The 184359-nt window shown below is 63.0% G+C and carries 168 protein-coding genes, 5 tRNA genes and 3 pseudogenes (1 of these 176 running past the window's edge); 78 read left to right on the forward strand and 98 right to left on the reverse strand.

What is annotated here, in order from left to right; all coding sequences use genetic code 11:
- From AACY13_RS13955 to phnC, 7 genes are all read right to left on the reverse strand, one after another.
- On the reverse strand, positions 1–24 hold the 5' end (the start) of the coding sequence (locus AACY13_RS13955; RefSeq protein ID WP_339462179.1) for a carbon-phosphorus lyase complex subunit PhnI. Its footprint begins 1068 nt before the window's first position; the window shows 24 of its 1092 coding nt (coding positions 1–24); it begins with the start codon at positions 22–24; the stop codon falls past the left edge of the window.
- Complete coding sequence (phnH, locus tag AACY13_RS13960) at positions 24–635, reverse strand: phosphonate C-P lyase system protein PhnH (RefSeq protein ID WP_339462180.1); 612 nt, start codon at positions 633–635, stop codon at positions 24–26. Before phnH ends, AACY13_RS13955 begins: the two co-directional genes overlap by 1 nt.
- Positions 635–1096, reverse strand: a complete 462-nt coding sequence (gene phnG / locus AACY13_RS13965) for a phosphonate C-P lyase system protein PhnG (protein ID WP_339462181.1) — start codon at positions 1094–1096, stop codon at positions 635–637. Before phnG ends, phnH begins: the two co-directional genes overlap by 1 nt.
- Before the next feature lie 12 nt (positions 1097–1108).
- Positions 1109–1813, reverse strand: coding sequence for a phosphonate metabolism transcriptional regulator PhnF (phnF, locus tag AACY13_RS13970; protein WP_339462182.1), 705 nt, complete (start codon positions 1811–1813; stop codon positions 1109–1111).
- A gap of 35 nt (positions 1814–1848) precedes the next feature.
- Positions 1849–2643 carry a phosphonate ABC transporter, permease protein PhnE gene (gene phnE / locus AACY13_RS13975; protein WP_339462183.1) on the reverse strand — a complete coding sequence of 265 codons (795 nt, stop codon included), beginning with the start codon at positions 2641–2643 and terminating at the stop codon, positions 1849–1851.
- Positions 2644–2709: 66 nt separating this feature from the next.
- Positions 2710–3714, reverse strand: coding sequence for a phosphonate ABC transporter substrate-binding protein (gene phnD, locus AACY13_RS13980; RefSeq protein WP_339462184.1), 1005 nt, complete (start codon positions 3712–3714; stop codon positions 2710–2712).
- Between the two features lie 55 nt (positions 3715–3769).
- Positions 3770–4606: a phosphonate ABC transporter ATP-binding protein gene (phnC, locus tag AACY13_RS13985; RefSeq protein ID WP_339462185.1), complete on the reverse strand. Its 837-nt coding sequence runs from the start codon at positions 4604–4606 to the stop codon at positions 3770–3772.
- Positions 4607–4994: 388 nt separating this feature from the next.
- On the opposite strand from phnC, the gene AACY13_RS13990 reads away from it, so the two are divergent.
- Entirely contained in the window at positions 4995–5312 is a 318-nt protein-coding gene (locus tag AACY13_RS13990; protein ID WP_339462186.1) for an Arc family DNA-binding protein, read from the forward strand.
- Positions 5313–5403: 91 nt separating this feature from the next.
- On the opposite strand, the gene AACY13_RS13995 is transcribed toward AACY13_RS13990, so the two are convergent.
- The 4 genes from AACY13_RS13995 to mgtE all read right to left on the reverse strand — a co-directional run bounded on the left by AACY13_RS13995 (position 5404) and on the right by mgtE (position 10227).
- On the reverse strand, positions 5404–6540 hold the full coding sequence (locus AACY13_RS13995) for a sodium ion-translocating decarboxylase subunit beta (protein WP_339462187.1): 1137 nt from the start codon (positions 6538–6540) through the stop codon (positions 5404–5406).
- Between the two features lie 11 nt (positions 6541–6551).
- Positions 6552–8330, reverse strand: coding sequence for a sodium-extruding oxaloacetate decarboxylase subunit alpha (oadA, locus tag AACY13_RS14000; RefSeq protein WP_339462188.1), 1779 nt, complete (start codon positions 8328–8330; stop codon positions 6552–6554).
- Between the two features lie 25 nt (positions 8331–8355).
- Positions 8356–8607, reverse strand: coding sequence for an OadG family protein (locus tag AACY13_RS14005; protein ID WP_339462353.1), 252 nt, complete (start codon positions 8605–8607; stop codon positions 8356–8358).
- Between the two features lie 177 nt (positions 8608–8784).
- The gene (gene mgtE, locus AACY13_RS14010) at positions 8785–10227 is read right to left on the reverse strand and encodes a magnesium transporter (protein WP_339462189.1); all 1443 of its coding nucleotides are present in this window, start codon (positions 10225–10227) and stop codon (positions 8785–8787) included.
- Positions 10228–10551: 324 nt separating this feature from the next.
- Here mgtE and AACY13_RS14015 point away from each other — a divergent pair, with 324 nt between their 5' ends.
- Entirely contained in the window at positions 10552–11043 is a 492-nt protein-coding gene (locus tag AACY13_RS14015) for a DUF4124 domain-containing protein (protein WP_339462190.1), read from the forward strand.
- A gap of 77 nt (positions 11044–11120) precedes the next feature.
- Here the strand turns inward: AACY13_RS14015 and AACY13_RS14020 are convergent.
- From AACY13_RS14020 to AACY13_RS14090, 15 genes are all read right to left on the reverse strand, one after another.
- Positions 11121–11197, reverse strand: a tRNA-Arg gene (locus AACY13_RS14020).
- 109 nt (positions 11198–11306) lie between these two features.
- A tRNA-Ser gene (locus tag AACY13_RS14025) sits at positions 11307–11397 on the reverse strand.
- A 62-nt stretch (positions 11398–11459) separates the two neighbouring features.
- A complete protein-coding gene (gene csrA, locus AACY13_RS14030; protein ID WP_025165378.1) occupies positions 11460–11645 on the reverse strand; it encodes a carbon storage regulator CsrA in 186 nt (61 codons plus the stop codon).
- 185 nt (positions 11646–11830) lie between these two features.
- Positions 11831–13069: an aspartate kinase gene (locus tag AACY13_RS14035; RefSeq protein WP_339462191.1), complete on the reverse strand. Its 1239-nt coding sequence runs from the start codon at positions 13067–13069 to the stop codon at positions 11831–11833.
- Between the two features lie 113 nt (positions 13070–13182).
- Positions 13183–15807, reverse strand: coding sequence for an alanine--tRNA ligase (gene alaS / locus AACY13_RS14040; protein ID WP_339462192.1), 2625 nt, complete (start codon positions 15805–15807; stop codon positions 13183–13185).
- 196 nt (positions 15808–16003) lie between these two features.
- Positions 16004–17005, reverse strand: a complete 1002-nt coding sequence (ltaE, locus tag AACY13_RS14045) for a low-specificity L-threonine aldolase (protein WP_339462193.1) — start codon at positions 17003–17005, stop codon at positions 16004–16006.
- 159 nt (positions 17006–17164) lie between these two features.
- On the reverse strand, positions 17165–18175 hold the full coding sequence (gene astE / locus AACY13_RS14050) for a succinylglutamate desuccinylase (protein WP_339462194.1): 1011 nt from the start codon (positions 18173–18175) through the stop codon (positions 17165–17167).
- A 10-nt stretch (positions 18176–18185) separates the two neighbouring features.
- Positions 18186–18470, reverse strand: a complete 285-nt coding sequence (locus AACY13_RS14055) for a topoisomerase II (protein WP_339462195.1) — start codon at positions 18468–18470, stop codon at positions 18186–18188.
- A 76-nt stretch (positions 18471–18546) separates the two neighbouring features.
- Entirely contained in the window at positions 18547–19914 is a 1368-nt protein-coding gene (gene astB, locus AACY13_RS14060; RefSeq protein WP_339462196.1) for an N-succinylarginine dihydrolase, read from the reverse strand.
- The gene (gene astD / locus AACY13_RS14065) at positions 19911–21374 is read right to left on the reverse strand and encodes a succinylglutamate-semialdehyde dehydrogenase (RefSeq protein ID WP_339462197.1); all 1464 of its coding nucleotides are present in this window, start codon (positions 21372–21374) and stop codon (positions 19911–19913) included. Before astD ends, astB begins: the two co-directional genes overlap by 4 nt.
- A gap of 96 nt (positions 21375–21470) precedes the next feature.
- Positions 21471–22487, reverse strand: coding sequence for an arginine N-succinyltransferase (astA, locus tag AACY13_RS14070; RefSeq protein ID WP_339462198.1), 1017 nt, complete (start codon positions 22485–22487; stop codon positions 21471–21473).
- Positions 22488–22498: 11 nt separating this feature from the next.
- Positions 22499–23515, reverse strand: coding sequence for an arginine/ornithine succinyltransferase subunit alpha (aruF, locus tag AACY13_RS14075; protein ID WP_339462199.1), 1017 nt, complete (start codon positions 23513–23515; stop codon positions 22499–22501).
- Positions 23516–23691: 176 nt separating this feature from the next.
- Positions 23692–24912: an aspartate aminotransferase family protein gene (locus AACY13_RS14080; RefSeq protein ID WP_339462200.1), complete on the reverse strand. Its 1221-nt coding sequence runs from the start codon at positions 24910–24912 to the stop codon at positions 23692–23694.
- 451 nt (positions 24913–25363) lie between these two features.
- Positions 25364–26563, reverse strand: coding sequence for a patatin-like phospholipase family protein (locus AACY13_RS14085; protein ID WP_339462201.1), 1200 nt, complete (start codon positions 26561–26563; stop codon positions 25364–25366).
- Positions 26564–26631: 68 nt separating this feature from the next.
- Positions 26632–27561, reverse strand: a complete 930-nt coding sequence (locus tag AACY13_RS14090) for a lipid A biosynthesis lauroyl acyltransferase (RefSeq protein ID WP_339462202.1) — start codon at positions 27559–27561, stop codon at positions 26632–26634.
- 163 nt (positions 27562–27724) lie between these two features.
- Between AACY13_RS14090 and minC the strand changes: the two genes are divergently transcribed.
- The 7 genes from minC to fhuB all read left to right on the forward strand — a co-directional run bounded on the left by minC (position 27725) and on the right by fhuB (position 34426).
- Entirely contained in the window at positions 27725–28450 is a 726-nt protein-coding gene (gene minC / locus AACY13_RS14095; RefSeq protein WP_339462203.1) for a septum site-determining protein MinC, read from the forward strand.
- 365 nt (positions 28451–28815) lie between these two features.
- On the forward strand, positions 28816–29628 hold the full coding sequence (minD, locus tag AACY13_RS14100; protein ID WP_090499474.1) for a septum site-determining protein MinD: 813 nt from the start codon (positions 28816–28818) through the stop codon (positions 29626–29628).
- A complete protein-coding gene (gene minE, locus AACY13_RS14105; RefSeq protein ID WP_025165363.1) occupies positions 29628–29882 on the forward strand; it encodes a cell division topological specificity factor MinE in 255 nt (84 codons plus the stop codon). Before minD ends, minE begins: the two co-directional genes overlap by 1 nt.
- 56 nt (positions 29883–29938) lie before the next feature.
- Entirely contained in the window at positions 29939–30574 is a 636-nt protein-coding gene (locus AACY13_RS14110; protein ID WP_339462204.1) for an RluA family pseudouridine synthase, read from the forward strand.
- A 228-nt stretch (positions 30575–30802) separates the two neighbouring features.
- Positions 30803–31564 (forward strand): ATP-binding cassette domain-containing protein, encoded by a 762-nt coding sequence (locus AACY13_RS14115; RefSeq protein ID WP_339462205.1) that lies wholly within the window; start codon positions 30803–30805, stop codon positions 31562–31564.
- On the forward strand, positions 31564–32424 hold the full coding sequence (locus tag AACY13_RS14120) for an ABC transporter substrate-binding protein (RefSeq protein ID WP_339462206.1): 861 nt from the start codon (positions 31564–31566) through the stop codon (positions 32422–32424). The genes AACY13_RS14115 and AACY13_RS14120 overlap by 1 nt, the downstream gene beginning before the upstream one ends.
- On the forward strand, positions 32417–34426 hold the full coding sequence (gene fhuB / locus AACY13_RS14125; RefSeq protein ID WP_339462207.1) for a Fe(3+)-hydroxamate ABC transporter permease FhuB: 2010 nt from the start codon (positions 32417–32419) through the stop codon (positions 34424–34426). Before AACY13_RS14120 ends, fhuB begins: the two co-directional genes overlap by 8 nt.
- Before the next feature lie 129 nt (positions 34427–34555).
- Here the strand turns inward: fhuB and fhuF are convergent, their stop codons facing one another.
- From fhuF to AACY13_RS14180, 11 genes are all read right to left on the reverse strand, one after another.
- Entirely contained in the window at positions 34556–35302 is a 747-nt protein-coding gene (gene fhuF, locus AACY13_RS14130) for a siderophore-iron reductase FhuF (protein WP_339462208.1), read from the reverse strand.
- Positions 35303–35315: 13 nt separating this feature from the next.
- On the reverse strand, positions 35316–36626 hold the full coding sequence (locus AACY13_RS14135) for a lysine N(6)-hydroxylase/L-ornithine N(5)-oxygenase family protein (RefSeq protein ID WP_339462209.1): 1311 nt from the start codon (positions 36624–36626) through the stop codon (positions 35316–35318).
- Between the two features lie 263 nt (positions 36627–36889).
- Positions 36890–37906 (reverse strand): GNAT family N-acetyltransferase, encoded by a 1017-nt coding sequence (locus AACY13_RS14140; protein ID WP_339462210.1) that lies wholly within the window; start codon positions 37904–37906, stop codon positions 36890–36892.
- Entirely contained in the window at positions 37896–40130 is a 2235-nt protein-coding gene (locus AACY13_RS14145) for a TonB-dependent siderophore receptor (protein WP_339462211.1), read from the reverse strand. The genes AACY13_RS14140 and AACY13_RS14145 overlap by 11 nt, the downstream gene beginning before the upstream one ends.
- A gap of 123 nt (positions 40131–40253) precedes the next feature.
- Positions 40254–45641 carry an amino acid adenylation domain-containing protein gene (locus AACY13_RS14150; protein ID WP_339462212.1) on the reverse strand — a complete coding sequence of 1796 codons (5388 nt, stop codon included), beginning with the start codon at positions 45639–45641 and terminating at the stop codon, positions 40254–40256.
- Positions 45638–56479, reverse strand: coding sequence for an amino acid adenylation domain-containing protein (locus AACY13_RS14155; RefSeq protein WP_339462213.1), 10842 nt, complete (start codon positions 56477–56479; stop codon positions 45638–45640). Before AACY13_RS14155 ends, AACY13_RS14150 begins: the two co-directional genes overlap by 4 nt.
- Positions 56480–56616: 137 nt before the next feature.
- The gene (locus AACY13_RS14160; RefSeq protein WP_339462214.1) at positions 56617–56820 is read right to left on the reverse strand and encodes an MbtH family protein; all 204 of its coding nucleotides are present in this window, start codon (positions 56818–56820) and stop codon (positions 56617–56619) included.
- A gap of 224 nt (positions 56821–57044) precedes the next feature.
- Positions 57045–58736 (reverse strand): multidrug ABC transporter permease/ATP-binding protein, encoded by a 1692-nt coding sequence (locus tag AACY13_RS14165; RefSeq protein WP_339462215.1) that lies wholly within the window; start codon positions 58734–58736, stop codon positions 57045–57047.
- 49 nt (positions 58737–58785) lie between these two features.
- Positions 58786–59364, reverse strand: coding sequence for a sigma-70 family RNA polymerase sigma factor (locus AACY13_RS14170; protein WP_339462216.1), 579 nt, complete (start codon positions 59362–59364; stop codon positions 58786–58788).
- Positions 59365–59663: 299 nt separating this feature from the next.
- A complete protein-coding gene (locus AACY13_RS14175; RefSeq protein WP_339462217.1) occupies positions 59664–61268 on the reverse strand; it encodes an ATP-binding protein in 1605 nt (534 codons plus the stop codon).
- A 10-nt stretch (positions 61269–61278) separates the two neighbouring features.
- Positions 61279–62001, reverse strand: a complete 723-nt coding sequence (locus AACY13_RS14180; RefSeq protein ID WP_339462218.1) for a winged helix-turn-helix domain-containing protein — start codon at positions 61999–62001, stop codon at positions 61279–61281.
- A 716-nt stretch (positions 62002–62717) separates the two neighbouring features.
- On the opposite strand from AACY13_RS14180, the gene AACY13_RS14185 reads away from it, so the two are divergent.
- From AACY13_RS14185 to AACY13_RS14205, 5 genes are all read left to right on the forward strand, one after another.
- Positions 62718–65630 (forward strand): ribonucleoside-diphosphate reductase subunit alpha, encoded by a 2913-nt coding sequence (locus AACY13_RS14185; RefSeq protein WP_339462219.1) that lies wholly within the window; start codon positions 62718–62720, stop codon positions 65628–65630.
- A 544-nt stretch (positions 65631–66174) separates the two neighbouring features.
- Positions 66175–67425 carry a ribonucleotide-diphosphate reductase subunit beta gene (locus AACY13_RS14190; RefSeq protein ID WP_339462220.1) on the forward strand — a complete coding sequence of 417 codons (1251 nt, stop codon included), beginning with the start codon at positions 66175–66177 and terminating at the stop codon, positions 67423–67425.
- A 112-nt stretch (positions 67426–67537) separates the two neighbouring features.
- Entirely contained in the window at positions 67538–68290 is a 753-nt protein-coding gene (locus AACY13_RS14195; RefSeq protein ID WP_339462221.1) for a hypothetical protein, read from the forward strand.
- A 741-nt stretch (positions 68291–69031) separates the two neighbouring features.
- Positions 69032–70174: a hypothetical protein gene (locus tag AACY13_RS14200; RefSeq protein ID WP_339462222.1), complete on the forward strand. Its 1143-nt coding sequence runs from the start codon at positions 69032–69034 to the stop codon at positions 70172–70174.
- A 189-nt stretch (positions 70175–70363) separates the two neighbouring features.
- Positions 70364–70894 (forward strand): REP-associated tyrosine transposase, encoded by a 531-nt coding sequence (locus AACY13_RS14205; protein WP_339462223.1) that lies wholly within the window; start codon positions 70364–70366, stop codon positions 70892–70894.
- A gap of 86 nt (positions 70895–70980) precedes the next feature.
- Here AACY13_RS14205 and AACY13_RS14210 read toward each other — a convergent pair whose 3' ends face one another.
- Together AACY13_RS14210 and AACY13_RS14215 are read right to left on the reverse strand one after the other, a co-directional pair.
- Positions 70981–71973, reverse strand: a complete 993-nt coding sequence (locus AACY13_RS14210; RefSeq protein WP_339462224.1) for a GGDEF domain-containing protein — start codon at positions 71971–71973, stop codon at positions 70981–70983.
- 220 nt (positions 71974–72193) lie between these two features.
- Positions 72194–72358, reverse strand: a complete 165-nt coding sequence (locus tag AACY13_RS14215; RefSeq protein WP_339462225.1) for a hypothetical protein — start codon at positions 72356–72358, stop codon at positions 72194–72196.
- A 605-nt stretch (positions 72359–72963) separates the two neighbouring features.
- On the opposite strand from AACY13_RS14215, the pseudogene AACY13_RS14220 reads away from it, so the two are divergent.
- Together AACY13_RS14220 and AACY13_RS14225 are read left to right on the forward strand one after the other, a co-directional pair.
- Positions 72964–73104: pseudogene (locus AACY13_RS14220) on the forward strand (succinyl-CoA--3-ketoacid-CoA transferase); the annotation flags it as partial.
- A 174-nt stretch (positions 73105–73278) separates the two neighbouring features.
- Positions 73279–74586, forward strand: coding sequence for a short-chain fatty acid transporter (locus AACY13_RS14225; protein ID WP_339462226.1), 1308 nt, complete (start codon positions 73279–73281; stop codon positions 74584–74586).
- Positions 74587–74756: 170 nt separating this feature from the next.
- Here the strand turns inward: AACY13_RS14225 and AACY13_RS14230 are convergent, their stop codons facing one another.
- Positions 74757–74981, reverse strand: a complete 225-nt coding sequence (locus tag AACY13_RS14230; RefSeq protein WP_339462227.1) for an osmotically-inducible lipoprotein B — start codon at positions 74979–74981, stop codon at positions 74757–74759.
- Between the two features lie 394 nt (positions 74982–75375).
- Here AACY13_RS14230 and AACY13_RS14235 point away from each other — a divergent pair, with 394 nt between their 5' ends.
- Together AACY13_RS14235 and AACY13_RS14240 are read left to right on the forward strand one after the other, a co-directional pair.
- Positions 75376–75687: a hypothetical protein gene (locus tag AACY13_RS14235; protein ID WP_339462228.1), complete on the forward strand. Its 312-nt coding sequence runs from the start codon at positions 75376–75378 to the stop codon at positions 75685–75687.
- A 133-nt stretch (positions 75688–75820) separates the two neighbouring features.
- Positions 75821–77206: an FAD-binding oxidoreductase gene (locus tag AACY13_RS14240; protein WP_339462229.1), complete on the forward strand. Its 1386-nt coding sequence runs from the start codon at positions 75821–75823 to the stop codon at positions 77204–77206.
- Positions 77207–77469: 263 nt separating this feature from the next.
- Here AACY13_RS14240 and AACY13_RS14245 read toward each other — a convergent pair whose 3' ends face one another.
- A complete protein-coding gene (locus AACY13_RS14245; RefSeq protein WP_339462230.1) occupies positions 77470–78285 on the reverse strand; it encodes an aminotransferase class IV family protein in 816 nt (271 codons plus the stop codon).
- Positions 78286–78368: 83 nt separating this feature from the next.
- Here AACY13_RS14245 and AACY13_RS14250 point away from each other — a divergent pair, with 83 nt between their 5' ends.
- Positions 78369–78722, forward strand: a complete 354-nt coding sequence (locus AACY13_RS14250) for a MerR family transcriptional regulator (RefSeq protein WP_339462231.1) — start codon at positions 78369–78371, stop codon at positions 78720–78722.
- A gap of 258 nt (positions 78723–78980) precedes the next feature.
- On the opposite strand, the gene AACY13_RS14255 is transcribed toward AACY13_RS14250, so the two are convergent.
- The 4 genes from AACY13_RS14255 to AACY13_RS14270 all read right to left on the reverse strand — a co-directional run bounded on the left by AACY13_RS14255 (position 78981) and on the right by AACY13_RS14270 (position 81080).
- Positions 78981–79361 carry a hypothetical protein gene (locus AACY13_RS14255; RefSeq protein ID WP_339462232.1) on the reverse strand — a complete coding sequence of 127 codons (381 nt, stop codon included), beginning with the start codon at positions 79359–79361 and terminating at the stop codon, positions 78981–78983.
- 33 nt (positions 79362–79394) lie between these two features.
- Positions 79395–79649 (reverse strand): hypothetical protein, encoded by a 255-nt coding sequence (locus tag AACY13_RS14260; protein ID WP_339462233.1) that lies wholly within the window; start codon positions 79647–79649, stop codon positions 79395–79397.
- Positions 79650–79776: 127 nt separating this feature from the next.
- A complete protein-coding gene (locus AACY13_RS14265; RefSeq protein WP_339462234.1) occupies positions 79777–79998 on the reverse strand; it encodes an osmotically-inducible lipoprotein B in 222 nt (73 codons plus the stop codon).
- Positions 79999–80180: 182 nt separating this feature from the next.
- Positions 80181–81080 (reverse strand): LysR substrate-binding domain-containing protein, encoded by a 900-nt coding sequence (locus tag AACY13_RS14270; protein ID WP_339462235.1) that lies wholly within the window; start codon positions 81078–81080, stop codon positions 80181–80183.
- 118 nt (positions 81081–81198) lie between these two features.
- Here AACY13_RS14270 and AACY13_RS14275 point away from each other — a divergent pair, with 118 nt between their 5' ends.
- Together AACY13_RS14275 and AACY13_RS14280 are read left to right on the forward strand one after the other, a co-directional pair.
- Entirely contained in the window at positions 81199–81900 is a 702-nt protein-coding gene (locus tag AACY13_RS14275; protein ID WP_339462236.1) for an FMN-dependent NADH-azoreductase, read from the forward strand.
- A 231-nt stretch (positions 81901–82131) separates the two neighbouring features.
- Positions 82132–82824, forward strand: a complete 693-nt coding sequence (locus tag AACY13_RS14280; RefSeq protein ID WP_339462237.1) for a histidine phosphatase family protein — start codon at positions 82132–82134, stop codon at positions 82822–82824.
- A 46-nt stretch (positions 82825–82870) separates the two neighbouring features.
- Here AACY13_RS14280 and AACY13_RS14285 read toward each other — a convergent pair whose 3' ends face one another.
- The gene (locus AACY13_RS14285; RefSeq protein ID WP_339462238.1) at positions 82871–83614 is read right to left on the reverse strand and encodes a class I SAM-dependent DNA methyltransferase; all 744 of its coding nucleotides are present in this window, start codon (positions 83612–83614) and stop codon (positions 82871–82873) included.
- A 153-nt stretch (positions 83615–83767) separates the two neighbouring features.
- Between AACY13_RS14285 and AACY13_RS14290 the strand changes: the two genes are divergently transcribed.
- Together AACY13_RS14290 and AACY13_RS14295 are read left to right on the forward strand one after the other, a co-directional pair.
- Entirely contained in the window at positions 83768–84463 is a 696-nt protein-coding gene (locus AACY13_RS14290) for a GNAT family N-acetyltransferase (protein ID WP_339462239.1), read from the forward strand.
- 29 nt (positions 84464–84492) lie between these two features.
- A complete protein-coding gene (locus AACY13_RS14295; protein ID WP_339462240.1) occupies positions 84493–84894 on the forward strand; it encodes an NUDIX hydrolase in 402 nt (133 codons plus the stop codon).
- A gap of 158 nt (positions 84895–85052) precedes the next feature.
- Here AACY13_RS14295 and AACY13_RS14300 read toward each other — a convergent pair whose 3' ends face one another.
- Entirely contained in the window at positions 85053–85385 is a 333-nt protein-coding gene (locus tag AACY13_RS14300) for a rhodanese-like domain-containing protein (RefSeq protein ID WP_339462241.1), read from the reverse strand.
- Positions 85386–85535: 150 nt separating this feature from the next.
- Between AACY13_RS14300 and AACY13_RS14305 the strand changes: the two genes are divergently transcribed.
- Positions 85536–86903, forward strand: a complete 1368-nt coding sequence (locus AACY13_RS14305; protein WP_339462242.1) for a sensor domain-containing protein — start codon at positions 85536–85538, stop codon at positions 86901–86903.
- A gap of 209 nt (positions 86904–87112) precedes the next feature.
- Here AACY13_RS14305 and AACY13_RS14310 read toward each other — a convergent pair whose 3' ends face one another.
- Together AACY13_RS14310 and AACY13_RS14315 are read right to left on the reverse strand one after the other, a co-directional pair.
- The gene (locus tag AACY13_RS14310) at positions 87113–87934 is read right to left on the reverse strand and encodes a carbonic anhydrase (protein ID WP_339462243.1); all 822 of its coding nucleotides are present in this window, start codon (positions 87932–87934) and stop codon (positions 87113–87115) included.
- Positions 87935–88113: 179 nt separating this feature from the next.
- Positions 88114–88722 (reverse strand): DJ-1/PfpI family protein, encoded by a 609-nt coding sequence (locus AACY13_RS14315; RefSeq protein WP_339462244.1) that lies wholly within the window; start codon positions 88720–88722, stop codon positions 88114–88116.
- A gap of 233 nt (positions 88723–88955) precedes the next feature.
- Here AACY13_RS14315 and eco point away from each other — a divergent pair, with 233 nt between their 5' ends.
- Positions 88956–89432, forward strand: a complete 477-nt coding sequence (eco, locus tag AACY13_RS14320; protein WP_339462245.1) for a serine protease inhibitor ecotin — start codon at positions 88956–88958, stop codon at positions 89430–89432.
- Between the two features lie 65 nt (positions 89433–89497).
- Here the strand turns inward: eco and AACY13_RS14325 are convergent, their stop codons facing one another.
- Positions 89498–89803 (reverse strand): putative quinol monooxygenase, encoded by a 306-nt coding sequence (locus AACY13_RS14325; protein WP_339462246.1) that lies wholly within the window; start codon positions 89801–89803, stop codon positions 89498–89500.
- 154 nt (positions 89804–89957) lie between these two features.
- On the opposite strand from AACY13_RS14325, the gene AACY13_RS14330 reads away from it, so the two are divergent.
- On the forward strand, positions 89958–90548 hold the full coding sequence (locus AACY13_RS14330; RefSeq protein WP_339462247.1) for an NAD(P)H-dependent oxidoreductase: 591 nt from the start codon (positions 89958–89960) through the stop codon (positions 90546–90548).
- Here AACY13_RS14330 and AACY13_RS14335 read toward each other — a convergent pair.
- Positions 90545–91054, reverse strand: coding sequence for a DUF2938 domain-containing protein (locus tag AACY13_RS14335; RefSeq protein ID WP_339462248.1), 510 nt, complete (start codon positions 91052–91054; stop codon positions 90545–90547). The genes AACY13_RS14330 and AACY13_RS14335 overlap by 4 nt on opposite strands.
- A 72-nt stretch (positions 91055–91126) precedes the next feature.
- Here AACY13_RS14335 and AACY13_RS14340 point away from each other — a divergent pair, with 72 nt between their 5' ends.
- Complete coding sequence (locus AACY13_RS14340; protein WP_339462249.1) at positions 91127–91552, forward strand: helix-turn-helix domain-containing protein; 426 nt, start codon at positions 91127–91129, stop codon at positions 91550–91552.
- 31 nt (positions 91553–91583) lie between these two features.
- Here the strand turns inward: AACY13_RS14340 and AACY13_RS14345 are convergent, their stop codons facing one another.
- Positions 91584–92423, reverse strand: a complete 840-nt coding sequence (locus tag AACY13_RS14345) for a CAP domain-containing protein (protein WP_339462250.1) — start codon at positions 92421–92423, stop codon at positions 91584–91586.
- 169 nt (positions 92424–92592) lie between these two features.
- Between AACY13_RS14345 and AACY13_RS14350 the strand changes: the two genes are divergently transcribed.
- On the forward strand, positions 92593–92958 hold the full coding sequence (locus AACY13_RS14350; RefSeq protein ID WP_339462251.1) for a SpoIIAA family protein: 366 nt from the start codon (positions 92593–92595) through the stop codon (positions 92956–92958).
- Positions 92959–92975: 17 nt separating this feature from the next.
- Here AACY13_RS14350 and AACY13_RS14355 read toward each other — a convergent pair whose 3' ends face one another.
- Complete coding sequence (locus AACY13_RS14355) at positions 92976–93317, reverse strand: hypothetical protein (protein ID WP_339462252.1); 342 nt, start codon at positions 93315–93317, stop codon at positions 92976–92978.
- Positions 93318–93403: 86 nt separating this feature from the next.
- On the opposite strand from AACY13_RS14355, the pseudogene AACY13_RS14360 reads away from it, so the two are divergent.
- Positions 93404–93635: pseudogene (locus AACY13_RS14360) on the forward strand (sulfite exporter TauE/SafE family protein); the annotation flags it as partial.
- Positions 93636–93793: 158 nt separating this feature from the next.
- Here the strand turns inward: AACY13_RS14360 and AACY13_RS14365 are convergent.
- Entirely contained in the window at positions 93794–94207 is a 414-nt protein-coding gene (locus AACY13_RS14365) for an HPF/RaiA family ribosome-associated protein (protein ID WP_339462253.1), read from the reverse strand.
- Positions 94208–94434: 227 nt separating this feature from the next.
- Between AACY13_RS14365 and AACY13_RS14370 the strand changes: the two genes are divergently transcribed.
- Positions 94435–94716, forward strand: coding sequence for a peptidylprolyl isomerase (locus AACY13_RS14370; RefSeq protein ID WP_339462254.1), 282 nt, complete (start codon positions 94435–94437; stop codon positions 94714–94716).
- Between the two features lie 278 nt (positions 94717–94994).
- On the forward strand, positions 94995–95231 hold the full coding sequence (locus AACY13_RS14375; protein ID WP_339462255.1) for a hypothetical protein: 237 nt from the start codon (positions 94995–94997) through the stop codon (positions 95229–95231).
- A gap of 218 nt (positions 95232–95449) precedes the next feature.
- Here the strand turns inward: AACY13_RS14375 and AACY13_RS14380 are convergent, their stop codons facing one another.
- Together AACY13_RS14380 and AACY13_RS14385 are read right to left on the reverse strand one after the other, a co-directional pair.
- The gene (locus tag AACY13_RS14380) at positions 95450–96340 is read right to left on the reverse strand and encodes an EamA family transporter (protein WP_339462256.1); all 891 of its coding nucleotides are present in this window, start codon (positions 96338–96340) and stop codon (positions 95450–95452) included.
- Between the two features lie 210 nt (positions 96341–96550).
- On the reverse strand, positions 96551–96982 hold the full coding sequence (locus AACY13_RS14385; RefSeq protein WP_339462257.1) for a universal stress protein: 432 nt from the start codon (positions 96980–96982) through the stop codon (positions 96551–96553).
- Between the two features lie 274 nt (positions 96983–97256).
- Between AACY13_RS14385 and AACY13_RS14390 the strand changes: the two genes are divergently transcribed.
- The 7 genes from AACY13_RS14390 (at position 97257) to msrA (ending at position 102313) form a co-directional block, all read left to right on the forward strand.
- A complete protein-coding gene (locus AACY13_RS14390; RefSeq protein WP_339462258.1) occupies positions 97257–97958 on the forward strand; it encodes a YebC/PmpR family DNA-binding transcriptional regulator in 702 nt (233 codons plus the stop codon).
- A gap of 178 nt (positions 97959–98136) precedes the next feature.
- Positions 98137–98757, forward strand: a complete 621-nt coding sequence (locus AACY13_RS14395) for a hypothetical protein (protein WP_339462259.1) — start codon at positions 98137–98139, stop codon at positions 98755–98757.
- 130 nt (positions 98758–98887) lie between these two features.
- Positions 98888–99214 (forward strand): DUF2025 family protein, encoded by a 327-nt coding sequence (locus AACY13_RS14400; RefSeq protein ID WP_339462260.1) that lies wholly within the window; start codon positions 98888–98890, stop codon positions 99212–99214.
- 192 nt (positions 99215–99406) lie between these two features.
- The gene (locus AACY13_RS14405) at positions 99407–99862 is read left to right on the forward strand and encodes a GNAT family N-acetyltransferase (RefSeq protein WP_339462261.1); all 456 of its coding nucleotides are present in this window, start codon (positions 99407–99409) and stop codon (positions 99860–99862) included.
- Positions 99863–99959: 97 nt separating this feature from the next.
- Positions 99960–101003: a GGDEF domain-containing protein gene (locus AACY13_RS14410; RefSeq protein WP_339462262.1), complete on the forward strand. Its 1044-nt coding sequence runs from the start codon at positions 99960–99962 to the stop codon at positions 101001–101003.
- A gap of 114 nt (positions 101004–101117) precedes the next feature.
- Positions 101118–101639, forward strand: coding sequence for a peptide-methionine (R)-S-oxide reductase MsrB (msrB, locus tag AACY13_RS14415; RefSeq protein WP_339462263.1), 522 nt, complete (start codon positions 101118–101120; stop codon positions 101637–101639).
- Between the two features lie 2 nt (positions 101640–101641).
- On the forward strand, positions 101642–102313 hold the full coding sequence (gene msrA / locus AACY13_RS14420; protein WP_339462264.1) for a peptide-methionine (S)-S-oxide reductase MsrA: 672 nt from the start codon (positions 101642–101644) through the stop codon (positions 102311–102313).
- Positions 102314–102683: 370 nt separating this feature from the next.
- On the opposite strand, the gene AACY13_RS14425 is transcribed toward msrA, so the two are convergent.
- Positions 102684–102759: transfer RNA gene (locus tag AACY13_RS14425), tRNA-Thr, on the reverse strand.
- A gap of 124 nt (positions 102760–102883) precedes the next feature.
- Positions 102884–103726 carry a CvfB family protein gene (locus tag AACY13_RS14430; protein ID WP_339462265.1) on the reverse strand — a complete coding sequence of 281 codons (843 nt, stop codon included), beginning with the start codon at positions 103724–103726 and terminating at the stop codon, positions 102884–102886.
- A gap of 313 nt (positions 103727–104039) precedes the next feature.
- Between AACY13_RS14430 and AACY13_RS14435 the strand changes: the two genes are divergently transcribed.
- Entirely contained in the window at positions 104040–104228 is a 189-nt protein-coding gene (locus AACY13_RS14435) for a hypothetical protein (RefSeq protein WP_325508144.1), read from the forward strand.
- Positions 104229–104350: 122 nt separating this feature from the next.
- On the opposite strand, the gene AACY13_RS14440 is transcribed toward AACY13_RS14435, so the two are convergent.
- On the reverse strand, positions 104351–105496 hold the full coding sequence (locus AACY13_RS14440; RefSeq protein WP_339462266.1) for a PQQ-dependent sugar dehydrogenase: 1146 nt from the start codon (positions 105494–105496) through the stop codon (positions 104351–104353).
- Between the two features lie 105 nt (positions 105497–105601).
- Entirely contained in the window at positions 105602–106306 is a 705-nt protein-coding gene (locus AACY13_RS14445) for a substrate-binding periplasmic protein (RefSeq protein WP_339462267.1), read from the reverse strand.
- 336 nt (positions 106307–106642) lie between these two features.
- On the opposite strand from AACY13_RS14445, the gene AACY13_RS14450 reads away from it, so the two are divergent.
- A complete protein-coding gene (locus AACY13_RS14450; protein WP_339462268.1) occupies positions 106643–107623 on the forward strand; it encodes a zinc-dependent alcohol dehydrogenase family protein in 981 nt (326 codons plus the stop codon).
- A gap of 36 nt (positions 107624–107659) precedes the next feature.
- On the opposite strand, the pseudogene AACY13_RS14455 reads toward AACY13_RS14450, so the two are convergent.
- Together AACY13_RS14455 and AACY13_RS14460 are read right to left on the reverse strand one after the other, a co-directional pair.
- Positions 107660–107929, reverse strand: a pseudogene (locus AACY13_RS14455) (DUF1294 domain-containing protein); the annotation flags it as partial.
- A gap of 277 nt (positions 107930–108206) precedes the next feature.
- Complete coding sequence (locus AACY13_RS14460; RefSeq protein ID WP_339462269.1) at positions 108207–109556, reverse strand: DEAD/DEAH box helicase; 1350 nt, start codon at positions 109554–109556, stop codon at positions 108207–108209.
- Positions 109557–109722: 166 nt separating this feature from the next.
- Here AACY13_RS14460 and AACY13_RS14465 point away from each other — a divergent pair, with 166 nt between their 5' ends.
- Positions 109723–110148, forward strand: a complete 426-nt coding sequence (locus AACY13_RS14465; RefSeq protein ID WP_339462270.1) for an anti-virulence regulator CigR family protein — start codon at positions 109723–109725, stop codon at positions 110146–110148.
- 136 nt (positions 110149–110284) lie between these two features.
- On the opposite strand, the gene rarD is transcribed toward AACY13_RS14465, so the two are convergent.
- From rarD to AACY13_RS14485, 4 genes are all read right to left on the reverse strand, one after another.
- Complete coding sequence (gene rarD, locus AACY13_RS14470) at positions 110285–111187, reverse strand: EamA family transporter RarD (RefSeq protein ID WP_339462271.1); 903 nt, start codon at positions 111185–111187, stop codon at positions 110285–110287.
- Between the two features lie 301 nt (positions 111188–111488).
- Positions 111489–112361 (reverse strand): carboxylate/amino acid/amine transporter, encoded by an 873-nt coding sequence (locus tag AACY13_RS14475; RefSeq protein ID WP_339462272.1) that lies wholly within the window; start codon positions 112359–112361, stop codon positions 111489–111491.
- Positions 112362–112592: 231 nt separating this feature from the next.
- Positions 112593–113192 carry an FMN-dependent NADH-azoreductase gene (locus AACY13_RS14480; protein ID WP_339462273.1) on the reverse strand — a complete coding sequence of 200 codons (600 nt, stop codon included), beginning with the start codon at positions 113190–113192 and terminating at the stop codon, positions 112593–112595.
- A gap of 154 nt (positions 113193–113346) precedes the next feature.
- Positions 113347–113661, reverse strand: a complete 315-nt coding sequence (locus tag AACY13_RS14485; RefSeq protein ID WP_339462274.1) for a 3-phosphoglycerate kinase — start codon at positions 113659–113661, stop codon at positions 113347–113349.
- An 88-nt stretch (positions 113662–113749) separates the two neighbouring features.
- On the opposite strand from AACY13_RS14485, the gene AACY13_RS14490 reads away from it, so the two are divergent.
- The 4 genes from AACY13_RS14490 (at position 113750) to AACY13_RS14505 (ending at position 118023) form a co-directional block, all read left to right on the forward strand.
- Entirely contained in the window at positions 113750–114676 is a 927-nt protein-coding gene (locus AACY13_RS14490; protein ID WP_339462275.1) for a LysR family transcriptional regulator, read from the forward strand.
- 15 nt (positions 114677–114691) lie between these two features.
- Entirely contained in the window at positions 114692–115498 is an 807-nt protein-coding gene (locus AACY13_RS14495) for an alpha/beta fold hydrolase (protein ID WP_339462276.1), read from the forward strand.
- A gap of 12 nt (positions 115499–115510) precedes the next feature.
- A complete protein-coding gene (locus AACY13_RS14500) occupies positions 115511–116065 on the forward strand; it encodes a peptidylprolyl isomerase (protein ID WP_339462277.1) in 555 nt (184 codons plus the stop codon).
- 125 nt (positions 116066–116190) lie between these two features.
- Positions 116191–118023 carry an ABC transporter ATP-binding protein gene (locus AACY13_RS14505; RefSeq protein WP_339462278.1) on the forward strand — a complete coding sequence of 611 codons (1833 nt, stop codon included), beginning with the start codon at positions 116191–116193 and terminating at the stop codon, positions 118021–118023.
- A 56-nt stretch (positions 118024–118079) separates the two neighbouring features.
- Here AACY13_RS14505 and AACY13_RS14510 read toward each other — a convergent pair whose 3' ends face one another.
- The 5 genes from AACY13_RS14510 to AACY13_RS14530 all read right to left on the reverse strand — a co-directional run bounded on the left by AACY13_RS14510 (position 118080) and on the right by AACY13_RS14530 (position 123414).
- Positions 118080–119204, reverse strand: coding sequence for a GNAT family N-acetyltransferase (locus AACY13_RS14510; protein ID WP_339462279.1), 1125 nt, complete (start codon positions 119202–119204; stop codon positions 118080–118082).
- 173 nt (positions 119205–119377) lie between these two features.
- Positions 119378–120697 (reverse strand): OprO/OprP family phosphate-selective porin, encoded by a 1320-nt coding sequence (locus AACY13_RS14515; RefSeq protein WP_339462280.1) that lies wholly within the window; start codon positions 120695–120697, stop codon positions 119378–119380.
- A 299-nt stretch (positions 120698–120996) separates the two neighbouring features.
- Positions 120997–122106 (reverse strand): NADH:flavin oxidoreductase, encoded by a 1110-nt coding sequence (locus tag AACY13_RS14520; RefSeq protein ID WP_339462281.1) that lies wholly within the window; start codon positions 122104–122106, stop codon positions 120997–120999.
- Between the two features lie 58 nt (positions 122107–122164).
- Positions 122165–122758, reverse strand: a complete 594-nt coding sequence (locus AACY13_RS14525; RefSeq protein WP_339462282.1) for a TetR/AcrR family transcriptional regulator — start codon at positions 122756–122758, stop codon at positions 122165–122167.
- Between the two features lie 368 nt (positions 122759–123126).
- Complete coding sequence (locus AACY13_RS14530) at positions 123127–123414, reverse strand: PA4642 family protein (RefSeq protein WP_339462283.1); 288 nt, start codon at positions 123412–123414, stop codon at positions 123127–123129.
- A 183-nt stretch (positions 123415–123597) separates the two neighbouring features.
- Between AACY13_RS14530 and dauA the strand changes: the two genes are divergently transcribed.
- Positions 123598–125346, forward strand: coding sequence for a C4-dicarboxylic acid transporter DauA (dauA, locus tag AACY13_RS14535; RefSeq protein WP_339462284.1), 1749 nt, complete (start codon positions 123598–123600; stop codon positions 125344–125346).
- Between the two features lie 72 nt (positions 125347–125418).
- Here dauA and AACY13_RS14540 read toward each other — a convergent pair whose 3' ends face one another.
- The gene (locus AACY13_RS14540) at positions 125419–125976 is read right to left on the reverse strand and encodes a hypoxanthine-guanine phosphoribosyltransferase (RefSeq protein WP_339462285.1); all 558 of its coding nucleotides are present in this window, start codon (positions 125974–125976) and stop codon (positions 125419–125421) included.
- A gap of 246 nt (positions 125977–126222) precedes the next feature.
- Here AACY13_RS14540 and upp point away from each other — a divergent pair, with 246 nt between their 5' ends.
- Both upp and AACY13_RS14550 read left to right on the forward strand, forming a co-directional pair.
- The gene (gene upp / locus AACY13_RS14545) at positions 126223–126861 is read left to right on the forward strand and encodes a uracil phosphoribosyltransferase (protein WP_339462286.1); all 639 of its coding nucleotides are present in this window, start codon (positions 126223–126225) and stop codon (positions 126859–126861) included.
- Between the two features lie 2 nt (positions 126862–126863).
- On the forward strand, positions 126864–128129 hold the full coding sequence (locus AACY13_RS14550; RefSeq protein WP_339462287.1) for a uracil-xanthine permease family protein: 1266 nt from the start codon (positions 126864–126866) through the stop codon (positions 128127–128129).
- Positions 128130–128181: 52 nt separating this feature from the next.
- Here AACY13_RS14550 and AACY13_RS14555 read toward each other — a convergent pair whose 3' ends face one another.
- The 3 genes from AACY13_RS14555 to AACY13_RS14565 all read right to left on the reverse strand — a co-directional run bounded on the left by AACY13_RS14555 (position 128182) and on the right by AACY13_RS14565 (position 131773).
- Positions 128182–129513, reverse strand: a complete 1332-nt coding sequence (locus AACY13_RS14555) for a spinster family MFS transporter (protein ID WP_339462288.1) — start codon at positions 129511–129513, stop codon at positions 128182–128184.
- Between the two features lie 323 nt (positions 129514–129836).
- A complete protein-coding gene (gene hemH, locus AACY13_RS14560) occupies positions 129837–130859 on the reverse strand; it encodes a ferrochelatase (RefSeq protein ID WP_339462289.1) in 1023 nt (340 codons plus the stop codon).
- 8 nt (positions 130860–130867) lie between these two features.
- The gene (locus tag AACY13_RS14565) at positions 130868–131773 is read right to left on the reverse strand and encodes a TIGR01777 family oxidoreductase (protein WP_339462290.1); all 906 of its coding nucleotides are present in this window, start codon (positions 131771–131773) and stop codon (positions 130868–130870) included.
- Positions 131774–131967: 194 nt separating this feature from the next.
- Here AACY13_RS14565 and AACY13_RS14570 point away from each other — a divergent pair, with 194 nt between their 5' ends.
- The 12 genes from AACY13_RS14570 (at position 131968) to AACY13_RS14625 (ending at position 142303) form a co-directional block, all read left to right on the forward strand.
- Entirely contained in the window at positions 131968–132960 is a 993-nt protein-coding gene (locus tag AACY13_RS14570; protein ID WP_339462291.1) for an NAD(P)/FAD-dependent oxidoreductase, read from the forward strand.
- A complete protein-coding gene (locus tag AACY13_RS14575) occupies positions 132957–133202 on the forward strand; it encodes a TIGR02450 family Trp-rich protein (protein WP_339462292.1) in 246 nt (81 codons plus the stop codon). Before AACY13_RS14570 ends, AACY13_RS14575 begins: the two co-directional genes overlap by 4 nt.
- Before the next feature lie 219 nt (positions 133203–133421).
- Positions 133422–134390 carry a YbgA family protein gene (locus AACY13_RS14580; protein ID WP_339462293.1) on the forward strand — a complete coding sequence of 323 codons (969 nt, stop codon included), beginning with the start codon at positions 133422–133424 and terminating at the stop codon, positions 134388–134390.
- Positions 134391–134392: 2 nt separating this feature from the next.
- Positions 134393–135334: a MerR family transcriptional regulator gene (locus AACY13_RS14585; RefSeq protein WP_339462294.1), complete on the forward strand. Its 942-nt coding sequence runs from the start codon at positions 134393–134395 to the stop codon at positions 135332–135334.
- Between the two features lie 14 nt (positions 135335–135348).
- Positions 135349–136800, forward strand: a complete 1452-nt coding sequence (phrB, locus tag AACY13_RS14590) for a deoxyribodipyrimidine photo-lyase (RefSeq protein WP_339462354.1) — start codon at positions 135349–135351, stop codon at positions 136798–136800.
- Complete coding sequence (locus AACY13_RS14595; protein ID WP_339462295.1) at positions 136797–137219, forward strand: nuclear transport factor 2 family protein; 423 nt, start codon at positions 136797–136799, stop codon at positions 137217–137219. The genes phrB and AACY13_RS14595 overlap by 4 nt, the downstream gene beginning before the upstream one ends.
- Positions 137216–137995, forward strand: a complete 780-nt coding sequence (locus AACY13_RS14600; protein ID WP_339462296.1) for an SDR family NAD(P)-dependent oxidoreductase — start codon at positions 137216–137218, stop codon at positions 137993–137995. Before AACY13_RS14595 ends, AACY13_RS14600 begins: the two co-directional genes overlap by 4 nt.
- Positions 137992–139239 (forward strand): NAD(P)/FAD-dependent oxidoreductase, encoded by a 1248-nt coding sequence (locus tag AACY13_RS14605; RefSeq protein WP_339462297.1) that lies wholly within the window; start codon positions 137992–137994, stop codon positions 139237–139239. The genes AACY13_RS14600 and AACY13_RS14605 overlap by 4 nt, the downstream gene beginning before the upstream one ends.
- Positions 139239–140039 carry a DUF1365 domain-containing protein gene (locus tag AACY13_RS14610; RefSeq protein ID WP_339462298.1) on the forward strand — a complete coding sequence of 267 codons (801 nt, stop codon included), beginning with the start codon at positions 139239–139241 and terminating at the stop codon, positions 140037–140039. Before AACY13_RS14605 ends, AACY13_RS14610 begins: the two co-directional genes overlap by 1 nt.
- Positions 140026–141297, forward strand: a complete 1272-nt coding sequence (locus AACY13_RS14615; protein ID WP_339462299.1) for a cyclopropane-fatty-acyl-phospholipid synthase family protein — start codon at positions 140026–140028, stop codon at positions 141295–141297. The genes AACY13_RS14610 and AACY13_RS14615 overlap by 14 nt, the downstream gene beginning before the upstream one ends.
- 25 nt (positions 141298–141322) lie before the next feature.
- On the forward strand, positions 141323–141850 hold the full coding sequence (locus tag AACY13_RS14620) for a DUF2878 domain-containing protein (RefSeq protein ID WP_339462300.1): 528 nt from the start codon (positions 141323–141325) through the stop codon (positions 141848–141850).
- Positions 141851–141991: 141 nt separating this feature from the next.
- Positions 141992–142303, forward strand: a complete 312-nt coding sequence (locus AACY13_RS14625) for a YkgJ family cysteine cluster protein (RefSeq protein ID WP_339462301.1) — start codon at positions 141992–141994, stop codon at positions 142301–142303.
- A gap of 190 nt (positions 142304–142493) precedes the next feature.
- Here AACY13_RS14625 and AACY13_RS14630 read toward each other — a convergent pair whose 3' ends face one another.
- From AACY13_RS14630 to hemA, 6 genes are all read right to left on the reverse strand, one after another.
- Positions 142494–143006 (reverse strand): acyloxyacyl hydrolase, encoded by a 513-nt coding sequence (locus AACY13_RS14630; RefSeq protein WP_339462302.1) that lies wholly within the window; start codon positions 143004–143006, stop codon positions 142494–142496.
- A gap of 94 nt (positions 143007–143100) precedes the next feature.
- Positions 143101–143901: a glutamate racemase gene (murI, locus tag AACY13_RS14635; RefSeq protein WP_339462303.1), complete on the reverse strand. Its 801-nt coding sequence runs from the start codon at positions 143899–143901 to the stop codon at positions 143101–143103.
- A complete protein-coding gene (locus AACY13_RS14640; RefSeq protein ID WP_339462355.1) occupies positions 143891–144646 on the reverse strand; it encodes a molybdopterin-synthase adenylyltransferase MoeB in 756 nt (251 codons plus the stop codon). Before AACY13_RS14640 ends, murI begins: the two co-directional genes overlap by 11 nt.
- Before the next feature lie 19 nt (positions 144647–144665).
- Positions 144666–145499, reverse strand: coding sequence for a peptide chain release factor N(5)-glutamine methyltransferase (gene prmC / locus AACY13_RS14645; RefSeq protein WP_339462304.1), 834 nt, complete (start codon positions 145497–145499; stop codon positions 144666–144668).
- A gap of 192 nt (positions 145500–145691) precedes the next feature.
- Positions 145692–146774, reverse strand: a complete 1083-nt coding sequence (gene prfA, locus AACY13_RS14650; protein ID WP_339462305.1) for a peptide chain release factor 1 — start codon at positions 146772–146774, stop codon at positions 145692–145694.
- A gap of 9 nt (positions 146775–146783) precedes the next feature.
- Positions 146784–148079 (reverse strand): glutamyl-tRNA reductase, encoded by a 1296-nt coding sequence (gene hemA / locus AACY13_RS14655; RefSeq protein ID WP_339462306.1) that lies wholly within the window; start codon positions 148077–148079, stop codon positions 146784–146786.
- Positions 148080–148300: 221 nt separating this feature from the next.
- Between hemA and AACY13_RS14660 the strand changes: the two genes are divergently transcribed.
- From AACY13_RS14660 to AACY13_RS14725, 14 genes are all read left to right on the forward strand, one after another.
- The gene (locus tag AACY13_RS14660; protein WP_339462307.1) at positions 148301–150031 is read left to right on the forward strand and encodes a tetratricopeptide repeat protein; all 1731 of its coding nucleotides are present in this window, start codon (positions 148301–148303) and stop codon (positions 150029–150031) included.
- Positions 150031–150648, forward strand: coding sequence for a lipoprotein insertase outer membrane protein LolB (gene lolB, locus AACY13_RS14665; protein WP_339462308.1), 618 nt, complete (start codon positions 150031–150033; stop codon positions 150646–150648). Before AACY13_RS14660 ends, lolB begins: the two co-directional genes overlap by 1 nt.
- Positions 150645–151520, forward strand: a complete 876-nt coding sequence (gene ispE / locus AACY13_RS14670) for a 4-(cytidine 5'-diphospho)-2-C-methyl-D-erythritol kinase (protein ID WP_339462309.1) — start codon at positions 150645–150647, stop codon at positions 151518–151520. The genes lolB and ispE overlap by 4 nt, the downstream gene beginning before the upstream one ends.
- Before the next feature lie 27 nt (positions 151521–151547).
- Positions 151548–151622 (forward strand) — tRNA-Gln (locus AACY13_RS14675).
- A gap of 46 nt (positions 151623–151668) precedes the next feature.
- Positions 151669–152610, forward strand: a complete 942-nt coding sequence (locus AACY13_RS14680; RefSeq protein ID WP_305593610.1) for a ribose-phosphate pyrophosphokinase — start codon at positions 151669–151671, stop codon at positions 152608–152610.
- A 114-nt stretch (positions 152611–152724) separates the two neighbouring features.
- Positions 152725–153351, forward strand: a complete 627-nt coding sequence (locus AACY13_RS14685) for a 50S ribosomal protein L25/general stress protein Ctc (RefSeq protein ID WP_339462310.1) — start codon at positions 152725–152727, stop codon at positions 153349–153351.
- Positions 153352–153420: 69 nt separating this feature from the next.
- The gene (gene pth, locus AACY13_RS14690) at positions 153421–154011 is read left to right on the forward strand and encodes an aminoacyl-tRNA hydrolase (protein WP_339462311.1); all 591 of its coding nucleotides are present in this window, start codon (positions 153421–153423) and stop codon (positions 154009–154011) included.
- 33 nt (positions 154012–154044) lie between these two features.
- A complete protein-coding gene (gene ychF, locus AACY13_RS14695) occupies positions 154045–155145 on the forward strand; it encodes a redox-regulated ATPase YchF (protein WP_339462312.1) in 1101 nt (366 codons plus the stop codon).
- Positions 155146–155223: 78 nt separating this feature from the next.
- Positions 155224–155300: transfer RNA gene (locus AACY13_RS14700), tRNA-Met, on the forward strand.
- 94 nt (positions 155301–155394) lie between these two features.
- Positions 155395–155982 carry a hypothetical protein gene (locus AACY13_RS14705; RefSeq protein ID WP_339462313.1) on the forward strand — a complete coding sequence of 196 codons (588 nt, stop codon included), beginning with the start codon at positions 155395–155397 and terminating at the stop codon, positions 155980–155982.
- Positions 155983–157176: 1194 nt separating this feature from the next.
- On the forward strand, positions 157177–157914 hold the full coding sequence (locus tag AACY13_RS14710; RefSeq protein WP_339462314.1) for a hypothetical protein: 738 nt from the start codon (positions 157177–157179) through the stop codon (positions 157912–157914).
- On the forward strand, positions 157911–158315 hold the full coding sequence (locus AACY13_RS14715) for a hypothetical protein (protein ID WP_339462315.1): 405 nt from the start codon (positions 157911–157913) through the stop codon (positions 158313–158315). The genes AACY13_RS14710 and AACY13_RS14715 overlap by 4 nt, the downstream gene beginning before the upstream one ends.
- Positions 158316–158691: 376 nt before the next feature.
- Positions 158692–159021 (forward strand): hypothetical protein, encoded by a 330-nt coding sequence (locus AACY13_RS14720; RefSeq protein WP_339462316.1) that lies wholly within the window; start codon positions 158692–158694, stop codon positions 159019–159021.
- Complete coding sequence (locus AACY13_RS14725; RefSeq protein WP_339462317.1) at positions 159018–159446, forward strand: GTP pyrophosphokinase; 429 nt, start codon at positions 159018–159020, stop codon at positions 159444–159446. The genes AACY13_RS14720 and AACY13_RS14725 overlap by 4 nt, the downstream gene beginning before the upstream one ends.
- A 96-nt stretch (positions 159447–159542) precedes the next feature.
- Here the strand turns inward: AACY13_RS14725 and AACY13_RS14730 are convergent, their stop codons facing one another.
- The 3 genes from AACY13_RS14730 to AACY13_RS14740 form a co-directional block, all read right to left on the reverse strand.
- Positions 159543–160388 (reverse strand): DUF2971 domain-containing protein, encoded by an 846-nt coding sequence (locus AACY13_RS14730; RefSeq protein WP_339462318.1) that lies wholly within the window; start codon positions 160386–160388, stop codon positions 159543–159545.
- A 67-nt stretch (positions 160389–160455) separates the two neighbouring features.
- Positions 160456–160779 (reverse strand): type II toxin-antitoxin system RelE family toxin, encoded by a 324-nt coding sequence (locus tag AACY13_RS14735; RefSeq protein WP_339462319.1) that lies wholly within the window; start codon positions 160777–160779, stop codon positions 160456–160458.
- On the reverse strand, positions 160739–161017 hold the full coding sequence (locus AACY13_RS14740; protein WP_339462356.1) for a type II toxin-antitoxin system Phd/YefM family antitoxin: 279 nt from the start codon (positions 161015–161017) through the stop codon (positions 160739–160741). Before AACY13_RS14740 ends, AACY13_RS14735 begins: the two co-directional genes overlap by 41 nt.
- A 558-nt stretch (positions 161018–161575) precedes the next feature.
- On the opposite strand from AACY13_RS14740, the gene AACY13_RS14745 reads away from it, so the two are divergent.
- Complete coding sequence (locus AACY13_RS14745; RefSeq protein ID WP_339462320.1) at positions 161576–162118, forward strand: DUF3087 domain-containing protein; 543 nt, start codon at positions 161576–161578, stop codon at positions 162116–162118.
- Positions 162119–162225: 107 nt separating this feature from the next.
- On the opposite strand, the gene AACY13_RS14750 is transcribed toward AACY13_RS14745, so the two are convergent.
- The 11 genes from AACY13_RS14750 to AACY13_RS14800 all read right to left on the reverse strand — a co-directional run bounded on the left by AACY13_RS14750 (position 162226) and on the right by AACY13_RS14800 (position 175323).
- A complete protein-coding gene (locus tag AACY13_RS14750) occupies positions 162226–163146 on the reverse strand; it encodes a DMT family transporter (protein ID WP_339462321.1) in 921 nt (306 codons plus the stop codon).
- Positions 163147–163149: 3 nt separating this feature from the next.
- Positions 163150–163794 carry a carbonate dehydratase gene (gene can, locus AACY13_RS14755; RefSeq protein ID WP_339462322.1) on the reverse strand — a complete coding sequence of 215 codons (645 nt, stop codon included), beginning with the start codon at positions 163792–163794 and terminating at the stop codon, positions 163150–163152.
- Positions 163795–163922: 128 nt separating this feature from the next.
- Positions 163923–165833: a bifunctional metallophosphatase/5'-nucleotidase gene (locus AACY13_RS14760; RefSeq protein ID WP_339462323.1), complete on the reverse strand. Its 1911-nt coding sequence runs from the start codon at positions 165831–165833 to the stop codon at positions 163923–163925.
- Positions 165834–166207: 374 nt separating this feature from the next.
- Entirely contained in the window at positions 166208–166660 is a 453-nt protein-coding gene (rimI, locus tag AACY13_RS14765; RefSeq protein ID WP_339462324.1) for a ribosomal protein S18-alanine N-acetyltransferase, read from the reverse strand.
- A 67-nt stretch (positions 166661–166727) separates the two neighbouring features.
- Positions 166728–167537, reverse strand: coding sequence for an energy transducer TonB (locus tag AACY13_RS14770; RefSeq protein ID WP_339462325.1), 810 nt, complete (start codon positions 167535–167537; stop codon positions 166728–166730).
- Positions 167534–169081 carry a 2-isopropylmalate synthase gene (locus tag AACY13_RS14775; RefSeq protein WP_339462326.1) on the reverse strand — a complete coding sequence of 516 codons (1548 nt, stop codon included), beginning with the start codon at positions 169079–169081 and terminating at the stop codon, positions 167534–167536. The genes AACY13_RS14770 and AACY13_RS14775 overlap by 4 nt, the downstream gene beginning before the upstream one ends.
- A 351-nt stretch (positions 169082–169432) precedes the next feature.
- A complete protein-coding gene (locus AACY13_RS14780) occupies positions 169433–170677 on the reverse strand; it encodes a saccharopine dehydrogenase family protein (protein WP_339462327.1) in 1245 nt (414 codons plus the stop codon).
- A gap of 30 nt (positions 170678–170707) precedes the next feature.
- Entirely contained in the window at positions 170708–171805 is a 1098-nt protein-coding gene (locus AACY13_RS14785) for a carboxynorspermidine decarboxylase (protein WP_339462328.1), read from the reverse strand.
- 340 nt (positions 171806–172145) lie between these two features.
- Positions 172146–172646 carry a hypothetical protein gene (locus AACY13_RS14790; protein ID WP_339462329.1) on the reverse strand — a complete coding sequence of 167 codons (501 nt, stop codon included), beginning with the start codon at positions 172644–172646 and terminating at the stop codon, positions 172146–172148.
- A gap of 11 nt (positions 172647–172657) precedes the next feature.
- A complete protein-coding gene (locus tag AACY13_RS14795) occupies positions 172658–174214 on the reverse strand; it encodes a hypothetical protein (RefSeq protein WP_339462330.1) in 1557 nt (518 codons plus the stop codon).
- A gap of 2 nt (positions 174215–174216) precedes the next feature.
- Positions 174217–175323, reverse strand: a complete 1107-nt coding sequence (locus tag AACY13_RS14800; protein WP_339462331.1) for a DUF6160 family protein — start codon at positions 175321–175323, stop codon at positions 174217–174219.
- 270 nt (positions 175324–175593) lie between these two features.
- On the opposite strand from AACY13_RS14800, the gene mksB reads away from it, so the two are divergent.
- The 3 genes from mksB (at position 175594) to mksF (ending at position 180453) form a co-directional block, all read left to right on the forward strand.
- Positions 175594–176838, forward strand: coding sequence for an Mks condensin complex protein MksB (mksB, locus tag AACY13_RS14805; RefSeq protein ID WP_339462332.1), 1245 nt, complete (start codon positions 175594–175596; stop codon positions 176836–176838).
- Positions 176839–176914: 76 nt separating this feature from the next.
- A complete protein-coding gene (mksE, locus tag AACY13_RS14810; protein ID WP_339462333.1) occupies positions 176915–177610 on the forward strand; it encodes an Mks condensin complex protein MksE in 696 nt (231 codons plus the stop codon).
- Positions 177607–180453 carry an Mks condensin complex protein MksF gene (gene mksF, locus AACY13_RS14815; RefSeq protein ID WP_339462334.1) on the forward strand — a complete coding sequence of 949 codons (2847 nt, stop codon included), beginning with the start codon at positions 177607–177609 and terminating at the stop codon, positions 180451–180453. Before mksE ends, mksF begins: the two co-directional genes overlap by 4 nt.
- Positions 180454–180580: 127 nt before the next feature.
- Here the strand turns inward: mksF and AACY13_RS14820 are convergent, their stop codons facing one another.
- The 3 genes from AACY13_RS14820 to AACY13_RS14830 are packed head-to-tail and all read right to left on the reverse strand — an operon-like array spanning position 180581 to position 184146.
- The gene (locus AACY13_RS14820) at positions 180581–182884 is read right to left on the reverse strand and encodes a PqiB family protein (protein WP_339462335.1); all 2304 of its coding nucleotides are present in this window, start codon (positions 182882–182884) and stop codon (positions 180581–180583) included.
- Complete coding sequence (locus AACY13_RS14825; protein WP_339462336.1) at positions 182877–183500, reverse strand: paraquat-inducible protein A; 624 nt, start codon at positions 183498–183500, stop codon at positions 182877–182879. The genes AACY13_RS14820 and AACY13_RS14825 overlap by 8 nt, the downstream gene beginning before the upstream one ends.
- Positions 183487–184146 carry a paraquat-inducible protein A gene (locus tag AACY13_RS14830; RefSeq protein WP_339462337.1) on the reverse strand — a complete coding sequence of 220 codons (660 nt, stop codon included), beginning with the start codon at positions 184144–184146 and terminating at the stop codon, positions 183487–183489. The genes AACY13_RS14825 and AACY13_RS14830 overlap by 14 nt, the downstream gene beginning before the upstream one ends.
- Positions 184147–184359 lie beyond the last annotated feature (213 nt).

Here is a 184359-nt window from a genome sequence, read left to right on the forward strand (position 1 = left end):
GCCACCTTTGACGGCAACGTACATCAGGCAGCCTCCTCGGCATTGAGCAGCACGTGGGTGCTGCGCGGCAGGCCGATAACCTGCTCACCAGCGGCGAAGAAGGCATCCAGGCCACGGGGAAAGGCGCTGCGCGCCTGACGCTGCTGCCAGAATGCCGTCGACAGCGGCAGCTCGACGCTGCGCACATCCTTGATGCCCGGCCCACGCCAGCGCAAAACTGAACCATGGCTGAGCTCATCCAGCTGGATCAGCAAGGTGCAGGACTGGTCCGGGTAACGCTCGCTGCCATTGTCGAAGGCCGACAGGTCCGTCAGTTCGCTTTCATCGAGCAGGGCAAACAACGCCAGCTCACGCTCGCTGACAATCGGGCAGCCACAGTGGAACGCCAGGTTGGCGCGGATCGCCGGCGTATCGAAGCGTGGGGCCAGCCACAGCGGTGTATCAGCATCGAGAAACGCCAGGCACAGGGCGTAGGTTGCCGGATGGAGGTTTTCCAGGGCCAGGGCGCGGTTCAGCGGTTGCGCCAGGCCGGGCTCGGCCAGGGCCTTGAGGGCGCTGCGGAAGCTGGTCTGCGCGTCCAGCACCGGATCGTTGAAAGCCGGTTGCAGCCATTGCGAGCTATTCGCCGCGGTCATCAGTCTTCTCCTCGGACCAGGGTGAAAAATTCCACCTGGGTGGTGGCGATTTCTGCGGCCTTGGCCGCCTGTTGGGCTTGTTGCGCTGCCGCCAGGGGTTCGATCAGTCGGCTTAGCCAATGCGGCTGCTCGGTGCCCTGCAAATGGGCGTCGGCCAGGGCCGCCAGTTCGGCGTGTTGTTTGTCGCGGCCAGCCACGTAGCTGTAACCGGTGCGGCCATCGGCCAGGCGCACCACGCAGCGAGTCACGCTCATCTCGCCAAGGTTGAAGGGGCTACCGGTGCCCCCCATGCGGCCGCGCACCAGGGTCATGCCGATTTCCGGCGCGCGGATCAGGCTGTATTCGACCTCTTTCAAGGCTGACTCATAGGCCGCCAAGCCCGTGCCGGCGCGGGCAAGTACGCCCATCCAGCGCTGACGTGTGGCGATTTGCGGGTCGCTGTGCAGCAGGTTGCGGTTCATCACAGGCCTCCATCAAAGAGCGAGCTGGTACTGGAAACGGTCGGCGCGGCTGGTCGATAACGACAGCTCCACCGGCCGTCCGGCCAGATCGCGGGAAAGGGTTTGCACGCTCAGCAGCGGCGCATGTTTGGGCATCAGCAAACGCGCAGCCTCGTCACGGCTGGGCAGGCGCGCGCCGATCAGGCTGAAGGTGCGGGTCAGCGGCAGGCCGCGCTGACTGAGGTACTGGCGCAGCGAGCCGCCCTGGTAGTCGGCGAGCAGCTCGCAATGTTCGGTGCCAAAGGCATGACGGATCAGGCTGACGGGCTGGCCTTCAATCAGGCGCAAGGTGCTGAGCTCCAGCAGTTGCGCACCACTGGGCAGCTGCAGGTAATCACGCTCCTCGCAACCGGCCGGACGCAAACGGCTTTCCAGCAAATGCGCCTCGACCTTGTGACCCAGCGCCGAGAGTGAGGCGCTGTAGGCACTGCCGGCCTGCATCGGATAGATCAGCGGCTTGGCCAACACCCGCGTGCCCTTACCCTGCTGACGCAGCAGGCGGCCTTCAAGCACCAGCTCATCCACCGCACGGCGCAAGGTGTGGCGGTTGACTGCAAAACGCGCAGCCAGCTGCACCTCGGCCGGCAGGTAATCGCCGGGGCTCATGCGCTGCAGCTCATCGCGCAGCACGGCGGCCAGTTCGCGGTACAGCGGCTCGGGTTGTCTAGACAAGTGCATGGTTTAAAACGGGTGCCCGCAGGCACCCGGCTCCGTCAGATAAATTGTTTGCGTAGACGCTGCGAGATGATGTCCAGCACGCTCACCACCAGGATGATCACCAGCAGCAAGGCGCAGGTCTGGGCGAACTGGAAGCCGCGAATGGCTTCCCAGAGAATCACTCCGATGCCGCCAGCTCCGACCATGCCGACCACGGTGGCCGAACGTACGTTGGACTCGAAGCGGTACAGCGAGTAGGAAATCCACAACGGCAAGACCTGTGGGATCACCCCGTAGATCACTTCCTGCAGCGCGCTGGCCCCGGTGGCGCGTACGCCTTCTACAGGACCCGGATCAATCGCCTCCACCGCCTCGGCGAAGAGTTTGGCCAGCACCCCGGTGGTGCCGATAAACAGCGCCAGCACCCCAGCGAACGGTCCAAGGCCGACGGCCACCACGAAGAGCATGGCGAAGACCATTTCGTTGATCGAGCGGCAGGCGTCCATCACCCGGCGGATCGGCTGATAAACCCACCAGGGCACGATGTTTTCTGAGCAGAGAATGCCCAGCGGGATAGCCAGAACAATCGCCAGTACCGTGCCCCACAGGGCGATCTGCACAGTGACGATCATCTCCTTGAGGTACAGCTCCCAGTTGCTGAAATCGGGCGGAAAGAAGTCCGCGGCAAAGGTCGCCATGTTGCTGGAGTCGCGGATCAGCGCCAGCGGATTCATCTCCGCGCCCTGCCAGGACCAGGCCAATACAACGAAGAACAGCCCCCAGCCGATCAGCTGCAGCCAGGAGCGCTTGGCGGCTAGCTCGGGCGTGGGAGTGGTGGTCAAAGTGGTCATAACGACATCTCGAATCAAGCGGCAGATGAAAACGACCCGCCATGTGCGGCGGGTCGAGAACTGCGATTAACCAGCGCTGGCAGGGCTCTGCTTGGCGATTTCAGCCAGACGCTTTTCCAGCTTGGCCAGCTCGGCATCCAGGTCCTTGAGCTGGGCCTGCTTGTCGGCGGCATTCAACTTGTCGTTGTTGGCCACTTCGGTGCGTTTCTTGAACAATTCCAGCTGGCGGATCGGCAACAGTTGGTCGTCATCCGACGCCTTGAACTTGGCCCACTGCAGCCCTTCAAGCACTTTCAGCTCAGCCGGCTGGTCGCCGTAAGTCATAAAGAACTCACGCAGCTTGTTCTTGGTGGCGTCATCCAGATTCTTGCGCCAGACCATCGGGTCGGATGGGATCAGTGGCGAGGTCCAGATCACTTTCAGCTGCGCAGCCTTGTCCGGCGCGGTCACTTGCAGACGCTCCATGCCCTCGCTGTTGAAGGTGCCGACATCGACCTGCTTGTTGGCCACCGACAGGGCGTTGACTTCGTGACTGCCGTTGAGCGCGCGCTTGAAGACCTTGTTGGCGTCGGCGTTGTTCTGCGCGAACACGTAGTAGCCCGGCACCAGATAACCCGATGTGGAGTTCGGATCGCCGTTGGCGAAGGTCAGGCTCGAAGCGTTTTTCAGCATGTCCTCGATCGAATTGATCGGGCTGTCCTTGTGCGCCACCATCAGGCTGTAATAGCCCTGAGTGCCATTGGCCGCCACGGTCTGGGCGAATATCTGGCCACCGGCACGGTCCACCGCTTCCATGGCTGCCTTGTTGCCGTACCAGGCCATGTCGACCTTGTCGAAACGCATGCCCTGGATGATCCCGGCGTAGTCAGGGGCGAAGAAGGCTTTGATCTTCAGTCCGGTCTGCTGGCTCATATCTGCCAGGAAGGGGTCCCACATGGTCTTGAGGTTCTGCGAGGACTCGGTGGAGATAATGCCGAAGTTGATTTCCTGCTCAGCGGCCTGGACGGTGCCCAGAACCGAGCCGGCCAGCAGCGTGGACGCGGCGAGAACGCGACTGATACGTTTGAACATGCAAAGCACTCCTAGTGCAGATGGACAGACAGGGGTTGGCGTAGCGGGCGGTGACTCAGGCCTTGGCCAGGGTCAGCGGGACTTTCGGCTTGCGCGCGCGGCGCGGTTTCTCGGCGGTTTGCGGCTCGGCTAGCAGCTCGGCCCCGTAAAGATCGTTAAGGAAGTTGGGATGCAGCTCGGCGGCCGCGCCGTCGTAATGAATACGCCCCGCCTTCAACGCCACGGCGCGCTGGCAATAGCGCATGGCATAGTCGACCTGATGCAGGGTGACCACCACGGTGGTGCCGTCTTCACGGTTGATGTCGGCGAGAATCTGCATGACCTTGCGCGCCGATTCGGGGTCCAGCGAGGCAATCGGTTCGTCGGCCAGAATCACCTTGGCGCGCTGACACAGGGCACGGGCAATCGCCACGCGCTGCTGCTGGCCGCCGGACAGGGTCGAAGCGCGCTGTTGCGCCAGATCGGCCAAACCGACGCGGGCCAGCGCCTGCAGTGCACGCTGCTTTTCTTCGACATTGAACAGGCCGAAGCTGCCACGCCAGCGCGGCATGCGCCCCAGGCAGCCGAGCAGCACGTTCTGCAACACGCTGAGGCGACCGACCAGATTGAACTGCTGGAAGATATAGCCGATGTCGGCGCGCAGACGGCGTACTTCGCCATTCAGGTTGCCATCGGCCTGCACCTGGCGGCCCAGCACCTGAATGCTGCCACCGGCGCTGCGATCGCAGCAGGCCAGGCCGGCGACATGGCGCAGCAAGGTCGACTTGCCGGAACCGGAAGCTCCGATCAGCGCCACCATTTCACCGGGCTCGACGGATAGCGCCAGCTCAAACAGCGCCTGCTTGCGGCCGAACGTCTTGTTCAGGTTCTCGACCCGGATCACTGCGCTCATGGAATGCCTCCTTGTTAAGGGTTACACCGCGGCGCGAAGCCGCCTTCTGGTGTAGACCAAAGTAGGCAAATCCTGTGTCAGGCCGGTTAATGGGCCATGACACTTGCGTGACCATTGCTTTAACTTTTTCTCGCGTTCAGCCAGAAACCCTTGCTTTTTGCCGAATAAGGCGCATTTCTGATAGCCGGTGCTGGCAAAAAGCCTGTACTGCAGCCACAATTGCGCCACGCAATTGGCGTCAATTTAATGCCCTACTGACTATAGGGTCATAATATCGAACAGCGTTCTGGCGGAACGGTTAGTGCTACGAGTGGTCAAACCGGTGTCTACTCCATAGCTTATTGCCAGTATCGCTTTCCTAAACTAACCGGTTTAATGTACGCGCCCTATGAAACCAGCACTCTATTCCAGCCGTACCGCTGACAAATTCGTTGTTCGCCTGCCCGACGGCATGCGCGAGCGTATCGCAGATGTCGCACGCAACCATCACCGCAGCATGAACTCGGAGATCATTGCTCGCCTCGAGCAAAGCATGCTCCAGGAAGGCTCACTGGGTGATGACCTCAATATGCGCCTCGACAGCCCCGAGCTGTCGCTGCATGAGCGCGAACTGCTGCAACGCTTTCGTCAGCTGTCGCGCCGTCAGCAGAATGCCCTGGTGGCATTGATTGCTCACGACGTCGAAATGGCCAGCGAAGAAGCCTGAGCATCCAGCCCTTGAAAACCGGCCTCTGGCCGGTTTTTTCGCTGGCATAAAAAAACCGCCTGAACAGGCGGTTTTTTAATTGAAGCGGCGACTAGCCGACGAAGTTGAGCAGCACCCCCGCCGCCACCGCCGAGCCGATCACACCGGCCACGTTGGGCCCCATGGCGTGCATCAGCAGGAAGTTCTGCGGGTTGGCTTCCAGCCCTACCTTGTTCGACACCCGCGCCGCCATCGGCACTGCCGAGACGCCGGCCGAGCCGATCAGCGGGTTGACCTTGTTATCACTGAACATATTCATCAGCTTGGCCATCAGCACACCCGCCGCGGTACCGGCGCAGAACGCCACCATGCCCAGGCTAAGGATGCCCAGGGTTTTCAGCTGCAGGAAGGAATCCGCCGACAGCTTCGAACCCACGGTCAGGCCGAGGAAGATGGTGACGATATTGATCAGCGCATTACGCGAGGTATCGGCCAGACGCTCGACCACGCCGCTTTCACGCAGCAGGTTACCGAGGGCGAACATGCCCACCAGCGGCGCAGCATCGGGCAGCAGCATGCCAACCAGTATGCAGAGCACGATCGGGAAGATGATCTTCTCGGTCTGGCCCACCGGACGCAGTTGCTGCATAACGATGGCGCGCTCTTCCTTGGTGGTCAGCGCACGCATGATCGGCGGCTGGATCAACGGCACCAGCGCCATATAGGCATAGGCCGCCACGGCAATCGGACCGAGCAGATGCGGGGCCAGCTTGGAGGTCACGAAGATCGAGGTGGGGCCGTCGGCACCACCGATGATGGCGATGGACGCGGCTTCCTTGAGGGTGAACTCCAGGCCCGGGATACCCAGGGAGGTCAACGCCAGTGCGCCGAGCAGGGTGCCGAAGATGCCGAACTGCGCCGCCGCCCCCAGGAGCAGGGTCTTGGGGTTGGCCAGCATCGGCCCGAAATCGGTCATGGCCCCCACGCCAAGGAAGATCAGCAGCGGGAAGATACTGGTGGGCAGGCCCACCTCGTAGATCATATGCAGAAAGCCTGCGCCTTCCGCCATGTTGGCCACGGGAATGTTGGCCAGCAGCCCGCCGAAGCCGATCGGGATCAGCAGCAGGGGTTCGAAGCCCTTCTTGATCGCCAGATAGATCAGCAGCATGCACACCGCGATCATAAACAGCTGGCCAACCTCGACGTGGTACAGGCCCGTGCTATGCCAAAGCTTGAGGAGCTTTTCCATTACCGCGCTCCTTAACCGATGGTCAGCAGGCTGTCGCCCACCGCCACCGCATCACCGACCTTGACGTTGACCGCACCGATGGTGCCAGCCTTGAACGCACGGATCTCGGTTTCCATCTTCATCGCTTCGAGGATGATCAGCAGGTGGCCTTCCTCGACGGCCTGGCCCGGCTGCACCAGCACCTTGAAGATATTGCCGGCCAGCGGTGCGGCCTGAGGCTCGCCGCCGCCCATTGCGGCAGGCGCAGCAGCCGACGCAGCACCCGCAGCACCGCCAACAGGCTTGATGCCATCGATGTCGCCACCCTCGTTGACCTGCACGACAAAGGACTTGCCGTTGACCTCAACGGTATAGACCTCAGGCTTGCCGGCTTCGCGGGCAGGCTGCTCCTTGCCGGTCGGTGCCGGTTCGAAAGCCGCCGGATTACCGCGGTTCTCCAGGAACTTCAGGCCGATCTGCGGGAACAGGGCATAGGTCAGCACGTCATCGATTTCATCGGCGGCCAGCTTGATGCCCTTCTCTTTGGCGATGCCCTTGAGTTCGGCGGTCAGCTTGTCCATCTCTGCTTCCAGCAGATCGGCTGGGCGGCAGGTGATGGCTTCGGCACCGTCCAGTACGCGTGCCTGCAACTCTTTATTGAAAGGTGCCGGCGCTGCGCCGTATTCGCCTTTCAATACGCCGGCGGTTTCCTTGGTAATCGACTTGTAGCGCTCACCGGTGAGGACGTTGATCACCGCCTGGGTGCCGACGATCTGCGAGGTCGGGGTCACCAGCGGGATAAAGCCGAGGTCTTCGCGTACTCGCGGAATCTCGGCCAGCACTTCGTCGAACTTGTCCTGGGCCCCCTGCTCTTTCAGCTGGCCTTCCATATTGGTCAGCATGCCGCCCGGCACCTGGGCGACCAGGATGCGCGAATCGACGCCCTTGAGGTTGCCCTCGAATTTGGCGTACTTCTTGCGCACTTCACGGAAGTAGGCGGCGATCTCCTCCAGCAGCAGTAAATCCAGGCCGGTATCGCGCTCGCTGCCCTGGAAAATCGCCACCACCGATTCGGTTGGCGAATGGCCGTAGGTCATCGACAGCGAGGAAATCGCGGTGTCGACATTATCGATGCCGGCTTCCACCGCCTTGACGATGGCCGCAGTCGACAGCCCCGCAGTGGCGTGGCATTGCATATGGATCGGGATCGACAGGGTCGCCTTGAGGCGGGTCACCAGCTCGAACGCGGTGTAGGGGTTGAGAATCCCGGCCATGTCCTTGATGGCCACCGAGTCGGCCCCCATGTCCTCGATCTGCTTGGCCAGATCGACCCACATCTCCAGGGTGTGCACCGGGCTGGTGGTATAAGAAATAGTGCCCTGGGCATGCTTGCCCAGCTGCTTGACGGCCTTGAGGGCGGTCTGCAGGTTGCGCGGATCGTTCATCGCGTCGAATACGCGGAACACATCGACGCCATTGAGCGCGGCGCGCTCGACGAACTTTTCCACCACGTCATCGGCGTAATGGCGGTAACCCAGCAGGTTCTGCCCGCGCAGCAGCATCTGCTGACGCGTATTGGGCATGGCCTTTTTCAATTCGCGGATGCGATGCCAGGGATCTTCGCCCAGATAGCGAATGCAGGCATCGAAGGTCGCGCCGCCCCAGGACTCGACCGACCAGAAGCCAACCTGATCGAGCTTGGGCGCGATCGGCAGCATGTCCTCCAGGCGCACCCGTGTGGCCAGAATCGACTGGTGGGCGTCGCGCAGCACCACATCGGTAATTCCGAGTGCTTGTTTAACGGCAGTCATACAGATGCTCCCTTTCGAACCTGACTCAACCGCGACGGGCGCGGTGCTGATTAATAGCGGATTGGATGGCGACTAACAGCTCGGCGCTCGGCGCGTCGGCAGCATGCCGGGCAACCGGTGGCAGCACAGCGGCTACGGGTGTTTTCGAGGCAAACAGCTCGACCATCCGTGACATTACACGGATCACCAGAACCAGCAGGAGCAGAAAGAGAAATACGAAGCCTATGCCGAACAGCATGAGCTCGACACCCTCGAGCAGGAGTTCACTGGGGGTCATCATGGCTCCCTTTGCCAGCAGCACTTCAGCTGCATTCATTATTGATAGGAGCGCCCGGGGATTGGCCCCAGGCAAAGCTGGCGAACCTTAGCTTGAAACGAGCGTTTGAAGCAAATCCAAGATAGCCCGATGGGACATTTTCTGACGAAAAAGCGTCATCCCGCCCGATGGGAACTCCTAGAGCAGAAACAGACTGGCCAGTCCCAGAAAGATAAAGAAGCCGCCGCTGTCGGTCACCGCGGTAATCATCACACTGGCCCCCAGCGCCGGATCCCGCCCCATGCGCACCAGGGTCATGGGAATCAGCACCCCCATCATGGCCGCCAGCAGCAGGTTGAGGGTCATGGCCGCGGTCATCACCACACCCAGGGACCAGCTGTCGTAGAGCAGATAGGCCACCACCCCGATCACCCCGCCCCAGACGATACCGTTGACCAGGCTGACCCCCAGCTCCTTGCGAATCAGCCGCGAGGTATTGCCGGTGCTTACCTGATCCAGGGCCATGGCGCGCACGATCATGGTGATGGTCTGGTTGCCCGAATTGCCGCCGATGCCGGCAACGATCGGCATCAGCGCCGCCAGCGCCACCAGTTTCTCGATCGAGCCCTCGAACAGACCGATCACCCGCGAGGCCATAAAAGCGGTAACCAGATTGATTGCCAGCCAGGCCCAGCGGTTGCGCAGGGATTTCCACACCGAGGCGAAGATATCCTCCTCCTCGCGCAGACCGGCCATATTGAGGACTTCGTTTTCGCTTTCCTCGCGGATCAGGTCGACCATCTCGTCGATGGTCAGACGCCCGATCAGCTTGCCGTTCTTGTCCACCACAGGCGTGGAGATCAGGTCATAGCGCTCGAAGGCCTGGGCGGCGTCGTAGGCGTCCTCGTCCGGGTGAAAACTCACCGGGTCGGTGGCCATGACTTCGCTGACCAGGCGCTCCGGATCATTGACCAGCAGGCGCTTGACCGGCAGCACGCCCTTGAGCACGCCGTCGTAATCCACCACGAACAGCTTGTCGGTATGCCCCGGCAGCTCCTTGAGGCGGCGCAGGTAGCGCAGCACCACCTCCAGGCTGACGTCTTCGCGGATGGTGACCATCTCGAAGTCCATCAGCGCGCCGACCTGATCCTCTTCATAGGACAGCGCCGAACGCACCCGCTCGCGCTGCTGGGCGTCGAGGGACTCCATCAGCTCATGGACCACATCGCGCGGCAACTCGGATGCCAGATCGGCCAGCTCGTCGGCATCCATGTCCTTGGCGGCGGCGAGAATCTCGTGATCGTCCATGTCGGCGAGCAGGGTTTCGCGCACCGCGTCGGACACTTCGAGGAGGATATCGCCGTCGCGCTCGACCTTGACCAGCTGCCAGACAGTCAGACGGTCTTCGAGCGGCAGGGCTTCGAGAATATGGGCAACGTCGGCGGAGTGCAGCTCATCGAGCTTGCGCTGCAGCTCGGCCAGGTTCTGCCGATGCACCAGGTTTTCCACCCGGTCGTGGTGCTGGCCTTCCTGACGATGGGTCAGGTCTTCGACCACCTTGTGCCGATGCAGCAGTTCGACCACCTGGGCCAGGCGGTCCTGCAGGCTTTCCTGCGGTTTTTTCGCTTCTACTTCAGTCATGGCGCGCTCCACCCCCAGCGGCGGCGCGCGCCAAAGAGGGTCAATCAGTCAACACGTGATTGCACAATCGAGATTCAGAGTAACTACTGGGTAAGTCCATGGTGGTGTCCCACAAGCCCCGGCGGGGCTGACAGGGCAAATGATAACACCGCGCCAGCGCCTTGCACGCGACAAAAGCAGGGCGAGAACAACCGCTTGCGAGGCAAACCTGAATGTTTTTTGCAGCTCTGCAACTGCGACGCACCGGCACGCAGGCAGGGCACCACTGGCGCATGCAAAAGCATCGACTAAGGTTGCACAGGTAGACGTCAAGGAGGACGCCCCATGCATGGACTGCACTGCGCAGCTGTCTGCGCCATTCTGCTCTGCCCCACTGCGTTGCTGGCTTCCAGCGTATTTCGCTGCGAAGACGCCAGCGGCCATATCACCTACACCCTGCAGGGCTGCCCCGCCGAGCAGACGCAACAGCGCCAGGAGGCCCACAACCCGACGCCTGGCAAGGGCAAGGCCGTACCCCTGGCCAAACCGGCCAAGGCCAAGCGTCGGACAGCGCGCCCGGACGCGCGCGAAGTGACGGTGGTGGGCAGCCGGGACGATGGCTGCGGCAACCGCATGACCAGCAGCGAGCGCCGTACGGCGATTATCCGCCAGCGGATAGTCAGCGGCATGAGCCGCGCCGATGTGGAGAGCAGCCTGGGCAAGCCCGACAGAATCACCCAGCATAACGGTCAGACCCGCTACCTCTACCGCGGCAACCAGGGCAACAACCGCCAGGTCAGCTTCGACGCCGCCGGCTGCGTCAAGGGCAAGCGCTAACCACGCACCTGGACGGATAAGCGCGGACAAACGCCAGACAAAGAAAAAGGGCCTGCATCGCTGCAGGCCCTTTTATATGGTGCACTCAGGAGGATTCGAACCTCCGACCGCTCGGTTCGTAGCCGAGTACTCTATCCAGCTGAGCTATGAGTGCATGTAACCCGCGCACTGCAAGGCCTGAAACCATCGCCTGTGATCGCTGCGACGCGCTTTTCAGTCGCTACCGCATCCACACACCGACAAAACCTTACAACACTAAATAATGGCGGAGAAGGGGGGATTCGAACCCCCGACACCCTTTTGAGATGTACTCCCTTAGCAGGGGAGCGCCTTCGGCCACTCGGCCACCTCTCCGCAACACGGGGCGCATGATACTCATCTTTGCCCCGTTTGCAAAGCCAAAATTTCGATAAAAATTAGTGGCTTGGTTCTTCGCCTTTCTCTTTCTGGATGCGCTGGTAAATTTCTTCACGGTGCACGGCAACCTCCTTCGGCGCGTTAACGCCAATGCGCACCTGATTACCTTTAACGCCCAACACGGTGACAGTGACCTCGTCACCCACCATCAGGGTCTCTCCGACCCGGCGAGTCAGAATCAGCATTCCTTTCTCCTTACGGATAACAGTTCAGGACAACAACAGTCTGCAAAAAACAAAAGGGTTGCAGCTGCGTCCAGTAGACCCAGCCTTCACCTAAGTATTGACCAGTGTAGGCAGAAAGAAAGCTTCCACCCATGCCAACCAAAAGCAAAAAGGCGCGGGATAAACCGCGCCTTTCGGATAATGCCTCAATCGCCCTGACGGGCCGGGGCATCCAGTTCGAAAGCAGTGTGCAGGGCGCGCACCGCCAACTCCAGATATTTCTCCTCGATAACCACCGAGACTTTGATTTCCGAGGTGGAGATCATCTGGATATTGATGTTTTCCTTGGCCAGGGCCTCGAACATACGGCTGGCAACTCCGGCATGGGAACGCATGCCGACACCGACGATGGAGACCTTGGCGATTTTCACATCGCCGATCACTTCGCGGGCACCCAGTTCGCGCGCGGTATTTTCCAGCACGGCCAGGGCAGCGTTGTAGTCGTTGCGGTGCACGGTGAAGGTGAAATCGGTGGTGTTATCGTGCGAAACGTTCTGCACGATCATGTCCACTTCGATATTGGCGGCACTGACGGGGCCGAGAATCTTGAACGCCACGCCCGGGATGTCCGGCACGCCACGGATAGTCAGCTTGGCTTCGTCGCGATTGAAGGCGATGCCGGAGATGATCGGCTGTTCCATGGATTCCTCTTCATCAAGGGTAATGAGGGTGCCCGGACCCTCTTTGAAGCTGTGCAATACGCGCAGCGGGACGTTGTACTTGCCGGCGAATTCCACCGAGCGGATTTGCAGCACCTTGGAACCCAGGCTGGCCATTTCCAGCATTTCTTCGAAGGTGATCTTCTCCAGACGCTGAGCCTGGGGCACCACACGCGGGTCGGTGGTATAGACGCCATCGACATCGGTGTAGATCTGGCACTCGTCCGCCTTGAGCGCCGCCGCCAGGGCCACGCCCGTGGTATCGGAGCCGCCACGCCCAAGCGTGGTGATATTGCCGTGCTCGTCCACGCCCTGGAAACCGGCGACCACCACCACCCGGCCGGCCTTGAGGTCGGCGCGCAGCTTCTGGTCATCGATCTGCAGGATGCGCGCCTTGTTGTGCGCACTGTCGGTGAGGATGCGCACCTGATTGCCGGTGTAAGACACCGCCGGCACGCCGCGGCGAATCAGGGCCATGGTCAACAGGGCAATGGTCACCTGTTCGCCGGTGGACAACATCACGTCGAGCTCACGCGGTACCGGCTGATCATCGCTGGCCTGCTTGGCCAGCTCGATCAGGCGGTTGGTTTCACCGCTCATGGCGGAAACCACGACCACGATGTCATCGCCGTTTTCGCGGAACTTCTTCACCTTGTCGGCCACCTGCTGAATCCGCTCAACAGTGCCGACGGAGGTGCCGCCAAATTTCTGTACGATCAAAGCCATTTCAAAGCCGCCTCAGCCCGTGAAGGGCGCCCATTAAACATACAACTCGATTGACTGCCAAGGGCCGCCGGGCGTAATGCCGCCCCGCCGTGTCCCCCGGCCGGCCCCGGTGCTTACAGACCCTGCTCGACGAAACGCGCGGCCAGCGCCAAGGCGCTGTCCAGTGCGTCGGCATCGGTGCCACCGCCCTGGGCCATATCCGGACGACCACCGCCCTTGCCGCCAACAGCCGCAGCCGCCTGTTTCATCAGCTCGCCGGCTTTCAGCTTGGCGGTCAGGTCCTGGGTCACGCCGGCCACCAGCACAACCTTGTCGTCCTGCACGCCGCCGAGCAGGATCACTGCACTGCCGAGTTTGTTCTTCAACTGGTCGACCATGGCCAGCAGCGCCTTGCCGTCGAGACCATCGAGGCGCGCAGTCAGCACTTTGATGCCCTTGACCTCGACGGCCGAGCCGGCCAGGTCATTGCCCGCCGCGCTGGCGGCCTTGGCCTTGAGCTGCTCCAGCTCCTTTTCCAGCTGACGGTTGCGCTCCAGCACCCCGGCGAGCTTGTCCAGCAGGTTGTCGCGGCTGCCCTTGACCAGCGCCGCGGCTTCTTTCAACTGTTCTTCGGCACCATTCAGGTAAGCGAACGCCGCGGCACCGGTAACTGCTTCGATACGCCGCACGCCGGCAGCCACACCGCCTTCGCTGGTGATCTTGAACAGGCCGATATCGCCGGTACGCTTGACGTGGGTACCGCCGCACAGCTCGACGGAGAAGTCGCCGCCCATGCTCAGCACGCGCACCTGATCGCCGTACTTCTCACCGAACAGCGCCATGGCACCTTTGGCCTTGGCGGTTTCGATATCGGTTTCCAGGGTTTCCACTTCAGTGTTGCCGCGCACTTCGCGGTTGACGATGGCTTCCAGCTCTTTCAGCTGCGCCGGGGTGATCGCCTCGAAGTGACTGAAGTCGAAGCGCAGACGCTGACTGTCGACCAGCGAGCCCTTCTGGGTCACGTGCTCGCCCAGCACCTGACGCAGCGCGGCATGCAGCAGATGGGTGGCGGAGTGGTTGAGCGCGGTGGCCTGACGCACGCCGGCGTCGACCTCGGCCTTGACCGAAGCCCCGACGCTCAGACCACCCTTGGCCACGACCCCGCGATGCAGGGAGGCACCGCCAGCCTTGGTGGTGTCACGCACATCGAAGCGCACGCCGGCACCTTCGAGGAAACCGCAGTCACCGACCTGGCCACCGGATTCGGCATAGAACGGCGTCTGATCGAGAACCACCACACCCTCCTCGCCTTCTTTCAGGCTATCCACCGCCTGGCCAGCGGCAAACAGCGCGACGATCTTGCCGCTGCCACTGGTGCCCTGGTAACCGAGGAACCGGGTGTCGCTGTCGACCTTGACCAGGGCGTTGTAGTCCATGCCGAAGGCGCTGGCGGAACGGGCGCGCTTGCGCTGCTCTTCCATTTCGCGCTCGAAGCCGGCTTCGTCGAGGGTCAGCTCGCGCTCACGGGCGATATCGCCGGTGAGGTCCATGGGGAAGCCATAGGTGTCATACAGCTTGAACACCACCTCACCCGGGATAACGTTGCCCTTGAGTTCGGCCAGGTCCTGCTCGAGGATCTTCAGGCCCTGTTCCAGGGTCTTGGCGAATTGCTCTTCCTCGGTTTTCAGCACACGCTCGATATGTGCTTGCTGTTGCTTGAGCTCCGGGAAGGCTTCGCCCATCTCGGCCACCAGGGCGGCGACGATCTGATAGAAGAAGCTGCCCTTGGCACCCAGTTTGTTACCGTGACGACAGGCGCGACGCACGATGCGGCGCAGCACGTAGCCGCGGCCCTCGTTGGACGGGGTCACGCCATCGGCGATCAGGAAGCCGCAGGAGCGAATATGGTCGGCCACCACCTTCAGCGAGGCCTGGCCTTCGTTGGTGCAGCCGATAGCCTTGGCCGCAGCGTTGAGCAGGCTCTGGAACAGGTCGATCTCGTAGTTCGAGTTGACGTGCTGCAGTACCGCGCTGATGCGCTCCAGGCCCATACCGGTGTCCACGCTCGGTGCCGGCAGTGGGTGCAGCACGCCATCGGCAGTCCGATTGAACTGCATAAACACGTTGTTCCAGATCTCGATATAGCGGTCGCCATCCTCCTCGGGCGAGCCGGGCGGGCCGCCCCAGATATGCTCGCCGTGGTCGAAGAAAATCTCGGTGCAAGGACCGCACGGGCCGGTGTCGCCCATGGTCCAGAAGTTGTCGGAGGCGTAAGGCGCGCCCTTGTTGTCACCGATGCGAATCATCCGTTCGGCCGGCACGCCGACTTGCTTGGTCCAGATGTCATAGGCCTCGTCATCCGTGGCATAGACGGTGACCCAGAGCTTGTCCTTGGGCAGCTTCAGCCAGTTGTCGCCGGTGAGGAACTCCCAGGCGAAGTGGATGGCGTCGCGCTTGAAATAGTCGCCGAAGCTGAAGTTACCCAGCATTTCGAAGAAGGTGTGGTGGCGTGCGGTGTAGCCGACGTTTTCCAGGTCGTTGTGCTTGCCGCCTGCACGCACGCATTTCTGGCTGGTCGCGGCGCGGGTGTAGGCGCGCTTTTCCAGGCCGAGGAAGCAGTCCTTGAACTGGTTCATCCCAGCATTGGTGAACAGCAGCGTCGGGTCGTTGCCCGGAATCAGGGAGCTGGAAGCGACACGGGTGTGCCCCTTCTCTTCGAAGAAGCTGAGGAAAGCTTCACGGATTTCAGCGCTTTTCATAGGATCATCCACGGAAACAGGCGGCCACGGCAAAGCCGGCAAAGGGCCGCATTATATCGGGCCTGGGCTCGGGGGCTAGTGCCTTTATTGATAGACGGGAGCTATGGCACTGCGCGGACGTTGTGGCGCGGTTTATTCAAGCAGCCAGGCTTGTCACCAGCCTATAGCAAGCTGGCTCCTACAGGGGCACCCTCACCTAGCGCCGGAAGGCGGCGAACGCCTGAATCACCTGTTCGATATCGTCGGCACTGACATCCAGATGGGTAACCATGCGCAGACGCGGCGCGGCAGAGAGACGGATCCCGCGTTCGGCGCAGAAGGCCTTCAACGCACCGGCCCGCTCGCCGATCTGCACATAGACCATATTGCTCAGCACCGGCTCGACCCCATAGCCCAACTCACTCAGGGCAGCCCCCAGCCGTTCGGCATTGGCATGATCCTCGGCCAATCGCGCCACCTGATGCTCCAGGGCATACAGCCCGGCGGCGGCCAGCACACCAGCCTGGCGCATGCCGCCGCCGACCATCTTGCGCAGCCGCCGCGCCTTGCCGATCATCTCGGCGCTGCCACAGAGCACCGAGCCCACCGGCGCACCGAGGCCCTTGGACAGGCATACCGAGACCGAATCGAAATGCCGGGTGATCTCCCGCGCTGCCACGCCCTGCCTGACTGCCGCGTTGTACAGTCGCGCACCGTCCAGGTGCAAGGCCAGGCCGTGCTTGAGGGTCAGCGCACGGGCGGCGGCCAGGTAGTCGAGCGGCAGCACCTTGCCCTGCATGGTGTTTTCCAGCGCCAGCAGGCGGGTGTGGGCGAAATGGAAGTCATCCTGTTTGATCGCGGCCTCGACCTTATCCAGACCCAGCGAACCATCGGCTTCGCCTTCGATCGGCTGCGGCTGGATCGAACCGAGCACCGCCGCACCGCCACCTTCGTATTTATAGGTATGGGCCTGCTGGCCGACGATATATTCGTCGCCGCGCGCGCAATGGGCCATCAGCCCGAGCAGATTGCTCATGGTGCCGGTGGGCACGAACAGGGCGCTGGCAAACCCCAGCTCAAAGGCCAGGTGCTGCTCCAATCGGTTGACCGTGGGATCTTCGCCATACACGTCATCGCCCAGTTCGGCGGCCAGCATGGCCTCGCGCATGCCCGCGGTGGGCTGGGTGACGGTGTCGCTACGCAGATCAATAACGGCCATGACGGGTTTTCCTTAACATTGCGAAAAGCCCGATGCTAAAGCGCCGCGGATCAGCACACAAGGTACAGCTAAGGGGTACGGAACCGGGACAGATAGGCCAGGCATGGATAACAACGATCCTGAATTGCATCCGGGCTACAGGTTCACGCACTGCTCTGCTTATGCCAGCGGCACATTCTCGGCCGGCACGATCAGAATGCCGGCGCGCAGGCCATTTTTCACCTTGGGGTTGGGGAAGATGATCCGTGTGCCGGCCTCATTCACCACCCAGCGGGTATCGGCCAGATCCTCGGCGAGCAGGTAGCCGACCGGCAACTCACTGAAGTTCTCGATATCGGCCGGCAGGTGCAGCTTGAAGGCATCGCTGTGCTTGATGACCTCGCGGGCCACGGCGAACAGCTTCAAGTCGCCCAGGCCATCGCCGGCGGCCTCGGCCTCGCGCCCTTCGATCAGGCCCTGCAGGTGCCGCTCCAGCAGATCCAGATTGACCAACTCGTTCTGCCCGAAGGGGCGCGCCTTGCCCAGCTCCAGGGTAAAGGCCTCGACCCCCAGCTGCGCATAGGTGTAGGCACTGAAGGTGATCGAGCTCTTGTTGTGCAGCAGCACCGCCTCGATCCCCGCCGCACTCAGGCGTGCCAGTTCGCGCTGGCTACGCGGCCGGCCTTCCTGGTAGGGATAGAGGGCGAACTGCTCAATCTTCGACGCGCGAATGGCCGTATGCAGGTCGTAATGCAGGCGGGAGCGCTGCGACTTGCCGAAGAAGGTCGCCGCCAGATGCTCCAGGTCGCAGGCGCGCAGGGCCTCGGGCCCGGTGTGCTGGTCGTGGCGACCATTGAACAGGCGGTTGATGTCATGTTCGACATAGCGCTCACCACGGCGCATGGCCTCGGGATTGCCGAACAGAAAGAGAATGCGCGCCCGCGGCTTCAACTCGTTGCGGGCAATGCCGCGCAGCAGGCGGTCGAGCAATTCGATGGGGGCGGTTTCATTGCCATGGATACCGGCCGAAAGCAGCAGGTCCTGGCCATTGTCGCTGGCCACCGGTGGCGTCACTTCCAGCGCGCCCTCGGCCAGCCAGCGCAGGCGCGTGCCCTCGGGCGTCAGCTGAATTTTCGCTGCCGGCTCATGGCCGGCCAGGGTCAGTTCAAGCAGTTTGCCGAGGGCAAGCATAGGAGTTACCTCATTCGTGATTGCAGTCGGGGCCGTGCACGTGCTCGTCGCCAGTGAGTTCGGCCGCTTCCATCTCCAGTTCCAGGCTGACCAGGTTGGTGGCCAGCGGGCGCAGCAGCAGGTTGGCGTATTCGCTAGCGCCCTCCTCCACATCCACACCGATCATCAGCTGGTTGTTGCCAACCTGCTGGAACCAGATTTCCTGGCCCTGCCAGATCACGGCAAAGCGCGTGCAGGAGGTTTCCAGCTGGGTGCCGTCGGTGTCTTCGAGGATCAGTTGCAGGGCGTCGCTCATAAAATCTCCACAGGTTTGGACGTAGGGTGGATGGCGTTTTTACATCCACCGGTGGATCGATATAGCGTGATCCACCCTACTCAGCTAATTGGAAGGGATAAACCGCGCCCAGTTTAAGGATCTGGGTCAGTTCGTCCAAGGCCGTGCGGCATTCGTTAAGCAATTGTGGATCAGCCAGGTCGTTTTCGCTCAGGCGATCGCGGTAATGCTTGTCGACCCAGAGGCTCAACCTGTCGTGCAGGGTCGGGGTCATGATCACGCCCTGGTTGACTGCCGCCAGCTCCTGCTCCTTGAGCGCCACGCGCAGACGCAGGCAGGCCGGGCCACCACCGTTCTGCATGCTCTGCTTGAGGTCGAAGACCTGCACTTCGCGGATCGGCCCATTGCCGCTGGTGAGCTGCTGCAGGTAGTTCCACACATTGCTGTTGTTGCGACACTCTTCCGGCACGATCAGCAGCATGCCGCCATCGGCGCGGCTCAGCAGCTGGCTGTTGAACAGGTAGGAGCGCACCGCATCCTCCACCGTCACCGCGTCACGCGGCACGCACACGGACTGGAAGTTGCCGCCACGGCGAGCGAGCTTGTCGCCCAGCTCGGCCAGCACCTTGTCGGTCTCGAGGAAGGCATCCTGGTGATGGAACAGCACCTCGCCATTGCCCACGGCGATCACGTCGTTATGGAACACACCCTGATCGATAACCGCCGGGGTTTGCTGGGCGTAGACCACGCCCTCCTCGCTCAGACCATGCAGGCGGGCAACCGCCTGCGAGGCTTCCAGGGTCTGCCGCGCCGGGTAGCGGGTCGGCTGCGGGAAGCGGCTGTCGAAGGCGCTGCGGCCGAACACGAAGAACTCCACCCCGGCATCGCCATAGCCCTTACAGAAACGCGTGTGGTTGGCCGCACCCTCGTCACCGAACTGGGCCACCGCTGGCAGCGCGGCGTGATGGGCGAAGTGCTGCTCGCTGGCGAACATTGCGCCGAGCACGCGGCTGGTGGTCGGGTGTTCGATGGAGCGGTGGAACTTGCAGTTGAGGTTGGCCGCGGTGAAGTGCACACGACCGTCGGCCGTATCGGCGCTGGGGCTGACGGTGCAGGCGTTGGCCGTCCACATGCTGGATGCCGAACAGCTGGCCACCAGCAGTGGCATGGCCTCTTTCGCCGCCTTCTGAATCACCTGGGCGTCGCTGCCGCTAAAGCCCAGGCTGCGCAGCACGGCGACATTGGGCCGTTCCTGCGGGGCCAGCACGCCCTGCTTGAAGCCCATGTCCATCAACGCCTTCATCTTGGCCAGGCCCTGCTTGGCCGCCTCTTTCGGGCTGGACGCTACCTGGCTGTTGCTCTGCGAGGCCACGTTGCCATAGGACAGGCCGCCGTAGTTGTGCGTCGGCCCGACCAGGCCATCGAAATTCACTTCAAATGCAGTCGCGTTGGATGCGTGGCTCACAGGCTTACTCCGGGAGTCAGGGTGGCAGGCAGGCTCAGGCTTTCGACTTCCAGCGAGGCCACCGGGTAGGCGCAGTAATCCGCCGCGTAATAGGCACTGGCGCGATGGTTGCCGGAGGCCCCCACGCCGCCGAAGGGTGCGCTGCTGGCGGCACCGGTCAGTTGCTTGTTCCAGTTGACGATGCCGGCGCGGCTTTGCAGCCAGAACTCGTCATAACGCGCCTTGGCATCAGACAGCAGCCCGGCGGCCAGACCGTACTGAGTATTGTTGGCCTCGGCGATGGCCGCAGCGAAATCGGCGTAGCGAATCACCTGCAGCAGCGGGCCGAAGAACTCCTCGTCGGGGCGATTGGCGATGGCGCTCACGTCGATAATGCCCGGGGTAAGCAGGGCCGCATCGGCTTCGGGCTGGGTCATCGTCAGCAATGCGCTGGCTCCCTGGGCCAGCAGCTGGGCCTGGGCCTGAATCAGCTGCTGGGCCGCGGCCAGGGAAATCACCGAGCCCATAAAGGGCGCGGGCTGCTCATCGAAGCGACCGACGCGGATCTGCCCGGCCACCTGCACCAGGCGCGCCAGCAGGGCATCGCCCCACGCGCCCTGAGGCACCAGCAGGCGCCGGGCACAGGTGCAACGCTGGCCGGCGCTGATAAAGGCCGACTGGACGATGGTGTAGACCGCGGCGTCGATATCGGCGACCTGATCGACGATCAACGGGTTGTTGCCGCCCATCTCCAGGGCCAGAATCTTCTCCGGGCGACCGGCGAACTGGTTGTGCAGCAGGTTGCCGGTGCGGCTCGAGCCGGTGAAGAACAGGCCGTCGATACCGGGGCTCGCGGCCAGGGCCACGCCGGTTTCCCGCGCGCCCTGCACCAGGTTGAGCACACCCGCCGGCAGGCCGGCGTCGATCCAGCACTTGAGCGTCAGCTCGGCGACCTTCGGGGTCAGCTCGCTGGGCTTGAACACCACGCAGTTGCCCGCCAGCAGCGCCGGCACTATATGGCCGTTGGGCAGGTGCCCGGGGAAGTTGTAGGGGCCGAACACCGCCACCACGCCATGGGGCTTGTGCCGCAGCACGGCGGTGGCGTCGGCCAAGGGGCCGCTCTTCTCGCCGGTGCGCTCACGGTAGCTCTGGATCGAGATGGCCACCTTGGCCGCCATGCTGGCGACTTCGGTGGCGGTTTCCCACAGCGGCTTGCCGGTTTCCTCGCCGATGCAATGGGCGAGCGCCTCGCCCTGGCGTTTCAGGCTGGCGGCAAACCGCTCGAGCACGGCGATGCGCTCATCCAGCGAACGCGAGGCCCAGGCCGGAAACGCGGCGCGGGCGGCCTGCACGGCGGCCTCGACCTGCGCGGCGCTGGCAGCCTGACCGTGCCAGATCACAGCCTGACTGACCGGGTTCAGCGATTGCAGCGGTTCGCCCAAGCCTGCATGCCAGGCACCGGCGATGTAATGAGTGCTCATCTTGTTTTATCACTCCCAGCAAGGTGTGGGCCCGGTCAGGCACCGGGCAGCTACTACAGGCGAGGCGCGCGTCGAGACCGCGCCAGGCTCGGCAAATCAGCCGCGGGCGGACAGCGGCACGGCGCGCACCTGGTCGCCCGCCGACAGCCGCAGGCGCTTGGCGGTCTGCGCATCGACCACCAGGCTGCCGGCCGCCAGGCGCGCCGGCGCGGCGGTGATACGGCAGTCTTCGCGCTTGCGGTTGTGGATCAGGTAGGCGGTGGCGTCATCGCCGGGGGTGCCGATGGCCAGGATCAGCGCCTGGCTGTCACGCACGGCGCGGATCTTCGCGGTTTCCGCCTCGATGGCCGGGCCCGCGTCGAAGATATCGACATAGCCCTGGTAGCTGAAACCCTCGCCCTTGAGCATGGCCAGGGCCGGCTCGGTGTCGGGATGGACGCGCCCGATGATGTTGCGTGCATCTTCGGAGAGGAAGCAGGTATAGAGCGGAAACTTGGGCATCAGCTCGGCGAGAAAGGCCTTGTTGCCGACCCCGGTGAGGTAATCGGCCTGGCTGAATTCCATCTTGAAGAAGTGCCGACCGAGGCTTTCCCAGAATGGCGAGCGGCCATTGTCGTCGGACATGCCGCGCATCTCGGCGATCACCTTGTCGCCGAACAACTCACGGAACTCGGCGATAAACAGCAGGCGTGCCTTGGACAGCAACCGGCCATTGAGCCCCGAACGGTGATCGCTGCGCAGAAACAGCGAGCACAGCTCGGAGTTGCCGGTGAGGTCGTTGGCCATAAACAGGGTGGGAATCTGCCGATGGATATTCAGCTCCTTGGAGGCGCTGACGGTCAGACCGAGCCGGTAGTTGTACCAGGGCTCGCGCAGGCCCACGGCCCCCGCCACCGCGGAGATGCCGACCACTTCGCCGGTATCGTTCTCGAGCACGAACAGGTAATCGGCATCGGCACGCTCGGCGCTGCCTTGGAAGGTTTTTTCCGCCCAGGCTACCCGGTGCGCCAGGCGCGCCTCGTTGGCCGGCAGGGTGGTCAGGCCGGCACCGGTGCTGCGGGCCAGGTCGAGCAAGGCCGGAAGATCGGCGCTACATACGGGACGAACGATCATGCACTCACTCCTTAAACCGCCACCAGGCGTACGCTGACGCCTTCGCCGACGCCCAGGGCTTCGGCGGCTGCAAAACTCAGGGTCACCGGCTTGCCCGGCACCCAGTCGAGGTCCGCGACTATGGCGCGAAAATCCTGCAACTGGCCGTTGCTGACCAGATAGGGCCGACCGCCCTTGACCGGCTCACCGATGCGTACCGGCACCACGCGGCTCTGGGCGATGGAGCGGATGCCCGAGGTGCGCGCATGCAGGGTCGGGCCGCCGTCGAAGATGTCGATATAGTGATCGGTCTCGAAACCCTCGCGCATCAGGATGTCGAAGCTGATCTGCGCCCGCGGATGCACCTGGCCCATGGCCTCCTGGGCATCGTCCGGCAGCAGCGGCACGTAGATGGGGTAATGCGGCATCAGCTCGGCGAGGAAGGTGCGGCTCTTCAAGCCACAGATGCGCTCGGCTTCGGTGTAGTTCATGTCGAAGAAGTTGCGCCCCACCGCATCCCAGAACGGCGAGTCGCCGGCCTCATCGCTGTGACCAACGATTTCCACCACCAGGGCGTCGGCGAAACGCTCCGGGTGGTTGGCCAGAAACAGCAGACGGGCGCGCGAGTTCAGCTCGGACCAGGCGGTGTCCACCAGCGAGCGATCGACATAGAAGCTGGTCAGCAGGCTGTTGCCGGTCAGGTCGTGACAGAGCGAGAGCACGTGGATCTTGTTGTGAATCTTCAGCTCGCGGGAGTTGTGCACGAAGGTTTCGTTGCGAAAACTGTAGAACGGCTCGGAATAGCCGGCCGAGGCGACGATGCCGGAACAACCGACCAGTCGCCCACTTTCGCTGTCTTCGAGAACGAAGAAGTAGCTCTCCTCGCCGTTGAAACTGACCTCGGCAGAAAACGAGGCCTCCGAGGCCGCGATCTTTTCACCCAGACGGTCGGCATCATCCGGCAGCGAAGTCACACCAACCGGGCTATCCGCGGCCAGACGCTGCACTTCAGCGAGGTCGGCCATTTGCGCGGGGCGCATCACCAGCATGGTGTCACTCCTTTCGAGAAAAGCTCCAGGCGACGCCTGCGCGCGACCTGGAAAACGCTGCGAACAAGGGCCGCAGCACACACAGAGAGGGTCTTCCGTGGATTCGACTCAAGCCCTCCGTGGCTCGAGCATGTCCGGCCTGGCGCACCCGCAGCGGGTCATGCCAGGCCGGCGACTCAGGCTTGAGTCAGCTTGGCCACGGCTCGTTCGAGTCGCGCCAGACCTTCATCGATATCGGCATCGTCCACCACCAGGCTCGGGGCAAAACGCACCACGTCCGGACCGGCCTGCAGCACCATCAGCCCTTCGAGGGCGGCGGCATCGAGAATCGCCTTGGCCTTGCCCTTCCAGGCATCGCTGAGCACCGCGCCGATCAGCAGGCCGAGGCCGCGCACCTGGCTGAACACGCCGTACTGCTGGCCGATCTGCTCCAGCTTGGCCTTGAAGCGCTGGTGCTTGGCGTTGACGCCCGCCAGCACTTCAGGGGTGTTGATGGTGTCGATCACCGCCTCGGCCACCGCGCAGGCCAGCGGATTACCGCCGTAGGTGGTGCCGTGGGTGCCGACGGCCAGGTGCTTGGCCAGCTCGCCGGTGGTCAGCATCGCGCCGATGGGGAAACCGCCGCCCAGGCTCTTGGCGCTGGAGAGGATGTCCGGCGTCACGCCGTAATGCATATAGGCGAACAGCGAGCCGCTACGGCCCATGCCGCTCTGCACCTCGTCGAACACCAGCAAGGCGTTGTGCTTGTCGCACAGCTCGCGGGCGGCCTGCAGATAGGCCAGGTCCGCGGGCAGCACACCGCCTTCACCCTGAATCGGCTCCAGCACCACGGCGCAGGTCTTGTCCGATACGGCGGCCCGCAGCGCCTCGATATCGTTATAGGGAATGTGGCTGATGCCCTGGATCTTCGGTCCGAAACCGTCGGAATACTTCGGCTGACCGCCGACGCTGACGGTAAACAGGGTGCGACCGTGGAAGCTGTTGGTGGCCGCGATGATCTCGTACTTGTCCTCGCCGAAGCGGTCGAAGGCCACGCGCCGGGCCAGCTTGAACGCCGCCTCGTTGGCTTCGGCCCCGGAGTTGCAGAAGAACGCGCGCTCGGCAAAGGTGGCGTCGACCAGCTTGTGCGCCAGGCGCAGGGCCGGCTCGTTGGTGAACACGTTGGACACGTGCCACAACTGGTTGGCCTGCTCGGTCAGGGCACCGACCAACGCCGGGTGGCAGTGGCCCAGCACGTTGACCGCGATGCCGCCGGCGAAATCGATCAGCTCGCGACCGCTCTGGTCCCAGACTCGCGAACCGGCACCGCGCACCGGAATAAAGCCGGCGGGGGCATAGTTGGGCACCATTACCTGGTCGAAATCGGCGCGTTGCACCGGGTCGTGCTGAACGGACATCTGGGCTCTCCTGACAAGGAACACCTGCATTGGCTAGCAGGCGATGTGAAGGATTGTAGGGATTGATCCGGGCTGGGCATTGCCGCCATGCGACAACTTCTTATAGCGCCAACCCGAGGAAAACCGGCGCTTTCAGATATGCGACAGAAAGCGTCGGGAAGGCGCAGTTTAAATGCAGCCAGCCCGCTTGGCGCGGATTTATCAAGGCCGCGATAAAGGATTTTTATGGCCTGCCATCCATGGACGGGCCACCCTGCGGGCCGTCGCTGCGCGACGTTAAAAATGGCTCCCGGCCATTTTTCATGACCTGCCATCTAGGGCGGCTACCCTTTTGGTCGCCACTACGCGACTTTTAAAATAGCTCACGGCCATTTTTTATGGCCTGCCATCCATGGCGGCCACCCTTCGGGCCGTCGCTGCGCGACGTTAAAAATGGCTCACGGCCATTTTTTCAGGCGGGGACCGGGACCACGGTCGGCACCGGCGGGCTGCTCAGGCAGAGGAACTCGATCAACTCACTCTGCTGCGCCATGGCATCCTGATAGCCCAGCTCAATCAGCTCGTTGCAGTAGCCCGGCTCGAACAGCAGGTAGCTGAGCACCCCCGCACCACTCGCCTGGGTCGCCCCCGGCCCGCGCAGGAACAGACGCAGAGCCCTGGGCAACTCGCGGCGATGGCGCGCGGCGATCACATCCAGCGGCCGGCTCGGCGCAATCACCAGCACTTCCACGGGCTTGAGGCCCAGGCCGCGGGGATGCAGCTCGGGCGGAATCAGGCGGCTCATCTGGTTGAGACGTTCGAGCAGCTCGATATCGCTTTCCAGGCTGTCAATAAAGGTGCTGTTGAGCATATGCCCGCCGATCTGCGCCAGGCTGGGCGGGCGCACATGCTGCGGGCGCGGCACGTCCTCGACGGCGTTCGCCGCCGGACTGCCGCTGACCCCCACCACCAGCACCCGGGTCGCCCCCAAGTGCAGCGCCGGACTGATCGGGGCCGGCTGGCGCACCGCACCATCGCCGAAGTATTCGCGGTTGATCTTCACTGGCGGGAAGATCAGCGGGATCGAGGCGCTGGCCAGCAGGTGCTCCAGGCCCAGCCGGGTCGGCACGCCGACCCGGCGATGGCGGAACCAGGGGTCGATGGTGGCGCGGCCCTGGTAGAAGGTCACCGCCTGGCCGGTTTCATAGCCGAAGGCGGTCACCGCCACGGCCCGCAGCTGGCGCTGGCGCACGGCGGCGGCGATGCCGGTGAAATCCAGCTCGCGGCGCAGCAGTTCGGCCAGTGGCGAGCTGTCGAGCAGTGCCACCGGGATATCGCCCCCCAACCCGAGCAGGCTATGGCCAATAAAGCGACTGGCCTGGCGCAGCACCCCCGGCCAGTCGCTGCGGTACACCTGATGGGTGTGAAACCCCTGCCAGACGGCGGTCAGGCGGCGCACCGCCTCGGTGAAATGCAGCGCCCCGCAGGCCAGACCGACAGCATTGATGGCCCCGGCCGAGGTGCCGACGATCACCGGAAAGGGATTGTGCGCCGCATCGGGCAGCAGATCGGCAATGGCCGCCAGCACCCCCACCTGATAAGCCGCACGCGCGCCGCCACCGGAAAGGATCAGCCCGGTCACCGGCTGGCTGGGGGGAGCGAACTGCGACATAGGCTTATCCGAAGGTTTATCGCCAGTATAGAAGCCGGCGCGGAGGAAACGCGGCCAGGCCTACGAACTCAGGCCGGCCGCTTCTTGTAGAGCTTCTTTTCACCCGGCGGGCGGGTCTTGAAGCGCCGGTGCGCCCACAGGTACTGCTCAGGGCAGGCCGTGATCGCCTGCTCGATCCACTGATTGACCCGCACGCAGTCGGCCTCCTCGCTTTCGCCGGGGAAGTCGACCAACGGCGGATGAATGGTCAGGCGATAGCCCTGGCCGCCGGGAAGGCGTTGCTGGGTAAAGGGAATCACCCTGGCCCGGCCCATGCGGGCGAACTTGCTGGTGGCGGTAACGGTGGCCGCCGGCACGCCGAACAGCGGCACGAACACGCTGCGCTGCGCGCCGTAATCCTGATCCGGCGCATACCAGACCACGCCACCGGCGCGCAGCAGCTTGAGCATGCCGCGCACATCGTCACGACCGATCACTCCGAGCAGGCGCTGCTCGCGGCCACGGCGCTGGATATAGTCGAACAGCGGGTTCTTGTGCGGCCGATACATGCCGTACATGTCCTGTTGCAGGCCGAGCAGACCGCCGCCCATCTCCAGGGTGGTGAAATGCAGCGCCATCAGAATCACGCCCTGGCCATCGGCCTCGGCCTGGCGCAGGTGCTCCAGGCCCTCGATGGTCCCCAGGCGCGCCAGACGCGCGGCCGGCCACCACCAGGCGATGGCCATCTCGAAAAAGGTGATGCCAGTGGAGGCGAAGTTCTCCTTGAGCAGGATCTTGCGTTCGGCCGCCGACATCTGCGGGAAACACAGCTGCAGGTTGCGCGCGGCGATCTTGCGCCGCGAGCTGGCCAGGCGATACATCAGCGCCCCCAGGCCGCGCCCCAGCCACAGCAGCACTTTATAAGGCAGCAGGGCGATCAGCCACAGCAGGCCCAGACCCAGCCATAGCAACCAGAAACGCGGATGCAAAAACGCAGCACGAAAAACCGGACGTTCCATAAACAGGTCCAATGCCCCAACAAAGCGCGGCATTCTATCAGGAGTTTGCCGAGCACTGGCCCGGGCGGCGGATTGCCCACGCCTCAACTTGCGAGCGAGCGGCGTTCTCGCTATAAGTCCGGGCTACTTTTATAAAGCCGCATAAGGCCGCATCAGGCAGACCATGAGCCAAGCCGATCTCCTCGCGCAAGACCCCGTATTCCAGCTCAAGGGCAGCATGCTGGCCATCACCGTGATGGAACTGGCGTACAACGACCTCGAGCGCCTCGACCAACAGCTGAGCGAAAAAGTCGCCCAGGCCCCGGCCTTTTTCGGCAATACCCCGCTGGTACTGGCCCTGGACAAGCTGCCGGAAGGCGAAGGCAGCCTCGATCTCGCCGCCCTGATGGCCGTATGTCGCAAACATGGCCTGCGCACCCTGGCGGTGCGCGCCAATCGCGCCGAGCATATCGCCGCCTCCGAAGCCCTGGACCTGCCGGTTCTGCCGCCCTCCGGCGCTCGCGAACGCAGCCTGGACAGCGCGCCGAAAGCGCCGCACAAGCCCGCCGAGCCGGAGGTGCGGCCGAGCAAGATCATCACCAGCCCGGTGCGCGGCGGCCAGCAGGTGTATGCCCAGGGCGGCGACCTGATCGTGCTGGCCCCGGTCAGCGCCGGCGCGGAACTTCTCGCCGATGGCAACATCCATGTTTACGCGCCCATGCGCGGCCGCGCCCTCGCAGGCATCAAAGGCAACGCCAAGGCACGGATTTTCTGCCAACAGATGGGCGCGGAACTGTTCTCCATCGCTGGCCAATACAAGGTTGCCGAAGATCTGCGCCGCGACCCGTTATGGGGCGAAGCGGTACATGTCAGCCTGTCGGGTGACGTGTTGAACATCACCCGCCTTTAACGGATACTGCGGCCACTTTGTAGGGGCTGCTCCCGCTTCATTCGCGGCCGCGCCGGAACCTGTTTTAGCGCGAGGCAAGGCACGAGACACGAAGTTTGGTTATTCCAAATGAGTGTCGAGAAACGCAGTATCGCGCTAAAACAGGCCCGACCCTTCGGGTTGCGCGGAAAATCTCGCCATGCGTTGTTGTGGGGCTTGGCAAGGGAACATCATTCCCTGCGCCCCACGCCTAACCTGGCGAGATTTTACGCAGCAACGCGGCTCGCGCATGAAACGGGGGCAGCCCCCAGGACACAGACAGGGCATCCGGAAGCCATATAAAGGCCACGGAAACCTGCATTTTTTACATTTTGGGGTGAATCACCTTGGCCAAGATCCTCGTAGTTACATCCGGCAAGGGTGGCGTCGGTAAAACCACCACCAGCGCCGCCATCGGTACCGGCCTCGCCCTGCGCGGGCACAAAACCGTTATCGTCGACTTCGACGTCGGCCTGCGCAACCTCGACCTGATCATGGGTTGCGAACGCCGCGTGGTGTACGACTTCGTCAACGTGGTCAACGGCGAAGCCACGCTGAAGCAGGCGCTGATCAAGGACAAGCGCCTGGAAAACCTCTATGTGCTGGCCGCCAGCCAGACCCGCGACAAGGACGCGCTGACCGAAGAAGGCGTGGAAAAAGTCATCGAGGAACTGCGCAAGGACTTCGAATACGTAGTCTGCGACTCGCCGGCCGGTATCGAGAAAGGTGCCCACCTGGCCATGTACTTCGCCGATGAGGCGATTGTCGTGACCAACCCCGAGGTCTCCTCGGTACGCGACTCCGACCGCATGCTCGGCCTGCTGGCGAGCAAATCGCGCCGCGCGGTGAACGGCGAAGAGCCGATCAAGGAGCACCTGCTGCTGACCCGTTACAACCCCGAGCGCGTGACCAAGGGCGAAATGCTCGGCGTGGAAGACGTCGAGGAAATCCTCGCCATCCGCCTGCTCGGCGTGATCCCGGAATCGCAAGCCGTACTCAAGGCCTCGAACCAGGGCGTGCCGGTCATCCTCGATGACCAGAGCGACGCTGGCCAGGCCTACAGTGACGCCGTCGACCGCCTGCTCGGCAAGGAAGTTGCCCATCGCTTTCTCGACGTGCAGAAGAAAGGACTCATGCAACGCCTGTTTGGAGCTCGCTAATGAATATTTTTGACTTCTTTCGTGAACGCAAAAAGGAAACCACTGCGTCCATCGCGAAAGAGCGTCTGCAGATCATCGTCGCCCACGAACGCGGCCAGCGCAGCCAGCCGGATTACCTGCCGGCCCTGCAGCAAGAGTTGGTCGAGGTGATTCGCAAGTACGTCAATATCGATTCGGATCAGGTACAGGTTGCACTGGAAAACCAGGGCAGCTGTTCCATTCTGGAACTTAACATCACGCTCCCTGACCGCTGATTGGTTGAGAGCATGCAACGGCGGCCCAGGCCGCCGTTTCTATTTGTGGAAAGCCCATGCCGCTGTCGAATGTCGCAATCCTCCACCAGGACGCCGCCCTGCTGGTGATCAACAAGCCCACCCTGCTGCTCTCGGTGCCTGGCCGCGCCGAGGACAACCGCGACTGTCTGGTCACCCGCCTGCAGGAAAACGGTTTCCCCGAGGCGCGCATCGTCCATCGCCTGGACTGGGAAACCTCGGGAATCATCGTCCTGGCCCGCGACGCCGACAGCCACCGCGAACTGTCGCGACAGTTCCACGACCGCGAAACCGAGAAGGCCTACACCGCCCTGTGCTGGGGCCAGCCGGCCACTGACAGCGGCAGCATCGACCTGCCGCTGCGCTACGATCCGCCGACCAAGCCACGCCACGTGGTCGACCATGAGCTGGGCAAGCACGCCCTGACCCACTGGCGCATCCTCGAGCGCTGCGGCGACTACTGCCGGGTCGAGCTGACCCCGATCACCGGGCGCTCGCACCAGCTGCGCGTGCATATGCTATCGATCGGCCACCCGCTGCTCGGCGACGGCCTGTACGCCCATGAACAAGCCCTGGCCGCCTACCCGCGCCTGTGCTTGCACGCCAGCATGCTCAGCCTGAGCCACCCGCAAAGCGGCGAGCGCATGCGCTTCGAGTGCCCCGCACCGTTTTAGCGCCACCTCCGCGACACGCCAAGCAGCAACCCCGTAGCCCGGATTGCACCGACGCATCTTCGGGCTACGAGCCCGATGCGGGTATTGCCCGCTCTTCTGCGGTCGCGCGCCCTCGTCGCATGCACGATCCACAGGACCAAACCCCATAACAATTGATAAGCATTAGCATTATGAATTAAGGTTCGCGTTTTCCTGCCCGCCACCGCAGGAGCGTTTTTGGAGCCTTGTATGTTCGACCTGCAGAGCGTCAGCTTCAGTCTGTCCGACCGCACCCTGTTGCATCCGCTCAGCCTGAGCATCGCCCACGGCCAGATGGTCGGCCTGATCGGGCACAACGGCTCCGGCAAATCCACCCTGCTGAAACTGCTGGCCCGCCAACAGGCACCGAGCCATGGCAGCCTGAGCCTGGACGGCAAACCGCTCGCCGACTGGCAGGAACGCGCCTTTGCCCGTGAAGTGGCCTACCTGCCGCAGCAGTTGCCGGCGGCGTCCAGCCTGACGGTGCGCGAGCTGGTGGGTTTCGGCCGCTACCCCTGGCACGGCCTGCTCGGCCGCTTCAGCCAAAAGGATCATGAAAAGGTCGCACAGGCCCTGGCGCTGACCGATACCGAGCGCTTCGCCGAGCGCCTGGTCGACAGCCTGTCCGGCGGCGAGCGCCAGCGCGTCTGGCTGGCCATGCTGCTGGCCCAGGACAGCCGTTACCTACTGCTCGACGAGCCAACCTCGGCCCTGGATATCGCCCATCAGGTCGAGGTACTGGCCCTGGTGCGCGAGCTCAGCCAGCGCCTCGACCTGGGCGTGGTGGTGGTGCTGCACGACATCAATATGGCCAGCCGTTACTGCGACCGCCTGATCGCTCTGCACAGTGGCCGCCTGCTGACCCAGGGCAGCCCGCAGGAACTGATGACCGACAGCACCCTGGAAGCCATCTACGGCATTCCGATGAATGTGCTGCAGCATGCCGGCCAACCCATCGCTGTGGTCAACTGATGCGTGCCTGGCTTGCGTTCTGCCTGTTCCTGTTCTGCTCCGTTGCCCAGGCCGCACCGCCGCAACGCATCGCGGTGATCGACTGGGGCATCGCCGAAACCCTGCTGGGGCTGGGCGTCACCCCCATCGCCGTGGCGCAGACCGAAGGCTACCGGCGCTGGGTCGGCCCCCCCGCGTTGCCGGCGGATGTGGTCGACCTCGGCCTGCGCGTCGAGCCCAATCTGGAGCTGCTCAGCCAGCTCGAACCCGACCTGATCCTGATCACCCCGCAATTCGAGGCCAGCCGCGCCCAGCTCGAACGCATCGCCCCGGTACATTCCCTGGCCATCTACACCCGCGAGGCGGAAGGCTATGTCGGCGCGCAGCAGGTCACCCGCGAGCTGGCTGCTCTGCTCGGCCGCGAGGCCGAGGGCGAAGCCTTGATCGAGCGGATCGACGCCAGGCTGCTGCAGGTGCGCCAGCGCCTGAGTCACTACCCATTTCCGGCGTTGTATATCGCCACCTTTCTCGATGCCCGGCATGTGCGCCTGTTCGGCAAGCAGAGCCTCTACCAGGGCGTGCTGGATCGCGTCGGCCTGCGCAACGCCTGGCAGGGCCCGACCAACTACTGGGGCTTTACCCAGGCGGGGATCGAGCGCCTGAGCGAACAACCGGCTGCCGCACTGATCTATCTCGAACCCCTGCCGCCCGGCACCGCCCAGGGCCTGGCCGACAGCGCTCTGTGGCAGCGCCTGCCGATGGTGCGTGAACAGCGGGTCTATGGCCTGCCACCGGTGTGGAGTTTCAACGGGCTGCTGGCCGCCGAGCGTTTCGCCGGCCTGCTCGAGCAGCGCTTGATCGAGGAATACAGTCATGACTGAATCGGTGGCCCGCTTGCCGCTCTCCGCACGCATTGGCTTCGCTACCAGCCCCGCCTGGCTGTGCGCCCTGCTGCTGTTAAGCGCCTTGGCCCTGGCGCTTAATGACCTGAGCCTGCGCCTGCCCGACACGCTGTGGTTGCAGGCGTTCGGGCAGCCGGACGACAGCGACATCCGCCAGTTGGTCGTGCACTACAGCTGGCTGCCGCGCCTGTGCATGGCGGCGCTGTGCGGTGCCACCCTGGCCCTGGCCGGGTCTGTGATGCAACAGGTGCTGCGCAACCCCCTGGCCTCGCCCACCACCCTGGGCGTGGCCAGCGGCGCGCAATTGGCCCTGGTGGTCGCCACGCTGTGGGCCCCCGGCTTGCTGCTGGTCGGCCGCGAATGGGTGGCTATGGCCGGCGGTGGCACCGCCGCGCTGCTGGTCTTCAGCCTGGCCTGGCGTCGCGGCCTGGCACCCTTGACCCTGATCCTCGCCGGTCTGGTGGTCAGCCTGTATCTGAGCGCGCTGAACACCAGCCTGATGCTGATCCAGCAACAGGACATGAATGCGGTATTTATCTGGGGCTCGGGCTCGCTGAGCCAGAACAGCTGGAACGGCGTGGATTTTCTGCTGCCGCGCCTGGGCCTGGGTCTGCTCCTACTGCTGCCCTTGCTGCGCCCGCTCGGCCTGCTCGAACTCGATGACAACGGCGCGAAAAGCCTCGGCGTACCGATTCAGTTCCTGCGCTTTTCCAGCCTGACCCTGGCGGTGTTCCTCAGCGCCTGTGTGGTCAGCGTGGTCGGGGTGATCGGCTTTATCGGCCTGGCCGCACCGGCCCTGGTCCGCCTGCTCGGCGCACGCACGCTGCGCGCCCGACTGATCTGGGCACCCATCCTGGGCGCGCTGCTGCTGTGCGTCACCGACCTCGGCATCCAGCAGCTGGCCGGCAGCCTGGCCGAGCTGATTCCCACCGGTGCCGCCACCGCGCTGCTCGGTGCGCCGCTGCTGCTCTGGCTGCTGCCACGGCTGAAACTGACCGGTGGCCAGCCCCAAGCCGCAAGCGACTCCGCGACCCTGCGCTATCCGCGACCGACCCTGCGCCTGCTGCAACTGGGCGGCCTGCTGCTTGCCAGCCTGTTGCTGGCGCTGGCCATCGGCAAGGGTCTCGAGGGCTGGCAATGGCAGCTGAGCGAGCTGCAACTGCTCGATTGGCGCTTGCCGCGGGTGACCGCGGCTGCGGCCGCCGGCTTGATGCTGGCGATCGCCGGCACGCTGCTGCAGCGCCTGACCGGCAACCCCATGGCCAGCCCGGAAGTATTGGGGATCAGCGCCGGGGCGGCGCTCGGGCTGATCGCCGTGCTGTTTCTGCTGCCCTACTCCGGGCTGCCGGCGCAACTCGCGCTCGGCGGCCTGGGTGCCCTGCTGACCCTGCTGTTGCTGCTCGGCATGAGCCGGCGCAGCGGCTTCGCCCCGGAGCGGGTGTTGTTGATCGGCATCGCCATCAGCGCGTTTTTCGATGCCTTGCAGGTGATCATCCTCGCCGGCGGCGACCCGCGCGGGCAGAACCTGCTGAGCTGGTTGTCCGGCTCGACCTACTTCGTCACGGGGCAAACGGCCTTAGGCGTGCTGCTCTGCGCCGTGCTTCTGCTGCTGGCGGCCCTGCCCTGCGCGCGCTGGCTGGAACTGCTGCCCCTGGGCGACAGCAGCGCCAAGGCACTGGGCGTGCACCTGGGCAAAAGCCGCGTGTACCTGCTGCTGCTCGCGGCGCTGCTGACCGCCGGCGCGACCCTGATCGTCGGCCCGCTGAGCTTTATCGGCCTGCTCGCCCCGCACCTGGCGCGCCTGCTCGGGCTGACCCGCGCCCTGCCGCAACTGCTCGGCGCGGCGCTGCTCGGGGCAAGCGTGATGGTGCTGGCCGACTGGCTGGGGCGCAATCTGCTATTCCCGATCCAGCTACCGGCGGGCCTGCTCGCCTCGCTGGTGGGCGGAGCCTACTTTATGTTGTGTCTGCGTAAGCGTTGAGCGCGCGTTGATGGCGAAGTCGTAGGGTGGATGACGTCTTTTTCATCCACCTTCGCTATTGGTGGATGGATAAAGCGTCAGCTACGCGCCCCGATCCACCCTACCCAGCTCTCGTTCCCCGGATTTCCTTCAATCCAGCGCGCCGCCTTCCGCCGGCGGGCAATCGAGGTGCGGGCAGTTGTCGCACATTTCCATGGCCAACTGGTTGCGGATGCAGCAGGTGCGCCGCTGGCGCCAGGGCACCTGGCCTTCGCCCTGCTCGATATAACGCACCGGCTCGAACAACGGGTTGCGCGAGCCGTCCGGGCGCAGCCGGGTTTGCAGCAGCGCATTGCCGTGGGCCAGGGTCGCGGCGGGAAACGGCAGGCGACCCAGGGTGCCCATAAACCATTCGACGTAGTTGCCGGCATTGCTCCACAGCACCCGTGGCGCGACCTTGCGATAGCGGTTGAGGGCCGCGATAAAAGGCGCGAGGTTGTCGTCCAGCAGCCCGGAGAAACGCTCGAAACCATCGCCGGGCGGACTGGCCCAACGCTCGCCCGCGTCGGGCAACTTGAAGGCTTCGGGCAAGCCATCGGCTCCCACCACCACTTCGATCGCGTCGAAGTCCAGCGGCAACCGCCAATTGAGGATCAGGCCCGCCGCCAGTACCGGCGGAATCAGGCGCAGAAAGTAATATTTCGACCAGAGCGACAGCAGCGCGCGGCGATCGCCATCGGCATGCTCGGGGCCGAAGCGCAGCAAGCACTCCTCCAGCCGCTGCGGCTCGACGAACTCCCGCGCGGGCACGGCCGGGCGGGGATCGTCGCTCAGGGTCAGCACGTCACGATAATGGGCGAACTGGCCCTGAAACAGCGGAGCAATGGCTGGGATCAACGTCAGGTTCTCGTCATGCGCAGGCACTGGCGGCGGAACGCGGTCGTCGGCCCTGCTCCAGCAGCGCGTCCACCACTTCCTGGGAGCGCACCGAGAGCACCGACAACAGGGTATCGCTGAGGCCGTGGCTGGCCTCGCAGCAGCCTTGCAGGTAGATGTTGGGGGCGAAGCCAGCCTCGGTCGGCAGCCGGTAGCGACGCTCGACCTCGCCTACGGCAAGGTACTGGCTGACGCCTTCGAGCAGGCGCTGGTGACCATCGCGCCGGTAACCGGTGGCGAGCACCACGCCGTCGAACTCGCGCACCTCGTTGTGGCCGCTGTGACTGTCGCTTAGGCTCAGACGAATACCTTCGGCGACGGCCTCGACTGCATGGATCTGCCGATTGGCGAGCAGCCGCTGAGTGCTGCGCCCGGTGATGGACTGCTGGTACAAGCCTTGGTAGATGCGCTCGATCAGGTCCAGGTTGACCACCGAATAGTTGGTATGGGCATGGGCGCGGATCAGCTCCTGACGCACGGCATGGGGTTGCTGGTAGATCAGGTCGGTGTACGAGGGGTCGAAAATCTCGTTGACGAAGGGGCTGTCATCCGCCGGACGCAACGCGTGGCTGCGCATGATCAGGGAAACCTCGGCATGCGGAAAGCGCCCGGTGAGGTCGCTGAAGATTTCCGCCGCGCTCTGCCCGGATCCGATCACCGCCAGGCGCTGGGGCTGCTCACGGTCGCCATGCAGGCTATCGACTCGCTCCCGATACTGCGAGGAGTGGATCACCCGCGGCTCGTCGCGCAACTGCCGGAACGCCTCGGGGATCGCCGGCAGGCCGCCGATGCCGACCACCAGGTTACGGGTAACCCGCGCACGGGTGCGGCCGTCGGCATAGCGGGAAATCACCCGCAGGCGCTGCACCTCGCCGTGCTCCTCGATGGCTTCCACAGCTATCACTTCCTCACCGTAATGCACACGCTCGGCGAAATGGCCGGCGGCCCAACCGAGGTAGTCGTTGTACTCGACGCGCGAGGGATTGAAGCTGCCGATATTGATAAAGGGTTCCAGGCGGCGCTTCTGGTGCAGGTAATTGATAAAGGTGAAGCGGCTCGCCGGGTTGCGCAGGGTCGCCAGGTCCTTGAGGAAGGAGATCTGCATGCGGCTGTCTTCCAGGAGCATGCCGCCATGCCATTCAAAGGCCGGCTTCTTTTCCAGGAAGCAGTAGCGCAGGCCGCCTTCGCCAACCCGTCGATCTTCCTCCAGGGCCACGGCAATGGCCAGGTTGGCCGGGCCGAAGCCCAGGCCGATTACGTCGTATTCCAGCGTTTCAATACTCATGTCCGGCACCGATTCTGTGGTCTGTGGCTGGTAATAGGACGCCATGCGTCCCGCCTAACCTCATCAGTGGCCGCGTTAAGCGCGGCTCGTGTTATTGCGGCGCGCCCCAGATGACGTTTACAAAAATAGCGAGCGATGGCCAGGCAAGGCGAAAACAGCCGAAAAAGCGGAGTGTACGAGTAGTACATGAGCATTTTGAGACGCCGTGTCCCGGGCTGGTTTCAACGCTGCATGGCCGAGCGCAGTAATTTGTAAACACCATCTCAACAGAGCGTGCAGCGGGCAAAATAGGCTTCCCGCTCCAGCACCATCAGTGCGGCGCGTTTGTGCGGAAAGTCGAACTCCTTGTGCTTGGCGAAACCCAGCGCCTGCAGGTGCTGGATCATCCGCGCGTTGTCGGCGCGCGGCTCGCAGACGATGCGCTGGGTGCGCGGCTCGTCGAGAAACAGGTAATGCACCAACGCGCCGAGCCAGGCGGCGACCTTGTGCGGGCCGCGGTGGGCGTCCTCGCCAACCAGCATATGGATGCCGCGGTCGTAATCCTCGGCCGCATAGAAGGGCGCGATGCGGTCCTCCTTGGCCCAGTAGGCTTCGTAATAGGCGAAAGGCTGCTCGTCGAAGGCACCGACCAGGGTCAGCACGCGCGGGTCCGCCGCCAATTCGGACAGGTAACGCCGATGCTGTTCGAGGTCGCCCTCCTCCTGCCAGAAGGCCGCCACCCGTGGATGGTTCTGCCAGCGGTTGAAGCGGGGCAGATCGCCTTCGATATCCAGGCTGCGCAGAGCGATCCACACACCGAGGCGGGCATCGAAGCGCCGATAGAGCTCCCCGACCGGCTTCGGCGGGCGCAGCGGATGACGCCGTCCGCTCGCATGCATGACCAGGCTGTGCGGGTAACCGGCGCTGCCCGCTGCGCGCAGAAAGCGCCCCGGCAGTTGCCAGAACATGCTCCGCTCGATCAGCCACAGACCGTGAGCATCCCCGGCCACCAGCAGGCCGCGCGCCAGCAACCCCGGGTCGACCTCATCGAGCATCAGCGCCACGGCCTGGCAGGCGGCATCGCCGGCGAAGCAGGCGTACGCCAGCAACTCGAGGGCTGCGGCCTGGGCCTGCAGGGGCAATTCCACGGGTTGCAGCACTTGCCCAGTGCCATGCTGCAGGCGGCGGGCCCTCAGCAGCGGCTGCTCGTCCAGGCGCAGGGCCAGGCAAACGCCATCGTCGGCGAGGCTCAACCGCTGCCCATCGGGCAACGGCAGGCTGCGTGGCGGCTTACCAGGCATAGCTGGCACTGGCGATGATATTGCGACGGTTGCCGTACCAGCAGTAGTAGTCGCAGGCGGTGATGTATTCCTTGTCGGTCAGGTTATTGGCGTTGAGCTGAACCCGGAAGTTGTCCCAGTCGTAACTGACCATGCCATCGATAAGGGTATAGGACGGCACTTCCAGGGTCTCGGTGTTATCCCCGTAGCTGGAGCTGGTATGCCGCGCCCCGGCACCGAAGGCCAGGCCATTGAGCGCGCCGCCACGGACCCGGTAATGCGCCCAGATCGAGGCCATCTCGTCGGCGACGTTGGCCGGGGTCTTGCCTTTTTCCGCCGCGCGGGTGGTTTTGGTCGTTTCCGGGTCGAGCTTGGTATAGCTGGCCACCAGGCTCAGGCTCTCGGTGACGTTGGCCTGGGCCTCCAGTTCGATACCACGACTGCGCACCTCGCCCAGCTGGGTCTGAATCCCTCCGGTCAGGGTTTTCCGGACGTTTTCCTGGGTCAGTTCGAACAGCGCGACGTTGAACGAGCCGTCGAAGCCTGGCGGCTGATACTTCAAGCCCAGCTCTTTCTGATCGCCCTGCTCCGGCTCGAAGGGTTTGCCGGTGCTGGAATTCAGATCGGTAACCGGCAGGAAGAACTCGGAATAGCTGGCATAAGGGGTCAGACCATTGTCGAAGACATAGGCAACTCCGCTGCTCCAGGTGAAGTCTTCGTCGCGGACATTGAAGCCGGTGCCAGTGCTTTTATTGTCGAAATCGCTGCGCGACTTGTCGTAACGCCCACCCAGCAGGAAGACCCAACGGTCATCGAGCTTGAGCTGCTCCTGGAAATACAAGCCGATCTGATCGGCGCGGGTCTGTTTACGCTGCAACGCACCGGGATCGATCGACTGGCCGTAGGTCGGGGTAATGCTGCCGACTATGGGCAAGGTCACTGCGCCGGCATGTTTGGGGTTGTAGATATCCAGCAGCGGCACGCTGGGGAAGCTGGCGTCGCGCGCCGGGCTGCGGTCGTCGATCTTCAGCTGCTGGTAGTCGACGCCGAGCAGCAGGCTGTTTTCCCAGCCATTGCCGATCCAGTTGCCGAGCAGGCGGTTGTCCACCGACACGTTGTCCGCCTGGCCGTCGCGGTAGGTCAGGCCACGGGCAATCAGGCGCTGGCTCGGATCGAGGCCGGGGATAGAGTCGTTGACGTAGCCGAGGCTGTAGAGCTGGCGCAGCTCCAGATCCATATGGCCATAGCGCAGGTTCTGCTGGAAATCCCAGGCATCGCTAAGGCGGTGATTGAATTCGTAGCCCAGGGTGTATTGGGTGCGGTTGAACTTCTCGTAGCCGGGATCGCCGACGGCGGTATCGGTATCGATCTTGCCGTTCGGGTTAGGGGCGATGGTGCCGCTGGCCGGGAGAAACTGCAGCTGCGGGTCCGAGTTGTCTTTCTGGAAACTGGCCAGCAGGGTCAGGGAAGTGTCGGCATCGAAATTCATGGTCAGCGACGGTGCCAGCAGCAGGCGCTCGGCATCCACATCGTCGACCTGGGTGCCGGTGTCGCGGCTCAGCGCCACCACGCGGTACAGCAGGTCGCCCTGCTCGTCGAGCTTGCCGCCCACATCCAGACTCAGCTGCTTGCGCTCGAAGCTGCCGTATTGAATGGCAATTTCATTTCTGTGCTCGGCGCTCGGGCGCTTGCTCTGCAGATTGATCAGGCCGCCAGGCGGGGTCTGGCCGTAAAGCACCGAGGAGGCACCCTTGAGCACCTCGATACGCTCGAGCATGTAAGGGTCGATCTGCCAGCTGTAGAAGGCACTGGAGTAGATACGCGCGCCGTCCATAAACAAGCCATTGTTGGCCTGTTTAAAGCCGCGAATGATAAACCAGTCCTGCTTGTTGTCCTCGCCGAAGTAGCCCGCCTGGACACCCGGCACATAACGCAGCGCATCGCTGACGGTCTGCACATTACGGTCGTCCATCTGCTGCTGAGTGACCACCGAAACCGAGCGCGGGGTTTCATTGAGCGGCGTGTTGATCTTGGTCGCGCTACGGCTGTTCTTCGCCACGTAGCCGGTGTCTTCGCCGACCGGGCTGTCCAGCTCGCCGGTGATGCGCATGCTCTCCAGTTCGACGGGCCCTTCTGCAGCCTGCAACGGGTTGACCAGCAATGCCAGGGCATAACCCATGGCCAATGGCAGGCGCGCCTTGTTGAACGGGCATTTCGACAACCGGTACTTCGCTAAACGCTGCATCAACCACTCACTCCCCAGCAAAAACACTAATCAGAAAGATTCTCATTAACAGCAACTCTTCCACTAAGACGAATGCCGGGGAAGAAAATTTAGCGATTCGACGATTTATTTTTCCCGCGCCCTTCAATTCAGCGCCGAGAGCAGAGCGGCCACCTGCTCCAGCGCCTGTGGCGAACGCACGATGCCCAGGTGGTCGGCCTCGATCAGGCTGTGGCTGGCGGCGCGGCCGAGCACCTGTTCCAGGCCCCGCTCCAATAACGCGGCGCGGCCCTGGGGCCGGCTCGCCCACCAGCAATGCGGGCGTACCTTGACCACCGGCAAGGCATAACCGGCGCACAGGCGGCGCATATGCTGCTCGACGGCCCAGGCGAACAGCAGCTCCTGCAGGCTCTGGCTGGCCACGGCATCGAGCCCCTGGCCCAGCAACCAGCGCTCGCAGGCCTGTGGCCAGTCCAGCGGCGGCAGCGCTTCGAGCCGCGCGAGCAGATCGTCCAGCGCCGCTGCCGACAATTCCGGCACCAGCAATTTCAGCTGCTCGCCGAGGCGTGCGCGGGCCTGGGGATGGCGGCTGTCGTCCTCGGGAATTTCCGTGCCGGGCACATAGCAATCCACCAGGCCGAGGAAGGCCACGGCCTGACCGCGGGCTTCCAGGCGCGCGGCCAACTCCAGCGCCAGGCTGCCGCCCAGGGACCAACCCAGCAGGTGATAAGGCCCTTCCGGCTGTTGGCGCAGTAAAGCGGTCAGGTAGGCGTCGGCCATCTCGCCCAGGCTCGCGTCGCGCCATTCGGCATCGACGAAGCTGCGGCATTGCAAGCCGAATACCGCGCGCTGGCCCTCCAGCCTGGCGGTCAACGGCTGGTAACCGGTGACCCGGCCGGTGACCGGGTGCGGGCAGAACAAGGGCGCGGCCGATGAGGCTTGTCGCGACAGTTGCAGCAGGGCCGCCGGGCCTTGCCCCGCCGTCGCTCCGGCCAGATCGAGCAGCGCCAACAGCTCGGCGCGGTAGGCCTCGGCCAGCGCCTGCACCGTGCTCTCGTGCAGCTGGCTCGGCGCGAACTCCCAGGCCAGACTGAGTTCGCCGTCGAATACCTGGCCATTGATCGTCAGCAAGCTGCCCAGAGGGTTGCCGGCGGCCTGCTGCGCACCACCACCCGCCAGCGGACGGAACCAGCCGGTGGCCTCACCGCCGGCATATTGGCCGAGGTAGTTGAAGGTCACCTGCGCCTGCGGCAAGGTGGCCAACGCGGCTTGTGCGGCCGGCTCGCCGAGCCAGCGCAGCGCGCCGTAACCGACGCCGCCATTGGCGACTTGCTGCAAGTGGGCCTGCACGCTGTGCAGCTGCTCGCGCAGGTCGCCGGCATGGGGCAAGCGCAAGGGGTAGAGGCTGGTGAACCAGCCCAGGGTGCGGCTCGGGTCGAGGCCAGCAGCCAGCGGTTCGCGGCCATGCCCTTCCAGATTCACCCGCAGCGCAGTTTGCCCACTCCAGGCGCAGAGCGCGCGGGTCAGGGCGGTCAGCAACAGATCGTTGATGCGCACACCCAGGGCACTCGGCACCTGGGTCAGCAAACGCTTGCTGCTGGCACGATCCAGGCCGATACGCACCTCGCGGCGTTCGCCGAAAGTCGCCGTGGCTGCCGGCAAGTCCTGGGGCAGCGGCTGGTCATCGCCGGACAGGCGCGTGCACCAGTCGTCCAGTTCGGCGGCCGCCTGCTCGCTGCTCGCCCAGGTCTGCAGATGCTCGGCCCAGTGCTTGTAGGAACAGCTCTTGGCCGGCAAGGCCGCGGGTTGGCCGGCGGCGAGTCGCTCGTAGGTGCGCGGCAGATCCTCCAGCAAAACGCGCCAGGACACGCCGTCCACAGCCAGGTGATGAATCACCAGCAACAACCGATCGGGCTGACCGCTTTGACGCAGATAAAGCCCGCGCAACAGCGGGCCATCGGCCAGATCGAGACTGCGTTGTACCTCGTCGCACAGCGCCTCGGCCTGAGCACCACTGGCGGCCTCGCGGCTTATCAGTAGCGGCGTATTCAGCGCATCGGGCGCGGCATACCACTGGCGGCCCTCGGCGAAACGCAGGCGCAAGGCATCGTGGTGCAGCACCAGGGCCTGCAAGGTCTGCTCCAGCAGCGCCGGATCGAGCGGGCGCTGCAGTTCGAGGTACAGCGACTGATTCCAGTGCGCCGGCTCGGCCTGCCCCAGAGCGAAGAAATGCGCCTGGATCGGCGTCAGCGGCAACTCGCCGCTAACCGGCCCCTGGGCCTGGGTCGACTCGGTCGCCGGCCGTGCAACGGCTGCCAGCTCGGCCAGGGTTTGCTGCCGGAACAGATCCCGCGGTGCCAACGCCAGGCCCTGCTGGCGAGCGCGGCTGACCACCTGCAGCGCGACTATGGAATCGCCGCCCAGCTCGAAGAAATGATCGCTGCGCCCGACCCGTTCGACGCCCAATACCTGTTGCCAGATGGCGGCGAGGATGCGCTCGTTGTCGCTCTGCGGTGCCTGGTAATCCGCGCTCTGCCACTGCGGTTCCGGCAATGCGGCGCGGTCGAGTTTGCGCGCCGGGGTCAGCGGCAGACTGTCCAGCTGCAGCAGCTGCGCCGGCAGCATATAGTCCGGCAGCTGCGCGGCCAGCTGCTGTTTGATCGCGCTCAGGTCCAGCTCGCCGCGGCCAACCAGATAGCCGACCAGCTGCTTGCCGCTCGGCGTATCGCGGGCTACCACTGCCGCCTCAGTGACTTGTGGCAAGGCCAGCAGCTGGCTTTCGATCTCGCCCAGTTCGATACGGAAACCGCGGATCTTTACCTGATGGTCGACCCGGCCGAGGTAATCCAGGGCACCGTCGGCGCGCCAGCGCACCAGATCGCCGCTGCGGTACATACGCTCGCCCGGCTCACCAAAGGGGTCGGGCAGGAAGCGTTCGGCAGTCAGGTCCGGGCGCTGGTGATAACCGCGGGCCAGGCCGACTTCACCGCCGATATACAACTCGCCGGCCACGCCGATCGGCAGCAGATTGAGTTCGCTATCAAGTACGTAGCATGTGCGCGGGCCGACCGGGGTGCCGATCGGCGCATAAGCGGCTTCGAGTTGGTCGCCGGCGAAGGCTTCCCAGATCAGCGGCGTGACCACGGTTTCGGTCGGGCCGTAGCCATTGACGATGCGCACCGGTTTCAACACCCGCTGCATACGCTCGTAGGTCTCGCGGGTAAAGGCTTCGCCGCCCAGGGTCCAGCTGCGTACGTTTAACCTGAGGTCTTGGCTTTCGATCCAGTCGAGCAGCTGCACCGCATAACTGGGCGGGAAGATGGCGATGGTCACGCCTTCGTCCTGCAGCACCTGGCAGGTCTGCTCGGCGCTCCACAGTTGCTGATCACGAATTACCAGGCGGCTGCCGAACGCCAGCGGCACGGTCCAACGCTCCACCGCGCCGTCGAAGCTGATCGAGGCGAAATGCAGCTCGACATCGTCCGGGGTCATGCCGTAGCGCTGGCCGATGCACTGCACATGCATGCTCAGACCGGCGTGATTGACCGCCACGCCCTTGGGCTGGCCGGTAGAGCCGGAGGTGTAGATCAGGTAGGCGAGGTTTAGCGGATGCAGCGCGACCTTGGGTGCCGAAGATGAATAAGCCGAGAGGTCGAGCCGATCCAGGCACAGGGTGTCCACGGCTGGCAAACGCCCAGCCAGATCACTGCTGGTAATCAGCCATTGCAGCCCCGAGTCTTCGACCATAAAGGCCAGGCGTTCGAGCGGGTAACCGGGGTCTAGCGGCACAAAGGCACCGCCGGCTTTCAGAATTGCCAGCAGGCCGACGATCATTCCATTGCCGCGTTCCAGCGACAGACCGACCCGCGCATCGGGGCCGACGCCGCGCTCGATCAGCAGATGGGCCAGGCGGTTAGCCTGAGCCTCCAGTTCGGCATAGCTCAGGCGTTCGCTGCCATGCACCAGGGCGATGGCCGCCGGGCGCAGGCGCGCCTGCTCGGCGATCAGTTCGGGCAACAGGCGCGAAGAGTCATGGCTTTGCTTGCATTGGTTCCACAGGGCCAGGCGTTGCTGGTCTTCAGCGTCGAGCAGCTCCAGGCGCGCCAGGGGCAGGTCCGCGGTCTGGCACAGCTGGTCGAGCAGGCCGATAAAATGCTCGGCCATGCGCGCCACCTGGGCATCGTCCAGGCGCTCGCGGGCGTGGGTGAAGACCAGGCGCAGTTCGCCGTCGGCATCTTCTTCGCTGTCCAGGGCCAGGTCGAAAATCGCGTGCGGCACATCCTGGGCCAGGGGCGTCAGACGCAGGCCGGGCAGCCTGGCCAGGGCACCGAGGTCGCGCCGTTGGTGGTTGAACAGCACCTGAAACAGCGGCGTCTGGCCGAGGCTGCGCTCGGGGGCCAGGGCCTCGACCAGTTGATCGAATGGCAGATCCTGATGGTCCTGGGCTTCCAGGGCGCGCTGGCGCACCTGGGCGAGCAGCGCGCGAAACGACTGCTGCGGGCTTAACTCAGCGCGCAGCACCTGAGTGTTGACGAAGAAGCCGATCAGCGGCGCGATCTCGCCGCGCTGCCGGTTGGCCACCGGCACCCCGACGCGAATATCGCGCTGGCCGCTGTAACGCGCCAGCAACAGCTGAAAAGCCGCCAGCAACAGCTGGAACAGGGTGGCACCTTCGCCCTGGGCCAGGGCGCGCAGCCGCGCCGACAGCCCGGCCGGCAACGACTTGGCCAGGCGCGCCGCATGGCGCACCTGCCCGGCGCTCTGGCGATAGGGCAAGGCCAGCACCGGCTGCTCAAAGCCCAGGCGCTCGCGCCAGTACTGCAACTGCCGCGCGCCCTCGCCCGCCTCCAGCCAGGCGCGCTGCCAGATGGCGAAATCGGCGTACTGCACCGGCAGCTCGGCCAGGCTCGCCGGCTGGCCCTGGCACAGTGCGGCATAGGCCTGGGCCAGCTCGGCGGCGAATACGCCGATCGACCAGCCATCGGAAACGATATGGTGAGTGACCACCTGCAAACGCCATTGCTGGTCGTCCAGACGCAGCAACTGCACCCGCAGCAACGGCCCGCGGGCCAGGTCGAAGGCGCGCGCCGCCTGCTCGGCGGTCAGCGCTTCGAGCTGCTGCGGCTCGCCGCGCAGGTCGCGCTCCTCCAGCGCCAATGCGCCGGACGGATCGATCACTTGCCAGGGCTGGCCGTCGCTTTCGACAAAGCGCGTACGCAGCGCCTCGTGCCGCGCCAGGATCAGCTCCAGCGCGCCGATCAGCGCCGCGCGGTCCAGCTCGCCCTCCAGGCTGAATGCGCCAACCATGTGATAGGCGCTGCTGTCCGGCTCCAACTGGCCGATCAGCCACATGCGCTGCTGGGCGAAGGACAGCGGCAGGCGCTCGCCCCGGGGTGCCGGCACCAGCGGCAGCAGTTCGAAGCGGATGCCCTTGGCCTGCAGCAGTTCGAGAAAGCGCCGTTGCTCGGCCGCGCCGAGGGCCAGAAAGCGCCGCGCCAGGGCGGCCTTGTCGATCAGGGGTTGATTGCTCACAGCGACTCCAATTCATCCAGTAACGCGGCCATTTCGCGCAGCGCGGCGTCTTCCTGCCCGGCGTTCTGCGGCGCTTGCTGCAACAGCGAGTCGGCCAACGCGGCGAGGTTGTCCAGCTCAAAAAAGGCCCGCAGCGGCACTTCCAGGCCGAGCTGCTGACGGATCTGCGCCACCGCCTGGGTGGCCAGCAACGAGTGCCCGCCCAGCTCGAAGAAGTTGTCGTCGAGGCCGACCTGGGGCACTTCCAACAGCGTTTGCCAGATAGCAGCCAGGGCCACCTGCAGCTCGCCGACCGGCACCCGGTACTGCCGTACCCGCCACTGCGGCTCGGGCAGCGCGCGGCGTTCCAGCTTGCCGTTGGGTGACAGCGGCATACGCGCCAGACGCACCAGGGCGGCCGGCAACATATGCTCGGGCAACTGGGTTTTCAGCGCGGCCTTGAGGCCGCTCGCCCAGGCCGTCTCGTCGTCACCGACCTGCGTGTCGTCCGCCACCAGATAGGCCACCAGCTGCTTGCCGATCTGGGTATCGCGCGCCACCACCACCGCTTCGGCGATGCCGGGCTGAGCCAGCAGCAATGCCTCGATCTCGCCCAGTTCGACGCGGAAACCGCGGATCTTCACCTGATGGTCGATGCGCCCCAGGTAGTCGATGGCACCGTCCTCGCGCCAGCGCACCAGATCGCCCGTGCGGTACATACGCGCCCCCGGCGGGCCGAAGGGATCGGGCACAAAGCGTTCGGCGGTCAGCTCGGGACGGCCGTGATAACCGCGGGCCAGGCCGATGCCAGCCAGGTACAGCTCGCCCGGCACGCCGAGCGGCACCCGGTTCAGCTGCGGGTCGAGCACATGCAAGCGCAGGTTGGCGATGGGTCGGCCGATGGGCACCGCGTGGCGACCTTCGTCGACACAGGTCCAGTGGCTGACATCGATGGCCGCCTCGGTCGGCCCATACAGGTTGTACAGCCGAACCTGCGGCAAGCGCTGGAACACCCGCGCCTGCAACTCGGCCGGCAGCGCCTCGCCACTGCAGACGATCTGTCGCAGGCTGCTGCAGGCCTCGATCTGCGGATGGCCGATAAAGGCCTGCAGCATCGAGGGGACGAAATGCAGGGTGGTCACTTGGTGGTGCTGGATCAGTTCGAGCAGCCGTTGCGGGTCACGGTGATCACCCGGCGCGGCGACAGCCAGGCGTGCGCCGCTCATCAGCGGCCAGAAGAATTCCCACACCGAGACGTCGAAGCTGAACGGGGTTTTCTGCAGCAGCGTATCGCCGCCATCCAGCCGGTAAGCCTCCTGCATCCACAACAGGCGGTTGGCCAGGGCCGCGTGACTGTTGCCCGCGCCCTTGGGCTTGCCGGTGGAACCGGAGGTGTAGATCACATAGGCCAGGTCGTCGGGGTGCAGGTCCAGCGCCGGTGCCTGAGCCGATTCGGCGCTGCAATCCTCGAGGTCCAGGCACAGCGCGCGCACCTCGGCCGGCAGCGGCAGCTCGGCCAGCAGCAGGCTGTGGCTGAGCAGCAGCTCGACGCCGGCGTCCTCCAGCAGATAGGCCAGGCGCTCGACCGGATACTCCGGGTCGAGCGGCACATAGGCGGCACCGGCACGGACGATGGCGTGCAGGCCGACCACCAGCTCCACCGAGCGCTCCAGGCTGATGCCGACCAGGCTGCCCTTGGCCACCCCGAGCCGACGCAGGCGGTTGGCCAGGCGGTTGATCCGCGCGTCCAGCTCGGCGTAGCTCAGGCTCTGCTCGGCCATCGTCAGCGCGACAGCGTCGGGGGTGCGCGCCGCCTGCTGGCTGATCAGCTCGGTGACCGGGACGAAGGTGCCGTAATCGCGCTCGCTGTGGTTCCAGGCGACGATGCGCGCCTCCTCTTCCTGCTCCAGCAGCGGCAGCAGGCCGATGGCCTGATCCGGCGCGGCGCACAGGCCTTCGAGCAGGCGCTGGAAGTGCCGCGCCATGCGCGCGATGCTGCGCGCCTCGAACAATTCGCAGGCGTAGCTGATAAAGCCGCTGAGGCTGCCGTCGGTGCCCTCCTCGGTGTCCAGCGCCAGGTCGAACTGCGCCCCCGCCGCGCCCGGATCGAAAGGCTCGACGCGCAGCCCCGGCCAGTTGCCGAGGGCGCTGAAGTCGAGCTGCTGGTGGTTGAACGCCACCTGGAACAGCGGGTGATGGCTGAGGCTGCGCTGCGGCTGCAAGGCCTCGACCAGTTGCTCGAATGGAAGCTCCTGATGGCTCAGGGCGTCGCGGCTGGCCTGTTGCAGTTCGCCGAGCAGGCGGCGGAACGGCTTGTCGCCGCTCGGCGCGCCGCGCAGTACCAGGGTGTTGACGAAACAGCCGAGCACGCCTTCGGTCTCCAGCAGGCTGCGTCCGGCCACCGGCACGCCGACGCGGATATCGTCCTGGCCGCTGTAGCGGTGCAGCAGGCTTTGCCAGGCTGCCAGCAACAGGGCGAACAGGGTGGCATTTTCCCGCTGGGCCAGGGCGCGCAGTTGGCCGGTCAGGCCCTGCGGCAGGCTGAAACGCAGACGCGCGCCACGCAGCCCGGTGCGCGCCGGGCGCGGATGATCGGTGGGCAGTTCGAGCAAAGGCTGGTGTTCGCCCAGAGCCTCGCGCCAATAGGCCAACTGGCGCTCGCGTTCGCCGCTGGCCAGCCACTGGCGCTGCCAATGGGCGTAGTCGGCGTATTGCACCGGCAGGCTCGCGAACGCCGGCTGTGCACCTTCGGCGAAGGCCGCGTAGGCCGCGCTGAACTCGGCGATAAAGCGCTGCATCGACCAGCCGTCGGAGACGATATGGTGCTGCACCAGCAGCAAGCGGTGCTCCTGATCACCGAGGCGCAGCAACGCCACGCGCAGCAGCGCATCGCGGGCCAGATCGAACGGCTGGGCGAGCAGTTGCTGACTGATGGCCTTGGCCGCCGCCTCGCGTTCATGGACCGGCAGTTCGCGCAGATCATGCTGCGCCATCGCCTGGGTTTGCGTCGGCAGAATGCGCTGCAACGCCTCGCCCTGCACCTCGACAAAACGCGTGCGCAACGCTTCGTGACGGGCCACCAGCACGTCGAAGCTGGCTTGTAGCGCGCCGCGATCGAGGCGGCCGTACAGCGCCAGCCCGGCCGGCATGTGGTAGGCGCTGTTATCCGGTTGCAGGCGGTTGAGGAACCACAAGCGGCGCTGGGCGTAGGACAGCGGCAGATCCGCGCCGCGCGGCAGCGCGCGGATGCTCGGCAGCTGCGGGTTCGGCGCGCCGAGCTGGGCGGCGCACGCGACCAGTTGCGGTGCCTCGAGCAGCGCCTTGAGCGGCAGCGCCAGACCGTGCTCGGCACGCAGGCGCGAAACCACCTGGGTGGCCAGCAACGAATGACCGCCCAGTTCGAAGAAGTGATCGCTGCGTCCGACCCGTTCGACGCCCAATACCTGTTGCCAGATGGCGGCGAGCAGGCGCTCGTTGTCGCTCTGCGGTGCCTGGTAATCCGCGCTCTGCCACTGCGGTTCCGGCAGGGCCGCGCGGTCGAGTTTGCGCGCCGGGGTCAGCGGCAGGCTGTCCAGCTGCAGCAGCTGCGCCGGCAGCATATAGTCCGGCAGCTGCGCAGCCAGTTGCTGTTTGATCGCGCTCAGGTCCAACTCACCGCGACCAACGATATAGCCGACCAGCTGCTTGCCGCTCGGCGTATCGCGGGCCACCACCGCCACCTCAGTGACTTGCGGCAAGGCCAGCAGCTGGCTTTCGATCTCGCCCAGTTCGATACGGAAGCCGCGAATTTTTACCTGATGGTCGACCCGGCCCAGGTAGTCCAGAGCGCCGTCTTCACGCCAGCGCACCAGGTCGCCCGTGCGGTACATGCGTTCGCCCGGCTCGCCAAAGGGATCGGGCAGGAAGCGTTCGGCAGTCAGATCCGGGCGCTGGTGATAACCGCGGGCCAGGCCGACTTCACCGCCGATATACAACTCGCCGGCCACGCCAATCGGCAGCAGGTTAAGTTCGCTATCCAGTACGTAGCATGTGCGCGGGCCGACCGGGGTGCCGATCGGCGCGTAAGCCGCTTCGAGCGAGTCGCCGGTAAAGGCCTCCCAGATCAGCGGGGTAACCACGGTTTCGGTCGGGCCGTAACCATTGACGATGCGCACCGGTTTCAACACCCGCTGCATACGCTCGTAGGTCTCGCGGGTAAAGGCTTCGCCGCCCAGGGTCCAGCTGCGCACGTTCAATGTGAGGTTCTGGCTTTCGATCCAATCCAGCAGTTGCACCGCATAGCTGGGCGGGAAGATGGCGATGGTCACGCCTTCGTCCTGCAGCACCTGGCAGGTCTGCTCGGCGCTCCAGAGTTGCTGATCACGAATTACCAGGCGGCTGCCGAACGCCAGCGGCACGGTCCAGCGTTCCACCGCGCCGTCGAAGCTGATCGAGGCGAAATGCAATTCCACGTCCTCGGGCGTCATGCCGTAGCGCTGGCCAATGGTTTGCACATGCATGCTCAGGCCGGCGTGATTGACCGCCACGCCCTTGGGCTGGCCGGTGGAGCCGGATGTGTAGATCAGATAGGCGAGATTGAGCGGGTGCGGCGCGACCTTGGGTGCCGAAGATGAATAAGCCGAGAGGTCGAGCCGATCCAGGCACAGCGTGTCCACGGCCGGCAAACGGCCGGCCGTGGACACGCTGGTGATCAGCCATTGCAGGCCCGAGTCCTCGACCATATAGGCCAGGCGTTCGCGCGGGTAACCGGGGTCCAGCGGCACGAAGGCACCGCCGGCTTTCAGAATTGCCAGCAGGCCGACGATCATCGCGTTGCCGCGCTCCAGCGACAGGCCGACCCGTGCATCGGGGCCGACGCCGCGCTCGATCAGCAGATGGGCCAGGCGGTTGGCCTGGGCCTCCAGCTCGGCATAGCTCAGGCGCTCGGTGCCATGCACCAGGGCGATGGCCGCCGGGCGCAGGCGCGCCTGCTCGGCGATCAGTTCGGGTAGCAGGCGGGCCGGGTCGTGGCCTTGCCGGCATTGGTTCCACATGGCCAGGCGTTGATGTTCGGCGGTATCCAGCAGTTCCAGCGCCGCCAGCGGCCGCACCGGATCGCCCAGCACCTGTTCCAGGGCCTGACGTAATAGCGTCTCGATCTGGGTAATCGAGCCCGTATCGAAATGCGCGCTGTCGTAAGCCAGCAGCAGATTCAGCTCATCGCCCGGCAGCACCGCCAGGGCCAGGGGGTAATGGGTGAACTCGTGGCTTTGCGGCGTGCCCAGGCGCAGGCCACCGCGTTCGGCGCGGCTGAGGGCGTCGCCCAGGGGGTAGTTCTCGAACACCAGCAAACTGTCGAACAGCGCCTCGCCGCCCAGTTCGGCCCAGCGTTGCAAGTCGTACAGCGGCGTGTGCTCGTGTTCGCGCAGGGCCAGGTTATGCCGCTGCAGAGCCGCCAGCCAGTCGCCGAGCGCCTGCGCCGGCGGCAGCTCGACCACCACCGGCAGGGTGTTGATAAACAGGCCGACGATCTGCTCGGCACCCGGCAGATCCGCCGGACGCCCCGCCACCGAGGTACCGAAACACAGCGTGCTTTTGCCGGTGAGGCGACTCAGCAGCAGCGCCCAGGCACCCTGGATCAGGCTGTTGAGGGTCAGGCCCTGACGTTGGGCGAAGCCGCGCAAGCGCAGCTGCAGTTCGTTGCTCAGGGCAAGCGGATGGCGCACATGGCCGCTGCCAGGGCGGCGACAGGGCAGGCTGCCGGCGACCCGGGTCGGCGCGTCCAGGCGCTGCAACTGCGGCCGCCAGAAGGCTTCGCTGGCCGCCCCATCCTGCCGCGCCAGCCAGGCGATATGTTCACGGAACTGGCCGCGCGGCGGAGCCAGGCTGTCGCCGTGGTAAAGCGCCAGCACCTCGCCGAGCAGTACCCCGGTGCTCCAGCCGTCGAGCAGCAGATGGTGCAGGGTCCAGACCAGGGCGAACCGCTGCTCGTCATGCTGCACCAGCACCAGGCGCAGCAGCGGTGCCTCGGTCAGCTCGAAGCCACGGCTGCGCTCGGCCAGGCACAGGGCGTCGAGGCGCGCCTGGAAGGCATCCTCGGCCAGCGCTTGCGGCTCGCGCCAGTCGAGCTGCTGCCAGGGCAAGGCGACCTGGGTCTGCACCGCCTGCAACGGCGGCTCGCCGGCCAGCAGGCGCACGCGCAACATGGCGTGGCGTTGCAACACCTGCTGCCAGGCCTGACGCAGGCGCTCGGGCACCAGGCCGTTGAGCGGCAGCACCAGTTGATTGACGTAACTGGTGGCGGCGTCGCTCAGCTGGCTGTGGAACAGCAGGCCCTGCTGCAACGGCGACAGCGGGTAGATATCCTCGACCCCCGGCAAGGCGTCGAGCGCCCTTTGATCGAGGCCGGCCAGGGCGACATCGCTGGGCGTCAGGCAGCGCGACGCAGCCAGACAATGGCCGCGAATCGCCTGCAGCTCGGCTTCCAGCTGCTGCAGCAGGCCTTCGAGGGTGGCGCGCTGCCAATGCCCGGGGCAGAAATCCAGATGCAGCTGCAGGCCGCCGTCGCGCTGCTCGGCATTGATCACCAGGGGCGCATCCAGGGTTGCATCGGCCGCGCGCCAGAGGCCGGCGTCGAGCACCTGCAAGGTGCCCTCGCCGGCCCCTTCGAACTGCCCGAGGTAGTTAAACAGCAGCTGCGGCGCGACGCCGGCCAGCACGCCCTGTTGCTGCAACAGGCCATAGGCCAGGCCGCCATCGGCCACCGCGCGCAGCTGCTCCTTGATCGCCTTGAGGCTGCCCGGCAGATCGGCCGCAGGTCGCAGGTTTAGAGGATAGAGGCAGGTAAACCAGCCGACCGTGCGACTCAGGTCGATATCCTCGAACAGCGGCGCGCGGCCATGGCTTTCCAGGTGCAGGCTTAGCGCCGGCTGTTCGCTCCAGGCGCAGAGCACCCGCGTCAGGGCGGTCAGCAACACCTCGTCGGCACGCAGGCGATAGGCCTGCTGCGCGCCCTGCAACAGCTCGCGGGTCGGCTCGGCCGCCAACCTGAGGCTCAGGCGTTGCCGCTGGCCCTCGCGGCTCAACGCCGCGTTCATCGTCGGCAAGGCGCAAACCGCCTGTTCCTGGGCCAACCAGAACCCGCGCTGGGCCTGCACCGCGTCGCCCTCGCTGAAGGCCTGCAAGCGCTCGCCCCAGGCTTTGAACGCCGTGGTTTTTTCCGCCAGCTGCACGGTCTGACCGGCCTGCAACTGCCCATAGGCGCGCGGCAGGTCTTCCAGCAACACGCGCCAGGACACGCCGTCCACGGCCAGGTGGTGGATCGTCAGCAGCAGACGCTCGGCGCGATCGGCCTGACGCAGGTAGAGCGCGCGCAGCAGCGGCCCCTGTTGCAGGTCGAGGCTGCCCTGGGCGGCCTGGCAGCGCGCCTCGGCGTCGGCATCGTCGCTCGCCTGATACTCCTGCAACAGCACCTGCGCGCCGGCCTCGGCCAGCGAGGCGTGCAACTGCTCCCAGCCGTTATCGCCATGCGAGTAGCGCAGGCGCAAGGCGTCGTGCTGCTGCACCAGCGCCTGTAGCGCCTGCTCCAGCAACGCCGGGTCGAAGGGCTGGCCCAGCTCGAACAACAGGTACTGGTTGCAGGCGGCCAGGCCCTCGCGCTCGAGGAAACGCGCCTGAATCGGCAGCAAGGGTGCCGGCCCGCTGATAGGCGTTTGCTCGGCGCGCGGCGCGCTCACTTCACGGGCCACTGCGGCCAGCTCGGCCAAGGTCTGCTGCTGGAATACATCCTTGGGCGTCAGGCCCAAACCCTGCTGGCGTGCGCGGCTGACCACCTGCAACGCGACTATGGAATCGCCGCCCAGCTCGAAGAAATGATCGCTGCGCCCTACCCGTTCGACGCCCAATACCTGTTGCCAGATCGCCGCGAGGATGCGCTCGTTGTCGCTCTGCGGTGCCTGGTAATCCGCGCTCTGCCACTGCGGTTCCGGCAATGCGGCGCGGTCCAGTTTGCGCGCCGGGGTCAGCGGCAGGCTGTCCAGCTGCAGCAGTTGCGCCGGCAGCATATAGTCCGGCAGCTGGGCGGCCAGTTGCTGTTTGATCGCGCTCAGGTCCAACTCGCCGCGACCGACCAGATAGCCGACCAGCTGCTTGCCGCTCGGCGTATCGCGCGCCACCACCGCCACCTCAGTGACTTGCGGCAAGGCCAGCAGCTGGCTTTCGATCTCGCCCAGTTCGATACGGAAACCGCGGATCTTTACCTGATGGTCGACCCGGCCCAGGTAATCCAGGGCACCGTCGGCGCGCCAGCGCACCAGGTCGCCCGTGCGGTACATGCGTTCGCCCGGCTCGCCGAACGGGTCGGGCAGGAAGCGTTCGGCGGTCAGATCCGGGCGCTGGTGATAACCGCGGGCCAGGCCGACTTCACCGCCGATATACAACTCGCCGGCCACGCCAATCGGCAGCAGATTGAGTTCGCTATCCAGTACGTAGCATGTGCGTGGGCCGACCGGGGTGCCGATCGGCGCGTAAGCGGCTTCGAGTGGGTCGCCGGCAAAGGCTTCCCAGATCAGCGGCGTGACCACGGTTTCGGTCGGGCCGTAACCATTGACGATGCGCACCGGTTTCAACACCCGCTGCATACGCTCGTAGGTCTCCCGGGTAAAGGCTTCGCCGCCGAGGGTCCAGCTGCGTACGTTTAACCTGAGGTCTTGGCTTTCGATCCAATCCAGCAGCTGCACCGCGTAACTCGGCGGGAAGATGGCGATGGTCACGCCTTCATCCTGCAGCACCTGGCAGGTCTGCTCGGCGCTCCACAGTTGCCGATCACGAATTACCAGACGGCTACCGAAGGCCAGCGGCACCGTCCAACGCTCCACCGCGCCGTCGAAGCTGATCGAGGCGAAATGCAGCTCGACATCGTCCGGGGTCATGCCGTAGCGCTGGCCGATGCACTGCACATGCATGCTCAGGCCGGCGTGATTGACCGCCACGCCCTTGGGCTTGCCGGTGGAGCCGGAGGTGTAGATCAGATAGGCCAGATTGAGCGGGTGCAGCGCGACCTCAGGCGTCTCGCTGCTATAGGCAGACAGGTCGAGCCGATCCAGGCACAGGGTGTCCACGGCTGGTAACCGGCCGGCCAGCTCGCTGCTGGTGATCAGCCATTGCAAGCCCGAGTCCTCGACCATATAGGCCAGGCGTTCGCGCGGGTAACCGGGGTCCAGCGGCACAAAGGCACCGCCGGCTTTCAGAATTGCCAGCAGGCCGACGATCATCGCGTTGCCGCGTTCCAGCGACAGGCCGACCCGTGCATCGGGGCCGACGCCGCGCTCGATCAGCAGATGGGCCAGGCGATTGGCTTGAGCCTCCAGTTCGGCATAGCTCAGGCGCTCGCTGCCATGCACCAGGGCGATGGCCGCCGGGCGCAGGCGCGCCTGCTCGGCGATCAGTTCGGGTAGCAGGCGGGCCGGGTCGTGGCCTTGCCGGCATTGGTTCCACAGGGCCAGGCGTTGCTGGTCGGCATCGCTGTGCAGGCGCAACTGCGCCAGGGCGTTGTCGGGCTGGGCGGCGAACTCGCCGAGCAGCTGGGTGAAGCCGGCGATCAGCCGCTCGATGCTCGCCACCTCGAACAGGTCGGCCGCATAGGCGAAGTTGATCTGCAAGTGCTCGCCGTCGCCGCGCACCGCATCCAGGGCCAGGTCAAACGGAATCCGGCTGGCCGGCAACTCGTCCAGGCGCGCCTCGATGCCCGGCAACCAGTTGGCCGGCAGCGGCTGCTCGCGGCGGTAGTTGAACGCCACCTGAAACAGCGGCTGCTGACCCAGGCTGCGGCTCGGGGCCAAGGCGTCCACCAATTGCTCGAACGGCATGTGCTGGTGATTCAAGCCCTGACGCAGCTGCTCGCGGGTGCCGCGCACCCACTCGCGCACGCTCAGCCCCGGCGACGGCTGCCCGGCCATGACCAGGGTATTGACGAAGAAGCCGACCAAACGCTCATGGCCGCGGGCGCGGGCCGCCACCGGCACGCCGATACGCACCTCGCGCTGGCCCGACAGCCGCGCCAGCTGCACCTGCCATGCCGCCAGCAGTACGGTGAACAGGGTCGCACCGCAGGCTTTCGCCAGGCTGCGCAAACGCCCGACCAGTTGCGGCTCCAGCGCCAGCAGGCGATAGGCGGCGCGGCGGTCGGCCTGGGCCGGGCGGGCGAAATCGGCCGGCAGCAGCACGGCCGGTTGCTCCTCGCCCAGTTGCCCGCGCCAGTAATCCAGTTGACGCTCGCCTTCGCCACTATCCAGCCACTCGCGTTGCCGCGCGGCGTAATCGCAATACTCCAGGGGCAGCGTATTCATCAGGGGCGCGCGGTTCTGCTGGCGGGCCCGGTAGAACTCGGCGATCTCCTCGAACAGCACCCGCACCGACCAGGCGTCGGACACTATGTGGTGCATACCCACCACCAGCGCATGGCGCTCGTCCTCCAGACGGTAGAGCGCGCAGCGCACCTGCGGCCCACGGCCGAGGTCGAAGTGCCGCTCGACGAACGCCCGCCCCTGATCTTCAGCCTCCGCCTGACGCTGCGCCGGGGCCAGCTCGCCGAGGTCAACCTGTTCCAGCGCCATCGGGCACGCCGGCAACACCGCCTGCTGCGCCACGCCGTCCTGCTCGGCGAAGATCAGGCGCAGCGCGGCATGCCGGGCCAGCACCTGATCGAGGCTGTAACGCAGCGCGGCGAGATTCAGCTCGCCGTCGAGCCAGAGCATGCCGCCGAGGTTGTAGGCGCTGCTGGCGGATTCCAGGCGACTGAAGAACCACAGGCGCTGCTGGGCGGACGACAACGGTGCCCAGGCCAGGTCGGTGCGGGGCTGAGAAAGACAATCGGCGGTCATGGACAACACCTCTAAGCGGCCTCGGCGCGCAACGGCACCAGGCGTGAAATTCGATCAGATTGAGCCGTTCGGCGGGCTGGGCGTGCAGGTAGCAAGGGGCTCGGCACCCCGCGCACGGCCCTGGCCGAGCCGCTGCATCAGGCCTGCGCCCCCTCGCGCAGGCTGCGCGGACGCATATCGGTCCAGACCTCGGCGATATGCGCCAGACAGGTCTGCCGGTCGCCGTGCACGCCGACGCCCTGCCAACCGGCGGGCACCGGCTTGTAGTCCGGCCAGATGGCGTATTGCTGCTCGGCGTTGATCACGACCAGAAAGCGGGTTTCGGGGCTGTCGAAGCTCATGGCGATTCCTCGGTGCGAGCCGGGCGGTGCCGGCGATATAAATACAGACGAACTCAGTTGCGAATAATTTTTATTTACATGCGAAATTCGGACGTGACGGGGCACGCTCCAACGGCGTTTCTGCTCATCGCCACGGCATGGTGACGCCGAGGCACGCAGCCCAACAAAATGAAGTAGGGTGCGCCGTGCGCACCAGACAGCGGTATTGGTGCGAGCAGCGCACCCTACGAGATGTCCGGCACCTCCACGCGCCGCGCCGGCCCGCCAATTTCATGCAGGGCGTCGGCACTGGCGCGCTGACGTTGTTCGCCGGTCAGTTCGAACAACTGGCCGCCGTCCATCTTCAGCAGGCGGTCGGCCTGGTCGAAGTAGTGATCGTCGTGGGTGATCGCCAGCACCGTCTTTCCGGCTGCTTGCAGTTGCGGCAGCAACTCGCGGTAGAACAGCCGGCGGAACAGCGGGTCCTGGTCCGCCGCCCATTCGTCGAGCACCAGGATGTCGCGGCCTTCCAGCATCGCCAGCAGCAGCGCCAGGCGCTTGCGCTGGCCCTGGGAGAAGCGCGTATCGAGCAGGCGACCAGCACCAATGCGCGCCTTGTGCGCCATATGCAGGCGGTCGAGCCAGCTCTTGCTCAGGTGCTCGTCCACTTCGCCGCCGGCCGGGCCGAGCAAGCGCGCGAACAGGTGAAAGTCGGTAAACACGCTGGCGAACAACTGCCGATACGCCGGCCATTCGTCGTCGCCCAAAGCGCGGCCGTCCAGGCGGATGGCACCGGCGTCGGGGCGATGCAGGCCGGTGAGCAGGCGCGCCAGGGTCGACTTGCCGCTGCCGTTGCCGCCGACCAGAAACACCAGCTCGCCGCGCTTGAGCGTGAGGTCGAGGGGCCCGACATCGAAGCCCAGTTCGTCCGCCTCGCCCGGGTAGCGGTAACTGACGCCGTCGAGCTGCAGCGTCTGCCAGTCGGCTGGCTGGTTGACGTAGTCGAAGCCCTCGCGCTGCTCGGCCAACTCCAACGCCTCCAGCTTGCCCAGCGCCACCCTGGCGGCGAGCAGGCTGGGGATCGCCGCCACACTGGCGACCATCGGCGCACGCAGGAACAGCACGGTCAGGGCGAAGGTCGCCGCCACCGGCGCGGCCGCCCAGCCCAGGCCATTGGCGCAGAAGAACACCAGGCCGATGGTGCCGAGCACCATGCAGTTGGCCCAGTTGCCGGCCAGGCCGTTGAAGATGTCGGCGCGGGTGACGTTGTCGCGGTAGCTGCGCGCATTGCTATCGAACTCTTCGCTGAACAGCAGGCGCGCGCGATCGCGGTTCAGCGCCAGCTCCTTGCGCCCGTCGATCACCGCCTGGTAGTCCTGATAGAGCCGGTCCTCGGCCTCGCGCAGCAGACGGATATGGTGATTGACCCGGCCGACGAACAGCCAGCCGACGCCCAGGGTAAAGCCCAGCCAGGCCAGGGTGACGCCGAACAGCGAGGGCGACAGCCAGGCCAGGTAGGCGAACGCGGCAAGGCTGAGGATCAGCCCATAGACCAGCTCGGGCAGGTAGACGAAGGCGATGGTGATATTGCGGATGTCGCTCGACAGGCTGGCGAGAATCCGCGCCCCGCCGATCTGCTCCAGGCGCTCGATATCGGTGTCCAGCACGCGCTTGACCAGGTTGCGGCGCATCCGATAGACGAAGCGATGACCGAGGGTGTGCAGCGCCATCTGCGCCGCCGAAGCGCAGGCCAGCAGCAGGATCAGCAAGCCGGCGAACTGCAGCAGCGCGCCGCCCATGGCATCGCCCCCGGCGATCAGCCTGAGATTGACGAAGGCGATCACCCCGACGCTCAGCAAGGCGCTGCACAGGCTCAGCAGCAACACCCCGAACAGCGGCAAACGGTTTTCCCGGAACAGCAAACGCAACAGCTTCATCGGTCGAGATCCTCGGCGGGCCACAGCCCGGCTGAGCGAAAGAAAAGGGTCATGCCGCCGCGTCGCCCAGGCGCACGCGGCAGTGGTAGACGGCATCGCGCACCATCAGATGCACCAGGGTCGGCGAGGCGCGCAGGTGGCTGGCCACCTCGCGCTGGCTGTAGCCCTCCACCTGGCTCATGGTGAAGGCAGTACGGGTGCGCGTCGGCAGTTCGCCCAGGGCGCGCTGCAGGTGCTGCCAGTGCAGCTCGCCGAGCACCACCCGCTCGGGCGATGGGGTCGCTGCCGGCACATCCAGCCCGCGCTCGTCGTCCACCTGGTAGCGCCCCTCCAGGCCGAGCCGGCGCAGGCGATCGATGGCCAGGTTGCGCACCACGCGAAACAGGTATTTCAGGGCATCGCGAATGGCACGCGGGTCACCGTCCTCCCAGAGCTTGAGGAAGGCATCCTGGACCACGTCTTCGGCGCGGGCACGGCAACCGAGCAGGCCCTGGGCAAAATCGGTGAGTACGCCACGATGGCGGTTATAGAGCTGCTCCAGCTCGACATGCAGGGCCGCTCGCGGGGCCCCGCCCCCCCCCCTGGCGGCGGCCGTCGACGGCGCAGAGCAGAAACAGAAAGCGCCCATTGCTGGCCTCCTTGGCTCACATCAGACGCACATCTTAATGATAACGGTTATCAATACAACCCTTGAATCTCAGGGTTATTCGCCATCCCAGCAATTGATCGGCGGGGAACCCGCCATTTTCCGTGTGTAGTTGGGGGGCCAGGGCGGCGCAGGGTGGGCTAGACGAATTGCGCGCTCGGCCGCAACAGCTTCGCGGGCATGGCCGAGGTGCCCCCGCCGCGCCTACGGGTACTGCGCCGAGCCGGGTAGGAGCGGGCTTGCCCGCGATAGCGATGGTCGCAACGCCGCTGCGCCGCCGCTCACCCCTGCTTGCGCGGCCACAGCAGGCTAAAGCAGGCCCCGCCGAGGCTGGCGCTGCGGCTGATCTGCGCGCGGCCGCCGTGCCAGTAGATGATCCGCCGCACGATCGACAGGCCCAGGCCATGGCCGCCGGAGGCGCGGGTGCGGCTGTCGTCCAGACGCAGGAAGGGGGTGAAGATATGCTCCCAGGCATCTTCCGGCACCCCGGGGCCATCGTCCTCGATATCCAGGCGGCAACGCTGCTGACCGGCCTGGTAACTGACCCGCACCCGCGACTCGGCATGGCGCATGGCGTTGCTCACCAGGTTCTGCAGGGCGCGGTGCAGGTAGCGCAGCTCGGCCTCGACGCAGGCGCCGCTGCCGTCCGGGGCATCGCGTGAGGGGCCGCGCTCGACCCGTACGCCGGGGCGCAGCGGGGCCAGCTCGGCGATCACCTGGTCGATCAGATTGCCCAGGTCGACCTGCTGGAAGTTCAGCGCCGGCGCGCCCTGCTCCAGGCGCGCGTAGGTCAGCATTTCGTCGACCAGCTTGTCGAGGTCCTGGATATCGCTGTCCATGCCGTCCATATATTTGCGCCGCGCCGCGTCGGTTTCCGCATCGCCGATCATCTCCAGGCCGAAGCGCAGGCGCGCCACCGGGGTGCGCAGTTCGTGGGACACGGCGCGGACCATCTCGCGCTGGATGCTCAAGGAGCGCTGCAGGTGCTCGGCCATGGCATTGAAGGCCGCTGCCAGGCGTCCCACCGAATCCGAGCCACGGGTCGGTACGCGGGCATCCAGGCGGCCGCTGGCGATCCGCGTGGCAGCACCTTCCAGATCGCTCAGGCGCTGCTCCAGGGGCCGCACCAGCAGGTAGACCATCAGCCCGATCAGGCTCAGGCCCAGGGCCCCGATCAGCACCAGCAGCTGCGGCGGATAGGGATTCATCTGGTACAGCGGGCCGATCTCCAGCACCCAGTCGGTATCGACGATGCCGGAGAACACATGAATGCTGTCGCCGCCGCGACCCAGGGCCATCACCGTATCGCCCTCGTCCACCCGGCGACGCTGATCGGGGTCGAGGTCGGCCTGATCGAGGCGCACCAGGCGCAGGTCGAAGCCGAACTGCTTGGCCTCCTTCAGCTCGGCCAGCCGCCGTGGCTGCTCGTCCCAGGGGTAGCGCACCAGCTCGTCGACCAGCAGAAACACCGTGGCCCGCGCCAGCTGTTCGCTGATCTGCTGCACCTCGCCGGTCAGCAGCAGCCCCTGCTTGTCGTCCAGCTGGCTATAGACCCTGGCGGCATGCGGGCCGGTCTGCTGCACCAGGACCTGACCGCGCTTGAGGCGGTTGCGCGCCCCGCCATCGAGCGCCACCTCGCCCAGGGCCTGAATTTCCAGGGGGATGCCGAGCAGCCGCCCCCATACCGCCACCGCCCGCCGCCGCTCGACATCCAGCATGGGCGCGAGGTTGTCGGCCATCAGGCGGAAGGTGCCCTGGGCCAGGCGCTCGCGGTATTGATCGGCGCGCACCTCGTTGAGCAGCTGCAGCGCGCCGACGCCGAGCAGCGCCACCAGCACCAGCACGGCGAGCATGCCGCCGTAGATGCGCAGGAAGATTGAGTTCATGGCCGCGAAGTCATAGCAGCGCTTCAGCCGCTTCGGCGACAAACAGATAGCCCTTGCTGCGCACGGTCTTGATCAGGCGCGGGTGCATGGGGTCGTCGCCGATCTTCGGGCGGATGCGCGAGATGCGTACGTCGATGGAGCGGTCCTGGCCGTCGTATTCGATGCCGCGCAGGGCGTTGAAGATTTCCTCGCGCGAGAGGATGCGTCCGGCATTGGCGGTCAGCAGCCAGAGCAGGTCGAATTCGGCGCTGGTCAGCTCGATGGCCTGCTCGCCCAACCAGGCCTCGCGCATGGCGCTGTCGATCACCAGGGGGCCGAACTGCAGCCGCCGGCGCTCGGCTACCACCGCCACCTCAGTGCCTTCGCGGCGACGCAACAGCGCACGGATACGCGCCAGCAACACCCGCGGGCGCACCGGCTTGCAGACGTAATCGTCCGCGCCCATCTCCAGGCCCAGTACCTGGTCCATATCGTCGGTGCGCGCGGTCAGCATCAGGATCGGCCCCTCGTACTGGCCGCGCACCTTGCGGCAGATCGACAGGCCGTCCTCGCCCGGCAGCATCAGATCGAGAATCACCAGGTCCGGCTGCTCCTGCAGGATCCGCGCGGCGGCCAGCGCGCCGTCCATCTCGATGGACACGTTGAGGCCGTTGCCCTGCAGGTATTCACGGGTCAACTCGGCCAGGCGCTGGTCGTCTTCGACAATAAGGATGTGCCACGACTGCTGCTCCACAACGAACTCCCTGGTAGCGCGGAAACGGTGGGCATTGTAGCAACGCACGGGGCACTGCATAGCGCATGCCATATTTCCGCGAAAAACACTAGATGTAGTATCGCGTCCCACGCTGTAACGCTTCTGCAAAAAACCCCGGCGGGCCCCGCCAGCGGCGACGAACGGCGCACCCCAGCAGTGACGGGGGCTGCGCAGGAAAGCGCGGCTTTAACCCACAATTCACCCACAACTTATCCACAGGTTGTTCTTGTTCGCTCGCCTTGCAATACCCCAGATAGCGCATTATCTTGTATCCCCATCGCGCAACACCCACCACATGTTGGGTTTAGCCTGGCCACCGAACACAAGAAGAATGACACGCAAACGGCCTGATCCCAGCCCATCACCGGTGGTTTAAAACGCTTGATGCAGCCTGCCCGCCCTAGCCCGGCAGACAGGTTCAGGGGCGCGCCAGACGCGCCCGAATATGGATTCCGGAGCCCCCGCCCACGCGAGGGAACCACTAGATGTAGTAGTTAGAGCGGTAAAACGCCCTAGCCAGTGTCTTTTTAGCCAGGAAGGCGCTTTAGCTGTCCCTTCCCTGCCCAGTTTGCAAGTTCCTATACGCCCGGCCCTTGGCTGTGCGCATGGCGTTGTTGAAATGGAATGAACGACAGTTCGTCGCAGTGATCGACAGTAAAGCGTCCTACTAACAAATACAGAACATGGAGATTTTCATGCAAACCGACACCTCCCGCGAGAACCCGCAGGCCAACGCGCCGCAGGCCGCCGATGACAACCAGAACCTGAGCGCCACCGCGCCGGGTCAACTGCGCGTGATCAAGCGTAACGGCACCGTGGTGCCGTACACCGATGACAAGATCACCGTTGCCATCACCAAGGCCTTTCTCGCTGTAGAGGGCGGCACCGCTGCCGCCTCGTCGCGTATCCATGAAACCGTCGAGCGCCTGACCGAACAGGTCACCGCCACCTTCAAGCGCCGCATGCCATCGGGCGGCACCATCCATATCGAAGAAATCCAGGACCAGGTCGAACTGGCCCTGATGCGTTCCGGCGAACAGAAAGTCGCCCGCGACTACGTGATCTACCGCGAAGCCCAGACCTCCAAGCGCAAGAGCGCCGACGCCGCCAGCGGCATCGCCGAGCCGCACCCGACCCTGCGCGTGACCCACCTCGACGGCAGCGTTGCGCCGCTGGACATGGGCCGCCTCAACACCATCGTCAGCGAAGCCTGCGAAGGCCTGGCCGAAGTCGACGGCGCGCTGATCCAGAAAGAAACCCTGAAGAACCTCTACGACGGCGTGGCCCAGAGCGACGTCAGCACCGCCCTGGTGATGACTGCCCGCACCCTGGTTGAGCGCGAGCCGAACTACAGCTACGTCACCGCGCGCCTGCTGATGGACAACATCCGCGCCGAAGGCCTGGGCTTCCTCGGTGTCGCCACCAGCGCCACTCACCACGAGATGAGCGAGTTGTACGCCAAGGCCCTGCCGGCCTATATCGCCAAGGGTATCGAGTTCGAACTGCTGAACCCGGTGCTGGCCACCTTCGACCTGGAAAAACTCGGCAAGGCGATCAACCACGAGCGCGATCAGCAGTTCACCTACCTGGGCCTGCAGACCCTCTACGATCGTTACTTTATCCACAAGGACGGCACCCGTTTCGAACTGCCGCAGATCTTCTTTATGCGCGTGGCCATGGGCCTGGCCATCGAAGAGAAGCAGCGTGAAGAGCGCGCCATCGAGTTCTACAACCTGTTGTCGTCCTTCGACTACATGGCCTCGACGCCGACCCTGTTCAACGCCGGCACCCTGCGTCCGCAGCTGTCCTCGTGCTACCTGACCACCGTGCCGGACGACCTGTCGGGCATCTACAACGCCATCCACGACAACGCCATGCTGTCCAAGTTTGCCGGTGGTCTGGGCAACGACTGGACCCCGGTGCGTTCGCTGGGTGCCTACATCAAGGGCACCAACGGCAAGTCGCAAGGCGTCGTGCCCTTCCTCAAGGTGGTCAACGACACCGCAGTCGCGGTTAACCAGGGCGGCAAGCGCAAGGGCGCGGTCTGCGCCTACCTGGAAACCTGGCACATGGACATCGAAGAGTTCATCGAGCTGCGCAAGAACACCGGTGATGACCGTCGCCGCACCCACGACATGAACACCGCGAACTGGATTCCCGACCTGTTCATGAAGCGCGTGTTCGACGACGGCCAGTGGACCCTGTTCAGCCCGAGCGAAGTGCCAGACCTGCACGACCTGACCGGCAAGGCCTTCGAAGAGCGTTACGAGTACTACGAAGCCCTGACCCAGTTCGGCGGCAAGATCAAGCTGTTCAAGACCATCCAGGCCAAAGACCTGTGGCGCAAGATGCTCAGCATGCTGTTCGAAACCGGCCACCCATGGCTGACCTTCAAGGACCCATGCAACCTGCGCAGCCCGCAGCAGCACGTGGGCGTGGTACACAGCTCGAACCTGTGCACCGAGATCACCCTGAACACCAACGCCGACGAAATCGCCGTGTGCAACCTGGGCTCGGTCAACCTGCCGAACCACATCGTCGACGGCAAGCTCGATACCGCCAAGCTGCAGAAGACCATCAAGGTCGCGGTGCGCATGCTCGATAACGTTATCGACATCAACTACTACTCGGTACCGCAGGCGAAGAACTCCAACTTCCGCCACCGCCCGGTCGGCCTCGGCATCATGGGTTTCCAGGACGCCCTGTACCTGCAACACATCCCGTACGGCTCCGACGCCGCCGTGGAATTTGCCGACAAGTCGATGGAAGCGGTCAGCTACTACGCCATCCAGGCCTCCTGTGACCTGGCCGACGAGCGCGGCAGCTACGAGACCTTCCAGGGTTCGCTGTGGAGCCAGGGCATCCTGCCGCTCGACTCGCAGCAGATCCTTATCGAGCAGCGCGGCCAGAAGTACATCGACGTCGACCTGACCGAGTCCCTGGACTGGGCCCCGGTGCGTGCCCGTGTGCAGAAAGGCATCCGTAACTCGAACATCATGGCCATCGCCCCGACCGCCACCATCGCCAACATCACTGGCGTATCGCAGTCGATCGAACCGACCTACCAGAACCTCTACGTGAAATCGAACCTCTCGGGCGAATTCACCGTGATCAACCCCTACCTGGTTCGCGACCTCAAGGCTCGTGGCCTGTGGGACTCGGTGATGATCAACGACCTCAAGTACTACGACGGTTCGGTACAGCAGATCGAGCGCATCCCACAAGAGCTGAAAGACCTCTACGCCACCGCGTTCGAAGTCGACACCAAGTGGATCGTCGATGCCGCCAGCCGCCGCCAGAAGTGGATCGACCAGGCGCAGTCGCTGAACCTCTACATCGCCGGTGCATCGGGCAAGAAGCTCGACGTGACCTACCGCATGGCCTGGTACCGTGGCCTGAAAACCACCTACTACCTCCGTGCCCTGGCCGCGACCAGCACCGAGAAGTCCACCATCAGCACCAGCAAGCTGAATGCGGTATCCAATGGTGGCAACGATGGCCTCAGCGCAGCACCGGCCAAGGCCCCGGAAGTGGAAATGAGCGCAGGCCCGGCACCAGTGCCAAAAGCCTGTGCCATTGATGAACCAGACTGCGAAGCCTGCCAGTAAGGTGTTCGGCAGCGCGTGGAGCTGAGCGGCATTCGCGGCGTTACCTGCCGGAGCGGCCCCCATCACGTACATGCGTACGCTCAGGGGCTCCACTCCAGCAGGTGCCTGGCGACTACTCGCTCAGCTACACGCTCGAACGGTGGACACAAAAGCTAAAGCACAACACCGTCAGTCCCCTCGCCCCTCTGGGGAGAGGGTTAGGGTGAGGGGAACAGGCCCAAAGCCACCTCAATGCCCGAACTGCAACACGATCAGCCCCTCTCCCTCCGGGGAGACAACTGCAAGGATGCAGGAGGTAGGGCGACGCAGGACGCCAAAGCCGAGGGCTAGGGTGAGGGGAAATAGCAACACCAGCCTCCCCACTAATTACCAACCCCGCCCTAACCGGCGAGGGCCTCGGGGCAACGGCCAGCTACTAGAGCCCACCCCCGACCAGCGGTACCCGTTTTGCCCTTGCGCGCTGTACGCAACGGAACATAATCAGAAGTAACTGTATATCCATACAGGCCGGTTATTTTACCGGCCCGCAAGCAGGAGCCAAGCCATGCTGAGCTGGGATGAATTCGATAAGGAAGACGGCGCAGACGCAGCCGTTGCCAGCAACACCACCGCACAAGTCGCGGACATGAACATCGACAAACTCGACCAGGTCGGCGGTGCCGCCGCGGTCGAAGCCCGCGCCATCGCCGCCGACGACAGCGCCGCCGTGGCCCGCGCCAAGGCCGCACTGGATCAACTCGACATCGCCGAAGGCCTGGCCGAACTGGAAGGTGCCTCCGCCCGCGTCGCGGTCGACGAGAAGCGCATGATCAACTGCCGCGCCGACCTCAACCAGCTCGTACCCTTCAAGTACGACTGGGCCTGGCAGAAGTATCTGGATGGTTGCGCCAACCACTGGATGCCGCAGGAAGTGAACATGAACGCGGACATCGCGTTGTGGAAAACTCCGGACGGCCTGACCGACGACGAGCGCCGCATCGTCATGCGCAACCTCGGCTTCTTCTCCACCGCCGACAGCCTGGTCGCCAACAACCTGGTGCTGGCCGTGTACCGCCTGATCACCAACCCCGAATGCCGCCAGTACATCCTGCGCCAGGCCTTCGAAGAAGCGATCCACACCCACGCCTACCAGTACTGCATCGAGTCGCTGGGCATGGACGAAGGCGCGATCTTCAACATGTACCACGAGATTCCGTCGGTCGCGAAGAAAGCCGCCTGGGGCCTCAAATACACCCGCTCGATCTCCGACCCGACCTTCACCACCGGCACCGTCGAGACCGACAAGGAACTGCTGCGTAACCTGATCGCCTACTACTGCGTACTGGAAGGCATCTTCTTCTATTGCGGCTTCACCCAGATCCTCTCCATGGGCCGCCGCAACAAGATGACCGGCGTCGCCGAGCAGTTCCAGTACATCCTGCGCGACGAATCCATGCACCTGAACTTCGGCATCGACGTGATCAACCAGATCAAGATCGAAAACCCGCACCTGTGGGACGCCGCGATGAAGGACGAAGCGACCCAGATGATCCTGGAAGGCACCCAGCTGGAAATCGAATACGCCCGCGACACCATGCCCCGCGGCGTGCTGGGCATGAACGCGGCGATGATGGAGGACTACCTCAAATTCATCGCCAACCGTCGCCTGACCCAGATCGGCTTGAAGGAAGAGTACCCAGGTACCACCAACCCCTTCCCATGGATGAGCGAAATCATGGACCTGAAGAAAGAGAAGAACTTCTTCGAGACGCGGGTTATTGAGTATCAGACTGGTGGGGCGTTGAGCTGGGATTGATTCCAGTCACTCACTAAAGAGATTAAGAGCGCTTTACCTGAAATGGATGTTTGGGGTGGCGCTTTAAGACTAAAAGCCCCGCCTAGTGCGGGGCTTTTTTTTGGAGATTTTTATGACTGACGAAAAAGCTGTCGAAAGCAAAACAGTAACGCCCAAAAAAAGCCGAATTGCCCGAATATATCCCGCCTGGACATTTGAGCAATCCCTCCCTCTCGCACAGGCCATTCAGGAGCATGCGTCGGGTGAAAAAGTCAGTCGACTGACCTTATTTAAGGCAATTGTAAAATCCCCCACATCAAGCGCCTCTCAAAACTTAATGACAAACTCCGCAAAGTACGGCCTAACTAAAGGCAGTCATGCATCCGATTATTTAGAGCTAACAGCTGAAGGAAGAGAAGTCACAAGCCAAGAAAAAGGCTCAATACCATATATAGAAAAGTGCTTCGAATGTGCGATTGAAAAAATAGGCCCATTTAAAACCCTATACGACATATATAGAGGAAAGAAACTACCAGCACACGCTGTATTTTCCGACTCATTAAGAGACTCTCACCCTGACATTGGTGACACTCAAGAATGCATAGACGTTTTCATCGTTAACTGTAGATTCATCGGTCTTCTTCAAGAAATTGCGGGCACGGAAACACTCGTGTCAATAGAGACTTTAATTGAGGAAATCCAACGAAACTCTACAAAGCTCACACCTGCAAAAAATATACGCGCACCACAAACAACAAAAGCCACAAGCCAAGCGATCAGTTACAGCAAAACCAACTCCACAGAAGACTGGGATTCCATTTGCTTCTACGTCACACCCATTGGCGAGCAAGTAGCCCGGACAACCGCAACAACGGTGGATGGATAAAGCGCCATCCACCCTACGCGGTGATTGGCATTTGTAGGGTGGACAACGCGAAGCTTGTCCACCGTGATAAACAAACCATCAACAGCAACCAACACCGCACGAGGCTTTTGCCTTTCAATCCGCGCCCTCACAGGCGACGCCAAACGCCCCATCAGCAAGTAGCCCGGACAACCACCGCAACGGTGGATGGGTAAAGCGTCATCCACCCTACGGATCACCGGCATACCGGGTGTAGCAAGTAGCCCGGACAACCGCAACAACGGTGGATGGATAAAGCGCCATCCACCGTACGCGGTGATTGGAATTTGTAGGGTGGACAACGCGGAGCTTGTCCACCGTGATAAACAAACCATCAACAGCAACCAACACCGCACGAGGCTTTTGCCTTTCAATCCGCGCCCTCACAGGCGACGCCAAACGCCCCATCAGCAGGCCGAATGGAATCGTTGTGGAAGGGGTTGAGCGGCATGGATGCCGCGAGAGCCGCGATGGGCCAGGGATGGCCCTTCGCGGCGTGCCCCTGGAGCAATGATGGAACGAGGGGAGTCGAGCGCAGCGAGACCCGGATGCCGGGGCAAGACTTTTTGGTTACTTTTGGGGCGACTGCCAAAAGTGACCCGCCGTAAAGGCGGAACCATTCCCCGAGAACAACACAGCAGCGGCGCATGTGCGCATATCCTGCGGAACTGCCCAAACGGTTAATCGCATCTACTCTCCCGAATGCCGCTCGGAATGCATTCAATGCAGAGCGTGGACGATCGAAAGAACAATCAGCGCTGCGGATTTAGCCTCTGTACACTTCCGCTTTTGAACAACGCCAAGGACGAGAACATGCAACAAAAATGGATTGACCGTCCGGCAACGGACACCGATTGGTTTGATCTGGCACTTGAGCTATCTAACGGCTTTTTCCGTCGGCACTTTTCCTTGGTGGCCAAGGTCGCCCCGCCGCTCTTCGGCTTCGGCATATTCGTCTTCTATTTCTACCGCAACCATTTCTACCCCAGCTTCGACCTGTTCCAGTTCTCTTCTTTGCTGCTTGCTGCTGCGGCCATTGGCTTTGCCATCATCGGAGCCCTGGTAGTGCCGCTGTTCCTTCCGGGCCCCTGGATTTTCAGCCAATTTCTTGAGCACAAGACGATCAAGGACGAGCTGCGGTACTCGCGCCCTTATCTCGATAACCAGCGGGTCTGGTGGGTCCTGAAGCTGGGCTGTTTGGTGTACTGGCTTCCCTTCTTGGCCTGTGCGGCCGGTCTGCTGACGGTTGTCATCCTTGCCCCGAAACTCTTTGTTCTATCGCTCTTTCTGATGCCAGTTCTGGTCAGCCTGATCGCCGGCCTAATCGTCCAAGCCGCTTTTGGGTTACCGCCGTTCAGCTTCCTTCGCTATCTATGGGCCGCGGATGTAGCAGTCATGGCAGTAGGTGGGTTTATCACTGTCATGCTGGTGCAAACTGCGCCGGTCATCGAAGGGTTCAATATTGGTGCCTGGAAGTGGCTGGTTTATATCGCTGTCATGCTGGCCATCTCATTCATAGCGGCGATGTGCTCGTTTCTCTTTATCGCAGGTTGGAATGCGGCACTGCACTTTTCCGTATTCTTCGCCCTAGGGATTGCCGGCTACAGCGGGCTACTCACCACCCTGCCAGACAAAACGGTGCGCGCCCTGGGGCTCGGGAACTACCAAGCCGAGACACTCTTGCTGGAGCAGAGCTACTGCGACGGGGCGGTGCCGGAACAACTACGGCTGGACGAAAGCTGCGCACAGACAAAGGTCCACGTCGTTTGGTCACTGGGTGAAAACCTGATACTCCGCACCGACGAGGAACGCACCATCCAAATCCCATCCAGATTTATTCGGGCCATTGTGAAATCAGGCGAATAAAGCAAGGTAGGACCTACCCATGATGGAAATACTTTGGTCGTACCCACGCAGCAAGTAGCCCGGACAACCGCAGCACCAATTGGTGGATGAAAAGATCGTCATCCACCCTACGCTCGGTATCCGTAGGGTGGACAACGCGAAGCTTGTCCACCATGGTTCAAATACCCAAACGCTCAAGGATGAGCCGCCATGCCCAACTACCGCCGCGCCCGCGTACCCGGGGCCACGTACTTTTTCACCGTCAACCTGCGTGACCGCAGCAGCAATCTGCTGACCAGAGAAATCGATCTATTGCGCGAATCGGTACGCGCGACGCGGTTGCGACATCCCTTTCATATCGATGCCTGGGTGGTGCTGCCTGAACACATGCATTGCATGTGGACGCTACCGCCAGGCGATGCCGAATTTGCCCTGCGCTGGAGGGTCATCAAATTCGCCTTCGCCAAACGCTTGCCAATCACTGAGGAGCGCACCGTCAATCAACAGCGCAGGCGCGAGCGCGGCATCTGGCAGCGGCGCTATTGGGAACATCTGATCCGCGATGAACAGGATTACCAACGCCATTTCGACTACATCCATTTCAACCCGCTCAAGCATGGGTATGTCGAACGGCTGGCGGACTGGCCCTATTCGAGCTTTCACCGAGCCGTGGCCATGGGGGTTTATTCCGCAGATTGGTGCGTTGAGCCGAAGCAGGTCGATACTGGATATGGTGAGTGAATCTGTAACCGGACAACCTCCGCAGTGGTGGATGAAAAGAGCGTCATCCACCCTACTCAATCAATCCTCTGATAGCCAAAAACGCGTTAAACGATTACCGCAGAATCGTCACTGAACACCGCACAGTCACGGCCACGCGCCTTGGCCAAATAAAGTGCTTCATCCGCGCGTTTCAGCCAGGTATCAGCCGTTGCCCCCGGCAGCCAAGGTGCCACGCCAAATGACACCGTTACTTCCTTACCGTCGGGCGTTTTCAGATTGCTTTTGATGGTCGCTCTAAGGCTGTTGATACACGCCTGTTGCTGCTGAAGGCTGACCTCTGGAATAAGCAGAACAAACTCCTCTCCACCGAACCGGTAAAGCCGATCATATTTTCGAATGTTAGCCATAGTAATGGCGACAAAATCTCTCAACACTTGATCACCAACAGCATGACCGTACTTATCGTTCACCACCTTAAAGTGGTCCAAATCCACAATAGCCAATAACTGTTGAGTCCCATTACGCTCTGCACTGGATAACGCAGCCTCCATACCCGAATGCAGCGACCGGCGATTAAATGCCCCCGTCAAAGGATCAATAGTATTCAGGGTCTCCAGCAAATTAAACTGCTTCAAACCATGACTGGCATACACATACGCACTCATTGACAACATCATGCTCGTAATAATAAAGGAATTAAGCGAGACAATATTAAACACACCCGCCAGAGCCACTACCACCGCACCGGTGACTGTATTTATAAACAGAGCCTCAATCGGCCTTACTAGAATAAACGTGCTGGCGCATACGGGGTAAACCCACAACACACCATCCACCCCGTTATTAATAGCGACGACAACTGCACCGGTGTTAATAAACACCGCGGCCACTGCACTCACCGCTCGAATTTTTTTAAAAAAATACGCACAGGCCACAATACTTATGATGCCTAGAATCAGCAGCACATCAATGAGCATTGCAGTGAAGTTCGCTTCTTGATAACGAATAAGCACAAATGGAGAAACACCCAATATGGAAATCGCACCAAGCACCGCCAGCATCGAAAGCTGATTTTTTTCCTGCAGCTGATTGATCATAAGCCCCTCAAAATCAAACACGGCCAATACTGAAATATAAAACCCACTTAACTAAAATCACAATAACCCTGCAACTGAATACTTTCTCATCAAGGATTAAACATGGCATATTTACGCCAGATAACTCCACGCCGCACGCCGCACTGATAGTTACGCTGTACAGCGTTTGCGTAACTTGATTACTTCATACAGAATCAGGTATCAGCAAAACCTAAAAATGTCAGATTTTTTCGGTAACCCATTGGAGAGGAACACTGAAGTTATACTCTGATCGAAGCGCTTCTTCCGAGAGCACTTCCAGCCTTAAAACTGAACGCTGGATCAGCTGTACCCGCTCCGTCTGCGGAAGATGCAAGGCTTCACGCCCAATTTTCTGCAACTCCATGGCAAAGTCTCTCGCATATCTACCGGCAAATCTTGGCACGGATGGAGGGTAGGTGCCATCGTTCGGAACTGGTCCGTTACAAAGTGCCCCCCAGCAAACACGTCCGCAACAAACTATCGGCAGCGCCCTGCAGCATAAAGCGGCCCACCCACACTATGACTCCAGACGCTAGATCTTCACGCAGGCGAACAACGCATCCCGGACACCCCAGCCCACGGGGGTGATCCGCTGGTAATCATGCTCAAGCACAAGCTAAAGGGGCCAGCTAAAGGGGTCGGAGTGAATTATCCAGTGAGTTAGATCGGGGAAAGACCACGACTTATCGCTAACCTTGCTTACCCTTTTCGCCCTTACGGCGAGTTACTTGACTCGCTGCGCTCAGCCTTCGGCTGTTACTGCGCTTCGCTGCGTATCTCTTCACTCGCGCAGAAAGTAACCAAAGAGAAAGCGCCCCGAAAGACACGCATTGCTTGACGAATATTTATTTACTTAAGTTATCAATCGCAAAGAAAAACAAAATTAACAAATCAGTCTACACAAGAGAAGCTCTGCCTCGCTTCTTGGCAGCACGATTGCCGACCCGACACCTACAAGGACGCAGCAGCATGAGTGGACTCGACAAGCGTGTAGGTCGCTACGAGGAGGCCCTGGCCGGTCTCATCGACGACATATCCGTCCTGGCCGGAGGCTTCGGCCTGTGCGCAATTCCGGAAAACCTGATCGCCAAGATCCGCCACCGCGGCGTCACAACTCCGCCTTGAAGCACTAATTCAAGATATTACAGAGACAACCAATCCCGCAGTAGTTAGGTTCTATCCCGGGTCTGGTAATACATCAGACTCAGTTTCGAGTGGCATTGCTCCGACGCATGTCATCCGGAAAACTCCAATGCCAAATTAATAATAATGGAGAAATTCAATATGCTTGACCGTGCAGCCAGACCCTTTGTGAAGCTGGTAGAACGATATCTGCCTGATCCTTTTATATTCGTGCTGATACTCACTCTGGTGGCTTTTGCTGCCGCGATTATTGTTGAAGGCCATGGGCCGATGGCGGTTATCGAAATGTGGGGGCAGGGATTCTGGAACCTGTTGAGCTTCTCGATGCAGATGCTGCTAGTGCTGGTGACCGGCTTTATGCTGGCCAGCACACCGCTGGTTCGGAACATCCTCAACCGCCTGGCAGCCCTCGCGAAAACCCCGGGGCAGGCGATTGTTCTGGTCACCTTTGTGGCGTTGATCGCCAGCTGGATTAACTGGGGCTTTGGCCTGGTAGTGGGTGCGTTGTTTGCCAAGGCCCTGGCTCGCCAGATCCGCGTGCATTATCCGCTGCTGATTGCCAGCGCCTACTCTGGCTTCATCGTCTGGCACGGCGGCCTGGCCGGTTCAATTCCGCTCGTCATCGCCACCGATGGGCACTTCAGCGAAAGCGTGATTGGGGTCATTGGCACCGGCGAAACCATTTTCGCTTTCTTTAACCTGGCCATCGTGGTCGCGTTGTTTATTGTGGTGCCGGCAGTCAATCGCCTGATGCTGCCCAGCGCAGAAGACAGTGTCTATGTAGACCCGAAGGTACTGGATGATCAACCCGACACCCAGTTCACTATTACCCGTCCTGCTGAGCACCTGGAAAACAGCCGGATTCTTGCCTGGCTAGTGGGCTTCAGTGGCCTTGCCTTTATCTTTCAGTATTTTCTCAACGACGGTGGCCTGAACCTGAACATCGTCAACTTCATGTTCCTGTTTCTGGCGATCATTTTGCACCAGACCCCGCGCCGGTTATTGGACAGCCTGAACGAAGCGGTGAAAGGCGGTTCCGGCATCGTTATCCAGTTTCCGTTTTATGCCGGGATCATGGGTGTGATGACCGCTTCGGGGCTGGCAGCCAGTATTTCTTCTGGATTTGTGTCCATAGCTACGGCCGAAAGCTTGCCGTTCTGGAGTTTTATCAGCGCCGGGGTGGTGAATATCTTCGTGCCCTCCGGTGGCGGGCAATGGGCTGTTCAAGCACCCGTCATGTTGCCTGCGGCTCAGGAGCTGGGGGCGAGCATACCCCGTGTTGCGATGGCCGTTGCCTGGGGTGATGCCTGGACCAATCTGCTACAACCCTTCTGGGCGTTGCCCGTACTGGCTATTGCCGGGCTGAAGGCAAAAGACATCATGGGTTACTGCCTGATGCTGCTGGTGATTACCGGAATCATCATCAGCATAGGCTTGACCTGGCTCTGACGCCGCGATGACTCTGCGCAGACATTAAGGGTCTTTTATGGTTAGGGTGCCTATTGGGCACCCTTTTTATTGCCTAGAGAAAAACGGGGCTGGAATATATCTCTACTCGACCAGACAATTATTAAGCGGCGAATTCACGCAGCAAGCCTCGCGGCCACCACGCTGCTCGGTTAATTCTTTTTCTTATCGTCCTTGCCAACTTCGTGACCAATCACCCCGCCGACCGCCGCACCGACACCTGTGCACACCACTCCGCCGCATAGCAAATTCCCGGCAACACCGCCCGCCACAGCACCACCCACCGTGGTCTTGTCTTGGTGAGACATATTCGAGCAACCACTCACACCCAGGGTGGTAAGCAGAAGGCCGGTGAACAACAGTTTAGAAATACTCATGTGCGTGACTCCAATGCGACGCCTTATGAAATGCTCTGGCGAATTGCCCGATTCCATAGAGGACGCAAAGCCAGTGTGTGCTCATTGTGGGCTGGCGTCTGAGTTATATCGTCTCCCGGCCAAATTGCCTCAAATAAACAGGCCGCCACAACGCCTGGGAGGGTAAGGGCTCCATAAGCGCCCGAGATAGCTGAGCTCGTAGGATGGATTGAGCGCAGCGATGCCCATCAAGCATGCAATCGACCGCACGGGTATCGCGCAGCTCAACCCATCATCCTGCCCCCGCCCCGCCCTCCCCGCCTAAGCTACATTTCCTGTACGCCCTTGCCGCAATGGCATAACCATGCCGGCGGCAAGGTTGCCCAATCCAATTGCCCGCACAACGGGAGGAAGCATGGCAACTTCCAGTTCTTTTTATCGATGGTTACACCGTCATCTATTGGTTAGCTTCCTGCTTATGACGGCGAGTTTTTTGGTTTTTGGCTATCTCACTATCGACCTGGTGCAGTTACTCAGCAGCAATGCCGCCTTTATCGTCAGGCATGGTTGGCTGGCGCTGATGAGCGGCGGCTTACTGCAGTTTGGCGAACTAACGCTGATCGCGCTGCTGGCCATGGTCTGCTACCTGCTCTTCAGGTTGTGTGAGCATGCGTTGTTGCAACGACTGTCGAGCAGCGCTCGCGCAATACCTCGCAGGCTGGGTTGAGCGCAGCGATAGCCATCACAATGCCTGGGCACAAACGGGGACAGGCCACGATTGATAGCGTCTACTTGAGCACTCAAGCGAAGCACTGAATCGCCCAAAATATGCATTTCTCTACCGCGAACAAGGAAGCTCCATGCGCATCGTCCCCATCCTTATCCTGCTCGTGTGCCAGACCGTGCACGCCGGCGAAACCGTCAACGACATCAGCGGTATGAATCCCATCGAGGTGGCGCAGGTGCTGGCACCTACCGAGTTGGAGCAAGTCGTCGAAGCCGTGCGCGGGCATTCCGGCCCCATTGCCATTGGCGGCGGGCGCTACAGCATGGGCGGGCAGACCGCCACCGAGCAGGCCCTGCAATTGGACATGCGGCGCTTCAATCAGGTACTGGAATTTTCCGCAGAGCGCCGGGAAATCCGCGTGCAAGCCGGCATCACTTGGCGCGAAGTGCTCGACTACATCGACCCTCACGGCCTTTCGCCGCAGATCATGCAGTCCTACGCCAACTTCACCGTCGGCGGCGCACTCAGTGTCAACGCCCATGGCCGCTATGTCGGCCAGGGCCCGCTGGTGCTTGGTGTACATTCGTTGCGCCTGGTGCTGGCCGACGGCCAAGTGGTGGAGGCCAGCCCAACACACAACAGCGAACTGTTCTATGGCGCTATTGGTGGCTATGGCGGGCTTGGCGTCATCGCTGAAGCCACCCTGCCGCTGGTCGAGAACAGCAAGCTGATGCGCCAAACGCAACTGATGCCGCTCAGCGAATATGCGCAGTTCTTCGCCAGCCAGGTAAGCGGCAACCCGGATATGGTGATGCACAACGGCATTCTTTATACCGACGAATACGACAGTGTTCGTGCGGTGTCTTACCTGCGTACGGATGCACCGCTGACGGTCGCAGAACGCCTGGTGCCGAACGACCGCGACTACAAAGCCATGCGCGCCGCGCTGGCAGTGGCCAGCAGCAATGGCGGCGCGAAAATGCGCGAAAGTCTGGTCGACCCGTTGCTGCTCAACCGGCCACAGGTGCAATGGCGTAACCACGAAGCCAGCCTGGATGTGCGCGAACTACAACCCATCTCCGGGCCCGACTACAGCTATGTGCTGCAGGAGTACTTCGTTCCAGAAGCCCAACTGCAGCGCTTTGTCACAGGGATGAAAGATGTGCTCAAACAGCACAAGGTCAAAGTCGCCAATATCTCCATCCGCCACGCCAAAGCCGACCCTGGCACCCTACTGGCCTGGGCGCGCGGTGACACCTTCGCCCTGGTGCTCTACTACCGCCAAGGCGTCTCGCCAAGCGAACGCGCCGTCGTCGCCGACTGGACGCGACAACTGATCGACCTGGCCATCGCCCACCAGGGCAGCTACTACCTGCCTTATCAAATTCACGCTAGCCGCGAACAATTCCTCGCCGCCTACCCCCACGCCGAGGAGTTCTTCGCCCTGAAAAAGCGCGTCGACCCAACCAACAAATTCCGCAACAAGCTATGGGATACCTACTACCGCCAGGCCAACTAAATAGACACGAGCTTGGGCGAGCATTCAAAAACAGGGGAAGCAACCACAGAGAATGCGCGCCGGCACAACTCGAGCGTCGTCACGAAGGGCCACCACTGACCTAGCGACTAGCCCGGATAACTGCTGCACCAAATGGTGGATGAAAATGAGCGTCATCCACCCTACGCGGTGGTGGGCATTTGTAGGGTGGACAACGCGCAGCTTGTCCGCCGAAAAGGAGGCAGACTCATCTACTAAATCGCCCCTTTTCGTCTTGAGTACTTTCAGGGGAACTCGGCCGATTCAGCCTCGTGGGCCTTGTGCAGTAGTTCGATAAACGGTCTGGCCTCTTCAATGGTATGGGAGGCAATGGCGGTGACTGGAATCCCCGGCGTCCATGAGTTAATCACAGCTGCGCCGGAGAACTCTTTCAGGCGCTCAAGAGTGATGAACTCGTGGCGCTGCGGCACCTCAAGGCGTTCAAGTTGACGCTGAACGATGCCCATCATGGTGCCTTTCAACATATCGGCCTTGGGCCAGATCACTGCGTCGCCATCCCAGAAGACCAGATTCCATATCGTGGCTTCGCTCAAACACCCGCGCTCATTCACGAAAGCCGCATCGTCAAAGCCCTGCCGTATGGCCTGGTGAAGGTAATAGGTTTTGCCAACTTCACCGACATGCTTGATTGCAGCCAGAGGCCTCTGATGTTCAATGGCGCTCAACCGCAACGGACCTTCCGGCCCAGCGGATGGGGCTGCTGTACGGACAAACACGACAGGCTCCACATTCATGCTATCTGCAATGAATTCGCCGTGAGGTGAAAAAACGGTGACCGTCAGCGACTGATCTCTCGCCCCCTCTTGAATCGCCATCCGAATGTATGAGCGCAGCAGCTCATCGGACGGTGCCCGGCCGAAAAACTCCAGGGAGGCATTGCGCAGACGGTTGAGGTGAAGATCCAGCCCCTTGACCTTGGCGCTTCTCACCTGCATCGCCGTGAAGTGAGCAAACCCCGCGAAAGCCAGAGGGTTCAATTGCGAAGCGGTAGCAGGATGTCCATTGATATAGGAAAGGTACGTATGCGGATGGATCGCCATGAAGTAGCTCCTGATGGTGCTCAGTTGATCGAGCCCCTATCATCGACCCTGACAGTGCTGTCAGAGTCAAGGCGGAAGAAGCGATGAAAATAGGTGAGCTATCCAAGCGTTCTGGCGTGAGCATACGAATGCTTCGTTATTACGAAACCGAAGGGCTGCTGAAGCCGAAGCGCACCGCAAGCGGGTACCGCGATTACGCACCAGAGGAATTGCGAACCGTCGAGCGCATCCGATTGCTTGGCGCGGCCGGCATGACTCTGGCGACCATCTTGAAGTTCTTGCCATGCGTGAGAGGGGAAGGTCTCGCGTTCGAGCCATGCGATGAGTTGCGCAGCGTCCTGCACGAGCAAATCCGCATTGCCGATCAGAAAGCAGCGGAACTGGCCCAAAGCCGGAAGGTTCTGCAGAACTTCCTGTGCGAAGTTGAGCGCGACTGAGGATCAACTGGATCGCCCCCACGCGTCCCCACGGGAACGGGAAAAAGAGGATTATTTTCTCCACTGCCCGCCTCTACTGGTTTCGCCCTTATGGCGAGTCACTTTCTCTTTACTCGCTACGCTCGGCCTCCTGACGGGATTCAGGGACCGCGTTGTTTGGGCGATTTGTGGACGGCAGAGCAAAAGGCCAAAGCATCGCGGCCAAGCTGCTGTGGGGCTTCGTTTGGGGCGATGGCCAATGGAAGGCGTCGCACGGGTTTAGTCGCTACGTGCCTGCTCAAGCCGCTTATCAGGCTCGGCGGGCGGCAGGTTTGGGGCCGCGTTGAGCGTCAGCCAGACAGCCCGCAGGATGTTGATCGCGGCCATGCTCAAGTGTTGTTCGGCGGCGCGCAGGGCCAGTTCGGCCGCCAGGCGTTTGTCGGCAGCGCTCAGATGCGCCGCCTTGTGGCTCATCTCTGCATCGACGCTGGCCAACAGTCCCTGGAGTTCGTGCACCGCCTGATCCGAGGCCTCACGCATGTCCGCCAGCAGACGGCTGGCTTCAGCGGGCGTCATGGCCAAGGCGCGGACGCTGCGAAACGTCAGCCGGGCGGGCAAGGTGGCCAAACTGAAACCCGTCGAAAGTAACTTGCCAATCATCTCGATAACCCCTGTTAAAGAGTGCATCTCAAACTACTTCAGCAGTGCACCCAAGTAAATCATCAACAGTGCCTGCCCATCATCTGCCGCAAAAGGGCAGATTCGCAGGATGGGGCGGGCGCGCAGATTGAGCGCAGCGATACCCAGCACAACGCCGGCGATCTTGATGGTAAAGGGTGGAAAACGCTTCGCGTGGCGGCCATCTGTAGGGTGGACAAGGCGAAGCTTGTCCACCTTGATGACCAAACCACACACCGAGGCACAGCCGATACGGCGGTCAACCAGCACTTCTGACCACCCCAAACTGCATGGGTATCGCTACGCTCAACCCATCCTACGACGCTACTTTTAGGGTGCCGGCCAGAAGTGAGCCGCCGTAAAGGCGGATGGCTTTATGCAACAGCCCAAACTCGACCTATTTTTTCTTATCGTCTTTGCCAACTTCGTGACCGATCACCCCGCCCACTGCGGCCCCAACCCCAGTGCACACCACGCCGCCGCATAACAAGTGACCGGCCGCGCCGCCAATCACTGCGCCGCCAGCGGTGGTCTTGTCCTGATGGGACATATTCGAGCAACCACTCAGGCCCAGGGTGGAAAGCAGGATGCCGGTAAATAGCAGTTTGAAAGTACTCATATGATTGACTCCAGTGCGACGCCCCGGGAAATGCTCTGGCGGTTTGCCCGATTCCATGGAGGACGACAGCTCACTGTGCGCTCAGTATTGGGCTGGCGTCTGTGCTCCAGCGAACTTAGCGCGTAGCCGGATAACCAGCCCCGCCAACGGTGGATGAATAAAGCGTCATCCACCCTGCATAGCTAAAGCGTACACAGCCCACCCGGCACCGCCATCACCCAATCGCGCACCGCCTGAATGGTCGGGTCGTGCTTGCGGTTTTCCGGGTAGACCAGAAAGAACGGCTTGCCTTCCAGTTCCGGGCCAAAGGGCTGTACCAGCCGTCCTTCCCGCAACTCATCCTCGATCAGTTGCCGGCTCATCAGCGCCACGCCCTGCGCGCCGACGGCGGCCGAGACGGCATGGGTCTCGTCGGAGAACACCAGCCCGGCACCGACATCCAGCCCCGGCACCTGGGCCTCCTTCTGCCACAGAGCCCAATCCAGGGGTGAAGAAACAGCGGCCTGATTGCGGAAGTGAATCAGCGAATGCTTGGGCAACTCGGTCGCATCGTGCAAGCCGAGGTGTGGGCTGCAGGCCGGGATAAAAGTGTTGTCGAACAGCTTCTCGGCCACCAGTCCCGGCCAGCGACCGTCGCCATAGCGAATGGCGACATCCGCAGTGACGCCATCCAGTGCGACCGGCTCATGGGAGGCGTGGATGCGCAGGTCGATATTCGGATGGGCCTCGCGCAGCATGCACACCCAGGACAGCAGCCAACGCACCGCCACCGCAGGCGTGGTGCTGAGCGTAATGGCCTGGCGACAGGGCACCGCGCTGAGCCGTACCGCCGTGGCGCTGATGCTTTCGAAGGCGCTTTCCAGCACCTGCTGCAGCTCGCGCCCCTGGGCGGTCAGTTCGAGCTGGCGTGGCTTGCGCAGAAACAGTGCGACGCCGAGCGACTCTTCCAGCGCCCGAATCTGGTGACTGATCGCCGTCGCGGTGACCGAGAGTTCTTCTGCGGCCTGCTTGGCGCTCTCGTGGCGAGCGGCCGCCTCAAAAGCACGCAGGGCTGAAAGCGAAGGTAGCCAGCGCTGCGCCATACATGAACCTCTCTCATCCATACCTGAAAATAATCGTCGTTTGTCGCGCCTAACGACTGGACTTAGCCTGAGGTTGCTACGAATTACAGATGAATTCAACTTCGAAAGGAGACTCGACATGCCGCACATTCTGCACCTGGATGCCAGTGCCCGCCCCGGCCTCGCCGGCAAGGATCAACACGGCTCGCATAGCCGCAACCTCACGCAGCGCTTTGTCAGCCAATGGTTGGTCCGTCGTGGGCAAGACAGCCTCACCTACCGCGACATCGGCCAGACTCCGCCGTCGATCATCAACCATGACTGGATCGCCGCCGCCTTTACCCCGGAGCAGCAGCGCGAGCCGTGGATGCAGGACGCGTTGGTCGAAAGCGACCAACTGGTCGATGAGTTGATTGCCGCAGACGTGCTGGTGATCGGCGCGCCGCTCTATAACTTCGGCATGCCGGCCGCGCTCAAAGCCTGGGTCGATCAGGTCGTGCGTGCCGGCAGAACCGTGGAGATCGACGAAAGTAACCTACTCGACCCTTACGTGCCGATGCTCGCCGACCGTCCACGGCATGCCGTTATTCTCTCGGCCCGAGGCGGGGTCGGCTTTGGCGTTGGCGGCGCGATGGCGCATATGAACCATCTGGAACCCAGCCTGATCACCGCCCTCGGCTTTATCGGCATTACCCAGGTGCACCAGATTGCCATCGAGGGCCAGGAAGTCGGCGGTGAGCTGCTGGCCGAGTCCGTGGCGCAAGCCATGGACCAGGTCGATGCCCTGGTGGCGCAACTGCAGCGAACGCTGCAGGTAAACCGCACAGCAGAGCCGGCCTGAACACCGACGGTCTGCGCCGCGCGCTTACGGGCCTGTAGGCGCGCAGCTTAAGCGGCGGCGGCCACAGGCAAACGCAGGCGCTATCGGCGTGGTGCACACATGCTGCAACAGACTTCTGCAGACCACCGTCACAGTTTGTTAAGCCGCTGCGGTCAGAGTTACTCACGCTTGCGGCATCGCAGGGACAAGCACCTGCCGCTCCGTTGTTGATGACCCTTATGGAGCGGCTCAATGCCAACCAATACCCCTGCAGGCGCAACCGCTGTTGCGCCGACACCGCTGCATGCCCTGTGGCGCAATAAACGCCTGCTGGTGCTCCTGGCGGCCATCGCGGCACTCGCCAGCCTATTGACCCTGGCGCTACAACCCGAACCGGTTGTGGACTTGGGTAAAGACAACCACATGGATGAGTCCGGCCTGTTTGCCAGCTGGGATAAGGGCGAGCTTGTCGTACTGGTACGCCACGCCGAACGCTGCGACCGCTCCAGCAATCCCTGCCTTGGTGACGATGAGGGCATCACCATTGCCGGTAGCGAAGCCGCCGATGACGTTGGCGACGCGTTCAAAGCCCTAGGCCTGAGCAACTCCGATATTTTCTCCAGCCCACTGCTGCGCACCGTACAAACCGCGGCGTCGATGTTCGATATCAACATCGCCACTCAGGATTGGCTGAAGGGCTGCCGCAAAAGCCTGGAGCAAAACATGCTCAACCATAAGCAAGCCCGGCGTAACCTGCTGCTCGTCACCCACAGCGGCTGCATCGATAGCGTGGCCAAGGCCCTGAATACCTCAGGCGCTGAATATGACAGCGAATACACCAGCGCCCTGTTTGTCTCCGTAGACAAAAGCAACGGTCGCCCGCGCTTGCTGGGCTACATAAAAGCCGATGGTCTGGGGCGATTTGTCGAAGGGTCTAAGAGCTAGAGGTTGCGACAATGAGTCGCCGCCGGATGCTGGCCTGATCAACGCGCTATTTTTTCACGCAGGCAAACAGCGCATTCCCTGAGGCCCCATCCCAGGGAATGAGCTTCTCGTAGTCATGTTCCAGCACATGCACCTCGAAGTAGGGCTGCAACAGCGCCTGCAGCTCGACGAAGCTCACCGCCACCATGGGGTGTTCGTCGTGCCACAGCTGGGTTTCATCGGCGCTGGTTTTTTCAATGCGCAGCCGCAATGACTGCTGCTCGCCAGCGCCACAGTAGTTCCAGCCGGAACTGAAGCTGAACAACGCCTCAGCGTGCCTGGCGCTGTGCGAGACGAACAAGGCGTTGTCGATCCTGTGCTTATCCACGGCGTTAAAGCAGAACACTCCACCGACGGCCAGCGCGCCATGCACGCTGGCGATACAGGCCATGAGCCTGTCGATGCCGCCGCTGTAATGAATGGAATAGAGAAAACAGGTGATCAGGTCCAGCGGCTCGGCCTGGGTGAAACCACACATATCCTGCAGGGAAAAGCGCGCCTGCGGGCAGCGAAGAGCGGCCTTGTCCAGCATGGGCTGGTTGATGTCGAGGCCACTGCTGGTGTAGCCGGCATCGATGAAATGACGCACATGCGGCCCGGTGCCGCAGGCCAGATCGAGGTGCCTGATGCCGGCGTTACCGAACAGCTGCTGCAGCCGGTGGATAGCGTGGCTTTGCGCCTGGTAGTCGATATCGGCGCACATCAGATCGTAATAATCAGACAGGTCGGTATAGAGGGCATTAACTGACATAGTGACCTGATGATGGCGAGCAGTTTTTTAAGGTGGCGCATCATAGTCGAAGCCAGGCCAGCCCCGTGCAGATACTCACTGACGCGTGGCTAGGATCAAACCCGGGCGCGTTACAATGCCGCCCACTCGCGCACGCCCGGAGCCAGACTGACGATGTTCACCCTTGTACACCTGGACACCCCGCCCCCCGAATCACTGAAAAGCCAGATTCTGCAGATGGTGGTGGACTACTTCAGCGACATCAGCCCGGTTTCGCTGACGCCCAGTAATCCGCTCTACCAGCTGTACCAGTACGTGATCGGCTACGAGATGCACCTGTACCTGCAGGCGATGGACAGCGCCGTGGACAGCAGCGCACGGTTGATCCTCGCACTGGACAATCAAGACCCTTCCCTGGTGCTGGGTTTTGCTCTGTACCTGCCCGCCAAGGATGATCCCGACGCCTGCACCCTGGTCTATATGGCGGTACAGGCTGACCAGCGCCGGCGCGGTATCGCCCGCGCCATGCTGCAACAGATGGTCGCGCGCCACCCGCATGCCGAACTGGCCTGTGTGGCCGGCAAGGTAGCGACTTTCGAGGCCATGGGCTTTCAGGTGCTGACGGCGCACGGGCCGCAAGTGCTGATGAGCACGAGGGACTACAGCTCGGACGGCATGCTGGCGGTGCAGGACCTGGCACCCATCTTCCAGTCCAAGGAAGTGCGGCAGATCCACGCCTACCTGCTGAAGCAGCACGGCAAGAAGGCCATGAGCGAAGCGGAGAAACAGCGCGACCGCCTGCTCGACCAGATGACCCAGCGCGCACTGGCGCTGGTACACGAACGCCGCGCCTCAGGCTCCGTGCACTGAGGCGTAACCCACAGCCAAAGCGAAAGACCATGACCACTCTGAGCATTTCCGCCGCCTGCCTGATCGACGACGCAGGCCGCCTGCTGCTGGTACGCAAACGCAACACCCAGGCCTTTATGCTGCCCGGCGGCAAAGCCGAGCCCGGCGAAGATGCCCTGGCCGCCCTGACCCGCGAACTTGAGGAAGAACTCAACCTCAGCCTGCCGGCAGACGCACTGCAACCGCTCGGCCAGTTCCGCGCCGCAGCGGCCAACGAGGCCGATACCTGGATCGACGCCAGCGTGTTCCAGGCCCGCCTGCCGCACAGCGTCAGCGCCGCCGCCGAACTGGAAGAACTGCGCTGGCTGGCACCGGGCGAGGTGCCGCCAGCCACCCTGGCACCGCTGCTACGCGAGCACGTGCTGCCGCTGCTATGGCCGGCCGCGCAGTAGACAAAGGGGATTTATTTCCCGCAAGGCCGGCGAATAACGCGCCACCTTTTCGCCCTTAGCCCGAATCACCCTCTCTTTACTCGCCCGGCTCGCCCTTCTGGCCAGGCTGCGGCGGCTACTTCGCTTGGCGTGTGTTTCGACCAGAACCATCAATGCGCCTAACGAGTGGCGCGGAGCGCAACGGTGGGCCGACCGGCGTCGCGCCAGCCGGAGAAGCCATCGATAAGATAGCGCGCATCGAGCCCCATCGTTTCGAGGGTGGCGGCGATACCCTGGCTGATTTCGCGGCCATGGGCGCAATAGAGCACCACGGGCCTGTCGCGTGGCACCGTGTCCTTCCAGGCGAGCAGCGCCTCGGGCGCGTGCCAGTGCGAGTCGGCGATGGCGGCCGCATCCGCCACGCGCGCCGCCACGCGGCGCACATCCAGCAGGGTGAAACTGCGTCCCGCCGCTTGCCACTCGAGCAATTCACAACTGCTGATCCGGCTCATCCCACACCTCCGAGTTAGCTAACAGGCATATTAGCCGACAGGCCACGCTTGGCATCGGCCGTCAGCCCTGATTGCGCCCCGCATCGAGGCGCTAGTTTGGATAAATCATCGAGCTAGGAAGCCGGCAGGCCGCGCAGTATAGTCAGCGCCATGACATCAAATCGCCACCCACCCCACGACAAGCTACTGGATCTGCTGCTGGACGTTGTCTGCGTAGTGGATAAAGAGGGTCGCTTTCTATCCGTCAGCGCGGCCAGCGAGCGCGTGTTCGGTTACCGCCCCGAAGAAATGATTGGCCGCACCGCCTTTGACATGATGCACCCGGACGACCGCGCCGCAAGCCGGGCGCTGATAGAGCGCATCAATTCGGGCCAACCCTCGCAGGACCATGAGAACCGCTACCTGCATAAAGACGGCCACATCGTTCATATCATGTGGTCGGCCCAGTGGCTTGAGGCCGAGCAGGTGCGGGTCGGGGTGGCGCGCGATATTACTCAGCGCAAGCGTGCCGAGGCGATGCAAGCCGCGCTGTATGCGGTATCGGCAGCAGCTCACACGGTAGACGACCTGCACACGCTGTATGGCCGAGTGCACGAGGCGATTGCTCAGCTGCTGCCGGCCAAGCACTTCTCCGTAGCGTTATACGATGCCGCGAATGACCAGCTCAGCCTGGCCTATCAGGCCGATCAGTGCGGTGCGCCGCCCTCACCGATGCCGACGGCCGTCACGACCTTCTGTGCCGAGGTTGTTCGTTCCGGCAACGCCGTGCTGTTAACCCCGGAAACGGCCGCGCAGTGGCTTGCCCAGCGTGGCGCAGAGGCGACTCCGCATACCCTGGAATGGCTTGGCGTGCCGCTGATAGTGGGAACGCAGACCATCGGTGCGCTGCTGCTGCAGAATCACTGCGCAAGCGTGCGCTACAACGAGCAGGATCAGGCGCTGCTGCAGTTTGTGTCGAGCCAGGTGGCGGCGGCGATAGAGCGCAAGCGCACGCACTCTCGCCTGGAGTTTCTCGCGCAGTACGACCAACTGACTGGCCTGTCGAACCGTTCGCTGTTCCTCGACCGCTTGCGCAGTTCGTTGCAAAGAGCAACAAGAGACAGCTTGCGCCTGGCGGTGATTTATCTCGACATGGACAACTTCAAGCAGATCAACGATAGCTTTGGCCACAGCACCGGCGACCTGCTGCTGCAGGAAGTCGCTCGCCGCCTCAGGCAGTGCGTGCGCGAGTCCGATACGGTGGGCCGTTTGGGCGGTGACGAATTCGCCGTTCTGCTGGACAACATCGGCAGGCAGGAAGATGCCGCCCCAGTGGCCGAGAAGATTATCGCCACCCTCAGCGCCCCTTACCTCCTGGAAGGGCACACGCTGATGAGTACGCCAAGCCTGGGCATCGCCTTATACCCAGAGCACGGCCAGACTGATCTGCAGCTGATACGGCACGCGGATGAGGCCATGTACGTGGCCAAACGCAGTGGCGGCAAGCGCTATATTGTTGTCGAGAAGCAGGGGAAGTAGGAGCGGCCCATGGCCGCGATGCGTTTCGCGGGCATGGCCCGCTCCTACAAAAAATCAATGCTATACGGGTTGTTTGAGAACGCCAGCTTGCTGGCGATATGGCTAACACGGCCATAGAACTGGGCGTCCCTGCCCCTGTCCTCACCGGCAACGCCGGCCAGCTATCAGCAGCCAGCCCAGCGCGCCGTCACGCACTCCGCTTATTCCAACTATTCCAATACAGGGCGAGCGTTAACCGCTTGCACGGGGCGGTTGTTGTGGTGATGGATCACCTGCAGGAACTGCTCGATCTGCGCTTTGGATGCCGAAATCGGCTGCTTCATCACCAGCCAACGCACGCCCTCGGAGCAAGGTGGCGTGGTCAATGAACCATTGAAGCGGTAGTAATCGCGGTTTTCAGGCAGGATTTCCAGCGGGGAAATGTCCGAGCTCAGGGCCAGCTTTTCGCCTTGTTTCGGCAGCTGCGCCCAGGCTTTTGCCAGCGCCTTGTTGGCGTCCCCCTCGGTCACCATGACCGCTACGACGGCCAGGTGGCCATTCTCGTCGGCGTGCACCAGGTGCCCTTCCATGGGAAAGGACTGGCCATTGATCAGGTTTTCGCTCGGCACATGAAAGTGGAACTGTTTCAGTTCGAACTCGATGCCATCGACGACGATGGCGCTCCCCGCCCGTGCGTTTACCTGAACGGTGTGACCGTTGTTAAGAATTTCTGCGCTGCCGGCGTTGTAGGCAAAGGCGATGGGCTCCAGCCTGGCATCGATAAAGCCGCTCAGGTTGATCGGTGACTGATTGCTCCCGGCGCACGCGCCATACTCCGGGCTGAGCCTGGCCCAGTTCTCCGGCCCCTTGGCACCGCTGTAATCCCAGGCGGCACCCTCACTGCACAACGCCATGCCGGACGACAACAACAGACCCGCTGCAATCAATGCTCTTTTCATACCCTGCCTCATAAATACCCTGCTGACGGAATCGACACGATAGATCACCAGGCCGGTGCCTTGGTAGCGGTCACCTGAGCCGGTCCCTTGCAAAAACGCCCGATCCTCGCGCCACAAGTGCGGGGCATGGCAATGCGCTCGCCAGCACCACAGGGAACTAATGGGCTCAGCGCTGGTTCGCCAGATCGACTCAGGCCCTCGATTTGCGGGCCGCACAAGTCACGCGGCCAAGGCCCGCAGCGAATAGCCGCGGGCTGCACCAGGCCCTTGGCTCAGCCGCCCCCCAGATAGGGCTCGATATTGCCGAGCGCCCGCTCGACGTAATCCGCCTTCTCCCCGACCGGGGCGACGTAATGCAGCGCCTCGGCCGCCGCCTCACGCCCAACCAGGCGTGCCAGGGTCCAGGCGGCGAGGTAGATGGAGGCCAGACAACCGCCGGCGGTGGCCAGGTTGCCCCGGGCGAAGAAGGGTTGTTCCAGCACCTCGATGCCAGCCTCCTGCACCCAGGGCTTGCTGGTGAGATCGGTGCAGCCTGGAATACCGTCCAGCAAACCCGCCTTCGCCAGCAGCAGGGTGCCGGAGCACTGCGCGCCGATCAGCTGACGTGTCGGATCGAGCCGCGCCAACACCTGCATCACGGCGGCGTCCCGGGCGATCTCGCGGGTCTTGATGCCGCTGCCGACCAGTACCGCGTCGAATGACTCGATCTCATCCAGGCGGGCTTGGCGATACAGCTGCACGCCGTTCATCGAGGTGACCGTTTCGCTTGGCGCGGCCAGGGACACACGCCAGCCCGGCTGCTTGATGCGGTTGAGGATGCCTAGGGCAATCAGCGAATCCAGTTCGTTGAAGCCGTCGAAGGTGAGGATGGCGATATGCATGGTGGGCCCTGCGCGATGGAGTAAGGCCATTCTCGAGCGGACCAGAGACGGTGCATAGACACAGTGGCGCGCGACAGCAGCGGTACAGGACCACGGCCCTCGCCCGGCTCGGCCGCTGCCAACTTGCCAAGCCGAGGAACTTCACCTATGCACAAGGGTCAGTTGGCTGCTCAGCCAACCCGGCAATCTTGCTCAACGGACGGCCCACCAGGCCCACTCGACAAGGACTCTCAATGAACTCGCACAAACTGCCCCTGATCGCACTTGCCTGCGCCCTGCCACTGGCCGCCTGCGCCGCCACACCCGAAGCGCTCAAGCCCTACCCGGCGGCCAGTGCAGGCTATAACCGCCATGTCATCGAGCTGCCGGCCAAGACCAATGAGGCCGAGCACAAGGTCGAGCTGATCGCCGGCAAGACCCTGGAGGTGGATTGCAACCAGCAGCGCCTGGGCGGCCAGTGGCAGGAGAAGACCGTGGAGGGCTGGGGTTACAGCTATTACCAGCTGAGTCAGGTCGGCCCGGCGATGAGCACCCTGATGGCCTGCCCCGATAACAGCCGCAAGCAGGCCTTTGTCCCGGTGGGTGGCGAGCCCCTGCTGGTGCGTTACAACAGCAAGCTGCCGCTGGTGATCTACGCCCCGACAGAGGTGCAAGTGCGCTACCGCATCTGGTCCGCCGCGACCAACGCCACGCCTGCCCCCCAGCAGTAAACTCAACCAGTGCTGTCGCAGGCCACGCCAACGGAGTTGACGACGTTCGCGGTGTAAGCCCGGCCCTAGCCCGCCGGGCTGAGCATCTCGATCTCGCGAATGTCGAAATCGCTACGCAGGTAGTCCATGCGCCGGTCATGAAACTGGCGCATATGCGGCAAGGCGCTGTGGATCGCCAGGTGCGCCCGCGACTGCCAGACCTCATAGAAGATAAACAGCGTCGGGTCGTGGCTGTCGCGCAGCATGTGGTATTCGATGCAGCCGGCCTCGGCGCGGCTGGGTTCGATATAGGCGCGAAACAGCGCCTCGAACTCGGCGGCCTTTTCCGGGCGGGTGTGGGCATGCAGGATAAATCCGTAGGTATCGGCCATGCTGGGCTCCTGGCAGATCAGTGGTTATTTACCTTACAACGGCAAAAAGCGCCCCACTCATGCCTTTTAGTCACATGTCATTTGCGCGTGGCCGGCTGTTTCTACCCGCTCGTGCGCCCTAGCATGCCGCCATCACGTTACCGAGGCCCATGCCATGAAGAAGATCCTGCTGCTCGACGGCGGTAAACAGTTCGCCCATTCCGAGGGGCGCTACAACGCCACCCTGCACGACACCGCGCTGGCCTTTCTCGACCGCGCCGGCTTCGACCTCAAGCACACTCATATCGACAGCGGCTACGACATCGCCGAAGAGGTGGAAAAATTCCTCTGGGCCGATGTCGTCATCTATCAGATGCCCGGCTGGTGGATGGGCGCGCCCTGGACGGTGAAGAAGTACCTCGACGAGGTGTTTACCGCAGGCCACGGCAGCCTCTACGCCAGCGACGGCCGTACCCGCTCGGACGCTTCGCAGAAGTACGGCAGCGGCGGCCTGATCCAGGGCAAGCAGTACATGCTGTCGCTGACCTGGAACGCCCCGCAGCAGGCCTTCGACGACCCCAGCGACTTCTTCGAAGGCCAGGGCGTGGACGCCGTCTACCTGCCCTTCCACAAGGCCAACCAGTTCCTCGGCATGAGCGCCCTGCCGACCTTCCTCTGCGTCGACGTGATGAAGCGCCCCGCCATCGAGACCGATATCGCCCGCTACCAGCAGCATCTGGCGCAGACCCTAGGCAACAACCCTTAGTGGCAGAGGGGTGAGGCAAACAGCTGCGCCCCCAGCCAGCCGGCCAGGTACACGCCAAAGCCGAACACCAGATGGGTCAGCAGCGCGCGCAACCTGACCTGCCAGGGCCTGGCCATCCGTGAGGCCGCCAACCCCATGCCGAACCCCGGCTGCATCAGCAGCAAGGGCGCAGCCACGCTGACAATACCCAGCAGCAGCGCCGGCGATAAGCTCGGCCGGCACAGCCACTGCGGCCCTACCAGCGCCACAAACAGGCCAACGAAAGCCACACCGATCAGGTAATGGCTGCACCAGCCCAGCAGCCGTTCGCCACGCACGGGCTGTGCCTTGCTGATGGCCATATGGCGGAAACGGCCGTGGCGCATATGCCCCAGCCAGCGCCCTACCAGGGCGTAGTCCAGCGAGGCAATGCCGAACACGCGTCGCCGCGCCAGCGCCCAGATATCCATCAGCAGCGTTGCGCCCACGCCCACCAACAACACCTGCAGGATCAGTTGACTGTTCATCTCCACCTCTTTTGCTTTGTCTGAAAGGCTGTTTTCATAAGCCTGCCAGTTCAAGTCAACTTGAGGTCAAGGATGAAAGAGATGGATATCGGCAAAGTCTCGCGCCGGTCCGGTTTGCCGGCATCGACTCTGCGCTATTACGAAGAGAAAGGCCTGATCCGCTCCATCGGCCGCAACGGCCTCAAGCGGGTGTTCAACGAGTCGGTGATCCAGCGCCTGGCCCTGATCGCGCTGGGTCGTGAGGCGGGGTTTTCCCTGGATGAGATCGCCGTCATGCTCGCCGCAGGCACCCAGCCGGCGATCGACCGCGCGCAACTGCAGGCCAAGGCCGACGAGTTGGACCGCCGCATCAAGCGCCTCAGCGCCATCCGCGACGGCCTACGCCACGCGGCCTCCTGCCCGGCGGAAAACCACCTGGAGTGTCCGAAGTTCCAGCAGCTGATGAACCTGGCCGCGCGCACCACGGCCAGAACCCGGGCGCACCCGCCGCTCAAGTAAGCGGGGGCTCAGCATGGCAACCCGCAGCGGCTTACGGTGCGCCAAACAGCGCCGTCCAGTAGATCCCCGCGTCGCTCTTGGGGTCGTTGGCATAGGCTGCGCCCAGCTCGCTGAACTGCGGGTTCATCAGGTTGGCACAGTGGCCGGGACTGGCCAGCCAGCCTTCGACCACCTTGCCGGCGCTATCCAGCCCGGCGGCGATGTTTTCGCCGACCCGTTGGCCGCCGTAGCCGGCCAGTTCCGCGCGGTCGCCCGGGGTGCGGCCGTCGCGGTCCTGGTGGGCGAAGAAGTTGCCGTTGGCCATGGCCCGGCTATGGGTTTGCGCGGCGCTGCCCAGGGTGGCATTCCATGTCAGTGGCGTGGCGGCGGCGAAGGCCTGGCGACCGCATTGGCGCGCCTGCCCGCGGGCGACGTTGACCTGCTCGAGGACTTTCTGCCCTTCCGCCTGCCAGTCGCCCAGGCCTGCGGTCAGCAGCGGGCGGGCCAGCACGATGCGCCAGTCACGGTCCTGCCGACTCACCCCGACATCGACGAACTGCGGGTCCAGCAGCACCTGGCAGAAGCTCTCCTGCAGCACCTTCATGGCCGCCGCGGCATCCCGCGGCCCGGACAGGCTGATCGCCTGCACATTGACCATCGGATAGCCCGCCGCGCTCATCGCCTGCTGCAAATCGCCGGCGCGCCCCACGGGCAGCACCAGCCGTGGATCGGTCGCCAGCGGTGGCAGCTCCTCCGAAGCCTGCTGCGCGCAACGCTGCACCTCGCTGCGGTACAGGTTGATCGACTCGACCAGCTGCGCCTCCTCGACCGCAGCGGCACCCAGGCTGCACAGCAACGCAGCAAGACCTGCAAGGCATGATCTGATGCCCATAACCACCTCCTTCATGCGAATGGCCTCCATGATGCGGACTCGCCGCCGTCGCAGGCAAGGCACAAAAGGCCGGCACGCCGCACAGACGCGATTGGCCACGACTGCGGTGCATTAACAGCCGCCGCCAGGCGGCGTATGGTGAACAGATAGACCCCATGGAGGAATCGCTATGTTCCAGGTAACCCGCAACGGCGAAAACCGCATTGACGTGGACTTTGCCGGCAAACTCGACAGCATCGAGATGCGCATGGCGCTCGATCAGTTGACCCAGCACGCCGAAGGCATCGAACACGGCCGGATGATGTACCGCATCGGCACGTTCGAGTTGCCGACCCTGGGAGCCATGGGCGTCGAACTGGCGCGCATCCCGCAACTGCTGCGTTTTATCCGTCGCTTCGATCGCGTGGCGGTGGTGGCCGACCAGGAATGGGTAAGGCGCATCAGCGCGGTCGAGGGGGCGCTGATTCCGGGCCTTACCATCAAGGCCTTCGATTCGATGCAGGAAGCGCAGGCGCAAGCCTGGTTGCAGGAGTAACCCCGGCCCGCTAGCGCTCAACCCAGCTGATCGACCATCACCGCATTGGTGTAGATCAGGCTGCCGTCGCTGGCCCGATGGCCGACCAGATGGAACTGACCGCGCTGATCGCCTGTGCTCAGATAGACGCGAAAGCGGCAGTCGGACAGCGGCCCGCATTCGGGCGGCGTGCTCAACTCCAGCGCGTCCATATCGACATCTACCATGACCTCGGGCTCATGGGTTTGCTGCAGGCGCTCTTCGGCCTGTTCAAGACGCAGGTGGTCGCTCTCACTGAGGTGGAATTGAATCTGCCCCATGGGGGTGGACTTCTGCGCGGGGTTGGGTTTGCACCAGCCTTCGATAGTCAGGGTATTCATAACCAGGCCTCCTAGAATTGGCGCTCGGGCGCTTCACGCCCGACAACCTAATTTTAGACAACAGGCGAGGCGTCGATCTCCCTTGCCCCTCTCTGATGATGCACCTGCTGCTGCAGCAACTGGACAAGGTGCGCTATGTGCCACCATCAATGTGTTCTTCCTGCTGACCAATGCCCTGAAACTGATCCCCTACACGGTTCTTGGCCGGTTCACTCTGGACAATCTGCTGTTCAGCCTGGCCCAGGCCCCCATAGTGCCGCTGGGGGGGCATGGAGCGGGTTATGGATGCTGTCGCGAGTCAATCACCTGCGACTCTAGCGCATTGCCCGGCAGGGAATGCTGCTGGCGGGCGGGCAGCCGATCTAGAACAACCTGTGAGTGCCGCGCATACGACTGCGCCCCGCAGGCAGGCCTGCGGGGCGCACAGAATGAAGGGGCTGGCAGCAGGCCATGGCCTGCTGCCCGGGGGCGTGGACTTACAGCGCGCGCAGCTGTTGCTCGGCGAGGAAGTCTTCATGCAGGAGCGCGTCCTGACCGGGGATGTCCACGGCCTCGTCGCTCTGCAGCGGGGTGGCGCGCTTGCTGCGTAGTTTGCCGAACTGATGATCGAGGGCGTGGTGCAGTTTTTCGATGGAGCCATCGATGGCCTGTTCCAGTGACTCGGCCCTGTGGGTGACGGAAATCGGTTGCAGGCCTTTTGGCCGTGCTTCGATCTGGCAGCGTTTGTCCTGTGCGCCGGCCTTCTGGCCATTGTCGTCGTGCAGGTGAACGACGATACGGGTCAACTCATCGTCGAAGCGTTCCAGCTTGCTGGCAACACTGGCACTCACCCATTCAACCAGGCGGGCACTGCCTTCGATGTGGTTATCGCTGTGAACTTGGATTTGCATAAAGCTTTCCTTCTTCAACTGTTCGCGAATAGCGTCGCCTCCCGAGGCGACAGCACCAGCCTACGCCATTCCCCCCCCGTTTAGGCAAGCCCTAAGACCTTTGTCGCAGGCTGAAATAATCAAATACCCGGTGCAGCGTAGCGATAGCGCCCCCGGCCCAGCGTCGGCGCTTGAATCGCCGGCCGATTCCGGTAGGCTTTAACGCTTATTTCAAAGGAGTAACTCCCATGGCCCGCGCCACTGCCCGTCACATCCTGGTTGCCACCGAAGACAAGTGCAACGAACTGAAAGCCGCTATCGAAGGCGGTGCCGACTTTGCCCAGGTGGCCAAAGACAACTCCACCTGCCCATCCAGCCGCAGCGGCGGCGACCTCGGCTCGTTCGGCCCAGGCCAGATGGTCAAGGAATTCGACACCGTGGTATTCAGCGCACCGATCAATGTGGTGCAGGGCCCGGTCAAGACCCAGTTCGGCTACCACCTGCTGGAAGTCACCAGCCGCCAGGACTGATCCAACCCCGGCCGAAAGGCCAGGCTCGAGCGGTACCCCGGCAATGCCAGTCGCGGCAGCCCCCTCGCCCCTAAGGGCGAGGGGCAATCGGCGCAAACCGTGCAACCCGGGGGTACAGCCCAGAAAAAGGCGCAGTGGCCCCCACCACAGCGCCTTTTTTGTGCGCGCCAGCCAGGCCGACGCGACGCGCAACCCCGCACAGCGGCTGGACAGGTGCCCGCACCAATAGAGGGGTATACTCGCGCCCCCTTTATGACCTCGGCCGCCGCGGACCTTCCATGACCAGCACTCAATTGCCTGACCCACAGCCCAGCGCCCAGGCTGACACCCCGCCATCGGGCAACGAGCCGGTGGCCGCGAACAAGACCGGGTTTGCTTCGCTGTTCTGCGCGGCCAAGGCCGCCTCCAGCAAGCAGAACGACCAACCCTGGCACCAGAAGGGCAACAAGTCCGCCCACGAGAAGAAGATCGGCCCGGCCCCCAGCGGCACCCGCCGCGCCATGGGCAAGCGTTAAGCTAATAACCTGCTGCCCGAGGTGAACGCTTTTGTAGGAGCGGCGGGCGTGCCTAGTCCTTGCCCGCGAGCTTTGCCATGGCGCAACGGCGTGGGAGGCGCTGGGCGACATTGCGCTTTAGCGGCGCGCTTGCAACAGCGGTTATCGCGGCTAAAACCCCTCCCACGGTTTGTACTCTGCGGCCCAGGCCCCTGCGCCCAGGCAGATCGACTCGCGCCTCAGCCCGGCACCCGGGCCAGGCGCAGTCGATCGTATAACCAGCCTCCGCAGACGTTCAGCAGCAGGCCGAGCATCACCAGCAACGCCCCCAGCAGCTGCAGGGCGCTGAGGCGTTCGTCGAGCAGCAGCGCCGCCGAGGTCAGCCCGACCACCGGCACCAGCAGCGAGAACGGGGCCACCTGGCTGGCCGGGTAACGCGACAGCAGCCGACTCCACAGGCCATAGCCCAGGATGGTCGCGCCGAAAGCCAGGTAGATCAGCACCAGGATCGAGTCCAGGCCGAGCCCGCGCAGCGCACTCGCCATTGCCTCCGGGCCTTCCAGCAGCCAGGACAGCGCCAGAAACGGCAAGGGCGGAATCAGGCTGCCCCAGACCACCAGGCCAACCAGATTCACCTTGCCGAGTTTGCGCGTGATGATATTGCCCAGTGCCCACATGGCCGCCGCGCCGATGGTCAGCACGAAGCCGGCCAGGGTCATGATGCGGTCGCCCTGCAGACCGATCAGCAGCAAGCCCGTCGCGGCCACCAGCAAACCGAACAGATTGGCCCGGTGCAAACGCTCGCCGAGCAGCAGCACGGCGAACATCAGGGTGAAAAACGCCTGCGACTGCAGCACCAGCGAGGCCAGGCCAGCCGGCATACCCAGCGACATGGCGGAAAATAGAAAGGCAAACTGGCCGAGCGAGATCGTCAGCCCATAGGCCAGCAACCAGCGCAGCGGTATCTGCGGGCGCTTGATAAACAGGATCGCCGGAAAGGCTGCCAGGATAAAACGCAACGCCCCCAGGAGCATCGGCGGCATATCCTCCAGACCGACCTTGATCACCACGAAATTCATGCCCCAGACGACTATCACCACCAGGGCCAGCAACAAATCCTTGGGCGACATAGCGGCCCCCTCAGCACAGGCAAGCCGCCATTAGAGCAGGCACAGCCAGAGGCTGGGCTATACAGTCGGGGAACAAACCGGCCACACAGTGCAGGCTCCGGACGAGCCTGGGGCCAGCAGGCAGACGCGGCGAAGCGCGCGCGGGGTCATGCTCCCCTCTCGCGGCCGGCACCGCCCGCGTGGTTCGCCTGCCGTCGCAGGCGACCCGGGTTATTTCACCAGCAGCACCGGCACCGAGACCTCATGGATCACCCGCGTGGCCACCGAACCCAGCAGCATGCCGGTAAAGCTGCCCAGCCCACGGGTGCCCATCACCACCGTGTCGCAGCCCTGCTGCTGGACCAGCGCGGCAACCTGCTCGGCAACATTGCCCAGCGCGGTGTAGGTGGTATAGGCCAGGCCGGCGGCCTTCAACTGATCGGCCGGCCATTCCAGCTCCTGGACCGCCGCCTCGGTCATCGACTGCTGCAACTGGGCGACGACCTCGCCGGTCACGTACTCGCCGTAGAGCATGGGCTCCTGCTGCACATTGAGCAGGCACACATGCAGCGGCGTGGCATGATCGCGGGCGAAGTTGATCACGTATTCCAGGGCGCGTTTGGCCGGTGCCGAGCCGTCGTATGCAATCAATACCTTGCGCATTGTCTGCCTCCTTTTCCGAGTCTGGTCTAAGCATAGACCAGCGCCCCGGGCGCTTGGTTGCGCGGGCGGCGGCGCTGCAACCGGGGCGAAGCCGCCCCGTCCACCCGGAGGCTGGAGCGGTACGACAAAATTGCAGGGTGCCAGCGGCCGCTGGAGGGACTAAAATCGCTCCCTGCATGCGTCGCCGGCCACTGTGCCGCCGCTCAGCCCGAGGGCTGGCGCTCGCCCGGCCAGGCAGACGACCCCCTCCATCCGCACAGACCAAGAGAACAGCATGGGCGCCCAGTGGAAAGCCAAACCTAAAGAAGCCGCCGCCAACGCCAGAGGCAAGATCTTCGGCCGGCTGGTCAAGGAAATCATGATCGCCGCACGCAACGGTGCCGATCCGGACATGAACCCCAAGCTGCGCCTGGCCGTGCATCAGGCGAAAAAAGCCTCGATGCCCAAGGACACCCTGGAGCGGGCAATCAAGAAAGGGGCCGGTCTGAGCGGCGAAACCGTCAATTTCGAACGCACCACCTATGAGGGCTTTGCGCCGCATCAGGTGCCGCTGATCGTCGAGTGCCTGACCGACAACGTCAACCGCACCGTGGCCGAGATCCGCGTACTGTTCCGCAAGGGCCAACTGGGCGCATCCGGCTCGGTGACCTGGGACTTCGACCATGTCGGCCTGATCGAGGCGTCCTCGGATGAAGGCGCAGACCCGGAGCTGGCGGCGATTGAAGCCGGGGCCCAGGACTTCGAGCCCGCCGACGAAGGCAACACCCTGTTTATCACCGAACTCACCGATCTGGATGCCGTCTGCCGTGCCCTGCCCGAGCAGGGCTTCACCGTGCATTCGGCGCAACTGGGCTACCGCCCGAAGAATCCGGTGACCGGCCTGAGCGCCGAGCAACTCGAAGAAGTCGAAGCCTTCCTCGAAGCCATCGACGCCCACGATGACGTGCAGAACGTCTACGTCGGGCTTTCCGGCTAATTGCCAGACACCGGCAAGCACGCCGCCACTGCCTTCTGGGCGGTGCCGCACTTGCCGGGGGCTGTGAACCAGGGAGATCAATCACAGTCAGCAACAGCCAAAGCGAGTAGAATCGCCGGCCGCCGCGCATAGAGTGCCCGGCGTGTACACAAGGACGTTGTCACACAGGAGTTTTACCGTGCACAAGTTTCTCACCCTGGCTGCCTGCATACTGCTGACAGCCTGCGCCAGCAATCAGCAGGCGGTTTACCAGGACGCGGTCATCAGCGGCAGCGGCCCGGTGGCCAAGACCACCCTGGAAGCCATCCACAACACCCAGGCCATCCCCCTGCCGTTCGACACGGCCCTGCTGGCCCAGCAATGGCCGATCAGCGCCAACGAGCCGCGCCTGGACTTCGGCAGCTCGATTTCCAACTACCGGGTATTTTCCCTGGAGCTGAAAAAGGGCGAGCACTACAGCCTCAATGTCAATTCGCTGTGCCAGAAACCCTGCATCAGCTTCAACAAGCTGGCCCTCAAACCGCGCGCCCTGCTGCTCGATGCCTATGGCACGGTGATCGCCGCCAACCCCTCGCGCGCCTCGGCAGTGGTCGGCCAGATCAGCCTGAGCTGGGAGGGCGAAGCCCCGGAAGATGGCACCTACTACCTGCTGGTGGCCGCGGACAACGACGATCTGGGCGAGACCATCGTGATCGACGATATCTGGGTCAACAACTCGCCGCTGATGGCGGTCAAGGTCGACATGCACAGCGCGCCCTTCGGCAAGATCAGCGCCTTCTCCTCGCCACGGCAGAACTGAGCCCACGGCCCTGCCGAGCGACTGTCTGCCGGCTTATTGATCCTGCGCAAGGTGCGCTGCCGACTACGCCTTAGCCTATGGCGGTTGTTTCCCGGGGTACGCCCCGCCAACCGTCATCGACGAGGTTCCCATGAGCATCACCTCCGCCAGCATCTGCGCCGCCGCCGACCATTTGCAGGGTTTTGTCGGCTTTAACGCCAAGACCGGCCGGCATATCGTGCGTTTTTCCGAAGACTCCTTCGGCCTCGATGTACTGGAACAGAGCATCACCCCCGCCTGCGAGTTCGTCTGGCGAGCCTATGAAGGCAATCTGATGCTCCTCGACCGGAGCCGCCTGCAGCTGCTGTTCGAACAGAATATCGACGACCGCCTGAACATCGGCGAGCCCTTGCGGGTGTACATGCGCCGCCAGGATCTGCCAGAAATCAGCGCCGAGCGCCGTCGCCTGCCGGCCTGACAGGCCGGCACCGGCAGCAGACCTGGCGAGGAAAGCCCAGCCAGCCGCCGCAAATGTGCAGCTGGCGGCCACCGCCAGGGTGACCCGTTCGCGACCCTGGGCGCTTATCCCCTGGACCAAGGCGCTAAACTGCAGCACCGCCGGCAACCGCCAGGCACTTGCCAACCCCACCCCGCGCAGCCTTCAACAGCCATGACCGACCTGTATTTCCGCGTCCTGCCCCCTCGGCTCAAGCCCCTCGCGGACAAGTTCTACCGCGCCCATCGCAGCCCCATGCGGGCAGGCCAGAGCGATCAGTTGTGGGTGGCCCAGCAAGGTGAAATCGTTGCGGCCCTCTGTCTACGCCCAGTGGCTTCTGGCCAGTGGCTGACCAGCCTGCTGGTGGCACCGGCACTGCGCAGCCAGGGCCTGGCACGGCAACTGATCGAGCAGGCGCTCGACGGCCGCGACGAGCCGGTCTGGCTGTTCTGCCAGCCGCAGCTGCTGGGCTTCTACCAGCGCCTGGGCTTCGACGAGTGCCCGCGCCTGCCCGCGCCGCTGGCCGAACGCCTGGCCCGCTATCGACGCAGCAAGAACTTGCTGGCACTGGTCCGCCAGAGCGGCGCAACCCCTGAAAACCCACAGATTGAAGCCACTTATGGCGGATAGTCGGCCAACCTGGCACATCCGCCCTGTTTTTAAGTTGCCTTATCCGGGCTAAGCTCTGCATGCTTGGCCCATAACAACGACAAGAATGGCTATACATATGCGTATACCGCGGTTGCTCAGGCGTCTGCGTAACGACTTCCAGCTGTCCATCATCACCCTGATGGGGCTGTTTGGCGTGATCGGCATTTCACCCTATGCCGTCTATCGACTGGCCACGGGGAACTTCCTGGTGGGGGTCGCCGACATCATCATCGTCTTCTCGACCGTACTGGCCGTGCTCTATGCCTGGCGCACTGGCGACACGGTCAAGCCCGGCATCTACCTGGCCGCGATCTTCTCCACCGCAGCCACCCTGATCGCCATCAACCTGGGGGTGAACGGGCTGTTCTGGATCTACCCGCTGATCCTCTTCAACTTCTTTATGGTGTCGCCGGGCAAGGCCCTGATCGCCACCACCCTGGTGCTGACGACCATGGTCGGTTACGGGCAACTGCATCCCGGGCGCGTCTTCGAGAGCGACTACCAGATGGTCTCCTTTCTGGTCACCAGCATGATGGCCAGCACCCTGACCTACATCTTCGCCTACCGCACCCGCAGCCAGCGCGACCAACTGCAGCAACTGGCCATCCAGGACCCCCTGACCGGAGCGCGCAACCGCCGGGCGATGAACGAGGAGCTGCGCATCGCCGCCTCCATGCGCCGGCGTCATGGCAACAACTACGGCGTGCTGGTGATGGACCTGGATCACTTCAAGCGCATCAACGACAGCTATGGCCACCAGGCCGGCGACCAGGTGCTGGTGGACTTTGTCGAACTGATCAAGCGCTCTTCGCGCGAAGGGGATCGGCTGTTCCGCTTCGGTGGCGAGGAGTTCCTCCTGCTCCTGCCCAACACCGCGAAAGCCGGGCTGCAAGCCGCCGCGCAGCACCTGCAGCAACAGCTGGCGGAACACCTCAAGGGCCCGGGCGGCATGGTGACCATGTCGGTCGGCGGAGCCACCCTGCGCAACGCCGAACACTGGGAAAGCATGCTCAAACGCGCCGACCAGCGCCTCTATCGCGCCAAGAACGCCGGGCGCAACTGCGTTATCGTCGACGACGACGATGTGCCGCACAATCGGCACGAGCTGCCGGTCAGCTGACTCACGCAGTCGCTAATACCTGCTTACAAGTGGCAGCGGACAAAGTCCCGCTACGGCTGTAACAACGCCTAGGCTGCTCTGTCTATTGAGCCAGACATCACGCGAGACACAGCCATGAAAAGACGCGCCTTACTCAAGGGCCTGGCCCTCCTCCCCGCCCTGCCCCTGCTCGGCCAGGCCCCGCTCAGCCTGGCCGAAGCGATCACCGCGGCCGCCACCGTGCAGCCCCTGGACAAACCCCACAGCGCCTGGCGCGAACTGCTCTCGCCGCAAGCCTATGCGGTGCTGTTCGAGGAAGACACCGAACGCCCGGGCAGCAGCCCGCTGAATCAGGAGAAGCGCGAGGGCACCTATATCTGCGCGGCCTGCTACCTGCCGCTGTTCAACAGCCAGGACAAGTACGAGAGCGGCACCGGCTGGCCGAGCTTTACCCAGCCGATAGCCGGCCATGTCGGCCAGAAGCGCGACTTCAAACTGATCTTTCCCCGCACCGAATACCACTGCGCGCGCTGCGGCGGGCATCAGGGCCATGTGTTCGATGACGGTCCCAAACCCCGTGGCGAACGCTGGTGCAATAACGGCGTGGCCCTGCGCTTTATTCCCCAGGGCGAAAGCCTGCCCGAACTGCGGAGCTGAACATGAGCAACACACCCACCTGGCATCAACCCCTTCTGCGCGGCATCACCCTGCTCCTGGCCGGCCTGCTGGCGGCCTGCGAACCCAGCGCGGCCCAGGCCCCACAACCCGCCCCGGCCAGCGACAATGCCGGCACGGCGAGCGACAGCGGCGTGGCGATCTTTGCCGGCGGCTGCTTCTGGTGCACCGAGGCCGACTTCGACAAGCTGCCTGGGGTGCTCGAAACCACCTCCGGCTATATCGGCGGGCATGTCGACAACCCCAGCTACGAGCAGGTCTCGGCGGGCACCAGCGGCCATATCGAGGCGGTGCAGGTGCGCTTCGACCCTAGTCAGACCAGCTACGCCAAACTGCTGGAAGCCTTCTGGCCCACCATCGACCCGGTCACGCCGAACGCCCAGTTCTGCGACCGCGGCCCGCAATACCGCAGCGCCATCTTCTATGCCAATGCAGAGGAACAGGCCCAGGCCGAAGCCTCCAGGGACGCCCTGCAAGCCTCCGGCAAGCTGCCGGGCCCGGTGGTCACCGAAGTGCTGCCCGCCACCCGTTTCTACCCGGCCGAGGACTATCACCAGGATTACTACCAGCGTAATCCGCTGCGCTACGCCTACTACCGCAATGGCTGCGGCCGCGACAAACGCCTGGAACAGCTCTGGGGGAAAAAGCCCGACTAGCCCCACTTAAGAAAAATGCCGCCTTGCTCTTCCCAGGCAAGCGGCATTTTTTGGCTATGTACCAATTAAGTGTTGCCAGCAGTGCTGGCGGTTGTCGCGAAACCCGTAGGAGCGATGGGGACGCCTAGTTATTGGCCGCGATGCTTTTCTATTCGGCCGCGATTCGCGGGCAAGCCCGCTCCTACAAGGGATGAGCATGCCGACAACAGCCAACTCAGACATAGCCCATTTTTTTGGGATCTAGAATCGCTGAATAGGCGCGCTGCCCAGGTGAAACCTATCGGTCAGTTGATGGTTTCCTACGCCCTGACATCCGACGCAGCCCAATGGCTGGGCGCGCTGATATGAACGGGGACTGGCGAGAAAGAAGTGGTGCCGTTGAGAGGAATCGAACCCCCGACCCCATCATTACGAATGACGTGCTCTACCGACTGAGCTACAACGGCGCATGGCTCGGGCATTATTCAATGGAGTCGACGCACGCTCAAGCGGGTTTTTCTGGCGACGCCAGGGCTGCACGGCGGCAGGCAGCCGTCGACCTGGACAAAGTCGACGGCATCCGGGGCGGCGCTACTTGTCGACCAGTTCGATGCGGTCTTGGTGAATCAGAATGCGCCCCTGCTTGTACAGGCCGCCAATCGCCTTCTTGAAATTGCCCTTGCTGGCGCGGAACAGCGCCGTGATCGCCTCGGGCGAGCTCTTGTCATTCAGGTGGAGCACGCCACCCTCTTCACGCAACTTGGCCAGGATCTGTTCGGCCAGGCTGCTGGCGGCTTCCTGGCCGACCGGCTGCAGGCTCAGGCTGATCTTGCCGTCGCCGCGCACTTCCTTGATAAAGCCCTTTTCCTGCATGCCGCCGCGCACGAACTTGAACAGCTCGTTCTTGTGGATCAGGCCCCAATGCTTGCCGTTGATGATCGCCTTGAAGCCCATATCGGTGGCTTCGACCACCAGCAGATCGACTTCCTGGCCCACCTTGTAGTTCGCCGGCAGCAGGTCCAGGTAGCGATCCAGTCGGGCCGTGGCGGTGATGCGCTTACTGCGCTTGTCGAGGAAGACATGCACCACGCAGTAGTCGCCCACCTGCAGCGGGCGCTTTTCTTCGGAATGGGGCAAGAGCAGGTCTTTCGGCAAGCCCCAGTTGAGAAATAGACCGACTCGGTTGATATCCACCACTTTCAGGCTGGCGAATTCACCCACCTGCACTTTCGGTTTTTCCGTGGTGGCGATCAGTTTGTCGTCGCTGTCCAAATAAATGAAAACATTCAGCCAGTCTTCCACTTCGCTCGGCGTATCGCTCGGGATATAGCGTTTGGGCAGCAATATTTCGCCATCCGCGCCACCGTCCAGATACAGGCCGAAGTCGGTGTGCTTCACGACCTGCAAACTATTCATTCGTCCAATTACAGCCATGATGCCCTACCCTCGGTTTCAGCCAGGCATTCTACCCGAGTTGCGCGCCGGTTTCTCAGCCCACGCGCAGTCCATCGGCCGCCGGCTGCCGGCACAAACACGCGCCAGGCGCGGCTCCTGACCACTGCTAAAGCGACCGCAAGCGGCGCTGCTATTGCTGAGAAAACAACGACTTGGTTAATGACTAAGTGGATTATTCAAGGCCTGCGAATATATCTCAGCGCACACCCACTGTCATTCGAGAGTTATTTATCAAGCAATTGTCAAGCATATCGGGTACAATGCGCGGCCAAATTAATTTTTAAATAGGTTAATGGCCGTCATGCGCGTAAAAGCATCCAACAGCAAACCCAAGGCGGCCCCGGCCGTTGAAACCAGCGCTTCGATCGACGCGCAAATCGCGGCCTTTATCAAAGCCGGCGGTGAAATCCAGCAAATCGCCAAGGGTGTCAGCGGCCAGGTTTACGGCACGACCAAGCAGATCACCATCGGCAAGAAATAAGCCGCTGGCTGCTGGCCAAGCAGCGCTTTGCTCACCCTCGACAAAGCGCTGGCTAGCTCCCCTCCCCCGTCGCCCCGCCCAACATTCAAGCCCCTCACCGATCGATGGCCCCGCGCCAGGCCTCATTGCGCCTGCAAGCCAAGCCGTAGCAACTGGCCATTGGCGGCGTCCGTCAGCACATAGAGATAACCGTCCGGGCCTTGCCGGACATCGCGAATCCGCGCGTTGCGCCCTTGCAGCAAGCGCTCCTCACTCACCACCCGATCACCATCGAGCTCCAGACGCAGCAATGCCTGGTCGGCCAACGCGCCGATAAACAGACTGTTCTGCCACTGGGCAAAACGCTCGGCGTCATAGAAGGCCATGCCGCTGATCGCCGGCGACTTGGCCCAGACATGGTGGGGCGGCTCGGTGCCGGCGAGCGTCTTGCCCTGGGCCTCGGGAATCGCCAGCAAGGAATAGTTCACCCCATGGGTGGCGAGGGGCCAGCCATAGTTCTTGCCGGCCTGGGGAATGTTGATCTCATCGCCGCCGCGGGGGCCGTGTTCATGGGTCCACAGCTGCCCGGTCCTGGGGTTGAGCGCCGCGCCTTGCGGGTTGCGATGGCCGTAGGACCAGATTTCCCCTCGCGTGCCGGCCTGGCCGACAAAGGGATTATCCGCCGGCACGCGACCATCGGCATACAGGCGCACCACCTTGCCCTGCAGCTTGTCGAGGTCCTGGGCGGTCGAGCGCTGATTGTTCTCGCCCAGGGTGATAAACAGGTAGCCAGCGCCATCGAATACCAGCCGCGCACCGAAATGCGTGCCGCTGGAAAGCTTGGGCTGCTGACGAAAGATCACCGAGAAATCCTCCAGGCCGCGGTTATCCGCGGCCAGCCTGCCACGCCCGACGGCCGTACCGGCCTGGCCGTCCTCACCCGCCTCGGCATAGGCCAGGTACACCCAGCGTTCCTCGGCGAAATCCGGCGGCAGCGCCACGTCGAGCAAACCGCCCTGGCCCCGGGCATACACCTGCGGCACGCCGCTCAGCGGCGCGGACAGCGCACCCTGGGCATCCATCAGGCGCAGCCGCCCGGGCCGCTCGGTAATCAGCAACCCCTGTTGTGCCGGCAGAAAGGCCATGCTCCAGGGGTGCTGCAGGTCAGTGAGCAACACCGTTACGCCGAGCACACCCCGCTCGCCGGGCGCTGCCGTGGTCTGGGCGAGCAACGGCAGTGGCCAGGCGATGAGCAGTGACAGACAGGCGAACAACGGTAGGCGCGGCATGGCGATGTCCTCGTGCGATCCGGGTTGCGCAGCAAAAGCCAATCATGCCTCGACCCAGCCACGCCCGCAGCCTTGCGAACATTTCCTAAGATTACGGCCGAGCCGTCAGTGCATGGCGTAGCGCCGCTCGATGGCCTGGTACTCGCCGCTGGCGCGAATCGCGACCAGGCCCTGGTTGAACAACTCGCAGTAACGCTCCAGGCTGCAGCCGAGCTTGTAGGCGGTGGCCGCAAAGATCGGGTAGAGGGCCAGAGGCTGGCTGACGTCGACCTGGGTATACACCTGACCATTGAAATAACGCAGGATGCGCATATCGGAAACCACCACATCCACCCGCCCGCTGTACAGCATGCGGTTGCGCGCGATCTGATAGGCCTCCTCACGGTAGCGCGGGTTGTTCTCGGCCATCTGCTGGAACTCGGGGCCGAGCAGAAAGCGCGCGCGCTGGAAGGCATGCACCGAATACCGCCCCAGATCTTCGATCTGGCGGATATCCAGCTGCCTGGAGCTCAGGGCCACGGCCACATTCTGGTAGTGAATATAGGCATCCGAGTAGAAGGCGCTGACCCCGCTCAACTCATTGGTCGTGGCAATCGCATCGATCTGGCCACGGCGCAGCATCAGGTGCAGGCGCTCCATGGGCGCGTACTGCACCGCCACGGCCACCCCGGCACGGCTCAGGGCCGCGACCACGATGTCGTATTCAAGCCCCTTGGCCTCCCCCTCGAACACATAGGGCGGCTTGTGCGTACCAAATCCCAGGCGCAACGGCTGAGCCGATAACGTCAGGCTCAAACACAGCAAACTCATTGCCCACAGCCACTTCATTCCAGCCCCTTCAATCCACGCAGCGCAGCATCGCGGCTAGCGGGCTCAGACGAACCCATGCCGGTGCCTCGACCTCGGACCCGCGCCATCGCGCCAGCACGCTTGAGCCCACTACCAGGCTGACCATAGCGTAAAGCCTGCCGCCGTGCAGCCATCGACTACACGGCGGCTATCGCACCATACCCGCCAGGCCGGCCGGGGCTCAACTTGCAAAGCGGGGCCCGATCAGCGAGATCGATTGAGCAGGATTCGTCCCGACAGGGTCAGTGAGGTCTAGACTTGATCGACCCGCAGCAGTCGTTCCCCTGGAGAGATTTTATGTTGAAAGCCCAATACCCGAGCCGCGGCCCGGTCCCGCAAGACGTCATCAGCGCCGTCGAACTGCAACTGCCAGCCCCCGAGGCCGGCCAGGTGCGGGTCAAAGTACTGGCAGCACCGATCAACCCTTCCGACGTGCTGACCCTGACCGGCGAATACGGCATGCTGCCGCCGCTGCCGGCGATTGGCGGTAACGAAGGCGTCGGCCGCGTCGAGGCGCTGGGTCCCGAGGTGAGCAACCTCAAAGTCGGCCAGATGGTCCTGCTGCCGGTGGGTTGCGGTACCTGGGTCAGCCACCTCAATGCCGTGGCGAACAAGCTGATCCCGCTGCCGGAGGCCGATCCCCAGCAACTGGCGATGCTGACCGTCAATCCGCCGACCGCCTCCCTGATGCTCAGCCAGTTCGTCGAACTGCAGCCCGGCGATTGGGTGATCCAGAACGCCGCCAACTCGGGCGTGGGCAGCTACCTGATTCAACTGGCCAAGCTGCGCGGTTTCAAGACCCTCAACGTGGTGCGCCGCGAGTCGGCGGTGGCCGGGGTTGAGGCCGAAGGCGGCGATGTGGTGCTGGTCGACGGCCCCGACCTGGCCAAGCGTGTGCGCGCAGCCACTGGCGGCGCGGCCGTGCGCCTGGGCATCGACGCGGTGGGCGGCGAGTCTACCGATCATCTGGCGGCGAGCCTCAGCGAAGGCGGTGTGCTGGTCAACTACGGCATGATGAGCCGCCAGCCGTGCCAGGTGTCCCCCGCCTCATTCGTGTTCCGCGATGTCAGCCTGCGCGGCTTCTGGCTGGCCAAATGGTTCCAGACCGCCAGCCAGACCGAGCAGATGAAGGTATTCGGCGAGCTGGTGCAACTGGTCGCCAGCGGCAAGCTGCACACCCGCGTGGCCGCCACCTATGACGTCAGCGAGATCAAGCAGGCCGTCGCCGCAGCCGCCAGCGGCGAACGCGATGGCAAGATCCTGATCGTACCGAAATAAGCGTCAAGCGAACGACGGCGGATAACCTGCCGTCGTTCAGCCGCCTGCAGGCGTTTTTATCAGCCATAGCAGCAACCCCGCCAGGGACAGGTGCAGCAGCACGATCAACCAGAACTTCAGTTGATAACCCAGCTTGCGGTTCTTGTGACGGATCAGCCGCTGGGCCAGCAAACCGCCTGGCCAGCCGCCCAGCAATTCATACAGATGCAGGCGCGCCTCGGGGGTGCGCTGCAGGCCCTGAATGGCGAATTTTTTGTCGCGGTAATAGGCGATATAGCAGATCAGGCTCATCAGCCCGTAGACCAGCGCCAGCAACACCAGGGGGTCGAAATCGAGATCGAGGCCGACCAGCAGCGGCTGAACCCGTTCGTGCCAGAAAGCGGCGACGCCCTGCAGCATCGGCGGATAGCTGGCGTAACCACTGACACTCAAGGCCAGGTTGCTGTGCGCCACGGCGCAGGGTTGATCGCTGTAAAGCATCACCCCGTCAGGTTGCAGACATTTGTGAATAGCGCCCTGCGCCTGGGCCAGGCCGGTACAGAACACCAGCGCAAGCCCACAACCACGCCGCCCGACCACCGCCTTACTCGGCCGCGGGTGCGCGGCGCTTTAGCGGGGCCAGGCCGTCCTGGCTGACCAGCACGGTGGCATCGGGTTTCGGCCGGTTGATGGTATTGCGCTTGCTCGGCTTGGCCGCGGGCTTTTTGCTGGCGAGCTTCTTGCCGGTCTTGGGGTCGATCTTCTTCTTTTTCGGACCCGCGGCCTTGCCCGAGGCCTTGAGGTTTTTCGGGCCCTGGTAGATGCCCTTGAGGTCCTTGATATTGCGCCGCTCGAAACGCTGCTTGAGGTAGCGTTCGATGCTCGACATCAGCGCCCAGTCGTTGTGGCAGATCAGCGAGATGGCCAGGCCCTCGGCACCGGCGCGGCCGGTACGGCCGATACGGTGCACGTACTCGTCGCCGGAACGCGGCATGTCAAAATTGATCACCAGGTCCAGGCCGTCGACATCCAGGCCGCGGGCCGCCACGTCGGTGGCCACCAGGATCTTCACCGCGCCCTGCTTGAGGCGGTCGATGGCCAGCTTGCGATCCTTCTGGTCCTTCTCGCCGTGCAACACAAATGTCTTGAAGTCGTGGGCGACCAACTTTCCATACAGGCGGTCTGCCTGAACCCGGGTATTGGTGAAGATAATCGCCTTGTCGTAGGTCTCGTTTTTCAGCAACCACTCGACCAGACGCTCCTTATGGTGGTTGTGGTCGGCGGTGATAATCTGCTGACGGGTGCCCTCGTTAAGCTGGCTGACCCGGTTGAGCTGCAGGTGCTCGGGGTCCTTCAGCACCTTGGCGATGATCTCGCGCAACCCGGCACCGCCACTGGTGGCGGAGAACAGCAGGGTCTGGCGCTGGGCGTTGCACAGCTCGCCGAGGCGCTGCACGTCTTCGGCAAAGCCCATGTCGAGCATGCGGTCGGCTTCGTCAAGCACCAGCACTTCCACTTCGTCGAGCAGCAGGTTGCCGGCGTTGGCGTGTTCGATCAGACGTCCCGGGGTACCGATCAGGATGTCGACCCGGCGCAGCATGGCGGCCTGCACCTTGAAATCTTCGCCGCCGGTGATCAGACCGGCCTTGAGAAAGGTGAACTGGGCGAAGCGCTCGACTTCCTTGAGGGTCTGCTGGGCCAGCTCGCGGGTTGGCAGCATGATCATCGCGCGCACGCTCATGCGCGGCGAGGACGCGCCATCGCCGAGCAGGCGATTGAGCATCGGCAGCACGAAGGCGGCGGTCTTGCCGCTGCCGGTTTGAGCGATTACCCGTAGGTCCTTGCCTTGCAGCGCCAGCGGAATAGCCGCCACCTGTACCGGGGTGGGCTCGACAAAGTTCAGCGCGGCCACGGCTTTAAGCAGGCGTTCATGCAGGGCGAATTGGGCAAACACGGGGGCAACCTCGACGAAAAACAAAAAATCAGCCGCATAGCCTAACGCTTTCCGGCCTTGCGGCCGAGTTTCTTTGCATCTGTTGGCAAACAAAGCGACGGCCGCCCTTGAACGAAGCCCAGCTCGCGGGTTCCAATCGCACAGACCAATCCCCCTGGAGCACCCTATGCGCCGTCTTCCCCACAGCCTGCTGATCGCCTCCGCGCTGAGCGCCGCCCTCGCCGCCCAGAGCGCCCTCGCCGCCCCCAAATCCGACCACCCGGGCAAATCGGGCGGCGGCCACGACCAGCATGGCCAGGATATCGGCGTCAGCATCCAGGGCCCGTCGATCGATATCGGCCGAGTGCGCATCGTTCTGGGCGAGAACCGCAGCCTGATCGACCCCGGCAGCGCCTTGCCGCCAGGCATTGCCAAGAACCTGGCCCGCGGCAAGCCGCTACCGCCGGGCATCGCGAAAAACTTCGACAGCCGCGTGGCCGGCCAGCTGCCGCGCTACGAAGGCTACGAGTGGAAGCAGGTCGGCCGCGACGTGGTGCTGGTGACCATTGCCACCGGGATCGTCTACGAAGTACTGAGAAACATACTGGACTGAGAGGCAGTGAAACACGCCCGCCTACTGCGGCCACCGCCATGAAATGGCGCAGTAGGCGTCGTCCCATGACCTCGGGCAAGCGGCGGGCTGTCGCTCCACGCCGAGGCTGTCCTGGCGCTGGATGCTGTGCGCGGCCTTACCCAACAGCCAAGGCGCGCCGCTGCTTGAGCAGCAGCCGCGCACTGTCCCAGGCAACCAGCAGCACGGCCAGCCAGATCGGCAGATAGGTCAGCCACTGTGCGGCATTGAAGCGCTCGCCGAGAAACAGCAGGGCCACCAGAAACAACAGCACCGGCTCGACATAACTGAGAATGCCGAACAGCCCCATCGGCAGCAGGCGGTTGGCCCCCATCATCGCGGCAAGCGCCAGGGCGCTGAGCAGGCCCAGCCCCGGCAACAGCCACCACAGTTGCGGGGCCTGAACAAACACCTGCGGCGGCCCCCAGCTGGCGATCATCCAGATCGCCAGCGGTGCCATCATCAGCATTTCCAGGACGAAGCCGGACAGCGCATCCAGACGCATCCAGCGGCGCAGCATAAAATAGGGCGGATAGCCGAGCACCGTGACCAGCACGATCCAGGAAAACGCCTGGGTCAGCCAGAGTTCGTGGGCCACCCCGAGCAGCGCACAGATCACCGCCAGACGCTGCAGGGGCCGCAGCCGCTCGCCATAGAACACCCGCCCAGTCAGCACCATGGCCAGCGGCAGAAGGAAATAACCCAGCGACACCTCGAGCATCCGCCCGGCCAGTGGAGCCCAGACGAACAGTGCCCATTGAATGGCCATCAGCCCGGCGGCCAGCGGCAGCGCCGCCAGCAGCAGGGGCTCGTGACGCAAGCGCACCAAGGCCCGGCCCAACACGGTCCACTGGCGCGACAACGCGACCAGCAGCAACACCGCGGGGATCGACCAGAGCACCCGCTGGGCGAATACCTGCAGGCCGTCCAGGGGAGCCAGCTGCTGCACATAGCCGGGGATCATGGCGAACAGCACCGAGGCCCCGACTGAGAGTGCCACGCCCCTACCGGATAGATTCATCGCCTCACCTCAAAGCAGGTCGTTGAAAAACTACCTGCGTTGGCAATACTGCGTTAAAAACAGGCTCGGCAAGCCGCTTGCGGCTAACGCGCTTCAGCGCGACCCGAAGGGCGAGTGAAACGAGTCATGCTCATTTACAACACGTAGATTCGCGTGCGAGCCCAGTCCGCTTGATTCGCTGCGCTCACCCTACGGCCCAGCCGTTGGCTGTTACTTCGCTGCGCTGCGTATCTCGCCGTTTTGACCAGCCGGAGGCTGTTACTAACGTAGCGCCTTGTCTTGCCGGCCTCGCCTACATTTTTCAACGTCCTGCAAGCGCAGGCCGACGCGCCATGGCCAGCCGCGTCAGCAACAAGGAGGCCGCGATCACCAGCCCGCCCACGCCCAGGCGCAGCAGGTCGGCCTCGCGGTTCCACAACAGCAGATTGACCAGCAACCCCGCCGGCACCAGGGCGTTATTCATCACCGCCAGGGTGCCGCCATCGACCAGGCTCGCGCCCTTGTTCCACCAGTAAAGACCAAGCCCGGACGCCACCATACCGAGCCAGACCAGGACCCACCACTGGCTGGCGCTGGTGGGTAAGCGGGCGGCGTTACCGAACAGCAGGAAGGCCGGCAAGGCGATAGCCAGGGCCCCCAGGTAGAAATAGCCGAAGCGCCGGTACTCCGGGGTGCTCGACGGATACCGCGTCAGCAGGTGCTTGTAGAACACCTGGCCGGCGGCGAAGGTGGCATTGGCGATCTGCAGCAGAAAGAAGCCGTAATAGAAATCGGCACTGATCTGGTCGTAGCGGATCACCGCCGCGCCCGCCACCGCCACCAGAGCCGCGAGCAGAGCCCAGGGATTGAAACGGCGGTTGAATGCGTCTTCGATCAGGGTCACGTGCAGCGGCGTGAGAATGGTGAACAGCAACACCTCGGGTACCGTCAGCACGCTGAAACTCAGGTACAGGCAGACATAGGTCACGCCGAACTGCAGCGCCCCGATCACCAGCATGCCGCGCATAAACCCGGGGGCCACGCCGCGCCAGCGGGTCAACGGCAAAAACACCAGGCCGGCGATGACGATACGCGTCAATACGGCGAAATAGCTGTCGACCTGGCCGGCCAGGTATTCGCCGATCAGGCTGAAGGAAAAGGCCCACAACAGGGTCACGATCACCAGATAACGCATAGCCACCTCTCTGCAAGGCGGCGACCTTAGCCTGTCGCGAGGCACCGAACAATCGCCGCTGGCCCGCACCCGAATACGACCCGCCCCTGCCCCCGAAGAGGCGAGGGGACTAATAGACGTCAACCAGTTAACTGCTGCATCGCCATAAAAAACCCGACCGGCTGCTCGCGCAGCGGGTCGGGGAACGGCATCCGGGAGCGGCGGATGCCAGGAGAGTCGGTCGGCGGCGGGTCAGACGGCCTGGGCGATTTGCACCTTGGCTTCACTCAGGCCCTTCTCCATAAACTCGGCACCCAGGTTGAGGCCTTCGGCATGAATAAAGCTGACATCGTGGATACCGATAAAAGCCAGCGCCTGGCGCAGGTAGGGTTCCTGATGGTCCATGGCGCTGCCGGCATAGATACCGCCGCGGGCGGTCAGGACAAAGGCGCGCTTGCCGCCGAGCAGACCTTGCGGGCCGTTTTCCGTGTACTTGAAGGTCACCCCGGCGCGCAGCACATGGTCGAGCCAGGCCTTGAGGGTGCTGGGAATGGTGAAGTTGTACATGGGCGCGGCCAGCACCAGCACATCGGCGGCCAGCAGCTCGTCGGTGAGGCTATTGGACAGGGCCAGCGCCGCTTGCTCGGCCGTGCTCTGCTGCGCGGCCGGGGTCATCCAGCCGCCCAGCAGGTTGGCATCCAGGTGGGGCACCTGATCGATGGCCAGGTCGCGCACCTTGATTTGATCGCTCGGGTTGGCGGCTTGCCAGTTGGCGATAAATTGCGCGGTGAGCTGGCGCGATACCGAACCTTGTTGGCGGGCGCTGCTTTCGATTACCAGTAGCTTTGACATGCGGGGTGCTCCATCGCGTAGGGGGTGGTGAACGTCGATGGGCACAGAGTAGAGATGCACAAACCGATAAAAAAGCGCAAATAACTGCGTCAAGTTATCGATAAAGTTGATTTATACCACCCCTGGGATTAGGCTCAAGAACACCCTCGGCAGGCTATTGCAGGCCGCAGGTCAGCTGGATCCGCAGGCGGATAATGCTGCGGCTGAACTTGACCGTGACATTGCTGCTTTCCCCTGCAGCCAGGTTGACCTTGCGCTTGCGCGGGGCTTCCGGGCCGTTGCGGAACACTGCCGTGCAATGGGCGGCGCTGCGACCATAATTGTGTAGCAGTAGGCCACCCATGTTGTGGTCGATCTCCTGGGTGGAGGCCGAGACCTCGGCACCGTTGAACTGTTTTTCCAGCTCGACAGGGTAGGCAAAAACGCTCAGCGGCAAACAGGCGAGCAAGGCGCAACAGAGTTTTTTCATGCGGGCAATCTCCAGCGAAAGACGGCCAGTTTAGGTTGATTGCGCCGGCATTGGCACCTTGGATGGCCATTATGGACAGGATAAATCGATGAAAGCCCCACGCGTGACCCTCGACCAATGGCGCACCCTGCAGGCGGTGGTGGACCAGGGCGGCTTCGCCCAGGCGGCCGAGGTGCTGCACCGCTCGCAATCGTCGATCAGCTATACGGTGGCGCGCATGCAGGAGCAGCTCGGCGTACCGCTGCTGCGTATCGACGGGCGCAAGGCGGTGCTCACCGAGGCCGGCGACGTGCTGTTGCGCCGTTCGCGGCAACTGGTCAAGCAGGCCAGCCAGCTGGAAGACCTGGCCCACCATATGGAGCAGGGCTGGGAAGCCGAGGTGCGCCTGGTGGTGGATGCCGCCTACCCCAATGCCCGCCTGGTCCGCGCACTGACCGCCTTTATGCCGCAAAGCCGCGGCTGCCGGGTGCGTCTGCGCGAAGAGGTGCTGTCCGGCGTCGAGGAGGTGATCAAGGAAGGGACCGCCGACCTGGCCATCAGCGCACTGAATATTCCGGGCTTCCTCGGTGCCGAGATGAGCACCGTGGAGTTTATCGCCGTGGCCCACCCCGACCATGCACTGCACCGCCTGCACCGCGAATTGACCTTTCAGGACCTGGAAACCCAGATGCAGGTGGTGATCCGCGACTCCGGGCGCCTGCAGCCGCGGGATGTCGGCTGGCTCGGCGCGGAACAGCGCTGGACGGTCGGCAGCCTGGCCACCGCGGCAACCTTCGTCAGCAACGGCCTGGGTTTCGCATGGCTGCCACGCCACCTGATCGAGCGCGAACTCAAGGACGGCCTGCTCAAACCCCTGCCCCTGGATCAGGGTGGCAGCAACAATCCGCTCTTCTATCTTTATTCGAACAAAGACAAACCCCTGGGCCCTGCGACCCAGATCCTGGTCGACCTGATCCGCCGCTTCGATGCCGCGCCGTTGAACGCAGCCTTTGCCGCCCCCCTGCCCTCGGCCTGATAAGGAGTCCGCCAGATGTCCTATTTCAATCACGATGGCTGTCAGTTGCACTACGAAGAGTACGGCCACGGTGCTCCCGTGCTGCTGATCCACGGCCTGGGTTCGAGTACCCGCGACTGGGAATACCAGATCCCCGACCTGGCGGCCCACTACCGGGTGATCGTCCTCGACGTACGCGGCCACGGCCGCTCCGACAAACCGCGCGAGCCCTACAGCATCGCCGGCTTTGCCGAAGACGCCACGGCCCTGATCGAACACCTGAACTATGGCCCGGTGCACCTGGTGGGTATTTCCATGGGTGGCATGATCGGCTTCCAGCTCGGTGTGGAACGCCCCGACCTGCTGAAGAGCCTGTGCATCGTCAACAGCGGTCCGGAAGTGAAGGCGAAAAGCCCGCGCGACTACCTGGAAATCGCCAAGCGCTGGACCCTGTCGCGCCTGCTCAGCCTCGACTCCATCGCCAAGGGCCTGGGCCGGCTGCTGTTCCCCAAGCCCGAGCAGGGCGAACTGCGGCGCAAGATCGAGGATCGCTGGCCGCAGAATGACAAGCGCGCCTACCTCGCCAGCCTCGATGCCATCATCGGCTGGGGCGTACGCGAACGACTGGCGGCCATCACCTGTCCTACCCTGGTGATCAGCGCCGACCGCGATTACACCCCGGTGGCGCAGAAGCAGGCCTATGTCGATGAGCTGCCCAATGCCCGCCTGCTGGTGATCGAAGACTCGCGCCACGCCACCCCGCTGGACCAACCCGAACGTTTCAACAGCAATCTGCTGGCCTTCCTCCGCGAAGTCGAGCAGGCTGCCCCCACTGCCCAATAAGGACCCATACGCATGTTGAAAACCCTTACCCTCGCCGCCTGTTCCCTGTTGTTCGCCACCAGCCTGCTGGCCGCGGATAACCCGAAAGTGCTGCTGACCACCAGCCTGGGCGAAATCGAAATCGAACTGGAAGCCACCCAGGCCCCGATCAGCACCGCCAACTTCCTCGGCTATGTGGACAGCGGCTACTACGCCGGCACCCAGTTCCACCGGGTGATCCCGGGCTTTATGGTGCAGGGCGGCGGTTTCGATGCGCAGATGCAGCAGAAAGCCCCCCAGGCTCCGATCAAGAACGAAGCCGACAACGGCCTGCACAACGTACGCGGCACCCTGGCCATGGCCCGCACCCAGGTGCGCGACTCGGCCACCAGCCAGTTCTTTATCAACCACCAGGACAACGCCTTCCTCGACCACGGCTCGCGCGACTTCGGTTATGCGGTATTCGGCAAGGTGGTCAAGGGCATGGACGTGGTCGACAAGATCGCCCAGGTACCGACCAGCAACCGCGGCGGCCACCAGAATGTACCCCGCGAGCCGGTGCTGATCCTCGAAGCCAAGCGCCTCTGATCCACCCACGCAGGCTGGGCATGCCCCCGCTGCCCAGCCTGCGTGCTTAAGCCCAGCATCCGCGCAACACCCCGGCAAACTCGCTAGAATCAGGCTCTTTTCCCGACCAGGGCAGGATGCCTGACATGTTGTTTCGCCGCTTCGAAAGTCTGATCGACGCCTTCAAACCCAGCCCCGACGTCGAGCCGCCGGCGGGCATGCTGGCCTTCTACGCCCACTATCTGCGCCAGGTCTGGCCGCTGATGATCGCCGTGCTGGTGGTCGGTTTCGTCGCCGCCCTGATCGAGGTGGCGCTGTTCAGCTTCCTCGGCCAGCTGATCGACATGACCCAGACCACCCCCAGTGGCGAGTTCTTCCAGCAACACCGGGGCACCCTGTTGTGGATGCTGCTGGTGGCGCTGGTCATCCGCCCGCTGGTGTTCGGTCTGCACAACCTGCTCACCCACCAGACCATCAACCCTGGCCTGACCAACCTGATCCGCTGGCAGAACCACCGCTATGTGCTCAAGCAGAGCCTGGGCTTCTTCCAGAACGATTTCGCCGGGCGTATCGCCCAACGCATCATGCAGACCGGGCCCTCGCTGCGCGACTCGGCCATGCAGGTGGTCGACGCGCTCTGGCACGTGGCGGTGTACGCCGCCAGCGCGCTGTACCTGTTCGCCGCCGCCGACCTGCGCCTGATTGCCCCGCTGCTGCTGTGGATAGTCGGTTACTGCACCGCGCTCTGGTATTTCGTGCCGCGGATCAAGGAACGCTCCGCGGCGGCCTCGGCGGCACGCTCGAAAGTCATGGGCCGGGTGGTCGACGGCTACAGCAATATCGCCACCCTCAAGCTGTTCGCCCACACCCAGGTCGAAGAGCACTACACCCGCGACGCCATTCAGGAACTGCTCGGCAAGGTGCGCCTGCAATCGCGCATCATCACCACCTTGGACTTCCTGATCACCTGCCTCAACGGCATGCTGATCGTCGGCACTGGCGCGCTGGCGCTGTGGCTGTGGAGCCAGGAACTGATCAGCACCGGTGCCATCGCCCTGGCGCTGGGCCTGGTGATCCGCATCAATGGCATGGCCGAATGGATCATGTGGGTGGTCAACGGCATCTTCGAGAACGTCGGCACCGTGCAGGACGGCATGAAAACCATCGTCCAGCCACGCCAGGTGCTCGACCAGGAACAGGCCCAGCCGCTGCGGGTCAGCCAGGGCGCGGTGCAGTTCGACGATATCCACTTTCACTACGGCAACAGCCACGGGGTGATCGGCGGCCTGAGTTTGACGGTGGCCCCCGGCGAGAAGATCGGCCTGGTCGGCCCTTCCGGCGCGGGCAAATCGACCCTGGTCAACCTGCTGCTGCGCCTCTACGACCTGGAGGGCGGGCGCATCCTGATCGACGGCCAGAACATCGCCGACGTTGCCCAGGAGAGCCTGCGCGCGCAGATCGGCATGGTCACCCAGGACACCTCGCTGCTGCACCGTTCGATCCGCGACAACCTGTTGTACGGCAAACCCTCCGCCAGCGAGGCTGAATTGCTCGATGCGGTGCGCAAGGCCCGCGCCGACAGTTTTATCCCACGTCTCGACGACGGTCAGGGCGGCCGCGGTTTCGACGCCCAGGTCGGCGAGCGCGGGGTCAAACTCTCCGGCGGCCAGCGCCAGCGCATCGCCATCGCCCGCGTGCTGCTCAAGGACGCTCCGATCCTGGTGCTGGACGAAGCCACCTCGGCACTGGACTCGGAAATCGAAGCCGCCATCCAGGAAAGCCTGGATACCCTGATGCAGGGCAAGACCGTGATCGCCATCGCCCACCGCCTGTCGACCATCGCGCGCATGGACCGCCTGGTGGTGATCGACCAGGGCCGCATCGTCGAAACCGGCAGTCACAGTGAGCTGATCGAACGAGGAGGCCTCTACGCGCGGCTCTGGCAGCACCAGACCGGGGGGTTTGTCGGGGTGGAGTGATCGCCGGTCGCGGACACGGTGCCATCCCGTAGGAGCGGGTCATACCCGCGAAGCCCTTAGCCCTGGCGATATGGCAACAAACCGCGCGCGCCCTCGGCGTAGCCCTGCACGCCCAGGCATTCATCCTGGAGAAAATCCGCCACCGCCGCGCGCAAGCCGGGGTGGCAGAGGTAGTGCCAGGAGCGGGTGATCACCGGCTCGAAGCCGCGGATCAGCTTGTGCTCGCCCTGGGCACCGGCGTCGAAACGTTGCAGCCCCTGGGCAATCGCATAGTCCATGCCCTGGTAGAAACAGGTCTCGAAGTGCAGCCGGTCGAATTCCGCCAGGCAACCCCAGTAGCGGCCATACAGGCTGTCGCCACCGATCAGGCTGAAGGCCATGGCTACCGGCCTGCTGCCCTGACGGGCCAGCACCACACGGATCATCTCGGGCATGCGCTCGGCCAGCAGGCTGAAGAAGGCGCGCGTCAGATAGGGCGACTGGCCGCGCACGCGGTAGGTGTTGGCGTAGCACAGGTAAACGAAATCCCACTCGGTCTCACTGAGCTGATGGCCTTCGCGCCAGTCGAAGTCGATGCCCTGCCCCGCCACCTGTTCGCGCTCCTTGCGCAGCTGCTTGCGCTTGCGCGAACTGAGGGCGTCGAGAAAGTCCTGGAAATCCCGGTAATCGCGGTTGTGCCAGTGATATTGGCAGCCGAGGCGTTGCAACCAGCCGGCGCGGCCCTGCAGCAGGGCATCATCGACCGGGCTGGTGAAGTTGATATGCAGGCTCGACAAGCCCTGCGCTGCCAGGCCGGCACTTAGCTCATCGAGCAACCGGCCGGCGGCCAGCGGCTCGCCGAGCAAGCGCTGACCGGTGACCGGGGAGAAGGGAATGGCCCCGAGCAGCTTGGGGTAATAGTCGATACCGGCCCGGTGACAGGCATCGGCCCAGCCATGGTCGAACACGTATTCGCCATAGGAGTGGCTTTTCACATAGGCCGGCATGGCGGCCAGTACCTGGCCCGCCTCGCCGGTCATCACCACAGGGGCGGGCTGCCAGCCGCTCCGCCCGCCGACGCTGGCGCTGTCCTCCAGGGTCGCGAGAAAGGCGTGGCGCAAGAAGGGCTGCGCCGCGCTCAACAGGCCGTCCCACTGGCTGGCGGCAATCTCATGGATGGAGTTCAGGCGGGTCGGCAACATCGGCAGCTCGGCTAGTCGGGCAAGGCTGCACTATAGCGCCAGACACCCCGCATGACGCCAGCGGCGAACGCGCGCAGAGCGACCCGCAGGCCAGGCGGCAGATAAATCGCGACGAAAAAAAGCCCCGCACAAGGCGGGGCTGAAAGTAAGGAGCAGCGATTAAGCGGTGTTGCTTAGAACACGTACTGCAGGCGACCGATGATGGCCTTGCCATCGTCCTGCACGTTTTCGCCACCGACCTGCGAGTTGGTGTCGAGGTTGTCGACTTCGTAGTCGACGTAGTTCAGGCTCATGCGGATAGCCGGAGTGGCGAAGTAGTTCACACCGACCACCATGGCATTGGCGGTGAACTCGTCGCTCAGGTCATCGGCGACCACGCCGACGACACCGCTCATCATCTGCGCCGGGATGGCACCCGGATCGGCGTCGATGGTGCTGCTCTCATAGCGAGCGAACACTTCGAAAGTACCCTTCATGTCGGTCGGTTTGTCCCACTTGCCGGCACCGGCCTTGTAGCCACGTGCGCCGCCGATCATGTAGGAAACCTGGCCGTAGTAACCGCTGGCATCCACGTCGGCATCAAGACCGCCAGCATTCTCGCCGGAGACCTGGCGCTGGAAGTACTCGGCCGCGGCGCGGAAGGAACCGAACTGGGCACCGGCTTCCAGTACCCATTCAACGTCCTTGCTGGCATCGGCAGTGCTGCCGAAGGCGATGCGCGCATCGTCATCGCTGCGGATGCCCATGCGAGTGCGCACGTTGGCGGTGTTATCGTCCGGGTTGCTGCTGTGGTAGTTGGCACCCAGGTGGATCACATCGGTGCCGTTCAGGTAAGGAGCCCAGTTGGCACGCAGGGTGTAGCCGAACAGCTCGTCGTTGCCATCGGACTCATACTGGTCGTAGTTGGCCACCTGGGCCATCAGGCCATAGTTGTCGCCGGTGTGCATGACGTTGACGCCGAACACCGCATCTTCGTCGCCATTGAGGAAGTCGTACATGAACGGACGTTCGATGGCGGTGATCCAGGATGAGCTGGTGGTGTTTTCCAGACCGTAATCCACCCCGAAGCGGCCAACGGTGACATCGGCAAAGCCCAGGCCGGTATAGGTGATATAGGCACGGTCGACATCGGTGCCATCTTCGTAGCCGTCATAGGACAGCCGCACGCCCCAGCCCCAGTCCTTGTATGCCACGCCTTCCAGACCGATTTCACCACGACGGATAAAGGTGTTGAAGGTGTCGTCGAACGGATCGTCCTGACGACCGGCCATCAGGCCGTCGAAGTTGGTGGCATCCCACTGCAGCTTGCCGCCCAGTTTGAAGCTGAATTCTTTGTCGGTGGTGGCCACTTCAAGGCCGCCCTTGGTCTTGATCACGAGATCGGTACCGTCGGTGGTGACGGTGCCGGCGAAAGCCTGGGCGGAAACGGCCAGAGCCAGGGCGCTGGCTGCGAAACCGGCCAATACTCCACGAAAGCTGTGCTTACGGATCATCGAAGATTCCTCTAAATGGTCTTTTAGTGTTGAAAACACCCGAGCGCTGGGGCTCGTTCGTGCTGGAGGGAATCTTGGCGACGGGATATTTCAGCGCAGTTGCCGATATATAAATATTTGATGACAGGGGAACTTTTTACTTCGTTTGCATATAAGCAGCCACAGCCGGCGGCTCGGGGGAAACTCCCCGGCCGTTACGCCACCCAGCCGCGGTGATTGTGCAGACGAAAAAAAGCCCCGATGTGCCGGGGCTCGAGAGGTAACGCGCCGTTTTGCGGCGCGTACGATAAAGCGGGAAATCAGACCAGGCTGGTCAGCGCCTCGCGACTAAACGGCAGGATGTCCTGCTCGCGGCCATCGCGCACCTTCACCGCCCAGTCCGGGTCGACCAGCAACGCGCGGCCCACGGCCACCAGGTCGAACTCCTGGTTGTTCAGGCGCTCCAGCAGGTTTTCCAGGCTGGCCGGCTCGGCCACCTTGTCGGTCTTGACCATAAACTGCAGGAACTCGCCATCCAGGCCGACGCTGCCGACGGTGATGGTCGGCTTGCCGGTGAGCTTGCGGGTCCAGCCGGCCAGGTTGAGGTCCGATCCTTCGAATTCCGGCTCCCAGAAACGCCGGGTCGAGCAGTGGAAGATATCCACACCGGCATCAGACAGCGGCTTGAGGAAGGCTCCCAGCGCTTGCGGAGTCTCCACCAGGCGGGCGCTGTAGTCCTGCTGCTTCCACTGCGAGAAGCGGAAAATGATCGGGAAATCCGGGCCCACCGCAGCGCGTACGGCCTGGATCAGCTCGATAGCGAAGCGCGAACGCTGGGCCAGATCGCCGCCGTATTCGTCGCTGCGCTGGTTGCTGCCGGCCCAGAAGAACTGGTCGACCAGATAGCCGTGGGCACCGTGGATCTCCACGCCGTCCATACCGATGCGCTGGGCATCCTTGGCGGCCTGGGCGAAGGCGGCGATGACTTCTTTAATATCGTCCAGGGTCATGCCGTGGACCACGACATTGCCTTCCTTGACCTTCTCACTCGGACCGTAGCCCGGCACGCTGGCGTCCGGCTCGGTGCCGAGCTTGCGCACGTTGCCCACGTGCCACAGCTGCGGCACGATCTTGCCGCCTTCGGCGTGCACCGCCTCGACCACTTTCTGCCAACCGGCCAGGGCATCCTCGCCGTAGAAGCGCGGCACGTTCGGGTAGCCGTTGGCGGCCTTGTGACCGACCGTGGTGCCTTCGCTGACGATCAGGCCGACACCGGCGGCGGCGCGGCGGCGGTAGTACTCGATGACCTTGCTATTGGGTACCCCGCCTGGGGAGAAGGAGCGGGTCATGGGGGCCATGACCACACGGGTTGGCAGCTCCAATGTGCCCAGGCTGAAGGGTTGGAACAGGGCTTTAACTGGATCGGTCATCATCATTCCTCTGGTCGGCCAGGCGACCGGTCGTCTCGTTAGCGGTGTTTTTGAAAAGTCAGGCCTGCAACAGCCGTTGCAGGCGTTGGATAAAGTCTTCCAGCACGCGGGTATTGTTCGACACTTTGAGGCGGGTCAGCGCGCCCTGCCAGGCATTGGCAATAAAGCTCGCCAGGTTGCGGCAATCCTCATCGACGGGCAGCTCAGCGGCAGCCTGGGCCTGCTCCAGGCAATCCTGGAGGATGTCCGCCGAACGCTGCAGGATCGCATCGACCTGCGCGCCCAGGGTCGGCGACAGCTCGGCCATCTCGAAACTCAGGCTGCCGATAAAGCAGTGGTATTCCAGGCGTTCCTGGCGGGCGAAGTGCTCCACCAGCTCGGCGTAATAACCGAGGATGCGCTCGCGCGGACTCAGGGTCGGATTGGCCAGGGCTTCGGCATAACGCGCCAGGCGCGGCTGGTAGACCTGCTGCAGGGCCTGCAGGGCGAAGTCTTCCTTGCTGGCGAAGTAGTGGTAGAAGGAGCCCTTGGGCACTCCCGCCGCCTGCACGATCTCCTGCACGCCGGCACCGTGATAACCACGCCGGGTCATCACCTCGGCACCTTTGGCGAGGATCAGGTCACGCTTGTCGAGTCGGATGCTTGAGTTCATGCCGGGCAGAATATGACCGGTCGTCTCGCTCGCCCAGCACTATTGATCTGGGTGATTAGCCGCAAGAAGTTGAGCGGGTTTTAGAGAGGATTGTGCCGCGATGAAGGCGCGGCTCAATAGGGGAAGATGCAGAACCTGTTCAACGTCTCGCGAGCTAGAGCCATGCAAGGCGCTACGTTAGTAACAGCCTCTGGCTGGTCAAAGCAGGTGAGGAACGGTCGGAGTCGCGGGCGACTTTACGGCTGTAAATGAGCACTACTCGCTGCACTCGCCCTTCGGGTCGCGCTAAAGCGCGTTAGCCGCAAGCGGCTTGCCGAACCTGCTTTTAACGCAGCAGGGCCGACGCGCAGCAGACGTTGGGCAGGTTCTCAGCCGCGGGCGGCTTTGATCACTTCAATATAGGGCTCGGCAAAACGCTGGTCCTGGATCAGGGCGATAAAGTCGTTGCCCTGGGCATCCTTGGCGTTCAGGTCGTAGCCGGCGGCGACGAAGAAGTCGACAAAGCGCGCGAAGTCGTCGATGCGCAGGCCGCGGTAGGCCTTGACCAGTTTGTGCAGCGAGGGCGGCGTGGCATCGGCCGGCTCCACGCTGAGGAACAGCTTGATCGGCTCGTCACCGATTTCTTCGCCAATCACCTGTTTCTTGTCTTTGCGCATCATCAACTCCAACATACCGGGCCTCGGGGGCCGGCAGTTTACCTCCGGCGCGGGCCAGGGCTCAACGCATCGCCAGCCAGCCGGACTTTTTAGCATGGGCACAGGGCCCGGGATAGCCGACTTAGGTCAAGCCTGCACGCAGCGTCCCGGCCCTATACTGCGCCCAACCATCTGGGAGTCATCATGTCGCTGCCCTTACCGCCGCTGTTCGCTGCCTGGCGTCAAACCCTGCGTGCCGGTTACTCCTGGCGCGCCCTGCGCGGCGACCTCGGGGCCGGCCTCACCGTCGGCATCATCGCCATCCCCCTGGCCATGGCCCTGGCGATTGCCGTGGGCGTGCCGCCGCAACACGGGCTGTATACGGTGCTGGTGGCCGGCAGCCTGATCGCCCTGTTTGGCGGCTCGCGCTTCAATGTCAGCGGCCCGACCGCGGCCTTTGTGGTGATACTGCTGCCGATCACCCAGCAATTCGGCGTCGGCGGCCTGCTGCTGTGCACCCTGATGGCCGGGCTGATTCTGATTGCCCTGGGCCTGATGCGCGCCGGTCGCCTGATCGAATTTATCCCCTACCCGGTGACCCTGGGCTTTACCGCCGGGATCGGCATCGTGATCGCCACCCTGCAGTTCAAGGACCTGCTCGGCCTGAGCCTGGCCGGCCAGCCGAGCCACTATATCGAGCAGTTGCAAGGGCTGTGGCAGGCCCTGCCCAGCCTGCAACTGGGCGATAGCCTGGTGGCCCTGGCGTCCCTGGCAGTCCTGCTGATCTGGCCGCGCTGGGTACCCAGGGTGCCGGGACATCTGGCGGCGCTGGCGCTGGGTGCCCTGCTCGGCCTGCTGCTGGAAAGCCTGCAGATTCCAGTGGCGACCATCGGCGAGCGTTTCAGCTACAACCTAGAGGGTGTCGAGTACCCGGGCATCCCGCCTTTTCTACCGACTTTCACCTGGCCCTGGCTGCTGCCCGGCCCCGACGGGCAGCCTCTGGCAATCAGCTTCGAACTGTTCCGCCAGCTGCTCGCACCGGCCTTTGCCATCGCCATGCTCGGGGCCATCGAGTCACTGCTGTGCGCGGTGGTCGCCGATGGCATGACCGGTAGCAAGCATGACCCCAATGGCGAGCTGATCGGCCAGGGCCTGGGCAATCTGCTCGCGCCCTTGTTTGGCGGCATCACTGCCACCGCCGCGATTGCCCGCAGCGCCGCCAATGTACGCGCCGGGGCCTTTTCGCCGCTGGCGGCGATTATCCATTCGGGAGTGGTGCTGGTCGCCATCCTGTTTCTCGCGCCGTTGTTCAGCTACCTGCCGATGGCCGCCCTGGCTGCCCTGCTGCTGATGGTGGCCTGGAACATGAGCGAGGTGCGGCATGTGCAGCACACCCTGCGCATCGCCCCGCGCAGCGACGTGCTGGTGCTGCTGACCTGCCTGACCCTGACCGTGCTGTTCGATATGGTCCTGGCGGTGGGGGTCGGCCTGCTGCTGGCGGCGGGGCTGTTTATCAAGCGCATGAGCGACCTCACCGACACCGAGAGCCTGCCCCGGAACTTTCACCAGGCGCTGCACGACCTACCGGAGCATGTGCTGGTGTACGCCATTCGCGGCCCGCTGTTTTTCGGCGCGGCGGAAAAGGCCCTGAGCGTGCTACGCCGCTTTACCCCCGGGGTGAAGGTGGTGATCGTCGATATCAGCGCCGTACCGCTGCTGGATATGACCGCCCTGGCGGCGCTGGACAATGTGCTGCGCGATTACCGCGCCCAGGGCGTCGGCCTGGTATTGAGCGGCCCGGTCCCCCATGTGCGCTTGCAGCTGCGGCGCGCCGGCATCCAGCGCGTCGAAGGCCATCTGGCCTACGTGCGCGATCTGGCCCAGGCCCGGGAAAAGGCCCTGCGCTGGCTGACGCCCAAGGCCGATGAGGGATCAGCAACGGAGGGTGGATAACGCGCAGCTTATCCACCATGGACCTTGATGGTGGAGAACGCTTCGCGGTTTTCCACCCTACAGCAGCGCTGCTTACAGACCTTTAACCGCGTAGATCCCCGGCGCGTTGCGCCAGTAGCCTTTGTAATCCATGCCGTAGCCAAACACATAGCGATCAACGCAGGGCATGCCGACGTAATCAGCCTTGAGGTCGGGGCGTGCCTTACGGTCATGGGTTTTGTCTACCAGCACGGCGATGCGCACGTTCTTGGCACCGGCATGTCGGCAGAAATCGATGATGGCACCGAGGGTGTGCCCCTCATCGAGGATGTCGTCGATGATCAGCACGTCGCGGTCGATAAAGGAGATTTCCGGCTTGGCCTTCCAGAACAGCTCGCCGCCGCTGGTTTCATTGCGATAGCGAGTGGCGTGCAGGTAGGACAATTCCAGCGGGAAGTTGAGTTTGGGCAGCAGCTTGCCGGAGAAGATCAGCCCGCCGTTCATCACGCAGAACACCACGGGATTGCTCTCCGCCATCTCGCTGTTGATGGCCGCCGCCATGGTGTCGATGGCCACCTCGACCTCGGCATTGCTGTACAGGCAATCGGCTTCGGCCATGACTTGGCGGATATGCGCGAGATCGACGGACATGCTGTTTCCTCTTGGGAGCGGGACGACAAACAGCAGAAAGCTGATCGATGCGTCAAAATAAAAACCGGCAAAGTTACCCATCTGCGGCAAGCAGAGCAAGGGCCGGCTGACAAACTGGGCAAATTGTCGGCAACAGGCGAAATTTAGACGCTAATTGCCGCTTTCACCCGGGCCCGAGGCAGCAATTGGAATCGCCAATGCTTTAATCTAGACCAGTTTTCTACCCGTCCTGCCGGAGACCCCGCCATGCCCATCCTCGAGATCCGCCACCCGCTGATCCGCCACAAGCTCGGCCTGATGCGCCGCGCCGATATCAGCACGAAGAATTTCCGCGAGCTGGCCCAGGAAGTCGGTGCACTGCTGACCTACGAGGCGACCAAGGACCTGCCCCTGGAAAACTGCGAAATCGAAGGCTGGTGCGGCACCGTGCAGGTGGAGAAAATCTCCGGCAAGAAGATCACCGTGGTGCCGATCCTGCGCGCCGGCATCGGCATGCTCGACGGCGTGCTCAGCCTGATTCCCGGGGCCAAGGTCAGCGCCGTGGGCGTGGCGCGCAACGAGCAAACGCTGCAGGCGCACACCTACCTGGAAAAGCTGGTGCCGGAAATCGACGAGCGCCTGGCGATGATCATCGATCCCATGCTGGCCACCGGCGGTTCCATGGTCGCCACCATCGACCTGCTGAAGAAGGCCGGCTGCAAGGAGATCCGCGCCATGGTCCTGGTCGCCGCCCCCGAAGGCATCAAGGTGGTCAACGACGCCCACCCGGACGTGATGATCTTCACCGCCTCCATCGACCAGTGCCTGAATGAACACGGCTATATCATTCCCGGCCTGGGCGATGCCGGCGACAAGATCTTCGGCACCAAGCAGAAGGACGCCTGAACATGTCCGCTCCTATGCAGGACGCCGCCTGGCGTCAGGCCCTGGCCGGCTCGCAGATGCTCTTCGTGGCCTTCGGCGCGCTGGTGCTGATGCCGCTGATCACCGGCATGGACCCCAACGTGGCGCTGTTTACCGCGGGGCTCGGCACCCTGATCTTTCAACTGGTGACCAAGAACCAGGTGCCGGTGTTTCTCGCCTCCAGCTTCGCCTTTATCGCCCCCATCCTCGCCGCCAAGGCCGACTTCGGCCTGCCCGCCACCCTCGGCGGCCTGGTCGCCGCCGGCGTCGCCTATATGCTCCTGGCCGGCGCGGTGAAGCTCAAGGGCACCGGTTTTATCGACCGCCTGCTGCCACCGGTGGTGATCGGCCCGGTGATCATGGCCATCGGCCTGGGCCTGGCCCCAGTGGCGGCCAATATGGCCATGGGCAAGGCCGGTGACGCCAGCGCGCAACTGGTGCCCTATGACATCGCCCTGATGATTTCCCTGCCGGCGCTGCTCACCACCCTGATCGTCGCGGTGGTCGGCCGCGGCATCTTCCGCCTGATCCCGATTCTCTGCGGCATCGCCGTGGGCTATCTGCTGGCCTGGCTGTTCGGCGTGGTCGACTTCAGCCCGGTGGCCGCCGCGCCCTGGCTGGCCGTGCCGAACTTCGTCGCCCCCGAGCTGCACTGGGGGGCCATCCTGTTTATCCTGCCGGTGGCCATTGCACCGGCCATCGAGCATATCGGTGACGTGCTGGCGATCGGCACCGTGACCGGCAAGAACTACCTGAAACAACCCGGCCTGCACCGCACCCTGCTCGGCGACGGCCTGGCCACCTCGGCCGCCGGCCTGCTCGGCGGGCCACCCAACACCACCTACTCGGAAGTCACCGGGGCGGTGATGCTGACCAAGAACTTCAACCCCAAGGTAATGCTCTGGGCGGCGGTGATCGCCATGACCCTGGCCTTTATCGGCAAGTTCGGCGCGGCGCTGCAGAGCATCCCGGTGCCGGTGATGGGCGGCATTCTCTGCCTGCTGTTCGGCTCCATCGCGGTGGTCGGCCTGAACACCCTGATCCGCCACCAGGTCGACCTGTCCGAGGCGCGCAACCTGGTCATCGTCGCGGTCACCCTGGTGTTCGGCATCGGCGGCATGGTCATAGGTGCAGGCGATGTCAGCCTGAAAGGCATCTCGCTGTGCGGCATCATCGCCATCGCGCTCAACCTGCTGCTACCCGGCGGCAAGGGCTGGCGCAGCAAGGCGCTTAGCGAAGAGCAGGCCTGATACCTGCATAGCCCCTGGTGCGCACCGCGCACCCTACGGCCTGGGCCGGTCCTCAGGCCGGCTCGGCTGCCCATTGCTGCAGGCGCACCACGCTTTCCCGATAAGGCTTGAGGCTCATGCTCAGCAGCACAATGGAGCTGAATACGGCGATGCTGGTGACGATCAGCAGCGAGTAGCGCAGCGCCATGTCGTCGCCGAAGCCATAGTCAGTGACCAGCGCCACCGCGGTAGGACCGATGCCCAGGCCGATCAGGGTGATCACGAACAGGTAGATGGCCGAAGCCTGGCCGCGCATCGAGTTGGGCATGATCTCCTGGATCGCCGCCGGGGCCACACCGAACGGCATGCTCAGGAAAAACACCGCCGGCGCGGTCAGAATCGCCGCCCACAGCGCCGTTTCCATCAGCGGAAAGGCCAGCACACAAGGCACCGCACCGATGGCCGCGTACAGGCCGACGCGCATATTGGCGTCGCTGCTGCCACGCCTGGCCATCCAGTCGGCCAGGCGACCGCCGAAGACGATGCCCAGGCAGCCGAACACCGCGACAATGCTGCCATAGACGATGCCCACCTGACCGGCGTCCCAGCCGTAGGTGCGGATAAAGAAGGTGGGGATCCAGGCCGCACTGCCATAGCCGGCAAAGGCCAGGCCGGCGAAGCCGAAGTTATGGCAGAGCACGGTGCGCTTGTTGGCGCGGATATAGCGACCGACATCGGCCAGCGGTACCGCCACGCCAGCACCGACGCCGCGCCGGGCTGGCTCCTTGACCGCCAGCATCAACAGGGTGAACAGCACCCCGGCCGCGCCGAGGAGCAGGAAGATCAACTGCCAGGGCCGCACTTCTCCCAGCACCGGCAACAGCACATCGCCCTGGGCCGAGGCGAACTGGATAACCAGGCCGCCGAGCAGAAAGGCCAGGCCAGAGCCCAGGTAGACGCCCATGGAATACACGCTGATCGCCGTGGCGCGGCGCTCGGCGGGAAAGCTGTCGGCGATCAGCGAATAGGCCGCCGGCGACAGCGCCGCCTCGCCCACGCCGACGCCGATGCGGCAGATCAGAAACTGCCAGTACAGCTTGGCCAGGCCGCAGGCGGCGGTGGCCGCACTCCAGAACAGCACGCCGATGGCGATAAGACCGCGACGGCTCTTGGTGTCGGCCAGCCGCCCCAGGGGGATGCCACAGACGGTATAGAACAGGGCGAAGGACAGGCCCATCAGCAGGCTCATCTGGGTGTCGCTGATCATCAGATCGCGGCGGATAGGCCCCACCAGCAGGTTGAGAATCTGCCGGTCGATAAAGGACAGCACATAGGCCACCATCAGAATGGCGACAGTGGCCCAGGCGCGGGTACTGGAGGGATAGCCGTTATTGTTGTGGGGCACTGGCAGTCTCCTCGGCGGCGCAGGTGCGCTGCACGACGGTTGAAAGAGCTGCCAGCTTAGGTCGATATACAGGGCGATGAGTATCGCCCGTAGGTGTTATCAGTCAGGCGAATGCAATGCATCCTTTCGAGCTAATGCATCCACCTCATATTCGGTTAGCGGTCCGTTAAAAGCGTAGGCGAGGCAGGCAAGACAAGGCGCTACGTTAGTAACAGCCTTTGGCTGGTCAAAGCGCCGAAAAGCGGAATTTACGTGTTGTAAATGAGCATTTGAGGCCGCTTTTTAACGCAGTATTGCCAACGCAGGTAGCTTTCAGCGGACTGCTAGAGCATTTGCGGTGCCCGCTCGCTCAGGCTCTTCAGCGCCGCCACCCAGCTCGGGTGGTCGTTCAGGCAGGGCACCAGCTGCAGGCTTTCGCCACCGGCCTCGATAAACTGTTCGCGGCCACGGTCGCCGATTTCCTCCAGGGTTTCGATACAGTCGGCGACAAAGGCCGGGCACATCACCAGCAGCTTCTTCACCCCCTGCCTGGCCAGTTCGTCGAGGCGCGTTTCGGTGTAGGGCTCAATCCACTTGTCCCGCCCCAGGCGCGACTGGAAGGACACCGACCACTGCTCCGCACGCAAGCCCATGCGCTGGGCAAAGGCGTGGGCGCTGCGCATGCACTGGGCGCGGTAACAGCTGGCCAGCACCTCGGGCGGAGCGCTCATGCAGCAGTCCGGCCCCTTGAGGCAATGCTTGCGCGGATCGAGCTTGCGCAGGTGGCGTTCCGGCAGGCCGTGGAAACTCAGCAGCAGGTGATCGAAGTCCTGTTGCAGATAGGGCCTGGCGCTATCGGCCAGGGCCTCGAGGTACTCGGGTTGCTCATAGAAGGGCGGCAGAATCGAAAAGTGGATCGGCAGCTTGTGCTCGCGCACCACCCGCCGCGCCTCCTCGATCACCGTGGTGGTGGTGCTGTCGGCAAACTGCGGATAGAGCGGTGCCAGGGTCACCTGTTTGATGCCTTGCGCCGCCAGACGCTGGAGCACCGCCTCGAGCGACGGCTCGCCGTAGCGCATGGCCAGCTCCACCGGCCCCTGGGTCCACGTGGCCTGCATCGCCTGCTGCAGGCGCTTGCTCAACACCACCAGGGGCGAGCCCTCCTCCCACCAGATCGAGGCGTAGGCATGGGCCGAGGCGGCCGGGCGCTTGATCAGGATCAGCGACACCAGCAAGCGCCGCAGCGGCCAGGGCAGATCGACGACATAGGGGTCCATCAGAAACTGATTGAGGTAGCTGCGCACATCGGCGACGTCGGTGGAGGCTGGCGATCCCAGGTTTACCAGCAGCAATGCGTTATCGGTCATGCGCAATCCTAGTCAGGTTGGCCCAGCAGGTCCGCCAGCGCCACATCCAAATGAGTAAAACGAAAACTGAAACCTTCGGCCTGCAGGCGCGTCGGCAAGGCGCGCTGACCACCGAGCAGCAGTTCGGACAACTCGCCCAGGGCCAGGCGCAGGACGAAGGCCGGAGCCGGCATAAAGGCCGGGCGGTGCACTTCGCGGCCCAGGGCCTGGCTGAACTCGCGGTTGCGTACAGGCGTCGGCGCGCAGGCATTATAAGGACCACGGGCCTGCTCCTGCTGCAGGAGAAAATCAATCAGGGCGATTTGATCGCTGATATGAATCCACGACATCCACTGCCGACCGCTGCCCAGACGGCCACCCAGCCCCAGCTTGAACGGCGGCAACAGGCGCTTGAGAAAACCACCGTCGCGCGCCAGCACCAGACCGGTGCGCAGCAGCACCACACGGATGCCCAGGTCTTCGGCGCGCAATGCGGTTTCCTCCCAGGCCCCGCACAGTTGCGCGGCAAAATCGTCGGTGACCTGGGTCGAGTCCTCATCCAGCTCACGCTCGCCGCCGTCGCCATACCAGCCCACCGCCGAACCGGACAACAACACCTTGGGCTTCTGCCCGCGGCTGGCCAGCCAGGCCAGCAACTGTTCGGTCAGGGTGATGCGGCTGGCCCACAGCAGCGTCTTGCGCTTGCGCGTCCAGGGCCGGTCGGCAATCGGTGCCCCCGCCAGGTTGACCACGGCATCCAGCGGCTCCTCGGCCAGTTCCTCGAGGCGACCGATTCCACGCACCCCGGTCCCGCACAAGACCTCGACCTGTAACGGGGTGCGGCTCCACACCGTCAATTGATGGCCCTGTCGCGCCCAGTGCCGGCACAGCGCGCGCCCGATTAGTCCAGTACCGCCGGTTAGAAGTATGTGCATGGCATCGTCCTCGCATGGCCTGACAGTGAGTATGCGCAATATGAAGATTTCTGACCGTCGTGCCTTTATTCCGGCGGCCAGTTGTCTTAACTATAGGTAGGTACGATTGCAGCCACACATCCTATACATAAAAACCATATTGTATAGCTTCTGTATAAATCGTAGCCTAAATGGCCTTGAGCAAGAGGTAAGCCATGACAGCCATCAACCCCATCGCCATCATCGGCACCGGCATCGCCGGGCTGTCCGCAGCCCAGGCCCTGCACGCCGCCGGACATGCGGTGCAACTGTTCGACAAGAGCCGCGGCAGCGGCGGCCGTATGGCCAGCAAGCGCAGCGACGTCGGCGCGCTGGACCTGGGTGCTCAATACTTCACGGCCCGCGACCGCCGCTTCGTCGAGGTGGTGCAACAGTGGCAGACCCGCGGCTGGGTCAGCGAGTGGACCCCCAGCCTCTACCACTTCGACAACGGCCAACTCAGCGCCTCGCCGGATGAGCAGATACGCTGGGTCGGCACCCCACGCATGAGCGCCATCACCCGCGCCATGCTCGGGGCCTTGCCGGTGCAGTTCTCCTGCCGCATCACCGAAGTGTTTCGCGGCGAACAGCACTGGCACCTGCAGGATGCCGAAGGCAATAGCCACGGCCCCTTCAGCCATGTGGTGGTTGCCGCGCCCGCACCGCAAGCCACGACCCTGCTGTCCAGCGCACCGAAGCTGGCCGGGGCCGCAGCCAGCGTCACCATGGACCCGACCTGGGCCGTGGCACTGGCCTTCGACAGCCCGCTGGAGACCAAGGTCGAAGGTTGCTTTGTGCGCGACAACCCGCTCGACTGGCTGGCCCGCAACCGCAGCAAGCCCGGGCGCGATACCGCCCAGGACACCTGGGTCCTGCATGCCAGCAGCCAGTGGACCAAACAGCATCTGGATATGGCCAAGGAAGAGGTGATCGAACAACTGCACGGGGCCTTTGCCGAGTTGATCGGCTGCGCCGTGCCGGCACCGGTCTTCAGCATGGCCCATCGCTGGCTGTATGCCCGCCCGGCCACGGCGCTGCAGTGGGGGGCCCTGTCCGATGCCGACCTGGGCCTGTATGCCTGCGGCGACTGGTGCCTGTCGGGCCGCGTCGAAGGGGCCTGGCTCAGCGGTCAGGAAGCCGCCCGCCGCTTGCTCGCACACCTGCAATGAAGGATCAGACCCGCACTGCGTCAGCCAGACACCGGCTTAATCCGCGCAAGCTGCTGCTGTCGAAATGGACGGCAGCACGGCCACTGAACCGTGAAAAACACTTCCTGGTCACCGAGCTGTTCTGCGACGAGGACGGCACTGTGCTGCAGGTCGAATTACAGGCCGTACTCAGCCAGCGCAGCCAACGCCTGGACTGGCAGACCCTGGAAAATGCCCAGCATTGGCTGATGGGCTGGCAGTAACCCCCTCCTCCCAGCGCCCAACCCCGGCCGCGTAAAGCCCTCGCCCACCACCGCCAACCAACCGTGCCCCCAAGACGTGCCGGGTGTTTCGCCGTGCCATTCAGCCAACATCTCTACACAAGCTGTACAAAATACTTGACCTGTACAATAGCCGCCCTATGATGAACACAAGTTGTACACGAATTGCATCTTGTACAAGACACCATCAGAGGTCGCGCCATGAACACGCCCCAGATCACCGCCACCAAGCCCAGGCTCGCCATCAGTGCCTGCCTGCTCGGAGCCGAAGTGCGCTACAACGGCGGTCATAAGGAATCGCGCCTGTGCAGCCGCACCCTTGCCGAATACTTCGAGTTCACCCCGTTGTGCCCCGAAGTGGCAATTGGCCTGGGTACCCCTCGCGAACCTATCCGCCTGGTCGGCGATCCGCAGGCCCCCCGCGCGGTGGGCACGGTCAACCGCGAGACGGATGTCACCGCCCCCCTGGCCGCCTATGGCGAGCGCATGGCCGGCGAACTGGGCGATATCTGCGGCTATATCTTTATGCAGCAGTCGCCGTCCTGCGGCCTGCACCGGGTCAAGGTCTATCAGGACAACGGCCGCCCCAGCGAACCCCAGGGTCGCGGCATCTTCGCCCAGGCCTTCTGCGCCCGGCACCCCGACCTGCCGGTGGAGGAAGACGGCCGCCTCAACGACCCGATCCTGCGCGAGAACTTCATCACCCGCGTGTTCGCCTACTCCGAGTGGCAACAGCTGCTGCGCGAAGGCCTGAGCCGCAAGCGCCTGATCGACTTCCACTCGCGCTACAAGTACCTGCTGATGGCCACCCATCCGCAGCAGTACAGGAGCCTGGGGCGCATGCTCGGCGACCTCGGCCAACATGACCTCTCCGCGCTGGCCCCGCGTTACTTCAGCGAGCTCATGGCGGCGCTGAAAAGCTGCGCCACCCGCCGCACCCACAGCAACGTGCTGCAGCACCTCAGCGGCTACCTCAAGCGCTCGCTGAGCAGTGCAGAAAAACAGGAAATGCAGCAGCTGATCGGCCAGTACCGCCAGGGCATAGTCCCGCTGGTGGTGCCCATGACCTTGCTCAAGCATCACTTGCGCCGTCATCCCGACCGCTACATCGCGCAGCAGGTGTACCTGCAGCCGCACCCGGAAAACCTCAGCCTGCGCAACGCCCTCTGACCATGGACGAGCTCACCGACAGCCCTGCCCCCGGCGGCGACGACTACCAAGCCGCCCTGGCCCAGGGCTATGTGCCGATCCGCGAAGTGGCGCGCATTACCGGGGTCAACGCCGTCACCCTGCGCGCCTGGGAACGCCGCTACGGCCTGATCGTGCCGCACCGCACGCCCAAGGGTCACCGCCTGTATTCCGCCGACCATGTGGCACGCATCCAGGCGATCCTCACCTGGCTCGGCCGCGGGGTTTCGGTCAGCCAGGTCAAGGGGCTGCTGCGCAGCGGCCAGCCGGTTTTCAGTGAGGCCGGCTCGCTCTGGGAAGAGAAGCGCCAGCACCTGCAGGAGAGCATCTGCAACCTGAGCGAGCGCCGCCTGGACGACTGCTTCAACCGCGAACTGGCGCTCTACCCGCCGCGCACTTTGTGCCAGCAACTGCTGATGCCGCTGCTGGAAGAACTGGAACTGCGCTGGCGCAACCAGTTCGGGGCCCAGGCCGAACGGGTGTTCTTCTACTCCTGGCTGCGCAGCAAGCTCGGAGCGCGCCTGTACCACAACAATCGCCAGTACCACGGCGCGCCGCTGCTGCTGATCAATGTCTCTGACCTGCCCATGGCCCCCGGCCTGTGGCTGACCGCCTGGCTGGCGAGCAGCGCCAACTGCCCGGTGGACGTCTTCGACTGGCCGCTGCCGCCGGCCGAACTGGCCCTGGCGGTGGAACATATCCAGCCCCGCGCGGTGCTGCTGTATTCCAGCCAGGCGCTCAATACCACCCACTTGCAACGCTTGCTGGCCGGCTATGACTGCCCCTGCCTGATCATCGGCCAGGCGGTGCAGATCCACCGACAGGAACTGTGCAGCCTGGCCGCGCAGAACCCCGACCTGAGCCTGGCCGCCGATCCGCTGGCCGCGCTGCAAAGCCTTGCCGACTTGAACCTGCTGAACAGCTGATGGGACATACCATGCTGCAATTGATCTGGTTTCGTACCGACCTGCGGGTGCAGGACAACAGCGCCCTGACCGCCGCCATGAGCAGCGGCCCGACCGTGGCGCTGTACCTGCTCAGCCCCGGCCAGTGGCTGGCCCACGATGACGCGCCGAGCAAGGTCGACTTCTGGCTGCGCAACCTCAAGGAGCTGGCCAGCGAGCTGGGCAAACTCAAGGTGCCGCTACTGGTGCGCACGGCCGATAACTGGAGCGCCGCGCCACAGGTGATCGGCGAGCTGTGCCAGCAGCTGCAGGTCGGCACGGTGCAGGTCAACGAAGAGTACGGCGTGCATGAAAGCCGTCGCGATCAGGCCGTGGCCGAGGCGCTGGATGGCCTGGGGGTGCATTTGCGCAGCCATCTGGATCAGCTGTTGTTCAAACCCGGCAGCGTGCTGACCAAGTCCGGGGGCTATTTTCAGGTCTACAGCCAGTTCCGCAAGGTCTGCTATCAGCGTCTGCATACCGCCCTGCCAGCGCTGATCGCCACGCCTAAAGCGCAGTCCCCGCTCGCGATCCAAGCGGATGCCATACCCGATCAGGTTACTGGCTTCACCCCGCCATCAGCCGCCCTGCGTCGGCTTTGGCCCGCCGGTGAAAGCGAAGCGCAGCGGCGTCTGGATGATTTCGCCGCGCAGCAGATCGACTTCTATCAAAGCGCCCGCGACTTCCCCGCCCAGGCCGGTACCAGCCAGCTGTCCGCCTACCTGACCGCCGGGGTGATCTCGCCGCGCCAGTGCCTGCATGCGGCGCTGCAAGCCAACCAGGGCGAGTTCGACAGCGGCAATCTCGGGGTGATCACCTGGATCAACGAGCTGCTCTGGCGCGAGTTCTACAAGCACATCCTGGTCGGCTACCCGCGCGTGTCCATGCACCGCGCCTTCCGCGCTGAAACCGAGGCCGTGGCCTGGCGCAACGCCCCGCAGGAGCTGAAAGCCTGGCAGCAAGGCCGCACCGGTTTCCCGCTTATCGATGCGGCCATGCGCCAGCTGCTCGCCACCGGCTGGATGCACAACCGCCTGCGCATGGTCGTGGCGATGTTCCTGACCAAGAACCTGCTGATCGACTGGCGCGAGGGCGAGCGCTTCTTTATGCGCCACCTGATCGACGGCGACCTGGCGGCGAACAATGGCGGCTGGCAATGGAGCGCCTCCACCGGCACCGATTCGGTCCCCTATTTCCGTATTTTCAACCCGCTCAGCCAGTCCGAGCGGTTCGACCCGGACGGACGTTTTATCCGCCACTGGCTGCCCGAACTCGAGGGCTTGAGCAAGAAACATATCCACCAGCCGAGCGCCGCGCTGCCCAGTGGCGGCGGGCTGTTTGGCGGCGCGGACTACCCGCGGCCCATGGTCGACCTGAGCGCCAGCCGCGCGCGTGCCCTGGCGGCCTTCAAGCGCCTGCCGCACCTGGCCGGCGAGGAGGCACGATGAGCGACTTCCTGCGCCAGTTCGCCCAGCGCTTTGCCGGGTTGAACAAGGACAACCTCGAACACCTGGACCAGCTCTACAGCGATGACGCGCTGTTCTGCGACCCACTCCACGAGGTGCGCGGCCTGGCCAATATGCGGCGCTATTTCGCCGAACTGTACGCCAACGTCAGCGAACTGCGCTTCGACTTCTACGGTTTCGACCAGGTGCGCGACGGCGAAGGCTACCTGCGCTGGACCATGAGCTACCGCCACCCGCGCCTGGCCGGCGGCCAGCTGATCCGCGTGGAAGGCTGCTCGCACCTGTTGTGGCACAGCAAGGTCTATCGCCACCGCGACTATTTCGACGCCGGCAGCCTGCTCTACGAGCACCTGCCCTTGCTCGGCTCGGCAATTCGCTGGCTGAAACGGAGGCTGGCATGAACGCGAACGCACGGCGTATCTGGCTCACCGGTGCCAGCAGTGGCATCGGCGCAGCCCTGGCCGAACAACTGCTCGAACAGGGTCACCGCCTGGCACTCAGCGCCCGCAGCATCGAGCCCTTGCAGGTCCTGGCCAAGCGCTTTCCTGAACAAGTGCTGGTGGTCGCCGGCGACCTCGGCAATGCCGAGCAGGTACGTGGCATTGGCGAGCATATCGGCCAGGTCTGGGGCGCACTGGATTGCGCCATTCTCAACGCCGGCACTTGCGAGTATGTCGAGGTCAGCGCCTTCGAGGCGGCGATGATCGAGCGGGTGATGCGCGCCAACCTGCTTACTGCCAGTTATTGCATCGAGGCCGCCCTGCCCCTGCTGCGCCTGGGCAACCGTGCACATCTGGTTGGTGTCGGCAGTTCGGTGACCTACCTGCCGCTCCCGCGCGCCGAAGCCTACGGTGCCTCCAAGGCCGCCATGCGCTACCTCATGGAAACCCTGCGCATCGACCTGCGCGCCGAGGGTATCGCCGTGACCCTGGTCAGCCCGGGCTTTGTCGACACCCCGCTGACGCAAAAAAATGATTTCCCCATGCCCATGCGCTGGCCGGTGGAAAAAGCCGCTCGGCATATCGCCGAACGGCTGCACCGGCAGCCGTTCGAGATCAACTTCCCCGGCCCCTTTATCGCCATGCTCAAGCTGCTCGGCCATCTACCCAAGCGCTTGCAGGTGGCCATCGGCACCCGCATGGCCCGCAGCGAAGCCACGACCAAGGACAACTCATGAAGATCGCCATTATCGGCAGTGGTATCGCCGGTTTGACCAGCGCCTACCTGCTCAACCGCAGCCACGCCATCCGCGTATTCGAGGCCGGCGACTGGATTGGCGGGCACACCCACACCGTGGATGTGCAGGTCGATGGCCAGCGTTATGCCGTGGACACCGGTTTTATCGTGTTCAACGACTGGACCTACCCCAACTTTATCCGCCTGCTGGGCAAGCTCGGCGTCGGCTTCAAGGCCACCGAGATGAGCTTCTCGGTCAGCGACCCGGTCAGCGGCGTGGAGTACAACGGGCATAGCCTCAATACCCTGTTTGCCCAGCGCCGTAACCTGCTCTCACCGAAATTTATCGGCATGGTCCGCGACATCCTGCGCTTCAACCGCGAGGCGCTGAACGACCTCAACCTGCAACGCATTGCCAGCACCATGACCCTGGGTGACTACCTCAAGGCCAATGGCTACAGCGAGCGCTTTATCCAGCACTACATCGTGCCCATGGGCGCGGCGATCTGGTCGATGTCGCTTAACGACATGCTCGGTTTTCCCCTGCAATTCTTCGTGCGCTTCTTCAAGAACCACGGCCTGCTGTCGGTCAGTAATCGGCCGCAGTGGTGCGTGGTCGAGGGCGGCTCCAGCAGCTATATCGCGCCGCTGACCGAGTCCTTCAAGCAGCATATCCGCCTCAACTGCGCGGTTAGCCGGGTCGAGCGTGATGGCGACGGCGTCACCGTCCATAGCGCCGCCGGAGCCGAGCGCTTCGACAAGGTGATCTTCGCCTGCCACAGCGACCAGGCCCTGGCCCTGCTGGCCGCACCCACGCGAGTCGAGCAGGAAATCCTCGGCGCGCTGCCCTATGCCGATAACGATGTGGTGCTGCACACCGACACCCGCCTGCTGCCGCAACGGCCACTGGCCTGGGCCAGCTGGAACTATCGCCTGGGCGGCCCGGCCAGCCAATCTGCCGCCGTCACCTACGACATGAATATCCTCCAGGGCATCCAGAGCGCCACCACCTTCTGCGTCAGCCTGAACCAGACCGCCGCCATCGACCCGAGCAAGATCCTCGCCCGCTACACCTACGCCCACCCGCAATACAGCCTGGCCGGCATGGCCGCGCAGGCGCGCTGGGAGGAACTGCTCGGTGCCCACCACAGCTACTTCTGCGGTGCCTACTGGGCCAACGGCTTCCACGAAGACGGCGTGGTCAGCGCGCTGCGCGTGGCCCGTGAATTCGGCGAGGCACTGTGATGAACAGCGCCCTCTACAGCGGCTGGGTGCAGCACCGGCGCTTTGCCCCGCGCCGGCACAACTTCCGCTATCGCATGGGCCTGCTCTATCTCGACCTGAGCGAGCAGGACGCGCTGCTGGCGCTGTCGCCCCTGGCCGGGCGCGGGCGCTTTGCCCCCTTCTCGTTCCGCGAAAGCGATTACCTGCCGCAGTTCACCGGGGCCGGCATAAGGCTCATCGATGCCGTGCGCCAGCGCGTCACTGAAGCGCTGGGCCGTACGCCGCTGGGGCATATCTGCCTGCTGACCCAGCCGCGCAGCTGGGGCCTGGCCTTCAACCCGGCGAGTTTCTTCTATTGCCATGAGGCCGATGGCCAGCTGGCGGCGATTCTCTGTGAGGTCAGCAACACCCCCTGGCGCGAGCGCTATCACTACGTGTTGCCGGCCGCAGGCACGGGCCATCAGCACGTCGCCGTGGCCAAGGCGTTTCACGTTTCGCCCTTTCTGCCGCGCGAGCTGGAATATCGCATGAGCTTCAGCCCGGTTGGCGAACGCCTGGGCCTGCATATGGCCGACTGGAACGGCGAGGAGAAAGTCTTCGACGCCAGCCTCAGCCTGCAACGCACCCCGCTTACCCGCGCCAGCCTGCACCGCTACCTGCTGAGTTTCCCCTGGATGACCGGCAAGACCCTCGCCGCCATCTACTGGCAGGCCCTGCGCCTGCTGCTCAAACGCATCCCCCTGTTCAGCCACCGGGCCGCCGACGGTGAGTTCCGCGTCGCCCGCCCTGTCGTGAAGGAAGTGCACCATGAAAAGCTCTAGCCTGACCTCCGCTAAAAATGTTGTGCGTACTGGCAGCGGCATCGGTGCCGGCCTGTTGCGCCGCGCGGTGCTGCGCCAGCTCAAGCAGTTGCGCCATGGCCAACTGGTGATTATCGAAGGCGACGAACGCCTGCAGTTCGGCGACGCCCACTCCAGCCTCAGCGCCGAGATCCAGGTGCTCGACCCGGCGACCTGGGGCCTGGTGGCCGGCAACGGCTCGATCGGTGCCGGCGAGGCCTATATCCACGGTTACTGGAGCACCCCGGACCTGACCGCGGTAATCCGTGTATTCGTCAGCAATCTGCAGGTGCTGGATGCCATGGAGGGCGGCCTGGCTCGCCTCGGCCGCCCTCTGATACAGGGGTTGCACTGGCTCAACCGCAATACCCGCAAGGGTTCGCGCAAGAACATCGCCGCCCACTACGACCTGGGTAACGAGCTGTTCGAGCAGTTCCTCGATCCGACCATGATGTATTCGGCGGCCATGTTCCAGGGCCCGGACGACAGCCTGGAACAGGCGCAGCTGCACAAGCTCGAACGCATCTGCCAGAAGCTCGCCCTGAAACCCAGCGACCATCTGCTGGAAATCGGCACCGGCTGGGGCAGCATGGCGATCTATGCCGCCAGCCACCATGGCTGCCGGGTCACCACCACCACCCTGTCCCGCGAGCAGTTCGCCTATACCGAAAAGCGCATTGCCGAGCTGGGCCTGCAAGGTCAGATCACCCTGCTGCTGGAGGACTACCGCGACCTCACCGGCCAATACGACAAGCTGGTGTCGATCGAAATGATCGAGGCCGTCGGCCATCGTTTTCTGAGTAACTATTTCGAGCAGTGCGCCAAGCTGCTCAAGCCCGATGGCCTGATGCTGCTGCAAGCCATCACCATCCGCGACCAGCGTTATGAACAGGCGAAAAACAGCGTCGACTTTATCCAGCGCTATATCTTTCCCGGCGGTGCCCTGCCCTCGGTGCAGAAGATGCTGGAAATAGTCACCGACAAAACCGATATGAACCTGCACCATATGGAGGATTTCGGCCTGCACTACGCGCGCACCCTGCGCCTCTGGCATGACAACCTGCGCCAGGCCCGGCACAAACTCGAACAGCTCGGCTACGACGACTGCTTCTATCGGCTGTGGGAGTTCTACCTGTGCTATTGCGAGGGCGGCTTTATCGAGCGCACCATCGGCACCGCGCAACTGCTGCTGGCCAAATCGGCGGCCCAGCCCCAACCGCTGCTGGGCCGATTGCGCTGATCGCCCGTTACCCGAGGACCCCTGGATGGCCAAACTGATCGTTAATACCCTGCTGTTCCAGCTCGGCTGGTGCGCCTGCGTGTTCGGCGGCGACACCCTGTGGCTGCTGATTGTCGCAGCGGTGCTGGCGGTGCATCTGCTGTGGACCAGCAGCTGGGCGGCGGAAGGCAAACTGCTGGTCAGTGTTTTTATGGCCGGCAGCGCCCTGGACAGTTTCCTGCTCAACCTCGGGGTATTCGATTTCGGCGAACCACGTACGCTGATTCCGCTGTGGTTGGCCTGCCTGTGGCTGCTGCTGGGTACCACCCTCAACCACTGCCTGGCCTGGACCGCCCAACCCTGGTGGCGCGGCAGCCTGCTGGGGGCCGTGGCCGCGCCGCTGTCCTACTATGCCGGCGCACGGGTCGCCGGCGTCGACCTGCCCTACGGCACCTGGCAGAGCCTGCTGCTGATCGGCGCGATCTGGGCCCTGGTGATGCCCGTTCTGCATGGCTTCGCCAGGCTCTATCGTGCGCAATACGAGCAAAAGCTGCGCACTCGCCAATCCACGTAGGGTGGATGGCCACCCCGTGGAAAACCGCGAAGCGTTTTCCACCAGCGCAGCGCCTCACAACCATGGTGGATGGGTAAAGCGCCATCCACCCTACGTCGGCAGCTAGCATCGCCAAAGCAGTGATGGCGTACACTGCGCGCCATGAGTCAATCCATTCCCCATATCCAAGTGCCGAGCGAACCGGCCGTCAGCTGCAGCAACTGCGCGGCCTGCTGCTGTCAGCTTGAAGTGATGCTGATCACCGATACCGGCGTGCCACCGCGCTATATCGCCACCGACGACTGGGGCGGCGAAGTCATGCTGCGCCTGGACGATGGCTGGTGTGCGGCGCTGGATCGCGACAGCATGCGCTGCACCATCTACGAGGTGCGCCCGCTGATCTGCCGCGAATTCGAAACCGCCTCCCCCGAATGCCTGGACGAGCGCAAGGGCATGACGGAAATCTATCGCTGAACCCGATCAAAGCTGCAGCGACAGAAGCTCATGCACGAGCGGACCATGCCCGCGAAACGCATCGCGGCCATGGCCCGCGCCTACAGGTACCCACAAAGCCGATAGTCGCAATGCCCCCCAGTTTGCTGCGCTACAGCAGGGTAGCTGGACGGCGGGGATCGCCTACACAACGCTGGCAGGCTCAAACCATCTAGAAACTCACGCGGTAATGCAGGGTATAGGCCTCGCTGCCGTCGTTCGGCTGCTTGAGCCCGGCATTGGAATAGTGCACGGCTCGCAGGCCGATTTCCTGATCGGCGAAACGCACCCCGAAGCCGAGGCGATCCTCGAACTGGAAGGACGAACCCAGGTCGTTGTCCTCCAGCTCGGTGCTGGCGAACAGGGCCACGCCGATACCGGCCTCGACATAGGGCCTGAACGTCTCGCCGGCGAATTCGTAGACCAATACCGGGCTGAAGGACAGGCTATGGTTGCTGGCCGTCTCGTCACCCTGCCAGTAGGTGTAGCCGGCATCCCAATAGCCGGTGAGGCGACCGCTGTCGTACTGACGCAAGGTACCGAAATCGAACTGGGTGCCCAGGCGATAGACCATGGTCGACTCACCGGACTGGCCGACGGCGAACGTCACATCGGCGGCCTGTACGGCAGCCACGCTCCCCAGAGATAGCGCCGCCACTGCGGCCAAAGAAGACAACTTGTTCATGGCACCGTCCTTTTTTCAGCAGAATAAGGAGAAGTCCGTGTTGCGCTGCCTGAAGTATAGAAATCTTTGATCTAAATAAAAGTCGACCGATACGTCACAGCGCCTGAACCTCGGCCGCCTGGCCCCATAACCGCGGCAATACCGCCTGCATCAGCCGGGGCTCGCCGCTGGACCAGAAGCGCGCCGCCTCGGCCGGCCCAGTGGCCAGCAACTCGCGCTCGCTGAGCAGCCGCTGCAGTTGCCGGGCCACTGCCGCGCCGGTGTCGATCAGGCTGATCGATTCGGGCACCAGGCTGCGCAGCAGCGGCTTGATAAAGGGGTAATGGGTGCAACCGAGGATCAGCGTGTCGCAGCCTTCGGCCAGCAGTGGTAGGGCAAAGCCCTGCAGCAACTCACGGGTGGCCGGGCTGTCCAGCTCGCCGGCTTCGATACGCTCGACCAGCCCCGGACAGGGCTGGGTAATCACCCGTACATCGCTGGCAAAGCGGTCGAGCAAAGCGGCGAACTTGGCGCTTTTCAGGGTTCCGGTGGTGGCCAGTACGCCGACCACGCCCGTTTGGGTCGCCGCCGCCGCCGGCTTGACCGCCGGTTCCATGCCGATAATCGGCAGCTGCGGGTACAGCTCACGCAACTCGGCCACCCCCGCCACCGTGGCGGTATTGCAGGCCAGCACCAGGGCCTTGGCCCCTTGGGCGAGGAGAAACTCGGCCAGCCCCCGGCAGCGCTCGCGAATAAATTCCGGGCTCTTTTCGCCATAGGGCACATGGCCACTGTCGGCCACATAGAGCAGCGACTCATTGGGCAGCAGTGCGCGAATCTCGCCCAACACCGACAGACCACCGACGCCGGAGTCGAACACGCCAATCGGCGCGTCTCTTGATACGTTACTCGGCATGGCCGCCACAGACGCTGCAAGCCGGATCGCGCTTGACCCGCAGCTCACGGAAACGACTGCCCAGGGCATCGATCAACAACAGGCGGCCGACCAGCGGCTCGCCAAACTGCGCCAATAGTTTCAAGGCTTCCAGCGCCTGCAGGCTGCCGACCAGCCCCACCAGCGGGCCGACCACCCCGGCCTCGCTGCAGGTCAGTTCGGCTTCGCTGCCGTGGCCGTAGATGCAGTGGTAGCAGGGGCTGTCATCGCGCCGCGGATCGAACACCGAGAGCTGGCCTTCCAGGCGAATCGCCGCGCCACTGACCAGCGGCACCTTGGCGGTCACGCAGGCGGCGTTGACCGCCTCGCGGGTGCTGAAGTTGTCCGAGCAATCCAGCACCACATCCACCGCCGCCACGGCGGCGGCCAGGGAATCGCTGTCCAGGCCCTGGGGGTGCAGTTGCAGCCTGAGCTGCGGGTTGATCGCCAGCAGGCGCTTGCTTGCCGAGTCGACCTTGCTCAGGCCGATGCTCTGGGTGTCATGGGCGATCTGCCGCTGCAGATTGGTCAGATCGACCGTGTCGAAATCCGCCAGGTGCAGCTCACCGACGCCTGCGGCCGCCAGATACAGCGCCACAGGCGAACCCAGGCCGCCGAGGCCGATGATCAGCGCACGGCTGTTTTTCAGGCGCAGCTGGCCGGCGATATCGATCTGTTGCAGGAGGATCTGCCGGCTGTAGCGCAGCAGTTCCTCGTCATTGAGCATGTCCTGCGGGTTCATAGCGTCACTCATTAATCAAGCGTCCCAGACTGATGCGCTCGTGGCCGCCCAGGTCACGCCGGCTTTCCACCGCGCCAAAGCCGCGCGCGCTAAGCAGCGCGCGCACCGCCGCGGCCTGGTCGAAGCCGTGCTCCAGCAGCAACCAGCCGCCCGCTTCAAGATAGCCCGGTGCCTGGGCAATGATCAGGCGAATATCGTCCAGGCCATCCGCACCCGCCACCAGCGCGCTGCTCGGTTCGAAGCGCACATCGCCTTCGCCCAGGTGACGATCATCGGCGGCGATATAGGGCGGATTGCTGGCGATCAGCTGATAACGCTGGCCGGCAAGGGCACTAAACCAGTGGCTTGCAACAAAGCCGGCATTGGCCAACTTGAGTCGTGCGCGATTGCGTTCGGCCAGGGCCACCGCCTCGGGCACACGGTCCACACCCGTGACCTGCCAGGCCTGGCGCTCGCTGGCCAGGGCCAGGGCAATCGCACCGGTGCCGGTACCCAGATCGAGCACCTGCGCGGGCGTGGCCGGCAGCAGCGCGAGAACTGTTTCCACCAGCAGCTCGGTGTCCGGACGCGGGATCAGGGTGTGCGCGGCGACCTCCAGCTCCAGGTTCCAGAAGCCCTGCTGGCCAAGAATATAGGCCACCGGCTCGCCGGCCTGACGCCGCGCCAGCATCGCCTCATAACGCTCAAGCTGCGGCGCATCGAGTTCGCGCTCCGGCCAGGTATGCAAATAGCTGCGCGACTTGCCCAGGACATGGGCGAGCAACAGCTCGGCGTCCAGCCGCGGGGTCGGCGAGTCGGGTAGTGCGGCAGCGTTGAGCAGCGATTCGATGGTGGGCATATTTTTCTCGTAGGGGGGATCGGGGCACGTCGCTCGCGCTTTATCGATCCACCGTGCGGGCTCCTGGTGGATGAAAAAGCGCCATCCACCCTACGTACTTTATCGATCCACCGCAGACTTCTGGTGGATGAAAAAAGCGTCATCCACCCTACGTGGCGCATGGCGTAGGGTGCGCCGTGCGCACCGCAGGACTTAATCGCCCAGCGCAGCCAGCTGATCGGCCTGATATTCGACCAGCAGCGGCTCGATAATCGCCTCGACACCGCCGGCAATCACTTCGTTGAGCGAATACAGGGTCAGGTTAATGCGGTGATCGGTCACCCGCCCCTGCGGAAAGTTGTAGGTGCGGATCCGTTCGGAGCGGTCGCCGGAGCCCACCAGCAGCTTGCGCGAATCGGAAATTTCCTTGTGCGCGGCGGCTTCCTGCTGATCCTTCAACTTGGCCGCCAGCCAGGCCATGGCCTTGGCGCGGTTCTTGTGCTGCGAGCGTTCTTCCTGGCACTCCACCACGGTACCGGTGGGGATGTGGGTGATGCGGATCGCCGAGTCGGTGGTGTTGACGTGCTGACCACCGGCACCGGAGCTGCGGTAGGTGTCCACACGCAGGTCGGCCGGGTTGATATCGATAGCCATCTGCTCATCCGGCTCGGGCAACACCGCGACGGTGCAGGCCGAGGTGTGGATGCGGCCCTGGGACTCGGTTTCCGGAACGCGCTGCACGCGGTGCGCGCCGGACTCGAACTTGAGCTTGCCGTAGACGTTGTCGCCCTCGACCCGGGCAATCACTTCCTTATAGCCGCCGTGCTCGCCTTCGCTGGCCGACAGCACTTCCACCCGCCAGCCCTGCTTCTCGGCGTAACGCGAGTACATGCGGAACAGGTCGCCGGAGAAGATCGCCGCCTCGTCGCCGCCGGTACCGGCGCGCACTTCGAGGAACACGTTGCGCCCGTCGTTGGGGTCCTTGGGCAGCAGCATGCGCTGCAGGCTGGCTTCCAGCTCGATCAGTTGTTCCTTGGCCTCGGCGACTTCTTCCTCGGCCATCTCGCGCATGTCCGGGTCGCTGTCCTTGAGTAGCGCCTGGGCACCTTCGAGGTCGGCCTGGACTTTGCGGAAAGCACTGAACGCCTGGTACACCGGTTCGATCTCGGCGTACTCCTTGGAATAGGCGCGAAACTGCGGCTGATTGCCGATCACTTCGGCATCGCCGAGCAACGCGGTCAGTTCTTCGAAACGATCCTGCAACAGGTCGAGTTTATTGATCAGTGACGCTTTCATTGCAGACCTTTATTTATTGGCCGAACTGCTATGGGTAGAAGCAGGCGACGCGCCCTCGTCCAGGGCAAAGAGTTCTTGAGCCACGCCCAACGCATCGACGCGGCCATCGGCAGAGAATTTTTTCAGCTGCACGCTGGGCGCATGCAGCAGCTTGTTGGTCAGGCCACGGGCCAACAGCGCCAATACATCTTCGGCCGAACTGCCGTTATTGAGCAGGCGCAGGGCCTTGCTCAATTCCTCGTCGCGCAGACGCTCGGCCTGCTGGCGGTAGGCGCGGAGCACATCCACCGCGGCCAGCTCGCGCAGGCGCTGCATAAAGTCCTGAGCGCCGATCGCCACCAGTTCCTCGGCGGCCTGAGCCGCGCCCTGGCGGCTCTTGAGGTTTTCCGCGATCACCTCGTGCAGGTCATCGACGGTATACAGGTAGACGTCGTCCAGCTCGCCGACTTCCGGCTCGATATCCCGTGGCACGGCGATATCGACCATAAAGATCGGCTTGTGCTTGCGCTGCTTCAGCGCCCGCTCCACCGCGCCTTTACCCAGGATGGGCAATTGACTCGCCGTGGAGCTGATCACGATATCGCTTTTGACCAACTCATCAGGGATTTCCGAGAGCAGCACGGCATGGGCCCCGAACTGTTCGGCCAGGTTGCTGGCGCGCTCCAGGGTGCGGTTGGCCACCACGATGCGCTTGATGCCCTGATCGTGCAGATGACGCGCGACCAGGCTGATGGTCTCGCCGGCCCCGATCAGCAGCGCCTGGCTGCGGTGCAGGTCGGCGAAGATCTGCTTGGCCAGGCTGACCGCGGCAAAGGCCACCGACACCGGGTTTTCGCCGATGGCGGTATCGGTGCGCACGGTCTTGGCGGTGCTGAAGGTGGCCTGGAACAGGCGCCCGAGCAGCGGCCCCAGAGTGCCGGCCTCGCGGGCCACGGCAAAGGCCGACTTCATCTGGCCGAGAATCTGCGGCTCGCCGAGGACCATGGAGTCCAGCCCGGAGGCCACGCGCATCATATGCCGCACGGCTTCGTCGTCGGCGTGGATATAGGCGCAGGCACGCAGCTCTTCGAGGCTCAGGCGGTGATAGGCGGCCAGCCAGGCCAGCACTTCATCGGCGCTCAAACCATCCTGTTCGAGGTAGAGTTCGCTGCGATTGCAGGTCGAGAGAATCGCCGCCTCCCGGCTGCTGGTGCGCTGACACAGCTGCTGCAACGCCTCAACCAACTGCTCGGGAGTGAAAGCCACGCGCTCGCGGACATCCACCGAAGCGGTCTTATGGTTGATACCGAGGGCAATAAAGGCCATGCAAGGTCGCTGACAGGGAGTGGAAGCCGGCAATTGTCCTACTTCGGCCAGGCGAGAACAACCACCGCCGGCTATTGTCCGATCAGGCTCTGCTGCCGCGTCTGAAACGGCAACAGGCTCCGAGCCAGGTTTATCTCTTAATCCGGATCATCCCAGCCCATGGGCTTGCCCTGGCGCTTGTGTCATGATGCCCAGACCGCAGGTTGGCCACATATTTCTCTATGAATAGATCCCTCGCCTTGCTGACTGCCGCTGCCTTGCTCAGCGGCTGCCAGACCTTTGCCCCCTCAGCCCCGGATGGCACGCCGCCGGTGGAAGACCCTGCCGTTGCGACGCCAGCCGAGCAGCCCCAGGTGTATGGCTCCTTCAGCCAAGACACCCTGCTGTCGCTGCTGACTGCCGAACTGGCCGGGCAACGCAATCGCTTCGACATTGCCCTGGGCAACTATGTACAGCAGGCCAAGGTGACCCAGGATGCCGGCGTCGCCGAGCGAGGCTTCCGCATTGCCGAGTACCTGGGGGCCGAGCAGGCCGCCCTGGAAACCAGCCTGCTGTGGACCAAGAATGCCCCCGAGAGCGTCGACGCCCAGCGCGCCGCCGCCGTGCAACTGGCCCGCGCCGGGCGCTACGACGAATCCATGCGCTTTATGGAGCGCGTGCTGCAGCGCCAGGGCGACACCCATTTCGACTTCCTCGCCCTGTCCGCCGCGGAAAGCGACCCCGATACCCGCGCCGGCCTGCTGCAGAGCTTCGCTCGCCTGCAGGAAAAATACCCCGACAACCATCAGCTGCTGTTCGGCCAGGCCCTGTTGCTGCAACAGGACGGTCGCGCCCAGGAGGCCCTGGAGCGCCTGGAGGGGCAACCCGTCAAGGACCGCCCCGTGGCCGCCATTCTGCTGCAGGCGCGCCTGCTGCAGAGCCTCGAACGCAACGGCGACGCCCTGATCCTGCTGGAGAAAGGCATCAAGCGGCACCCGGACGACAAGCGCCTGCGCCTGACCTACGCCCGCCTGCTGGTGGTCGAAGATCGCCTCGACGAGGCCAAGGGCGAATTTGCCTCGCTGCTGCAGCAGTTCCCCAACGATGACGACCTGCGCTTTTCCCTGGCCCTGGTCTGCCTGGAAGCCGAAGCCTGGCAAGAGGCAATCGTCTACCTGGAAGAGCTGGTCGAGCGCGACAATCACGTCGACGCGGCCCACTACAACCTGGCCCGCGCCTATGAAGCCCTCGATGAGCCCGACAGCGCCCTGATCGAATACGCCCTGGTCGGCCCCGGCAACGACTACCTGCCCGCCCAGTCGCGCCAGAGCGAGCTGCTGTTCAAGCAAAAACGTGGCGAGGAAGCGGCCCAGCGCCTGCGCCAGGCCCGGGAAAGCCAGCCCGATTACGCCATCCAGCTGTACCTGATCGAAGCCGAAGCCTGGAGCACACAACAGAACAACCAACGCGCCTGGCAGGTCATCGAGCAGGCGTTGGAACAGTTCCCCGAAGACCTCAACCTGCTCTACACCCGCGCCATGCTCGCCGAAAAACGCGACAACCTACCGCTGCTGGAGCAGGACCTGCGCTTTATCCTCGAGCGCGAGCCGGACAACGCCATGGTCCTCAACGCCCTCGGCTACACCCTGGCCGACCGCACCACGCGCTACGCCGAAGCCCGCGAGCTGATCGAGCAGGCCTACCAGCTCAACCCCGATGACCCGGCGATTCTCGACAGCCTGGGCTGGGTCAACTACCGCCAGGGCAACCTGGACGAAGCCGAACGCCTGCTGCGCAAGGCCCTGCAAGACTTCCCCGACCACGAAGTGGCCGCCCACCTGGGTGAAGTGCTCTGGGCCCAAGGCAAACAGAAGGAAGCCCGGAAAATCTGGCGCCAGGCCCTCGAACAGCAACCCGACAGTTCAATTCTGCGCAGTACCCTGCTGCGCCTGACCGGAGCAGAGACGCTTTGATGCTTGTGCGCCACCTGATAGTTTTCAGCCTGATTGCCCTACTCGCCGGCTGCGCCGGCCTGACCTCCCGCGAAGCCCTGGAAGGCCAGGGTGACGCCGGCCTCTGGCAGGCTCACAAACAGCAGATCGCCGGCCTCGACGCCTGGCAGATCAACGGCAAGGTCGGCATTCGCGCGCCCAAGGACTCCGGCAGCGGCACCCTGTTCTGGCTGCAACGCCAGGATTACTACGACATCCGCCTGTCCGGCCCGCTCGGCCGAGGTGCCGCGCGCCTGACCGGCCGCCCCGGTGCCATCCTGCTGGAAGTGGCCAACCAGGGTCGCTACCAGGCTGCCACCCCGGAACAGCTGATGCAGGAGCGGCTCGGCCTGAATCTGCCGGTCTCGCACCTGCTCTGGTGGATTCGCGGCCTGCCCTCGCCGGACAGCAAGAGCCGGCTGAGCCTGGATGCCGACAGCCGCCTGGCGCAACTGAGCCAGGATGGCTGGCAGGTCGAGTACCTGCGCTATACCGAGCAGAATGGCTTCTGGCTGCCGGAGCGGATCAAGCTCAGCGGCTTCGATCTGCAAGTCACCCTGGTGATCAAGGACTGGCAGCCGCGCCAGCTCGGCCAATGACCGCCCCGGCAATTCCCGCTGCCGCCGAACTGATTCTGCCGGCACCGGCCAAACTCAACCTGATGCTGCATATCCTCGGCCGCCGCGCCGACGGCTACCACGAGCTGCAGACCCTGTTCCAGTTTCTCGACTTCGCCGACGAGCTAGGTTTTGCCCTGCGCCAGGACGGCGAAATTCGCCTGCACACAGCCATCGACGGCGTGCCCCACGACAGCAACCTGATCGTGCGCGCCGCCCGCAGCCTGCAGCACGCCAGCGGCACCCGCCTGGGGGCCGATATCTGGCTGGGCAAGCGCCTGCCCATGGGCGGCGGCATCGGCGGCGGCAGCTCGGATGCCGCCACCACCCTGCTCGGCCTCGACCGGCTATGGCAGCTGAACTGGGACGAAGATCGTCTCGCCGCCCTCGGCCTAGGCCTGGGAGCCGACGTGCCGGTATTCGTGCGCGGCCACGCGGCCTTTGCCGAAGGCGTGGGCGAGCGCCTCACCGCCGTGGAGCTGGACGAGCCCTGGTTTCTCGTCGCCATACCGCAAGTCTTTGTCAGCACAGCAGAAGTTTTCTCCGACCCCGAGTTGACACGGGATACGCCGCCCATTAAAGTTCGCAGCCTTCTTGAGGGGGGTGGTCGTAACGACTGCCTGCCGGTGGTCCAGAAGCGTTATAAAGAAGTCCGTAACGCTTTGATCTTGTTGAACAATTTTGTTCCCGCAAGATTAACCGGCACTGGAGCTTGTGTGTTTGGGAGCTTCCCAAACCGGGACGATGCTGATAAAGTCGCCCGCCAACTTCCAGGCACTTTGCCAAGTTTCGTTGCCCAGGGTCGTAACATCTCGATGTTGCACCGCAAGCTGGAAAAATTGGCCAGGAAGTGAATGTGTTCTACCGAGTTGTACGGTTGTAGGGGCGTCGCCAAGCGGTAAGGCAGCAGGTTTTGATCCTGCCATGCGTTGGTTCGAATCCAGCCGCCCCTGCCATTTTCTATACTCATCCAGGTATACCCTCAGCCGGCAGGTACTGCGCGTGTCCAAGATGATGGTCTTTACGGGGAACGCCAACCCCGATCTGGCGCGACGTATCGTACGTCAGCTGCACATTCCCCTCGGTGATGCCTCGGTCGGTAAATTCTCCGACGGCGAGATCATGATTGAAATCAACGAAAACGTCCGCGGTAAAGACGTCTTCCTGATTCAACCGACGTGCGCGCCAACCAATGACAACCTGATGGAACTGGTAGTGATGGCCGACGCCTTCCGCCGCTCCTCAGCGACCCGAATTACTGCAGTCATCCCCTACTTTGGCTATGCCCGCCAGGATCGCCGTCCGCGCTCCGCCCGCGTGGCCATCAGCGCCAAAGTCGTGGCTGACATGCTCACCGTTGTAGGCATCGACCGTGTCCTCACCGTCGACCTGCACGCGGACCAGATCCAGGGCTTCTTCGATATCCCGGTAGATAACATCTACGGCTCCCCAGTACTGGTGGACGACATCGAAGACCAGCGCTTCGAAAACCTGATGATCGTTTCCCCGGATATCGGCGGCGTGGTACGTGCTCGTGCCGTGGCCAAATCCCTGGGTGTAGACCTGGCGATCATCGACAAGCGCCGCGAAAAGGCCAACCACTCCGAAGTGATGCACATCATCGGCGACGTTGAAGGCCGTACCTGCATCCTGGTCGACGACATGGTGGATACCGCCGGCACCCTGTGCCACGCGGCCAAAGCGCTGAAAGAACACGGTGCCTCCAAAGTCTTCGCCTACGCCACGCACGCCGTGCTGTCTGGCCGCGCGATCGAAAACATCGAAAATTCCGTACTCGACGAGCTGGTGGTGACCAACACCATCCCGCTGTCCGCCGCCGCGCAATCCTGTTCGCGTATTCGCCAACTGGATATCGCCCCGGTAGTGGCTGAAGCAGTCCGCCGCATCAGCAATGAAGAATCGATCAGCGCGATGTTCCGTTAATCCGGACAGCGCCCTGAACGCAAACGCCCTGCCCTGATGGCAAGGCTTTTCAACCAACCGTCCCGTCGCTGGTCGCAAGCGTAACGGACGGTTTGGTTATTTTGGAGAAGTGAAATGACTACTGAATTTGCCCTGAATGCCGAAGTGCGTTCCGACCTGGGGAAAGGTGCGAGCCGCCGCCTGCGTCGTAACGTCGCCATGGTGCCTGCCGTAATCTACGGTGGCGAGAAAGCCCCGCAATCGATCAGCCTGCTGGCCAAAGAACTGGCCAAGCTGCTGGAAAACGAAGCAGCCTACAGCCACGTGCTGAGCCTGAACGTCGCCGGCAGCAACGAAAGCGTTCTGATCAAAGCCCTGCAGCGTCACCCGGCCAAAGGCTACGTGATGCACGCCGACTTTATCCGCGTCATCGCCGGCCAGAAACTGACCGCCCTCGTACCGCTGCACTTCCTCAACCAGGAAACCTCGGTTGGCGTGAAGCAGCAAGGTGGCGAAGTCTCTCACACCCTGGCTGAAGTCGAAGTTTCCTGCCTGCCGAAAGACCTGCCGGAATTCATCGAAGTCGATATGGCTGCCGTTGAAATCGGCCAGATCGTCCACCTGGCCGACCTCAAGCTGCCGAAAGGCGTTGAGCTGGTTGCACTGGCTCACGGTAACGACCTGGCAGTGGCCAACATCCACGCTTCGCGCGTTGCCAAAGATGTTGATGTTGCAGCAGAAGGCGAAGGCGCTGCCGAGTAACCCTCGCACCGCCGGAAAACAGCCCAGACGCATTAGCGCCTGGGCTATTTCCACAAAAGGGCTCCTGACATGACTGCCGTACAACTGATCGTTGGCCTGGGTAACCCCGGCACCGAATACGACCAGACCCGGCATAATGCAGGGGCCCTTTTCGTTGAGCGGCTGGCCGACAGCCAGCGCATCAACCTGAGCCTCGACAAAAAGTATTTTGGCCTGACTGGCAAATTCAGCCATCAGGGCCGCGATGTTCGTCTGCTGATCCCCACCACCTTTATGAACCGCAGCGGTCAGTCCGTGGCGGCATTGGCGAATTTCTTCCGCATCCCGCCGGAAGCCATTCTGGTGGCCCACGACGAACTCGATATGCCCCCCGGCGTCGCCAAACTCAAACAGGGTGGCGGGCACGGTGGACATAACGGCCTGCGCGACATCATCGCCCAGCTCGGCAATCAGAACAGTTTTTACCGCCTGCGGCTTGGCATCGGCCATCCTGGGCACAGCAGCATGGTCTCCAACTTCGTCCTCGGCCGCGCCCCGCGCAGCGAGCAGGAGCTGCTGGACACCAGCATCGACTTCGCCCTGGGCGTCCTGCCGGAAATCCTCGCAGGCGACTGGAGCAAGGCCATGCACAAGCTGCACAGTCAGAAAGCCTCCTCTTAACTCTTCACCGCCATTTCGCGCGAGGGACACACCATGGGATTCAACTGCGGCATCGTCGGCCTGCCCAACGTCGGCAAGTCCACCCTGTTCAACGCCCTCACCAAATCCGGGATTGCGGCAGAGAACTTCCCCTTCTGCACCATCGAGCCCAACAGCGGCATCGTGCCGATGCCCGACCCGCGCCTGCAGGCCCTGGCAGAGATCGTCAAGCCGGAGCGGGTGCTGCCGACCACCATGGAGTTCGTCGATATCGCCGGCCTGGTCGAAGGTGCCTCCAAGGGTGAAGGCCTGGGCAACAAGTTCCTCGCCAACATCCGCGAGACCGACGCCATCGCCCACGTGGTGCGCTGCTTCCAGGACGACAACGTGATTCACGTCGCCAACAGCGTCGACCCCAAGCGCGATATCGAGATCATCGACCTCGAACTGATCTTCGCCGACCTCGACAGCTGCGAGAAGCAACTGCAGAAGACCACCCGCAACGCCAAGGGTGGCGACAAGGAAGCCGTGGCGCAGAAAGCCCTGCTGGAGAAGCTGATTCCGCACTTCAGCGAAGGCAAGCCGGCGCGCACCCTGATGAAGACCCTGGGTGACGACGAGAAGGCACTGGTACGCGGCTTCCACCTGCTCACCAGCAAGCCGGTGATGTATATCGCCAACGTCGCCGAGGACGGCTTCGAGAACAACCCGCTGCTCGACGTAGTACAGGCCATCGCCGACGCCGAAGGCGCGCCCGTGGTACCGGTGTGCAACAAGATCGAAGCGGAAATCGCCGAACTGGACGACGGCGAAGAAAAGGACATGTTCCTCGAAGCCCTGGGCCTGGAAGAACCCGGCCTCAACCGCGTGATCCGCGCCGGCTACGAGCTGCTCAACCTGCAGACCTACTTCACCGCCGGGGTCAAGGAAGTGCGCGCCTGGACCGTCAAGATCGGTGCCACCGCCCCGCAAGCGGCGGCCGTGATCCACACCGACTTCGAAAAAGGCTTTATCCGCGCCGAAGTCATCGCCTACAACGACTTCATCCAGTACAAGGGCGAAGCCGGCACCAAAGAGGCCGGCAAGTGGCGTCTGGAAGGCAAGGAGTACATCGTCAAGGACGGCGACGTCATGCATTTCCGCTTTAACGTGTAAGCGCTTGATCGCGCGCAGAAATTTTCTACTCAACAGGGTTGACAGCAACCCTCAAGACGCGAATAATGCGCGCCACTCGGCTACGTAGCTCAGCTGGTTAGAGCATAGCATTCATAATGCTGGGGTCCGGGGTTCAAGTCCCTGCGTAGCCACCAAACAAAACAAGGGTTTAGCGAAAGCTAAGCCCTTTTTTGTGCGCACTACAAAGTGGCTACAGCGTGCCCACCCATTCGAAAAGGCAGGATGCCCATGAAACGCCTAAAAACCCTCTTATTCGTGGCCGTATTGCTAGGAATCGGAAAGCTCCTATTCCCTGCACTTCCGCTGCATTACCAGCACGCCATTTCCGACTGGTATGCCCGCCTAGGCACCCCCACCTATGCAGAATCGCCGGACTATTTCTCTGCACGAGACCAAGCCGCAGTCATCAGCGAGAATGAGGCCCGTGGCCACAAGTTGAAATGCTATGGCAATCTGGGCCCTGCAGAACGCATTACCGCGCAAAATGACTATCTATGTTCGGCGAATATCAGCACGGCCTATGACAACATTCCGGCACGCCTGGTAACTTTCTTCTTCTCCAAGAACAAGCTAAGCAACGTACGCATCGAATTTGCGGCCGGAAGCTTTGACGTTCTAGATGATTACCTATCGAGAAAGCTTGCCGACTATCCACGCCTGGATCAGATGCCAGGTGCAAAATTCGGCACCGATCCATTCGGGAAGAAACTAGTCGTATGGCGAGTCAGGGACGGCCTAATAACTGCCGCCGCAGAAGATACGCCTGGACAGAACCCCGTAATACTGTGGAGCGGTTATAAATTCGGCAGCCTGTAAGAAGCGAATCCCCCGAATTCGACGCCCCAGGCCACCTGACCCGCCCTGTCACCCGGCGCACTGCGGCTACTTGAACCACGCCCCGGCAATGCCTTGCGCGATTGCGCGGCTTACGCTGACGAGTCCCCTCGCCCCTCGGGGGAGAGGGCCAGGGTGAGAGGTAGGCCATCAGCCCCACCCACCGCAAAGCCACCTGCAATCACCGGGAGCCCCGGGCTTACCGACAGAGACCTCCTTTATAGCTCCGCAGACGGATGACCACCGCCACGGGATAGACGCGAGCTCAAGAAGCCCGGGGAAACGGCCTCGAATTCTTTGTGACCCTCATCACAAAAAACGCCCAGACAACCCACTGCGCAAACTTTTGCGCATGGGACTTCGGCTAGCATCGCCGCTCGACACTCTCCACCTGGCTGCACACCAGCCATGACGCAACACACGGACGGAACCGTAAATAATGAGTGGCTACGTACCCAACGACCGCAGCGTAAAGCAGGAATCCCCACCCTCGCCCTACAACGGCAATTTCGACCAACAAGCCCCGCGCCCGCTGGAAGCACCCAGCCAGGTCAAATCCGAATGCCTGGTTGGCATGCGCTTTATCTGGGACAACGGCGAGCTTCTCGCAGCGAACACGCCCTACCTGCTGGCCCCCGACCAAGGTGCGGCCATCCAAGGCGGGCTGGATGCGCGGGGCGGCTTTATCCAAAGCCTGCAAGCCAGCTGCTACCAGGTGCAGTTACTGGCCAATAGCGACGTCGACAGCGCCGTTGCCAGCGCACGTGCAGAGCTGAAAGCGACGCTGGAGGCAATACTCAACGCCGAACACGCCGAAGCCGCCCAATTGCGTAGGGCTCAGGAACAGCGCAGCGCCCTCTCCAACTACCTGCATACCCGCTTCGCCTTCGGCAAAGGCTTCTTTCTCGGTGCCTGGGGCCTGCTCAAGTCGCTCAAGGAAATGGCCGACCTGGTAAGCCCCTATAACCACGCTTGGAATATGCTGAGCAGCGCCTGGAAGGCCAAGGTCTCCCCACAGGGAAGCTGGTACGACGATTTCCTGCAGAACTATTCACAGGCGCAACACCAGGAGCTGGTCGAAGCCCTGGGCTTCGACCCCAGCAATACAGCCGCGAGCAAATCGCCCAAGCCTACGAAGCCGCCTGCTTTATCCATGAGGACGGCCCGAGCAAACAAATGCTCAGCCGCTTCGCCGTGGATTACGCCAAAGCGCAAAACGTCGAGGAACTGGCCGAGTTCGGCGGCGGCGCGGTATTCGAACTGGTGCTGGCCGCACTGCTGGTGGTCTTCACCGGCGGCATCGGCCTCGCCGCCCGCGGTGCGGCCTCCGTACGCCATGCCGCCCTACTCAAGCGCCTGGGTAGCGCCCTGCAACGCCTGAGCGGAGCGCTGAAAAACGCGAAGATCAAGCTCAAAGGCCGCGCGCAAGGCAGAGGGACAAGTGCGCAGACGGTGGAGTTGCCGAGGCCGGAGGCGATACCTCGAGAATCGCTCGCAGTGCCTGTATTGCGGAGCTGGTCGCATCTGACCCTGAGTGATCGGCATTTCCCTCACCGGGTGACTATTCCCAAAAAGACCGGGAACACCATGTACACCGTGCCACCTGAGGTTGTGGCCAAGGACCTCGACGAAATTCATCGCATCGGTGAGCAAATTCGTACTGGCGAGTCCTTCAGCACATCGTCTGGAAGAACATTCGGCATTCATGATAATTCGCTCCATCCCATTAGCGGGCTAGGTACAGTCAATATCACATCGGCCGAGTACAACATCCTGGTTACAGCCAGAAAGAAGGGAATGGATAATGCCCGCAAGTCGTTGGACATGATGTCCCAGAAAGGTATTTTCACAGCAGAGCAAAAATCGAGAACATCTGAGCTTCTCGACCTAATGCAAGCCAGAGGTATCAAATGAGCGGCTCGGTAGATTTTTTCTTAAAAGATCGGATATCCGAAGACTCGGTAGTGGAGTTCTTCAATCGGCATATCGAGCAGGGTGTGGAATCGCTGGAATTTCCGAAGGCGGATGCCGCCTTGTTCCTGCAGTATTTTGAGTACGACTCTGGCTTTCACCAGTCCGCTGGTTTGGCCTGGGGCTTGAACGACTTCGCGCTGGACGATGTGGTCCTGGCCCAGCAATTGGCTAAAGCATTTTCTACCGAGGTGCTATTCGAGCCCCAGCGCCTGAACCTGCCGGCCGGAATGCAATGGTGCCTGGCGAGACCGGATGGCAGCCTACGCGCAGTCAATATCATTGAACTGAACGATGGCCTGGATGTGGCAGGTGATGCTGTGCTTATCGAGAGCGCAGGCTGACCCCGAGTTATGTGCAGTGACTCTCATTCTGCCGCTCGTCTAGCGAATGTCTTACACGCCCCGGCTCCGATACGCCCTGTTGCTACCCGGGCTCCAGGCCTAATCTGTGTCTATCAGCTGCTGCGCAGGACGCGCACAGGGATCACGGATGATCGACCATGGCCCGGATGGCTACCGACAGGATGTTGGAATGGTCTGAAAGAAACCCGCTTCGGCGGGTTTTTGTTGTGTGCGGTTTTTATGTAAGTGCGCCAGTCGATTAACGTATAACCATCAATGGCCTAACGGCCTTGGTCTAGCGGGATATCAAGGCTGCGGTGTTCGACCCTGTGCTGTTTGCCTTCCTCAACCGCACGCGCAACTAAGTGAACTGAACATGAATATAAATACTGAACACTTTGGGCTCTCAGTCGCCTCACTTGACGCAGACCTGATAGATCTAAATGCCCCTGAAGAGCTTGAAGATGCCGTGTATGTGGCCGCCGCCAATCTCTGCAAAAACCCCAATATAGACCTGCAAGACCTGACTGCCCTACTTAAGCAATCACTTGAGGGAACTGACAACAACGAATTCGCCTTACTGCTTACAAAAGCCACAAATGTAGACTGGCTGTATGATGAAGCAACGGAAGATTCAATGAGAGTAGTGACTGAAAAACTACTAGAGGGAATTGACTACTACGCCAAGGAACACGCACAGACATGAGCAACCTCGACAAAGCCATCGCCATAGCCTCTAAAGCGCATACAGGCCAAGTTGATAAAGCTGGCCGACCTTATATCTTGCATCCACTACGGCTTATGCTTAAATTTCGTAATGAAGACGAGATGATTGTAGCCGTAATGCATGATGTGGTTGAGGACAGCGATATATCTCTCAACGAGCTAAAGAACAGCGGCTTTTCAGAGGCCATCACACAAGCCATTGACTGTCTATCAAAAATAAATGGCGAGAGCTACGAAGACTTTATACTGCGCATAGCAAATAACACCCTAGCTAGAAAAGTAAAAATTGAAGATATCAAGGATAATTTAGACCTAACGAGAATCGAACATCTAGACACCAAAGACTTGGCGAGAGTCGAGAAATACCATCGCGCTTTGAGTCATTTGATTAAAGCAGCAGAGTGAAGACACGGTTTTCGCTGTAGGGCTCTAGATAAACCGTGGTCTGTCCCCGAATGTCCTTTTTCAATAAAACGCGGGACACGGCTGGCTTACTACTGACTAGTCCTCAGGACTGACATTCCAATACTCGGAATCAGGTTTCATATTTACAGATTCCAAGCACAAACCAGAACCTGAACGCCTCATCTGAAAATAGACCATTGGGACATCAGCCAAAATATTTCTTATCGTGGACTTACACTCTACAGAAGCCCTCATCCCAAATGAAATTGAGCATATCGCATCAGTCCCTATGCAAATCCCGCCATGAAGCTCTTTAATAAAGCGCCATTCCTCCTCATATTCCCAGTCGTTTGATTTAACTGACACTAAAGAATTGACGAACTGCATGTAAGCGTCCTTATCGGCATTGCAGCAACAGCTTGCATAGGCATCATAAACATTACACCTAATCTTTTCAGGCTTTAAATACGTAACCTTACGCAATATTTCTGCAAGTGAGTTTTTGGGGAATAACCTTTCCGTATAATAACCAATACAAACACCCTTATGATAATCACCGTAATGACTCCACATCGTGGTATTCATGCACTGGGAAGAAGCCGAAAAGACCCCAACCTCTCTCATAGCCTTCTCGACATGACCTTTAAATTCTACTACTTCTGCCTTGAACTCGTCAGAAAGAGAGTCACCGGTATAAAATTGACCAGATGTTTTACTAAAACAAACATATTTTCCAAGCCTAGTTGCAAGCTGCTGAAATGCATTCTCTAACTTTGACTCAAACTCAGCGCGAGCGGGGGCAATATCTTCAAGCACAAGCTGGCAATCAAAAGGATCGTTGAGATCCGCAGGTTTAGAAAACCAAACTGAACCGTTAATTAAACTCATCAAAAGATTAGCGTTAAACGCTCGATACTTATACAAAATCTCTGGATAACTCAACTGCGAAAACCTCGCACAACATATTTATATGGACGCACAGGAAGTGCTAATCCCTTGAGATTTAATATCAAGAAACTCGGTTAGATGCACTACCGTAGACTTTACCTCTTTCGCGCTTACCTACGGCAACAACTGTGACGATAAGCAGTTGATCTACGACGTCGTAAACAAGTCGATAACCAGCAGCACGTAGCTTGATCTTGTAGCAGTTGGGCATATCCCTGAGCTTGTCAGCCTCAACCCTGGGATTAACAAGGCGCTCCTTGAGCTTTTTGGCAAACTGCAGGCGAATGGTGCTGTCCAGCTTTCCCCACTCTTTCAAAGCTTGAGCGTTGAACTCCAGGGTGTACTTAGTCTTCTCCGGCTCCGCCGGCTTCTGCGATGAGGTCATCAATCTCTACTCGGACAGTAGGTTCACCACGCCGCGCACGGACGATTTCAGCCAGTCGCAGATCATCAATCAGTTCCAGCATGGCTTCGTAGCGTGCCGGAGGCACGGCGTAGAAGGCCGGTTCGTTTCGATTGAGGATCACAACGGTTTCGCCCGCACCCTCGCGGATGGTTCCCATAGGATCTCTTTTAAGGTCTGTCACCGACGCCGCAACGTCAGCCAGCACCGCGTATGTCATCGCCATATCCACCTGCTCTCGCTATTCGCGTTTCTATCTGGGCCTAAGCTAGTGTTTGTGGCCGAGCCGCCAGAACTGTCTGTATTGAGCTGATCTGGGCTGTTTGCTGTGGCCTAGCTATCTTGGTTAAGGACTTTTCTTCATAAGGTTAACTGTGCGAACACGGGGTTAAGCAGGCACAGACTAGCACCATAAAAAGCATCCTGAAAAGCACCATTATTAGATTATTTAGAAGCGCTCGCCCCACCAAGGAGAAGGTTAGGGGCCCAGGGCAACAATCCTGGCTCGAGAACCCTCTCCCCCAGCCCCTCTCCCGGAGGGCGAGGGGCGCAAACAGCGCCTGGCATTACAACGCGTAACGGGGACCTAGCCTTTTGTTTTCCGCGCAGGCCAAATGCTCATAGCACTCCCACCCAGCTCAACGCTCCACCACATGCAGCCCCGGGCGCACCCACTTTCCCTGCCGCCCACCAACCACAGAATCTCTTCGCTCGCCCGCACCCTGCCCGAAGGTGATAATGCGCCGCAGATAAGTGCCCTGCCCCACAGAGGAGTTCCATGGCCGTGCCGTTCGAGATCAAGCAGTTGAACCCTGAGGCCTACCGTCAGCAAACGCGGCGCAGCACGCTGATTCTGGTGCTGATTTTCCTGTCGCTGGCCATGCTGTTGGCCACCCTTGCCGTGCAGCTGTTCGGCACGCCCGGTGGTGATAATTTCCGTTGGAATCTGGGCGGTGTGATCGCCGGGCTGGTGTTGACCGTGGCGCTGGTGCGGCTGCAGTTCTGGCAGCAGCCCTGGATGGCGGCAGCGGTCTATGGCTGGCAGCTCAAGCGCCGACTGATGAGCATTACCAACCGCATGCACCATGTCAGCGCCGGTGTAGCGGCCCATGACCCGGCGGCGATGAAGTTGCTGCGCTTCTATCACCTTGGCCTGACCCAGATGCACCAGCTGGACGGCAACTCCAGCGCCCTGAGCCAGATAACCGCGGAGATCAATCGGCACCGGGAGGCCATGCAGGCCATGGGGCTGGATACCGAGAATCAGCAGATGGACCCCGCCTGGCTCGAGGCGGTTAAAAAGATCAAGGTCGCACAGTAGGCCGTCCGCAGAGCTATCCGGGCGCAACCTGAGAGGCGCAGCGCCGAACGTGCTCGATACCACCGGGGCGGAACACACAAGGCTCCGCAGCCTATCGGGCGCTCCTGTCAGCGTTGCCCGTTAAGCAGGCTGCGCGGCCGCAGCGTTCCCAGCAGCAATCCGGCGAAGATCAGCCCACCACCCAGCCAGTGGAACAGTTGCAGGCCCTCCCCCAATAGCAACCAGCCCAGCACGGCAGTAAAGACCGGCATCAAGTAATTGCTCAGGGCTGCCTTGGCTGCGCCGACCACCCGCACTCCGTGGTTCCAGGCCAGATAGGCGACCAACGAGGCAAACACGGCGGTGTAGCCGATGGCGGCCAGGTTGCTGACGCTCGCCTCAAACCGCGCGCCCTGAGCCAGCTCATAGAGGTAGAACGGCAGGATCAGCGGCACGCCGAGCAGCATCAGCACACCGAGCAGGGCCAGGGGCGGGATCGGCAACAGGAACTGCGCCCAACGCCGCAGCAGCAGCGAATACAGCGCCCAGTCGGCCACGGCCAGCAGCATGATCAGATCGCCCTGGTTGAATGCCAGGCCGGTGAGGCTGGCCCAGCGCCCCTGGCTGATCAGCACCAGCAAGCCCACGGCGGCCAGCCCCATGCCCCACCAGGCGCGGCGCTGGGGCCATTCGCCGAGCAGCAGGCCGGCCCCGATAAAGGTCATCAGCGGCAGGCAGGTGTTGACCAGGGTGATATTGATCGCCGCCGTGGTTTGCGCGGCGCTGTAGAGCAGGCTGTTATAGCCGGCGATGCCGAGGCCGGCGAGCACCAGCAAGCGCCAGCCGGCGTCTTTCAGTTGCTGGCGATGCCGCCACAAGGGGCCGGCCACGAAGGGCAGCAACAGCGTCAGGGCCAGGCACCAGCGCCAGAACGACAGGGCAAAGGGCGGAATTTCGCCGGCAAAGGCCCGAGCCACCAGAGCATTGCCGGACCAGCAGATGACCGCCAGGAGCAGCCCGGCGTAGGCGTAACGGCTGGAACTGCGCACGCCTCAGTTCTGCCCGAGGGGACGCAGGCGATATTGCGGCGGTAGCTGCTCGATGCCGCTGACGGCGACGTTGAGGTCCTTCCAGCGGCCATCCTTGATGCCGTAGATACAGCCGTGCACGGACAGCGGCTGACCCCGGTGCCAGGCGTTCTGCACGATGGTGGTGTGGCTGACGTTGGCCACCTGCTGGATCACATTGAGTTCGCACAGACGGTCGACCTGCTCCTCCTCGCTGGGCAGCTTCGCCAGGTGCTCGCGGTGCTCGTAATACAGGTCGCGGATGCTGCGTAGCCAGCCGTCGATCAGACCGAACTGAGTGTCCTGCATGGACGCGCGCACGCCGCCGCAGCCGTAATGACCGGTGACCAGGATATGTTTGACCTTGAGCACGTCGACCGCGTACTGGATCACCGACAGGCAGTTGAGGTCGGTATGCAGCACCACGTTAGCGACATTGCGGTGGACGAACAGATCGCCCGGCAGCAGGCCGACGATTTCGTTGGCCGGCACCCGCGCATCGGAACAGCCGATCCACAGGTACTCCGGCACTTGTTGCTTGGCCAGCTTGGCAAAGAACTCGGGATCTTCTTCATTGATCGCCTCGGCCCAGCGGGCGTTGTTGTCGAAGAGGTGCTGTAGATCGCTCATGGTTCACTCCCTGGTTCGTCGATGCGCACCATAGGAGCGCCACGGCCTTTTGACAAGCACACGCCGGCTGCAGTCACAGCCAGCCGCGCGGCAACAAGGCAGTGACGCGGTTACCGCAGGCGGCTGTTTCAGGCCCGCCGGCGACGCAGCAAGCAGAGACCCAGCAGCAGACCGGCACACAGCACGGCGCTGACGCCCCACTGCAGGGGGCCGGCATAGCGGTAGAGATCGGCCGGGCGCAGGCTCGCCTCACGCAGCATGCGCTGCTCGGCTGCGGCCCCGCTGGTGGGAATATCCGCCAGGCCATCGCCATCGATGTCCGGCAGGCTGCGGATATGGTCGAGCAGGCCCTGCCACTCCTTGTATTCCTGCACGCCCGGAGTCTCGGGGTCGGCATCGATGATCGCCGCCTTGAGCTCGCTCAGCGGCCTGCCCTGGGCATCCTTGGGCTGTACGCTGAGCAGGCCCTTGCTCAGGTCGCCGACCAGCCAGGTAAAGCTGCCGACATAGCTGGTCGCGCCGATGCTGTAGAGCCGCTGATCCGCCAGGTCGAGTGGCGTATAGCCTTTGAGCGGGTCGCCCAGCTCAATCCGGCTGATCCGGTCGAAGGGCACGCGCCAGGGGTTATAGCTGAAGCGCAGCCCCGAAACCCGTGGGTAATAGCTCTTGCTGTCGCGCATCTGATAGGCCAGTAGCAGCACCTCGAGCAGGCTCTTCAGCTCCCTGCCTGTGACATACACCTTGATCAGCGGATAACCCGGGGCGTCGTCCAGCTCGCCAACACCGAGCGGAGCGATGCGAAACAGGTCGGACACGCTCTGCACGCCATACCGGCCCTTGATCAGGTTGTCGCGAATGGTGCCGTTGCCGGTAAAGGACAGGTCGCTGCCCGTGGCCCGGCGCAAGGCATCGGTCACCAGGTTGGCGAGGATCGGGTCGTCGAAATCGCGGGTCAGGGTCTTGTCGACCTTGGCCAGCGCCTGGTCGAAGGCATAGCCCCGGGGAGCGAGCATGCGCGCGCTGACCACCTGCTTGAAGTCCTCGACCCGGGCGGTTATGGCGGCGTCCCCAGCAATCTGGTCGTCGATCGGGTGCAGTTGATAATCCACCAGCTGCGGAGTGCCCGCCTCATCCAGGCGCATGCGCAACTCGCCCAGGTGCTGGATTTCCGAGCCGGCCTGCATCACCGGCGTGCGCCCTCCCACCAGCAGCGGCTGGGCCAGGGCGGTGTGCGAGTGACCGCCGACGACGATGTCGATGCCCGGCACCTGCTCGACCAGCTCGACCTCTTCGCCGCGCCAGCTGCCATCGGCCTGCTGCACCACGCCCATGTGCGACAGCAGGATCACCACCTCGGCCCCCTCCTCACGCAGCTTGGCCACCATGCTCCGGGCCGTTGCCAGCGGATCGGCGAAGGTCACCGGTTTGATCATCGGGCTGACCGCCACGGCGTTGTTGCCGAGCAGACCGAACAGACCAAAGCGGATGCCGCCCCGGTCGATAAGCTTGTACGGCAGAATACGCCCGGCTTGATCGTGGGCCTGCAGGCTGTCGTCGGCCGTGCTCGTGGGGTCGAAGCGCAGGTTGCTCGACAGCAGCGCCAGTAGCGCCTCGCCCTTGGCCCGATGGGCGGCGCTGATCATCGCGGCCAGACCGGCCGGGCGGAAATCGAACTCGTGATTACCCAGGGTGGCGGCGTCATAACCCAGTTCGCTCATCAGGCGCAGCTCGCCGCCGGTTTCGCGGGTCACGGTATGGAACAGCGTGCCCATGCTGAAGTCGCCGCCATCGAGCAGCAACACGGCCTGCTCGCCGGCGGCGGCGCGGCGCTGCCGAAGCAAGGTGGCCAGGCGCGCGACACCGCCCCGGGTGTCGTCATCGCCGATGGTCGCAGGGGTGAATTCGTTGTTCGGGCCGAAGCCGAGCAGGCGCGATTGCCAGTCGTTGGTGTGCAGAATGGTAAAACTGCGCTCGGCGCTGCAGACCTGGGCAGCGACCAGCAGGCAACACGCCGCGAACAACGGGCGAAGCAATCCCATGGAAGATCCTTAAAGACAAGTGAGCCGGCACAACCGTCCCGGCGAGCGGTGCCGGCCAGTATGCGACAGGCCGCGCCCGGCGACAGCGGCGAATGGTGCCGCCCCTTGTAGCCAATCGAGTCAAGACTTGGGCGGACACCAATAGTCTGGCGCTTTGCGCGGAAGAGGCCGACGCAACTCGTCCGTAGGATGGTGCGGGCCGCGTAGGATGAGCGCAGCGATACCCATCAAGCGGTTTATGCCTGACCCCGCTCGCAGGGCGAGTATCGATGATGGGTTACGGCGCATGTGCTCTGCTGGCAGCAGGCCAACTGGCGTGCGCCTAACCCACCCTAGAGAGGCCGTTTAACCGCAGATTGATTTGTGTCGCGAGACTAATCGAACAGCGGGCAGACCATCACCAGGGCATCCTCGCGGCCGCCCACGGCCGGGTAGTAGTCGCGGCGCCGACCGACTTCGTTGAAGCCGTAGCGTTCGTACAGACGGTAGGCCCCCTGGTTGCTCGCGCGCACTTCCAGAAAGCAGTCGTTGGCCCCCTGGGCCTGGGCTTGCTGCATCAGGTGTTCGAGCAGTTTCAGGCCCAGGCCGCGGCCCTGACTTTCCGCCTTGACGGTGATATTGAGCAGGTGCGCCTCGTCGATGATCACCTGGATCACCCCGTGACCGACCTGCTGCTCACCTTCGAACATCACCCAGCAGCTGTAGGTGGTCAGGCTGTCGGTAAAGATGCCGCGGGTCCAGGGATGGCTGAAGGCGGCGTATTCGATCTTCAGTACGGTGTCGATATCCGCCGCGGTCATCGGGCGAAAGCTGATTGCATCACTCATTCAGGTTGACTCGGCAAGCGGTAGAAACCTCGGCACTCAGACCGGGACAAGGCGCGGCGGGGTGTATTCACGAATCAGCCAACCAGCGTGACCTGACGCGACGCATGGCCTGCCATAGCTCGCGCTTGCGTTCGGGTTCATCCATCAGCAACTCCAGGCCCGGCAGGGCCCAGGCCGCGCCCAGCCCCTCGACCTGCAACTCACGGTTATAGGCCTCGACATCGGCCTCACCGGCAAAGCGAATAGCCGGCAGACCCACCAGCCACAGGCAACTGCAGGGCTCCTGTTCTTCCAGGCGCGCACCGACAAAGCTCTGCACATACTCCAGCGCCGCCTGCGGCCCCTGGTCGATCTGCCCGCGCACCAGCAGCGGCCAGCGCACCGGCTCGCCGATCAGTTGCGGACTGTCCGGCAGGCCGGCGGCGCGCAGCAGGTCCTTGAGCAGCAGGTAGGCCGGGTCGCGCCCTTGCAGCGGCTCGCCGGTGGGCAATTCGACCAGCACGGCGCAGGCACCGGCGCGCAGCAGTTGCAGGGCGAAGCGCGGCGGTGGTGGGGCCATGACCTTGGCCGGCGCTGCGGCTTCATCCTCGGCAGCGGCCAGCGGCTTGGCGTGGCGCGAGACGACCGTGGGCCGCGGTACTTCGATCTTCGCCCGCGGCTCGGTCTGGGCCGGCGGCTGCGGCGCAGCCTCAGCAGCCGGCGCGGCCTCGGCAACCACCGCCTCGACGGCTGGCAGCTGGGGTTCCAGCTCAGGCTCGGCAGGCGGGTTCAGCAGCTCCGGCCGCGAGGGCGCAGCAAAGGGCAGCTCCACCCGCGGCAGCCAACTGGCCACCTGCATGGCGCTCAGATAGGCACGTCGGCGCAGTTCCGTGATCAAACGTCAGCCACCTGCGGATGGGCCTTGTGCCCGGCCTGCATCAGGTTCAGGGCATTGATATAGGCCTTGGCCGAGGCCACCAGAATATCGGTATCGGCCCCGTTGCCGTTGACGATGCGCCCGCCCTTCTCCAGGCGCACCGTGACCTCGCCCTGGGAGTCGGTGCCCTTGGTGATGGCGTTGACCGAGTACAGCAGCAGGCTGGCATCCGAGGCGGCAATCGACTCGATGGCCTTGAAGGTGGCGTCCACCGGGCCGGAGCCCTGGGCGCTGGCGGCCTGCTCGCGGCCATCAACGCTGAGCACCAGCTGCGCCTGCGGCACCTCGCCGGTCTTGCTCGCCACTTCCAGGGTGAGCAGCTTGAAATGCTCCGGGGCTTCCTCGGCCAGGGTGTCGGAGACCAGCGCCTGCAGGTCCTCGTCGAAGATTTCATGCTTCTTGTCGGCCAGCTCCTTGAAGCGGGCAAAGGCCGCGTTCAGCTCGCTTTCCCCGGCCAGCTGAATGCCCAGCTCGTCGAGGCGCGAACGGAAGGCATTGCGCCCGGACAACTTGCCCAGCGACAGCTTGTTGGTATGCCAGCCGACCGACTGCGCGGACATGATCTCGTAGGTTTCGCGGTGCTTGAGCACGCCGTCCTGGTGAATGCCGGATTCGTGGGCGAAGGCGTTGGCCCCGACTATGGCCTTGTTCGGCTGCACCGGGAAACCGGTGATGCCGGAGACCAGGCGCGAGGTGCTGAGAATATGCGGGGTGTCGATGCGGGTGTGCACGCCGAGCAGATCTGCGCGGGTCTTGATCGCCATGACGATCTCTTCCAGCGCGGCGTTACCGGCACGCTCGCCAAGACCGTTGATGGTGCACTCAACCTGACGCGCGCCGGCGACCACGGCGGCCAGGGAGTTGGCCACGGCCAGGCCCAGATCGTTATGGCAATGCACCGAGAACACCGCCTTGTCGGCGTTGGGAACTCGGTTAAGCAGCTGACGGATGGTGTCGGCGTACTGGTGCGGAATCGCATAGCCGACGGTGTCGGGAATATTGATGGTGCGCGCGCCGGCGTCGATCGCCGCCTCGATAATGCGGCAGAGGAAATCGATCTCGGAGCGGCCGGCGTCTTCACAGGAGAATTCGACGTCACTGCAAAGGTTGCGCGCGCGCTTGACCGCTTTCACCGCCTGCTCGACGACCTGATCCGGCTGCATGCGCAACTTGTGCTGCATATGGATCGGGCTGGTGGCGATAAAGGTATGGATACGCCCGGAGTTGGCCCCTTTCAGCGCCTCGGCGGCGCGGTCGATATCGGCATCCAGCGCCCGCGACAGGCTGCACACGGTGCTGTCCTTGATGGTATCGGCAATCGCCTTGACCGCGGCGAAGTCCCCTGGGCTGGCGATGGCGAAACCGGCTTCGATGACATCGACCTTGAGGCGTTCCAGGGCCTTGGCAATGCGCAGCTTCTCTTCGCCGGTCATGGAGGCACCGGGGCTCTGCTCGCCGTCACGCAGGGTGGTATCGAAAATAATGACGCGGTCGTTGCTGCTCATGCTGGGTTCCTCACGGATGCGCAAAAGCACAGGCCCGACGTGGGGACCTATGTCGATAAGCCGTGATTGTCGCGTGAAACGCCGCGGGCGGGAAGCGCGACGCATACCAATGCCACGCCGCGGCTAAAGCCACTCCCACGCCCCAGAAAGCAAAACGCCCGCCAAATGGCGGGCGTTTTGTTTGGATAGCACCATAACCGCTGATGGGTATCGCTTCGCTCAACCCATCCTACGGTCTGATTGAGCGAGCTAGAGTCCTGCAAGGCAAAAACAGGCGAAGAAGCGGAGTGTACTTTTGTACATGAGCATTCTGAGCCTGTTTTTAACGCAGCAGGGCCGACGCGCAGCCAATCAGAGGGCCTGATCCCAGGGACGGTCGCCGTTGGCGTCCTTAATCCGGGTCGGCAGGCCCATCTGGTCCAGCAGCTTGAGGAACGGCTCGGCCGGCAGCTGTTCGACGTTGGCCATGCGCGCGACGTCCCAATCGCCACGGGCCACCAGCAGAGCAGCGGCGACCGGCGGCACGCCTGCGGTGTAGGAGATGCCCTGGCTGTCGGTCTCGGCGTAGGCGTCGGCATGGTCGGCGACGTTGTAGATAAACACCTCGGCCGGCTTGCCGTCCTTAGTGCCCTTGACCAGGTCGCCGATGCAGGTCTTGCCGCTGTAGCCCGGGGCCAACGAGGCCGGATCCGGCAGCACGGCCTTGACCACTTTCAGCGGCACCACTTCGAGGCCTTCGGCGGTTTTCACCGGTTGCTCGGAGAGCAGGCCGAGGTTCTTCAGCACGGTGAACACATTGATGTAGTGCTCGCCGAAGCTCATCCAGAAGCGCACGTTGGGCACGTTCAGGTGCTTGGACAGGGAATGCACTTCGTCATGCCCGGTCAGGTACAGATTCTGCTCGCCAACCACCGGCAGGTCGTCGGTGCGTTTGACTTCAAACATGGAATTGCTGGTCCACTGGCTGTTCTGCCAGCTCCAGACTTGTCCAGTGAACTCGCGGAAATTGATTTCCGGATCGAAATTGGTGGCGAAGTACTTGCCGTGGGAACCGGCGTTGACGTCGAGGATGTCGATCGACTCGATGCTGTCGAAGTACTGCTGTTGCGCCAATGCGGCGTAGGCATTGACCACGCCCGGGTCGAAACCGACGCCGAGGATGGCGGTCACGCCTTTTTCCTGGCATTCGGCCAGTTGTTTCCACTCGTAGTTGCCGTACCAAGGTGGCGTTTCGCAGACCTTGCCCGGTTCTTCATGAATGGCGGTATCGAGGTAGGCCACGCCGGTATCCATGCAGGCGCGCAGCACCGACATATTGAGGAAGGCCGAACCCACATTGATGACGATCTGCGATTCGGTGTCGCGGATCAGCGCCTTGGTTGCTTCAATATCCAGCGCGTTCAGGGCGTAAGCCTGAATCTCGGCCGGCTGCTTCAAGCTGCCCTTGGCCTTTACGCTGTCGATGATGGCCTGGCATTTGGAGATGTTGCGCGACGCGATGGCAATCCGACCGAGTTCGTCGTTGTGCTGCGCGCACTTGTGGGCCACCACCTTGGCGACACCTCCTGCACCAATGATCAGAACATTCTTCTTCAATTTCTGTGTACCTCCTTTAACCGCCCGCCTTCAGGAAAGACTGGACAGGTAATCATCAAAGCCAAACTCACGAACCACCTCGACGCTGCCGTCGAGCTGCTTCACCACGATGGACGGCATTTTCAGGCCGTTGAACCAGTTCTTCTTGACCATGGTGTAACCCGCTGCGTCGATAAACGACAGACGATCGCCGATGGCCAGCGGACGATCGAATTGGTACTCGCCGAAGATGTCGCCTGCCAGGCAGGATTTGCCGCACACCATGTAGGTATGCTCGCCGTTGCAGGGGTCCATCTTGGCGTTGAGCCGGTAGATCAACAGGTCGAGCATATGCGCCTCGATGGAGCTGTCTACCACGGCCAGATGCTTGCCGTTGTACAGGGTGTCGAGCACCGTGACTTCCAGGGAGGAACTCAGGGTGATGGCTGCCTCGCCGGGCTCCAGATAGACCTGCACGCCGTATTTCTCGGAGAAGGCCTTGAGCCGTGCGCAGAACTGATCCAGCGGATAGTCGTCGCCGGTGAAGTGAATGCCGCCGCCGAGGCTGACCCACTCGACCTGCTCGAGCAGATGACCGAAGCGTTCCTCGATGGTGCTGAGCATCTGGTCGAACAGCTCGAAGCTGGCGTTCTCGCAGTTGTTGTGGAACATAAAGCCGGAGATCTTATCCATCACCGTGACGATCTTTTCCGGGTCCCACTCACCGAGGCGGCTGAACGGGCGCGCCGGGTCGGCCAGCAGGTAATCGGAGCTGCTCACCTGCGGGTTGACGCGCAGACCGCGCACCTTGCCGGCGGAAGCGTCGGCGAAGCGCTCGAGCTGGCCGATCGAGTTGAAGATGATCTTGTCGCAGTTGGCGAGCATCTCCTCGATCTCGTCGTCGGCCCAGGCCACGCTGTAGGCATGAGTCTCGCCGGCGAACTTCTGCCGGCCGAGCTTGAGCTCGTACAGCGACGAGGAGGTGGTGCCGTCCATATACTGCTGCATCAGGTCGAACACCGACCAGGTGGCGAAGCATTTGAGCGCCAGCAGGGCCTTGGCACCGGAGTGCTCGCGCACATAGGCGATCTTCTCCAGGTTAACCAAGAGCTTCTGCTTGTCGATGAGGTAGTACGGCGTCTTGATCATCTGCGTGTCTATGCCCCGAGTGCTATGCAAGGTCGGCCGGCAGGAAATCGACAGAGCCGACCCCCTCCCCAAAAAAGTGGAGGCGAATTGTGCCGATAACCGACGCATATCGAAAGAGCAATGGGGATATTTCGTCGATCAGACGACCGCTGGTGACGCTTTATCGCATAGCCGGTCGAGTATCGCGGCAACAGGCCCGGCGACAGTATGCCTGCCAGGATGGCTGACAAGCATGGCACAACGATGACAGGCGGGTAACCGCCAGGTAGCGCAGCAATGGACCCGGGTCGCCAGCTGGCTGCGGTTCAGGCCTGCGCCGCCGGTCTCGGCGCAGGGCCGCTCAGGGCGCGGCGAACAGGTAGAGATTGCCGTTCATGCGCACATCGCCATTGACCCGATAGGTCAGCAGATCGGTCTGCTGGAAGCCCGCCCCACCGGACGCGGCGCTATTGGAGCCGGCCAGGGTAAAGCGGGCATTGCTGAAGCTCGCATCGGTCAGCCCCAGGCGCATGGCCGAAGAATTGAAGGCCGCGCCATCACCGTCGTAACCGCTGTCGATGGTGACGATATCGAAACTCAGCCCCTCGAAGCTGAAGGTGCCCTGGATATTGTCCAGCACGATAAAACCACTGCTGTTGGCCGGCTGTATCGCCACCCGCGTGCCACACCCACCCGGGCAACGGGTCTGCGCGGGGTTCGCGGCAAAATTCAGGCTGGCGCTGATACTCATCCCCGCCTGCCCGCTTATCTCCTGCAACTCATCCTCGGCCAACGGCCGCAACTCGGCCAGCACGGGCCCCGCCATCAATAGCAGGGCAAACCCCAGGTAGGTGTTGCGCATGCTGAATCTCCTCATCGCGGCAGGTTCACGGTGCGCATATCCAGATAATCCACGCGCATACCGCGCACGACTTGCGAACCCAGATTGACACCGCCCAGGCTCAGGTTACCGATGCTGACATTGCTCTTCGGCACCTGCTGGTAGAAGGCCTGGTGGTTGTTCCAGGTGACGCTGGGCAGGGACAGGCGCAGCTCGCCGCCGGCCAGCACCGACAGGTTCAGCGGCTGCAGGCTGGCCTGGCCGAGGTTGATATCGAAATACAGGTTCTTGGCCACGGCACGATTGGCATCGGTGCAGACGCGACAGCCGCCGACGACCAGCTTGTCGGCATACATCTGCAGGCTGGCCTCGCCCTGCAGACCGGTGCTGTCGCCCCACAGGTTGAGGTAGGCCCCGTTAAGGGTGAAGCCCTCCAGGTGAATGGAAAAGAAATCGCTGCGGGTGGTGGTGGCACCTTTGATGATATTGCCGTTGCCGTCCTTGCTGTAGGCGGTACTGGGCAGGCTGAAGGTGGCTTCGACACCGACATCCAGGCCCTTGAAGCGGGTGCCGCCGTTCTGCAGGGTGGTCGCCACCAGGACCACCGAGGTGCGGTTGTCCTTGGTCTTCTGGATACGCCCGACCACACAGGTCGGTGCCTCGGCGGTGGGCACCCCGCACAGGCCGGAGAACTCGTCGAAATCGGTGGCCCGCTGGTTAAGGCTGTAGCCGTGACGCTGGGTATTCCAGGCCTCGCCCAGGGCTTTCTGCGCGGCAGCAAGCTCATCGAGCTGGGTCTGATAGCTATCGACCGAGGCGTTATAGGCGTTCGCCGCCGAGTTGATGCAGGCGCAGCCGTATTTCTCACCGAATGCCGGCTTCGAAAAGAACAGGTCGGCGGTTGCTGGAGCCGCGGCATAACGGGTTTGCATGGTGCTGTAGGCACCTTGAACATCGGCGGTTTCCGTGGCGACCTGGGTCCGGCGCTGCTCGACCAGCAGCATGTCCTGGTCGATGCCGCTCTTCAGGGTCAGGAAGCCGACGCTCTGATAACGCGCCAGAAGCGCATTGCGGGTCGCCTCCAGGGCCCCCAGTTCGCTGCCGATGGCCGCCTGGGCCAGGGTCGGATCGGTGCAGCCGGCCTCGCCGTACAGGCAACCCTGATAGTAGGACCACAGACCGTACTGGCGGGTATTGTTGAGCGGATCGTCCCAGGTCGGCGTGGTCAGCTGCAGGGCCTGGGTGCCGCTCGGCAGGGTCGGCGCGGCAGCCCCACTGACCACCTTCAGGGTAAAGGGGTGTAGCGGCGTGCCCACTTGCGCCGGGGCGTCCAGCGCCCCACGCTGGCTGCCGTCGCCCTTGATATAGGCCCGCTCGAGGTCGACGGTCAGGGCATTGCCCTGGCTATCCTTGAGCCCGCTCACCTGCGCGCTGGCACTGCCCTGGTCGTAGTAGAAGTTGTCCAGAAAGAAGCCGACCCCGGCCCCGCTGACTTCGCCCAATTCGCGATCGTCCAGGGCCTCCATGGCTGTGCTCAGCCCTGGCAGAGCCAGCAAGGCAAACAGCGCTCCCCACAGATGACTGTTCATGATCAGCAGCCCTTGGCCAGGCCGCCGACACAGGTCGGTACGCGCGCGGCACCGTTGAGGGCCTCGTACAGCGACACGACAAAGGGATAGAGGGCATTCGCGCCCTCGCCCGACTTGGCAAAGTTGGCAAAGGCCCCGGCCTGGGTCGCGACGAACTTGTTATTCGCCGAGGCCAGATCCTGCCAGGGTACGTTCTGGTTCTGCAGGGAAAAGAACACGCCCCGGGCACCGCCGATGTCGAGATTGGCCTGGGTGCGGTCGCCGACGAAAATGCTCTTGTAGTTGAGCAGGGGGAAGCAGGCGGGCAGGCCCGAGGCGGTACAGTCGCCGTTGTTGCTGGCAATCGCCGGTAGCAGGGGCTCGAGCAGAGCGTTGTCGGTATGGAAGGACGCGCCCTTGGGTACGCCGATATGGGTCGCCCGGTTGATCGGCTGACCGTTGATCGTGGTTTCACCGGTGCCGTTCTTGACCAGCTGGATATCGCTGAAAATCTCGGAATTGCCGGCCAGGCTGAGCGCCAGGCAGTTGAAATTGAAGGTGCAGGTAAAGGCGTTGAGGTTGTTCTGCTGCATATAGAACTCACGGGCGGTCGACGCCGAGCCGGTGACCAGGCCCTGCATATTGCCGGTCAGCGAGTGAATATCGCCGGACAGATCGCCCCGGGCGCGGCCGAATCCCAGGCGGATGCCCGCCACCTCGCGGATGCCCTGGCCGTTGACCTTGAAGGCAAATTCCAGGTAGGGATCGCGCACCTGAAACGGCACCACGGTGGCGCTGCTGGAGTTGGCGTTATCCACACGGCCCAGGGCGAAATTATCGATGCGGATATCCGCAGGCTGATTGGACACGGTGTTCGGCTGGTTGCGCGAATAGTTACCCAGGCGCAGTTCGTCGATATTGGTCAGCAGGTCGATCTCGGCACCCAGGTTGACCCGGGTGTACTCGAAACCGCCGTAGGTCAGGCCGTCGAGGGTAACCAATGCCTGGCCGGTGATCTCGGCCAGCTCGCTGTCCGCCATGGGCCTCAGTTCGGCCTGGGCCGCGCAGGCGAACAGGCTGCTGCAGAGCAGGGTCAGTACGGACTTGAGCGGATGGCAGGTCGGACGCATGACGAGTTCCTTATTCTTATGGCAGCGGCGTCCAGCGGACACCAGCCCTTGATAGCCACTATAAAAAGCCCACCTACAGAGCGGGCCGACCCATAGTCGAGAAAACCCGGGGAAATCGTCCTGCGGCCAGCCCTGGCCTGTTACCCATCGTCACACCGACGGTTACAGGCGACGTAGCAAGGCGACAGACGATGACTGACACTCAAGCCTTGCCCGCACCATGCAGTACAATCGGCGTTTTTGCAAAATGCCCGCGGAGCGGATGCCCCGATGATTGATCCCAAGCGCGTACTGCGCGCCCTTGCCGAACACTGGACGTTGCTGGAGCCGCTGTGCGAGCGCTTCGATGCCGGCACCCTGAGCCTGATGGAGCTGCGCAAGCAGCTGGCCGCCCAGTTGCCCGAAGGCACGCCAACCGATGTCACCGCCCTGCTCGACCAGTGGATCCGCCTGGATATCCTGGTGCCGGTGGCCAAGAGCCCCAATCGCTTCGAGCTGAATGCGCAGATCCACGACTTCCTCGCCTACCTGCGTCGCGAGCACCGCCTAGGCCTGTGCCTGGAAATCGAAGCCTACCTGCGCCACCTGGAGCGCCTGGCCGGCTATATCAAGGACGCCTTCGAGGTCCGTGACGCCGCCGACCTGGCCCGTCAGCTGCGTTTGCTCGATATGCGCGTGCGCGACGTCTTGAAGAAGCTGGCCAACGACGAACAAGCCCTGGTCGCCGTGGCCGAACGGGCCAAGACCAGCGACCGGCAGATTCCCCTGCGTCAGCGCTACGCCGAGGTGCTGGCCACCTGGGACGAGTACGTCGAGCCGATGATCCAGCTGGTCGCCGCCGACGGTGCCTTCGAGCAGGGCGTCTACCGCGTCGAACATGTGCTGCTGCGCCTGCTCGGCGAGCAGCAACGCCTCGGCCAGCTGGTCGACGACGACCTGCTGCTGCGCACCCACGCGCGCATCCTGGAAATGCAGACCACCGCCCAGCTAACCCTGCGCCGCGCCCGCGAGCTGCTGCTGCCGCTGCGTGAAGAAGCCCGCCGGCATAACGCCGTGACCCGTGGTGCAGCCCTGGCCCTGGCGGCGATCCGCAAGAAGGGCCTGGACGCCGTGCCGCAGGCCTCGATGCCGCTGTTCAGCCGCCCGCAAAGTACCTTTCTCGGCACCGCGTCGCAGGTCGAGGCCTACGTCTATGCCCTGGCCCGTTTCGAGCCCAAGCCCGCCCAGTTCCCCAAGGCCCACAGCAGCCGCAAGGGCGAAGCACCGCGCGCGCCCCGCACCGCCCGGGAGATGATCGAGCGCTGCGAGCAGGCCCTGCCGCTGCCGGACCTGATGGTCTGGCTGCTGGAGCAGGAGCCCGAAGGCGCTACCGACGAATTGCTCTACTGGTTCTCGCGCCTGTCCCGCGATGGCCGCTTCCAGCGCGAGCGCCTGGAGCGCCGCGACTACCTCACCCGCGAGCATCAGGTCAGCCTGAGTTCCTTCGCCTTGCTCAGATCACCAGCTGGCCCGTAGGGTGCGCCGTGCGCACCACCCACGAACCCGCGGTGCGCACGGCGCACCCTATGCATAACGCGCTCAATGGATCGCCATGAATATTGATCTAAAAGAACTGACCCAGCTCGCCCCGATCTTCCGCGAGCTGTTCAAGGGCTACCACATCAGCCGCAGCAACCCGGAGCTGTACACCCAGCTGGCCGGCCAGCAGGACCAGTACCGCAGCCTGTTCAAGGCCCTGGGCTATGAGCTGACCTGCGACAGCCGCGGCTTCTACTATTTCGTCCCCGAGCAGATGGGCGCGCAGGTCAACAAGACCGCCCAACGTCTGGCGCTGTTCACCTTTATCCTGGTCGAGCACCTCGCCGACCAGGGTCGCGACCCGCTGGCTGTGCTCGATGGCGGCAGCCTCGGCCGCGACGAACTGCCGGCGCTGCTGGAAAAATACCGCGACCTGTTCCTGCAGGCCGAAGTCACCACCGTTGAGGAGCTGGAAGAAAAAGTCATGCGCCGCCTGACCCAACTGGGTTTTGCCAGCGAAGACAACGGCATCTACCGCTTTCTCGCGCCCATGCACCGTTTCCTCGATGTCTGTCTCTCCGTGCAGCAGGACCGCGATCTGGCCGCCACCCTGCACAGCAGCCTGCCGCTGCCGACCCCGGTACTGCTCAACGATGAGGCCGAAGACGAGATCATCAGCCTCGCCGAGACTGATATGGATGAATCCGAAGAAGACGCCCTGGCCCGGGCCATGGCCGAAGAACGTGAAGCCCAGGAGATAGACGCATGAGCCAGGAACGCTATGGCATCCGCCGCTTCGCCCTGCTGAACACCGCCGGCTACAGCCTCGGCCTGTTCCCGCTGGAAAACCCGCTGTCGGTCTACGGGGCCAACAACCTGGGCAAGTCCGCCTCAATCAACGCCCTGCAGTTCCCGATTCTGGCGCGCATGTCGGACATGAGCTTCGGCAAATACAGCCTGGAGCAGTCGCGCAAGTTCTACTTCGCCAGCGACACCAGCTATATCCTCGTCGAAGTCGCCCTGCCCCACGGCCCGCATGTGATTGGCGTGGCCGGACGCGGCCCGGGCGGTGGCTTCGGTCATCAGTTCTTCGCCTACCAGGGCACCCTGGACCTTGAGCACTACCAGAAGAACGGCACCTGCCTGCGTCAGCGTGAGCTGTTCAACGCCCTGGAGCGCGAAGGCATCAAGGCCTACGAGCTGAAACCCGAGGAGCTGCGCCGCCTGCTGGTCGGCGGCCACACCTCGATCCCGCTGGACCTCACGCTGATCCCGCTGCGCTCCACCAGCGAGCAGAGCCTGAAGACCTTCCGCGCGCTGTTTATCAACCTGCTGCATATGCGCGAAATCACCGCGGCCAAGCTCAAGCAGCTGTTCCTCGATGCCTTCGAGCACAGCCTGCGTTCGGGCAGCGTCGACTATATCGCCGCCACCGAAGAAGCCTTCCGCGATGTGCGGCGCATGGAGCAGGACTACCAGGCCCTGGTTACCGCCGGCCCTTTGATCGAAGCGTTGGCCGCCGGCGTGGCCCAACGCGAGCTGCTACGCGGCAAGCTGCATCGCCTCTCGCCGCTGCTCGACTCGCTGCTCGGCACCTGGCAGGACTACGCCGGCGCGCGCCGCGAGGAACTGGTGATCCAGGCCGAACACTACCGTGGCGAGCAGGACGGCCTGCAACAGGAACAACGCGGTGGCACCCAGGAGCTGATGCGCATGGAACGCGAAATCAGCGAAATCCAGCGCTGGCTCGGCGAACTGTCGGTGCTGAAGAACCGTTTCGCCCTGGTCAACGACGCCAAGGTGCTGGAAGAACAGCTGCTGGCCGCCAAGGATGCCCACGACGAGCTGGCCGGTGCCCTGGCGCAGTCGCGGCAGTTCTCTGCCGAGGATCTCGACGAGCGTCTGCGTGATCTGGAAAAGCGCCTGAAATCGGTCAAGCAGCAACTCGAACACGCCGACAACAACAGCTACTCACGCCTGCGTGAGGAGTTCAGCCAGCAGGATGTGGATAGGCTGATGCGCCTGTTTAACGGCCAGCTGTTCAGCCTGCCCCTAGTCGACAAGAGCTGTGAAAAAGGCATTCATATCGCCGAGGGCGACGCCTGGGTCAAATCCCTGGAAGCCATACTGGATGGCTTCAAGGGTGAGCATTTCGAAGTGCCCGGGCTGTCCATCGACCTCAGCCATATCGAACCGCCGGCCCTGCAAGCCCTGGCCGACCGCGCCGCCCTGCGCGACCAGAAAGACCGCCTCGACCGCGAATACAAACAGCTGAAAACCCAGCAGGCGGTAGCCGCCGACCGCGCCGCGAGCAAGGCCCAGGCCGAGCAGTTCTACCAAGCCGTGCTGGATGCACAGAAAGCCCTGGAAGACTTCCGCAAGAGCCAGACCCTGGCCGTGGAAGAGCCACAGAAACTGGAGCAGCTGGCGCAACTGGAAGCCGCCCAGGACGAACTCAAGCGCGCCTCCGATGCCTTTACCGAGCGCGTCCAGCAGCTCTCCGCCAAGCTGCAACTGGTCGGCCGTCAGCTCGCCGATTTGGAAGCCAAGGAGCGCACCCTGGAAGACGCCCTGCGCCGTCGCCAGCTGCTGCCGGCCAACCTGCCGTTCGGCACGCCTTTTACCGATCCGGTGGACGACAGCCTGGACAACCTGCTGCCGCTGCTCAACGACTACCAGGACGCCTGGCAGGGCCTGCAACGGGTTGACGGCCAGATCGAGGCGCTGTATGCCCAGGTGCGCCTCAAGGGCGTGGCCAAGTTCGACAGCGAAGACGACGTCGAGCGCCGCCTGCACCTGCTGGTCAACGCCTACGCCCACCGCCAGGACGAAGCCATCACCCTGGCCAAGGCACGCCGTGCGGCGGTTACCGACATCGCCCGGACCCTGCGCAATATCCGCAGCGATTACGACAACCTGGAACACCAGCTGGCGCTGTTCAACCGCGAGATCAACAAGCGCCAGGTGTCCAACCTGGAAAGCTTCCGCATCGTCCTCGCACCGAACAAGGACGCGCTCAAGCATATCGATCAGATCATCCACAGCGCCGGCCAGTACGAACAAGGCGAAACCCTCTCGGTGTTCGACCTGCAGCAGAGCAGCGAGCAGGACAGCAAGAACGAGGAAGCCAAGGAATACCTGGCGCGCCTGGTCGCCGCCAACCATAACCAACTGGGTTTGAAGGACCTGTTCGAACTGGCTTTCGAGATCACCAAGGTGCATGGCCAACCGGTGATCCACACCGATATCGACGGCGCGGCCTCCAACGGCACCACCATGACCATCAAGGCGCTGACCAACATGTACCTGTTGCTGCACCTGATGGACCGCGACCAGGCCGGCAAGGTGCGCTTGCCCTACTACCTGGACGAGGCGGCGGATATCGACGAGAAAAACCAGCAGGCGCTGATCGAAACCAGCCTGCAGCTCGGTTTCGTGCCGATCCTCGCGTCGGTCAAACCGCAGGTCTCGGCCCATGTGGCCATCGACCTGGAAGGCGGCAGCGGACCGAACGGCATCTATATCGACGAAGCGGATTGGAAATATATCCAGCGCCGCGACAGCGCCAAGAGCAAAGCCGAGCAGACGACCGCAACAGCCGAACCCGCCTGAGGCCTAGGGTGGGTTAACGGCGCGCGTATCGTCGATACAACCAAGGGTCCCGCCGCCGCGTAACCCACCAACCTTATGCCAGGCAGGACACCCCAAACCACAAGGGCCGCAATGGCGGCCCTTGTGGTTATTTCTCCAGCGCTATCTTCGGTGCCCAGCGCAACCATTCTTCGTTCACTTCATCGTGCAGGGCAAAGGTCTGCCCTGGCAACGCCGGCCCCCCCATCTGCGGGTTATCCGGTGAAGCGAAGGCGATGCCACCTTCCAGCAAGGCCTCCAGGGACTCGGTACGCACCTTCACCCCGCTGAACAGCCCTGCATCCACGCCGATGCCGCTGGCATTCCAGAAACGGCTGCCGCTGCGTACCAGCGGCGCATAGCGCGGTTCGATCAGCACATGGATCAGCACCCGATCCGAAGTCGGCCCCAGCTCGAAATCGGTAACCTTGCCCACCGGCACTTCACGGTAGCTGACCACCACCCCCGGCTTGATCGAACCGCGTCGCGCCGCACTCAACACCAGACGCAGACCTTGCTCACGGGCATTGGCTTTAGGCGGCGTTTCGGCGGCAGTAAAGCTCATCTGCGCAGCGCCCTTCTGGTTCGAGAGCCGCACCTCCAGATACTGGCCGGTGACCAGGGTTTCCAGGTTGGCCGCCCGGGTTAGGCTGACCTCCGGCTTGACCACCCAGAACTGCGTGCCTACACGGGCAATCTGCTGTGTCGCCTGGGTAATCCGCGCATAAAGAATCACCGCCTGCAGATCATCCGTCAGCTCGATGCGCTCCACTTTGCCCACTTCCAGGCCCTTGTAGCGAATCGCCGTTCCCGGACTGAGACCATCGCCACTGGATACGCGAATAGTCAGCTCAACACCTTTCTGCAACGCCACTTCCTGGCTGCTATGGAGGCTAAAGCGCTCGATCCGCTTATTGCTTTTAGGCGCATTAGGATTTGGTGTTTCAAAGGCGATGCCGCCCGCGAGCAAGGTCTGTAATGACTCGCTCTTTACCTCAACGCCGGACAGCCCACCCTTCAACGTAATACCGCTGGCATTCCAGAAGCGCGTGCTGCTGTTCACCAGGTGCGCGTGCTCAGGCTCGATGTGCACACCAAAGGCCACCCGCTTGTCATCACGCGACAGCTGAAAACTCTGCACCGTACCGACCTTGACCTGTTTGAACAGAATCGGGCTACCCACTTCCAGAGAGCCACGCGTGTCGCTGAACAACACTAGGTGCAAACCCGCCGCTGACAGATCGAGCGGCGGGGCTTTGGCTCTGGCGACAAAATCACGTAGTGCAGGATTTCCGGCCTCACCAGGCCGGATGGCGATGTAGTTGCCCTTAACCAGCGCCTCCAGCCCGGTTATCCCGGCCAGGGAAATCGATGGCTTGACCACCCAGAAATCGGTGCCTTCAACCAGATAGTCTTCGGTGCGTGGGTCGAGCATCAACTCCACCTGCGCACCGCTGAGGTCCTGATCAACCTTGAAGGTCTTCATATGCCCGACCTGGATGCCCTTGTACATCACCGGCGTACGGCCCGGGTCCAGACCATCGAACTCATGCAGTTTGAGCGACACGCGAATGCCGGCCTGGGCGCTGTCGAAGTCTTCGTACAGGCGAAATGGCAAGCTCGGATCAGTCGGTGGGCTGTCCTTGCGGTGCTCGGGCGTGGCAAAGGCAATCCCGCCCGCAACAATACTCGCCAGAGACTCGGCGCGTACCTTCACCCCAGATAAACCGGCATCGATGGAGACCCCGCTGGCGTTCCAGAAGCGCGTGTGTTTACGCACCAAGGAGGCAAACTCCGGCTCAATAAACACCTTCACCTCGATCAGGTTCTGCTCCTCAACCAGGGCATAACTTTTCACCCGACCCACCTGAATCTGCTTGTAGAACACCGGGCTGTCACGGTTGAGTGAGCCTAGCCGTTCGGCTTTGAGAGTCAGGTGCAAACCAGGGGCGGTGTCGGCCAATGGTGGCGGCTCGCTCAACGCAGTGAATTCACGTGTAGGTTCGCCATCACCTGGGCTGGCAGTGATGTAGTTACCCGATACCAGGGTTTCCAATCCAGTAATACCAGCTAGGGAAACACTCGGCTTGACCAGCCAGAAGCGCGTATTAGTGCGCAGGTGCGGCTCAACCCGCTTATCCATTTCCAGGGTCGCGCGCACACCGCGCCGCTCACCGCTGTCATCCAATTCCAGGGCAATGACCTTGCCGATGGGCATGCCCTTGAAGATCACCTCGGTCTTGCCCGGTTGAATGCCATCACCGCTGGCGAACATCACCTGAATCTCGATACCGGCTTCGTTATAGGCACGCCAACCCAGCCAGCCACCGATAAGTAGCGCAATCAGCGGCAATACCCAGATAGCCGACCAGTTCGAAGCAGGCCGCGCCTTGGCCATCGGCAAATCATTCATGGTTGTCATCCGAGTCCGTGTTATCCCAAATCAAACGAGGGTCAAAGGTCAAAGCAGCCAGCATGGTCAGGATCACCACACTGGCAAAGGCAACGGCACCCATACCGGGCTCGATACTCGCCAGGCTACCGAAGTTGACCACCGCCACCAGAATGGCGATGACAAAAATATCCAGCATGGACCAGCGCCCGATCCACTCGATAAAGCGGTACATCAGAATGCGCTGGCGCGCCGACATCGGCTGATGACGTTGCACCGAATACAACAGAAGAGTGATGCCCACCAGTTTGAAGGTGGGTACCAGAATACTGGCGATAAAGACCACGGCGGCAATCGGCAACATGCCGTAGTTCACCAGTTCGATAACACCCGACATGATGGTGTCGGACTGCCCCTTGCCGAGGGAGTTGACCGTCATGATAGGCAGCAGATTAGCCGGGATATACAGAATCGCCGCAGTGAGCAGCAAGGCCCAGGTACGCGCCAGGCTATTCGGCCGCCGTGCGTGCAACTGTCCACCGCAACGGCTGCAGAACTGCTTGCCTGCCTCGCTCGAGAGCGGGTTGAGTTGATGGCACTCATGACAAATCAGCACACCGGCATCAATCGCCCGCATGTCCATCCTCCCCGGACAAGGCTTCCCAGATCTGGTGCGGTGACATGGTCACTTCCAGCCACACCTGCACCAATAGCAAAGCAATAAAACACAACAGGCCAAGACCCAGGGTTATTTCGGCCAAGTCAGCCAGCTTGACCAGCGCCACCAGAATTCCCATCAGATAGACCTCGAGCATGCCCCAGTCGCGCAGGTGGTGATAGATGCGGTAGAGCAGCAAACCATAGCTGCGCCCAATATCCAGGCGAATGCTCAGCAGTACAGCGAACTGACAGAGCAACTTGAGCAGGGGCACCGCCATGCTGCAAAGAAACACCACCACGGCGATGCCCTGCATGCCGCTGTTATACAACCCCAGGACGCCGCTCCACACGGTGTCATCACTTGCCTGCCCAAGCAGATTGAGCTGCATGATCGGCAGAAAATTGGCCGGCACGTACAACAGCAAGGCGGCGATCACCAACGCCATACTGCGGCGCACCACCTGCGGACGATGGGTGTACAGCTCGTAACCACAGCGCGGGCATTCCACGCGCTCGCCCTGATTGGCAGGCGGCTTGCGCATCAGCAAATCGCATTCATGGCAGGCCATCAGCTGCTGCAGCTCAAGCTCGGAAAGTGACTCAGCGGGTGCCGGATCGGACATGCACAGAACTCTAATAAGAATACGCTGGGTATCATAGCCACGCGCTGTATCAGCTGCCTATCAAAGGCTTGCCTCTGCGCATCAAGTTTTCTCGCGGCCAAAGTAAAACCCCCGACCAGTTTCCTGATCGGGGGTTTTGGTATAGGTGCTTGACGATGACCTACTCTCACATGGGGAAACCCCACACTACCATCGGCGATGCATCGTTTCACT

This window comes from Pseudomonas sp. EA_105y_Pfl2_R69 (assembly GCF_963970915.1).
In the GTDB taxonomy this organism is placed as follows: Bacteria; Pseudomonadota; Gammaproteobacteria; order Pseudomonadales; family Pseudomonadaceae; genus Aquipseudomonas.

Excerpts from the sequence above, each read along its gene's own strand:
- phnH (WP_339462180.1), bottom strand. The coding sequence starts at position 635 with ATGACCGCGGCGAATAGCTCGCAATGGCTGCAACCGGCTTTCAACGAT.
- phnG (WP_339462181.1), bottom strand. The coding sequence starts at position 1,096 with ATGAACCGCAACCTGCTGCACAGCGACCCGCAAATCGCCACACGTCAG.
- phnF (WP_339462182.1), bottom strand. The coding sequence starts at position 1,813 with ATGCACTTGTCTAGACAACCCGAGCCGCTGTACCGCGAACTGGCCGCC.
- phnE (WP_339462183.1), bottom strand. The coding sequence starts at position 2,643 with ATGACCACTTTGACCACCACTCCCACGCCCGAGCTAGCCGCCAAGCGC.
- phnD (WP_339462184.1), bottom strand. The coding sequence starts at position 3,714 with ATGTTCAAACGTATCAGTCGCGTTCTCGCCGCGTCCACGCTGCTGGCC.
- phnC (WP_339462185.1), bottom strand. The coding sequence starts at position 4,606 with ATGAGCGCAGTGATCCGGGTCGAGAACCTGAACAAGACGTTCGGCCGC.
- AACY13_RS13990 (WP_339462186.1), top strand. The coding sequence starts at position 4,995 with ATGAAACCAGCACTCTATTCCAGCCGTACCGCTGACAAATTCGTTGTT.
- AACY13_RS13995 (WP_339462187.1), bottom strand. The coding sequence starts at position 6,540 with ATGGAAAAGCTCCTCAAGCTTTGGCATAGCACGGGCCTGTACCACGTC.
- oadA (WP_339462188.1), bottom strand. The coding sequence starts at position 8,330 with ATGACTGCCGTTAAACAAGCACTCGGAATTACCGATGTGGTGCTGCGC.
- AACY13_RS14005 (WP_339462353.1), bottom strand. The coding sequence starts at position 8,607 with ATGACCCCCAGTGAACTCCTGCTCGAGGGTGTCGAGCTCATGCTGTTC.
- mgtE (WP_339462189.1), bottom strand. The coding sequence starts at position 10,227 with ATGACTGAAGTAGAAGCGAAAAAACCGCAGGAAAGCCTGCAGGACCGC.
- AACY13_RS14015 (WP_339462190.1), top strand. The coding sequence starts at position 10,552 with ATGCATGGACTGCACTGCGCAGCTGTCTGCGCCATTCTGCTCTGCCCC.
- csrA (WP_025165378.1), bottom strand. The coding sequence starts at position 11,645 with ATGCTGATTCTGACTCGCCGGGTCGGAGAGACCCTGATGGTGGGTGAC.
- AACY13_RS14035 (WP_339462191.1), bottom strand. The coding sequence starts at position 13,069 with ATGGCTTTGATCGTACAGAAATTTGGCGGCACCTCCGTCGGCACTGTT.
- alaS (WP_339462192.1), bottom strand. The coding sequence starts at position 15,807 with ATGAAAAGCGCTGAAATCCGTGAAGCTTTCCTCAGCTTCTTCGAAGAG.
- ltaE (WP_339462193.1), bottom strand. The coding sequence starts at position 17,005 with ATGGCCGTTATTGATCTGCGTAGCGACACCGTCACCCAGCCCACCGCG.
- astE (WP_339462194.1), bottom strand. The coding sequence starts at position 18,175 with ATGCTTGCCCTCGGCAAACTGCTTGAACTGACCCTGGCCGGCCATGAG.
- AACY13_RS14055 (WP_339462195.1), bottom strand. The coding sequence starts at position 18,470 with ATGAGCGACGCCCTGCAACTGATCCTCGAAGACACCGACGGCACCCAG.
- astD (WP_339462197.1), bottom strand. The coding sequence starts at position 21,374 with ATGAGCACTCATTACATCGCCGGTGCCTGGCATGCAGGCTTGGGCGAA.
- astA (WP_339462198.1), bottom strand. The coding sequence starts at position 22,487 with ATGATCGTTCGTCCCGTATGTAGCGCCGATCTTCCGGCCTTGCTCGAC.
- aruF (WP_339462199.1), bottom strand. The coding sequence starts at position 23,515 with ATGCTGGTGATGCGCCCCGCGCAAATGGCCGACCTCGCTGAAGTGCAG.
- AACY13_RS14080 (WP_339462200.1), bottom strand. The coding sequence starts at position 24,912 with ATGTCCGTTCAGCACGACCCGGTGCAACGCGCCGATTTCGACCAGGTA.
- AACY13_RS14085 (WP_339462201.1), bottom strand. The coding sequence starts at position 26,563 with ATGTCGCAGTTCGCTCCCCCCAGCCAGCCGGTGACCGGGCTGATCCTT.
- AACY13_RS14090 (WP_339462202.1), bottom strand. The coding sequence starts at position 27,561 with ATGGAACGTCCGGTTTTTCGTGCTGCGTTTTTGCATCCGCGTTTCTGG.
- minC (WP_339462203.1), top strand. The coding sequence starts at position 27,725 with ATGAGCCAAGCCGATCTCCTCGCGCAAGACCCCGTATTCCAGCTCAAG.
- minE (WP_025165363.1), top strand. The coding sequence starts at position 29,628 with ATGAATATTTTTGACTTCTTTCGTGAACGCAAAAAGGAAACCACTGCG.
- AACY13_RS14110 (WP_339462204.1), top strand. The coding sequence starts at position 29,939 with ATGCCGCTGTCGAATGTCGCAATCCTCCACCAGGACGCCGCCCTGCTG.
- AACY13_RS14115 (WP_339462205.1), top strand. The coding sequence starts at position 30,803 with ATGTTCGACCTGCAGAGCGTCAGCTTCAGTCTGTCCGACCGCACCCTG.
- AACY13_RS14120 (WP_339462206.1), top strand. The coding sequence starts at position 31,564 with ATGCGTGCCTGGCTTGCGTTCTGCCTGTTCCTGTTCTGCTCCGTTGCC.
- fhuB (WP_339462207.1), top strand. The coding sequence starts at position 32,417 with ATGACTGAATCGGTGGCCCGCTTGCCGCTCTCCGCACGCATTGGCTTC.
- AACY13_RS14135 (WP_339462209.1), bottom strand. The coding sequence starts at position 36,626 with ATGAGTATTGAAACGCTGGAATACGACGTAATCGGCCTGGGCTTCGGC.
- AACY13_RS14140 (WP_339462210.1), bottom strand. The coding sequence starts at position 37,906 with ATGCCTGGTAAGCCGCCACGCAGCCTGCCGTTGCCCGATGGGCAGCGG.
- AACY13_RS14145 (WP_339462211.1), bottom strand. The coding sequence starts at position 40,130 with ATGCAGCGTTTAGCGAAGTACCGGTTGTCGAAATGCCCGTTCAACAAG.
- AACY13_RS14155 (WP_339462213.1), bottom strand. The coding sequence starts at position 56,479 with ATGACCGCCGATTGTCTTTCTCAGCCCCGCACCGACCTGGCCTGGGCA.
- AACY13_RS14160 (WP_339462214.1), bottom strand. The coding sequence starts at position 56,820 with ATGAGCTTCGACAGCCCCGAAACCCGCTTTCTGGTCGTGATCAACGCC.
- AACY13_RS14165 (WP_339462215.1), bottom strand. The coding sequence starts at position 58,736 with ATGAAGCTGTTGCGTTTGCTGTTCCGGGAAAACCGTTTGCCGCTGTTC.
- AACY13_RS14170 (WP_339462216.1), bottom strand. The coding sequence starts at position 59,364 with ATGGGCGCTTTCTGTTTCTGCTCTGCGCCGTCGACGGCCGCCGCCAGG.
- AACY13_RS14175 (WP_339462217.1), bottom strand. The coding sequence starts at position 61,268 with ATGAACTCAATCTTCCTGCGCATCTACGGCGGCATGCTCGCCGTGCTG.
- AACY13_RS14185 (WP_339462219.1), top strand. The coding sequence starts at position 62,718 with ATGCAAACCGACACCTCCCGCGAGAACCCGCAGGCCAACGCGCCGCAG.
- AACY13_RS14190 (WP_339462220.1), top strand. The coding sequence starts at position 66,175 with ATGCTGAGCTGGGATGAATTCGATAAGGAAGACGGCGCAGACGCAGCC.
- AACY13_RS14195 (WP_339462221.1), top strand. The coding sequence starts at position 67,538 with ATGACTGACGAAAAAGCTGTCGAAAGCAAAACAGTAACGCCCAAAAAA.
- AACY13_RS14200 (WP_339462222.1), top strand. The coding sequence starts at position 69,032 with ATGCAGAGCGTGGACGATCGAAAGAACAATCAGCGCTGCGGATTTAGC.
- AACY13_RS14205 (WP_339462223.1), top strand. The coding sequence starts at position 70,364 with ATGCCCAACTACCGCCGCGCCCGCGTACCCGGGGCCACGTACTTTTTC.
- AACY13_RS14210 (WP_339462224.1), bottom strand. The coding sequence starts at position 71,973 with ATGATCAATCAGCTGCAGGAAAAAAATCAGCTTTCGATGCTGGCGGTG.
- AACY13_RS14215 (WP_339462225.1), bottom strand. The coding sequence starts at position 72,358 with ATGGAGTTGCAGAAAATTGGGCGTGAAGCCTTGCATCTTCCGCAGACG.
- AACY13_RS14225 (WP_339462226.1), top strand. The coding sequence starts at position 73,279 with ATGCTTGACCGTGCAGCCAGACCCTTTGTGAAGCTGGTAGAACGATAT.
- AACY13_RS14230 (WP_339462227.1), bottom strand. The coding sequence starts at position 74,981 with ATGAGTATTTCTAAACTGTTGTTCACCGGCCTTCTGCTTACCACCCTG.
- AACY13_RS14235 (WP_339462228.1), top strand. The coding sequence starts at position 75,376 with ATGGCAACTTCCAGTTCTTTTTATCGATGGTTACACCGTCATCTATTG.
- AACY13_RS14240 (WP_339462229.1), top strand. The coding sequence starts at position 75,821 with ATGCGCATCGTCCCCATCCTTATCCTGCTCGTGTGCCAGACCGTGCAC.
- AACY13_RS14245 (WP_339462230.1), bottom strand. The coding sequence starts at position 78,285 with ATGGCGATCCATCCGCATACGTACCTTTCCTATATCAATGGACATCCT.
- AACY13_RS14250 (WP_339462231.1), top strand. The coding sequence starts at position 78,369 with ATGAAAATAGGTGAGCTATCCAAGCGTTCTGGCGTGAGCATACGAATG.
- AACY13_RS14255 (WP_339462232.1), bottom strand. The coding sequence starts at position 79,361 with ATGATTGGCAAGTTACTTTCGACGGGTTTCAGTTTGGCCACCTTGCCC.
- AACY13_RS14265 (WP_339462234.1), bottom strand. The coding sequence starts at position 79,998 with ATGAGTACTTTCAAACTGCTATTTACCGGCATCCTGCTTTCCACCCTG.
- AACY13_RS14270 (WP_339462235.1), bottom strand. The coding sequence starts at position 81,080 with ATGGCGCAGCGCTGGCTACCTTCGCTTTCAGCCCTGCGTGCTTTTGAG.
- AACY13_RS14275 (WP_339462236.1), top strand. The coding sequence starts at position 81,199 with ATGCCGCACATTCTGCACCTGGATGCCAGTGCCCGCCCCGGCCTCGCC.
- AACY13_RS14280 (WP_339462237.1), top strand. The coding sequence starts at position 82,132 with ATGCCAACCAATACCCCTGCAGGCGCAACCGCTGTTGCGCCGACACCG.
- AACY13_RS14285 (WP_339462238.1), bottom strand. The coding sequence starts at position 83,614 with ATGTCAGTTAATGCCCTCTATACCGACCTGTCTGATTATTACGATCTG.
- AACY13_RS14290 (WP_339462239.1), top strand. The coding sequence starts at position 83,768 with ATGTTCACCCTTGTACACCTGGACACCCCGCCCCCCGAATCACTGAAA.
- AACY13_RS14295 (WP_339462240.1), top strand. The coding sequence starts at position 84,493 with ATGACCACTCTGAGCATTTCCGCCGCCTGCCTGATCGACGACGCAGGC.
- AACY13_RS14300 (WP_339462241.1), bottom strand. The coding sequence starts at position 85,385 with ATGAGCCGGATCAGCAGTTGTGAATTGCTCGAGTGGCAAGCGGCGGGA.
- AACY13_RS14305 (WP_339462242.1), top strand. The coding sequence starts at position 85,536 with ATGACATCAAATCGCCACCCACCCCACGACAAGCTACTGGATCTGCTG.
- AACY13_RS14315 (WP_339462244.1), bottom strand. The coding sequence starts at position 88,722 with ATGCATATCGCCATCCTCACCTTCGACGGCTTCAACGAACTGGATTCG.
- eco (WP_339462245.1), top strand. The coding sequence starts at position 88,956 with ATGAACTCGCACAAACTGCCCCTGATCGCACTTGCCTGCGCCCTGCCA.
- AACY13_RS14325 (WP_339462246.1), bottom strand. The coding sequence starts at position 89,803 with ATGGCCGATACCTACGGATTTATCCTGCATGCCCACACCCGCCCGGAA.
- AACY13_RS14330 (WP_339462247.1), top strand. The coding sequence starts at position 89,958 with ATGAAGAAGATCCTGCTGCTCGACGGCGGTAAACAGTTCGCCCATTCC.
- AACY13_RS14335 (WP_339462248.1), bottom strand. The coding sequence starts at position 91,054 with ATGAACAGTCAACTGATCCTGCAGGTGTTGTTGGTGGGCGTGGGCGCA.
- AACY13_RS14340 (WP_339462249.1), top strand. The coding sequence starts at position 91,127 with ATGAAAGAGATGGATATCGGCAAAGTCTCGCGCCGGTCCGGTTTGCCG.
- AACY13_RS14345 (WP_339462250.1), bottom strand. The coding sequence starts at position 92,423 with ATGGGCATCAGATCATGCCTTGCAGGTCTTGCTGCGTTGCTGTGCAGC.
- AACY13_RS14350 (WP_339462251.1), top strand. The coding sequence starts at position 92,593 with ATGTTCCAGGTAACCCGCAACGGCGAAAACCGCATTGACGTGGACTTT.
- AACY13_RS14355 (WP_339462252.1), bottom strand. The coding sequence starts at position 93,317 with ATGAATACCCTGACTATCGAAGGCTGGTGCAAACCCAACCCCGCGCAG.
- AACY13_RS14365 (WP_339462253.1), bottom strand. The coding sequence starts at position 94,207 with ATGCAAATCCAAGTTCACAGCGATAACCACATCGAAGGCAGTGCCCGC.
- AACY13_RS14370 (WP_339462254.1), top strand. The coding sequence starts at position 94,435 with ATGGCCCGCGCCACTGCCCGTCACATCCTGGTTGCCACCGAAGACAAG.
- AACY13_RS14375 (WP_339462255.1), top strand. The coding sequence starts at position 94,995 with ATGACCAGCACTCAATTGCCTGACCCACAGCCCAGCGCCCAGGCTGAC.
- AACY13_RS14380 (WP_339462256.1), bottom strand. The coding sequence starts at position 96,340 with ATGTCGCCCAAGGATTTGTTGCTGGCCCTGGTGGTGATAGTCGTCTGG.
- AACY13_RS14385 (WP_339462257.1), bottom strand. The coding sequence starts at position 96,982 with ATGCGCAAGGTATTGATTGCATACGACGGCTCGGCACCGGCCAAACGC.
- AACY13_RS14390 (WP_339462258.1), top strand. The coding sequence starts at position 97,257 with ATGGGCGCCCAGTGGAAAGCCAAACCTAAAGAAGCCGCCGCCAACGCC.
- AACY13_RS14400 (WP_339462260.1), top strand. The coding sequence starts at position 98,888 with ATGAGCATCACCTCCGCCAGCATCTGCGCCGCCGCCGACCATTTGCAG.
- AACY13_RS14405 (WP_339462261.1), top strand. The coding sequence starts at position 99,407 with ATGACCGACCTGTATTTCCGCGTCCTGCCCCCTCGGCTCAAGCCCCTC.
- AACY13_RS14410 (WP_339462262.1), top strand. The coding sequence starts at position 99,960 with ATGCGTATACCGCGGTTGCTCAGGCGTCTGCGTAACGACTTCCAGCTG.
- msrB (WP_339462263.1), top strand. The coding sequence starts at position 101,118 with ATGAAAAGACGCGCCTTACTCAAGGGCCTGGCCCTCCTCCCCGCCCTG.
- msrA (WP_339462264.1), top strand. The coding sequence starts at position 101,642 with ATGAGCAACACACCCACCTGGCATCAACCCCTTCTGCGCGGCATCACC.
- AACY13_RS14430 (WP_339462265.1), bottom strand. The coding sequence starts at position 103,726 with ATGGCTGTAATTGGACGAATGAATAGTTTGCAGGTCGTGAAGCACACC.
- AACY13_RS14435 (WP_325508144.1), top strand. The coding sequence starts at position 104,040 with ATGGCCGTCATGCGCGTAAAAGCATCCAACAGCAAACCCAAGGCGGCC.
- AACY13_RS14440 (WP_339462266.1), bottom strand. The coding sequence starts at position 105,496 with ATGCCGCGCCTACCGTTGTTCGCCTGTCTGTCACTGCTCATCGCCTGG.
- AACY13_RS14445 (WP_339462267.1), bottom strand. The coding sequence starts at position 106,306 with ATGAGTTTGCTGTGTTTGAGCCTGACGTTATCGGCTCAGCCGTTGCGC.
- AACY13_RS14450 (WP_339462268.1), top strand. The coding sequence starts at position 106,643 with ATGTTGAAAGCCCAATACCCGAGCCGCGGCCCGGTCCCGCAAGACGTC.
- AACY13_RS14465 (WP_339462270.1), top strand. The coding sequence starts at position 109,723 with ATGCGCCGTCTTCCCCACAGCCTGCTGATCGCCTCCGCGCTGAGCGCC.
- rarD (WP_339462271.1), bottom strand. The coding sequence starts at position 111,187 with ATGAATCTATCCGGTAGGGGCGTGGCACTCTCAGTCGGGGCCTCGGTG.
- AACY13_RS14475 (WP_339462272.1), bottom strand. The coding sequence starts at position 112,361 with ATGCGTTATCTGGTGATCGTGACCCTGTTGTGGGCCTTTTCCTTCAGC.
- AACY13_RS14480 (WP_339462273.1), bottom strand. The coding sequence starts at position 113,192 with ATGTCAAAGCTACTGGTAATCGAAAGCAGCGCCCGCCAACAAGGTTCG.
- AACY13_RS14485 (WP_339462274.1), bottom strand. The coding sequence starts at position 113,661 with ATGAAAAAACTCTGTTGCGCCTTGCTCGCCTGTTTGCCGCTGAGCGTT.
- AACY13_RS14490 (WP_339462275.1), top strand. The coding sequence starts at position 113,750 with ATGAAAGCCCCACGCGTGACCCTCGACCAATGGCGCACCCTGCAGGCG.
- AACY13_RS14495 (WP_339462276.1), top strand. The coding sequence starts at position 114,692 with ATGTCCTATTTCAATCACGATGGCTGTCAGTTGCACTACGAAGAGTAC.
- AACY13_RS14500 (WP_339462277.1), top strand. The coding sequence starts at position 115,511 with ATGTTGAAAACCCTTACCCTCGCCGCCTGTTCCCTGTTGTTCGCCACC.
- AACY13_RS14505 (WP_339462278.1), top strand. The coding sequence starts at position 116,191 with ATGTTGTTTCGCCGCTTCGAAAGTCTGATCGACGCCTTCAAACCCAGC.
- AACY13_RS14510 (WP_339462279.1), bottom strand. The coding sequence starts at position 119,204 with ATGTTGCCGACCCGCCTGAACTCCATCCATGAGATTGCCGCCAGCCAG.
- AACY13_RS14515 (WP_339462280.1), bottom strand. The coding sequence starts at position 120,697 with ATGATCCGTAAGCACAGCTTTCGTGGAGTATTGGCCGGTTTCGCAGCC.
- AACY13_RS14520 (WP_339462281.1), bottom strand. The coding sequence starts at position 122,106 with ATGACCGATCCAGTTAAAGCCCTGTTCCAACCCTTCAGCCTGGGCACA.
- AACY13_RS14525 (WP_339462282.1), bottom strand. The coding sequence starts at position 122,758 with ATGAACTCAAGCATCCGACTCGACAAGCGTGACCTGATCCTCGCCAAA.
- AACY13_RS14530 (WP_339462283.1), bottom strand. The coding sequence starts at position 123,414 with ATGCGCAAAGACAAGAAACAGGTGATTGGCGAAGAAATCGGTGACGAG.
- dauA (WP_339462284.1), top strand. The coding sequence starts at position 123,598 with ATGTCGCTGCCCTTACCGCCGCTGTTCGCTGCCTGGCGTCAAACCCTG.
- AACY13_RS14540 (WP_339462285.1), bottom strand. The coding sequence starts at position 125,976 with ATGTCCGTCGATCTCGCGCATATCCGCCAAGTCATGGCCGAAGCCGAT.
- upp (WP_339462286.1), top strand. The coding sequence starts at position 126,223 with ATGCCCATCCTCGAGATCCGCCACCCGCTGATCCGCCACAAGCTCGGC.
- AACY13_RS14550 (WP_339462287.1), top strand. The coding sequence starts at position 126,864 with ATGTCCGCTCCTATGCAGGACGCCGCCTGGCGTCAGGCCCTGGCCGGC.
- hemH (WP_339462289.1), bottom strand. The coding sequence starts at position 130,859 with ATGACCGATAACGCATTGCTGCTGGTAAACCTGGGATCGCCAGCCTCC.
- AACY13_RS14565 (WP_339462290.1), bottom strand. The coding sequence starts at position 131,773 with ATGCACATACTTCTAACCGGCGGTACTGGACTAATCGGGCGCGCGCTG.
- AACY13_RS14570 (WP_339462291.1), top strand. The coding sequence starts at position 131,968 with ATGACAGCCATCAACCCCATCGCCATCATCGGCACCGGCATCGCCGGG.
- AACY13_RS14575 (WP_339462292.1), top strand. The coding sequence starts at position 132,957 with ATGAAGGATCAGACCCGCACTGCGTCAGCCAGACACCGGCTTAATCCG.
- AACY13_RS14580 (WP_339462293.1), top strand. The coding sequence starts at position 133,422 with ATGAACACGCCCCAGATCACCGCCACCAAGCCCAGGCTCGCCATCAGT.
- AACY13_RS14585 (WP_339462294.1), top strand. The coding sequence starts at position 134,393 with ATGGACGAGCTCACCGACAGCCCTGCCCCCGGCGGCGACGACTACCAA.
- AACY13_RS14595 (WP_339462295.1), top strand. The coding sequence starts at position 136,797 with ATGAGCGACTTCCTGCGCCAGTTCGCCCAGCGCTTTGCCGGGTTGAAC.
- AACY13_RS14600 (WP_339462296.1), top strand. The coding sequence starts at position 137,216 with ATGAACGCGAACGCACGGCGTATCTGGCTCACCGGTGCCAGCAGTGGC.
- AACY13_RS14605 (WP_339462297.1), top strand. The coding sequence starts at position 137,992 with ATGAAGATCGCCATTATCGGCAGTGGTATCGCCGGTTTGACCAGCGCC.
- AACY13_RS14610 (WP_339462298.1), top strand. The coding sequence starts at position 139,239 with ATGAACAGCGCCCTCTACAGCGGCTGGGTGCAGCACCGGCGCTTTGCC.
- AACY13_RS14615 (WP_339462299.1), top strand. The coding sequence starts at position 140,026 with ATGAAAAGCTCTAGCCTGACCTCCGCTAAAAATGTTGTGCGTACTGGC.
- AACY13_RS14620 (WP_339462300.1), top strand. The coding sequence starts at position 141,323 with ATGGCCAAACTGATCGTTAATACCCTGCTGTTCCAGCTCGGCTGGTGC.
- AACY13_RS14625 (WP_339462301.1), top strand. The coding sequence starts at position 141,992 with ATGAGTCAATCCATTCCCCATATCCAAGTGCCGAGCGAACCGGCCGTC.
- AACY13_RS14630 (WP_339462302.1), bottom strand. The coding sequence starts at position 143,006 with ATGAACAAGTTGTCTTCTTTGGCCGCAGTGGCGGCGCTATCTCTGGGG.
- murI (WP_339462303.1), bottom strand. The coding sequence starts at position 143,901 with ATGCCGAGTAACGTATCAAGAGACGCGCCGATTGGCGTGTTCGACTCC.
- AACY13_RS14640 (WP_339462355.1), bottom strand. The coding sequence starts at position 144,646 with ATGCTCAATGACGAGGAACTGCTGCGCTACAGCCGGCAGATCCTCCTG.
- prmC (WP_339462304.1), bottom strand. The coding sequence starts at position 145,499 with ATGCCCACCATCGAATCGCTGCTCAACGCTGCCGCACTACCCGACTCG.
- prfA (WP_339462305.1), bottom strand. The coding sequence starts at position 146,774 with ATGAAAGCGTCACTGATCAATAAACTCGACCTGTTGCAGGATCGTTTC.
- hemA (WP_339462306.1), bottom strand. The coding sequence starts at position 148,079 with ATGGCCTTTATTGCCCTCGGTATCAACCATAAGACCGCTTCGGTGGAT.
- AACY13_RS14660 (WP_339462307.1), top strand. The coding sequence starts at position 148,301 with ATGAATAGATCCCTCGCCTTGCTGACTGCCGCTGCCTTGCTCAGCGGC.
- lolB (WP_339462308.1), top strand. The coding sequence starts at position 150,031 with ATGCTTGTGCGCCACCTGATAGTTTTCAGCCTGATTGCCCTACTCGCC.
- ispE (WP_339462309.1), top strand. The coding sequence starts at position 150,645 with ATGACCGCCCCGGCAATTCCCGCTGCCGCCGAACTGATTCTGCCGGCA.
- AACY13_RS14685 (WP_339462310.1), top strand. The coding sequence starts at position 152,725 with ATGACTACTGAATTTGCCCTGAATGCCGAAGTGCGTTCCGACCTGGGG.
- pth (WP_339462311.1), top strand. The coding sequence starts at position 153,421 with ATGACTGCCGTACAACTGATCGTTGGCCTGGGTAACCCCGGCACCGAA.
- ychF (WP_339462312.1), top strand. The coding sequence starts at position 154,045 with ATGGGATTCAACTGCGGCATCGTCGGCCTGCCCAACGTCGGCAAGTCC.
- AACY13_RS14705 (WP_339462313.1), top strand. The coding sequence starts at position 155,395 with ATGAAACGCCTAAAAACCCTCTTATTCGTGGCCGTATTGCTAGGAATC.
- AACY13_RS14710 (WP_339462314.1), top strand. The coding sequence starts at position 157,177 with ATGCTCAGCCGCTTCGCCGTGGATTACGCCAAAGCGCAAAACGTCGAG.
- AACY13_RS14715 (WP_339462315.1), top strand. The coding sequence starts at position 157,911 with ATGAGCGGCTCGGTAGATTTTTTCTTAAAAGATCGGATATCCGAAGAC.
- AACY13_RS14720 (WP_339462316.1), top strand. The coding sequence starts at position 158,692 with ATGAATATAAATACTGAACACTTTGGGCTCTCAGTCGCCTCACTTGAC.
- AACY13_RS14725 (WP_339462317.1), top strand. The coding sequence starts at position 159,018 with ATGAGCAACCTCGACAAAGCCATCGCCATAGCCTCTAAAGCGCATACA.
- AACY13_RS14735 (WP_339462319.1), bottom strand. The coding sequence starts at position 160,779 with ATGACCTCATCGCAGAAGCCGGCGGAGCCGGAGAAGACTAAGTACACC.
- AACY13_RS14740 (WP_339462356.1), bottom strand. The coding sequence starts at position 161,017 with ATGACATACGCGGTGCTGGCTGACGTTGCGGCGTCGGTGACAGACCTT.
- AACY13_RS14745 (WP_339462320.1), top strand. The coding sequence starts at position 161,576 with ATGGCCGTGCCGTTCGAGATCAAGCAGTTGAACCCTGAGGCCTACCGT.
- can (WP_339462322.1), bottom strand. The coding sequence starts at position 163,794 with ATGAGCGATCTACAGCACCTCTTCGACAACAACGCCCGCTGGGCCGAG.
- AACY13_RS14760 (WP_339462323.1), bottom strand. The coding sequence starts at position 165,833 with ATGGGATTGCTTCGCCCGTTGTTCGCGGCGTGTTGCCTGCTGGTCGCT.
- rimI (WP_339462324.1), bottom strand. The coding sequence starts at position 166,660 with ATGAGTGATGCAATCAGCTTTCGCCCGATGACCGCGGCGGATATCGAC.
- AACY13_RS14775 (WP_339462326.1), bottom strand. The coding sequence starts at position 169,081 with ATGAGCAGCAACGACCGCGTCATTATTTTCGATACCACCCTGCGTGAC.
- AACY13_RS14785 (WP_339462328.1), bottom strand. The coding sequence starts at position 171,805 with ATGATCAAGACGCCGTACTACCTCATCGACAAGCAGAAGCTCTTGGTT.
- AACY13_RS14790 (WP_339462329.1), bottom strand. The coding sequence starts at position 172,646 with ATGCGCAACACCTACCTGGGGTTTGCCCTGCTATTGATGGCGGGGCCC.
- AACY13_RS14795 (WP_339462330.1), bottom strand. The coding sequence starts at position 174,214 with ATGAACAGTCATCTGTGGGGAGCGCTGTTTGCCTTGCTGGCTCTGCCA.
- AACY13_RS14800 (WP_339462331.1), bottom strand. The coding sequence starts at position 175,323 with ATGCGTCCGACCTGCCATCCGCTCAAGTCCGTACTGACCCTGCTCTGC.
- mksB (WP_339462332.1), top strand. The coding sequence starts at position 175,594 with ATGATTGATCCCAAGCGCGTACTGCGCGCCCTTGCCGAACACTGGACG.
- mksE (WP_339462333.1), top strand. The coding sequence starts at position 176,915 with ATGAATATTGATCTAAAAGAACTGACCCAGCTCGCCCCGATCTTCCGC.
- mksF (WP_339462334.1), top strand. The coding sequence starts at position 177,607 with ATGAGCCAGGAACGCTATGGCATCCGCCGCTTCGCCCTGCTGAACACC.
- AACY13_RS14820 (WP_339462335.1), bottom strand. The coding sequence starts at position 182,884 with ATGAATGATTTGCCGATGGCCAAGGCGCGGCCTGCTTCGAACTGGTCG.
- AACY13_RS14825 (WP_339462336.1), bottom strand. The coding sequence starts at position 183,500 with ATGCGGGCGATTGATGCCGGTGTGCTGATTTGTCATGAGTGCCATCAA.
- AACY13_RS14830 (WP_339462337.1), bottom strand. The coding sequence starts at position 184,146 with ATGTCCGATCCGGCACCCGCTGAGTCACTTTCCGAGCTTGAGCTGCAG.